This is a genomic window from Variovorax sp. 54, from assembly GCF_002754375.1.
In the GTDB taxonomy this organism is placed as follows: Bacteria; Pseudomonadota; Gammaproteobacteria; order Burkholderiales; family Burkholderiaceae_C; genus Variovorax.
Map to the genome: position 1 here is coordinate 4,512,091 of NZ_PEFF01000001.1, position 224,288 is coordinate 4,736,378.

The following is a 224,288-nucleotide window of genomic DNA, read 5'->3' on the forward strand; positions in this document are numbered from 1 at the left end:
CGTGTCGGGCAGCAGCAGGCGCGCGAGCCCGTCGTCGAGCTCGTCCTTGCCGCGCACACCGCGTGCGGCAAAAAGGCGCGCCAGCAGCGGGTGCACGCCGGCTTGTTCGAGCGCCCAGACGGTGCGCGGGGGGATCTCTCGGGCGACGATTTTCACAGGGCCTCCAGCACGCTGGCGGCGCGTGTGCGATCGAACAAACTCTTGGCCCAGCGGGCCAGGCCGCGCTGTTGCACGGTGTAGCGCTGCGCGGCGCGGTCGCCGCACAGCGTGAGCGCCACGTCGGCGCCGCGGGTGTAGTCGCTCAGCAGGCTGGCGATGGCGCCGGCGTCCAGTGCTTGCCAGGCAGCAGCCCAACCGGCGCCGTCGTCGCGCAAGGCGGCGATGCGCAGGGCGTCGCTGACTTCGGGCGCCGGGCCTGCGGGCGTGGCCTCTTGGGTCAGCGCGCCGGTGCCGCTGAGCCAGAAGGAGTTGATGGGCGGCACGCCGCGCGCGGTGCGCTCGTCGTTCACGCGCTGCGTGTACAGCAGCATCTGCATCTCGTTCTGCAGGCGGCGCAGCGGCCGCGACGCGTCGCCCAATGGCGACCACTGCGAAATCGGGTAGCCCACAGCCCGGTCGATGGAGGCCGTGGCCAACCCGTCGAAGATGGGCGCGCGGGCGAGCCAGCGGCCCGGCGTGTCGGAGGGGTAGAGCGCGATGCCGTCTTCCTCGAAGAACGGCTGCGCCACGGCCAGCAGGGCCATCGATTCGGTGGCGTCGATCTCGATGGCGGACGGATCGCCCAGCGCCACGTCGTCGATGCCGACCTGCCAGTTGCACAGCGTCACCAGGCCCCAGGCCTCATGGTCGCCGGGCGCGGCCAGGCCGGTCTGGCGGGCTTCGAGCGCGGCCCAGGGAATGCAGCCGTCGTCGGCGGGGGGCAGGCCGAGCGCGCGGGCCAGCGCGCGTTCGTGCGGTGGGGAGCGGGTGCTGTCGTCCTGCGTGTCGGTGTCGGCGAGCGTCAGGCGCAGCAGCAGGGTTTCGAGGTTCGGCAGCCGCAGGGTCGCAAGCGCCGCGCGGCAAGCCGGGGAACCGCGGCCGGCAAAGGGAATCAACAGATGACGTGGGAGAGGTTCGGCCATTTCCCTATTGTCCGGGATGCCACAATTCCACCGTATGACCTACCCCCTCGCTCCTCGTCCCGTGTATTCGCCGCCCCCCGCGGGTGCGCCCATGCCCCTTGAGGCCACGGTGCGGGGCTTCTGATGCGATTCCCCTACGAACTGCAGCTCGGCTGGCGCTACACGCGCGCGGGCCGTGCCACGCGACGCAACGGCTTCATCTCGTTCATCTCCGGCGTGTCGATGCTCGGCATCGCCCTGGGCGTGGCGGCGCTGATCATCGTGCTCAGCGTGATGAACGGCTTCCAGAAGGAAGTGCGCGACCGCATGCTCAGCGTGGTCTCGCACATCGAGATCTTCTCGCGCGACGGCCAAGCCTTGCAGGACCTCGACGCCATCATGGCCGACGCCCGCAAGAACCCCGAGGTGATCGGCGCGGCGCCTTTCATCAACACGCAGGCGCTGATTGCGCGCGGCGAAGACATGAAGGGTGCCATCGTGCGCGGCATCGACCCCGCGCTCGAGCCCGAGGTCACCGACACCGGCAGCATCGCCAAGGGCGGCACCTTCGACAAGCTGGTGCCCGGCGAGTTCGGCATCGTGCTGGGCATCGAGCTGGCGCGTTCGATGTTCGTGCAGCCCGGCGATCAGGTCACGCTGGTGGCACCGGGCGGACAGGTCACGCCGGCCGGCGTGGTGCCGCGCCTGAAGCAGTTCACCGTGGTCGGCGTGTTCGACTCGGGCCACTACGAGTACGACTCGGCGCTGGCGATGGTGCATGAGAAAGACGCGGCCAAGGTGTTCCGCCTCGAAGGCCCGACCGGCATCCGCCTCAAGCTGAAAGACCTGCACGAAGCGCGCGAGGTGGCCGACCAGCTCGCCGTCACGCTGCCAGGCCAGTTCCTCATCCGCGACTGGACGCGCCAGAACAAGACCTGGTTCGCGGCCGTGCAGGTCGAGAAACGCATGATGTTCATCATCCTCACGCTGATCGTGGCGGTGGCGGCCTTCAACCTTGTGTCGACACTGGTGATGACCGTGACCGACAAGCGCGCCGACATCGCCATCCTGCGCACGCTCGGCAGTTCGCCGCGCAGCATCATGGCCATCTTCGTGGTGCAGGGCGCCATGGTGGGCGTGATCGGCACCGTGGGCGGCCTGCTGCTGGGCCTGGGCATTGCGTACAACATCGACGTGATCGTGCCCTTCCTGGAGCAGCTCTTCCACGCCAGCTTCCTGCCCAAGGACATCTACCTGATCAGCAAGATGCCGAGCGACCCACAGCAAAGCGACATCATGCCGATCGCGATCATTTCCCTCATCCTGGCCTTCCTGGCCACGCTGTATCCGAGCTGGCGCGCCAGCCGCGTCAATCCTGCCGAGGCCCTGCGCTATGAGTGATGTCGTTCTCAAGGCCCGCGGCCTCACCAAGCGCTTCCACGAAGGCCGCATCGACCTCACCGTGCTGCACGGTGTCGACCTGGATGTGCACGCCGGCGAAACGCTGGCCATCGTCGGCGCGTCCGGCTCCGGCAAGAGCACGCTGCTGCACCTGATGGGCGGGCTCGACGCCCCCACCGCGGGCAAGGTCGAACTGCTCGGCAAGGACATCGCGCATGCCGACGCCGCCGAGCAAGGCCGGTTGCGCAACCATCACCTGGGCTTCGTCTACCAGTTCCATCACCTGCTGCCCGAGTTCAGCGCACTCGACAACGTCGCGATGCCGTTGAAGATCCGCCGCGTCGAGGCCGGCGAAGCGTCGCAGGCCGCGACAAAGATCCTCGCGAGCGTGGGCCTGGGCGAGCGTTTGCACCACCGGCCGGCCGAGTTGTCGGGCGGCGAGCGCCAGCGCGTGGCGATTGCGCGCGCGCTGGTCACGAAGCCCGCGTGCGTGCTGGCCGACGAGCCCACCGGCAACCTCGACCGCAGCACGGCCGACGCCGTGTTCGCGCTGATGCTCGACCTCGCACACCGGCACGGCACGGCCTTCGTGATGGTCACGCACGACCAGGACCTGGCCAAGCGCTGCGACCGCGTGCTGCAGCTGGTGGCGGGGCGGTTGGCCGGTTAAGACTCAGTCGGCGCTGCGCGCCCACGACCGCAGGTCGAGGTGCAGCGCGTCACCGGCGAGCCGGTGCTCGATGGCTTGCGCGATCGCCTCGGGCATTTGCGCCATCGTCGGAATGCGGTGACCGTCGAGCCCGGGCGCCGGTTGCTGGAACGCGGCATGCATCGTCCGCACCATCGTGTCCATGTCCGGCCCTGAGCGCTGCCGCACGCGCGCCAGCGCTTCCTTGAGGTCGACCTCGAGCAGCACGTACGCGACCTGCGTGCCCGCCGCCTCGAACTCGCGCGTGACCAGCGGAAGAAACCACGGGCCGAACACGCCGTCGAGGCACACCCGGTAGCCGTCCGCCGCGAAGGATGCGGCCGCGCGGCACACGGCGCGGATCACGGCCGCGTTCTGTGCGTCGGCACCGGCGCGGTAGGGAGGCACGGGATGCGCCGGAAAGTCGTAGAACAGGTCGGACGGCAAATGCAGGCCGCGCGGATCGGCCTTGGCCAGCAACGCCGACACCGAGGTCTTGCCCGAGCCCGGCGGCCCCGAGACGATGACGACCTGGCTCACTGCGCGACCTCTTCGCGGTGCATCGCCTCCAAGGGCAGCACACACAGCACCTTGCCGCCCAGCGTGAACACGAGGCCGAGCTGTCCGCCGATGTGCACGAGCTGGCAGACGGTGCGCGGCGTCGATGTCGTGGTCGCTGAAGCCGATGCAGAGAAGGCGCGCGTCGGCGGCGTCCGCAGCAGGGCCAGCAGCGGTGCGGCTTCGCACTGAAGGAGCGCCTGCCGGTACACCTGAAAGTGCACAGCCGATGCGGCACGGTCGCGGTCGTCGTCGGCATGTCCGTCCTGACGCAGCCGCAGCAGCGCGCGATGCGCTTGTTGCCGGCACGCCGCCTCGGTCTTGCCACTGGCCTGCGCGATCTCCTTGAAGCTGGCCTCGAAGACCTCACGCAACAGCAGCGCCGCACCGTCAGCGGGCGACAGCCTCGCGGCCAGCAGCCGCAGCGCACGTTCGACCGATTCCGCCTGCATCGCATCCGCTTCCGCCGACGGTGCTTCGGGCACGTGCACCGAGCCCGCATCGCGCAGCCAGCACCGCATCCAGTCGTCGCGCCGCAGCCGGTCGATGGCCAGGTTGCGCATCACCGCGGTCAGCCACGCCTGCGTCGATGCGGGCGCGGGCATATCGCCGGCTTCGAGCGCGCGCAGATAGGTGTCCTGCACCACGTCCTCGGCCTCGGCGTGCGTGCCCAGCAACCGCGCCGCCGTGCGAACCAGCCGGCTCCGCAGGGCAGGGAATTGCGAGAGGTACCGTTCATCGAGCATCGAAGCAGCTTGCCACAGCACGCGCAATGTCACGAAACTGTGGGCTTGTTCGTCAAGACAGTTCAACCACAGGAGCTTTCTTCATGCAGCCCATGTTCCGGACAATGGAAACCGACGACGACACCCCGCCCGCGGCCACGGCCGAGCCGCGCAATTCCTACCTCGAGGAGAAAGCGTTCAAGTCGCGCACGCTGCTGATCTTCGGCAGCATCACCGACAGCGTGGCCGCCGATGTCACGCGCCGGCTCATCGCGCTCGATGCCGACAGCGGGGACAAGCCCATCGACATCCTCGTGAGCTCGCCGGGCGGGCACCTGGAGTCGGGTGACGCGATCCATGACGTGGTGCGCTTCATCAGCGCGCCGGTGCACATGATCGGCACCGGCTGGGTCGGCAGTGCCGCCACGCACCTGTTTCTGGCGGCGCCGCGCGAGCGCCGCGTGTGCCTGCCCAACACGCGATTTTTGATTCACCAGCCCAGCGGCGGCGCGGGCGGGCAGGCGACCGACATCGCCATTCAGGCGCAGGAGATCCTCAAGGCCCGCCAGCGCATCGCGCACGAGATCGCGCGCGAAACCGGCAAGCCCCTCGAGGTGGTGCTGGCCGACATCGAGCGCGACCGCTGGCTGTCGGCCACGGAGGCCGTCGAGTACGGGCTGGTCTCGCGCATCGTGCAGCGCAAGACCGAACTGCGACCGGCCTGATCAGGCCTTGGGCTTGTACGCGACGACGTCGATCTCGACCTTCGCATCGACCATGAGGCGCGCCTCGGTGGTCGAGCGTGCCGGCTTGTTTTCACCGAAGTAGCTCATGTAGACGCGGTTGAAGGCACCAAAGTCGCGCGCGTCGTGCAGCCAGACGGTGCTCTTGCACACGTCGTCGAGCGTGGCGCCGGCCAGCGCGAGCACGGTCTTCAGGTTCTCCATCACCTGGCGCGTCTGCGCCTCGATGCCGCCCGCCACGATCTCGCCCTGCGCGTTGGCAGGCACCTGGCCCGACACGTAGACGAAATCGCCCGCGCGCACGGCGGGGGAGAAGGGGCGTGCCTGGCGGTCGGAGGCGATGGGCGGGGCGCCGAGGTATTCGAGGGGCATGGGAACTCCTGTAAACGAAAGGGGTTGAGTGGGGTGGGTGAGAGTCTCAGTATCCGTCTGATTTGAAAGACTTTTTCAGAATAACCCCTCAACAAGGGTTAACACGGATGATTTGGCATGAAGTCTGCTTCAAAGTCCGGGCCAGAAAGAAAATTTCTTTCATAAATCAGCCCGCCCCATGAAGGAGTTCTCCATGTCTTACGCCGGTCTTGTTGTCCAGCGCCTGCCCCGCCTGTCGAAGCGCAGCCTGCTGGGAGCTTCCCTGCTCGCGATGCTGTGTGCCGCACTGCCGCATCCGAGCGCCCACGCGCAGGGCCCGCGCAACTTCGCCACGCTGGCGATGGTGGCCGAGCCGCAGACGCTCGACCCGATGGCCTCCACGGCCGACCTGGTCGGAACCATCATGCAGCACGTGTACGAGACGCTGTACACCTTCGACGCCAAGTGGAACGTGGTGCCGATGCTGGCCGAGACGATGCCGAAGATTTCGGCCGACGGCAAGACCTACGCCATCACGCTGCGCAAGGGCGTGGCGCTGCACAACGGGCGCGAGCTCACCGCCGACGACGTGGTCGCCAGCCTGCAGCGCTGGATGGACCAATCGCCGCGCGGCAAGGCCGTGGGCAAGGAAATCGAGAGCCTCAAGGCCAAGGGCCCGCTGGGCGTGGAGATCGTGCTGAAGGCGCCGTACGCGCCGCTGCTGTCGCAGCTCGCGCTGCCCAGCGGCATGGCGGCCATCATGGCGAAAGACTCGATCGCGTCGCCGCTGAAAGACTTCGTCGGCACCGGCCCCTACAAGTTCAAGGAGCGCCGCCCCGACCAGTTCGTGCTGCTCTCGCGCTTCGACAAATACGCCGCACGCAAGGAGCCCGCGAGCGGTTACGGCGGCAAGCGTGAAGCGGCCATCGAAGAGCTGCGCTTCGTGCCCGTGCCCAACGCCAGCACCCGCGTCGAGGGCGCGCTGGCCGGCCAGTACGACTTTGCCGACCTGCTGCCGGTGGAAGCCCTGCCGCGCCTGGAGAAGGCCGGCGGCAAGACGCTGCCGATCCTGACGCCGTCGTTCGGCTTCCCGTACCTCGTGCTCAACACCAAGGAAGGCGTGGCAGCGAGCCAGCCGGTGCGCCAGGCGATCCAGACCGCGCTGGGTCAGGGCGAGATGCTCGCGGCGGGCTTCGGCGACACGCGCTTCTTCGTGGCCGAAGCTAATCACTTCCCCAAGGGCTCGCCGTTCTATTCGACGGCCGGCGCCGACCAGTACAACCAGCGCAACGCCACCAAGGCGAAAGACGCCGCGGCCAAGGCCGGCTACAAGGGCGAGCCGATCCGCGTGCTCACCAGCCGCCAGTACGACTTCCACTACAACATGTCGCTCCTGATGGCCGAGCAGCTCAAGCGCGCCGGCTTCAAGGTCGACCTCAACGTGGTCGACTGGGCCACGCTCGTGCAACGCCGCAACGACCCGAAGCTGTGGGACATCTACGTGACCCACTCGGGCCAGTTCCCCGAGCCCATGCTCTCGCCGCCGCAACTCGGCGACGGCGCGCCGGGCTGGTGGGACTCGCCCGCCAAGAAGGCCACGCTCAGCGCCTTCAACACCGAGAGCGACCCGGCCAAGCGCGGCGCGCTGTGGGGCAAGGTGCAGCAGGTGGTCTACGACGAGGTGCCGTACATCAACGTCGGCAAGTTCAACGGCCTCTCGGCCAAGAGCCCGGCGCTGGACAACTACCAGCCCGCGACCTGGCCGTTCTTCTGGAACGCGAAAATCAAGTAAGGCCGCAAGGACACCCGCCATGCCATCGCGTCGCCAACTTCTGCAAGCCAGCGCACTGGCCTCCGGCCTCGGAGCCTTGGGCCTCACCGCCTCTACCGCACAGGCCGCCAACGCCGGTCCCGTGTACGCCTACGTCGGCACCTACAGCGACGGCGGCAAGCCGTGGCGCGGCGGACGTGGCCTCGGCGTGCACCAGTTCGTGGTGGACGGCGCGACCGGCGCGCTCAAGCCCATCCCCGGTGCACCGCCCGCCGTGGCAAGCGCGGGCAGCGATGCCAAGCTGCGCAACCCCGCCTCGCTCGCGCGTCACCCGACGCTGCCCGTGCTCTACGCGGCCAACGAGTTCGAGGCCGGCTCGGTCTCCGCCTTCCGCATCGGCGCGAACGGCGCGCTGTCGTTCGTGGCCGAGATGCCCTGCGGCGGCAAGGACCCGGCGTACGTCAGCGTGCACCCCGATGGACGCTTCGTGTTCACCGCCAACTACGCCAGCGGCGACGTCAGCGTGATCGCGCTGCGCGCCGATGGCACCTTCGACACCGACCGCGCCGCCGTCGTCTACAAGGACGTCGCAGCCTGTGGTGCTTCTACGCCCTGCAAGCCCGGCGCCGACGTGGTGCCGCTCATCGCGCGCGTGCATGAGGGCTTTGCCACCAGCGACCACGACGGCCCGCACGCGCACATGGTGCAGGCCGACCCGGCCGGCAACTTCGTGCTCGTGGCCGACCTGGGGCTCGACCGCGTCATCTCGTACCGCTTCGACCGCGCCACCGGCGTGCTGAGCCAGCCGAGCACCGTGGCCGTGTCCGAGAGCTCGGGCGCGCGTCACTTCGCCTTCCACCCCAATGGCCAATGGGTCTACCTCGTCAACGAAGAGGCCTCGACCATCGCCTTCCTGCGCTACGACGGCGCCACCGGCGTGCTCACGCTGGTCAGCGAAACCTCGGCATTGCCCGCCGGTTTCAAGGGCACCAGCTACGCCTCGGGCATCCGCATGCTGCCGGGCGGCACGCACTTCGTGTCGCTCAACCGGCTGCACGATTCGATCTCGATCTTCAAGGTCGATGCGCGCACCGGCGCGCCCACGCTGGTGCGCGAAGAGTGGACGCGCGGCAACTACCCGCGCAGCTGCACGCTCGATCCGAGCGGGCGTTTTCTCTACGTGTGCCACAACAAGCAGGGCGACAACGTGACCATCTTCCGCGTGAAGAAAAACGGCGACGTGCAGTTCACCGGCCAGTACGTGGCCGTCGGCAGCGCCGCCGCCATCGAGTTCTCGTCATGATCAAGAGCACATCGCTTCGCTACATCGCCTCGCGCGCGGGCGGCATGCTCATCGTGCTGGCCCTCGTCGCCGTTCTGGTCTTCGTGCTCACGCGCGCGGCGTCGGGCGATCCGATCTCCGTGCTGCTGGGCGACCAGGCCACCGCCGCCGACATCGCCCGTGTGCAGAAGGATTACGGCCTCGATAAACCCCTGCCCGTGCAGTTCGGCTACTGGCTGCGCGAAGTGCTGCAGGGCAACCTGGGCACCTCGATCTTCCTGCAGCGCCCGGTCACGCAGGCGCTGTGGGAGCGCGCCGAGCCCACCACCTTGCTGGCGCTTCTGGCGGTGGCCATCGCGGCGCTGATCGGCGTGCCCTGCGGCATCGTCTCGGCGGTGTTCCGTGGCCGCGTGGTCGACCAGTTCTTCACCGGCATTGCGATGCTGGGCGCCAGCATTCCGAGCTTCTGGATGGGCATCGTGCTGATCCAGATCTTCGCGGTGTCCTTTGGCTGGTTCCCGGTGTCGGGCTACGGCGCGCCTGATGCGCCCTTTGCCGAGCGGCTGCATGCACTGGTGCTGCCGGCCACCGTGCTGGGTCTGCTGAACTCCGCACTCATCATCCGCTTCACGCGCGCCTCGATGCTCGACGTGCTGGGCGAGGACTACGTGCGCACCGCACGCTCCAAGGGCCTGAGCGAGAGCACCGTGGTGCTCAAGCACGCGCTGCGCAACGCGCTGGTGCCCATCGTTACGGTGATCGGCCTCACCGTCGCGCTGATGATCGGCGGCGCCGTCATCACCGAGACCGTGTTCGGCCTGCCGGGCGTGGGCAACCTGGTGGTCAACGCCGTGCTGCGGCGCGACTACCCCGTCATCCAGGGTGCGCTGCTCGTGATTGCCGCGATCTATGTGCTCATCAATTTCTCGATCGACCTGCTGTACGCCGTCGTCGATCCGCGCGTGAAGGTCTGAACGATGCGCATGCCTCGAATGCTCCGCCAGCTGATGCACCGCCGCATCGTGATGGTCTCCGCCCTGGTGCTGCTGGTGATTGCCGTGCTCGCTGTGGGTGCGCCGCTGTTTGCGTCGGCCGATCCCAACGACACCGCAGTGCTGCAGCGCCTGAAGGCGCCCAGCGCTGAGCACCTGCTGGGCACCGACGAACTGGGCCGCGACATGTATGCGCGCATCGTGCACGGCGCGCGCTACTCGCTGGCCATTGCGGCGCTCACCGCGCTCGGTTCTGTCGTCGCCGGCACGGTGCTGGGCCTCATGGCCGGCTTCTTCCGCCGCCTCGACACGCCCTTGATGCGCGTGGTCGACGCCATGATGTCCTTCCCCGACATCCTGCTGGCCATTGCGCTGGTGGCGATCCTCGGCCCCTCGCTGATGAACACCGTGCTCGCGCTGGTGCTGGTCTACACGCCGCGTGTCGCGCGGGTGGTGCGGGCCTCGACGCTGGTGGTGCGCGAGCTGCTGTTCGTCGAGGCCGTGCGGGCCCTGGGTGTGCGCACCTCGCGCATCCTGTGGCGCCACATCCTGCCGAACCTGATGTCGCCGATCCTCGTGCAGGTGTCGTTCATCTTTGCCTACGCCATCCTGGCCGAAGCCGGCCTGTCGTTCCTCGGCGTGGGCGTGCCGCCCGAGATCCCCACCTGGGGCACCATGGTCGCGGGCAGCCAGCAGTACGCGCACCAGGCCTTCTGGGTCGTGCTGTTCCCTGGCCTGGCGATCATCTTCACGGCGCTGTCGCTGCAACTGCTGGGCGATGGCGTGCGCGACCTGCTGGACCCCAAGCTGAAGAAGACCTCGTGATGACGAACGCCACGAACACCCCACGCCTCACGGTCACGAACCTGAGCACCAGCTTCCCCACCGAAGACGGCCTGATCCGCTCGGTGGCCGATGTGAGCTTCTCCATCCAGCCCGGCAAGACCACCGCACTGGTGGGCGAATCGGGCTCGGGCAAGTCGGTCACAAGCCTCACGCTGATGCGCCTGCTGCCCAAGACCGCGAACGCACAGGTCAGCGGATCGGCCTCGTTCGTCACCCGCGAAGGCAAGACGCTCGACCTGCTGCAGATCGGCAAACGCGAGATGCGCTCGCTGCGCGGCAACCAGTTGTCGATGATCTTCCAGGAGCCGATGACGAGCCTGAACCCGGTCTTCACCATCGGCGAGCAGATTGCCGAGAGCGTGCGCCTGCACAAGGGGCTCGATCGCAAGGCGGCGCTGGCCCATGCGCTGCGCATGCTGGAGCTGGTCGAGATTCCCGCGGCCGCCCAACGCATCCACGAGTACCCGCACCAGCTCTCGGGCGGCATGCGCCAGCGCGTGATGATCGCGCTCGCGATGGCCTGCGACCCGACGCTCTTGATCGCCGACGAGCCCACCACCGCGCTGGACGTGACCATCCAGGCGCAGATCCTCGAACTCATGCGCCGGCTGCAGGCCGAGACGGGCATGAGCATCCTGTTCATCACGCACAACCTGGGCGTGGTGGCGCACCATGCCGACGATGTGGTGGTCCTGTACTCGGGCCGGGTGGTCGAGCGTGCGCCGGTGCGGCCGCTGTTCGCGCAGCCCGAGCATCCGTACACGCAGGGCCTGCTGGCCTGCCTGCCGGGCAAGGCGCGCCAGCCGGGGCAACCCAAGCCCAAGCGCCTGTTTGCGATCCGCGGGCAGGTGTCAAGCCCGCTGGCCCCGCCGCCCGGCTGCGCCTTCGAGCCGCGCTGCGACAAGGCACTGCCCGAATGCCGCAGTGCGATGCCGCCGCTGATCGACATCCGCCAGGACCGCCAGGCGCGCTGTGTGCGCGTGCAGCCTGATGCCCAACTCGCGAGGGTTGCATGACGAGCGCCTTGCTTCTGTCTTGCCCCCTCTCCCGCTTGCGGGAGAGGGTTGGGGTGAGGGTGACGCCCGAGTCCTTCACGAGCACCCTCATCCCCCGCCTTCTCCCGCAAGCGGGAGAAGGCGCCAATACAACACCCCCATGACCACCGCAGTTCCCCTCATCGAAGTCCGCGGACTCAAGAAGTACTTCGGCAGCAGCGACCGCCCGGTGCGCGCAGTCGATGACGTGTCCTTCGCCATCCATCCCGGCGAGACCCTCGGCCTCGTCGGCGAGTCGGGCTCGGGCAAGAGCACCATCGGGCGCACCGTGCTGCGGCTGGTCGAGCGCACCGAGGGCCAGGTGCTCTACCGCGGCGACGACATCGGCACGCTCTCGGGCGAACGCATGCGCAAGTTGCGCAGCAAGCTGCAGATCATTTTTCAGGACCCGTACGCGAGCCTGAACCCGAAGATGCGCATCAGCGCGATCCTGGGCGAGGCGCTGTCCACGCACGGACTGCACAAGGGCGCCGCTGCGCGCGACAAGCGCATCGCCGAGCTGCTCGAAACGGTGGGCCTGCGCCCCGAGCATGCGAGCCGCTTTCCGCACGAGTTCTCGGGCGGCCAGCGCCAGCGCATCGGCGTGGCGCGTGCACTGGCCGTGGAGCCCGAGTTCATCGTGGCCGACGAGCCGCTGTCGGCACTCGATGTGTCCATCCAATCGCAGGTCATCAACCTGCTGGCCGACCTGCGCGAGCGCCTGGGCCTGACCATGCTCTTCATCTCGCACGACCTCGACGTGGTCGAGTACCTGTGCGACCGCGTGGTGGTGCTCTATCTGGGCAAGGTGATGGAGGTGGCGACCACCGAGGAGCTGTTCGCACGGCCTTCGCACCCCTACACGCAAGCGCTGCTGGCTGCGAGCCCGAAGCCCGATCCCGAGATGGCCACTGAGCGCATCGCATTGAAGGGCGACATCCCCAGCCCGATCTCGCCGCCTTCGGGCTGCGTGTTCCGCACGCGCTGCCCGCACGCCATCGAGGCCTGTGCGCAGACGGTGCCCAGCCTGGATGAGATTTCACCCGCACACTACAGCGCCTGCATCCGCAAAGAACTGCTCTCCAACATCGCCGTTGCACGACCATGACCGATACCGCTTCTGCTACCCAAGACTTCATCGACCCGCTGCTCAGCGACCGTTTCAAGGGCTACCCGCGCACCCAGCAGCCACGCCGACGCAGCGAAGTCGGCGCCGCCGGCTGGAACGTGCTGGCCGGCGACCTGCCGCTGCCGCTGGCCGTGCTCAAGCGCGAGGCGCTCGAACACAACCTCGCGTGGATGCAGTCGCGCGTGCGCGAATGGGGCATCGACCTCGCACCGCACGGCAAGACCACCATGTCGCCGCAGCTGTTCCAGCGCCAGCTCGACGCCGGCGCCTGGGGCCTGACCTTTGCCACCGTCACGCAGTTGGCCGTGGGCGTGGCCGCTGGTGCGCGCCGCACGCTGATCGCCAACCAGGTCGTGAGCGATGAAGACCTCGCGGGCATCCAGCTGCTGCTGGCCGACCATGCCGACCTGCGCGTCGTGTTCCTGGTCGATTCGATCGCGCAGCTGGCGCTCATCGAAGACTGGTCGAAGCGCAACCCTGCGAGCGTGCCTTTCGAGGTGATGCTCGAGATCGGTGTGCAGGGCGCACGCACCGGCTGCCGCACGCACGACGAAGCCATTGCGCTCGCCACGCGGGTGCGCGCGAGCGACGCGGCCAAGCTCGTGGGCATCGAGACCTACGAAGGGCAGGGCGCCACGGGCGAAAGCGAGCCCGACGCGGCCTACGCCACCACGCTGATGGACCGCGTGGAAGCCGTCGCGCGTCACTGCGACACGCACAAGCTGTTCGAGACCGACGAAGTGCTGGTCTCGGCCGGTGGCTCGGCGATCTTCGACCTCGTGGCAGGGCGCCTGAAGCCTGCCTTGGGTTCTCCGGTGCGCGGCCTGCTGCGCTCAGGCTGCTACGTGACGCACGACCATGGTTTCTACAAGCGTATGGTGAACGTGGTGGACGAGCGCCTGGGTTGTGAGTGCGGCGAGGGCCTGACACCGGCCATGGAAGTCTGGGCCAACGTGCAGTCGCGGCCCGAACCGGGCCTGGCGATCCTGTCGGTCGGCAAGCGCGACATCTCCTTCGACCTCTCGCTGCCCGTGCCGATCGCGCGCGCGGCGCGCGGCGCGTTGCAGCCCCAGGGCGTGCCCGCCGGTTGGAAGATCACCGCGCTGAACGACCAGCATGCCTACCTGCGCTGGGACGCAAGCGAAGAAGCCGATGCCCCCCAGGTCGGCGACCGCGTGGGCCTGGGCATCTCGCACCCCTGCACCACCTTCGACAAATGGCACTGGATGCCCGTGGTCGAGAACGACTACCGCGTGAGCGACGCCGTCGCCATGCACTTCTGAACATGAGCTCGCCCCCAGTCTTCGCGCACTTCGTGTCGCTTCGCCAACCCCCTACCGGGGGCAACACCAGCGGCCCGGCAAAGCCGGTTCCGCGGTGTTCCGCGAAAAAGCGGCAGCGCACTCTGATCGTTCGTACCGCAGGTCTTTCGACATGCGGTGGAGTCACTGAATGAATCCCTCCTTGCTCCAGAGAATCGCCGAGGCGCGTGGCGACGCGCCGGCCACGCGGCGCGCGATTCTCGACCTGATCCTCGAAGACCCCGACCGCGCACTCGAAGAGAGCTTCGAGCAGTTGGCCGAGCGCTCGCGCAGCTCGGTGCCCACCATCATGCGCACCTGCCGCGACCTCGGCTTTGCCGGGCTGCGCGAGTTCAAGCTCGCGCTCGCGCAGGAGCTGGCGCTCGGCGGTTCGCCGCTGCACCGCCGCGTCAACATCGAAGACGCCGCCGACGAGGTGGTCAGCAAGATCGCGCGCAGCGCCGCCGCTTCGGTCTCGGGCGTGCGCGGCCAGCTCGACATGCAGGTGCTCGACGGCGCCGTGCGCGCCATCGCGGCGGCGCCGCACGTCGACCTGTACGGCGCGGGCGCCACCTCGTGGTTCATGGCGAGCGACCTGCAGGCGCGGCTGTTCCGCCTCGGCCTCTCGGCGAACGCCTGGGCCGACTACCACCTGCAGCAGGTGGCCGGTGCGGCGCAGCGCCCGGGTGGCGTGGTCATCGCCATCTCGCACGTGGGCGGCATGCCCTCGCTGCTCGACGCGGTCGACATCGCGCGCGGGCAGGGCGCCCAGGTGGTCGCGATCACGCGGCCGGGCACGGCGCTCGCGGCCAAGGCCGATTTCCTCATCGGCCTGTCGGTGCCCGACGACGCCGTGATGCACGTGGGCATCGACGCCTACCTCACGCACCTCACCGTCATCGAGATCCTCACCGTGCTGGTGGCGCAGCGCCGCGGCGAGCCCGCCGTGCAGCGCCTGCAGCGCGCACGCGAGGCCTTCCAACGCCATGGCATCGACGCCACCACGCACCCGCTGCAGAGCTGGGATGGCGGGGGCATCAACGCGAAAAAGGGAGACCGCGAACCATGAGCGACACCCCAGCCGTGCTGCTCGAAGCCGGCCTCGTGGTCGACGGCTCGGGCGGCCCTTCGTGGCCCGGCGACGTGCTGTTGCAGGGCGACCGCATCGTGGCGCTCGGAGAGGGCCTGCGCACGCGGCTGCCCGAGGGGTTGAGCATTGCAGACGTCGACGTGATCGACTGCCGCGGCAAGGTCATCGCGCCCGGCTTCATCGACGCCCACACGCACGACGACGCCATCGTGCTGCGCGACCCGCTGTGCCTGCCCAAGGTGTCGCAGGGCATCACCACCGTGGTCACGGGCAACTGCGGCATCTCGCTCGCGCCGTACCGCACGCCGCAGTCGAAGCCGCCGCTCACGCTGCTCGGCGCCGACTCGTTCAAGCACGCGACCATGGCCGAGTACCGCGCCGCAGTCGATGCGGTGCAGCCCGCGCTCAATGTGGCGGCACTGATCGGCCACACCACGCTGCGCTTCGCGGCGATGCAGGCGCTCGACCGGCCCGCGAATGGCGACGAACTGGCGCGCATGGAAGCGCTGCTCGACGACTGCATGACCGCAGGCGCGCATGGCATGTCGTCGGGCCTGTTTTACGAAGAGGCCTTTGCCGCACCGGCCGAAGAAGTCACCGCGCTCGCGCGCGTCGTGGCGCGCCACGGCGGCGTGTACGCCACGCACCTGCGCAGCGAGATGCAGCAGATCATCGAAGCGCTGCACGAGGCCGGCGACACGGCCTTCAGCGCGGGCGTGCCGCTGGTCATCTCGCACCACAAGTGCGCCGGCCCTGCGAACTGGGGCCGCACCAAGGAAACGCTGCCGCTGATCGAGGCGCTGTCGCAGCGCCAGTCGATCGCGATGGACGTCTATCCCTACGTCGCCGGCTCCACCGTGCTGCGCGAAGACCTCGTCGACGGCGTCATCGACGTGCTGCTGACCTGGTCCGATCCGCACCCCGAGATGACCGGCCGCCTCCTCTCCGACATCGCGCGCGAGTGGGGCACCACCGAGCAGGAAGCCTGCCTGCGCCTGAAGCCCGGCGGCGCCTGCTACTTCCAGATGCAGGAAGAAGACGTGGAGCGCGTCATTGCGCACCCGCTCACCATGATCGGCAGTGACGGACTGCCGCACGACCGCCATCCGCATCCACGGCTGTGGGGTGCGTTCCCCCGTGTGTTTGCGCGCTACTGGCGCCAGCGCAAGCTTTTCACGCTGGAGCAGGCGGTGCACAAGATGACCGGCATGACCGCGCGCAACCTGCGCATCGCGGACCGCGGTCTGCTGCGCGTCGGCACGATGGCCGACGTGGTGGTGTTCGACCCCGAGACCATCACCGACACCGCAACCTACGACCAGCCACACGGCGTGAGCGAAGGCGTCGAGCGCGTGTTCGTGAACGGTGTGCTGGCCTATCGTGGCGGTGAGGGCGAAGCGAAGGTGCTGGCGCGCGCGGGGCGGATGCTCACGCGCGGACGCTAGGCATCAGGCAAACACCAGGCAGACGGGCGTAGGCACCTGCACCACCTGCACGGGCTGGTCCAGCTTGCCGTTGGCCGGATCGATGCGCAGGCGCAGGATCGTGTCGCCCTTCTGGCTGAGCGCGTAGAGGTGGCTGCCGCCCGGCGCCATCGCCAGTGCGCGCGGAAAGCGCAGGCCTTCGCTCCAGTGCTGCAGCGGTGTCAGCGCACCATTGCTGGCGTCGATGCGGAACGCGGCAATGCTGTCGGCCATCGGATGGTCCGACTTCAAGCGCCGGTTGGTCGCGTACAGAAATTGCCCTGAGGGATGCATCACCAGCGCCGCCGCGTTCTTCTGGCCGACATAGCTCTCGGGCACGGTCGAGACGCGCTGGCGCTGTTCCCCGACCTTGCCGCTCGCCGCGTCATAGCCGAAGCTGGCGACCGTGGCGTCGAGTTCGTTCACCGCGTACAGGAAGCGCTGCGACGGATGCAGCGCGAGGTGTCGCGGGCCGCTGCCGGGCGCGACGGACGTGCGACCGATCAGCGCGAGCTTGCCGTCGGCGAGCGTGAAGGCATTGATGCGGTCGGTGCCCAGGTCGGTGGCGAGCAGGTGCTGGCCCGATGTATCGAACACCACCATGTGCGGATGTGGCGATTCCTGCCGTTCTGCGTCGGGGCCAGCGCCGGTTTCCTTCTCGATGCCCGAGACCTTGCCGAGCCTGCCGTCCGCTTCGATGGGCAGCACGTTGTACGCACCGCCACCGTACAGCGCCACGGCGAGCGCGCGGCCATCGGGTGACACGGCCAGGTGCGCGGGGATCACGCCCGAAAGCGAGAGCGGCTGGCGGTTGAGCAGTGTGAGGCGCCCGTCGTTCCCATCGATCGCATAGGCCTCGGCCGTGCCGGTGGGCAAGCCCTGGTAGCTGTCGATCTCGTTGATCGCGTAGAGGAAGCGACGGCTGGGGTGCACCGCGAGGAACGAAGGGTTCGCGCTCGCGATGGTCTGCACTGGCGTCCAGCTGCCGTCTCTGATCGCGAGCACGTAGATGCCCTTCGATGCCGGGCCACCGGCGGTGCCGCCGGGTGCGTCGCTGGTGTAGGTGCCGACGTAGGCGAAGCGGGGCGCGGGCGCGGTGCTGGCGACTGCGCTGCTTGCAGCCTCAGGCGTCTGCGCACCAGCGGGGACCAAGGGCGTCAACGCGCCAAGGGCGGAGGCTCCGCCGATCCACTGCATCATGGCGCGGCGGTTTTGACCGGAGAGGTTGGGGCTGTGTGTCATGGATGTCTTTCCTCTCGTTCAGGGCCGCACCGACATGGCATGGTGAAAGATGTTGTTCGGGTCGTAGCGCCGCTTCACTTTGCGCAGGAAATCGTAAAGCCCCAGGTCACCGTAGTAGAGCTGCGGCCAGAACGGGTAGGCCAGCATGTCGTTGTCCGGGTAGTTGATGTAGCAGCCTTCGTAGCGCTCGCCGGGGTAGGGCGTGCCGGCAAAGCGCTCGGGCACGTCGGGCGTTCCGTACACGTCGCGAAAGAAGTCGCTGATCCAGCGCAGGTGGCCCGCGTCGTCCGCCGCGCTGCGCCAATACGTCTGGTACTGCAGCTTCATGATCGATGCACGCTGCGGCACGGCGGTGTCGTTGATGCGCTCGGGCTTGTTGATCGCGCCGCCATAGGAGTCGACCTGCACCAGCGACTGGCTCAGGTCGATGCCGGGCATCGTGCGCGTCAGGTGCGTGTAGATGCGCTGCGCTTCGCGGGCGCTGAAGTTCTGCTTCATGTAGGCCGACTTGTACTTGCCGCGCTGGTTCTCGCCCGAGCCGTTGAGGTACTGCGTGGCCGTGAGCCAGTCGTAGCGCGTCACGGTGTGCGGCTTGGAACACAGCAGCTGCCCCGTGTCCCGCTGCGGCGCTGGGCCCACGCCGGGCGCGCGGCCCTTCAGCGGCACGGGCGTGCAGGCGCGGAAGCGCTCGAGAAAATCGTTGAGCACCGTCAAGTCGTTGCAGGTGCCGTCGGGATTGCAGAACTGCGTGAGCATCACGATCTGGCCCGACGAGCGGTGCGTGAGCTTGAGCAGCGAGAACATGCCCCAGGTGTCGGGTGCTTTGCCGCGCGTTCCCCAGTAGTCGCCGTAGATGGCGAGCAGCTGGGCAAAGCGCGCGGGCGTCATGGTGGCCCAGTCGAACGCGACCACCGCGAGCGCCACCTCGCGCGGCGCCGTCGGCAGGGTGTCGAACACATAGCCGGTGATCGCGCCGAAGTTGCCGCCGCCCGCGCCGCGGCAGGCGCGGAACAGGTCGGGCTCGCGCGCCGCATCCACGGTGCGCGGCACGACCTTGCCGCGCGCATCGACCGTGAGGATGTCCACCGCCGAAAGCCAGTCGACCGTGAGGCCCTGCAGGCGCGACAGCAGCCCGTAGCCGCCGCCGCAGATGTGCCCGCCCGCGCCCACCGAATAGCAGGAGCCGCCGGGCAGCGTGACGTTGTGCTGCTTGTACAGCTCGAGGTAGCCGTTCCAGTTCTGCGTGCCGGGCGCGACGCGGTAGCGGCCGTCGCCCTTGCGGTCGGCGCTCGCCTGCGTGAGCAGGCTCAGGTCGAGGATCGCGCCGTCGGGGTTGTTGGAGACGAAGTCTTCATAGCAGTGCCCGCCGCTGCGCACCGTGGGCCGCAGGCCCGCATCGACGATGCGCTGTAGTGCAGCGGCGGCATCGCCCGCGTTTTCCACCAGCTCGATGCGCGACGCGGCATCCGATTCCGTGGCCGGCCATCGCAGGTTGAAGCCCTTCTTCAAGGTGTTGTAGCGAGCGTCCTGGCGTGTCACGGTGATGGTCATGGGCACTGTCTCTGAAGAAGGTCTGGCGGCGATGGCGCCGGGAGAAGGGGAAGGTCTGCGTTGTTTCGGGTGGGCTTGAAATTGAAAGGTTTTTTCTTAACTTCCTTGAATTCACGTGGATATGGCGGAATCTCGCCAGTATTGACGTGAATTTCAGACGTTATGAAAAATATTTTCAGTCCAGCACTGTGTCTTCGGTGGCCTGCGCCTGGAACATCCGCGTGAAGTCGCAGCACGCCTGCGCCAGCATCACGATCGACGACGTGAGCGCGCTGCGGTGCTCGCCCTTGTGCATGGCCACGTAGCGCACCACGGGCAGCGCGGGCGTCACGTCGATCACCTCGAGCATGCCGGCGTCGACCAGCGGCGCGAGGCATTCGCGCGGCAGGTAGCTCACGCCCAGCCCCGACACGGTGAGCCCCGTGAGCGCGACGAGGTTGCTCACCACGATCGCGTTGGCGGGCTGCACGCCTTGGTCCTTCATCCATGCGTCGTAGGCGCGGCCGGTGCCCGAGTTGTTGCCCTGTACCAGCATGCGGTGGCGCGCGAGGTCGTGCAGGCGCACGGTGCCGGTGGCCGCGGCCGAGGGAATCACGCCGGGCTTGCACATCCACGCGCTCTTCACGCGGCCGATGACCTTGCTCTGCATGCGCGAGTCGGCGAAGGTGTGGGGCACGATGACCACGTCGAGCTCGTCGGCCAGCAGCTTGTCGCGCAGCTGCAGGCTGTCGTCCACGTCGGGTTCGAGAATCACCTTCGGGTAGTGCTGCTGGATCAGGCCGACCAGGCGCGGCAGCCACGTCATCGCGGTGAGCTCGGTCACGCCGATGCGGATGCGCCGCTCGACCACGCCGGGCTTGCCGAACTGTTCGACGGCGGCATCGCGCTGGTCGAGCAGCTTCTTGGCGAGCACGAACATCTCTTCGCCCTTGTCGGTGAGCCGCGCCGTGCGCTGGCTGCGGTCGAAGAGTTCGGTGTCGAACAGCTGTTCCAGCTCGTGCACGCGCTTGGAAATGGCCGACTGCGAGGTGTGCAGCTGGTTGGCCGCCTGCGCGAAGCCGCCCAGCCGGGCGATCCAGTACAGGGCTTCGAGTTGCTTGAAGGTCATCATGGCGGGCGGCTCCTGAAAGAACGCTTTTCTTCATGCGATTCGATCACAAAAAATCGCTTTTAGAAATTCATCGAGGCGCACAAGATGCGCCCCAGGCCACCGTCATTGCAACCCAAGGAACACACCATGGACTTCAAACTGCCCCTAGCTTCCGCATTCGCCCTTGTCTTTGTCTGCGGCGCCGCCAGCGCCCAGGACGCCGGCACGCTGCGCAAGATCAAGGAGAGCGGCACGATCCAGATCGGCGCGCGCGACAGCCAGATCCCGTTCTCGTACAAACTGAGTGCGGACAGCGCGCCCATCGGCTTCACCAACGACATCTGCCTGAAGATCGTCGACGCGGTGAAAGCCAAGCTGGGCCTGCCGAAGATCGAGGTGCGCTACACCATGCTCAACTCGACCAACCGCATTCCGCTGCTGCAGAACGGCACGGTCGACCTTGATTGCGCGACCACCACCAACACCACGCAGCGCCAGGCGCAGGTCGACTTTGCGCCGAGCCACTTCGTCACCAACATCACCGCCGCCGTGAAGAAGAACTCGGGCATCAACGCGCTGCCCGATCTGAACGGCAAGAACGTGGCCACCGTGTCGGGCAGCACCTCGATCCAGCTGCTGCGCGGCGCACGCAAGAGCGGCACCATCGAGGTGAACGAGATCGCGGGCAAGGACACCTCCGACGGCTTTCTGCTGCTGTCCACGGGCCGCGCCGATGCCTACGTGCTCGACGACGTGCAGCTGGCCGGCATGATCGCCAGCGCCACCAACCCGGGCGACTACAAGATCCTCAAGGAGTCGCTGCGCCAGGAGCCCTACGGCATCATGCTGCGCAAGGACGACCCCGAGTTCAAGGCGCTGGTCGACGAGACCGTCAACGGTCTCATGAAGTCGGGCGCCATCGAGCAGCTGTACACCAAGTGGTTCCTCTCTCCGATCCCGCCGCGCAACGCGAACCTCAACTTCCCGATGACGGATGCGGTGCGCGAGATCTACAAGAACCCCAACAACAAGGGCGTCTGACACCATGGCAGTCACACGTGCGGACCTGCCGCAAGGCGAGCTCTTTTCCGATGCGCTGATGCGCGAGGTGCGCGAGCGCTTCCTGGGCATCGAGCGCGACCACCACGGCCGCGAGCGCCTGTACTTCGACAACGCCGGTGGCTCGTTCCGGCTGAAGGCCGCGGTCGAGCGCTTCGCGCAGGTCGACGCCATTCCCGACAACGCCGAGCGCATCCACGAAACCGCCGTCGAGCTGCAGGCCATGCAGGCACGCGGCGCCGACGACCTGCGCACCATTCTCAATGCCACCGGCGGCAGCGTGTACCCCTCGCTCACCGCCTCGGGCGCCATGTTCGACATGGTGCGCGCGGTGGCCGAGAACGTGCCGGGCACGAACATGGTCACGACCGCGCTCGAGCACCCCTCGGCCTTCGACGCCATGCGCCTGTATGCCGAACGCCTTGGCCGCGAACTGCGCGTGGCCAGGAGCAACCCCGTCACCGGCGGTGTCGACGTCGACGCCATCGTCGGGCTGATCGACGAGCACACGTGTGTGCTCAACGTGATCCATGCGTCGAACATCTCGGGCGCCAAGCTCGACATGGCGGCCATCGTGCGGCGCGCGCGGGAGATCAAGCCCGACCTGTACATCCTCGTCGATGCCGTGCAGCACGCGCCGCACGGCGTCATCGACCTGCAGCAGACGCCGGTGGACGGCATCAACCTTGCGCCCTACAAGTTCTTCGGCTGCCGCGGCTCGGGCTTCGCGTGGATGTCGGAGCGCGCGGCTGCGCTGCCGCACCACAAGCTGGCCGGCAAGAAGCCCGGCCACTGGGAGCTGGGCAGCTCGGCGCCGTGGCAGTTCGCGGTGCTCACCGAAATCGTCGACTACGTGGGCTGGCTCGGCGGCCATTTCACTGCTGCCACCGACCGCCGCGCCCGCTTCGTGGCGGGCATCGAGCGCATCGAGCTGCACGAGCGCGCGCTGCTGGCGACGCTGCTCGACGGCACCGCGCAGACGCCGGGCCTGCGCGCGCTGGACGGCGTTCAGGTGTTCCTCGATCACGAAGACCTCACGCAGCGCGATCTGATCCTGGGCATCGGCTTCGATGGGCTCGACTGCACGCAGGCCGTGGTCGAGTACGGCAAGCGCGGCGTGACGGTGTACGAGCGCGTGGCCAGCAGCATCTACTCGAAGCGGATGCTCGAATCCTTCGGGCTCGAAGGCACGGTGCGTGTGTCGCCGCTGCATTGCCACACGATGGGCGAGATGGAGGCCTTTCTGCGCGTGACGCGCGAGATTGCGCAGGCCATCAGCGCTGCGTAGGCCCCCCTGCGGCCTGCTGTTGCGCGTCCAAGCGCGCGATGTTCTGCTGGTGCGACACCAGCATGGCCGTCAGCTCGCCGTGGATGTGCGCATCGCCTATGCGCGGCAGCAGCGCCTGCAGCTTGCGCACCACCCAGCCCTGGCCGCGGTTGAGCAGCGCCAGGCGCGCGCCCAGGTCCGGCACGGCCATCGCGCGCTCGTAGAACGCGCCGGTGCGCGTGCTGGGCGTGGCGGCCAGCGACTGGATCGCATCGATCAGCACGCCGCACCAGCGCACCTCGTCGCGGTGGATGTCGGTCACCAGGCGCTGCAGCGCGGGGTCGTCGGTTTCGGCGGCGCTGCGCAGCGTGATGCGCGCGCCGGCGCGCTCGGCTTCGAGCAGCTCGTTCAGCGCGGCCAGCAGCTCCTCGCGGTCGCCGGCTTCGCGGTAGGCCGCGTCCAGTTCGTCGGCGTAGCAGACCGGGGAGGACACCTCGACGCGCTCGGGAAAGCGCAGCCCCTGCGCGCGCAGCGCAGCGGGCGTGTCGGCGAAGGGCGGCGCGGCATCGTCGGGCGGGGAGGCGTGGGGCATGGGCGGCAGGGGACGCATGGCAGGGCTCCTGAAGTCGTGTGCGTTTCCATGATGAACCGATGCTTCTCTCCAAGCCAATAAATGTTCACGACAGCGCACAGCGCCTGCTCGACGGCGTGCAGGGCGGCGCACTCGACCTGGCCGTGCGCTACAACCCGCCGCAGCGCCCCGGCCTCGGCATGCATTCGCCGGGCTGAGGCGCAGTCCTGCTCCGCGGGTTGCTACTTTCAGGTACTTACGTCCAGGGCACCGGGACTCCGACAATCGGGCGCATGCCACCCCGCGCAACGCGGGGAAGAAAAATAAGCTTCGGGGAGTTTCATGTCCAACCACGGCAGCGTGCCTGTGCGCACGCGTTCGTCGTCACCATCCGCTGACCGCAGCGCCCTGTGGGCCGAGCTGAGCCAGACGGCGCGGCTGTACCGCCTTGAAGCGCCGAGCGCGTCGTCGCCCTCCAACAGTGCAGCCCGCGAGAGCATCGATGCCTTGCGCGTGGAAGGCTGGGTGCAGCGCGAGGCGGTGTCTCAGCTGTTCGAGTTGCGCATCGTGTGCTTGAGCTTGCGTGCGGACCTGGCGCTGTCTTCGCTGATCGATCAGCCGCTGACGCTGGTCACCGTGCTGGCCGATGGCTCGCTCGCAAAGCGCACAGGATTGATCCGCGCAGTCGAATCACTGGGCTCCGACGGCGGCCTGGCGCGCTACCGCCTGACGCTCGTGCCCTGGCTCTGGCTGGCCACCCAGCAGGGCCGCAGCCAGGTCTTCCAGCAACGCAGCGTCGCAGACATCATCGAACGCGTGCTCGCCCCGTATGCCGATGCGGGCAGCTGGGCCTTCTCCTCCGAGGTGAATGGCTTCCTGGCCGATGCGCCCGTTCGCACCTACTGCACCCAATACCGCGAGAGCGACTTCGACTTCTTCTCGCGCCTGCTGGCCGAAGAAGGCCTGGCCTGGCGCACCGAGGAAGACGCCAAGGCCCCGATGGGCCACAAGCTCGTCATCTTTTCGTCGAACGACACCCAGCCCGCCGATGCAGGCTCGCCCGTTCGCTTTCACCGCAAGAGCTCGCAGGAACGCAGCGACGCCGTGCAGGCGCTGGTGCGACGCATGCGCCAGTCGGTCGCTCAGGTTCACCTGAGCGCCTGGAACGTCGACGGCAAGCGCCAGCTCACAGGCAGCGCGCCCGCGCGCTTTCCGATCGGCGGCAAGAACGCCCCGCGCCTGGAGTACGACGATGTGCTCGGCCTGAACGACCGCAGCCGCGGCTGGGACACCAACCGCACGCTGGAGCGCTACGCCGCCCTGATGATGGAAGCGGCCGAATGCCGCGCCGACGTGATGCTGGGCCACAGCACCGTGCGCACCCTGCGCGCGGGCACGCGCATCGAGATCGATGACGCACCTGCATTGGGCCTACAAACCAAGCCTGCGCTGCTGCTGGACACCGTCGAACATGTGGGCATCAATAACCTGCCCAAGGACACGGCGGCGTCGATTGCAGCGCAGCTGGGTGAGCTGACGGAACACCTGGTGTTCGATCAACCGTGCGCACCCGTGACGGCCGAGTCCGATGTGTTCGGGCTCGTGTCTTCAGCAACGGCAACAAACAACGACATCCACCCGCAGCCCCAGAACCTCGCCACTGCGCAGGCCCAGGGCTACGCCAACAGCTTCTCGGGCGTGCACGCCCCGCGCCCCTGGCGCCCCGCACTGACCGCAGCCGACGGCGCACGCCTGCACGCCAGGCCCACGGCCAGCGGCGTGCACAGTGCCATCGTGGTCGGGCCGTCGGGCGAGACCTCGCCCAATGGTGCCGACGAGCTGTACTGCAACGACCGCGGCGATGTGCGCGTACGTTTTCATTGGCAGAACAGTTCCAGCGACAACGGCAGCGACAACGGCAGCAACAACGGCGACAGCGCCCAGGACAACCGCAGCACCCGCTGGATCCGCGTGGCCCAGCGCCAGGCCGGCCCCGGCATGGGCTGGCAATGGCTGCCGCGCATCGGCCAGGAAGTGCTGGTCAAGTTCGTCGACCTCGATGTCGACCAGCCCGTCATCGTCGGCGCGCTGTACAACGGCCGTGGCGACGGTGGCATTGCCCCCACGCCCGGCGGCGCATCGCGAGCCGGTGAAACCAACGAAGACGTCTTCGCCCAAGCGGGCAACGCCTCGCCCAGCGCCCAGGCTAACCTGGCGGCAGGCCACGCCCCGCCCTGGCACGGCGCCAGCGCCGACGACAAGGGTCACCGCAATGCCGCAGCCCTGAGCGGCTTCAAGACCAAGGAGTTCGGCGGCGAGGGCTTCAGCCAGCTGGTGTTCGACGACTCGAACCAGCAGCTGCGCGTGCAACTGCATGCCAGCACCGCCCACAGCCAGTTGAACCTGGGCCACCTGATCCACCAGGCCGACAACTTCCGGGGCAGCTTCCGCGGCCAGGGGCTGGAGCTGCGCACCGATGGCTATGCCGCCCTGCGCGGCGGCAAAGGTGTGCTGCTGAGCACCTACCACGGCGCAGGCGGCCAGAAGCTGGAGCCCGTGGGCGACTTCGCCGCCGGCATGGCGCTTCTCAAGCAGGTGCAGCAGCTGGGGCAGGCCCTGAGTGATGCGGCCAAGACCCACGAGACCGTGCAGCTGGCCGGGCACATCGGTGCGAACCAGGTGGACGAATCGCAACTGGACAAGGAGCGCGCACCCTACGCCGCGATGCAACACACCGCGAGCGGCATGGTGGACAGCGATGCGCTCGATGCCGCCTATTCAGATGCTGGAGACAAGGCGGTAGAAACTGGCAACGACAAGGTGCCGCACACGAGCGACGCCGTGGTCGCGCTCGCCGCACGCGGCGGTTTGGCGATGGTCGCAGGACAGCAGCTGCAGATCGTGAGCGGCGAGACCGCCACGCTGGCCAGCGGCGGCGACATCAACCTGGCGCTGGCCGACGTGCTGCGCGTGCACAGCGGCCAAGCCATCGGGGTGCTGGCCGGCGCGCAGAAGGCCGATGCCGAAGCGGGCCTGTCGGTCATTGCAGGCAACGACGACCTGGACTTCCAGGCGCAGCACGACGAGCTGCGCATCCTAGCCCAGCAGGCACTGAAGATCGCGAGCACCGACCAGGCGGTGGAGTTCGCGGCCAAGAAGAAGATCCGCATTGCGACGGCGCAAGGCGCGTCGATCACGCTGGAGGACGGCAACATCACCTTCGAGGCGCCGGGGAAGATCACGTATCACGCGGTGCAGCGGAAGCTGGCCGGTCCGGTGCAGAAGAGCTATCCGCTGCCGGCGTTTCCCAAGAGCATTTGCGTGGCGTGCCTCTTGAAGTCGCTCAAGTCGGCGCCGGCCTTCACCCAGGTGGAGTAACGCAAGATGAACCTGATCGACAAGCACGCGCCCGGATGGATCGATGCCCTGTTTGCGGACGATGGCCCTCTTGCCTCGGGTCCCGAGGGGTTTCGCTACGCCTTGATCGATTGCGCCTTCGCTCCGCAATGCCATCAGCTGCTCAAGAGTCACCTCGGCTCCGGCTCTTTGCGGTCGCTCTACGAGAACATGCCCGGCGCTTCGGACGAGGCGATCCGGCATTCGCCGGTGCTGCTGAACATCGACGCCGTCGAGCGACCCTTGCTCGATCGTGTGCTGCAGCTGACGAATGGCTTGCCGATGCTCAGCTTCATCTGCTCGGTCGAACCGCTCGAATCGCTGTTCGAACGCCTGAGCCCCTGGTGCATCGTGAATGCGGACGGACAGTATTTCGTGCTGCGCTTTCCCGACACGCGCCGCCTGCCGGATGTGCTGGCCGCGCTGTCACCGTTGCAGCAGACGGCGTTCTGCGGTCCCGGCACCACGTGGCATTTCCGTCGGCGCGACGCGAGCTGGAGCACTTTCCTTGCATCCGGGCAAACGGCCGCTTCCATGTCGCTGCCTCCATGCGCACCGGTACTCGATGGTGATCAATGCGCGGCGCTCATTGCCGGCAGCGAAGCGGACGAGATGGTCGCGAACCTGCTGCAGCTCTCGCCAGCCTACGAAGCGAAGCATTCGCCCTCGGCCTTGCACGCGCTTGCGACATGCGGGATCGCCGAAGCCAACGCCATGCAGTTCGACACGGTGGCGCAACGGATGAGACTGTGCGAGGTGTTTTGGCAGCAGCCCGAACTCAGCCGAAGCGGTCGCCCGGACCATGACGCGCTGCGCGCCTTGATGGCCTAGCGCATCCATAGCAGCAGGAACAACAAACAGATGCTTCTCAAGAACTGGCTTCTTCCTCTCGTACTTCTTGCATCCCTGGCTGTGACAGGGTGTGCCATCGGTCGTGCTGACACGGTTCCAGCGTCGGTCAGCGGCGTCAACTACACCGACCAGGACATTCACTACCGGCTGTTCGACCCCAAGGATCCGAAGCAGACCACACTTGCCTCCGAAGACATTGGCCCATTTGCCGCCGGAGGCGTGATCTGCTGCTACGAAGTACCGAAGAACTGGACGCCTGGCATCCAGGTCGGAGTGATCTTGCAGAGCTACGACAACAACGCGCGCGACTATCGGCCGCGCCAGAACTTCATCGTTGATCTGCCGCCGTACGACAAGAGTGGCAAGGCGGGAGATGTGTGGTTCATCAACTATCCAGATGGAACAGTGGGCGTGGTCTCGACGGCATACCGGCCCAACGGCGACGAGTGGCCTGGGAAGATCAAGGGATGGCCCAAGCCTTCTGTGGCTTTTCAGCGGGAGTTGTGGGAGAGGGATATGAGGTTGGCACAGGAAGGGTTGACGTCGAGCACAAGTTCGCTGCAAAGACTGAAGAATGACCCGAAAAAGTACCTGAGGGAAGAGTGGGATTGGCTCTCAAAGAGCCATGCATTCAGGCACAAACTAAAGCCATTCTCAGGGCCAGACGATCCCGCATTCTTTGCAGAGGAAAAAGAAACGACGGAGAGGCTCGTGGCGTGGCAGCAAGAGAAGATCGACCGCCTAATGAAGATAAAGCCATGACCATGCTTTCCGAACAACACTGCAAAGAAGCGCCTCGCGCTTTTCGTACTTAGCTTGTCGCAACAGGAACGACAGATGATTCTCAGAAATTGGCTACTTCCCTTCGCGCTTCTTGCATCACTGACCACCAGTGGTTGTGCTCTAGGCCGCGCCGACACGGTTCCGGCCTCGGTCAGCGGCGTCAACTACACCGACCAGGACATCCGCTATCGGCTGTTCGATCCTAAGGATCCGAAGCAGACCGCGGTCGCTTCCGAGGAGATCGGTCCGTTTGCCGCAGGAGGCGTGATCTGTTGCTACAACGTGCCGAAGACCTGGGCACCTGGCATCCAGGTGGGCGTGGTCCTGCAGAGCTACGACAACAAGGCGCGCGACTATCGACCGCGCCAGACCTTCATCGTCGATCTACCGCCCTACGACAAGAGTGGCAAGGCGGGGGATGTGTGGTTCATCAACTATCCAGATGGCACGGTGGGGGTGGTTTCGACCGCGTACCGACCCAACGGCGACGAGTGGCCTGGGAAGATCAAGGGTTGGCCCAAGCCTTCTTTGGCCTTTCAACGGGAGTTGTGGGAGCGGGATATGAAGTTGGCGCGAGAGGCTCTGGAAGCTGACCAAAGATCTCTGGATGAACTCCGAAAAGATCCCCAAAGGTACCTTGAGAGAACATGGAATAGGCTAGCAAATAGCTATGCCTTTCGAGAAAAACTCAAGCCGTTTTCTGGACCAGAAGATCCTGCATTCTTCGAGGACCGGAAGACCGCTTTGGAAAAGTTGGTGGCCTGGAATCAAGAGAAGGTTGATCGACTGATGCAGATCAAGCCATGACCGCGCAGCTTGTAAGGCCGATCGACGAGGTGGTATTTTCAGATCCATCGAATCGAGAGATTTTTTTTGGAGCGGAGAGCGAGTCGATTCGAGAAAATTACGAAGTCAAACGCGAGCTTCGGCCTATAGGTCAGCCGGGAAAGTCCTGCGACGTGAACCTCTTCATGGGCTTCTTCTTCGACGGTACGCGAAACAACTACGACCGCAGCACCAAGGAGAAGGACCAAACGTACTCCAACGTCGCGCGCTTGTACGGCGCTTATCCGGGTCAGAGCGTGCCTGGGGTGCCAGCCGACCCCGAGGCGCAGTGGACCACCAACCCCGACAACTACCAGCACTTCTTCAAGGTGTACGTTCCGGGCGTGGGAACGCCCTTCTTGCAGGTGAATGACAGCGGCACTGGCAAGGATGCGCTGCTGGGCAATGCCACGGCACTCTACGGCGAGCGCCGCATCCTGTGGGCGTTGGCGCAGGCGCTCAACTGCGTCTACCGCTATCTCACCCGAAGCGGCAATGGACCAGGACTGTTCTCCTCCGAAGAAGTGCTGAAGTTTTGCGAGGCTTTCGACCTCGGACGCGAGGAACTGCTGGAGGCAGGCAAAGGTCCTGCCGACCGGCGTCAACGCGAGAACAAGAATCGCCGCACGCTAGAGGCGATGCTCAACAAGCTGCACGATTCGGTCAAGCCGCACATGATCGACCCCGAGACCGGCCAGTGCAGCAAGATCGACCCGGGTCGGGTGCAACGCATCTTCGTCAGCGCATTCGGCTTTTCGCGGGGAGCAGCCGAGGCACGGGTCTTCGTCAACTGGTTCCTGGCGATGTGCCAGATTGATGCTGAACTTCGCGGGCAGACTGGGCCGACGCTGGCCTCGTTCCCGGTGACCTTCGACTTCCTGGGATTGTTCGATACGGTCGCGTCGGTCGGTGTAGCGGCCTCGTCGCTGTTCGCCGATGGGCATGGCGGATGGGCCGATGCGGACGCCTCGATGCGCATTCCAGCCGACGTGCATTGTCTGCACATCGTGGCCGCGCACGAGTTTCGCCGCAGCTTTCCGTCTGATTCCGTTCACGTCGGCAATACGTTGCCGACGAGGTGCCGGGAATGGGTGTGTCCGGGCATGCACTCGGACATTGGGGGGGGCTACATGCCGAAGGAGCAAGGAAAGGGCATTGATCCAGCGGGTGATGACATGCTCTCGCGCATTTCCCTGGCAATGATGTATCAAGAGGCTCGAGTGCTGGGCGTGCCCCTCAAACTGGAGCTGGCACGCCCAGTCATCCAGAAGCAATTCATGGTCGCCAAGGACCTGATCCGAGATTTCAACGCCTACCTTGCCGTATGCCGGGTCAAGGAAGGCATGCTGCGCGATGTCATGGCAGAGCAGCGCAAGCTGTTCATCCTGTGGCGCAAGTCCTGGGCTGGTCACGCGGCCACGATGCCGTTCGTCTTGCGCGCTTCGGAGGCAGACCGGGCGGACCTCAAGTCGGCCGACGAGCAGTTCGTCAAGGAAGTGAAGGACTTCGAAGCCTGGCTCAAGAAAAAGAAGCGGATCAGCGGTCGGAACAGCCCGGACGGCACACCGCGCGAAGTCGACAACGTGCCCGGCATCGATTCGGAGCGGGTCGGCGAGTGGGGGCGCATCGAGCCGTACTGGAACGAGCCGGTGCTCACCAGCAAGCTGTTCGAAGACCGTGTGCACGATTCGCATGCATGGTTCAAGCTCACTGGCCCCGAGGCGGCCGAGTTCAAGGCGCAGCTCGAAAAATTGGTGGCCCGCAAGAAAAAGGCGGACGAGGCACGCACGGGGATCGATCCCCCCAGGGGTGGAACACCGGCCGGGCTGACGCGCCGCCAGGAGCGATGGGTCAACCTGTACCTGACCACGGGCGAGTACGCGCCTGATTTCACGGAAGGGCGCGAATGGTACGCATGGGGTGCCGGCTACTTGCGCTATCGCCGTGTGTATGCGGGCGCGGACGAGACACGGCTGACTCAGAACCGTCGACCGGCTGAAAGGGAGTCACCGGAGCCAATGACGGCCTGATGCGAACGGCAGGGCGGTGTCCTGCCGTTCCTTCGTTCAGAACGGATAGTGCCGAGGCGTCGTCTGGACGGTAATCCACCGCAGCTCCGTGAACGCTTCGACCCCGGCCCGCCCCCCAAAGCGCCCGTACCCCGACGACTTGACGCCTCCAAACGGCATCTGCGCCTCGTCATGCACCGTCGGCCCGTTGACATGGCAGATCCCCGCCTCGATGCGTTGCGCCACGTTCCACGCACGCGCCACATCGCGCCCGAACACCGCGGACGACAAGCCGAACTCGTTGTCGTTGGCCACTGCCACGGCCTCTTCAACGCCGTTCACGCGCACGACCGCCTTCACCGGCCCGAACGACTCCTCGCGGTAGATGTCCATGGCAGGCGTGACGTGGTCGAGCACAGTGGCGGGCATCAGCGTGTTCTGCGCCTTGCCCCCGCACACGAGCACCGCGCCCTTGGCGAGCGCATCGTCGATCAGTGCATTGCAGCGCGTAACGGTGCTCATGTCGACCACCGAGCCCAGCACGACAGGGCCTTCACGCGGGTCACCCAGTGGCAGGGCCTTTGCGCGGGCGGCGAACTTGGAAACGAACTCGTCGGCGACGGCGTTGTCGACGACGAGGCGCTCGGTCGACATGCAGATCTGCCCCGAGTTGGCGAAGGCGCCGAAGATCGCGCCGTTCACGGCCGCGTCGATGTCGGCGTCGTCCAGCACCACGAAGGGCGCCTTGCCGCCGAGTTCGAGCACGGCGGGTTTCAGGTACGTGGCACAGGTCTGCGCGATGAGGCGGCCCACGCGCGTGGAGCCGGTGAAGTTGACGCGCCGCACCGCCGGGTGCGCGACCATGACCTCGACCACGGCGCCGGCATCGGCCGGCGCGTTGGTCACGAAGTTGACCGTGCCCTTGGGCAGGCCGGCCTCGGCCAGCGCTTCGATGATGAGCGCGTGCGTCTCGGGGCACAGCTCGGAGCCCTTGAGCACGACGGTGTTGCCGCAGGCCAGCGGCGTGGCGATGGCGCGCGTGGCCAGGATCACGGGGGCGTTCCACGGCGCGATGCCCAGCACCACGCCGGCGGCCTGCCGCACGCCCATGGCAAGGCTGCCGGGCACGTCGGACGGAATGACTTCGCCGGCGATCTGCGTGGTGAGCGACGCGGCCTCGGTGAGGATGCCGGCCGCGAGGTGCACGTTGAAGCCCGCCCACAGCGCCGAGGCGCCGGTCTCGCGGGCCATGGCCTGCACGAAGGCGTCGGCGCGCGCTTCGAGCGCATGTGCGGCCTTCAGCAGCAGGGCACGGCGTTCGTTGGGGCCGGTCTGCGACCAGGTGGCGAAGGCGCGATGGGCGGCGTCGACTGCAGCGACTGCGTCCGCGGGCGTGGCCGCGGGGGCGCGTGTGGCGATGCCGCCGTCCAGCGGGTTGCGGCGCTCGAAGGTCTTGCCGCCGGTGGCGGCGCGGCGTTCGCCGTCGATGAACATGGAGATGTCGGTCATGGGTGTCCTTTGCGAAAGAAGAGGAAGAGGGGTGTTCAGGCCACGCCCAGGTAGGCCTGGCGCACGGCGTCGGAATGCAGCAGCGCCTGCGCCTCGCCCGAGGCGACCACGCGCCCGCGTTCGAGCACGTAGCCGCGGTCGGCGGCCTGCAGCGCCTTGCGCACGTTCTGCTCGACCATCAGCACGGTCACGCCCTGGTCGGCGATGCGGCGCACGATGGCGAGCAGTTCGTCGACCATGCGCGGCGCGAGGCCGAGCGAGGGCTCGTCGAGCATCAGCAGGCGCGGCCCGCTCATCAGGGCGCGCGCCACGGCGACCATCTGCTGTTCGCCGCCGCTCATGGTGCCGGCGAGTTGCGTGGCGCGTTCTTTCAAGCGCGGAAAGTCGTCGAAGGCGCGCGCGAGGCGCTCGGCGCGCAGCCGCGCGGGAATCAGCCAGCCGCCGAGTTCGAGGTTCTCGGTGACGGTCATCTGCGGGAACAGCTGGCGGCCTTCGGCGACGAGTGCCAGGCCGCGCCGCACGCAGGCGGTGGCGTCGGCGGACGGCAGCGCCGCACCGTCGAGCATTGCTTCGCCCGTGCGCGGCAACAGACCTGCGAGCGCCTTGAGCAGCGTGGTCTTGCCCGCGCCGTTGGGCCCGAGCACGACGGTGACGCCGGGCGTCACGTCGAGGTCCAGGCCCTGGATGACCTCGAAGCCGTGGTAGCCGGCCGACAGGCCGCGCACGGTCATGAATGTGCCGCTCATGCCGTGGCCTCCATCTCGTCGCCCAGGTAGGCCTCGACCACCTCGGCATTGCGCACGACCTCGGCCGGCGTGCCGTCGGCGATCTTGCGGCCCTGGTGCAGCACCAGCACGCGTTCGACGTACTTCAGCAGCGTGGTCACGGCATGCTCGATCCACACGACAGTGAGGCCGTGGTCGTCGCGCAGGCGCCGGATGCGCCGTGCCATCGCATCGACCTCTGCCTCGGTGAGGCCGGCCGCCACTTCGTCGAGCAGCAGCACGCGCGGCCGGGTGCCGAGCGCCATGCCGATCTCGAGCAGGCGCTGCTGCGAGGGCGTGACGTCAGCCGCGATCTGCGTCGCGAGGCTGCCCAGGCCCAGCATGTCGAGAATCTCGCCGGTGCTGCCCAGGCCCGCGATGGGCGCGCGGCGGCGTCCGGCGAACTGCATGCCGAAGCGCACGTTGTCTTCGAGCGTCATGTCGGCCATCACGCGCGGCGTCTGGAAGGTGCGTGCGATGCCGTGCGCGGCGTACAGGTGCGGGCCGCGCTGCGTGAGGTCGACATCGCCTTCCACCAGCAGCCGTCCCGACGTTGGCATGACCACGCCCGAGATGGCGTTGAAGAAGGTCGTCTTGCCCGCGCCGTTCGGGCCGATGATGCCGACCAGCTCGCCCGCGTGCAGCGTCGCGCTCACGGCATCGACCGCCGTGAGTCCGCCGAAGCGCACCGTGAGGTCGCGGGCTTCGAGAAGAGGCGTTGCCTTCATGGCGCATGCCTCCGAAGGGCGGCGCGCTTGCGCTGCCACAGCGACGCGAGGCCGTTGGGCAGGTACATCACGCACAGGATCAGCAGCAACCCCAGCACCATCATGTAGCCGTAGGGCAGCTGCAGCCGCAGCGTCTCCGACAGCAGGCTGAACACGATGGCCGCGGCCACCGGTCCGCCGATGCTGGCGGCCCCGCCGATCATCGCGATCAGCACGGTCTGGAAGCCGATGAAGGGGCTGAACACGGCCGCCGGTTCGATGTAGGTCCAGCGCACCGCCATGGCTGAGCCGACCGCGCCGGCGAAGGCGGCGGTGAGTGCGAAGCCGGCGATCTTCACGCGGCGCGTGTCGACGCCCAGCGTCTGCGCACGCTGCTCGTCGGCACCGATGCCGGCCAGTGCCAGGCCGAAGCGGCTGCGCTTCACGAGCAGCGCCGTCGCGATTGCAACTCCCGCAATGGCCAGCACCGTGAGGTACACCGTTTCGTTCGACGGCACGACCGTGAGCACGCGGCCCACCGTGCCCGAGACCTGCTTCTCGACGAAGGTGACCGCATGGCGGATCAGCTCGGTCATGCCGAAGGTCAGCACCGCGAAGTAGGTGCCGCGCAGGTGCAGCACCGCCGCGCCCATCAGCACCGCCACCGCGCTCGCGATGGCTGCGCCGCTCAGGATGACCAGTGGCCAGGGCAGCACCTCGAGCAGCGTCGCGCTCGCATATGCGCCCAGACCGAAGAAGGCCGAAGTGGCGAGCGACAGGTAGCGCGTGGCACCGCAGAACAGCGACCAGCTCGTGGCCAGCGCGATGTACATCAGGCAGCCGAGCGCGACCGACGCGATGAACTCGCTCGCGACCCACGGTATGGCGGCTGCCAGCGCGAGGCCGACGGCGAGCACCCACCAGGGCTTGTTTTGAAAGAGGGAAATCATCTTCTGGAGAACAGTCCGTTGGGCCGCCAGATCAGCACGCCGATGAATACGGCATACGACAGCAGCATCTTGAGCGAGGGGCTCGTGTAGTACATGCCCAGCGCTTCGACCACGCCCAGCAGCAGGCCGCCGACGAGGCTGCCCGCGATGCTGCCGAAGCCGCCGAGGGTGATGACGATCAGCGCCGTCACGGTGTAGGGTTCGCCCATCGAGGGCGAGATCTCGTAGGTCATCGACAGCAGCGCACCGGCCACGCCCGACAGGCCCAGGCCGATGCCGAACATCAGCGGGTGCAGCCGCTTGGTGTTGATGCCCACGAGCTGCGCGCCGGTGGGCGACTGCATCAGCGCGCGCACCGCCTTGCCCAGCAGCGTGAGCTTGAGCAGCGCGATGAGCACGAGGCTCAGCGCCAGCGCCACGCCGAACAGCACGAGCTTGTTGGCGGTGAAGCGCATCTCGCCCAGCTGCACCGGCTCGGCCAGGTAGTCGTAGCCGCGCAGGTCGCCGCCCCACACGAGCAGGGCGGTGTTCTGCACGAAGAACATCAGGCCGAAGCCGACCATCAGGCTGCGCGCCTCGAACACGTCGACGTTCGGCGCGCGCGCCGCCACCTGCCGGAAGCACAGCCAGTGCACCGCCATGCCCAGCGCCATCAGCAGCGCGAAGGCCACCGGCATGAACAGCAGCGGCGAGATGCCCAGCGCCGTGTGCGCCCACCACGTGAGAAAGGCGCCGAGCATCAGGAACTCGCCGTGCGAGATGTTCATGATGCGCATCAGCCCGTACTGCAGGTTCAGTCCGATGGCCACCAGCGCGTAGATGCCGCCCGTGATCAATCCGCCGGCCAGGAGCTCGGCCCATCCAGAGAACGACACGCTGTTATTTCCAGGCCGGCTTGGGCATCAGTTGCGCGGTGGCGCGGTCTTTCGGCCACACCACTTCGAAGTCGCCGCCCTGCCATTGCGACACGGTGCCGGGAATCGACGCGTTCTCGCTGCCCTCGAAGCGGATCGGCCCGAGGATGGTCTTGAACTCGTTCTTCGCGATCTGCTCGCGCAGCGCCTTGCGGTCGAGGCCCACTTTCTCCACCGCCTGCTGCAGGATCTGCAGGCCAGCCCACGCGTGGCCGCTGGCCCAGCGGTCGGGTTCCTTGCCGAACTTCTTGGTGTGCGCATCGAAGTAGGCCTTGGCCTCGGGGCTGGTCTTTCCGTTCCACGAGCCCATGCCGATCACGCCCTCGGTGTTGGCGGCCATCACGTTCTTGTAGAGCTGGAAGGCGGTGCCCACCGACGCGTAGAAGTACTTCGGGTTGAAGCCCACCTCGCGCGCCTGCCGGCTCGCAAGAATGGTGTCTGGCGGGTAGGTGATGCCGATGAAGGCGTCGGGGTTCAGGTCCTTCATGCTGCGCAGCACGGGCGCGAGGTCTTTCACGCCGAGCGGGTAGCTCTTGCGGTCGAGCACCTGGATCTGCGTCTTCTTCAGTGCGTTGTTCAGCGCCGCGAAGTTCTCCAGCCCGAACAGGTCGTCCATGTAGACGATGGTGATCGTCTTCACGTTCTGCGCCACCAGCATGTCGACCAGTGCGCCCATCATCTTGTCGGGCTGCTGCAGCAGCGAGAAGAAGAAGGGCAGGCGCATGTCGATGAGCTTGCGCGACAGGGCGGTGGGCGCGAGCAGCGGGTAGCCGAAGCGGTTGGCCAGCGGCGCGACCGCGAAGTTGGCGCCCGATCCCCAGGGCGGCAGCACGAGGTCGACCTTGTCGCTGCCCATGAGCTTTTCGAACGTGCGCACGCAGGTCTCGGTCTCGCTGCGGTCGTCGTAGCCGATCAGCTCGATGGGCCGCTTGGCGCCCTTCACCGACAGGCCGCCCGCGGCGTTGACCTGCTCGGCCCACAGCAGGTAGTTGGGTTCCTGGCTCACCTGCGCGCCCGCGGCCCAGGGGCCGGTGCGGGCGATGGCGTAGCCGATGCGAACGGGGGCGCTTTGCGCGAACAGCTGCGGCGCGACGGCGGCCGCGCCCAGCGCGGTGGCCGTGCCCTGAATCCAGTGGCGGCGGGTGGGGTGAAGCATGAGGGTCTCCTTCCGGGCGTCGGTATGCGCCCGCTGACCGGGATCGTAGAAACGCACGCCCTTCGCCGCTGTGCCCGCCGCGCACAAAGCACTTGACGCAGCGTGCAGGCGCCTAGTGGTTAACCCGGAATTCCCTGGGCCGCGAAGGCGCTTCACGCTGTGCGGCACCCCGGCTTCGTGTTGAAATCTTTCGTCCTCACTGCTTTCACCCCATGACCGCGTCCTTGCTCCTGTCCACCGACGAGATCCCGCCGAAGGAGCGCGGGCCGCTGTGGTGCGAGTGGGTGTGGCGCCACTTCGGCGGTCTGGGCTCCGACCTGTACGGCGACAGCGATTTCGACGGCCACCTCGCGTCGTCGCACGCGGGCGACGTGATCCTCACGCGGCTCGAGGCGAATCGCCACCGCGTGCTGCGCACGCCGCAGATGGCGCGCTTGAGCGATGCGCCCTACCTGAAGATCGTCGCGCCCTGGCAGGGCTCGGCCGAGGTCACGCAGCGCGGGCGCGCGGCGGCGGTGCGCGCCGGTGGCTGGACGCTGTACGACACCACGCTCGACTACACCGTGGCCAACCCCGAGCGCAGCGACCACCTCATCGTGATGCTGCCGAAAGACCAGATCGCCTCGCCCGCGTTGCCGCTGGGCGACCTCGTGGCGCGGCGCATCGGCGGCGACAGCGGCATCTCGCGCGTGGCGCTGGAGACCATGCGCAACACCTACCTGGAGCTGCCCTACATGAGCGAAGCCGCCGCGCGCGGCGCGGGCGAGCTGCTGATCCAGCTGGTGCGCCTGTCGCTCATGGAGCTCGCAGGCCAGAGCACGACGCAGACCCAGCGCGAGGCGCTCAAAGACCGCATCCACCGCCACGTGGCGCAGAACCTGCGCGACCCCGCGCTGTCGATCGACGGCATGGCGCTGGCCCTGCGTTGCAGCAAGCGCCTGCTGCACCAGGCCTTCGCGGGCGACGACGACACGCTCACCGGCTACATCCAGCACCAGCGGCTGGCCGCCAGCATCCGCGACCTGATCGACCCCGCGAACGCTGCGCGCTCGATCACCGACATCGCGCTGGGCGCGGGCTTCGGCAACCTCTCGCACTTCAGCCGCGTGTTCCGCGCGCACACGGGCGGCAGCCCGAGCGAGTTCAGGCGGCAGGCGACGCCGCGTTAGCCTGCTGTCGCGACGTGCCGGCCTCGACGGCGTCGTCCACGCTCCACGGCGCATACACCTCGGCGTGCAGGTCGGGCGAATCGACCTTGGCCAGCAGGTCGCGCACGCCGTCCTTCACGCGCGCCAGCGACAGGCGCGCGCCACGCACGCGCACATAGGCCGCGAAGTCGCACAGCGCCTCGATGCTGGTGGCGTCGAGGTCGGGCGATTCCTCCAGGCTCAGCACCATGCGCTGCAGGCCCGGCGTGGCGTCGATGCGCGCGCGGATCGACGCGAACACCGCGTCCGCATTGCCGAAGAACAGCGGCACCTCGGGCCGCGCGATCAGCACGCCCGGCGGCACCACCGCCTCGGGGTGGCGGCCGGTGTCGACGTAGTCGTGGCTCTGGCCCAACCGGCCGAGCCAGCTCACGGTGGTGCGCGAGAAGCCGCGCAGCAACAGCAGCAGGCTCACGCCGATGGCGGCCAACAGGCCGTCGAGCACGCCCAGCAACAGCACGGCGGCCACGGCCACCAGCGCCACCAGCCGGTCGCGCCGCCAATGGAAGTACGGCCGCAGCGACGAGGGGTTCAGCGAATGGCTCACGGCATTGATCACGATGGCCGCCAGCAGCGGCTCGGGCGTGTGCGCGATCCACGGCAGCAGCGTGAGCACCGCCACCAGCACCACCGCCCCCGCCACGAGGCCCGCCGCGCGGCTGTGCGCGCCGGCCGATTCGTTGGCCGAGGTGGCCGAGTAGCCCGCGCCCACGGGCATGCCCTGGAACAGCGCCGACAGCAGGTTGGCGCCGCCCAGCGCCAGCAGGTCGCGGTTGGCCGACACGTTGTCGCCGTGGCGCATCGCGAAGGTGCGGATCGAGCCGTAGGACTCGGCATAGAGGATCAGCGCCATCGCGAAGGCCAGTTCGCCCAGCCCCAGCCATTGCGCGCGGTCGAGCGAAGGCACGCCGGGGTGCGAGAAGTCCAGCGAGATCGGCCCCACCGCCGCCACGCCCCAGGCCTGGCACAGGCCGCTCACGTCGAGCGCGATGCCGCCCACGATCACCAGCAGCGCCGCCGGCACCGCGCGCCAGCGCGCCAGGCCGCGCAGCAGCACCAGCGCCACGAGCGCCATCGCCGCGCCTGCCAGGTTCCAGTGCCGCCATTCGGTTGCGAGCCCTGCAACGAGCCGGAAGAAATCGCTGTGTGCCGGCTGCACCGCCAGCACCTTCGGCAACTGCTTGACCACGATGGTCAGCGCCAGCCCGAGCGCAAAGCCGCGCAGCACCGGCTTGGCGATCAGGCTCGACACCGCGCCGAGCCTGGCCAGGCCCGCCAGCACGAAGAACACCCCCGTCAGCAGCACGAGCCCGGCGCCCAGCGCCAGCCGCGTGGCGGCATCGACACCCGGCATCGCGGTGGTGGCCGCGAACAGCACGGCGGCCGATGACGACGTGGCCGAGACGATCGCGAAGCGGCTGCTGCCGAAGAGGCCGTAGACCAGCAGCCCGGCGAAGAGCGCGATCACGCCGGCTTGCGGCGGCAGCCCCGCAATGCCCGAATAGGCCACCGCCTCGGGCAGCAGCAGGCCTGCGATGGACACGCCCGCGACGAGGTCGGCGATGCCGGGGCGGCGGGCGGCGCCGTCGTTCACTTCGCGGGCGTGGCGTTCGTCACGCCGGTCCAGCCCGGCAGGTAGCGCGCGTTCGCGGTGCGTGCGAGCGCCACGGCCTTGTCGATGGTGGCCTGCGGCAGCGGCTCGGTGGCCGAGGGCTGCAGCTTCTTCGCCGGCACCAGCGGGCGGAAATGGTCGGCCCACAGGAACTCCGCGTACGGCGCCGCGTCCTTCGCGTAGCCGCCGGCCTTGCGTACGAAACCGGCCAGCGCGCGGTACGGGTCGTCGCGCAGCTTGGCGACGCTGGAGGGAATGGCGCTGAACGCCCGCCGCTTGCCTTTCTCGTCGAAGGGGTGCGCCCAGCGGTGGAACTCCATGAGCCGCCAGAACTGCTCGCCGCGGACCTCGGAGAGGTCGTCCAGTTGCATCACCCACACCGTGCCGACCGACTCCTCATGCAGCGCGCGCCCCAGGTGGTGGTGATCGACGATGTAGTAGTGCCCGCCCGGCCCGCGCACGGCGGGAAACCAGTGCGCGGCCAGCGTGTGCTCGCGCTCCTTGCGCTTGAGCTGCTTCCACTGCGCGCGTTTGGTGGCCACTTCGGCGCCGCCGACCGTGATCTGGGTCGGTCGCAGCGCATCGAGGGACACGGGGATGAGGTTCGGCTTGGCGGTCATGCGGGGACGCTCCGTGGTGACGAGGGAACCTTGCGGCGGCGGGCGCCGGCGATCATCGCCACCCGCGCGCCACACCGCAAGTCGACCGCACGCTACCAGCGTCAGGCGGACCGGAAGCTGACGACGCGCGCGACGTGCGCGGCGCCGGCGGGCCGCAGGCCGTTGAGGCCCGCGGGGTCGTAGCGCGCCAGCGCCTGGTGGCCGTCGAGGTCTTCCTGGAGCGCGAAGCCCGTGTCCCGCAGCAGCGCACCCAGCGTCGCCGGATCGAAGCCCGACAGGAAGTCTTCGCCGACGGACGACACATCGCTGCGCAGCCGCTGGAACGCAGCGTTGCCTGCCGCATCGGGGCGCAGCGCGGCCTCGTCGATGTAGGTGAAGACCAGTTCGCTGCCGTCCGGCGCGCAGGTGGCAATGGCGCGCAGCGCCGCCAGGTTGGCCTCGCGCGTCAGGTACACCGTCACGCCGAGCCACGAGAAGAAGGTCGGCCGCGCGGCGTCGAAAGGCGAACGCGCGAGCGCCGCGCCGAGGCTCTCGGTCGACAGGTCCGCTTCGATGAAATGCACCGACGCGGAAGGCGGCACGCCGCAGGCCGCAAGGCGCTGGCGTTTCAGCTGCTGCGTGGCGGGGTGGTCGACTTCGTAGATGTCCAGGCCCTGCGCCCAGGCGGGGGTGCGGCACACGAAGCTGTCGAAGCCCGCACCGATGAGCACGTACTGGGTGATGCCGCGCGCGACCGCGTCCTTCAGCGCGTCTTCCGTGTAGCGCGAGCGCAGGAGCACGTCGGGGTAGGCGGCGTTGGCGCGCATCGCGTCGTCGAGCGCGGCCTCGGGCGAGTCGGACGATGCAGGGTCACGTCGTGCCAGCGCGCGTTCGCGAAAGGCGGTGCGCACAGAGTCCGGCACGAGGCGCTCGCCCCAGCTGTCGTCCAGCAGCGGCGCGGGCGCACTGCGCGAATGGATGGACCGCATGAGCGCGGTGGCGAGGGCGGTGCGGCTGGCTTGCGAAGAAGGATTCAAGGGCGGGGCTCCGGTGGTGCAAGGGGACAAGGGCGCGAAGTTTCAACCCGCGCGAGGTGTCTGTACAGTGCATTGTTCAAAGCAATGACCTGCACCAAATGAATTCCATGGACCTGAACCTGCTGGCCGCACTCGATGCCCTGTTGAGCACTGGCAGCGTGAGCGCGGCGGCCGAGCGCATGCACCTGAGCGCGCCGGCCATGAGCCACACGCTCGCGCGCATCCGCGAGGCGCTGGGCGATCCGATCCTCGTGCGGGCCGGCCGCAAGCTGGTGCCGACGCCGCGTGCGGTGGCGCTGCGCGATCCGGTGCGTCGCCTGATCGCCGACGCGCGCCTGCTGATGCAGCCCGACGGCGGCGTGCCGCTGGCGCGTGTGACGCGCGAGTTCACGGTGCGCGCGCCCGAAGGCATGGGCATCGTCTACGGCGCCACCTTGCTGGCCGCGCTGCGGCGCGACATGCCGTTGGCGCGCCTGCGCTTCGTGCCCGAAAGCGACAGCGATGCGATGGCCCTGCGCGAAGGGCGCATCGATCTCGACGTGGGCACGCTGCCCGACAAGGGGCCGGAGATTCAGACCGCGCTGCTGTACGAGCAACGCATCGTCGGCGTGGTCGGGGCGGGGCACGAACTGCTGAAGGCGCGCGTCACGCCCAAGCGCCTGGCGGCCCAGCAGCATGTGGCGGTCACGCGGCGCGCCAGGTCGGTCGAACCCCTCGACAGCCTGCTCGCGGCACAAGGTTGTGCGCGGCAGATCGCATTGACCGTGCCCAGCGCCTATGGCGCGCTGATGGCCGCCGCGCGCTCGTCACTGGTGGCCTGCGTGCCCGAGCCGCTGGCGCGCACCGTGGCCGCGAGCCTCGGCCTGGCGATGTTCAAGCTGCCGGTGGCCGTGCCGCCCGAGCAGGTGCTGCAGGCCTGGCATCCGCGCGACGAGGTGGACCCGGCGCACCGTTGTCTTCGCGAGGCGGTGGCGGCCGTGTCGAAAGATGCGCGCTTCGGCCCACTCACGGGCCGCGACGCGCAGGCCCCGATGCGCGGGCGCGCACTGGCGGCACACCGCGCGCTGCTTGCAGAGTTGCCATGAATGCTTAAGCAGCGGTTGTGTCGAAGCGGGCATCAAACTTAAATCTTCTCGGTTAATGGGCTTCGCGATGCGCGTTGTTTGTTCAAAAAAAAGATGCCTTAAGGCTCGCGCAGCCTCAAGAGCGACGCTTCCCGCTGGTATGGTCGTGCGCGCAATTCAGCTCCACGCCATCACGCCCGTTGTCGACGCATTGGGTATTTGCTTCACATGTCCCTTCGTCACGACCGCATCTTTCCGCGCTACGCGTTCTACTGTGTGCTGGCCGGCCTGGCCGCGATCTATGTCTTCTGCGCCATGGTGCTGGTGCCGGCAAAGATCTACATCCTTCCGTACCTCATCACGCCGGACTTCGTGCGCTACAAGGGCGCGTTCTTCGTACTGGTGCTGGCGATTCCGGCTGCGATCTATTTGATCTGCTGGAAGGGCAGCGACTTCTTTGCGTGGCTGCGCAGCCCGCAGGTGCTGACGCTGAACGCGCAGGGCCTGCAGCTCGGCACGCAGACCGTCGCGTTTGCCGACGTGACACGGCTGCGCCATCGCCACAACCGCAACCACCTGCTGCTCACCACCCGCGACGGAAAGACGCTGCGCCTGCGGCTCGACCTGTGGGACGACGCCTTCGAGTTGCTCGCCGAAGTGGAAGAAGCCGTCGGCGAGGTGCTGCGGCACGACGTCGAGCGGCGCCTGCATGCGGGCGACACCGTGCCCTTCGGCGCACTGGCGCTCAACGCGGAAGGGCTGGTGCACAAGGGTCAGCTCATCGCGTGGTCGAGCATCGACACGATCCGCACGCAGTCGGACGCCGAAGCGATGGATGTCGACGAGCACCTGCTCATCGTCGCCAACGGCAAGACCCGCAAGATCGATCGCTCGAAGATCGACAACGAGCCGGTGCTGATGGTGTGCCTCATGCAGCGCCTGCCGTCGGCCTGACCCTCCTTCTTTTTCTTTCTTTCAATCTCCAAAGTACAGCGACTCAAAAAAATGGAAATCTACAGCTCCGCCAACCAACAGGAAAAAACCCGCCAGGACCGCCCCGTCTTCTACTCCCGCACGCGGCTGATCGCCGGCGCCACGCTCTGGGTGGTGGTCGCGGTCGTGCTGGCCGTGCTGTGCCTCCGCGCGCAGGACAAGAACATCGGCATCCTCATTGCGGCGGGCTTCGGCCTGCTGGCCGCGTGGCTGGCGGTCAAGTGCATCCGCACGCTGGCCAACATCGGAACGCCCGCCTTCGTCATCGGCCGGCAGGGCCTGACCTTCGAGAACGGCCTGCTGCTGCCGTGGGGCAACATCGTCGAGAACACCTGGGTCAACCAGGACTACATGGGCATTCCCATCGGCAAGCAGATCCAGATCAAGACCGACCTGCCCAAGCCGAAGGCCCGCGTGCTGCGCCGCGCGACCGCGCTGGAGATTTCGGGCGACGAGTACCTCGCCCTGTGCGACGCCTACGCGGCGTGACGGGCCACGGCACCTGCTGGTAGGCTGGCGGGCCTCCATCTTCCGGGCTCGCCTGCGCGGGCCCCATGCGCATGAACGCCTCTCACCGCCGGCCGGTTCCGTTGAACAAGGCCTACCGTCTCCTGAACCACGGACCGACCGTCCTCGTGAGCGCCGCGCACGATGGCCGGCGCAACATCATGGCTGCGGCCTGGGCGATGCCGCTGGATTTCGATCCGCCCAAGGTGGCGGTCGTGCTCGACAAGAGCACCTGGACGCGCGTGCTGCTCGAAGGCGCGGGCACCTTCGCGCTGCAGGTGCCCACGCGCGCGCAGCTCGACCTGACCGAGGCGCTGGGCAACAGCTCGGGCCGCGAGATTGCCGGGCGCGACGGCAGCGACAAGTTCGCCGCCTACGGCCTCTCGACCTTCGCGGGCGAGGCCACCGGCGCGCCGCTGCTCGAAGGCTGCGCGGCCTGGCTCGAATGCCGGCTGCTGCCCGAGCCGCCGATCCAGCAGCGCTACGACCTGTTCCTGGGCGAGGTGATCGCGGCGCAGGCCGATGCGCGCGTGTTCTCCGAAGGGCGCTGGCATTTCGAGGGGCATGACGAGTTGCGCACGCTGCACCATGTGGCGGGCGGGCACTTCATCGTCGACGGCGAGGCGGTCGATGCGAAGGCGCTGCCGCGCGTGACACCGTAACCTGCATGCCGGCGTTGAGCCAGGTCATCACCGTCGTCGCCTACAGCCTCATGGGGTTGCTGGCGGCCATGATGGGCTCGCTGGGCCTGGCCGCGCTGTGGACCTGGCGTGACTGGCCCGGCGCGGACCGCCTGACCGGCCTGGCCGCGCGGCTCGCGATCCTGACGTGGATGGTGGGCGGCGTGATGCTGATCGTCGGCGGACTGGCGATGGCCGGGCTGGCGACCTGGGTCATCTTCTGGGCGTCCAAGCCGCTGCCGGCCACGCTGCTCGGCATCGTGGGCTACGTGGCCTCGCGGGCCGTGCTCGTGGTCATGGCGGTGCTGCTGGTGCGCAAGGGCGGGCTGGTCCTTGCGGCCTGGTGGGGCGCGCGCGGCGAGGACGCCGGGACGACGCCAGACAAGCCGTAGCCGTTCAGGCCGCTGCGCGGTGCGGCACTTCGACCGGGGTCGTGCCGAGCCACCGCGACAGCGGCGCCGGCACCACCTCGCCGTCACCGTCGACACCCTGCATGGGAAACACCAGGTCGCGCAGCACCGCGTATTCGCGCAGCCGCGCGGGGCCGATCGGGTCGCCCGGCGTCAGGCCGGCGGAGGGGTGGCACATGAGCACGTCGCCCGTCTCGCTTGCTGCGATCCATGCGGTGAGGCGCTGCCGATGGTCTTCCATGTCGCCCGCGAAGTCGTACACGCCGAGCAGGCGACGGCTCGTGGGAATGCCGTGGCGGCGGGCCAGCGCCGACAGGCCTGCGGCGCCCAGCGCATGGATGAGGCCGGCCTTCAGCCGCTCGGCGCCCCGGCCCGGGCCCGGCGCCGTGTGGCGCAGCCAGGGCGGCGACGCGCCGTAGCGCCGCACGATTTCTTCCACCAGCAGCTCGCGCACCATCGGCAGCTGGTGCACGTGGCGGTGCCCGTCGACGAAGGCGGGCGCGCGGTGCATGGCGTCCTCGAAGCGGCTGAACTGGTCGCGGATGTCGGCGCGCAGGCCCGGGGCGAAAGCCGTGTGCGTCCAGGTGCGTGCCACCAGCCCGGTCAGGGCCGGCTCGGGGCCGCCGGAGACCTCGGGCCGCGTGAGGTCCAGGTGCAGGCCGGCGTCGAAGGCGCCGGCGTCGATGCGCAGCAGTGCCCGCGCACCGGCCAGCCAGGCGCGGCGGCGCACCATGCAGCTGGTGGCCGAGGCGATGCCTCGCTCCGCCAGGTCGATGACGGCCGCGTTCACGCCGGCGCTCAGGCCGAAGTCGTCGGCGCAGATGCACAGGCTGCGGGAGGGGGGCGTGGTGGTGGTGCGCATGTCAGTCATTGGCGCTGGCCGGGGTCGCCGGTGGCAGGTCGAGGCACTGCGCGTCGCCGGTCGCGCTGCCCGTGAAGCGCCAGGCCGCGACGGCCGGCGTGAAGGCGACCAGCTGCGCCCGCGCGAGCCACGGGTGGGCCAGCTGCGCGTTGCTCGGCCCCACCAGCCAGGTGGTGCGCGGCATGCACAGCGCGGCGGCGAGCTGCGTGCGGTCGAGCAGCAGCTCGGCGGCGCGCGCGGGGTCGAAACGCGCCGCGTCCGAGATCTCCTTGCGCCAGTTGTCGCGCGTGTCGGTGGCGGCGGCTTGCCAGTCGTCCACGATCCGCACCGGCGTGCGCAGCTTCCAGTAGAACGGGATCTCGTAGAGGTAGCTGTCGAGCATCAGCACCTGGTCGCTGGCCGCCACGGCCTGGCCTTCGGACAGCCGCAGCAGCGTGCCCGGCGGCCGTGCGTAGAGCGCCAGGCCGGCCACGCAGGCGACGCACACGAGGGCCGACGCGACAGCCGTCACGCGGACCTTGGGCAGCAGCGTGTCGAGCACGCGGCCCGCGAGCACGCGCTGCGCGATCAGGCAGGCCAGCGGCGGCAGCGCGGGCAGCACGTAGCCGACCAGCTTGGAGCGCGGCAGCGAGAAGAAGCCCACGATCACCGCGAGCCAGATCCACATGAGCCAGTCGATGTCCGAGAAGCGCGTGCGCGGCGCCGCCGCGTCGCGGCCGCGCGGCACCAGGGCCCAGGCGAACCACGGCAGCGTGAGGGCCGCCAGCACCGGCAGGTAGAACCACATGCCGTGTTCGTTGTTGAAGCCCGAGGACGCAAAGCGGCGGAAGTGCTGGGTGATCACGAAGTAGTCGAAGAACTCGGGAAACTTCATCTGCATCGCGACGAACCACGGCCCGGCCACCGCCAGCAGGATCGCCCAGCCCGGCAGCCACACGGCCAGGCGCAGCACGACGGCCTTGCGCGTCACCGCGCACCAGGCCAGCAGCACCAGCGCGGGCAGCAGCAGGCCGATGAGGCCCTTGGCCAGCAGCCCTGCCGCCGCGAGCAGGTAGGCGCCCGCCAGCAGGGCGCGCCACGGTTCCTCGTGCTCGCGCGCCAGCACGGCGCCGGCCCCGAGCAGCACGGTGGCCGAGATGCAGCCGGCCACCAGCATGTCCAGGTTGGCGAACTGCGCACCCAGGAAGAAGAAGGGCGTGGTGAGCAGCACCACGGTGGACAGCAGCGCCAGCCGCACCGTCGACCAGCGGCGCAGGAACAGGTACAGCGCCGCCGCCGCCACGCTCGCTCCCAGCACCGAGGGCAGCCGCGCGGCCCATTCCACCGGCCCGGCCACCGCCATCGCGGCGGCGCCGATCCAGTAGAACAGCGGCGGCTTGTGGAAGAAGGGCAGGCCATCGAGCCGAGGCACCAGCCAGTCGCCGGAATGCAGCATGCCCAGCGCGACGCCGACGTAGCGACCTTCGTCGGGCGCCATCAGCGGCCGGGCCCAGGCCGTGACGAGCAGCCAGGCGACGATGCCCGCGATGAGCCACACCGGCTGCGGCGCGGTCCACCAGGCGGGCGTGGTCGTGGTCGTGCGCGGTGTCATGGCTGCCCGGCCCCGAGGCCGGTCCCGCGCTCTTGCCGCACCACGTACAGCGGCCGGCCCTTGGCTTCCTCGTAGATGCGCGCGATGTACTCGCCCACGATGCCGGTCGAGATCATCTGGATGCCGATGAAGAACATCAGGCTCACGACGATGGTGGTCCAGCCGGAGACGGCGTTGCCGAACAGCAGGTGGTCGATGGCCACGAAGATGCCGTACGACAGCGCCGGCACCGCGAACAACAGGCCGACCACGCTCACCATGCGCAGCGGCCAGGTGGTGAAGGCGGTGAGCCCGTCGATCGCCAGGCTCACGAGCCGCCGTGCGTTGAAGCTGCTGGCGCCCTGCGTGCGCGGGGCCGGCGTGTAGGGCAGCGCCACGGCGCGGAACCCGACCCATGCGTAGAGGCCCTTCATGAAGCGGCTGCGCTCGGGCAGGCTCTTCAGCGCGTCGACCACCTTGCGGTCCATCAGTCGGAAGTCGCCCGCGTCCTTCGGCACCGAGAAGCGGTCGGAGTCGTTCATGAGCCGGTAGAACAGGCGGCTGCCGAGCTGCTTGAAGCGGCTCTCGTCGTGGCGCGCCTCGCGCACCGCGTAGACCACCTCGGCGCCGGCCTGCCACTGCGCGAGCATGGCGTGGATGAGTTCGGGCGAGTGCTGCAGGTCGCCGTCGAGCAGCACCACCGCATCGCCGCCGGCCGCCGCCAGGCCCGCGGTGAGCGCGGCCTCCTTGCCGAAGTTGCGCGACAGCGAGATGCAGCGAAAGCCCGACAGGTCGCACCAAGCCTCGGCCACGGCGGCGGTGTCGTCGGTGCTGCCGTCGTCGACCACGATGATCTCCCAGTGCATCCGCGTGGCCCACAGCACGTCTTCGAGCAGAGGCAGCAGGTGGCGCAGGTTGGCGCCCTCGTTGAAGCAGGGAATCACGCACGAGAGGCTGCGCGCGCCGGGCGGCGGCGTGTCGGGGTCGACGCTGCGCGGCGAGGGGGCGGCCATGGCATCGGTGTCCGGGCGCAGGGTGGAGGTGGTGATCATGAGGGTCTCCAGGCGGAAGCCGTGGCACGGGTGGCGGCACGCACGGCCGCGCGGTGGGTCAGCCATTGCGCGGTGCCCAGTGCACCGACGAGCGTGCCGGCCAGCAGCAGGCCGGCCGCGATGTCGAACGGAAAGTGAACCCCGGTGTAGACGCGGCCCCAGCCGGTCGCGGCGGCCAGCACGAGCAGCGGCACGCCGATGGCGCGCAGGCCGCTGCGCGCCAGGAAGGCCAGCGCGACGGTGAACATCACGCTGGCGTGCGTGCTCGGCAGCGAGCCGTTGACCGCGTGCGTGATGTAGGCCGGCACCAGCCCCTGCGCAAAGGGACGCGGCACGTTCAACCGCAGCGCAATGGCATGCGACAGCATCGAGGCCAGCCCGGCCAGCAGCGCGACTGCGACCAGGTAGGCGCGGTCGTCGGGCCGGCGCCATAGCGTGGCGAGGGCAACGGCGGCGCACAGCCAGCTGCCGCCCAGCGCCAGCGTCCGGGCGCACATCAGCACCCACGGCGTGGGCTGCGCGCCGGCGGCGAGCCATTGAAGCAGGGCGAGGTTCAGCGCGTGCATGGCGGCGCCTCGCGCAGTGCGAGTGTGAAGGGGCACGCGCAGAAGTGGAAAGCGGACATGGTCGGACCTTTCGAGGAAGACGAGGGAGAGCCGGCCGCGCGCAGGCGCAACACAGCCGCTCGGCGCGCAAGGCGCCGCTTCTCAGGTCGCGAAAGGGGGGGCGGCGGAGGGAGGCAGGCGCCGCCAGGGGGCGGACGGTGGGGGGGCGCCGGCGTGCAGCGGCACGGGCTCGGGTGCGCTGCGGCCGACGGGTTCGGTTCGCCGCATCAGCACCACGGCCAGCGGCAGCAGCGTGAGCAGCAGGGCCAGCAGCGTGTCCAGCCCCAGGTTCAATGTGTCGGGCAGATGAATGCCCGCAGGGCCTTGGGCGAACACCGTGGTCTCGCGGTCGGACGCGTGGTCCGCGCGGTCGTCGGCTTCGAACTGCGTCGTCTCGCCGATGCCGCGCAGCCGCAGCATCGGTTCGTCCTCGATCCCGTCGCAGTTGAAATGCACCGCGATGAAGGGCTGAAGCACGCTCAACAACAGGGCCGCGATCCACCACGCCCGGCGATGGGCGTGGGCAAGACGGCGGATGCGTGTGAGCAACATGCGCGAATGCTAGGAGCCTCGCATGAACGGAACCTGATCGTGCAGGTCAGCGTCCCGCAAGGTTGCGGGCCGCGTGCAGGAGGGGAAAGGGGCGGGCCGGCGCTACCGGGCCGGCGCCGCGCTCACAGCAGGAACGGAATGAAGCGCCGCGTGCCGCGCATGTACTCGCGGTAGGCGTCGCCGAAATGCGCGAGGCATTCCTTTTCGTCGCGCAGCGCCGTCAGGAACAGGAACAGCGTGGCCGCCAGCACCAGCGCCAGCGTGAGCCAGGTGAACTGCTTGAGGAACGCGCCCCAGGCCAGCAGCATCAGCGCCGTGTACATCGGGTGGCGGATGTAGCGGAAGGCGCCGGTCGTCACCAGTGCCGAGGTCTTTTCGAAACCGTACAGCGCCGGATCATCGCTGCGCGCTTCGCTCGGCTTGCCGTGTGCCTTGAGCAGCCGCACCGCATGGATGGGCAGCCAGATCGACAGCGCCAGCAGCACGCACGAGATCAGTTGCGTGGCCGAGAGCGGATCGACATGCCACACCGGCAGGTTCAGCACGATCAGCACCAGCATGCACTCCCACGCGAAGAAGCGGAAGAAGCCGTGGGAGCCGGGCTGGCTGAGCGGGCCGCGCGACACGTACAGCAGCGCGGCCGTGCCGGCGACAAAAAGAAAGAGCTGGAACCAGAAGAGCATGGCGGCCGAATTTACACGGCCCGCACGGCTCAACCGGAGATCGAAAACCCGCCGTCGACGGGAATGGCGGTACCAGTCACGTAGTCGGACGCGGCGCTCGCCAGGAACACGGCTGTGCCCGCGATGTCCGAGGGCTGGCCCCAGCGGCCGGCGGCGGCGCGCGTCTTCACGCGTTCGTACAGGCCCGGAATCTGGTTGCGTGCGCCGTCGGTCAGCTCGGTCTCGAACCAGCCCGGAAGGATGGCGTTGACCTGGATCTGGTCGGCCGCCCACGAGAGCGCGGTCGACTTGGTGAGCTGCACGATGCCGGCCTTGCTCGCGGCATAGGCCGGGGCGTAGGGCGCGCCGAAGATCGACATCATCGAGCCGATGTTGATGATCTTGCCGCCGCCCGCGGCCTTCAGGTGCGGGTGCGCGGCGCGGCTGCACAGGAAGGCGCTGGTGAGGTTGGTGTCCATCACCTGGTGCCACTCGGCCAGCGCGAGCTGGTCGACCGGCTTGCGCACCGTGGTGCCGGCGTTGTTCACGAGGATGTCGAGGCGGCCGCAGCGCGCGACGACCTCGTCGAAGGCCTTCTGCACCGAGGCTTCGTCGGTCACGTCGAGTGCGAGCGCGAAGCTGTCGCTGCCCAATGCCTTCAGCGATTCGACCGCGGCGGCCGACTTCTGTGCATTGCGCGCCGCGACGATGACGCGGGCGCCGGCCTTGGCTAGGCCCTGCGCCATGCCGAGGCCGATGCCGCCGTTGCCGCCGGTGACGAGCGCGACTTTTCCTGTGAGATCGAACATCAGGTGGTTTCTGGTTTCTTGGAGACGAGCGTCAGGATATCGTAGCTCGCGACCAGCTCGCCGAGCTGGTTGGTCACCTCCACGTCCCAGGCCACCACGCCCTGGCCCTGGCCGCTCGCGTCCTTCTTGTTGCGGTCGATCTTGCGCTTGCAGGTCAGGCGCGCCTGGATGGTGTCGCCGATGCCCACGGGCTTGACGAAGCGCAGCGTGTCCAGGCCGTAGTTGGCCAGCACCGGGCCCGGCGAGGGCGAGACGAACAGGCCCGCGGCCGCCGACAGCACGAAGTAGCCGTGCGCAATGCGCTTGCCGAAGGGCGAAGCCTTGGCCGCCTCTTCGTCGAAGTGCATGTAGAAGTAGTCGCCCGAGATGCCGCCGAAGGCGACGATGTCGGCCTCGCCCACGGTGCGGCGATGCGTGAGCAGCGAGTCGCCGATGCGCAGCTCTTCGAAGTAGCGGCGGAAGGGATGCACCTCGCTCTCGCGCAGCGCGGCGCCGCGCACGTGCTCGCCGGTGACGGCCGCGAGCATGGTGGGCGAGCCCTGCAGCGCGGCGCGCTGCAGGTAGTGCTTCACGGCGCGCAGGCCGCCGAGCTCTTCGCCGCCGCCCGCGCGGCCCGGGCCGCCGTGCTTGAGCTGCGGCAGCGGCGAGCCGTGGCCGGTCGATTCGGCGGCGGCCTCGCGGTCGAGCACCAGCAGGCGGCCGTGCCAGGCGGCAGCGACCGGAATGGCCTTGGCCGCGATGGCCGGGTCGCGTGTGACGAGCGTGCCCACGAGGCTGCCCTTGCCGCGCGCGGCCAGCGCAAGTGCTTCGTCGATGCCGTCGTAGGGCATGAGCGTGCTGACGGGGCCGAAGGCCTCGATGTCGTGCGCCGCATCGTGTTCGAGCGGCTTGCGGCTCAAGAGCAGCGTGGGCGCAAAGAACGCGCCTTCGCTCACGCCGTCGCCCACGGGCGAGAAGCCGTCGCGTGCGCCGTACACCAGCTCCGCGCCCTGCAGCAGCGTGGCGACGCGTTCGGCCACGTCGGCCTGCTGGTCGCGCGAGGCGAGGGCGCCCATGCGCACGTCTTCGCGCGACGGGTCGCCGATGACGGTCTTGGCCAGGCGGGCGCGCAGCTTCTCGGCCACCGCGTCGAGGTGCTGGCGCGGCACGATCGCGCGGCGGATGGCCGTGCACTTCTGGCCGGCCTTGGTGGTCATCTCGCGCGCCACTTCTTTCACGAAGAGATCGAACTCTTCGTCGTCGGGCGTCACGTCGGGCGCGAGGATCGCGCAGTTGAGCGAGTCGGCCTCGGCGTTGAACGGGATCGACTGGCGCACCAGGTTCGCGTTCACGCGCAGCTTGGCGGCGGTGTCGGCCGAGCCGGTGAAGGTGACCACGTCGGGCCCTTCGAGGCGGTCGAGCAGGTCGCCCGTGCTGCCGATCACGAGCTGCAGGCTGCCCTCGGGCAGGATGCCCGACTGCACGATGAGCTTCATCAGCGCCTCGGTGAGGTAGCTGGTGGCCGTGGCCGGCTTGCCGATGCAGGGCATGCCCGCGAGGAAGCTGGGCGCGAACTTCTCGAGCAGGCCCCACACCGGGAAGTTGAAGGCGTTGATGTGCACCGCCACGCCGCCGCGCGGCACCAGGATGTGCGTGCCCGCGAAGCCGCCCTTCTTGCCGAGCGGGAAGGCCGGGCCTTCGTGCACGAGGTTGCCCGAGGGCAGCTCGTTGGTGCCGATGCTGGCGTAGGCGCTCAGCGTGCCGGCGCCGCCTTCGATGTCGATCCAGCCGTCGGCGCGCGTGGCGCCGGTGTGGGCCGACACGGCATACAGTGCTTCCTTGTTCGCGGCGAGGTACTTGGCCAGCGCCTTCAGTCGCTCGGCGCGCTGCTGGAAGTCGAGCTTCATGAGCGCGGGAATGCCGACGCGGCGTGCATGCGCCAGCGCCTCGGCGAAGTCGATGGCCTCGGCGTGCGTGCTCGCCACGGCCTGGCCGTTGACGGCGCTGCGCAGCGATTGCGCGGCTTCCTGGCCGATCCAGCGGCCGGCGATGTAGCTTTGAAGGGTGGTCATGCGGATGTCCTTTCGAGGTGTTGCTCCTTCCCCCGCTGGGGGAAGGTTGGGATGGGGGCAAGCGGCTTTCGTTCGGCGCAGTGCGCTATCAAACGCCGCTTGCCCCCACCCCTACCCTCCCCCGGAAGGGGAGGGAGAAAAACAGGGTCATTTCTTGTTCCCGATGCCCAGGTAGGTATCGATGATTCTTTGGTCGTGCAGCAGGTCGCCGGCATTGCCTTCGAGCGCCACTGCGCCCATCTCGAGCACGTAGGCGCGGTCGGCCACCTGCAGGGCGGCGCGGGCGTTCTGTTCCACCAGCAGCACCGAGACGCCGTGCTTGCGCAGTTGCGACACCACGCGCAGCACCTCGCGCACCACCAGCGGGGCCAGGCCCAGCGAAGGTTCGTCGAGCATCAGCAGGCGCGGGCGCGCCATGAGCGCACGGCCGATGGCCAGCATCTGGCGCTCGCCGCCGGAGAGCGTGGAGGCCATCTGCGGACGGCGTTCCTTCAGGCGCGGAAAGATCTCGAAGATCTCGTCCATGCGCGCGCGCTGGTCGCGCTTGCCCTTGCGCCACTGGTAGAAGCCGCCGAGCAGCAGGTTGTCTTCGACCGACATCTCGCCGAACAGCTCGCGTCGCTCGGGCACCAGCGCCACGCCGCGCGCGACCATGGTCTCGACGCCGGGGCGCGCGATGCGCTCGCCGTCGAGCGACAGCTTGCCGCTCGACACCAGCAGGCCCATGGCCGCGCACAGCAGCGTGGTCTTGCCGGCGCCGTTGGGGCCGATCACGGTGACGATCTCGCCTTCGTTCACGTGCAGGCGCACGCTGTGCACTGCCTCGACGGTGCGGTAGGCGACGCAGAAGTCTTCCAGTTGAAGAATAGGGTGACTCATCGGGCGTCTTCCAGCAGTTCGTCGTCGGCGCCGCCCAGGTAGGCCTCGAGCACGCGCGGGTTGGCCTGCACTTCGGCCGGCGTGCCGGTGGCGATCACGGTGCCGAACTCGAGCACGGTGATGCGATCGGCGAGGTTCATCACGAACTCCATGTCGTGCTCCACCACGAGGATGCCCAGGCCTTCGGCGCGCAGCTGGCCCAGCAGTTCGGAGAGCGCACGCTTTTCGAGGTGGCGCAGGCCGGCGGCAGGTTCGTCGAGCAACAGCACCGACGGCTGGCCGGCGAGCGCGCGTGCGATCTCGACCACGCGCTGCTGTCCCAGCGAGAGCGACGCGGCCGGCGTGTCGGCGTGCGCGCCGAGGCCGCAGCGTTCGATCTGCTTGCGGGCTTCGGCCATCAGCGCGGCCTCTTCGGCGCGGTCCAGCCGCAGCATGGCCGCAAGCCAGCCGCGCCTGGCGCGCAGGTGCGCACCGAGCGCCACGTTCTCGACCACGCTGCGCTGGCCCAGCAGGCGCACGTGCTGGAAGGTGCGGCCCAGGCCGCGCGCCGCGAAGGCGCGCGAGGGGCGGCCCGACATGGCATCGCCTTCGAGCCGCACCTGGCCCGAACTGGGGTCGTCCACGCCCGAGATCATGTTGAAGAAGGTGCTCTTGCCCGCGCCGTTCGGACCGATCAGCGCGTGGATCTCGCCGGCCTTCAGCGTCATCGAGATGTCGTTGTTGGCGATGAGGCCGCCGAAGCGCTTGCTGACCGCGTCGGCCTGCAAGAGCATCGTGCCCGCCGCCGGCAGCACGCGCTGCGCGAGCTGCGCCGCCGGGGCCGTGGCCGAACCGGCCGCCGGGGCCTTGGCCACCGGCCGCACCCAGCGGCTCACCAGCCGCGCCAGCGTGGGCCACAGGCCGTCGGCGAAGCGCTGCAGGACGAACAGCATCAGCAGGCCGAACACCACCACCTCGAAGTTGCCGCTGGTGCCCAGCAGCGCGGGCAGGATGTCCTGCAGCTTCTCTTTCAGCAGGGTGATCAGCGTGGCGCCGAGCACCGCGCCCCACAGGTGGCCTGCGCCGCCGACCACCGCCATGAACAGCATCTCGATGCCGATGTTCAGGTTGAAGGGCGTCGGGTTCACGAAGCGCTGCATGTGCGCGTAGAGCCAGCCCGACACGGCCGCCAGCAGCGCGGCCAGCACGAACAGCTTGATGCGGTGGCGCGCCGTGTCGACGCCCATCGACTCGGCCATGAGCCGCCCGCCCTTGAGCGCGCGGATGGCGCGGCCTTCGCGCGAGTCGAGCAGGTTGTGCAGCGCCCACAGCGCCAGCAGCAGCACGGCCCAGATCACCACGCCGAGTGCGCGCGGCGAGGCCAGCGAGATGCCCGCGATCACCAGCGGCGGCACGCCCGTGATGCCGGTCTGGCCGCCCAGGAACTCCATGTTGCCGAGCAGGAAGTACAGGCTCAGGCCCCAGGCGATGGTGCACAGCGGCAGGTAGTGGCCCGACAGCTTGAGCGTGACCGCGCCGAGCGCCCAGGCCAGTGCGAAGGTCAGCACCAGCCCGAGCAGCAGGCCGAGCCACGGCACCAGCGCCGAACCGGCGATGCCGCCGAGCCAGCCTGCGGCCGTGGGCGAGGTGCAGATCCATGCGGTGGCATAGGCACCCATGCCGACGAACGCGGCCTGGCCGAAGGAGGTCATGCCGCCCACGCCGGTCAGCATGACGAGCCCGGCGGCCACCAGCGCGTACAGGCCGATGTTGCTGAGCACCGCGACCGTGAAGTCGGGCAGCCAGCCCCAGGCCAGCGCGAGCGCGACGATGCACGCCAGCGTGAGCGTGCGCGGCGTGACCAGCGGACGGCCCGCGTGTGCCGTGGCGGAAGAGGTGCTGGGCGACGCGCTCATTCCTCGTCCTCCACGTGGTGGCTGCGCAGCGAACGCCACCACAGCACTGGAATGATCAACGTGAACACCAGCACTTCCTTGTAGGCGCTGGCCCAGAACGAAGAGAAAGCTTCCAGCAGGCCGACCAGCAGCGCGCCCGCGAGCGCCAGCGGGTAGCTCGCGAGCCCGCCGACGATGGCGGCCACGAAGCCCTTGAGGCCGATGAGAAAACCGGTGTCGTAGTAGACCGTGGTGATCGGTGCGATCAGCAGGCCCGACACCGCGCCGATGAGCGCCGCGAGCGCAAAGCTCAGGTCGCCCGACAGCTCGGTGGGAATGCCCGACAGCCGTGCGCCCACGCGGTTGATGGCGGTGGCGCGCAGCGCCTTGCCGACCATGGAGCGGCCGAAGAACCAGAACATCGCAATCACCAGCAGCAGCGTGACGCCCACCACCACGATCGACTGGCCGCTCACGGGGATGCCGCCGATGTCGAAGCGCACGTCGGAGAACGGCGTGGTGCGCGACCCTTCGGCACCGAAGAAGAACAGGCCCAGGCCGACCAGCACGCCGTGCAGCGCGACCGAGACGATCAGCAGCATCAGCACCGTGGCGTCGGCCAGCGGACGGTACGCCAGGCGATAGAGCAGCGGGCCCAGCGGTGCGATCAGCACCAGCGTGGTGATGGCCTGCAGGGTCATCGACGTGGGCTTGACGCCCAGCACCAGCACCGCGGCGACGGCCGGGAAGGCGACGCACCACGTGAAGGCCGAGCGCCAGTCGATCGTCGCGCCGCGCTTCCAGCGCCACACCTCCACGACCAGTGCCATGGCGCCCAGCGCCACCAGCAGCCACAGCGTGGCCGGCGTGCGCCCGCCCTGCAGCGCGGCCATCGAGAGCGCACCGAAGGCGACGAACTCGCCCTGCGGAATGAAGATCACGCGCGTGACCGAAAACACCAGCACCAGCGCGAGCGCCATCAGTCCGTAGACCGCGCCGTTCACGATGCCGTCCTGCCCCAGCAACAGGGCAATCTGCAAGTCCATATGAAAACCTTCGGGCGGGGCCCGTGTGTCGAAATCAGTGTCTGTTGCCAGCGCCGTCGGTCGCGCGCGCTGCTGTCTGTCTGCGTCTGTATTGCTCCTTCCCCTCCCGGGGGAAGGTTGGGATGGGGGCTGCCCCCGCGTTCAAGGCCGCGCGGCATTCAACGCCGTCGTGCCCCCGCCCCCGCCCTCCCCCGGAAGGGGAGGGCGCAAGGCAGGAAGACTTCAGGGCTGGTATTTCCAGGCGCCGTTTTCGATCTTCACCATCACGCGTGCGCGCTGGTCCAGGCCCAGGTGGTCGGCGGCCGTCATGTTGAACACGCCATGCGCGCCCGACACGTCCTTGGTCTGCTCGAGCGCATCGCGCAGCGCGGCGCGGAACTCGGGCGTGCCCGGCTGGGCCTTCTTCAGTGCGACCGGCACGGCCGAGCTCATCAAGAGGCCCGCGTCCCAGGCGTGTGCGCCGAAGGTCGAGACCGTGCCCTTGCCGTAGGCGGCTTCATAGGCGGCGACGTAGGCGAGCGCAGACTTCTTCACCGGGTTGCTGGCCGGCAGCTGGTCGGCCACGAGCACCGGGCCGGCCGGCAGGAAGGTGCCGTCGACGTCCTTGCCACCCACGCGCAGGAAGTCGGCATTGGCCACGCCGTGCGTCTGGTACATCTTGCCGGTGTAGCCGCGCTCCTTGAGCGTCTTCTGCGGCAGCGCGGCCGGCGTGCCGGAGCCGGCGACCAGCACCGCGTCGGGCTTGGCCGACATGAGCTTCAGCGCCTGGCCGGTGACCGAGGTGTCGGAGCGCGCATAGCGTTCGTTGGCCACGATCTTGATCTTCTTCAGCTCGGCGGCTTTGGCGAACTCTTGCGACCAGCCTTCGCCGTACGCGTCGGAGAAGCCGATGAAGCCGACCGTCTTCACGCCGTTGGCGGCCATGTGCTCGGCGATGGCCAGCGACATCATGATGTCGTTCTGCGGCGTCTTGAAGACCCACTTCTTCTTGGCGTCCATCGGCTCGATGATGCGGGCCGAGGCGGCCACCGAGATCATCGGCGTCTGCGCTTCGCTGGCCACGTCGATCATCGCGAGCGAGGCCGGCGTGGTGGTCGAGCCCAGGATCACGTCGACCTTGTTCTCGGCGATCAGCTTGCGCGTGTTGTTCACGGCGGCCGTGGTGTCGGAGGCATCGTCCAGCACGATGTAGTTGATCTTCTGCCCGCCGATGGTCTTGGGCATCAGCGAGATGGTGTTCTTCTCGGGGATGCCGAGCGACGCCGCCGGCCCGGTGGCCGAGATGGTCACGCCGACGTTGACGTCGGCCCAGGCCGAGAGGGCCGTGGCGCACAGGGCAGCGATCAGCAGGGGCTTGAAGAAAGTCATGGTTGGTTTGTCTCCGGGTTGATATAGGAAAGGCCGAGGGAAAAGCGGGCGTTCAACGCTCGTCGAAAGACAGCGTGACGCGTTCGGTCAGGGGGTGGGCCTGGCAGGTGAGCACGAAGCCCGCGGCCACTTCATTCTTGTCGAGCGCAAAGTTTCTTTCCATGCGGACTTCCCCGTCCACGCACTTCGCGCGGCAGGTGCCGCACACGCCCGAGGTGCACGAGAACGGCACTTCGAGCCCGGCCGCCGACGCCGCATCGAGGATGCTGGGCTGGCCCTCGGTGTAGGTGATCTCGCGCTGCAGGCCGTCGCGCACGATGGTCACGCGCGCCTGCTTGGCGTCGCCAGGCTGCGCCTCGTGCACCACGGCGCCGACCTGGTTGGCCGACGTGGCCGAGGGCAGCGCGACGCCGAAGCGCTCGATGTGGATGCGGTCTTCGGGCACGCCCGCGGCCAGCAGCGCGGCCTCGGCCTCGTCGTTCATCTGGAACGGGCCGCACACGTACACCTGGTCGATCTGCGCGGCGGGCACCACCGAGCTCAGGAACTCGCCGATCTTCTCGCGGTTCATCACGCCGAAGCCCAGCGGCGAATCGGTGTGCTCGTCGGAGAACACATGCTGCAGCACGAGGCGCGTCATGTAGCGGTTCTTCAGGTCCTCGATCTCTTCCTTGAACATCGTGGACTGCAGCTGGCGGTTGCCGTAGATCAGCGTGAAGCGGCTCATCGGCTCGCGCGCCAGCACGGTCTTCATGATCGACAGGATCGGCGTGATGCCGCTGCCGCCCGCAATGCCCACATGATGGCGCGCGGCCTCGGGCTCGATGGGCACGAAGAAGCGGCCTTGCGGCGCCATCACCTGCAGGCTGTCGCCGGGTTGCAGGTGGGCGTTGATCCAGTTGGAGAACACGCCGCCACGCACCTTGCGCACGCCGACGCGCAGCTCGCCGTCGTCGATGCCGGCGCAGATCGAATAGGAACGGCGCAGGTCCTGGCCGTCGATGTCATGGCGCAGCGTGAGGTACTGGCCCTGCGTGAAGCCGAAGACTTGCTGCAGGTCGGCCGGCACCTCGAACGAGACGATGACGGCCTCGTGCGTGTCGGGCTCGATGGCCTTCACGCGCAGGGGATGGAAGAGGGTGCTCATCGTGGGCGTGCCTCAAATAGGCTTGAAGTGTTCGAAGGGTTCGCGGCAGGCCATGCAGCGGTACAGGGCCTTGCACGCCGTGGAGCCGAAGGCCGAGAGCCGCTCGGTGCGCTCGCTGGCGCAGCGCGGACAGGCGATGCGTTCGCCGGCCATGCGGCCGAAGAGCTTGATCGGCACGGCGGTGGTGGAGGCCTGCTCGGGCGTGAGGTGCGCGGGCGGCGCAATGCCGTAGGCCTTGAGCTTGTCGCGGCCTTCGTCGCTGATCCAGTCGCTGGTCCAGGCGGGTGCGCGGCGCAGCGTGGCGCGCGCGCGGCCCAGGCCGGCCTGTTCGATGGCGGCCAGCACGTCGTGTTCGATGGCTTCGGTGGCGGGGCAGCCGGAGTAGGTCGGCGTGAGCACGATCTCGAGGCCGTCGTCGTGCTCGATCACCTCGCGCACGATGCCCAGGTCGCAGACCGACACGGCCGGCACCTCGGGGTCGGACACGGTGTGCAGCACGGCCCAGGCGGCCTCGACACGCGATGCGACGTCGGTGGTCACCACACGCCTCCGGGGAAGCTGCGCTGCAGATGCTGCATCTCGGCCAGGATGTAGCCCATGTGCTCGCTGTGCACGCCATGCTTGCCGGTGCTGCGGAAGGCGGTTTCCTTCGGCATGGCGAGGCCGGCCGCGTCGAGCACCTGCTGCATGTCGGCAAGCCAGGGCTCGCGCAGCTCGCTCCATGCGGGGCCGAGGCCACTGGCGCTGGCTTGCGCATCGACGTCGTCGCTCTCGAACAGCTCGGGCACATAGAGCCACAGCTGCTTGAGCGCCTTCTCGGTGCGGCGGCGCGATTCGTCGGTGCCGTCGCCCAGGCGCACGACCCAGTCGGCCGAGTGCTGCTGGTGGTAGCGCGCTTCCTTCAGCGCCTTGCCGGCGATGGCGGCCACCTCGGCGTCGCTCGATGCGGCCAGGCGCTGCCACAGCAGCTTGAGCAGCGTGGCGACCATGGTGTTGCGCAGCACGGCAAACGCGAAGTCGCCGCGCGGCAGCTCGACCAGCGTGAGGTTGAAGTAGTCGCGCTCGTCGCGCAGGTAGGCGAGCTGGTCTTCGTCGTGCGCGCGGTCAGCCCCTTCGAGCTTGCCGGCGTGCGTGAGCACGGCGCGGGCCTGGCCGACGAGGTCGAGCGCGATGTTGGCCATCGCGATGTCTTCTTCGAGCACCGGTGCGTGGCCGCACCATTCGCCCAGGCGCTGCGCGAGCACCAGGCAGGTGTCGCCGATGCGCAGCAGGTAGTGCACGGCGGGCGTGCGGTTCAGTTCGATCGAGGCTTGCATGTCAGTGGCTCTGTCTTGCTCCCTCTCCCCTTGGGGAGAGGGCTGGGGTGAGGGCATGGGCGGTGGATAAAGCCTGTCGGTGGTGAAGGCCGGCGGCCCTCACCCCAACCCTCTCCCAGAGGGAGAGGGAGCAACACGGGGTCCGTTCGCAAGTGCGCATCGGGGCCTCACATGTGGTCCACGGACTTGGGCAGTGCGTAGAAGGTGGGGTGGCGGTAGACCTTGTCTTCGGCCGGGTCGAAGAACATGTCCTTGTCGCCCGGGTCGCTGGCCACGATCTGGTCGGAGCGCACCACCCAGATGCTGCTGCCTTCCTGGCGGCGCGTGTAGACGTCGCGCGCCATCTGGATCGCCATCTTCGGATCGACCGCGTGCAGGCTGCCGCAGTGCTTGTGGTCCAGGCCGGCCTTGCTGCGCACGAACACTTCCCACAGGGGCCACTCTTGTTTCACTTCGGTGCTCATGCTGCTTCCTTCAGAGGTTGTTTGTTGGCGTGGGCCATCGCGGCTTCGCGCACCCAGGCGCCGTCGTCCCAGGCGTCCACGCGGGCCTGCAGGCGTTCGCGGTTGCAGGGGCCGTCGCCGGCGATCACGCGCCAGAATTCGCTCCAGTCGATGACGCCGAAGTCGTGCGACTGGCGTTCTTCGTTCCACTTGAGGTCGGGGTCGGGCAGCGTCACACCGAGGATCGCGGCCTGTTCGACGGTGGCGTCGATGAACTTCTGGCGCAGCTCGTCGTTGCTGAAGCGCTTGATGCCCCAGCGCATCGACTGCGCCGAGTTGGGCGACTGGTCGTCGGGCGGGCCGAACATCATGATCGAGGGCCACCACCAGCGGTTGACCGCGTCCTGCACCATGGCCTTCTGCGCGTCGGTGCCTTGCTTCATCATGGTCAGCAGTGCTTCGTAGCCTTGGCGCTGGTGAAAGCTCTCTTCGCGGCAGATGCGGATCATGGCGCGTGCATACGGTGCGTACGAACAGCGGCAGATCGGCACCTGGTTCATGATGGCCGCGCCGTCGACCAGCCAGCCGATGGTGCCCATGTCGGCCCAGCTCAGCGTGGGGTAGTTGAAGATCGAGCTGTACTTGGCCTTGCCCGTGTGCAGCGCGTCGAACATCTGGTCGCGCGAGGTGCCCAGCGTTTCGGCGGCGGCGTACAGGTAGAGGCCGTGGCCGCCTTCGTCCTGCACCTTGGCCAGCAGGATGGCCTTGCGCTTGAGCGTGGGCGCGCGGCTGATCCAGTTGCCCTCGGGCAGCATGCCGACGATTTCGGAGTGCGCGTGCTGGCTGATCTGGCGCACCAGCGTCTTGCGGTAGTGCTCGGGCATCCAGTCTTTCGCCTCGATGAAGTCGCCGGCGTCGATGCGGGCGTCGAAGCGTTCCTCGAGACGCAGCTCGTCGGCGGAGCGCACGGCCTTCTGCTTGCCGTCGCCTGCGTCCTTGCCCATCGTGTCCATGGCCTGGGTGTACATGTGCGTGTCCTTTCGGTGCGGTGTGTGGGGCGCGCGGGTGGCTCAGCGCGGGCGCGTGTCGATCACGCGGCGGGCCTTGCCGGTCTGCGTGCGTTCCATTTCGTCGGGGCCGTGCACGACCACGCGGGTGGAGATGCCGATGAGCGTCTTCACGCGGTGCTGCACCCAGTCGGAGATGGCCGTGCGGTCGGCCGCGGCGGCCTCGTGCGGTGTGAGTTCGCAGTGCACCTCGACCTGGTCGAGCAGGCCTTCGCGGCTCACGCGCACCTGGTACAGGCCGGTGAGGGCGCTGTGTGCGAGCACGATCTCTTCCACCTGCGTGGGGAAGACGTTCACGCCGCGGATGATCATCATGTCGTCGCTGCGCCCGACGATCTTGCCCATGCGGCGGAACGCGCGCGAGGTGGGCGGCAACAGGCGCGTGAGGTCGCGCGTGCGGTAGCGCACGATCGGCATGGCCTCCTTGCTCAGCGAGGTGAAGACGAGTTCGCCTTCTTCGCCGTCGGCCTTCAGCGCGCCCGTTTCGGGGTCGATGATCTCGGGGTAGAAGTGGTCTTCCCAGATGACGGGGCCGTCCTTGCTCTCGACGCATTCGCTGGCCACGCCCGGGCCCATCACTTCGGAGAGGCCGTAGATGTCGACGGCGTCGATGCCGGCCTTGGTCTCGATGTCGCGGCGCATGGCCTCGGTCCACGGCTCGGCGCCGAAGATGCCGAGCTTGAGTGAGCTGTCTTTGGCATCAAGGCCCTGGCGCTCGAACTGCTCGATGATCACCTGCATGTAGCTGGGCGTGACCATGATGATGTCCGGCTTGAAATCTTGAATCAGCTGCACCTGCTTCTCGGTCTGGCCACCTGACATCGGGATGACGGTGCAGCCCGCGCGCTCGGCGCCGTAATGCGCACCGAGGCCGCCGGTGAAGAGGCCGTAGCCGTAGGCGACGTGGATCATGTCGCCCGGCCGTCCGCCTGCTGCGCGGATCGAGCGCGCAACGAGGTCGGCCCAGGTGTCGATGTCGTTCTTGGTGTAGCCCACCACGGTCGGCTTGCCGGTGGTGCCCGACGACGCGTGGATGCGCGCCACCTGCGTGCGCGGCACGGCGAACATGCCGAAGGGGTAGTTGTCGCGCAGGTCGGTCTTCACCGTGAACGGGAACTTCGACAGGTCGGCCAGCGACTTCAGGTCGTCGGGGTGTACGCCCTTCGCATCGAAGGCCTGGCGGTAGTGCGGCACGTTGTCATAGGCGTTGCGCAGCGTGGCGCGCAGGCGCGTGAGCTGCAGCGCGGCGATCTCGTCGCGGCTGGCGGTTTCGATCGGGTCGAGGTCGCCGGGGGCGGGGCGTTTCACGGTCATGGTGTCTTGTCTCCTCAGGCGGCGGGTACGGCGGGCCGGCCCTTGGCGGTGTACGAGCGGCCGCGGAACATCGCGATGCGCTCGCCGCGCTGGTTGGTGATTTCGGTGTCGTACACGCCGGTGCGGCCGGCCTTCGACACCTCGAAGCAGCGCGCGGTGAGCACGTCGTCCTCGCGCGCCGGCGCGAGGAAGTCGATGGCGAAGCCCGAGGCCACGGTCAGCTCGTTGTACGAGTTGCAGGCGAAGGCGAAGGTGGAATCGGCCAGCGTGGCCATGAAGCCGCCGTGGCAGATGGCGTGGCCGTTGAGCATGTCGGGGCGCACGCGCATTTCGAGCGTGGCCTGGCCGGGGCCGACCTCGACGATGCGCATGCCCAGGCCCTTGCTGGCGTTGTCGTTCGCGAACATGCCGTCGCGCACGTACTCGGCGGTCTGTTGCGGGGTGCGGGAGGAAGCGTCGGTCATCTCAGCGGTCCTTGAACACCGGGGCGCGCTTGGCGCGGAAAGCCTCGACACCTTCGCGGTAGTCGTCGGCATTGCCCATCTCACGTTGGATGCGCGCTTCTTCGGCGAGTGCCGCGCCGAGGTCGAGGTTCTGCGCGGCGGCCATGGCCTCGCGGGTGGCGACCAGTGCGCGCGTCGGCATGCCGGCCAGGCGCGCCGCCAGCGCGGCGGCGGTGTCGGCCAGGGCTGCGTCGTCCACGCACTGCCAGATCAGGCCGATGCGCGCGGCTTCTTCGGCGGGCAGCTTGTCGCCCAGCATCGCGATGCCCAGCGCGCGGGCCGGGCCCACGAGGCGCGGCAGCAGCCAGGTGCCGCCGGTGTCGGGCACGAGGCCGATCTTGGTGAAGGCCTGGATGAAGCTGGCCGAGCGGCCGGCCACGACGAGGTCGCAGCACAGCGCGAGGTTGGCGCCCGCGCCGGCCGCCACGCCGTTGACGGCGGCAACCACCGGCACCGGCATCGAGCGCAGGCGTGCGACCAGCGGGCCGTAATAAGCAGAGATGACGTGGCCCAGGTCCTTGGGCGCGGCGCCCGGCGTGGGGTCGGGCGCGACCGACGGGTCGGCCAGGTCCTGCCCCGCGCAGAAGGCGCGGCCGGCGCCGGTGAGCACCACGCAGCGCACGCTGCTGTCGGCGGCCGCGGCTTCGAGCGCGGCCAGCAGCTCGGCGTGCAGCCCGGTCGTGAAGCTGTTGAGCGCCGCGGGGCGATTCAGGCTCAGCGTGCGGACGGCGCCGCTGTCGCTGATGAGTACCAAAGGCTCAGTCATGCGTGTCTCTTTCATCCTTTGTGGGGCCGTATCGGCAGGCAAACACTATTGACCGACCGTTCGGTTGATTTTAGGATCGACCTCGATTCCGGCACAAGCGGGGTGCATTCAGGGCAAACCCTGAGACTCGCAAAAAACAAGGAGACCGAATGCCCAGCTATTCCATCGACGGCGTGATTCCTGTCGTCGACCCGAGCGCCTACGTGCATCCCACGGCCGTGCTGATCGGCGACGTGGTCGTCGGCCCGCACTGTTATGTGGGCCCCTGCGCCAGCCTGCGCGGCGACTTCGGCCGCATCGTGCTGCAGGAGGGCTCCAACGTGCAGGACCATTGCTGCATCCACGGCTTTCCCGACAACGACACGGTGGTGGAGGTCAACGGCCACATCGGTCACGGCGCGATCCTGCACAGCTGCATCGTGCGGCGCGACGCGCTGGTCGGCATGAACGCGGTGGTGATGGACGAGGCCGAGGTGGGCGAGCAAGCCATCGTCGCGGCTTGCGCCTTCGTGCCCGCCGGCATGAAGGTGCCCGCGCGCTCGCTCGCAGCGGGCATTCCGGCCAAGGTGCGGCGCGAGCTCAGCGACGAAGAGATCGCCTGGAAGCTCGAAGGCACCCACACCTACCAGGCGCTGACCGTGCGCAGCCTCGCGAGCCTGCACGAGGTGACGCCGCTCGCCGAGGTCGAAAAAGACCGGCCGCGCCTGCCCGCCACCGACGTGAAATCCCTGATCGCTACCCGCCGCGGGTAGCCCTGCGGCTTCATGCAAGATCGAGCCTGCTGCATGCCAGCAACCGACAGATAACCCAGGAAGAAGACCCGATGCCGCGTGGAAGATCCGCCACCTACGACGACCAGCGCGAACTGATCCTTGCGCAGGCCGCCCAGCTGTTCGCCCGCCGTGGCTACCCCGCGACCTCGATGAACCAGGTCGCCGAGGCCTGCAACCTGTCGAAGGCCACGCTCTACCACTACTACAAGGACAAGAGCAGCCTGCTCATCAGCATCGCCGAGACGCACGTCTCGAAGCTGGCGGCGCTGGTGGCCGAGGAAGAAGCCAACCCGCACACCGACGAGGAGCGGCTGCGCCGCTTCATCTACCGCATCGTCGAGGAGTACGCCGGCGCGCAGGACGCGCACCGCGTGCTCACCGACGACGTGCGTTTTCTCGCAGACGAAGACCGCGAGCGCGTGCTCGACCAGGAGCGCGCCGTGGTCGCGGGCTTTGCGCGTGCCGTGTCGGCGCTGCGCCCCGGCGCACCGAGCGACGAGCTCGCCAAGCCGCTGACCATGCTGCTGTTCGGCATGATCAACTGGATGTTCACCTGGATGAAGCCCGGCGGCCGGCTCGACCACGCGGCCATCGCGCCGATCGTGGCCGACCTGTTTTTGGGCGGGGTGGGGGCGGTGAAGCTGCCGCCCGCTGCCCCTTCGGAGAGCGCTAAAGAATCCGGTTGAACCAGAGCAGCGACAGCCCCGCCGACAGCAGCGTGAGCACCGCAGCGCCCAGCGCGAACAGGGCCGAGATCTCGGTTTCTTTCTTCTCCACGGTGAGCTTGGAGCTCAGCGTTTCGTAGACCTTCTTCAGGTCGCTCGCGGTGCCGGCGTAGAAGTACTCGGCGCTGGTCTTGTTGGCGATGGCCTTGAGGGTTTCTTCGTCCAGCCGCACGCGCATCGACCAGCCTTCGAAGCCGATGGTTTCGCCGTCGACCGTGCCCACGCCCACCGTGTAGATGCGCACGCCGCGGTCGGCCGCGGCCTTGGCGGCGTCGAGCGGGTCGACACCGGTGGTGCGCTGGCCGTCGGTCAGCATGATGATCGCGGCCGAGGTGAACGAGCCGGGTGCCACGGGCGTGAACTCTTTCAGCTGCTTCTCGTTCTGGTCGATCGGAATGCCGCGCTGTCGGCTCGGTGCGCTGAACTGCGAGATGTCGATGCCCGCGTCGGGGAACAGCGTGGCCAGCGACACCACGATGGCGTTGCCCGTCGCCGTGGCGCGCTGCAGCTGGAAGCTGTCGATGGCCGTCACGAGGTCGTCGTGGTTGGTGGTGGGCAACTGCGCCACCTGCGCGCTGCCCGCGAAGGCGACGATGCCCACCTTCACGTGGCGCGGCAGGTCCTTGATGAAGCTCTTGGCCGCCTCCTGCGCCGCCACCAGGCGGTTGGGCAGCACGTCGGCCGCGCGCATGCTGCCCGACACGTCCATCGCCAGGATGATGGTCTGCTGGTTCGACGGCAGCACCACCACCGCCATCGGCCGCGCCGCCGCCACGAGCATGGCGGCCATGGCCACCAGGAACAGCAGCGGCGGAATGTGGCGCCGCAGGCTCTGGCCCGGGCCCATGGCCTCGCGCACGATCGACAGGCTGGCGTAGCGCACCGCCATCTTCTTCTTGCGGCGGATCAGCCAGACATAGAGCAGCACCAGCAGCGGCAAGGCCGCCAGCAGCCAGAGGAATTGAGGCCAGAGGAATGTCATGCCGCCACCACCGCCTTCCCGCCACCCGCTGCGACGCCACGAACCCGGCGCTTGCGCAGGTCCGCGAATCGCACGATGGCTTCGACCAGGTCGTCATTGGTCGAGAGTTCGAGGGCGTCGACGCCGGCCCGGGCCAGCGTGGTGCGCAGGGTGGTTTCGCGCTCGGCGGCCAGCCGCGCAAAGCGTTTGCGGAACCCCGCGTCATGGGTGTCGACCCACAGCTGCTCGCCGGTCTCGGCGTCGCGCAGCGGCACCAGGCCGAGGTCGGGCAGCTCGAGTTCGAGCGGATCGAACAGGCGCACGGCAATCACTTCATGCCGCTGCACCAATTGGCCCAGCGGGCGCTCCCAGCCGGGCTCGCTGAGAAAGTCGGACACCACGAACACGGTCGAGCGGCGCGGCATGAGCGAGGCGGCCGAGGTCAGCAGGTCGGCCAGGCGCGTCATGCCTTTCTGCGTGGGCGCGGCCTCGGCCTGGTTCGCGCGCTTTTCCATCGCGTGCAGCAGGTGCAGCACGTGGCGGCGGCCGGTGCGCGGCGGAATCACGGCCTCGAGGTCGCGGCCGTAGACCAGCGCGCCGACCCGGTTGCCGTGTCGCGTGAGCAGCCGCGCAAGCACGCCGACGAAGCCGGCCGAGATTTCGCGCTTGGCCTTCAGGCCCGAGCCGAAATCGACCGAGCGGCTCAGGTCGAGCACGAACCACGCGGACATCTCGCGGTCTTCGGTGAACACGCGCACGTGCGGCGTCTGCAGGCGGGCGGTGACGTTCCAGTCGATGTGGCGCACGTCGTCGTGGTGCTGGTACTCGCGCAGGTCGGCCAGGTCGAGGCCGGTGCCGCGCATCAGCGTGCGGTAGTCGCCCTGCAGCAGGCCGTCGAGGCGGCGGATCACGGTCCATTCGAGCCGGCGCAGCGCGCGTTCGGCCCCGCCGGCTTCGATCGCGAGCCGGTCGTCGTTCGCGGCCTCGGGGGCCTTACGCCACCAGCTTTTCATGTTCCAACGGCTTGGGGGGTGCAGGCACGGCCTTCATGATCTTTTCGATCAGCCCGTCGGGCGTGAGCCCTTCGGACAGGCCTTCGTAGGACAGCGTCACGCGGTGGCGCAGCACGTCGGGCACCAGCGCGCTCATGTCTTCGGGCAGTGCGTAGCTGCGACCGCGCAGCAGCGCCAGGGCGCGCGCGCCTTCGGTGAGGCTGATGCTCGCGCGCGGGCTGGCGCCGAAGGTGATGAAGCGGCGCAGGTCTTTCAGGCCGTGCTTCTCGGGCGTTCGCGTGGCCGACACCAGCTTCACGGCGTATTGAATGAGCGAGGGGTCGACGTACACGCGCCGCGCCTCGGCCTGCAGCTCGGCCAGCTGTTCGGTGGTGGCGACCGGCGTGGCCGAGACGGCCGGGCCGATCACGCGCTGCACGATCACGAATTCTTCTTCGTCGCTCGGGTAATCAACCATCACCTTCATCATGAAGCGGTCGACCTGCGCCTCGGGCAGCGGGTAGGTGCCCTCGGTCTCGATCGGGTTCTGCGTGGCCATCACGAGAAAGGGGCGCGGCACCTTGTGCGTTTCGCCGGCGATGGTGACCTGGCGCTCCTGCATCACTTCGAGCAGCGCGCTCTGCACCTTGGCCGGCGCGCGGTTGATCTCGTCGGCCAGCAGCAGGTTGGCGAACACCGGGCCCAGCGAGGTGCTGAACTCGCCCGTCTTCTGGTTGTAGATGCGCGTGCCCACGAGGTCGGCCGGCACCAGGTCGGGCGTGAACTGGATGCGCTTGAACTGGCCGCGCACGGTGTCGGCCAGCGTCTTGATGGTGAGCGTCTTGGCCAGCCCCGGCACGCCCTCGACCAGCAGGTGGCCGCCCGCGAGCATCGCGACCATCACGCGCTCGAGAAAGCGGTCTTGCCCCACGACCACGCGCTTCACCTCGTAGAGGATCTGCTCCATCAGCTCGGCGGTGGCGGGGGCCGTGGAAAAGGTCGACGAGGTCGGGTTTTCTGTGCTCATGCGAAGGGCTTTCTTTCGAAAAAATCAGAAAGGCGGCGAGCCGGCCGCAGAGGCGGCGTTCTCGATCGGCACCGCGAAGGCGATGCCGATGAAGGTGCGCTGCTGCGTCGGGTTGAGGATGGCGGTGACGATGCCGAGCACCTCGCCGTCCATGTTGATGAGCGGCCCGCCGGAGTTGCCGGGATTGGCGGCGGCGTCGAACTGGATCAGGTTACCCAGCTCCTGCTTGCCCTCGGGCGAGCGAAAGGAGCGCTTCAGGCCCGACACCACGCCGGCCGACACCGAGGGCCCGATGCCGAACGGAAAGCCCACGGCGGCCACCTGGTCGCCGGGGCGCAGGTCGGCGGTGGAGCGCATCACGGCGGGAATCAGGTCGTCGGGAATCTTCTGCGCCTGCAGCACCGCGAGGTCGTTCTCGGGCTGCACGCCGGTGATGACGGCGATGGCTTCCAGGCCGTCGGCGAAGGTGACCTTGATCTTCTCGGCGCCGGCAACCACGTGCAGGTTGGTGAGGATCACGCCCTTGTCGACGATCACCACGCCCGTGCCCACGCCGCGTTCGACCTCGCCCGGCGTGCCGCCATCGGCGGGCGCCTCGGGCGGCTTGCCCTTGGCCATGTTGCGGCCACGCTTCTGGGTCTTGGCCTCGGGCGTGGCCTTCTCGGGGCCGTAGCCGACCACGCGCACGACCGAGGGCCGCACGATGTCGGCGGCCCTGGCAGCGGGTGAGGGGAGGGTGTTGGTCTGCAGCGTGCGCAGCACGGCGGCGTCGATGTCTTTTTGCGTGAGCGCCTTGCCGGCGTGGCGCGGTGCCCAGTAGGCGCCGCCCGCGGCGAGGGCCATGAAGGCGACGGTGAGCAGTGCGAAGGCGCGGCGTCCGGGCTGCCAGCGTGCGCGAGGGGGTGGGGCTTGCACGGCCTCGGCCACAGCCGCGGCATCCGCCGGCGACCCGGCCGCCGGTTCTGCGGCCGGCGGCAGCGTGCGGGGCGAGCGGCTGTAGAAAGCGGGCCTGCGCATCGGAGCACCTCCGGCAAAAAGGGACGCGTGAAGGAGTTCACAGTAGCACGCTTTCCGCGCCTGTGCATCCCTTCGGGCATCATCGCGCGATGGCTGCGTTTGTCGATACCCACTGTCACCTCGATGCGCCCGAATTCGGGGCGGAGATGCCTGTCATCCGCGCCCGCGCCGCCGCGCAGGGCGTGGTGCTGTGCGTCATTCCGGCGGTGGCGGCCTTCAACTTCGCCACCGTGCGCGAACTGGCGCACAAGCAGGGCGACGCCTACGCGCTGGGCATCCACCCGCTGTGCACGGGCGAGGCGAGCGACGCCGACCTGCAGACGCTCGACGCCGAACTGCACGCACGCCGCGACGACCCGCGCCTGGTGGCGGTCGGCGAGATCGGGCTCGACTACTTCGTCGAAGGCCTGGACGCCGACAAACAGGAACGCTTCTTTCACACTCAGTTGCAACTGGCGCGCAAGCACGGGCTGCCCGTGCTCATCCATGTGCGGCGCTCGGTCGACAAGGTGCTCAAGCACCTGCGCCAGACCGCGGGCGGGCGGCCGTGGCAGGGCATCGCGCATGCATTCAACGGCAGCGAGCAGCAGGCGCAGGCCTGCATCGAGATCGGGCTCAAACTGGGTTTCGGCGGCGCCGTGACCTTCGAGCGCGCGCTGCAACTGCGCCGCCTCGCGGCCACGCTGCCGATGGACGCGTTGGTGATGGAAACCGACGCGCCCGACATCCAGCCGCATTGGCTCTACCGCACGCAGGCACAGCGCGAGGCCGGGCAGCCGCAGGGCCGCAACGAGCCCGGCGAGCTGCCGCGCATTGCGGAAGTGGTGGCGCAATTGCGGGGCATCGACATCGCGTCGCTGGCTGAAAACACGACGCGCAATGCGGTGGCGGCCCTGCCGAAGCTCCAAAGTCTGCTGAACGTGTCGGAGGGGCGTCCGCCTGCCGCGTAGGTCAAGTTCCCGACTTGCGCCAGCGCAGGCCATCGGGCCGTTTTTGCTGTCATCCTTGAAGTTCGAAGTGACGTTGGTTGTCCAGTGGCACTGTCGTCACTCCGCACTTCACTCAAAAAAGGAGTCTTTCATGACCACATCTTTTGTTCGCACCCTGCCCGTCGCGCTCGCTTTGGCGCTGGCCTCCATCGGCGTGTCGGCCGTCGCGCAGACCACCGCGGCACCCGCCACGGCCGAGCCCTCCACGGTCGAGAAGGTGAAGGAAGCCGGCAAGGATGCCGTCGATGCGACCGCACGCGGCACCGAGAAGGCCTGGGACGCCACCAAGAGCACGACCAAGAAGGCCGTGAACGCGACCGAGAACGGCGCCGAGAAGGCCTGGGATGCCACCAAGAGCGGCACCAAGAAGGCGGCCAACGCCACCGAGCGCGGCACCAAGAAGGCCTGGAAGGCCACCAAGCACACGACCAAGAAGGCCACCACCGCCACCAAGAACGTGGCCGTGAAGACCGGTGACGCGGTCGAGAACGCCGGCCACAAGACGGCCGACGGCATGCGCAGCGCCGGCAAGGCGATCGGCGAGAAGGTGCCGGGCACGGCCGAGAACGAAGCGGCCAAGAAGCCGTAACTTCCCTCCCTCGGGGCTTCGGTCCCGTCCTCGAAAGAACCCGCTTCGGCGGGTTTTTTCATGGGCGTTCGTGCACACCGTGTGGCAATGCCAAGATACCGCCCATGACACCGACCGCCGTCCCGTCCCCGACTGTTGCCGCCGCCACCGTCGGCACGGTGCTGACCGGCCTCGCGCCCCTCGTCTCTTCGAACACACGTGTGCTCATTCTCGGCAGCTTCCCGGGCGTCAAGTCGCTCGTGCAGCAGCAGTACTATGCGCATCCCCAAAATCAGTTCTGGAAGATCTTGCACGCCCTCTGGCCCGACCCCCCGCTTCCGACGGGCGCAGACAGCTACCGCGCGCGCTGCGACTGGCTGCTCGATCGCGGCCTCGGCGTGTGGGACGTGTACGGCGCCTGCGAGCGCGAGGGCAGCCTCGACACAGCCATCCGCTCACCGGTCGTGAACGACATCGCCGGCCTGCAGTTGCCGAAGCTCGCAGCCATCGCCCACAACGGCGGCGAGAGCTTCAAGCACGCACGCCACACGCGCGCCCTCGGCGTGCCGGTCTATTCATTGCCATCCACCAGCCCCGCCAACGCGTCATGGTCCTTCGAGCGCAAGCTCGCGGCCTGGCGCGAGGTCTTCGTTGCCCACCACCTTCTCTGATGGCTTCCACCGCACACAAGAAAACCCTCGTTCTCCCTGAAGTCAACTTTTCCGACTGGGGCGACATCCGCTACCTGCACCTGGGCACCGAATGGGTCCAGGGCTCGATGAAGCTCGACGCACCCTTCGAGATCGAGCTCGAGTACGTGCAGCGCATGATGGCCTGGCTGCTGTTCGTCGACAGCAAGGGCGTGGGCAACCGCCACGCGATGCAGCTCGGCCTGGGCGCGGCCACGCTCACCAAGTTCAGCCGCAAGACGCTGCGCATGCGCACCACCGCGGTCGAGCTGAACCCGCAGGTGGTGGCGGCCTGCCGCGGCTGGTTCAAGCTGCCGGCCGACGACCTGAAGCTGCGCGTGGTGATCGCCGATGCGGCCGAGGAAATCCGCAAGCCCGAATGGCAAGGCACGGTCGACGCGCTGCAGGTCGACCTGTACGACCACGAGGCCGCCGCGCCGGTGCTCGACAGCGAAGACTTCTATGCCGACTGCCGCGCGCTGCTCACCGAAGACGGCTGCATGACGGTCAACTTGTTCGGCCGCTCGTCGAGCTACGAGCGCAGCCTCGAGAAAATCGCCGCCGCCTTCGGTGCCGATGCGGTGTGGGCCTTCAAGCCGACGCGCGAAGGCAACACGGTGGTGCTGGCCCAGCGCACACCGTCGCGCCCGAAGCGCGAGGTGCTTGCCGAGCGCGCCCAAACCATCCAGACTCGCTGGGGCCTGCCTGCGCCGAAATGGCTGCGGGTGTTCAAGCCGATGACGCTTTCCCTCACCACCTGATCACCTGACCTCTGGTTCATGAGCGCTGTACCCGCCGCCGCTTCCGCCCCCGCCGCCCGCCACGAAGGTCCGCTCGACCTGCGTCGCCTGATCGAATGGCTCGCCACCGATGGCGTGATCTCGCCGATGGAGGCCAAGCGCACCATCGCGCGCTGCGCCCAGGCCGAGAGCCGGCAGGCACCGCTGGTGCGCCTGGCCAATGTCGCCATGACGCGCGAGGCCGACGGCAAGCCGCTCGACCTCGAAGCGCTCACGCAGTGGCTCGCCGGCCGTGCCGGCCTGACCTACCTGCGCATCGATCCGCTCAAGGTCGACGTGGGCAAGGTGGCCGACACCATGAGCGCCGGGTATGCCGAGCGCCACAAGGTGCTGCCCGTGCAAGTTTTGCCGAACGAGGTGGTGGTGGCCACGGCCGAACCGTTTCTCACCGACTGGATCGCCGAGGTCGAGCGCCAGTCGAAGCGCACGGTGCGCCGCGTGGTGGCCAACCCGTCGGACATCCAGCGCTACACGGCTGAATTTTTCGCGCTCGCCAAGTCGGTGCGCGCCGCGCAGAAGGCCGGCGGCAACACCGGCGGCGCGAGCTTCGAGCAGCTGGTCGAGCTGGGCAAGAGCACCAAGCAGCTCGACGCCAACGACCAGAGCGTGGTGCAGGTGGTCGACTGGCTGTGGCAGTACGCCTTCGACCAGCGCGCCAGCGACATCCACCTGGAGCCGCGCCGCGAGCAGGGCGTGATCCGTTTCCGCATCGACGGCATCCTGCACCCCGCCTACCAGATGCCCATGGGCGTGATGAACGCGATGGTCGCGCGCATCAAGCTGCTGGGCCGCATGGACGTGGTCGAAAAGCGCCGTCCGCTCGACGGCCGCATCAAGACCCGCAACATGCGCGGCGACGAAGTCGAGATGCGTCTGTCCACCTTGCCGACCGCCTTCGGCGAGAAGATGGTCATGCGGATCTTCGACCCCGACACCGCGGTGAAAGACCTCGACGCGCTGGGCTTCGCGCAGCACGACGCGCAGCGCTGGGAACAGCTTGTCACGCGGCCGAACGGCATCATCCTGGTGACCGGGCCCACGGGTTCGGGCAAGACCACCACGCTGTATTCCACGCTCAAGCGCGTGGCGACCGAAGAGGTCAACGTGAGCACGGTCGAAGACCCGATCGAAATGATCGAGCCCTCGTTCAACCAGACGCAGGTGCAGCCGCAGCTCGACTTCGGTTTCACCGAAGGCCTGCGTGCGCTGATGCGGCAGGACCCGGACATCATCATGGTCGGCGAAATTCGCGACCTTGCCACCGCCGAGATGGCGGTGCAGGCCGCGCTCACCGGCCACCTCGTGTTCAGCACGCTGCACACCAACGACGCGCCGAGCGCCATCACGCGGATGATGGAACTGGGCGTGCCCTCGTACCTCATCACCGCCGTGATGCTGGGCGTGCTCGCGCAGCGGCTGGTGCGCACGCTGTGCCCGCATTGCAAGCAGCCCGACGACACGGTCACGCGCGAAAGCCTCGAGGCCATCGTCAAGCCGTGGCAGATCACCGGCCCCGTGCGAGCCTACAAGCCGGTGGGCTGCGTCGATTGCCGCATGACGGGCTACATGGGCCGCATGGGCCTGTACGAACTGCTGAGCGTGACCGAGCCTTTCAAGGACCAGGTCACGAAGGAGCCCAACCTCACCGGGCTGCGGCGCCAGGCCGTGATCGACGGCATGCGGCCGCTGCGATTGGCCGGCGCACTGCGCGTGGCCGAAGGCGTGACGACCATCGAGGAAGTGCTCAGCGCGACCCCTCCACTCGAGTAGAAACAGGTGCCTCGGTCCGACGAGGCATGAGTCATTTCGGGTTATCCCTACCCCCTCGGTTAGTGGAATCCACATCAGCCTGACCGGAGGCTGACTCGACAATCCCGCATCGAAATTGTTCGAGGAGACTGTTCGTGAAAATCAAAAGTCAGAAAGACTTTTTCTCGGGACTGATGTTCACCGTCGTGGGCGTGGCGTTCGCATGGGGCGCCACCACCTACAGCGTGGGCAGCGGCGCCCGCATGGGTCCGGGTTACTTCCCGTTGATGCTCGGCATCCTGATGGCCCTCATCGGTCTGGGCATCATGTTCAGCGGGCTCACCGTTGAAACGACCGACGGCGAAAAGATCGGCAAGTGGGCCTGGAAGCAAGTGGTGTTCATCCTGGGCGCCAACCTGGCCTTCGGCGTGCTGCTCGGCGGCCTGCCGAGCATCGGCGTGCCGGCCATGGGCATGATCATCGCGATCTACGCGCTCGTGATCATCTCGAGCCTCGCCGGCCACGAGTTCAAGCTGCCTACCGTGCTGGTCCTGGCCACCATCCTGGCCATCGGCAGCTACGTCGCATTCATCTGGGCGCTCAAGCTGCAGATCCAGGTCTGGCCGACCTTCATCACCGGTTGAGACGAAGAAAGCTGCTCACACCATGGAACTGTTTGAACACCTCTCGATGGGTTTTGGCGTTGCCTTTACCTTCACGAACCTGCTGTACTGCCTGGTCGGCTGCATTCTGGGCACGCTGATCGGCGTGCTCCCGGGCATCGGCCCGGTCGCGACCATCGCGATGCTGCTGCCCGCCACGTACGCGCTGCCGCCCGTGTCGGCGCTGATCATGCTGGCCGGTATCTATTACGGCGCGCAATACGGTGGCTCGACCACCGCGATTCTGGTAAACCTGCCGGGCGAATCGTCGTCGGTGGTGACCGTGATCGACGGCTACCAGATGGCGCGCAAGGGCCGAGCAGGTCCGGCGCTCGCCGCGGCCGGCCTGGGCTCGTTCTTCGCAGGTTGCGTCGGCACGCTGATTCTTGCCGCCTTCGCTCCGCCGCTGACCGAGCTGGCCTTCAAGTTCGGCCCGGCCGAATACTTCTCGCTGATGATCCTGGGCCTGATCGGCGCCGTGGTGCTGGCATCGGGTTCGCTGCTCAAGGCGATCGCGATGATCGTGCTGGGCCTGCTGATGGGCCTGGTCGGTACCGACGTGAACTCGGGTGTCGCACGCTACAGCTTCGACATTCCTGAACTCACCGACGGCATCGGCTTCGTGGCCATCGCCATGGGCGTGTTCGGCTACGGCGAAATCATTGCCAACCTCTCGCGTCCGGACGACGAGCGCGAAGTGTTCACCGCCAAGGTCTCGGGCCTGTTCCCGACCAAGGAAGACTTCAAGCGCATGGTGCCTGCCGTGCTGCGCGGCACGGCGCTGGGTTCTGCCCTGGGCATCCTGCCCGGCGGCGGTGCACTGCTGGCGGCTTTCGCGGCCTACACCATCGAGAAGAAGACCAAGCTGAAGCCGGGCGAAGTGCCGTTCGGCAAGGGCAACATCCGCGGCGTGGCAGCACCCGAGTCGGCCAACAACGCCGGCGCGCAGACCTCCTTCATTCCGCTGCTGACGCTGGGCATTCCGCCCAACGCCGTGATGGCGCTGATGGTGGGCGCAATGACCATCCACAACATCCAGCCGGGCCCGCAGGTGATGACCAGCAACCCCGAGCTGTTCTGGGGCCTGATCGCCTCGATGTGGCTGGGCAACGCGATGCTGATCATCCTGAACCTGCCGCTGATCGGCATGTGGATCAAGCTGCTGTCGGTGCCTTACAAGTTCCTGTTCCCGGCGATCGTGCTGTTCTGCGCGATCGGCGTGTACTCGACCAACAACAACACCTTCGACATCTGGATGGTGGGCATCTTCGGTCTGGTGGGCTACACCTTCTTCAAGCTGGGTTGCGAACCTGCGCCGCTGCTGCTGGGCTTCATCCTGGGCCCGATGATGGAAGAGAACCTGCGCCGTTCGCTGCTGCTGTCGCGTGGCGACTGGAGCGTGTTCGTGACGCGTCCGATCTCGGCCAGCCTGCTGGCGGCCGCGGCCCTGCTGCTCATCATCGTGCTGTTGCCGGCCGTGAAGTCCAAACGCGAAGAGGCCTTCGTCGAAGAGTGATCGACGGGCTTTCTCTGAACGCACAAACGGCGCCTTCGGGCGCCGTTTTTCGTTGGGGCTTCGCAGTGGCACGATTGATGCAATGGATTCATATATCTATCCGATAAATCCATTTCCCTTTTCAATGCCCGGCGTGTCCAATCCTGCGGCCACGTCGGACAAGGCGCGCCCTCGACACACCACCTCGGACACAATGAATTCCATGAAACGAACCACCCGTATCGCGCTCGCCGCGGCCGCGCTGGTGCTGGCCGCGGTGCCTGCCCTGGCCCAGAATTATCCGAACCGTCCGATTCGCCTGATCGTGCCGTTCCCGGCGGCCGGTGCCACCGACCTCTTCGCCCGCACGCTGGGCCAGAAGATGAGCGAGAAGCTCGGCGCCCAGCTGGTCATCGACAACAAGCCCGGCGCGGGCGGTGCGATCGGTTCCGACCAGGCCGCCAAGGCGCCGCCCGACGGCTACACGCTGCTGCTCGCAACCACGAGCACGCACGCCATCGGCCCGGCCATCACGCCCAGGCTGCCCTACGACACGGTGCGCGACTTCACGCCCATCGCCCACGTGGGCGATGCGCCGAGCATCATGCTGGTGCCGGTCAACACGCCCGCGAAGACGGTGCGCGAGTGGATCGACCACGCGAAGAAGAACCCCGGCAAGCTCAACTACGCATCGAGCGGCAACGGCACCATCGTGCAGCTCACGGCGGAGCTGTTCAAGGCACAGGCCGGCGTGTTCGTCACGCACATTCCCTACCGCGGCACGGCCCTCGCGGTGCCCGACCTCATCAGCGGCAAGGTCGACGTGCTGTTCGACTCGCTGCCCACCGGCATGCCGCACGTGCGCGACGGCCGGCTGCGCGCACTGGGCGTCACATCGCTCAAGCGCAGCCCGCTGGCGCCCGAGCTGCCGCCCATCGCCGACACGTTGCCCGGCTTCGAGTCGAACACCTGGTTCGGCTTCTACGGTCCGAAGGGGCTGCCGGCCGACATCGTGGCGCGCGTGAACAAGGCCGCCAACGAGGCGCTGGCCGACCCTGAAGTGAAAGACAAGCTCGCCCGCCTGGGCATCGAGCCGGCGAACGCGGGCACGCCCGAGCAGTTCGCAAAGATGGTGGCCGTTGACGCCGCCAAGTGGAAAAAGATCGTCGTCGATCGCAAGATCACCAACGACTAACTAGGCTCGCCCCCAGGCTGCGCGCACTTCGTGTCGCTTCGCCAACCCCCTACCGGGGGCAACACCTGCGGCCCGGCAAAGCCGGTTCCGCGGTGTTTCTGAATGGTTCATGTCGCCCTTGAAAGCACTGTATGAAGTTTGATTACGCCAACCCCTACCTCTCGACCCGCCTCCCGGTCTTCGCACGCAACGTGGTCGCGACCTCGCATCCGCTGGCCGCGCAGGCGGGCCTGCGCATTCTTCAGCAGGGCGGCAACGCGGTCGACGCGGCCATTGCCACGGCCGCCGTGATGACGCTGGTCGAGCCCGTGAGCAACGGCCTGGGCAGCGACGCCTTCTGCATCCTGTGGGACGGCAAGGAACTGCACGGCCTCAACGCCTCGGGTCCCGCGCCGAAGGCCTGGACGCCCGAGTACTTCAAGGCCAAGTACGGCGCCGACGCCGTCACGCCGCCGATGCGCGGCATCGACTCGGTCACGGTACCGGGCGCGGTGCGCGGCTGGGTCGCGATGAGCGACCGTTTCGGCAAGCTACCTTTCGCCGACCTGATGGCGCCCGCCATCGACATCGCCGAGCGCGGCTACCTCGTGCCGCCGGTGGTGCAGGGCAAGTGGGCGGCGGCCACGCCGATCCTGCAATCGCAGCCCGGCTTTGCGCAGGCCTTCCTGCCCTGGGGCCGCGCGCCCGAGATCGGCGAGCTGTTCCGCTTCACCGCGGCGGCACGCGCGCTCAAGGCCATCGCACGCACCAAGGGCGAGGCCTACTACAGCGGCGAGATCGCCGAAGCCATCGCCAAGTTTTCGAAGGAACACGGCGGCGCGCTCACCGTGGCCGACATGGCGGCCTACCAGCCCGAGTGGGTGGCGCCCATCTCGCGCGACTACCGCGGCCACACGCTGCACGAGATCCCGCCGAACGGCCAGGGCATCGCGGCGCTGATCGCGCTGGGCATCCTCGAGAAGTTCGACATCGCCTCGCTGCCGGTCGACTCGGTGCAGTCGCAGCACTTGCAGATCGAAGCGATGAAGCTGGCCTTCGCCGACGTGTACCGCTACGTGTCGGAGCCATCGTCGATGACGGTGACCCCCGCGCAAATGCTCGATGACGCCTACCTGGCTTCGCGTGCGAGACTCATCGACGTGAACAAGGCGCAGGACTTCAAGGCCGGCAACCCGGTCAAGGGCGGCACCATCTACCTCACCGCGGCGGACGAGAGCGGCATGATGGTGAGCTTCATCCAGAGCAACTACATGGGCTTCGGCTCGGGTTGCGTCGAACCCGAGTTCGGCATCAGCCTGCAGAACCGCGGCCACGGCTTCAGCCTCAAGGCCGAGAGCCCGAACGTGGTGGCGCCGGGCAAGCGCCCGTTCCACACCATCATCCCGGCCTTCCTCACCAAGGACGGCCAGCCGGTGATGAGCTTCGGCGTGATGGGCGGCAACATGCAGCCGCAAGGCCACATGCAGACGCTGGTGCGCATGCTCGACTACGGCCAGAACCCGCAGGCCGCGTGCGACGCACCGCGCTGGCGCTTCAATGCGGGGCTCGAGATCAACGTCGAGGCCGCGATGAATGCCGACACGCTGCAGGGCCTGCGCGACCTGGGCCATCACCTGGACGTGATCAACGACTCCTACCAGGACTTCGGCGCCGGCCAGTTCATCTGGCGCGCGGGCGAGCCTTCGGTCGAAGGCTATGTCGCGGCAAGCGATCCGCGCCGCGACGGCCTCGCTGCAGGCTACTGAGGATCAAGGGATGATCGGGGGATGAACAAAGCAGCCGCATCGGCCGGCACTCCCCCGCACGCACACGAGGCCGCTCGCAAGGGCTACGCCACCGGCCTCGTCCTTGCCACGCTGGGCGCCATCGCCTTCAGCGGCAAGGCCATCATCGTCAAGCTGGCGTACCGCTACGGCGTCGACGCCATCACGCTCATCATGCTGCGCATGCTTTTTGCGCTGCCGCTGTTCGCGCTGATGGCGTGGTGGGCCGGCCGCGGCAAGCCCGCACTCACGACGCGCGACTGGCTCGGCATTTTGGGGCTCGGCTTCTCGGGCTACTACCTCGCGAGCTTTCTCGACTTTGCCGGGCTGGCCTACATCTCGGCCAGCTTCGAGCGGCTGATCCTGTACCTCAACCCCACGCTGGTGCTGTTCTTCGGCTGGCTGCTGTACCGGCGCCGCCCGACGCGCCCGCAGGTGTTCGGCATGGTCGTGAGCTATGCCGGCGTGTTGCTGGTGTTCGGCCACGAACTCTGGACCGGCGGCGACGGCAAGGGCGGCGGCGCTGCGGCATGGGGCGCGTTCCTCGTGTTCCTGAGCGCGGTGAGCTATGCGGGCTACCTCGTGTACAGCGGCGAGTTCGTCAAGCGGCTGGGCTCGCTGCGGCTCGTGGGGCTGGCGACCACTGTGGCCTGCCTGCTGTGCATCCTGCAGTTCGTGCTCACGCGGCCGATGAGCGCGGCGATGGCGGTCGCGCCCGAGGTGATCTGGCTGTCGGTGCTCAACGCCACGCTCTGCACCGCTGTGCCTGTCCTCATGGTGATGATGGCCATCGAGCGCATCGGGCCCGCCATTGCGGCGCAAACCGGCATGATCGGACCCCTGTCGACCATCCTCATGGGGGTGGTCATATTGGGTGAGCCGTTCACCGCGTGGATCGCGGCCGGCACGGTGCTCGTCATTGCGGGCATCTTCGTTTTCACACGCAAGGGGCGTTAGCTAGCCGCGCAGCGGTTCGCCGCCCCTGCACGATCAATCGATCGATCGACTGGAGCAAACACATGGATCTGGGCATTGCAGGCAAGACCGCGCTGGTGTGCGGCGCGAGCAAGGGGTTGGGCTACGGCTGTGCCGAGGCGCTGGTGCGCGAGGGCGTCAACGTGGTGATCGTGGCGCGCGGCGCCGAGGCGCTCGACGCTGCAGCCAAGCAGCTGGTGGCAGCGGCCGGCCCGTCGGGTCCGTTCGTCAAGCACGTGGCGGCCGACATCACCACCGAAGCCGGCCGCGCGGCCGTGTTCGCGCTGGGCCACGACTTCGACATCGTCGTCACCAACGCCGGCGGCCCGCCGCCCGGCGATTTCCGCAACTGGGACCGCGAGGCGTGGATCAAGGCGGTCGACGCCAACATGCTCACGCCCATCGAGCTCATCAAGGCCACGGTGGACGGCATGGCCAAGCGCGGCTTCGGTCGCATCGTCAACATCACGTCGAGCTCGGTGAAGTCGCCGATCGACATCCTGGGCTTGTCGAACGGCGCACGCAGCGGCCTCACGGGCTTCGTGGCCGGCGTGGCGCGCACGTCGGTGGCGGCGCAGGGCGTGACCATCAACAACCTGCTGCCGGGCTCCTTCGAGACCGACCGCCTCAAGGGCACGATGGCCGGTGCCGCGCAGAAGTCGGGCCAGGATTTCGACACCGTGTGGGAAGCGCGCAAGAAGAACATTCCGGCCAAGCGCTTCGGCAACCCGGCGGAGTTCGGCGCGATCTGCGCGTTCCTGTGCAGCATGCAGGCCGGCTACATGACCGGCCAGAACGTCCTGGCCGACGGCGGCGCGTACCCCGGAACGTACTGACCCGCGCCGCGGCGCGCGTTCAGCGCCGCGAGGACACCACGATCCCACCAACGATCAGCACGAAGGCGGCGCCGTGGTACCAGTGCGGCGCCTCACCGAGGAAGGCCGCCGACAGCACGGCCGCGAACAGCGGCGTGAGGTTCATGAAGATGCTCGCCGCCTGCGGCCCCGCGCGTTGCACGCCGGTGCCCCAGCAGCGGTAGGCCAGCACGGCGGGGCCGATGCCGATGAACAGCATCGCTGCAATGAGCGGCCAGCCGAGGTCGATGTGGGCGTCGGTCAGCGTCCATTCGCCGGCGGCCAGTGCGCCCGACCACGCGAGGCCGAACACCAGTTGCGCCATGAGGAAGGCGGCCCAGTCTGCGCGCACATTGGCAGGCTCGTTCGTGCGAGCCAGCAGCCAGCTGTAGAAGGCCCAGGTGATGGTGCCCACGATCATGTACAGGTCGCCCGGCACCAACCGCAGCGCGAGCAGTTGCTGCCATTCGCCGCGGCTGAGCACCAGCAGCACGCCGAGCATCGACAGCAGCGCGCCGCCCACCGTGCGCCGGCTGGCGCGCGCGCCGAAGCACAGCGTGCCCACGGCCAGCATCCACAGCGGCAGGCTCGAGCCCACCAGCGTGACGTTGATCGGCGTGGAGGTCTGCAGCGCCAGGTATTGAAACGCGTTGTACAGGCCGATGCCCAGCAGGCCCAGCAGCGCGTAGCGCTTCCAGTGCGCCCACAGCGGGCTGTCCTGCCGCAGCACCCAGGCCGCCAGCGGCAGCAGCAGCACGAACGCGATCACCCAGCGCACGAAGTTCAGCGTCAGCGGTGACACCAGCGCGCGCACCAGCCGGCCGACCACGGCATTGCCGGCCCACAGCAGCGGTGGCACGGTGAGGAGCAGGGCGGTGAGGGGCGTGAGACGGTGGTGCGATGCGGAAGACATGGCCGCCGACTCTACCGGGCCCGCGCAGTGCCCGTGGCTCCTCGCGAAAAGGCCAAACGTGGCACGATGCCCGTCCCATTCTTTTTTCCCTGCGTGGAGACAGCAACGATGTTGAGCAAAGCCGTCCGTATCGACCGCCATGGCGGTCCCGAGGAACTGAAGGTCGTCGAGGTCGAGGTGGGCGAGCCCGGCCCCGGCGAGATCCGCATCCGCCACAAGGCCGTGGGCCTGAACTTCATCGACACCTACCAGCGCACGGGCCTGTACCCGTTCCAGATGCCGCTGCAGCTGGGCATGGAGGCATCCGGCATCGTCGAGGCGGTGGGCGAGGGCGTGACGCACCTGAAGGCCGGCGATCGTGCCGCCTACGCGAGCCAGCCGCCCGGCGCGTATTGCGAGCTGCGCGTGATGCCCGCCAAGTGCGTGTGCAAGCTGCCCGACGACATCTCCTTCGAGACCGGCGCGGCCATGATGCTCAAGGGCCTCACCGCGCAGTACCTGCTGAAGAAGACGCTGCCCGCCGAAGGCCTGCAGCCCGGCGACTTCGTGCTGTTCCATGCGGCGGCCGGCGGCGTCGGCCTCATTGCCTGCCAGTGGGCCAAGGCGCTCGGCCTGCAGCTCATCGGCACGGCCGGCAGCGATGCCAAGTGCAAGCTCGCGCTGGCGCACGGCGCGGCGCATGCCATCAACTACAGCACCGAGAACTTCGCGGCGCGCGTGAAGGAGATCACCGGCGGCAAGGGCGTGAAGGTGGTGTACGACTCGGTGGGTAAGGACACCTTCGAAGGCTCCGTCGACAGCCTGCGCCCCTTCGGCCTGCTGGCGATCTTCGGCAACGGCTCGGGCCCGGTGCCGCCGATCAACCTCGGCCTGCTGGCCTCGAAGGGCTCGCTCTACGTGACGCGCCCGACGCTGTTCACGCACATCGCCACGCGCGAGAGCACGCAGGCGATGGCCGGCGACCTGTTCGCCGTGGTGCAAAGCGGCGCGGTGAAGATCCCCATCGACCAGCGCTACGCCCTGGCCGACGTGCAGCAGGCGCACCGCGACCTCGAGGCGCGCAAGACCACGGGCTGCACCATCCTCACGCTCTGAGGCGAAGCGGCGGGCCGGCGGGTGATGTCCTACGCGCGGTGGGGTGTCACACCTTCGACTTGTGGCGGGCGCAATTTGTAGCCTCACTTGTCCCCCCGCAAAAGCCCGCCATGACCACCGTCCGCGCCTTCATCGTCGAAGACAACCCCGCCCAGCGCGCGAGCCTGGTGGGCACGCTGCGCGAAATGGCGCGCATCGATCCGGTCGGCCAGGCCGAGTCACAGGCCGAGGGCACGCGCTGGCTCACGCACAACCCGGCGCTGTGGGACCTGGCCATCGTCGACCTGTTTCTGGGTGACGGCACGGGCTACAGCGTGCTTGAGGCCTGCCGCAACCGCGATCCGAAACAGAAGATGGTGGTGCTGAGCAACCACGCCACGCCCGAGACGCGCCGCAAGTGCGCGCAGCTCGGTGCCGACGCCGTGTTCGACAAGGCCACCGAGGTCGAGGACCTGATCGACTTCTGCGTGCGCCAGCGGCAGGAGCGTTTCTTCAGCGCGCCTTTGTCGCCGACGCGGCCGGCGCCTCACTGAGCGCGGCCGTCTCGCGCACCATGCGCCAGACCCGCTGGGCGAGCGGCGACAGTTCGCGGTTGCGGCGCCGGATCAGCATGATCGCGCGCTGCACATTCGGCACCAGCGGGCGCACCACCAACCGCGCCAGTCCCTCGGGCGGCAACGACAGCCCCGGCATCACGCTGATGCCGATGCCGGCCTCGACCATGCGGAACACGGTGGTCGCATGGCCCAGCTGCTGCTTCACGTCGCAGCGCGCGCCGTGCCGCTCCAGCGCCTGGTCGATGAGACGCCGGCTGCCCGAGGCGTGATCGAGCAGCACCAGCGGCTGGCCGTCGAGCGCCGACCAGTTCACCGAGGCCTTTTTTTGCGTCAGCCGATGGCCGGGCAGCGTGACCACCATGAAGGGGTCGGCGAGGATCGATTCGCAGTGCAGGTCGTCGGCTTCCGAGGGCTCGATCACCACGCCGAAATCGACCTCGCCGCTGCGCACGCTGTCGAGCACGTCCTGCTGGATGCGGTCGAGCAGCAGAAACTGGATGCCCGGCGCCTGCACCGCACAGGCCGCAATGCAGTCGGGCATGAGGTTGGCCGACAGTGTGGGGCTGCTTGCCACGCGCACCTTGCCGCCACGCGCGCTGGCCAGGCCCGCCACGTCCTGCAGGGTCTGGTCGAGTTCGTCGAGCACGCGGTCGAGCCGGGCCGCGAACGAGTGGCCGGCTTCGGTCAGCACCACCTCGCGCGTGGTGCGGTCCAGCAGCTTGAGGCCGAGCTGGGCCTCGAGTTCCGAGATCGACCGGCTCACCGCCGGCTGGCTCAGGCCCACCTGGTCGCCGGCGCGGCTGAAGTTGCGGCCCTCGGCCACCGAGCGGAAGACGCGGAGTTGGCGCAGCGTGACGTTCATGCGCTCAAATCATATATCCATCCGATAAATCCATTTCTCTTTTGAATGGGCGAAAGGTCCAATGCAGGCCATGGCACGTTCACGCTTTCTCCCCGACAACTTCACGCTCACGCTCGTCGCGGTCGTCACCCTGGCCAGCCTGCTGCCCGCAAGTGGCCGCGTGGCGCATTTCTTCGAGGGCCTGACCACGGTCGCGATCGGGCTGCTGTTCTTTTTGCACGGCGCCAAGCTGTCGCGCGAGGCGATCCTTGCGGGCATCACGCATTGGCGGCTGCACCTGCTGGTGTTCGCCTGCACCTTCGTCCTGTTTCCGCTGCTGGGGCTCGCGCTGCGGCCCGTGCTGGGGCCGCTGGTGACGCCGCAGCTGTACACGGGCGTGCTGTTCCTGTGCGTGCTGCCGGCGACGGTGCAGTCGGCGATTGCGTTCACGGCGATGGCGCGGGGGAACATGCCGGCTGCGATCTGCAGCGCTTCGGCCTCGACGCTGCTGGGCGTGTTCATCACGCCGGTGCTGGTGAGCCTGGTGGTGTTGCCTGAAGGCGGCGCGGTGGCGTCGTCTTCGTCGCTCGATGCGATCGGGCGGATTCTGTTGCAGCTGTTGGTGCCGTTCGTGATCGGGCACCTGTCGCGTCCGTTGATCGGCAAGTGGATTCAGAAGCGAGCTGCGGTGCTGAAGTTTGTGGACCAGGGGTCGATTCTTTTGGTGGTCTATACGGCGTTCAGCGCGGCTGTGATCGAAGGGCTTTGGAAGCAGATTCCTGTGAGTGCGTTGTTGGGGCTGCTGTTGGTTTGTGGGGTGTTGCTGGCGTTGGCGCTGGGGCTCACGACGGTCATGGCGCGGCGCTTTGGGTTCAACATTGAGGACGAGATCACCATCGTCTTTTGCGGCTCGAAGAAGAGCTTGGCGAGCGGGATTCCGATGGCGAAGGTGCTGTTTGCATCGCACGCCGTTGGTGCGATCGTGCTGCCGCTGATGCTGTTTCATCAGATGCAGTTGATGGTTTGTGCGGTGCTTGCTCAGCGGTATGCGCGTCGGGCTGCTGCCTCCGCTGCGCATGGGTTGAGAACTGCTGAGTAGTTTTTTCCCGAGGCCGGGACTCGCCCCGGCGGGCGACTCACTTTCTTTTGCTTCGCCAAAAGAAAGTAAGCAAAGAAAAGGCGACCCCACTGTCTGCGACCCTCCGCTTCGCTGCGGGCAACCTGCGGTGCTCACGTTTCGCGGGGTCTCGCAGAACTCGCCTTCGGCTCAAACAGCTGCGAGCCCTGATCCGCGAAACGCTGCGCTCCTCGGCGCATACAGAGGGGATTGGGTGCCGGGCGGGCCGTCGCTTCGCTCGGCCCGGGAACTTCCAACAGCCGGATGCCACGGCTTTGCTCGTGCTCGTGCTCGTGCTCGTGCTCGTGCTCGTGCTCGTGCTCGTGCTTGTGCTTGTGACAGCGATAACGCCCATGTCGAGGCCATCGCCCCTACAAACCCCGCCGCCGCAGGCGCGAAGCGCCTGCGGCGGCCCACTGGCCGAGCGCAGCGATGGCCCGTGAGGTATCCAAAACCCTTCTGTATGCGCCGAGGAGCGCAGCGTTTCGCGGATCAGGGCTCGCCCTTGTTTGAGCGAAGCGAGTTTGGGCGAGACCCCGCGAAACGTGAGCACCGCAGGTTGCCCGTAGCGAAGCGGAGGGACGCAGACAGCAGGGTCGCCTTTCTTTTGCCTACGTTTCTTTGGCGAAGCAAAGAAACGTAGGTCGCCTGCCGGGGCGAGTCCCGGCCTCAGGCAAACAAACGATCAGCCCTCGATCTTCCCGAGCCGAGACTCCCGCAGCCGGCTAGGCGCCAAAGCCCCCGCAGTCTCAAGAATCGGATAAGCAATAGAACAGATATGCGAATTGATCCGCTTCAAATCACTGATCAAGTCGATGTGCAGCGAACTCGTCTCGATGCTCAGAGTCGTCTGGTCCGACAGCCGATCCAAATGGGTCGTGGCATAAGCCCGCTCCAAATCCCGAAACCGCGCCTTCTCTTCAAGCAGCTTCTGCGCATCCCGCACATTGCCATTCAAGAACACGCTCATGCTCAACCGCAGATTGGCAATCAACCGCCCATGCAGCTCCACAATCTCAGCCATCCCCGCAGCTGAAAAGTTGCGCTGCGGCTTGATCTTCTTGTCCTCGATATCGATGATCACCCGCTCGATGATGTCCCCGATCTGCTCCATGTTGATCGTGAAGCTGATGATGTCCGTCCAGCGCCGGCTTTCCTCTTCGCCCAGCGCCTCGCGCGAGATGCGCGTCATGTAGTACTTGATCGCCGAGTACAGCTCGTCCACCGTGTCGTCGAGCTGCCGCAGCTCCTGCGCCAGCCGCAGGTCGTTGTTGCGGATCACGTCGAGCGTGCCGATGAGCATGGTCTCCACGATGTCGGCCTGGTGCAGCGCCTCGCGCGCGGCGTTCGAAATGGCGAGCGAAGGCGTCGACAACGCCGAGGGGTCGAGGTGGTGCGGTCGGCTGGTGCCCACGGGCTGCGGCGGCACGGGCAGCATGCGCGTCACCAGCTTGGCGACCCATTGCGTGAGGCCGATGAAACCGATGCTGATCACGACATTGAACGCCAGGTGGAACAGCACCACGCCGTGCGTCTGGTTCGGCAGCTCGGGCTGCACATAGCGCACCCACAAGCCGACGAACGGCGTGACCAGTGCCACGCCGAGCGCCTTGAACAGCAGGTTGCCGACGGTCACCTGCCGCACCGACACCGCCGAGCGCGCGGTGGTCAGCACCGCCAGCAGGCCGCTGCCGAGGTTGGCGCCGAGCACCAGACCGAGCGCCACGTCGAGCGGCACCACGTTCGAACTCGCCATGGCCGCCACCAGCAGCACCACCGCCAGGCTTGAATACGCCACGATGGCCAGCGCGGCGCCGAGGGTGATCTCCAACAGCACGTCGCTGGTGATGGACGTGAGCAGCGCGCGCACGGCCGGCGACGAAAACAGCGGCTCGGTGGCCGCGACCACCAGCTGCAGCGCCAGCAGCATCAGCCCCAACCCGATCAGCACCCGCCCCACGCGGCCCGCCACGGTGGCCGAGCGCGTGATGAACAGCACCACGCCCACGAAGATGAACATCGGCGAGAGCCACGAGAGGTCGGCCGAGAAGAGCACCGAGATCAGCGCCGTGCCCACGTCGGCGCCCCGCATCACCGCCAGCGCAGCCGGCAGCGTGACCAGGCCCTGCCCGACGAAGGACGAGGTCATGAGCGACGTGGCCGTGCTCGACTGCACGAGCGCCGTGACGCCGATGCCCGAGAGCGCGGCCGTGAAGCGGTTGCGCATGCTCTGCACGAGGATCTTGCGCAGGTTGGCGCCGAAGACGCGCAGCACGCCGGTGCGCACGAGGTGCGTGCCCCACACCAGCAGGGCGACGGCCGCAAGCAGATTCAGAAGGTGCTTCATGGAGGGCGGGGGCTGACCTTTCTCTTGTTTTCGTTTTGGTTCGTTTCAGCCCCATTTTCCACAAGTGGACGCTTCAGTCGATCAGGGCTCCGTTGTCGTGGAAAGGATAAGGGCCTTCGAAGCTGCCGGAGGCCGCCAGGTGGGTGACGAGCCGGCCCCCGGCCGGCGACCAGGCATGCACGCGGAACGAGGGCGGCTCCAGCGTCCAGGCCGAGGCGGCGTCGGGCGCGAGGTCGAGGCAGACCTGGTGGGCCTGCGCCGGCGAGGTCGAGGCGATGGTGCCGCCGAAGCGCACGTCGATGGCGCGGTGCAGGTGGCCGCAGATCACGCGCTCGACGTTGGTGTAGCGGCGCAGCAGGGCCTCGAGTGCGTCGGCGCCCTCGAGCAGGCCGATCTCGTCCATGTGGCCGATCAGCGTCTCGAAGGGCGGGTGGTGCATGGCGACCACCACGGGCTCGTGGCGGCAGGCGTCGAGCTGGGCTTCGAGCCAGGCCAGGCGTTTGTCGCACAGCGTGCCGTGGCTGGCGCCGGGCACGCAGGTGTCGAGCGTGAGCAGCCGCAGGTCGCCGACGCGCACCGAATACTGGACGAAGCCGTGCGTGTCGGCGCCGGTGCCCAGGTAGGCGTGGTCGGGGAAGCTGCGGCGCAGCTGGTCGCGGTCGTCGTGGTTGCCGGGCAGCAGGTAGACGGGCATCGCGAGCGGCGCGAGCAGGGCGGCCAGATGCTCGTACTCGGCGGCGCGGCCGAAGTCGGTCAGGTCGCCGGTGATCACCACGGCGTCGGGCGGCTGGCGCAGCGCGAGCACCGACTGCACGGCACGCGCGAGGTACGGTGCGGTGTCGATGCGGCCATAGGCGAGCCGGCCGGGCTCGCGGATGTGCAGGTCGGTCAGCTGGACCAGGAAGGTGTTGGGGTTCGCGGTTGTCGTGGTCATGCGCTGGCTTCCTGCGAGGTCATCAGGCGCTCGGCGGGGATGCGCAGGCCCACCGCGTCGCCCGGCCCGAAGGGGTTGTCGCGCCCCACGTCGGCCACCAGCACGGGCTGGTCCTGCACGCGCAGGTGCAACTGCACGCGGTCGCCGAGGAAGGTGCGGCGTTCGACCGTGGCGCGGCCCCAGCCGGGCGTGTCGTCGGGCGGGGGCGCGCCGATCTCGATGTCTTCGGGCCGCACCAGCAGCGTCGCATGCTGCTGCCAGGGTGCGGGGCAGGGCAGGTACGACCCTCCGAGTCGGACAACGCCCTGCGCGATGGCGTCGGCGGCGCGTTCCAGCCGGTTGACCCGGCCCAGGAACTCGGCCACGAAGGGGTGCGCGGGTGCGCGGTACAGGTCTTCGCCGCGGCCGACCTGCACGATGCGCCCGGCGCGCATCACCGCGAGGCGGTCGGCGATGGCCAGCGCTTCCTGCTGGTCGTGCGTGACGTGGATGGCTGTGATGTGCAGGCGGCGCAGCAGCTCGGCGAGTTCGTCGCGCAGCGATTCCTTGAGCTTGGCGTCGAGCGCGGCCAGCGGTTCGTCGAGCAGCAGCACGCGCGGGCGCACGGCCACGGCGCGCGCCAGGGCCACGCGCTGGCGCTGGCCGCCCGAGAGTTCGGCGGGGCGCTTGTTCTCCAGGCCGCCCAGGCGCACGAGGTCGACCAGCTCGCCGACGGCGCGTTTCTCTTCTGCGGGCGACATGCCGCGGATGCGCAGGCCATAGCCGATGTTGGCCGCCACCGTCATCTGCGGAAAGAGCGCGTAGCTCTGGAACACCATGCCCACGCCGCGGTGTTCGACCGGGCGCTGCGTGACGTCCTGGTCGCCGAAGACGATGCGGCTGCCGTCGTCGGGCGCTTCCAACCCGGCGATGAGGCGCAGCAGGGTGGTCTTGCCGCAGCCCGAGGGGCCGAGCAGTGCGAGCACCTCACCCGCTTCCACCTTGAGGTGGGTGGGCTGCAGGCCGCGCGTGCCGTCGGCGTACGTCTTCGCGCAGTTCGAGATGTCGACGGGGATGCGTTCAAGTTCCATGGCGTTTCTGCATCAGGTTGGCGAGATATTGAAGGCCCCACAGCACGGGAAGGATCACGGCGAAGAAGACCAGCGTGTAGGCCGACCCGATCTCGATGCGCATCGAGGCATAGCTGTCGGCCAGGCCGACGGGCAGCGTGCGCGTGAGCGGCGTGTGCAGCATCCAGGTGAGGTTGAACTCGCCCACCGACAGCGTGAACACCATCAGGCTGCCGGCCACGATGGCGGGGAACACAGCAGGCACCAGGATGCCCATGAAGCGCTGGCGGAAGTTCGCGCCCAGCGAGCGCGCCGCTTCTTCGAGTGCGAGCAGATCGTCTCGCTGGAAGGCCGAACTCACGGTGCGCACCATGAAGGGCAGCGTGAACACGATGTGGCCCACGAGGATGAAGGCGAAGCTGGTGCGAAAGGCCGTGAGCTGGCCGTAGGCGAGGATGAGCGCGAGTGCCGTTGCCAGGCCCGGAACCGCGACCGGAAGCGTCAGCAGCTCTTCGAAGATGCGCGCCGCACGCGAGCGGCTGCGCGCCAGCGCATAGGCGCAGGGCACGCCGAGCAGCACGGTGCACACGACGCAAGCCACGGCCAGCGCGAGCGACCAGCCGACGGTGCCGCCGTAGTTCTCCCACACCTCGCCGAGCCAGCGCAGCGTGAGGCCGCTTTTGAGCCCCACGCTGTAGTTGTTGACGAGGCCCGCCATCACCGACAGCAGCATCGGCGCGATCATGAAGAGGCTCACGATCACCGTGATGGCGAGCAGGAAAGGCGCGCGGGGTTGTGACGGTGTCTTCATCATCATCGGGCGACCGGGTTGGCGCCGAAGCGGCGCGCCACGAAGAGCACCAGCCAGGTCACGACACCCAGCGAGATCGACAGCGACGCGGCGAGCGCGAAGTTGGCGTAGTTGGTGAACTCGTTGTAGATGGTGATCGGGATCACCTCGAACTTGCTGGCCAGCGTGAAGGCCGTGCCGAAGGCGCCCATCGAGGTGGCGAACAAAATGGCGGCGCAGGCCAGCGTGGTGGGCGCGAGCTCGGGCATCCACACGTCGCGCGCCACGCGCAGCTTCGAGGCGCCGAGCGAGCGTGCCGCTTCCTCGAGCTGCGTGTTCATCGACTCGGCCGCGGCGGCATAGGTGGCAATGGCGCGCGGCAGCGAGAAATACAGGTACGCCAGGAACAGGCCGAGCAGGCCGTAGGCGAAGGTGATGCGCTCGCCGATCAGCGTGTCGCTCAGGTCGGCCACCACGCCCTGGCGCCCGCCGAGCAGGATCACGAAGAAACCGATGATCACGCCCGGGAACGACAGCGGCAGCGTGAGCAGCGACAGCAGCATGCGCTTGCCGGGGAATGCATGGCGCGCGAGGTAGATGCCCACCGCCGCGCCCAGCACCAGCGTGGCCAGCGTCACCGCCACCGACAGCGCGACGGTGTTGGCCATGCTTTGCAGGTAGCGCGCGTCGGTCAGCACCGCGAAGTAGGTGGCGGCGCCCTTGTCGGCCGGCAGCGCCAGCAGGCGCACCACCGGCAGCAGCCAGAAGGCCGCGAAGAAGACGGCCGCCGGCGCGACGCAGGCCAGCAATCGCCAGCGCGGGTTCCAGGCGTTGGAAGTGGTGGTGCTGCGTGTCATCGCGCGCGGCGCCGGGTCAGCGCACTTCCTTCAGGTACTGGTCGGAGAAGGCGCGTTGTGCCTCGGCCATGCGGGCGTAGTCGACGGTCTTGGCGCGCGCGTAGTCGCTCGCGGGCAGGAACTGCGCCTCGATCTCCTTGGGCAAGGCGCTGGCGCGCACCGGGCGCAGGTAGGCCTTGGCCCAGATCGCCTGGCCTTCGTCGGACAGCGTGAAGTCGAGCACCTTCTTCGCGTCGGCCGCGTGCGGCGCCTTGGCGACCAGGCTCATCACGTAGGGCACGGCCAGCGTGCCTTCGCTGGGAATGACGAAGGCGACGTTGGCCTTGTCCTTGTACTTGGCGCGGTAGGCGTTGAAGTCGTAGTCGAGCAGGATCGCGATCTCGCCCGACAGCACGCGCGCGTACGAGGTCTGCTTGGGCACGATGGGCTCGTTCTTCTGCAGCGCCTTGAAGTAGTCGATGCCCGGCTTGAAGTTGTCGAGCGTGCCGCCGCGTGCCTGGTTCACGGCCACGGCGCCCACGTAGCCCACGAAGGCCGAGGCGGGGTCGAGATAACCGATGAGGCCCTTGTATTCGGGCTTGAGCAGGTCGGCCCACGACTTGGGCACCGGCTTGCCCTTGAGCGCGTCGACGTTGACCATGAAGCCGAGCGTGCCCGAGTGGATGGTGAACCAGTGGCCGGCCGGGTCCTTCAGGCCGTCGGGGATGTCTTTCCAGGCGGCCGGCTTGTAGGGCTCGACCACGCCGTCTTTCGCGGCTTGCACCGCGAAGGTCACGCCGAGGTAGGTCACGTCGGCCACGGGGCTGGCCTTTTCGGCGACCAGCTGTGCGAGCGACTGGCCCGAGTTCTTGTTGTCGGCCGGCACGGTGATGCCGGTCTTCGCCTTGATGGCTTTGAGCTGGGTGCCCCAGTCGGCCCATTCGGTTGGGCAGTTGTAGCAAATGGCGGTCTGGGCCATGGCGCCGCCGGCGGCGACGAGGGCGGCGGCCAGCACGCCGAGGCGGGCGAGTCGGTGAAAGCGTAGGGACATGGAAGAACTCCTGGGAGGGGTGGTGAGGTCAGGACACTGCGGCGTCGTTGTCTTCGCGCGCACTTGCGCACGACTCGCCGTCTCGGAAGGCATGGGGGAGCAGCAGGCTCGCGTCGGCCTGCAGCGCGCGGCCGCCGGCGATCGCCTGCACCAGCAGTTCGACGCTGTGGCGGCCGATGTCGCTGTTGGGCTGCGCGATGGTGGTGAGTGCGGGCGTGAGGTCTTCGCCGAGCGCGATGCCGTCGAAGCCGACCACGCTGAGGTCGTCGGGCACCGCCAGGCCGCTCAGGTGCGCGGCGCGGATGCTGCGGATGGCGAGCAGGTCGTTCGAGCAGACCAGCGCGGTGGGGCGACTGTGCGGGCGCAGCTCGGCGCACAGCGCATCGACGGCGGTCTCGACGAAGGGCACTTCGATCAGCGGCGGCGGCACGAGGCCGGCCTCGGCCATGCCGCGCTGGTAGCCGCGGTAGCGCTGCTGCGCGCGGTCCGACGCGGCCAGCGTGCCGCTGACCATCGCGATGCGCCGGTGGCCCAGCAGCACGAGGCGCGTGACCGCATCGGCCACCGCGCCTTCGCTGTCGACCGACACGCAGGGGTGGTCGGCGTGCCGGTTGTAGGCCAGCACGTAAGGCACGGCGGCGGCCTGCAGGCGCTGCAGCGCGGCCGACGTGGACGGGTTCGACACCACGAGGATCAGCCCGTCGACGTTGCCCGCCAGCAGCAGCTGGACGGCGCGCTCTTCCTCGTCGAGCCGGTAGCCCGTGGTGACCGGCAGGATCGCGTAGCCGCCCGCGACGGCCGCGCGCGCAATGCCCTGCAGGCATTCGGCAAAAGTCGGGTTCAGCAGCGTGGGCAGCACCACGCCGAGCGTGCGGCTGCGCTGGGTGCGCAAGGTGCGGGCGCTGGCGTTGGGCAGGTAGTTGAGCTCGCGCGCCACGCGCTCGACCAGTTCACGCGTGGCCGGCGTCACCTTGTCGGGGAAATTGAAGGCGCGCGAGACCGTGGCCACGGAGACCCCGGCTTGGGCGGCTACGGCTTGAATGCTCATCGTGCGGGGTCTGTGGCGTGTTTCATGTAATCGATTACATTGGACCGGCGCAGTATGACTTCGCGATGACAGGGTGGGGAAGTGGGGAGAACCCCGGGGCCGCCGGCGCAGCGTGCGGCCCAAAGAGAAAGGGGCCCGAAGGCCCCTTGAGAAACTGACTTACTTGCCGCGCCGGACCCGCCGGATCTCGTCGACGATCAGGCAGATGGCCCCGAGCGTGATGGCGCTGTCCGCCGCGTTGAACGCCGGGAAGTACCAGTTGCCCCAGTGGAAGCTCAGGAAGTCGACGACGTAGCCGTGCATCATGCGGTCGACCACGTTGCCGATCGCGCCGCCCAGAATGCAGGCCATCGCGAACGAGAAGAGCTTCTGGCCCGCGTGCGACCGCAGCATCCAGACGATGAAGATCGCCGCCGCCACGCCGATGGCCGTGAAGAACCAGCGCTGCCAGCCCGAGTGGTCGGCCAGGAACGAGAAGGCGGCGCCCGTGTTGTGCGCGCGCACGACGTTGAAGAAGCTCGTCACGTAGGTCGCGTCGCCGAGCTTGTAGTAGCCCAGGATCAGCGTTTTCGTGAACTGGTCGATGATCACGATGATCGTCGCCAGCCCGAGCCAGGGCCAGATGCTGGCCCCGCGCGAACGCGAGGCCGACGAGGCGGAGCGTGCGGTCGCCATCAGGCCACGCTGCGCGATTCGCCCGCGCCGAACAGGTTGCTCGTGCAGCGGCTGCAGAGGGTCGGGTGCGCCGCGTCGTGGCCCACGTCCTCGCGGTAGTGCCAGCAGCGTTCGCACTTCTGCGCGGTGCTCGGCGTGACCACGGTCGACAGGGTGTCGCCCGCCGCCAGCGCCACGGCCGAGGCGATGAACACGAACTTCAGGTCGTCGCCCAGCGAGCCCAGCAGCGCGAGGTCGTCGGCCGGTGCGTTCAGCTGCAGGGTGGCCTGCAGCGACGAACCGACCTTGCCCTCGGCGCGCACCGTCTCGATGTCCTTGTTGACGCCGTCGCGGATCTCGCGGATGCGGCTCCACTTGGCGAGCAGTGCTTCGTCGGGTGCGGCGAACTGGCTGTAGGTCTGCGTGAAGATCGACTCGCCGGCCTTGCCGGTGCCCACGATCTTCCAGGCCTCTTCGGCCGTGAAGCTCAGGAACGGCGCCATCCAGCGCAGCATCGCCTGCGAGATGTGCCACAGCGCAGTCTGCGCGCTGCGGCGCGCGAGCGAGCCCGGGGCCGTCGTGTAGAGGCGGTCCTTCAGGATGTCGAGGTAGAAACCGCCCAGGTCTTCCGAGCAGTAGATCTGCAGCTTGGCCACCACCGGATGGAACTCGTACACCTGGTAGTGCGCAAGGATCTCGGCCTGGAACTGCGCCGCGCGCGACAGGGCGTAGCGGTCGATCTCGAACAGCTGGTCGAGCGGCACCGCGTCTTTCGCGATGTCGAAGTCGCTGGTGTTCGCGAGCAGGAAGCGCAGCGTGTTGCGGATGCGGCGGTAGGCGTCGACGACGCGCGCGAGGATCTTGTCGTCGCCCGCGATGTCGCCCGAGTAGTCGCTCGCGGCCACCCACAGGCGGATGATTTCCGAGCCCAGCTTGTTGCTGATTTCCTGCGGGTCGATGCCGTTCTTGAGCGACTTGCTCATCTTGATGCCCTTGGCATCCACCGTGAAGCCGTGCGTGAGCAGGCCCTTGTACGGTGCGCGGTCTTCCAGCATGCAGGCGATGAGAAGCGACGAGTGGAACCACCCGCGGTGCTGGTCGTGGCCTTCGAGGTACAGGTCGGCTTCGGGGCCGGTCTCGTGGTGCACGTTGGGGTGCGTGCCGCGCAGCACGTGCGAGAAGGTCGAGCCCGAGTCGAACCACACCTCGAGGATGTCGGTGCTCTTGGTGTAGCTCGGTGCATCTTCGGCGCCCAGGATCTCTTCGACGGTGACGCGGCTCCAGGCCTCGATGCCGCCCTTCTCGACGATGTCGGCGGCCTGGTCGAGGATCTCCATGGTGCGCGGGTGCAGCTCGCCCGAATCCTTGTGCAGGAAGAACGGGATCGGCACGCCCCAGCTGCGCTGGCGGCTGATGCACCAGTCGGGCCGGCCGGCGATCATGTCGTGCAGGCGGGCCTTGCCGTTCTCGGGGTAGAAGCTGGTCTGTTCGATGGCGTCGAGCGCGGTCTGGCGCAGCGTCTTGGGCGCCTTGTCCTTGGTGAACACGCCTTCGCCCTCGTCCATGCGCACGAACCACTGCGCGGCCGCGCGGTAGATCACCGGCGTCTTGTGACGCCAGCAGTGCGGGTAGCTGTGGGTGATGGTCTCGGTGGTCAGCAGGCGGTTGGCGTCGCGCAGCGCGGCGATGATCACCGGCACGGCCTTCCAGATGTTCTGGCCGCCGAACAGCGGGAAGTCGGGCGCGTAGCTGCCGTTGCCCTGCACCGGGTTCAGGATGTCGTCGTACGCCACGCCGTGCGCGATGCAGGAGTTGAAGTCGTCCACGCCGTAGGCAGGCGAGGAGTGCACGAGGCCGGTGCCGTCGGTGGCCGTGGCGTAGTCGGCCAGGTACACCGGCGACAGGCGCTGGTAGCCGGCGTCCACGTCGTACAGCGGGTGCTCGAACTCCAGGCCGCCGAGCTTCTCGCCCTTGACCGTGGCCAGCACCTTGCCGTCGAGCGCGTAGCGCGTCATGCACATCTCGACCAGCGAGTTGGCCAGGATCAGCAGGCCGCGCTCGGTGTCGACCAGCGAGTACTCGAGCTCGGGGTTGAGGTTGATCGCCTGGTTGGCCGGGATGGTCCACGCGGTGGTGGTCCAGATCACGGCAAAGATGTCGCCGAGGATCGTGTGGTCGGTCTCGAAGGCCTTGAGCACCTTCTCGCGCTCGTGCGCCTTGAAGGCCACGTCGATGGTCTGGCTCTTCTTGTCGGCGTATTCGATCTCGAACTCGGCCAGCGAGGAGCCGCAGTCGAAGCACCAGTACACGGGCTTGAGGCCCCGGTACACGAAGCCGCGCTCGATCACGCGCTTGAATGCGCGCAGCTCGCCGGCTTCATTGGCGAAGTCCATCGTCTTGTAGGGATGGTCCCATTCGCCCAGCACGCCCAGGCGCTGGAAGTCGACCATCTGCTGGGCGATCTGCTCCGTGGCGTAGGCGCGGCTCTTGGCCTGCATCTCGTCGCGGCTCAGGTTGCGGCCGAACTGCTTTTCGATGGCGTTCTCGATCGGCAGGCCGTGGCAGTCCCAGCCGGGCACGTACAGCGCGTCGAAGCCTTCGAGCTGGCGCGCCTTGGTGATCATGTCCTTGAGGATCTTGTTCACCGCGTGACCCATGTGGATCTGGCCGTTGGCGTACGGCGGGCCGTCGTGCAGGATGAACTTGGGCGCGCCGTGGCGGGCGTCGCGCAGGCGGTGGTAGCGGCCTTCGTCGTTCCATTCTTTCACCCAGCCCGGTTCGCGCTTGGGCAGGTCGCCGCGCATCGGGAAGGGGGTGTCGGGCAGGTTCAGCGTGGAACGGTAATCTTTGGGGGAAGCAGCGTCAGACATGTTGGGTGCGGCGAAACAGAGGGGGCTTCGACAGGCTCAGCCCGAACTGCATTGAGCGGTCGGTGCGGAAGATATAGCCGTTCGCCCTGAGCTTGTCGAAGGGCGGCAGCACGGGGCGTGCAGGGCTAAATTCGGTCGCGCGTGGTCTGGCGGTGGGTCTCGGCGTGGGTCGATGCGAAGAACGCGCGTGCGTCGCGGCCATCCTTCGCGATGCCCGCAGTGAGGGCTTCGAGGCTGGTGTAGCGCAATTCGTCGTGCAGTTTGTGCAGGAGTTCCACGCGCACGATTTTACCGTAGGCCCCTTCGGCCCCCAGATGCGAGGGCCACTCCAGGCAATGCGTCTCGAGCAACACGCGCCCGGCGTTGACGTCGTTGGCGTCCAGCGAGGGCCGCACGCCGAGGTTGGCCACCCCGGGCAGCGGCTGGTCGGCCAGGCCGTGGACCAGCACCGCGAAGATGCCGCTGGCGGCCGGTTTCCAGTGCTTGAAGCGCAGGTTGAGGGTGCGAAAACCGTCGTCCTTGCCCGGTAACGAGGCGCCCAGCGCCCGGCCCAGCTTGCGGCCGTGGACCACGTGGCCCGAGATCGTGTACGGGCGGCCCAGCAGGGTGTGGGCGTCGGCCATGCGGCCTTCGGCCAGCGCCTCGCGCACGGCCGAGCTGGACACCCGCAGGCCGTGCACCTCGTAGCTGTTCATGCGGGCGACGTCGAAGCCTTGGGCTTCACCGGCGGCATCGAGCATGGCGTAGTCGCCGGCGCGCTTGGCGCCGAAGCGGAAGTCGTCGCCCACCAGCACGTAGCGCGCGCCCAGGCCGTCGATCAGCACGTTCTGGATGAAGGCCTCGGGCGACTGGGACGCCAGCCGGCCGTCGAAGGGCAGCACGATGGTCTGGTCGACGCCGCAGGACGCCAGCTCGGTCAGCTTGTCGCGCAGCGTGCCGATGCGGGCCGGGGCCAGGTCGGGTTTCTTGGTGACGGCGGCGAAATAGTCGCGCGGGTGCGGCTCGAAGGTCAGCACGCAACTGGGCAGCCCGCGATGGCGGGCCTCGGTCTGCAACAGCGCCAGCATGGCCTGGTGGCCGCGATGGACGCCGTCGAAATTGCCGATCGTGAGGGCGCAGGCCGGAGCTACGCCCGGGTGTCGGAAGCCGCGGAAAACCTGCATGGGAGAGTATCTTTTTGATAGCGCCTGATGCCCGTCGAATGGGCAAATCAGGCCGATTTGTCACAAAGCCGGTATATTGTGACGCAGTGCGTGGGTTGGCGTGAGTCGCCGATGCACCCCGAGTCTCTGGTCTCTGCGTGGTTTTCTCGTTCGAGGAGGCGTGTGTGAAGGTCTTGAAGCTGTCGGCCCAAGGGCTGCCCCAGTCATGGATATCGCTGGAACAGGCGGTGATCCACTACGCAGCGGACGAAGTTCGCTGGGAAGTGGGCGCGCAGGTGGCCGTGTTCCGTGGCGGCCACAACGCGGTCACGGGCGAACAGTCGCAGATCGCGATCAACAGCATCATCGGCACCAAGGGCGTGCCGCGCATCAACCCCTTCGCGCAACGCCCGGGCCTCACCAACAGCAAACTGTTCTCGCGCGACCGCAACGTCTGCGCCTACTGCGGCGGCCATTTCCACGAAGACGAACTCACGCGCGAGCACATCATTCCGTTCGCGCAGCGCGGCATCGACACCTGGATGAACGTGGTCACGGCCTGCAAGCCCTGCAACCACCGCAAGAGCAGCCGCACGCCCGAGCAGGCGAACATGCCGCTGCTGTACGCGCCGTATGTGCCCAGCCTGTGGGAAGACTTCATCCTGCGCAACCGCCGCATCCTGGCGGACCAGATGGAATTTTTGATGGCGCATTTGCCGCAGTCGTCCCGGTTGCACGACATCTAAAAAAAGAGGCTTCGAGCCTCTTTTTTGATTCAGCCCTTCCAGGCCGGCGGCCGTTTCTCGATGAAGGCCTGCACGCCTTCCAGCGCACTCTCGTCCATCATGTTGCAGGCCATGGTCTGGCTGGCGTCGGCCAGCGCGGCCTCGATGCCGGTCTCGAGCTGGCGATAGAACAGTGCCTTGCCCAGTGCGAGCGCCGTGCGGGGCTTGGCGACGATGCTGGCCACCAGCGCCTCGACCGCGGCATCGAGCCCTTCGGGTGGCGCGACCCGGTTGACCAGGCCTTTCTCGCGCGCTTCCTCAGCGCTGATGAATTCGCCCGTCACCAGCATCTCGAAGGCTTCCTTGCGCCCCAGGTTGCGCGACAGCGTGACGCCGGGTGTGGCGCAGAACAGCCCCACGTTGACGCCGCTGACCGCAAAGCGCGCGTCGCTGGCGGCCACCGCGAGGTCGCACACGGCCACAAGCTGGCAGCCCGCCGCGGTCGCAATGCCGTGCACGCGCGCGATCACCGGCACGGGCAACCGCTGGATCGACAGCATCATCGCGCCGCACCGGTCGAACAGCTGCTGGTAGTAGCCGAGCGAGGGCTCGGCGCGCATCTCTTTCAGGTCGTGGCCCGCGCAGAAGGCCTTGCCTGCTGCAGCGATGACGACGGCGCGCACCGTGTCATCGGCGGCGACGGAACCGAGCGCTTGTTCGAGCGCGCCCAGCATGCCTTCGGAGAGCGCGTTGAAGGCGGCGGGGCGGTTCAGCGTGAGCGTGACCACGCCGCGCGCGTCGCGTGCCGTCAGGACAAAGGGGGACGTGTCATTCATGGCCGTTCAGTACGTCAGCTCGAGCACCGTCGTGTGCCCTTGCGCGGCGGGCCAGCTCTGGCCGGTGAGGCGCTCGCCGTTGAACTCCGCGCTGACCGTGCGCTGCGGCGCGCCGGCCGCGATGCGCAGCCGCGAGGTCGACTGTCCCGCGCCCTGGGCCGGCACGCCGGCGGGCGGGCTCTGGCCGTCGAATTGCATCGTGTCGCGCTGCGCATCGAAGTAGCCGCGCGGGCGCGTGAAAACGACCACCGCACCCGCACCACTCTCGGCCGGCGCCAGGCGTTCGGGCCGCAGGTTGACGAGGCCGCTGCTGCGCACGAACGGGCTGCGGTAGAGGTGCGTGGTGCCCTGGCCGGGCACGTCGAGCACGAACTCGTAGCGCGCTGCCGGTTGCGCGCTGAACGGCCCCCAGCGGCCGTCGGCGCCGACCGTCTGCTGGTGCGCCGCCTCGCCGCGCCGCGTGCCCGAGGCCGGATCGACCGCAAAGACCGTGACACGTGCGCCGGCCAGCGCGAGGTTGTCCGCGCCGATCGCGCGGCCGTCGAGCACGACCTTCGATTCCGGCACCACCGTCGTGCTGGCCGGCGCCTGGCCGGTCAGGAAGTGCCAGGTCGCCGCGAAGGCAGCGGGCGAAAACGAGGTCTCGCGGTGGTCCACGCGTGGCAGCACGAGGTTGGTCGCGCCCTTGAGCGCCGGCCCGTCGAAGCCGATGTTCGTCGGCTGGCCCGGTGCGCCGATCCACAGGCCGTCGGGCTGGGCGTACTTGTCATTGGTGTCGGAGCGCAGCGTCAGCCACTGCACGCCGGGCGTGACCTCGTCGCCGTTCGGTCCCTTGGGCGCATTGAGCTGCTGCATGAAAGTCGAGAGCCCCGAGAACTCGTTGTTCTCGCGCAGGCCCTTCACCTTCCAGATGCCATGCGCCGGGTTGCCGCCGAGCACCACGTGGCTCACCACGGCCGCGCCGCCGCCGTTCTGCACGTAGTTGCGGATGGTGTTGCCGCCGCGCGAGTTGCCGATCAGCACCACCTTGGGCGCGCCCGTGGCTTTCAGCACTTTCTCGACCTCGGCGCGCAGGAACGCGGCCGACTCGGCGGTGGAACTGCGCCCCGGCTGGGCCACGGCGTCGTCGTCGCGGGCCAGGGGATTTGGTTGGTCGACGGCAAACAACCGCTCGCGCGGCCAGCCGTTCGACTCGAAGCGCCAGACCGTGGTCTGCCACAGCGCCGCCGAGTCGCCGTTGCCGTGCATGAAGACGATCGGCGGGCGCTCGGTGGAAGAGGGGGTGGAGCTGGCGCAGGCGGTCAGCAAGGTGACGGCGGCGGTTCCGGCAAGGGCCGAGGCAAGCAGGGTGCGGCGGGAAGGCATGTCTGTCTCTCTCCTGGCAGGGGGCTCGGGCCCCGCAAGTGAAAACGCCCGCCGGCGCAAGGCGGGCGGGCGTTGGATGCTATCGACAAACAGCCGTCAGGCGAAGACGCCGGCCGTGTCCTGCATGCGTGCCGACACTTCACCCAGGTGGTGCAAGGTGTCGCCGAAGGTGAGCTCGAGCTGCGTGAGCTTGCGGAAGTAGTGGCTGCCGATGTACTCGTCGGTCACGCCGATGCCGCCATGCAGCTGCACCGAGTTCGCTGCCACGTAGCGCATCGACGTGCCCAGCTGGTACTTGGCGCGGGCCAGCGCCTGGCGGCGTTCGTCGGCCGGGGCGTTGAGCTTGAGCGTTGCGTAGTAGCTCATCGAACGTGCCAGTTCCAGCTGCATCTTCATGTCGGCGATGCGGTGGCGCAGCGCCTGGAAGCTGGCGATGACCACGCCGAACTGCTTGCGCTGGTTCATGTAGTCGATCGTGACGTCGAGCGTCTTGTCGAGCACGCCGACCGCTTCGGCGCAGGTGGCGGCAATGCCGACATCGACCGCGTACTCGAGTGCGGTCAGGCCGTCGGCCGTGACCAGCGTGGCGTCGGCCTTGTCGAACACGACTTCGGCCGCGCGGCCGCCGTCCTGCGTGCCATAGCCGCGGGCTTCGACGCCGCTGGCGCTGCGCTCGACCAGGAAGAGGGCGATCTTGCCGTCGACCTTGGCGGGCACGAGGAAGGCGTCGGCTTCGTCGCCCACGGGCACCACGCTCTTGGCGCCGGTCAGCGAATACCCGTTGCCCGACTTGACGGCGGTAGCGTCGCACACGTCGAGGCGGTAGCGCGCCTTGCGCTCCTGGTAGGCCAGCACCACGAGGGCCTGGCCGCCGGCGATGCGGGGCAGCCAGTTTTCCTTGGTGGCCGCGTCGGCGTAGCCGCCGAGCACGGCGCCGGCGATCAGCGTCTGCGCGAAGGGCTCCAGCACGATGCCGCGGCCCAGTTCTTCCATCACGACCATGCCGGCCACCGGGCCCATGCCCAGGCCGCCGTTGTCTTCGCTGATGTACAGGCCGCCCAGGCCGAGTTCGGCCAGTTCGTCCCAGGCCTCGCGCGAGAAGCCGCCCTTGGCCTCGATGCCGCGACGGCGCTCGAAGTCATAGCCCTTGTCGACCCACTTGCGAACGGCGTCGCGCAGCTGGTCCTGGTCTTCCGAAAAATTGAAATCCATGTTGGTGTCTCCTCAGCCCAGGACGGTTTGCGCCACGATGTTGCGCTGGACTTCGTTCGAGCCGCCGTAGATCGTGGTCTTGCGCATGTTGAAGAAGGTCGATGCCAGCGGTGCCAGCGCCGGGTTGCCACCGGGGAAGTTGCCTTGCCAGCCGGCTTCCATGGCTTCGCGGATCAGCGGCAGCGCGTAAGGGCCGCCGGCCAGCATCATCAGCTCGGCGTAGCGCTGCTGGATCTCGCTGCCGCGGATCTTGAGCAGGCCCGCCACGTCCAGCGAGTTCTTGCCCGAGGTGGCGGCGGAGAGCACGCGCAGCACCATCATCTCGAGGGCGACGATGTCGACTTCGAGCTTGGCGATTTCGTCGCGGAAGCGCAGGTCGTCGTACACGCCTTCGCTCTTGGCGATGCGCTTCAGGCGCTCGAGCTCGCGCTTGGCGCGGTTCACGTCGGCGATGTTGGTGCGCTCGTGCGAGAGCAGGTGCTTGGCGTAGGTCCAGCCCTTGTTCTCTTCGCCGATCAGGTTTTCGGCGGGCACTTCGACGTTGTCGAAGAACACCTCGTTCACCTCGACGCCGCCGTCGATCAGCTTGATCGGGCGCACGGTGACGCCGGGCGATTTCATGTCCAGCAGCAGGAAGCTGATGCCGGTCTGGGGCTTGCCCTCGTTGCTGGTGCGCACGAGGTTGAACATCCAGTCGCCGTGCTGGCCGAGCGTGGTCCAGGTCTTCTGGCCGTTGACGATGTACTTGTCACCCTTGCGCTCGGCCTTGGTCTTCACCGAAGCGAGGTCGGAGCCCGAACCAGGTTCGCTGTAGCCCTGGCTCCACCAGACTTCGCCGCTGGCGATGCCGGGGAGAAAACGCTTTTGCTGCTCGGCGTTGCCGAAAGCCATGATCACCGGGGCCACCATGACGGGGCCGAACGGGATGATGCGCGGCGCGCCGGCCAGGGCGGTTTCTTCCTCGAACAGGTGGCGCTGCACGGCGGTCCAGCCGGGGCCGCCGAATTCCTTGGGCCAGCCGTAGCCCAGCCAGCCCTTCTTGCCGAGGATCTTGGCCCAGCCTTGCAGATCGTCGCGCGTCAGTTCGAGCGCGTTGTGCACCTTGTGCGAAATCTCCTGGGGGAGGTTGTCCTTGACCCATGCGCGAACTTCTTCGCGGAACTTCTGTTCTTCGGGTGTGAAGCTCAAATCCATGCGTGCCTCGCTGTGTTGATCGGTCCACCGCAGACGCGGGGGTGTCTCCGGAATCGCGAGTTTTAGCACGGTCGTGCTGCGATCCGGTGTCCGCGTCGCGACAAGCCCGCCGGTGCGTGGGTGGACGGGAGGCTGATCGGGGTGTCGGCGGGGCACGGATAATCCCGGCCTCCCATGAAGAACATCGTGATCCTGATCTCCGGCGGCGGCTCGAACATGGCGGCCATCGTGCGCGCCGCCGAGCGCGACCGCTGGGCCGAGCGCTTCGGCGCGCGCATTGCCGCCGTCATCAGCAACAAGCCGGAGGCCGGCGGGCTGGCGTTGGCCAGGTCGCACGGCATCGCGACCGCCGTGGTGCCGCACCAGGCCTTCGACAGCCGCGAGGCCTTCGACGCGGCGCTGGCCGAGGCGGTCGACGCCCATGCGCCGGCGCTGGTGGTGCTGGCGGGCTTCATGCGCATCCTGACGCCGGGCTTCGTGGCGCGCTACGCGGGGCGGCTGGTGAACATCCATCCGTCGCTGCTGCCGGCCTTTCCGGGGCTGCACACCCACCAGCGTGCCATCGAGGCGGGCTGCAAGGTGGCCGGGGTGACGGTGCACCAGGTCACGGCCGAGCTCGACCACGGGCCGATCCTTGCGCAGGCCGTGGTGCCGGTGCTGCCCGACGACACGGCCGCCACGCTGGCCGGCCGGGTGCTGTCCCAGGAGCACCTGCTGTATCCGCGCGCCATCGCTGGATGGCTTTTGGATACATTGAGTCACAAAGCTTAAAGTTGTTTATATTCGCGGGTTTTCGGGAGCACAGAACTTTGAAAACCCAATCGCTGCTGTTGACGCTGGCCACCGCGGCCCTGCTGGCCGCCTGCGCCGCACCGGCCCCCGCGCCGACCCCTGCTGCGCCCGCGCCGGCACCCGCCGCGCCCGCCGAGCCGGTCGCCCAGTGCAACGCCGAGAGCGCCCGCTTTGCCGTGGGCCAGCAGGTGACGCCTCAGCTTGAAGCTGCGGCGCGCACGCGTTCGGGGGCCGCGACGGTGCGGGTGCTCAAGCCCAACCAGCCGGTCACGATGGAATTCAACGGCGCGCGGCTCAATCTCGCCGTGGACGCGCGCGGGCGCGTCACGGCCGCTCACTGCGGCTGAGCGTCGACCGGGGCGAACCGGCGTTGCGGCCGGCCGTCGATCTCGATGGTTTCTTCGAACATCGCGGCGGGCCGGACCCACAGGCCGCGGGCACCGTAGAGGGCGCGGTACAGCGTCATCGGCTCCAGCGTTTCGCTGTGGCGGACGGTGCCGATCACGTCGTACTCGCCGCCCTTGTAGTGGCGGTAGCGGCCGGGGGGCGTTTCGATCAGGGGAGGGAGGTCTTCGTCGTTCAACGGGGCACTTCTTTCTTCGAATAACAACTGTCGGATATGTATTTGACGGGAGTCGGATGGACCGTGCGGATTTTGTTCACCTGGTTCGCCTGAGCGAGCACGCAAGTGCGGACGACAGCGCGCGCTACCGGCGTGGCGTCGCGGCGTTTGCCGCGCTCGGCTACCTCTGGGTGCTGGCCTGCCTCGGCCTGGCGGTGGGCATTGTGGCCTGGGTGGTCGTGTCGGTGGCCGAGGGGCGCTTCAACTTCACCCGCGGCTGGCTGCTCGTGTTTGCGCTGGGCCTGTTCTGGGCGACCCTGCGCGCGCTCTGGGTGCATTTCGACGAACCCGACGGCGAGCCGCTCACGCGCGCCGACGCACCCGGATTGTTTGAGGCGCTGGACCGCATCCGCGAGCGGATCAAGGGGCCGCCGGTGCACCGCGTCTACCTGGACGACAACTTCAACGCCAGCATCAGCCAGGTGCCGCGCTTCGGCCTGTTCGGCGGTGCGCTCAATACGCTGAGCATCGGCCTGCCGCTGCTGATGATGCTGGACCGGCAGCGCCTGCTGTCGGTGCTGGCCCACGAATACGGACACCTGCGCGGCAACCACGGCCGCCTCAGCGCCTGGATCTACCGCACGCGGCTGTCGTGGCTGCGGCTCGATGCCAGCCTGCAGCGCGACGAGGGCGTGATGGCGCTGGTGTCGCAAGCTTTCTTCCGCTGGTACTTTCCGCGCTTTGCCGCCAAGACCTTCGCGCTGGCCCGCCAGGACGAGTACGAGGCCGACCGCATTTCGGGCCGGCTGCTCGGCACCGCGGTGGCCGCGGCCGCGCTCACCGAGGTGGCCATCAAGGGCAACTGGTACGCCAGTGAGTTCTGGCCCTGGCACTGGGCGCGCGCCGAGCGCGAGCCGCTGCCGCCCGGGCCGTTCGCCGCGCTGCGGCAGCGCGCCCGCACGCCGCCGAGCGAGGAGTTCGCGCGCCAGGCGCTGCGCGAGGCCATGCGCCGCGTCAGCGACCTGGACGACACCCATCCGGTGCTGCGCGACCGGCTGGAAGCGCTGAACCAGAAGGCGGCGCTGCCGACCTGGTCGCAGCGGCCCGCGCTCGACATGCTGGCCGACAAGCACAAGTGGATCTCGCATTTCGACAACGCCTGGCGCCGCGCCCACGCGGCCGACTGGAAGCAGCACCACGCGCACCGCTCGCGCATCCGCGAGCGCATCGCCGTGCTGGCGGCCCGCGGCGAGCGCAACACGCCCGACGAGATGGTCGAGTGGGCCGACGCCGAACGCCGGCTCGACCCGGCGGCGCCGGTGCGCGCGCGCTACGAAAGCGCGCTGCGGATCGCGCCGGACCACCCGGGCGCCCTGCGCGGGCTGGCCCAGATGCTGCCCGTGCGCGAGCGCGCCGAGCGCCTGGCGGTGCTCGAGCGGCTGCACCTGTCGGGCGTGGCCAGCCGCTGGTGGGCGGCGAAGAATGCCGTCGCCTCGCTCGAAGATCCCGAAGCCGGGCCGCACGACGAGCAGGGGCTCAAGCTGTGGCGCGCGCGGCTCAAGGAGGCGGAGGAGGCCGAGGCGCGTGCCTGGGAGGAGATCACCGACACGCCGTTCTTCAGCCAGATTTCGCGCCACGACTTGAACGACCACGAGCTGGGCGAGCTGCGCGCCGACATCGTGCGCTGCCTGCCCGTGTCGCGGCTGTGGGTGGTACGCAAGAACCTGCGCGAGTTCGCATGGCGGCGGGCGTACATCGTGTTCGTCGAAGTGCCGGGGCTCGACGACGACGACCGCTGGCACCTGTGCCGCGAACTCGAGCAGACGCTGACCTTGCCCGGGGCGGCGCTGGTGCTCTGGGCGGGGCATTCGCCCACGCTGGAAGACATCGAGCGGCAGGCCTTCGGGACCGTCTGGGTGCGCGGCGTCTGAGGCGTTTCGGCCGCGAGGCCGGCCGGCTGAGACAATCGGGGCTATGCATCCCAAAGCCCTGTTGGAGGCCACCGCCGATCTGGTCGGCCTTGTCCTGAAATTCGATCACCCGGCCGACCAGGTCGTTTCGCGCTTTTTCCGCGACCACCGCGAGTTCGGCCCGCGCGAGCGCGCGACGCTCGCCGAGACCGTCTACACCGTCCTTCGCAAGAAGCTGCTGTTCGATCACCTGTCGCCCTCGGGCAGCGGTTCGAAGGAGCGCCGCATGGCGATCCTGGGCTTTCACGGCCCGCGCGACTTCCTGAAGAGCGCGCTCAACGACACCGAGAAGCGCTGGCTCGACAACTGCGACGCCGTCAAGCCCGACGACCTGCTCGAACGCCATCGCCACAACCTGCCCGAATGGCTGGTCGCGCCGCTCAAGGCGCAACTGGGCGACGGCTTCTGGCCGATGGTCGAGAGCCTGCAGCAACCCGCGCCGCTCGATCTGCGCGTCAATGCGTTCACCGACAAACGGGTCGAAGTGAAGGCGGAGCTTGCAAAGGCTGCTATCAAATCGGAAGTGACGCCGTTCTCGCCCTGGGGCTTGCGCATCGACGGCAAGCCCGCGCTGACCAAGCTCGACGCTTTCGTGCGCGGTGCCATCGAGGTGCAGGACGAAGGCTCGCAGCTGCTGGCGCTGCTGCTGGATGCCAAGCGCGGCGAAATGGTGGTCGATTTCTGCGCCGGCGCTGGCGGCAAGACCCTGGCCATCGGCGCGACCATGCGCAACACCGGCCGGCTCTACGCTTTCGACACCTCGGCCCACCGCCTGGACGCGCTCAAGCCGCGGCTGGCGCGCAGCAAGTTGTCGAACGTGCACCCGGCCGCGATCGCGCACGAGCGCGACGACCGGGTCAAGCGCCTGGCCGGCAAGATCGACCGCGTGCTGGTCGACGCGCCCTGTTCGGGGCTCGGCACGCTGCGCCGCAATCCCGACCTCAAATGGCGCCAATCGGCCAAGTCGGTGGCCGAGCTGACGGCCAAGCAGACCGCCATCCTGCAAAGCGCGGCCCGGCTCGTGAAGTCGGGTGGCCGGCTCGTGTACGCCACCTGCAGCGTGCTGCCGGAGGAAAACGAGGCCATCGCCGAGGCTTTTGCCGCCGCGAACCCCGATTTCGAGCCCGTGGACGCGGCGGAATTGCTCCAGAGCCTCAAGGTGGAGGGCGCCGAGGCCCTCTGCGCGGGCGGGGAAGACGGCCGCCGCTACCTGCGCCTGTGGCCTCATCGCCACGCCACCGACGGCTTTTTTGCCGCCGTGTGGAACCGGAAATAGGGACAGGGCTCCAAACTAGGGTAAATCTGCGGTGTGACAGAAGGACAAAAGGCCTCGTTTTGGCCCTGACATCCTAAAATCGCGGGTTACTTACCTGAAGGCTGCACCTTCGTGTGGCCATGGAGTACCTGACTCAATGATGCTTCCTGACTCCGCCGTTCTGAACGCGGTCATCCAATGGCTCGGACACGGCCTGTGGGACATTGCCTGGTGGCAAGTCGTGCTGTACACGCTCGTCACCACGCACATCACCATCGCAGCGGTCACGATCTTTCTGCACCGCACGCAGACGCACAAGGCGATGGACCTCGGTCCGATCCCCTCGCACTTCTTCCGTTTCTGGCTCTGGCTCGGCACCGGCATGGTGACGAAGGAGTGGGTCGCCATTCACCGCAAGCACCACGCGAAGTGCGAAACCGTCGACGATCCGCACAGCCCGCAGGTCAAGGGCATCGACGAAGTCTTCTGGCGCGGCGCCGAGCTGTACCGCAAGGAATCGAAGAACAAGGAAACGATGGAGCGCTACGGTCACGGCACGCCCGATGACTGGATCGAGCGCAACCTGTACACGCGCTACAGCTGGCAAGGCGTGGGCCTGATGCTGGTGATCAACCTGGCGCTGTTCGGCGGGCTCGGCCTGACCGTGTGGGCGGTCCAGATGCTCTGGATCCCGATCACCGCCGCCGGCATCATCAACGGCATCGGCCACTACTGGGGCTACCGCAACTTCGAGGCGTCCGACGCCAGCCGCAACATCATGCCCTGGGGCCTGATCATCGGCGGCGAAGAGCTGCACAACAACCACCACACCTACCCGACTTCGGCCAAGTTCTCGGTCAAGAAGTACGAGTTCGACATCGGCTGGGTCTACATCCAGGTGTTCCAGAAGCTCGGTTGGGCCAAGGTCAAGAAGGTGCCGCCGAAGATGCAGATGGGCGACATCCAGCCCGTGGCCAACGAGAAGACGCTCGAGGCCGTCATTGCCAACCGCTACGAAGTGATGGCCGGCTACGCCCGCGAAATGCGCCGTGCGACCAGCGAGGAAATCGAAGTGCTGAAGGCCAAGGGCGCCGACCTGTCGGTGCTCAAGGCGGCCAAGCGCTGGCTGCATCGTGACGACGACAAGGTGCCCGCCTCGGCGCGCACCCATCTGGTGCAGGCCCGTGCCGCGCACCCGGTGCTCGACAAGATGGTCACGATGCGCGAAGAGCTGCGTCAGCTCTGGCTGAACACCTCGCAATCGCGCGAGCAGCTGGCGGCCGATCTGGCGGCCTGGTGCCACCGTGCGGAAGCCAGCGGCATCGCTGGCCTGCGCGAGTTCTCGACCCGCCTGCGCGCCGCGCGCGCCTGAAGAAGCTGGGCGCCAGCGCCTCGTGCGCTGCTGCTCTCGCTCAATAAAAAAGCCGACCTGAGGGTCGGCTTTTTTGTGTCCGTCTTTTCGGCTTTCGCAAAAACGACAGGCAACAAAAAACCCGCTGGGTGAGCAGCGGGTTTTTCTTTTGGAGAGCAGGCTGAATTACTTCAGCTTGATTTCCTTGTATTCGACGTGCTTGCGTGCCTTGGGGTCGAACTTCATGATCGACATCTTTTCAGGCATCGTCTTCTTGTTCTTGCTCGTCGTGTAGAAGTGGCCGGTACCCGCGGTGGATTCCAGCTTGATCTTTTCGCGTCCGCCTTTGCTCGTTGCCATGATTCAGCTCCTTAAGCTTGGCCGCGGGCACGCAGGTCTGCGAGCACGGCATCGATACCGTTCTTGTCGATCAGGCGCAGTGCAGCGCTCGAAACGCGCAGGCGAACCCAGCGGTTTTCAGTCTCGACCCAGAAACGGCGGTATTGCAGGTTCGGCAGGAACCGGCGCTTGGTTTTGTTGTTGGCGTGGGAAACGTTGTTTCCGACCATCGGGCCTTTGCCCGTTACGTCGCATACGCGTGCCATGTGGACACTCTTTCTTGAACAGCTGGCACCGGCGCGATCCTGACCAGACTTGGCGGATCACAGGGTGTTTTGCAGCTTGACCTCGCCAGAAACGGGTGGCGGTACCCCGGATTTGCCGCAACCCGACTCCCTGTAGGAGCTGGACCTTATTTCGGCAAAGCCTCGGATTATAGCCCTTTCAGGGTCGGCTGGGCTGGCCGTGCCGCAGAAGCGGGAAACCGGGCCCCGCGGGCCGGTTTCCCGTTCCGCGGGGAGAGGCGTCAGTGTTCCTCGAGGAAGCGCTGCGCGTCGAGGGCTGCCATGCAGCCCGTGCCGGCGCTCGTGATGGCCTGGCGGTAGATGTTGTCCTGCACGTCGCCGGCGGCGAACACGCCGGGCACGCTGGTCATCGTCGCGAAGCCCTTCAGGCCCGAGCGGGTCACGATGTAGTTGTCCTTCATTTCCAGCTGGTTCTGGAAGATGTCGGTGTTCGGATGGTGACCGATCGCGATGAAGCAGCCCTTGAGCTCGATGTCTTCGGTCGCGCCGGTCTGCGTGTTCTTGATGCGGATGCCGGTCACGCCCGTGCCGTCACCGAGCACCTCGTCAAGCTGGTTGTGCAGCTTCAGCACGATCTTGCCTTCGGCCACTTTCTCCATGACCTTGTCGATCAGGATGGGCTCGGCGCGGAACTTGTCGCGGCGGTGCACGAGCGTCACCTTGTTTGCAATGTTGGAAAGGTACAGCGCCTCTTCGACGGCCGTGTTGCCGCCGCCGATCACGCAGACCTCTTGTTCACGGTAGAAGAAGCCGTCGCAGGTCGCGCAGGCAGAGACGCCACGGCCCATGAACTTTTCTTCGGAATCCAGGCCCAGGTACTTGGCCGATGCGCCCGTGGCAATGATCAGCGAATCGCACGTATAGGTGCCGCTGTCGCCCGTGAGCGTGAACGGGCGCTTGCTCAGGTCGACCTTGTTGATGTGGTCGAACACGATCTGCGTCTTGAAGCGTTCGGCGTGCTCGAGAAAGCGCTGCATCAGCTCCGGGCCTTGCACACCGTGCACGTCGGCGGGCCAGTTGTCGACCTCGGTCGTGGTCATGAGTTGACCGCCTTGCGCGATGCCCGTGATGAGCAAAGGCTGGAGGTTGGCGCGTGCGGCGTAGACGGCGGCGGTGTAGCCGGCCGGGCCGGAGCCCAGAATGAGAACCTTGGCGTGTTGGGGTGCGGACATGAGTAGAAAACCTAGGATGGACGCTGCGTCAGCGTGTACATTTTCAGGGTGGTAGCGATACGTGGGGAGTATCACCGCCCGGTTCAACACCGGGTGCACGGTGTTTTCAATGCGCGCGATTGTAGTAATCCATGGGCTCAGCATCAGGATCACATCAGCGCGCTGTTTCAGGGATTGATACTAATGTCGATGCTGTCCAACCTTGAATTGCTTCGGCGCGTTCCATTGTTCGCGTCGTTGACGGCCTCGCAGTCCGCAAGCATTGCGGATGCGATCATCAAGAAGCGCTTCAAACGCGCCGAGGTCGTCGTAGAGCAGGGCAAGAAATCCGATGCGCTGTACATCATCCTGACCGGCCGCGCCCGCGTCACGAGCGCCGACAGCCGCGGCCGCGAGGTGATCCTGGCGACGCTGCATCCCGGCGACTACCTCGGCGAGATGAGCCTGATCGACGACGAGCCGCATTCGGCCACTGTGCGCACCGAAATCCAGTGCGACGTGCTCATGCTGGGCCGCGACGCTTTCGCGCGCTGCCTGCCCGAGAACTCCTCGATGGCCTACAACATCATGCGCGGCCTGGTGCAGCGCCTGCGCCACGCCGACCGCAAGATCGAGTCGCTGGCGCTGATGGATGTGTATGGCCGCGTGGCCCGCGCGCTGCTCGAGTTCGCCAGCCAGGACGGGCTGGGCAACCTCAAGGTCCGCGACAAGATCTCCCGCCAGGACCTGGCCAAGATGGTCGGCGCGTCGCGCGAAATGGTGAGCCGCGTGATGAAGGACCTGGAAGAGCGCGGTTTCGTGCAGTCCCAAGAAGACGGCTCGGTGATCATCAAGGACCGGCTCCTGACGCTGACCTGAGCCCACAGGCCGGGCGCTTTCGGCGCCCACGGCCTTTTGTTGTAGTGTTCGGGCAGCCGGCCTCCGCTTTTTCGGGCCGGGCGCCGTGCTTTTCATGACCTATTCGCTTCATACGCTTCAATCGTCGTCCTCTTCTTCTTCCGCTGCCGAAGGGCAACCCGTGCGCCTGCGCGCCCTGCGCTTCGCCCACGAAATCACCTTGATCGCCGGGTTCGCAGCCCTCCTGTTCTGGCTGCTGGCGATGCTGAGCTTCACCCCGTCCGATGCCGCCTGGTCGACCTCGGGCACGGGCGGCGAGGTCAAGAACTGGGGCGGCCGCATCGGCGCCTGGCTGGCCGATGGCAGCTACTTTCTTGCCGGCTATTCCGTCTGGTGGTGCCTCGCGGCGGGTTTGCGCGCGTGGCTCTCGTCGCTGGCCGGCTGGCTGCGCGGCGGTGAACCGACGCCCGCGGTCGAGCAACCCCCGCGCGGTCGCTTCAATCGCAGCCGGCTCGCTTTCTGGTTCGGTCTTGTCCTGCTGCTGTGCGCGAGCGCGGTGCTCGAATGGTCGCGCCTGTACCGACTCGAATCGCATCTGCCGGGTTCGGGCGGCGGCGCCCTCGGCTTCCTCGTGGGGCCGGCGAGCGTGCGCTGGCTGGGCTTCACGGGCTCGGCGCTGGTCGCCATCGCCGGCGGCGTGATCGGCTCGGCGCTGGTGTTCCGTTTTTCGTGGAGTCTGATCGCCGAGCGCATCGGTGCCCGTGCGTACTCGCTGTTCGAGTCGCGCCGTGAAAAGCGCGAAATGGCGGCCGACATCGCCATGGGCAAGCAGGCCGCGCGCGAACGCGCCGGTGACGAGGAAGAGCTGGCGTCCGCGCCACGCGCCAAGAAAATGCGTCCCAGCAAAGAGACCGCGTTCGGCGAAGCTCTGGATCCGAGCTTCGACGACGAAGAGGAAGAAGTCGCGCCCAGGCGCCGCCCCGCATCGCCGCCCGTGCAGATCGAGCCCGCGATGACCGAGGTGCCGCGCAGCGACCGCGTCGTCAAGGAGCGCCAGAAGCCCCTGTTCAACGAACTGCCCGACAGCAAGCTGCCGCAGGTCGACCTGCTCGACGCCGCGCTGGTGCGCCAGGAAACGGTGTCCTCCGACACGCTCGAGATGACCTCGCGCATGATCGAGAAGAAGCTGAAAGACTTCGGCGTCGAAGTGCGCGTGGTGCTCGCCTCGCCGGGCCCCGTCATCACGCGCTACGAAATCGAGCCCGCCACCGGCGTCAAGGGCTCGCAGATCCTCGGCCTGGCCAAAGACCTGGCGCGTTCGCTCTCGCTGGTGTCGATCCGCGTGGTCGAAACGATCCCCGGCAAGAACTACATGGCGCTCGAACTGCCGAACGCCAAGCGCCAGTCGATCAAGCTCAGCGAAATCCTGGGCTCGCAGGTCTACAACGAAGGCAAGTCGATGCTCACGATGGGCCTCGGCAAGGACATCATCGGCAACCCCGTGGTGGCCGACCTCGCGAAGATGCCGCACGTGCTGGTGGCCGGTACCACCGGTTCGGGCAAGTCGGTCGGCATCAACGCGATGATTCTTTCGCTGCTCTACAAGGCCGAGGCACGCGACGTTCGCCTGCTCATGATCGACCCGAAGATGCTCGAAATGTCGGTCTACGAAGGCATTCCGCACCTGCTGGCGCCCGTGGTCACCGACATGCGCCAGGCCGCCCACGGCCTCAACTGGTGCGTGGCCGAGATGGAGCGTCGCTACAAGCTCATGAGCAAGCTCGGCGTGCGCAACCTGGCCGGCTACAACACCAAGATCGACGAAGCCAAGGCGCGCGAAGAGTTCATCTACAACCCCTTCAGCCTCACGCCCGACGATCCGGAACCGCTGAAGCGCGAGCCGCACATCGTGGTGATCATCGACGAGCTGGCCGACCTGATGATGGTCGTCGGCAAGAAGATCGAAGAGCTGATTGCCCGCCTCGCGCAGAAGGCGCGCGCCGCCGGCATCCACCTGATCCTGGCCACGCAGCGGCCCAGCGTGGACGTGATCACCGGCCTCATCAAGGCCAACATCCCGACCCGCATCGCGTTCTCGGTGGGCTCCAAGATCGACAGCCGCACCATCCTCGACCAGATGGGCGCCGAGGCGCTGCTGGGCATGGGCGACATGCTCTACATGGCCAGCGGCAGCGGCCTGCCGATCCGCGTGCACGGCGCCTTCGTGAGCGACGAGGAAGTGCATCGCGTGGTGGCCTACCTCAAGAGCCAGGGCGAGCCCGACTACATCGAGGGCGTGCTCGAAGGTGGCACGGTCGATGGCGACGGTGACGGCGATCTGCTCGGCGGTGGCGGCGATGCTGAAAAAGACCCGATGTACGACCAGGCGGTCGAGGTCGTGCTCAAGAACCGCAAGGCCAGCATCTCACTCGTGCAGCGCCACCTGAAGATCGGCTACAACCGCGCCGCGCGCCTCGTCGAAGACATGGAAAAAGCCGGGCTCGTGAGCGCCATGAGCGGCAGCGGGCAGCGCGAAATCCTCGTGCCCGCGCGCCAGGCGGAGTGAGCCGCCAGCGCGCCACCGACGACCACCACCGTCGCCACCGCTGCTGCAGGGCCGGTTACGTGCTGAGAGGCAATTTGCAAACGCGCACCGGTGCCGCTGCAAATTTTCATCAAAGCCTACAGAAGCCGGCATCTGCTGCGGGTAGTGTCGATGGACATCGCAGCAACGTTTTTCCGAGGAACCTCCCATGAAGAAAACCCGCCTCTGGCTGTTGGCCGGCCTGTTCTGTACGGTGGCCGGCAGTGCCTGGGCCGACGGGCTCGAAAGCCTCGAAGCCTTCGTGAAGACAGTCAAGTCCGGCCGCGCCGAGTTCACCCAGACCGTGACGGCCCCGCCGCGCGAGGGCCAGCCGGGCCGCGTCAAGACGTCGACCGGCACCTTCGAATTCCATCGCCCCGGCAAATTCAAGTTCGACTATCGCAAGCCTTTTGCCCAGAGCATCGTGGCCGACGGCAAGACGCTCTGGCTCTACGACGCCGACCTGAACCAGGTCACGCAGCGCACCCAGGCGCAGGCGCTGGGCTCGACGCCCGCGGCGCTGATTGCCTCCGCGGCCGACCTGCGCGCCCTGCAGGCCGATTTTGCGCTGGAAGCCGCACCCGAGCGCGACGGCCTGCAGTGGGTCAAGGCCACGCCGAAGAACAAGGACGGCCAGCTGCAGAACGTGATGGTCGGCTTCCAGGGCGACGCGCTCGCGGCCCTCGAGATCCTGGACAGCTTCGGCCAGCGTTCGATGCTCAAGTTCAGCAAGGTCGAGGTGAACCCGGCGTTGCCCGCCAGCACCTTCGAGTTCAAGGCACCTGCGGGCGCGGACGTGCTCAAGCAGTAATCACCAGCAGACGGTAGTTCCGGTTTGGCCACGCGCTCCCATCAGCCCCTCGCCGAGCGCCTGCGTCCCAAGACGCTCGGCGACGTGATCGGCCAGCAGCACTTGCTCGGTCCGGGCATGTCGCTGCGCATCGCCTTCGAATCGGGCCAGCCGCACTCCTGCATCCTCTGGGGCCCGCCGGGCACCGGCAAGACCACCATCGCGCGGCTCATGGCCGACGCCTTCGACGCGCAGTTCCTGAGCATCAGCGCGGTGCTGGGCGGCGTGAAGGACATCCGCGAAGCGGTCGAGCAGGCCACGGCGGCGCGTGACGGGCTCGCGCAGCAGCGCACGATCGTCTTCGTGGACGAGGTGCACCGCTTCAACAAGAGCCAGCAGGACGCGTTTTTGCCGCACGTCGAGTCGGGCCTGTTCACCTTCATCGGCGCGACCACCGAGAACCCGTCGTTCGAAGTCAATTCGGCCTTGCTGTCGCGGGCGGCGGTGTATGTGCTGCAGTCGCTCAACGAGAGCGATCTGAAGCAGATTGTCGCCAGGGCTCAATCGATCCAGGCGGTTCCGGCCATCGACGAGGCGGCCATCGACCACCTGGTGGCCTACGCGGACGGCGACGCGCGCCGCCTGCTCAACACCCTCGAAACGCTGGCCGTGGCCGCCGGCGCCGAGAAGCTCACCAACATCACCGACGAGTGGCTGCTGCGCGTGCTCGGCGAGCGCATGCGCCGCTACGACAAGGGCGGCGAGCAGTTCTACGACACCATCAGCGCGCTGCACAAATCGGTGCGCGGCAGCGACCCCGACGCCGCCCTGTATTGGTTCGTTCGCATGCTCGACGGCGGCGCCGACCCGCGCTACATGGCGCGCCGCCTCGTGCGCATGGCCAGCGAAGACATCGGCCTGGCCGACCCGCGCGCGCTGCGCCTGGCGCTCGATGCCGCCGAGGTCTACGAGCGCCTGGGTACCCCCGAAGGCGAGCTGGCACTGGCCGAATGCGTGGTCTACCTGGCCATCGCGCCCAAGTCGAACGCGGTCTACAAGGCCTACAACGCGGTGCGCGCGCTGGTGAAGAAAGACAGCACGCGCCCGGTCCCGATGCACCTGCGCAATGCGCCCACCAAGCTCATGAAAGAGCTCGACTACGGCAAGGGCTACCGCTACGCGCACGACGAGGAGGGCGGTTTCGCCGCCGGCGAGCGCTATTTGCCCGAGGGCCTGGAAGGCCAGGTTTTCTACGAGCCGGTCGAGCGCGGCCTCGAAATCCGTATCGCAGAAAAGCTGCGCGAACTGCGCCGCCGCAACGCTGAACGAGACGATTGATACCGTCTTGCAACATGCGCTCACGCCGCGCATGACCTCACCCACATACAGCATGAGGTGAGCGGGTAAACCCCGGTCAAAGCGCCCCAAAACAGCGTCGGGGCGTGTCTAAAATCCCGCCCACCAAACCTACCGACGGCACATGTTGGCTGGTTTTTTGCTTGTCAAGCCAGAGGCGCCAAACCGGTGCCTCGGTAGGTGAATGGCACCCGCAAGGTGCAACACATAGGGAATCGCGTTATGGAAATATTGCTGCAGCAGATCATCAACGGTCTGGTTCTCGGCAGCATGTATGCCTTGATAGCCTTGGGCTACACCATGGTGTACGGCATCATCAATCTGATCAATTTTGCGCACGGTGAAGTGCTGATGGTGGGGGCGCTCACAAGCTGGACCATCATCGGGCTCATGAAGGACGGCATGCCCAACACACCGGGCTGGCTGATCCTTCTCGTCGCGTTGATCATTGCCTGCGTCGTCGCGGCAAGCCTCAACTTCGTGATCGAAAAAGTGGCCTACCGGCCGCTGCGCAACAGCCCCAAGCTCGCACCGCTCATCACCGCCATCGGGGTGTCGATCCTGCTGCAGACGCTGGCCATGATCATCTGGAAGCCGACCAACAAGGCGTATCCCAACCTGCTGCCGACCGACCCGATCCATGTGGGCGGCGCCGTGATCTCGCCGACGCAGGTCATGATCCTCAGCGTCACGGCGTTCTCGCTCGTGGTGCTGATGTGGCTGGTCAACTACACCAAGCTCGGCCGCGCGATGCGCGCCACCGCCGAGAACCCGCGCGTCGCGGCGCTCATGGGCATCCGGCCCGACATGGTCATCTCGGCCACCTTCATCATCGGCGCCGTGCTCGCGGCCATCGCCGGCGTGATGTACGCCTCCAACTACGGCATCGCGCAACACGCGATGGGCTTCCTGCCCGGCCTGAAGGCCTTTACCGCGGCCGTGTTCGGCGGCATCGGCAACCTGGCCGGCGCGGTGGTCGGCGGCCTCTTGCTGGGCCTCATCGAGGCCATCGGCTCCGGCTACATCGGCACCCTCACGGGTGGCGTGCTGGGCAGCAACTACAGCGACATCTTCGCTTTCATCGTGCTGATCGTGATGCTCACGCTGCGGCCTTCGGGTCTGCTCGGCGAGCGCGTGGCGGACCGGGCCTGAGGAGCAGCACACCATGAAAAACAGCAAGAACCTCGCGCTCTACATCCTCGGCGTGGTCGCCGTGCTGGCGCTGCCGATCCTGTTGCAGACCCAAGGCAATGCCTGGGTGCGCATCGCCGACATCGCATTGCTCTACGTGATGCTCGCGCTCGGCCTGAACATCGTGGTCGGCTACGCCGGCCTGCTCGACCTGGGCTACGTGGCCTTCTTTGCGGTCGGCGCGTACCTCTACGCGCTGATGGGCTCGTCGCACCTCTCGGACACCTTCCCGTGGTTCAAGGCGATGTTCCCGAACGGGCTGCACACCTCGCTCCTGATCGTGGTTCCACTGGCGCTGGTGGTGGCCGGGGTGCTCGGCGCGATGCTGGGGGCGCCCACGCTGAAGCTGCGCGGCGACTACCTCGCCATCGTGACGCTCGGCTTCGGTGAAATCATCCGGGTGTTCCTGAACAACCTCGACCAGCCGATCAACATCACCAACGGGCCGAAGGGCATCACGGCCATCGATTCCATCAAGTTCTGGGGCCTCGACCTCGGCAAGGCGTGGAAGTTCGACGGCTTCACGATCTCCTCGGTCACGCTGTACTACTACCTGTTCCTGGCGCTGGTGGTGGCCACCGTCATCATTTCGCACCGCCTGCAGATCTCGCGCATCGGCCGCGCCTGGATGGCCATCCGCGAAGATGAAATCGCTGCCAAGGCAATGGGCATCAACACCCGCAACATGAAGCTGCTGGCCTTCGGCATGGGCGCCAGCTTCGGCGGCGTGTCGGGCGCGATGTTCGCGGCCTTCCAGGGCTTCGTGTCGCCCGAGTCCTTCAGCCTGATGGAGTCGGTGATGATCGTCGCCATGGTCGTGCTCGGCGGCCTTGGGCACCTGCCCGGCGTCATCCTGGGCGCCGTGCTGCTGGCCGCGCTGCCCGAAGTGCTGCGCTACGTTGCCGGCCCGCTGCAGGCGCTGACCGACGGGCGCCTCGACGCGTCCATCCTGCGCCAGCTGTTCATTGCCCTCGCCATGATCATCATCATGCTGATGCGCCCGCGCGGCCTGTGGCCCTCGCCGGAGCACGGCAAGACGCTGACGAAAAAGGGCGGCGTGCCCGTCGACCCGACCCATGCGGCCGTGGCACCCGGTTCGCTCCAGACCCACGCACCGGGCATCGACAGCCCCGCTGACGAAGTGCCGGGTGCGGCATCGCGTCCCATGTCCATCAATCCGTGAGCCAAGGACACACAGACATGACGACAGACACCATCCTCGAAGTTCGCGGCATCTCCAAGCGCTTCGGCGGGCTGCAGGCCCTCTCCGACGTGGGCATCACCATCAAGCGCGGCCAGGTCTACGGCCTGATCGGGCCGAACGGCGCCGGCAAGACCACCTTCTTCAACGTGATCACCGGGCTGTACACGCCCGACAGCGGCACCTTCGAACTGGCCGGCAAGCCCTACCAGCCGACGGCCGTGCACGAAGTGGCCAAGGCCGGCATTGCGCGCACCTTCCAGAACATCCGCCTCTTCGCCGAAATGACGGCGCTCGAGAACGTGATGGTCGGGCGCCACATCCGCACGCATTCGGGCGTGTTCGGCGCCATGCTGCGCACCAGGGGCTTCAAGGCCGAAGAAGCGGCCATCGCCAAGCGCGCACAGGAGCTGCTCGACTACGTGGGCATCGGCAAGTTCGCTGACTACAAGGCGCGCACGCTGAGCTACGGCGACCAGCGCCGCCTCGAAATCGCCCGCGCACTGGCCACCGACCCCCAGCTCATCGCGCTGGACGAACCGGCCGCCGGCATGAACTCGACCGAGAAGGTCTTGTTGCGCGAGCTCATCGACCGCATCCGCAAGGACAACCGCACGATCCTGATCATCGAACACGACGTCAAGCTCATCATGGGCCTGTGCGACCGCGTCACCGTGCTCGACTACGGCAAGCAGATTGCCGAGGGCAACCCGGTCGAGGTACAGAAGAACGAAAAGGTGATCGAGGCCTACCTCGGCACCGGAGGACATTGAGATGAGCACCGCAGAAGCAACGATGGCAACCACGACGGCCGCGGCCGCCGCCAAGGCCGCAGGCAAGAACCTGCTCAAGGTCCGCGGCCTGAAGGTCGGCTACGGCGGCATCCAGGCCGTGAAGGGCGTGGACTTCGACGTGTTCGAGGGCGAGCTGGTCTCGCTCATCGGTTCCAACGGCGCCGGCAAGACCACCACCATGAAAGCGATCACCGGCACGCTGCCGGCCGGCGCGGGCGACATCGAGTTCCTCGGCCGCAGCATCAAGGGCCGCGGCGCGTGGGACCTCGTGGGCGAGGGCCTCGTGATGGTGCCCGAGGGCCGCGGCGTGTTCACGCGCATGACGATCACCGAGAACCTGCAGATCGGCGCCTACATCCGCAACGACAAGGCCGAGATCGCCAGCGACATGGAGCGCGTGTTCGTGACCTTCCCGCGCCTGCGCGAGCGCAAGGACCAGCTGGCCGGCACGATGTCGGGCGGCGAACAGCAGATGCTGGCCATGGGCCGCGCACTCATGGCGCGCCCGAAGGTGCTGCTGCTCGACGAACCCACCATGGGACTGTCGCCGATCATGTGCGACAAGATCTTCGAGGTGGTGCAGACCGTGGCCTCGCAAGGCGTCACGATCCTGCTGGTGGAGCAGAACGCCAACCGCGCGCTGCAACTGGCCGACCGTGGCTACGTGATGGAGTCGGGCCTCATCACGATGAACGGCGACGCCAAGGAACTGCTGCGCGATCCGCGCGTGCGCGCCGCCTACCTCGGCGAGTAAGCACCAGCAAGTGCCAACCGGCCAGCACCGCAGAGCGCGGTGGCTGGCCGTTTTTACGTCTATCCCATCATCGCGGCGGCGGCCTTGATCGCCTCGCGGATGCGGCCGTAGGTGCCGCAGCGGCACACGTTCTCGATGGCGTCGATGTCGGCGTCCGTCGGGGTGCGCGTGCGGCGCAGCAGGTCGACTGCCGCCATGATCTGCCCCGGCTGGCAGAAGCCGCACTGCGGCACGTCCAGGTTCATCCAGGCCTGCTGCACCGGGTGCAGCGTGTTGCCGTTGGCCAGGCCCTCGATGGTCGTCACCTGGCGGCCGCGCACGTCGGACACGCGCACCGAGCAGGTCGTCACGGCCTTGCCGTCGACGTGGCAGGTGCAGGCCTTGCACACGTTGATGCCGCAGCCGTACTTCGGGCCGGTGATGCCGAGCTTGTCACGCAACACCCACAGCAGCGCCAGGTCGTCGGGCGCCTCGACGTCGACGTTCTGGCCGTTCACCTTGAAAGATTGCACAGGCATGGTGGGTCTCCTCAGGCGGGAATCGGAACGTTGACGGGCGTGGGCAGCTTGCCCGGCGGGATCGGCGTGAAGTCGACCGGAAAGTTCAGCGGGAAGCTGCGCGGCTTGATGCCGGTGGCGCGCCCATAGGCGTTGGCGATCGCGCCCGAGCTCGCCGACAGGCCGACCTCGCCCAGACCGCCGATGGCCTCGCCGTTGGCCGGCATGATGATGATCTTCACGTCCTTCGGGTAGTGCTTCATGCGCGAGAAGTGGTACTGCGAATAGCTGCCTTCCAGCGGCAGGCCGTTCTGGATGTGCAGCCCCGCCGACAGCACCAGCGCAATCGATTCGCACAGGCCGCCCTGCAGCTGCGCCTCGATGCCCGAGGGGTTGATCGGGGTGCCCACATCGATGACGATGGTCGCGCGCACCACGCGGGCCTGCGCCGGCACGCGCGCATCGATCTCGACGATGCAGGCCGTGAACGACTTCGACTCCTGGTGCACGGCCACGCCCTGCGCAAAGCCCGCCGGCATCGCCTTGCCCCACTGCGCGGCCTCGGCCACGGCCTTCAGCACCGCGCGGGCGCGCGGCAGGCGCAGGTACTCGAGCCGGAAGGCGATCGGGTCCTTGCGCGCGGCGCGGGCCATCTCGTCGACCAGGATCTCTTCCACCAGCCGCGCGGGCTGGATGTGCACCGAGCGGTAGGAGCAGGTGTTCATGTCCATCGGCACCGGTGTCAGCAGCTTGGTCGTGACGCCGAAGTTGTACGGCGAGGTCACCATGGTCTTGAACATCACCTGCTCGATCGCGAAGTTGCCCACCGTCTGCGGGAAGGCATTGGGCAGCGCGATGGCGGCGGCCTCGAGCATGTTGCCGAAGCCGTGGCGCGTGTCCAGCCGCACGCTGGCGATGCGCTGCTCGAAGGCGATGACCTGGCCCAGCAGCATCGTGGCGCGCGCCTTCTGGTAGATCGGCGGGCGGATGCGCGTGTGGCGCATGTCGTCGGTGCGGTGGTACATCAGGCGGCAGGGGCGCCCGAGCGCCTTCGACACCTGGATCGCCTGCAGCACCGGGTCCCAGAACAGGCGCCGCCCGAAGGAGCCGCCCGAGGGCACCGCATGCACGATGACCTTGTTCAGCGGCAGGCCCAATTCGGCGGCCACCGCCTGCTGGGTGACGATGGGGCTCTGCAGTCCGGCCCAGATTTCGGCGCGGTCAGCGCGCACGTCGGCAATCGCACATTCCACTTCCATCGGGCAGTGCGCGGCCGGCGCGAACTCGAACTCGGCCTCGACCGTCAACGCGCCCAGCGGCGGCAGCGCAAAGGGCAGCAGCGACGACTTCAGCTTGCGCATGATGGTGGCGTTCGACTCGCCGTCGAGCGGGCCCGCGGCCCAGGTCACGTCGAGCGCGTTCACCGCGGCCCAGGCCTGGCCGAAGGTCTCGGCCATCACGGCCACGCCCGGCGGCGTCGGCGTGATGCCGTTGGTCGACGGAATCGGCACCACGCCGATCACGCCCGGCATCGCCATCACCGTGTTCATGTTGTTGATGCCGACGAATTTGCCGTTGATGGTCGGCGGGCGTCGCACCATCGTCGGCTTGGCATTGGGCACGGCCTGGTCGAGCGTGAACTTCTTGCGGCCGGTGACGATGTCGAGCGCATCGAGCCGCGTCACGCGCTGGCCGACCACCGAGGGCGTGGAGCCCGAGAGCAGGCCGCCGAGGCCACCCAGCAGCGGCATGCCCGCGTGCATCGAGCGCACGCTCGACGAGCCGCCCGTGAGCTGGTTCCAGATCAGCTCGGGGCTGGCGTCGGCCGACGTGACTTCGATCGCGCTCAGCGGCAGCCGCAGCTTGTCGGCCAGCATCATCGCGCTGGCCGTGGCGATGCCCTGGCCCACTTCGAGGCGCGGCAGCGCGAGCCGCACGCGGCCGTCGCCGGTGTTCGTCACCTTCACGAGCGGCATGGTCGGCAGCGACGTGAGCGTGACCGCGTCGCCGATGTCGATCAGGTCGGTGGTGTCGGGCGGGGTCATGGGCAGCAGCGCGGCGACTGCGGAGGCGGGCGCCGTGAGGGCGCCGAGCCCCGCGAATCCGGCCGCCGCCGATGCCAGCGGCGCGGCCGTGGCGTAGCCCAGCACATCGCGCCGGCGCAGGCCGTGCGCATCCCCGTCGTCCGGTCCGCGCGCGGGGCGCGGGTCCTTGTTCGAACGCTTCATCGTTGTCTCCTTGTTGTTTGGCGAACGCGAATGACTGTGGCACCATCGCCGCGCCGAAGATGTCGTTGCAACGACACTTCTTACGGTACCCCGCCGACCGGCGCCTGCGACGGATCGGCCGATGCGATGTCATGAGGGAAGACAGCAGGAGGCGCGATGTCGGACGCGTTGGAGAACATGCTCCGCGAGAGCTTGTGGGCGCGCTCGCTCACGGACGACGAACTCGATCGCATCGTGCAGGAGTCGCACGAGCGCGTGGTTCCGGCCGGCGGCTTCGTCGTGCGGCGCGGCGAGCCCGCTGATCACTGGATCGGCGTGATCGACGGCCTCATGAAGATGTCGGTGTCGCTGCCCGACGGGCGCGTGTCCACGTTCACCGGCGTGACCGCCGGCGGTTGGGGTGGCGAAGGCTCGCTGCTCACCCCCGGATGCTGGCGCTACGACGGCGTGGCGCTGCGGCCGACGCGCGTGGCCTGCGTGCCGCGACACAGCTTCGAGCGGCTGATGTCCACCAGCATCGACTTCAATCGGTTTCTGTTGTTACACATCAATGCGCGACTGAGCCTGTTCATCGGCCTCATGGAGTTCGATCGGCTGCTCGGCCCGGACGCGCGCGTGGCGCGTTGCCTGGCCAGCCTGTTCGACCCCATCCTCTATCCGCGCGCGACGCGTTTCGTGCGGCTGAGCCAGGACGAGATCGGTCTCTTGTCGGCGGTGTCGCGCCAGCGTGCCAACCGCGCGCTGCATGCGCTGCAGCGCGATGGCCTGTTGCGCATCGAACACGGTGGCGTGGAAGTGCTCGACCTCGCAGGCCTGCGCACGTACCAGGGCGGGGCGGCCGAAGCGGCGGCGGCTGTTGCCGCGGCCACCGACACAGAAGCGAGCGCGCCCCTGGACGACCTCGTCAGTCCACCTTCGCCCCGGTGGCCTTGACCACCTGCTCGTACTTGGCCAGTTCGCTCTTCATGAAGCTGCCGAACTGCTCGGACGAGTTGCCGACCGGCTCGGCCAGCATCGAGGCGAAGCGGGTCTTGGTTTCCGGCGCGTTCAACGCGGCGACGAAGGCCTGATTCAGTTTCGCGACCACGTCGGGCGGCGTGCCGGCCGGTGCAACCAGGCCCCACCACGTGTCGATCGAGAAGCCCTTGAGCGTGTCGGTCACGGGCGGCACATCGGGCAGGGCGCTGCTGCGCTTGAGCGTCGTGACCGCGATCGCCTTCAGCTTGCCCGAGCGGATGTTCGGCGCGGCCGTGGCGAGGTTGTCGAAGTTGAAATCGACCTGCCCAGAGAGCAGCGCCAGCTGTGCCGGGTTGCCGCCGTTGTACGGAATGTGCACCGCGAAGATGCCCGCTTCTTTCTTGAACAGCTCGCCCGCGAGGTGGCCGGCGCTGCCGTTGCCGCCGCTGGCGTAGTTGAGCTTGGCCGGGTTGGCCTTGGCGTAGCGGATCAGGTCGGCCAGCGTGCGGATGTTCAGGCGGTTCGCCGTCTCGGCGTTCATCACCAGCACGTTGGGCACGCGCACCATCTGCGTGATCGGCGCGAAGTCGGTCGCGGCGTTGAACGGCATCTTGCTGTACAGCCACGGATTCACCGCGTTCGTGGCCGTGGCCGCGATGCCGATCGTGAGCCCGTCCGCCGGCGCCTTGGCGACGAAGTCGGCGCCGATGTTGCCGCCCGCGCCGGGCTTGTTGTCGATGATGACCGGGCCGCCCAGCGTGTCCTTCACCTGCTCGGCCAGGATGCGCGCCGTGTTGTCGATCGGGCCGCCGGCCGCGTAGGGCACGACAAGGCGGATCGGGCGATGTTGTTGGGCTGCGGCGTGGCCGGTGCCGAGCACCGCGGCGCTGGCGATCAGGGTCAGGAGGAAGTGTCTCGTCTTCATGTTGTTGTGCTTAACGTCTGCGGAAAGGAAAGGGGAACGCGAAGGCTCAGGGCAGCGCCTTGTCGGCTTCGGTGGTGAAGGCGTCGGCGAAGAACTCTTCTTCGGGCAGGCCGGCCAGCGCCACATAGTCGCGCTTGGCCGAATCGACCACGATCGGCGCGCCGCAGGCATACACCTGGTGGCCCGACAGGTCCGTGAAGTCTTCCAGCACCGCCTGGTGGACGAAGCCCGTGCGGCCGGTCCAGTTGTCTTCCGGCGTGGCGTTCGACACCACGGGCACGTAGCGCAGGTTCGGCATCTCGGCCAGCTGCTCGCGCACCCACGCGTCCATGTACAGGTCTTCGGGACGGCGTCCACCCCAGTACACCGTGGCGGGCCGCTCGATGCCCTTGAACTTCATGTGCTCGAGCAGTGCCTTGATCGGCGCGAAGCCCGTGCCCGAGGCCAGCAGGATCATCGGCTTGTCGGAGTCCTCGCGCAGGAAGAAGCTGCCGAACGGGCCTTCGATGCGCAGGATTTCCTTTTCCTTCATCGCGCCGAAGACGTGGTCGGTGAACTTGCCGCCCGGCAGGTGCCGCAGGTGCAGTTCGAGGCCCGTGCCCGGCACGGCCACCGTGTGCGGTGCGTTGGCCATCGAGTAGCTGCGGCGCGCGCCGTCGCGCAATATGAATTCGACGTACTGGCCCGCATAGAACTGCAGCGGCTCGCCGGCCGGCAGCTGCAGGCGCAGCAGAATCACGTCGTGCGACTGGCGCGTGAGCGCCATCACGCGCACCGGCATCTTGCGGATCGGCAGCGCGCCGGCCTCGGTGACCTGGCGCGACTCCAGCACCACGTCGCTCGTCGGGTGGGCGCAGCAGGTCAGCACGTAGCCGGCCAGTTGCTCTTCGGCGCTCAGCGCCTTGCTCTGGTGCGGGCCGAGCGTGACCTCGCCCGACAGCTTCTTGCACTTGCAGGAGCCGCAGGCGCCGTCCTTGCAGCCGTAGGGGAGGCCGATGCCCTGGCGGATGCCCGCTGCGAGGATCGTTTCGTCGCCCTGGACCACGAAATGGCGCCCGCTGGGTTCGACGGTGATGGAAAAGCCCGCTTCGTGCGGCGCTGTAGCAGTCATCGGTATTCTTCGGGGGTGAACTTTCCCGGCTGCGTGCGGCCGGGACAACTGAAAAGAGACAGGAACCCGGATTTTGCCTTCAATCAATAGCCCCTCCGGCGCACTGCCGGCCCGGTTCCGGCGCGAGCGCCTGCTGATCGTCGGCTGCGGCGACATCGGCCAGCGCGTGGCGCGCGACCTGCGCGGGCGCATGCAGCTGGTCGCGCTCACGTCCTCGGCCGACCGTGTCGCGGCGCTGCGCGCGGCCGGCATCCGGCCTTTGGTGGGCAACCTGGACGACAGCGCCACCCTGCGCCGGCTGGCAGGCATCGCCACCCGCGTGCTGCACCTGGCGCCGCCCGCGCGCGACGGCGGGGCCGCCTGGTGGCGCGACCAGCGCACCGTGTCGCTGATGCAGGCGCTGCGGCTGCGCTCGCTGCCCTCGTCGCTCGCCTACGGCTCGACCAGCGGCGTGTACGGCGACTGCGGCGGCGCCCGCGTGAACGAAACGCGCGGCGTGCGGCCCGACACCCCGCGCTCGCACCGGCGCGTCGATGCCGAGCGCGCCGTGCGCTGGTTCGGTCGCAGCACGGGTGTGCGCACCAGCATCCTGCGCATTCCGGGCATCTACGCGCCCGACCGCGAGAACGGCACCCCGCGCGCCCGCCTGGAGCGCGGCACGCCGGTGCTGCGCCGCGAGGACGACGTCTACACCAGCCACATCCACGCCGACGACCTCGCGCGCGCCTGCATGGCGGCGCTGTTCCGCGGCAAGCCCCAGCGCGTGGTGCATGCGTCGGACGACACCGAGCTGCGCATGGGCGACTACTTCGACCTGGCCGCCGACCTCTACGGCATGCCCCGTCCGCCGCGCGTGGCGCGCGACGAGGCGCAGCGGCAACTGCCGGTGCAACTGCTGAGCTTCATGGGCGAATCGCGCCGGCTTGACAACAAGCGGCTCAAGCGCGAACTGCGCGTGCGGCTCGCGCACCCGACGGTGCATACCGGCTTGCAGCCTGCAGAAGCCTGAAAGGAGGCCACCCGTGAGCAAACAGAGCGTCCGCATCCCCGACGGCCATCCGACCTTCGGCTCGACCGCCGTCTTCGACACCTTCAAGTACGCGCCCGGCGTCAAGGCCGGCGGCCTGCTGTTCGTGGCGGGGCAGGTCGGCCTGCGCGCCGACGGCAGCGTGCCCGAGAGCGCCTCGGAGCAGGCCGACTGGGCCTTCCGGCGGCTGGGCGTCGTGCTCGAAAGCGCGGGGCTCGGTTTCGCCGACCTGGTGGAGATCGTGAGCTACCACGTTGACGTCGGCAGCGAACTCGCAGGCTTTCGCGAAGTGAAGGACCGCTACATCACCGAAGATTTCCCGGCGTGGACGATCCTCGGCGTGGCGGCGCTGGCGCGGCCGACGCTGCGGGTGGAGATTCGTGCGGTGGCGGCGTTGAAGACCGCGCAGGCGGGCTGACGGAGGCGGGTACCCGGGGTCGGCATCGCAGACCGGGCCGAGCGTACGATGGCAGGACGGGTGCCAGATCGAACCCGTCGAAGCGAATGAAACGTATGCCAAAAACAATTGAAACGTTGCTTGCCGATCAAGGCGCGCAGGCGGTCCTCGCCTACTTGAATGCGCGTGTGCCGCATCGGTACACCGGGATCTACAAGATCCGCTCCGACCTGGTCACGAGCCTCTATCTGCATGACAAGCAAGGCGAGCTGATCCCCGAGAACATTGCCATCGTTCCCTTCGAAGCGAGCATCTGCCCCTTCGTGTTGCGGGACGGATGGTTCCGGACCGATGACTCGAGTGCGGACGAGCGCTTTGCAACGCATCCCGGGCGGGACTACACCATCAGCTACCACGGCGTTCCGTTGTTGAACCCCGCAGGCGCGGTCGCCGGCACCTTGTGCCACTTCAACTTCACGGCCGTGCCGCTGCCGGACGACGAGTTCGAGCTGCTTCACCGGGCTGCTTTGTCGCTCCAGGTGAAGCTCGCCGGCGTTCTTGGCTAGGGCGGGCGCTGCCGGCCCGAGAGGGCTCGAAGCAAAGAAAAACCCGCTGCGCCGATGAAGCGAGCGGGTTTCTTGATGGGGGGTGAGACGGCGTCGTCTCATGGTGCCCGGGGCCGGAATCGAACCGGCACACCTTTCGGTGGGGGATTTTGAGTCCCCTGCGTCTACCAATTTCACCACCCGGGCACATCCGGAAGGAAGCCCAAAATTATGGCACAGTGGCTGGCATGAATTATCCGACGATCGAAGACGCCATCGGCAAGACCCCCCTGGTTGCCCTGCAACGCATCCACGCCGCGGAAAACGCCAAGCGCGGCAACGTGATTCTGGGCAAGCTCGAAGGCAACAATCCGGCGGGTTCGGTGAAGGACCGGCCGGCGCTGTCGATGATCAAGCGGGCCGAGGAACGCGGTGAAATCAAGCCCGGCGACACGCTGATCGAGGCCACCTCGGGCAACACCGGCATCGCGCTGGCGATGGCCGCGGCCATCAAGGGCTACCGCATGGTGCTGATCATGCCGGAGGACCTCTCCGTGGAGCGCGCCCAGACCATGAAGGCCTTCGGCGCCGAACTCGTGCTCACGCCCAAGAGCGGCGGCATGGAATACGCGCGCGACCTGGCCGAGCAGATGGTTGGCCAAGGCAAGGGCCGCGTGCTCGACCAGTTCGCCAACCCCGACAACCCGCGCATCCACTACGAGACCACCGGCCCCGAGATCTGGACCGACACGCAAGGCAAGATCACCCACTTCGTGAGCGCCATGGGCACCACGGGCACCATCACCGGTGTTTCGCGCTACCTGAAGGAAAAGAACCCGGCGGTGCGCATCGTCGGTGCGCAGCCGGCCGAAGGCTCGCGCATTCCGGGCATCCGCAAGTGGCCCACTGAATACCTGCCGAAGATCTACGACCCGAGCTGCGTCGACGAAGAAATCAGCGTGACCCAGGACGACGCCGAGGAAATGTGCCGGCGCCTCGCGCGCGAAGAGGGCATCTTCGGCGGCATCTCGGCGGCCGGCGCCCTGTGGGCGGCCATCGAGGTGTCGAAGAAGGTCGAGAACGCCACCATCGTCTTCGTGGTCTGCGACCGCGGCGACCGCTACCTGTCGACGGGCGTTTTCCCCGCCTGATTCCGTCATCCTGCTGCGGCGCCTTCATCGGGCGCCGCAAGCCTTGAGAAAAAGAACAGAGACTTCCCCATGCCCCACCCCAAGTTTTGCCAGGCCTGCGCCACCCCGCTCGAATGGATCGCGCTCATGGAAGACGGCGGTCCCAAGGAGCGCCTGCGCTGCCCCAATTGCGGCCACACGCATTGGAACAACCCCACGCCCGTGCTCGCGGCCATCGTCGAGTACCGAGGCCAGGTGCTGCTGGCGCGCAACGCGGCCTGGCCGGGCAAGATGTTTGCGCTCATCACCGGCTTCATGGAAGCCGGCGAGACGCCCGAGGAGGGCATCGCACGCGAGGTCAAGGAAGAAACCAACCTCGACGTGAGCGCGACGAAGCTCGTCGGCGCCTACGACTTCCAGCGCATGAACCAGATCATCATCGCGTACCACGTGGTGGCCGACGGCGAGGTGAAGCTCTCGCCCGAGCTGGTGGACTACCGCCTCTACGACCTGCCCGACCTGCGGTGCTGGCCCGCCGGCACCGGCTATGCGCTGGCCGACTGGCTGCGCACGCGCGGCCACGAGCCCGTGTTCTTCACCGCTGCGGAAAACGAAGAGCGTCGCCGCGGCCTGAACCTGCCGCCGGAGCCTGGCAATGCAAGTTGACCGCGAAATCGACACGCGCGGCCTCAACTGCCCGCTGCCGATCCTGAAGGCGAAAAAATCGCTCAACGACATGGCGAGCGGCCAGCTGCTGAAGGTGGTGTCGACCGACCCGGGCTCGGTGCGCGACTTCCAGGCTTTTGCGCGCCAGACGGGCAACGAGCTGATGGCGCAGGAGACCGTGGGCAGCGACTTCATCCATGTGCTGAAGCGGCGCTAGCGTCAGCGACCGACAAAAGGAAAGGGGCCTCGCGGCCCCTTTTCGTTGGTGCTTCTGAGCGCTCTCAGAGCTTCAGGCTCTTGAGGTATTCGCGGAACTGCTCGCCCACTTCGGGGTGCGCCAGCGCCAGTTCCACCGAAGCCTGCAGGAAGCCTTCCTTGCTGCCGCAGTCGTAGCGGACGCCCTTGTACGCATAGGCGTAGACCGATTCCTTCTTCATCAGCGCGGCGATGCCGTCGGTGAGCTGGATCTCGCCACCCGCGCCCTTGGGCTGGTTGCGGATCTCGTCGAACACGCCGGGCGTGAGGATGTAGCGGCCGGCCACGCCCAGGCGCGAGGGCGCGTCTTCGGGCTTGGGCTTCTCGACCATGCGGTTGACCTTCACGAGGCCCTCTTCCACGGTCTCGCCGGCCACGATGCCGTAGCGCTTGACGTGTTCGAGCGGCACTTCCTGCACGGCCAGCACCGAGGCGCCCAGGCGTGCGAAGGCTTCGGTCATCTGTGCCAGCACCGGCAGGCCACCAGCAGGGCCGACCATCAGGTCGTCGGCCAGCAGCACGGCGAAGGGCTCGTTGCCCACCAAGTGTTCGGCGCACAGCACCGCGTGGCCCAGGCCCAGCATGCGCGGCTGGCGCACGTACGAGCAGGTCATGTCGTCGGGCGACACCGAGCGGGCGATTTCGAGCAGCGCGTGCTTGCCGCTGGCTTCGAGCTGGCTTTCGAGCTCGTAGGCGGTGTCGTAGTGGTCTTCGATCGCACGCTTGTTGCGCCCGGTCACAAAAATCATGTCGCGGATGCCCGCGGCATAGGCTTCTTCGACGGCGTACTGGATCAGCGGCTTGTCGACGACCGGCAGCATTTCCTTCGGCTGCGCCTTGGTGGCGGGCAGAAAGCGGGTGCCGAAGCCTGCAACAGGGAATACGGCCTTGCGGATGCGTGTCGGGGAAGAAGTGGACATGGGCGGTTCAGTGTCGTTTCAAAGAGGAAAAGAGAGGGTTGGGAGAGGATGCAGCGCGAAGCCTGCAACCGCATCCTAAGCCCCCACTCCGGCCTCGTCTGTCAGCCGAGGCGTACAAGCTGGTCGCGCAGGCGCTCCAGCGTGGCGGTGAAATCGGCCAGGCGCGTGCGCTCCTGTTCGATCACGGCGGGCGGCGCCTTGGCCACGAAGGCCTCGTTGCCGAGCTTGCCGTGCACCTTGGCGATCTCGCCCTCGATGCGTGCAATTTCCTTGCCGATGCGCAGCTTCTCGGCCGCCTTGTCGATCTCCATGTGCAGGCACAGGCGCGTGGCACCCACGACAGCCACGGGCGCTGCTTCGGCGGCAGCCTGCCACGAGGCTTCGTCGTCGAACACCTTCACTTCCTTGAGCTTGGCCAGCGCCTGCAGCACCGGGGCCGCGTCGCGCAGGAAGGCCGCGCCTTCGGCGTCGTCGGCCACCGCGTACAGCGGCAGGCGCGTCGCGGGCGACACGTTCATCTCGCCGCGCAGCGTGCGGCAGGCGTCGACCAGCGCCTTCAGGCGCGCCACGTGCGCCTCGGCGGCTTCGTCGATCTTCTCGGGCTGGCTCTGCGGATAGGCCGCGATCATGATCGATGCGCCTTCACGGCCCGCGACCTTCGAGACCTTCTGCCAGAGTTCTTCGGTGATGAACGGAATGATCGGGTGTGCCAGGCGCAGCAGCGCCTCGAGCACGCGGATCAGCGTGCGGCGGGTGGCGCGCTTTTGCGCGTCGTCGCCGGTCTGGATCTGCACCTTGGCAATTTCGAGGTACCAGTCGCAGAACTCGTCCCAGGCGAACTGGTAGATCGCGTTGGCCACGTTGTCCAGGCGGTATTCCTCGAAGCCCTTGGCCACTTCGGCTTCGACGCGCTGCAGCTGCGAGACGATCCAGAAATCAGCGCGGCTGAACTTCAGGTAGCCGTGGGCCTTGCCGCCGACCTTGCAGTCTTCCTTGGTGTGTTCGAGCAGGCCGCAGTCCTGGCCTTCGCAGTTCATCAGCACGAAGCGCGTGGCGTTCCACAGCTTGTTGCAGAAGTTGCGATAGCCCTCGCAGCGCTTCGAGTCGAAGTTGATGCTGCGGCCGAGCGAAGCCAGCGAGGCAAAGGTGAAGCGCAGCGCATCGGCGCCGAAGGCCGGAATGCCGTCCGGGAATTCCTTCTGCGTGTTCTTGCGCACCGCCGGTGCGGTCTCGGGCTTGCGCAGGCCCTGCGTGCGCTTGTCGAGCAGCTGGGGCAACTCGATGCCGTCGATCAAATCGACCGGGTCGAGCACGTTGCCTTCCGACTTGCTCATCTTCTTGCCCTGCGCGTCGCGCACCAGGCCGTGGATGTACACGTCCTTGAACGGCACCGTGCCCATGAAGTGCTTGGTCATCATGATCATCCGGGCGACCCAGAAGAAGATGATGTCGTAGCCCGTCACGAGCACGGTCGAGGGCAGGTACAGCGCCAGGTCCTGCGTCTTCTCGGGCCAGCCCAGCGACGAGAAGGGCACCAGCGCCGACGAATACCAGGTGTCGAGCACGTCTTCGTCGCGGGTCAGCGTCTTGCCCGGTGCCTTGGCCTGCGCCTCGGCTTCGGTCTCGGCCACGTACACCGTGCCGTCTTCGTCGTACCAGGCGGGAATCTGGTGGCCCCACCAGAGCTGGCGCGAGATCGTCCAGTCCTGGATGTTCTCCATCCAGTGGTTGTAGGTGTTGACCCAGTTCTCGGGCACGAAGCGCACCTCGCCCGACTTCACCACGTCGATGGCCTTCTGTGCGATCGATTGGCCGTCGGCGCCGGGGCGCGTCATGGCCACGTACCACTGGTCGGTGAGCATGGGCTCGACGATGGCGCCTGTCCGCGCGCAACGCGGCACCATCAGCTTGTGCTTCTTCGTCTCAATCAGCAGGCCAAGGTCATCAAGGTCGGCAACGACTAATTTGCGGGCCAAGAAGCGATCAAGCCCCCGATACTTCGTGGGAATTGCTTGCTGTGCGATGACTACCGCCGAGTCGGCACCCAATACGACTGTGGACTTCCCGGCAGCGAACTGGCGTTGCGTTTCTTGCATTCCACCGGCGTCCGCCATAGGTGCCGGAATGATGCAGGCTTCGGCATTCAAGATCGGAACAATCGGCAGGTTGTGCCGTAGACCCACTGCATAGTCGTTGTGGTCGTGTGCAGGTGTGACCTTCACCACGCCGGTTCCGAATTCCTTGTCGACGTAGTCGTCGGCAATGATCGGGATCAGCCGGTTCACCAGCGGTAGTTTCACGCGCTGGCCGATCAGGTGCTTGTAGCGTTCGTCTTCGGGGTGGACCATCACGGCCGTGTCGCCGAGCATGGTCTCGGGGCGCGTGGTGGCCACCGTGAGCGTGCCGCTGCCGTCTTCGAGCGGATAGGCGATGTGCCAGAGCGAGCCGTCTTCTTCTTCGCTCTCGACTTCAAGGTCGCTCACTGCGGTTTTGAGCGTCGGGTCCCAGTTCACGAGGCGCTTGCCGCGGTAGATCAGGCCTTCTTCATAGAGCTTCACGAAGGTGTGCGTGACCACCTTGGACAGGTCGTCGTCCATCGTGAAGTATTCGCGGCTCCAGTCGACCGTGTCGCCCATGCGGCGCATCTGCTCGGTGATGGTGCTGCCCGACTTTTCCTTCCACTCCCACACGCGCGCCACGAAGTTCTTGCGGCCCAGGTCGTGGCGGCTGACCTTCTGCTCCTGCAGCTGGCGCTCCACCACGATCTGGGTGGCGATGCCCGCGTGGTCGGTGCCCGGCACCCACAGCGTGTTGGCGCCCTTCATGCGGTGGTAGCGCGTGAGGCTGTCCATGATCGTCTGGTTGAACGCATGGCCCATGTGCAACGTGCCCGTGACGTTGGGCGGCGGCAGCTGGATCGCGAACGACTCGGCGCCTTCCTTGGGCTGCTGCGTGCCGCGGAAACCCGCCTTGGCGTAGCCGCGCTGCTCCCATTCCGGGCCCCAGTGCGCCTCGATGGCGGCGGGTTCGAACGATTTGGAGAGGCTCTCGAGGCCGGGCTGGGAGGTAGGTTCGCTCATGGGGAATGCAAAACGGCACCCTCGGGTGCCGTTGGTGACAAGGTGGGATTGCCCGGGATTTTACCGGCGCGGCCCGGGGTAACCCCAGCCCCACATAATCGACCGATGCTGTTCCTGCTTTCCCCTGCAAAGTCGCTCGACTACGACACCCCCGTCCCTTCCGAAACCCCCGCCACCCAGCCCCATTTCGAAGCCCCGCGCGGCCCCTCGGCCGAACTCATCAAGCTGCTGCGCGAGAAGTCGCCCCAGGACATCGCCGAACTGATGCACCTGTCGGACAAGCTCTCGGCCCTCAACGTGGCCCGCTACGCCGCCTGGTCGTCCAAGAGCACCGAGAAGAACGCCCGCCAGGCCGCCTTTGCCTTCGATGGCGACGTCTACGGCGGCTTCGACGCCCGCAGCCTCACGCCCGCCCAGCTCGCCTGGGCGCAGGACCACGTCGGCATCCTCAGCGGCCTGTACGGCCTGCTGCGCCCGCTCGACCGCCTGCAGCCCTACCGGCTCGAAATGGGCACTGCGCTGGCCAACCGCCACGGCAAGGACCTGTACGCCTTCTGGGGCTCGCGCATCGCCGAGCATTTGAACGAGCGCCTGGCGGCCGACCGCACGCCGGTCGTCATCAACGTGGCCTCGCAGGAGTACTTCAAGTCGGTCGACCAGAAAGTGCTCAAGGCGCGCGTGGTCGAATGCGTGTTCCAGGAATGGAAGGGCGACAAGTACAAGATCGTGAGCTTCTTCGCCAAGCGCGCCCGCGGCCTGCTGGCGCGCTGGGCCGTGCTGCACCAGGCGGCCACGCCCAAGGCGCTGGAAAAATTCGATCTCGAGGGTTATGGTTTCGACGCAAACGTGTCGACAGCCGAAAGGCTGGTGTTCAGAAGGAAAGTCTGATGTCCCAAGCGATCAGTCCGGAATTGCGCGAATGGCTGGTGGCCCAGCTCGCGGCCGGCCATTCAGTGCCCGCACTGCGCATGTCGATGCGCGAGGCCGGCTGGCACGACTCGGCCACCGACGCGGCACTGGCCCAGCTCGAGGCCGGCTTCCCCCAGGCCGAGGCCGAGGTGGCCCTGGCGCCGACCCGCACCGAGATGCCCGGCCCCGACCTGGACGGCGCGCCGCTGTACATCGAGGCCGGCGACCGCCGCGTGCAGGTGCTGCAGACCGTGCGGCATCCGCGCGTCGTGGTGTTCGGCAACCTGCTGTCGGCCGAGGAATGCGAAGGCCTGATCGCCGCCGCCCGCGTGCGGCTGGCCCGCTCGCTCACCGTCGAGACCCGCACCGGCGGCGAGGTGCTCAACGTCGACCGCACCAGCGACGGCATGTTCTTCGAGCGCGGCGAGAACGAGATCGTCGCGCGCCTCGAACAGCGCCTGGCCATGTTGCTGCGCTGGCCGCTCGAATACGGCGAGGGCCTGCAGATCCTGCGCTACGCGCCCGGCGCGCAGTACCGCCCGCACTACGACTACTTCGACCCGCACGAGCCCGGCACGCCCACCATCCTCAAGCGCGGCGGCCAGCGCGTCGCCACGCTCGTGATGTACCTGCAGGAGCCCGAGCAGGGCGGTGCCACCACCTTCCCCGACATCGGGCTCGAAGTGGCCCCGGTGCGCGGCACCGGTGTGTTCTTCAGCTACGACCGGCCCGACCCCGCCACCCGCACGCTGCACGGCGGCGCGCCGGTGCTGGCGGGCGAGAAATGGGTCGCCACCAAGTGGCTGCGCGAGCGCGAATTCAAGTAGCAGCAAGAAAACAGGGAACCGATGAAAGTCACCGCCAACGGCCTGCAGATCGAAGTCGACGACACCGGCGGCGAAGGCCGCCCCGTCATCCTGCTGATCATGGGGCTGGGCATGCAACTGGTCGCCTGGCCCGACGCGTTCGTGCAGCAGCTGGTCGATGCCGGCTTTCGCGTGGTGCGCCACGACAACCGCGACATCGGCCTGAGCCAGGGCTTCGACCACCTCGGCACCGGCAACCTCGTGTGGGAAACCATCCGTCACCGGATCGGCCTGAAGGTGCGCAGCGCCTACACCCTGCAGGACATGGCGCTCGATTCGCTCGGCGTGCTCGACGCACTGGGCATCGCCCGTGCCCACATCGTCGGCGCCTCGATGGGCGGCATGATCGCGCAGCGCATCGCCGCCACCGCGCCCGAGCGCACCGCCAGCCTCGTGAGCATCATGAGCTCCAGCGGTGCGCGCGGCCTGCCGGGCCCGCGCCGCGAGGTCGGCGCCATGCTCATGCGGCGCCCGCGCAGCCACGAGGAGGCCGCGCTGGTCGCGCACAGCATCAAGCTGCTGCGGCTCATCCAGAGCCCGGCCTACCCGCAGACCGACGAACAACTGGCCGCGCGCCTCACCTTCAGCATGCGCCGCGCCTACCACCCGGCCGGCCTGATGCGCCAGATGCTGGCCATCGGCGCCGACGACGACCGGCCCCAGGTGCTGGCCCGCATCCAGCGACCGACGCTGGTGCTGCACGGCGACGCCGACGCGCTCGTGCCCATCGCCTGCGGGCAGGACACCGCCCGCCGCATCCCCGGCGCGACCTTCACTGCCATACCCGGCATGGGCCACGACCTGCCGCCCGAGGTCTGCACGATCCTCGCCCACCACATCGCTCCGTTCGCACACGCGGCGGATGCCGGAACCGCCCCATGAGCCACGACCCGACCAACCCCAACGCCAACACCCCCGAGCAATCGCAGCTCGGCCGCGCCTCGGCCTACGCCGACAAGTACGACCCGAGCCTGCTGTTCCCCATCGCACGCGCCACGCAGCGCGAGGCCATGGGCATCCAGGCCGGCGCCTTGCCCTTCTTCGGCGCCGACCTCTGGACCGCCTTCGAGCTGAGCTGGCTGAACCCGCGCGGCAAGCCGCAGGTGGCCATCGCGCACTTCACCATTCCGTGCGAAACGCCGAACATCATCGAGAGCAAGTCGTTCAAGCTGTACCTCAACAGCTTCAACAACAGCACCTTCGCCAGCATCGATGCCGTGCGCGAACACCTGCGCACCGACCTCGCCGAAGCCGCATGGCGCGGCAGCGACCAGTCGGCCGGCATCGGCGTGAAACTGCTCACACCCGACCTCTTCGACCGCGAGCCGGTGCACGAGATCGACGGCCTCGACCTCGACCGACTCGACATCGAATGCACCCACTACCAACCCGCGCCCGAGCTGCTGAGCAGCGACACGACGCAGGTGCACGTGAACGAAACCCTCACCAGCCGGCTGCTCAAGAGCAACTGCCTCGTCACCGGCCAGCCCGACTGGGGCAGCGTGCAGATCCGCTACAGCGGCCCGCCCATCGACCAAGCCGGCCTGCTGGCGTACATCGTGAGTTTTCGCAACCACAACGAGTTCCACGAGCCCTGCGCCGAGCGCATGTTCACGGACATCTGGAGCCGCTGCAAGCCGACCAAGCTCGCGGTGTACGCGCGCTACACGCGGCGCGGCGGGCTGGACATCAACCCGTTCCGCACGAGCTGGCCGCAGACGCTGCCGCCGAACATCCGCACGGCGCGGCAGTAAGCAGTCGGCCCTCGCGCCGCCGCTTAAGCCCCTCTTCGGAAACCCCAAACCCGCGCCTGCCTCGCCTGTGGCATTCTGAAATTCCCCCGCGAGCTCGCGGGCGAACGAACATCCGAAGCAGAGGCAAGACACATGGTTGAAGGAAAAGTGATCGTCGTCACCGGCGCTGGCGGCGGCATCGGGCGGGACATTGCACTGGCGATGGCGCGGCATGGCGCGAAGGTAGTGGTCAACGACATCGGCGCGGGGCTCGACGGCGAGGGCGGCAGTGCCGGGCCGGCGCAGCAGGTGGTCGAAGAGATCCGTGCGGCGGGTGGTGAGGCGGTGCCCAACACCGACAGCGTGGCCGATGCCGCGAGCGCGGGGCGCATCGTGGAATGTGCGGTCGACAGCTTCGGGCGCATCGACGCGGTGGTCAACAACGCGGGCATCCTGCGCGACCGGTTCTTTCACAAGATGTCGGTCGACGAGTGGGACGCGGTGATCAAGGTGCACCTGTACGGCGCCTACTTCGTGAGCCGCGCGGCCGCGACGCACTTCAAGGAACAGAACGCGGGTGCGCTGGTGCACATGACCTCCACCTCGGGCCTGATCGGCAACTTCGGCCAGGCCAACTACGCGGCGGCCAAGCTCGGCATCGCGGCGCTGTCGAAGTCCATCGCGCTCGACATGCTCAAGTTCAACGTGCGCTCCAACTGCATCGCGCCCTTCGCCTGGAGCCGCATGATCGGCGCCATTCCGACCGACACCGACGAGCAGCGCGCGCGCGTCGACAAGATCAAGCAGATGACGCCCGCCAAGGTGGCACCGCTCGCGGTGTACCTGGCGAGCGATGCGGCGGCTGCGGTCAACGGGCAGATCTTCTCGGTGCGCAACAACGAGATTTCGCTCATCAGCCAGCCGCGCCCGGTGCGCTCCGTGCACCGCTCCGAAGGCTGGACGCCCGAGAGCATTGCCGAGCACGCCATGCCCGCGATGCGCGCCAGTTTCTTCCCGCTGGACCGCTCGGCCGACGTGTTCAGCTGGGACCCGGTCTGAGGGCATGAGGACAAACCCGCAAGCGGCTGCGGGCGGCGCCGTTCGCCGGACAATGCGCGTTCCTCCCGCTTCCTTCGTGCCCGCCCGGTGAACCTGCACTTCGACCTGTTCGACCTGAAACTGTTCGTCTACGTGGCGGACGCGCGCAGCCTCACGCGCGGCGCCGAGAAGGCCTGCATCTCGCTGGCCGCGGCGTCCACGCGCATCAAGCAGATGGAAGAGGCGGTGGGCGGCAAGCTGCTGCACCGCAGCGCGCAGGGCGTGAGCCTCACGGCGGCGGGGCAGGCGGTGCTGTACCACGCCAAGCGCGTGATGCAGCAGATGGAGCACCTGCGCTGCGACATGCAGGACTTCGGCAAGGGCATCAAGGGCCATGTGCGCGTGTTCGCCAACACCACCTCGATCACCGAGTACCTGCCGCAGAAGCTCGCGGGCTTTCTCACGCAGCACCCGGCCGTGCAGGTCGATCTGCGCGAGTACCTGAGCGAAGAAATCGTGCGCGCCGTGGCCGACGGCGAGGCCGACATCGGCATCCTCGCGGGCGACGTGCATACCGGCGAGTTCGATGCGCGCCCCTTCGGGCGCAATCAGCTCGTGCTGGTGGTGCCGCCCACGCACCCGCTGGCGGGCGCGTCGTCGGTGGCCTTTGCCGACACGCTCGATGAGCAGCACGTGGGCCTGCACCACGGCAGCGCGATCCACCGCTTTCTGCAGCGCCGCGCCGAACTCGCGGGGCGCGGCTTCAACCCGCGCATCCAGGTCAGCAGCTTCGAGGCCATCTGCCTGATGATCGAAGCCGGCGTGGGCGTCGGCGTGCTGCCCTCGTCGTCGGCGCACCGGCTGTCGATGGCCATGCGCATCTCGACCGTGGCGCTCAGCGACGCCTGGGCCGAGCGCGAGCTCAAGCTCATCGCGCGCAACCGCGAGCAGCTGCCGGCTTCCGCGCGCGAGCTGTTCGACCACCTCACCCTGGCCTGAGGCGCGACCGGCCATGTCCGCCGACCTGAAATCGCTGCGCTTGTTCGTGGCCGTGTCCGACCACGGCAGCATCAGCGAAGGCGCCAAGCGCTGCCACATCGCGCTGGCGGCCGCGAGCAAGCGCATCTCCGACCTCGAAGCCCGCGCCCGGCTGCCGCTGCTGGTGCGCCATGCGCGCGGCGTCACGCTCACCTCGGCCGGCCATGGGCTGCTGCTGCATGCGCGCGCCGTGCTGTCGGCCATGGACCGGCTCGGCGCCGAGCTCGACGATTTCCAGAACGGCGTGGCGGGCGTGGTCAGCATCACGGCCAACGCCTCGACCATCGCGCAGTTTTTGCCGGCGCAGATCGGCTCGTTCCTGCGCCTGCACCCGGTGCTCAAGATCGACCTGCAGGAGCGCGCCAGCACCGAGGTGGTGAAGGCCGTGCAGGCCGGCCTCGCCGACATCGGCGTGATCGAGGGCCAGACGCCCGCCGACGGCCTCGAATGCCTGCCCTACCGCACCGACGAACTGGCCGTGGTGGTCGCGCGCGACCACCCGCTGGCGCGCCGCAAGCGCATCGACGTGGCGGAGGTGCTGCGCCACGACCATATCGTGGTGCGCGAAGGCACGGCGCTGCACCGCGTGCTGCTGGCCGCCGCGCTCGAGGCGCAGGTGCCGCTCAAGGTGCGCATGCAGGTGGGCAGCTTCGACATGGTCTGTCGCATGGTGGAGCAGGGCGTGGGCATCGGCGTGCTGCCCTATGCGGCCATCCTGCCGCAGCTGCAGATTCTCAAGCTGCGCTGCCTCAAGCTCGACGCGCCCTGGGCGCTGCGCCGCCACCTGCTGTGCGTGCGCCGCCAGCAGGAGCTCACGGCCGCCGCGCGCTCGGTGCTCGAACACCTCGGCCGTCCCGACTGAGCGGAGGCCATCGGGCGGCGAGCCTTCGCGTCGCGCGAAGGCTCGAACTCGCCAAAAACGAATTGTTCTCCTGCGGCCCTCGCGCAAAGATGCGGGCACACCAAAGGAGACACCCTTGAAGATCATCCGCGTCAGCGCCACGCCGCTGAACATCCCCGTGACCATCGACGTGGTCGGCCTGAACAAGCAGACCTCGCTGTCGCTGTGCCTCACCGAGATCGAGACCGACACCGGCCTCGTTGGCCACGGCATGACGGCCATCACCGAAGAAGAAATCATTGCCGCCGCCGTGCGCGAAGTGGCCGGCCCCGCGCTGATCGGCGAAGACCCGATGGCCACCGAGCGGCTGTGGGAGAAGCTCTACTGGCTGCTCTCGCCGCGCGGCCAGACCGGCTACGCGAGCCACACCATCGCCGCGCTCGACATCGCGCTGTGGGACCTGAAGGGCAAGGCATTGGGCCAACCGCTGTGGCGCCTGTTCGGCGGCGCGCGCGCCAAGGTGCCGGTGTACGCCACCTTCGGCTTCGGCTTCTTCGAGCGCGACCAGCTCGCCGCCGCCGCCAAGCTGTGGGTGTCGCAAGGTTTCAATCGCCTGAAGATGACCGTAGGCAACCACGCGCTGGCGCGCCGCGACGAGCCGCGCCCGCTCGACGAGGTCATTGCCGAAGACGTGCGCCGCGTGGCCGCCGTGCGCGAGGCCGTGGGCCCCGACGTGAAGCTGTACGTCGATGCCAACTGCGGCCTCGACCTGTTCCACGCCACCGAACTCGCGCACCGCATCGAACCCTACGGCATCAGCTTCTTCGAGGAGCCGCTCACGCAGAACGACGTGCGCCAGATGGCCCAGCTGCGCGCGCGCACGCGCATTCCGCTGGCCTGCGGGCAGAACGAGGGCCTGGCCTTCCGCTTTCGTGACCTGCTGGTGAACCAGGCGGCCGACGTGCTGCAGCCCAACGTGACCATCTCGGGCGGCTACTCGCAGTGCCTGAAGATCGCGGGCATGGCCGCGGCCTTCAACGTGCCGATCGACAACGGCGGCGCCTGGCCCTTCCACAACATGCACCTGCACGCGGGCGTGTCCAACGGCGGGCTGGTCGAGTACCACTACGTCGCGGTGCAGATGCTCAAGCAGATCTTCGACGGCCTGCCCGTGCCCGACCAGGGCTGGCTCACGCTGCCCGAGGCGCCGGGGCTGGGCTTCACGCCCAACGCCGAGCGCGTGCGCGAGCTCGCGAAGCTGCCGACCTCGCACGGGAAAGGCAAGGCCTGAGCGCCACCCGACGACACTTCCGACCACGACCAGGCCGCGCAGACGGCCGGCGCATCCCGACCACCACGGAGACAAGATGAACGACAGAAGAAGAGATGCCATGCGGCCATCGCGCCGGCATGCCCTGCAGGCCGCCCTGGCCCTGGCCGGCCTGCTGGCCGCCGCACCCGCCGCGTGGGCGCAGAAGTTTCCCGACAAGCCCATCCGCATCGTCGTCGGCTACTCGGCCGGCGGCGGTGTCGACGCGGTCGCGCGCATGCTCAGCGCGCGCCTGCCTGCGGTGCTGGGCCAGCAGGTGCTGGTCGAAAACCGCACCGGCGCCACCGGCCTCATCGCGGCCGACCTCGTCGCCAAGGCGCCGCCCGACGGCTACACGCTGATGATGGGCGACAGCGCCTTGCTCATCGCCAAGCTGCTGCAGCCGAAGATCGCGATCGATCCGCTGACCAGCTTCAAGCCCGTGGCCGGTGCCTTCGTGTCGCCGCTGATGATCGTCGCGGGCAACGACTTTCCGGCCAAGACGCCCGCCGAGCTCGTCAAGGAACTCAAGGCGCATCCGGGTCGTTACTCCTACGCGTCGTCGGGTGTCGGCACCGTGCAGCACTTGGGCTTCGAGATGCTCAAGCAATCCACCGGTGCGTTCGTGGTGCATGTGCCCTACCGCGGCGCGGCGCAGATCGTGCCCGACGTGGTCGGCGGCCAGGTGCCGCTGGGCGTGGTGAGCGCCACCGCTGCCATGGCGCAGTCGAAGGCCGGCAAGCTGCGCGCGCTGGCACTGCTGAACAACGCCAAGCTCGAAGGCGCCGAAGGCGTGGCACCGCTGGCCGAAGCGCTGCCGGGCTTCGACGTCGCGCCGCGCATCTTCCTGCTCGCACCGGCGGGCACGCCGAACGACGTGGTCGACAAGCTCTCGGCCGCCGTGAAGACCGTGCTCGACATGCCCGAGACGGGCACGGCTGCCGCCGCGCAAGGCACGCTGCGCGCCTACGCCACGCCGGCCCAGCTGGGCAAGGACATGGCGGAGGAAACGACGCGATGGAAACGCATCATCACGGACCAGCGCATCGTGGCGGAGGGGAACTGAGGTGACACAGCCCCATCTCGGCCTCATCGTTCCTCCCGCAGCCGGCGCCGTGCCGGTCGACGGCCCGCTGCTCTACGGCGACCGCATCCGTTTCAGCGCCAAAGGCCTGGGCCTCGGCGAAATCTCCACGCGCGGCTACACCGAGGTGATCGACTCGGTCATCGGCAAGGCGCTGGAACTCAAGGCGGAGGGCGCGAGCGCCGTCTCCCTCATGGGCACCTCGCTGAGCTTCTTTCGCGGCGTGGCCTTCACCCGCCAGCTGAAGCGCGAGATGGAACAGGCCACAGGCCTGCCCTGCACGACGATGAGCGACGCCATCCTCGCGGGCCTGCGTCACCTCAAGGTGCGGCGCGTGGCCGTCGCCACCGCCTACATCGACGAGGTCAACACGCAGCTGCGCACCTACCTCGAACAGAGCGACTTCGAACCGCTGGCGCTCGAAGGCCTGGCCATCTCCGACGTGCAGGCCGTGGGCCAGGTGTCGACTGAGGTGCTGGTCGACCTGTGCCTGAAGGTGTTCGACGACCAGCCCGGTGCCGACGGCCTCCTCATTTCGTGCGGCGGCCTCGTCACGCTCGATGCGGTGCGCGAGGTCGAGGCGCGCCTGCAGGTGCCCGTGGTGTCCAGCTCGCCCGCGGGCTTCTGGGACCTCGTGCGCACCGCGGGGCTCGATGCGCGCTCACCGGGGCAGGGACGGCTGTTCGCTTGAGTCTGCTCTGCGCGGTGTTCTTTCTGGGAGCTGCGCGGCTGTATACAGCGTAGGGGTTGGTCTTGTGCCGACCGAGAACTACTGCTTGATCTTCAGTGAGCTCGCGCTGCGCATCGACGCATCTTTGCTCTATCAACTGTTCTAACAAGGTTGCGTTCTGTTCGAGGCCAGTGATATGCCTGGATGCTTCAAGTGAAAAACGCCAAAGTTCATTTCAGCCGAATGAGTTCAATCGAATAGCATCGGACATCTAAAAAGTCTTGAAGACTACGAGAGGGCGCAGATGACCAAGCGAGATTGGGCGAGTTGGCCTGGAAGGCTCGGCAAGAAAATTGAAAGTACCAGTGGGCGCGTCGCGATTGTTTCGGGCATGGCAGCGGCAGCGGGATTGGTCCTCGCCACCCCCACAGTCTTGGCAGTTGGTGGGGTTGTAACTGTAGGAGCGCTCATCGCGGCCCTTGTTCAAAGCTTCCCGGAGAAAAAGCGTTCGATTTCTGAATTTATCGGGGGTCAATGCTCTCTGGAAGACCTTGATTCGTTGGACTTAAAAATTCCACGACTTGCAGTTGTTGGGGTCACGCAATCCGGGAAAAGCACCTTTTTGAGCACGGCGCAACAAATAAATCATGTCCATCGAAGAACGAACAAGATATACGCGGAAATAATGACCTTGCCTGGGGCTCCCGCTAAGTATGTTGCCCTTTTGGATGGTGATGGTGAGAAATACATGCAGCAATTTGAAATAGCTGCAAAGGCAGATTATCTAGTGGTCTTTGTTGATCACAATATCAGTTCTTCCAGTGGTGATTGCATTGCATCAAGACTTCGTGAGCATGAGCAATTCAAGGATCAGATGGAGCCCGTTTTGCGTCAGCGTGGAACGATTGAGAGAATTTATCTCTTGATGAATAAGCGAGATATTTGGGAGGCCGGGAGTGATGCAGCTATGGCATCAAGTTGGTTTGATGCGTTTGCAAAAGACTATTCGAAATCGGGGCTTTCAAAAACATTTGCATATTCAAATCATAGCAATAAAAATACGACAGATACCGCTGCAGTGATGCAAGATATTAGAGATTTTGTTTCTAAATGGAAAGTCATTTCATGAGCGAATCTGAAAGACTTAGCGTCGCAGGAGTCTTTGAGTACGAGTCCCCTGTGGAGTTTGTTTTAATTGCCACTATTGGCCGTCAGCGAGGGGTGGTCGCAAAATCCGTTGGCGCAAAAATAGACCTGTCAGCGTATGCTCAAAAGAATAAATCAAAATTCAGTAGAAAAAGTCATACTCCTCCAGTTTCATCCGTTTTTTTTCCGAGACTTCAGAATTTATATCCGCTGTCGGCGGATACGGAGCTAATGCCGCCTTTGGATGATGTTTTGGAAATTGATTCTCGAATGTCGGAATGTACTCTGGTGTGGCGAGGAATTGATTCTCCGTACTTTGAGCGCGAAATAGAATCCGAATTGAAATCCTGCGGGCCTGCAATCATGAAAGCGCTGGATGCTGGGTCAAGGGCGACGCTGGAGTTGATATTGGCGCCCCTCATTGCTCGATGCAATATGCAAATGCTAATGGAGCGTGAAGCTCGAATTCGTCGTGCGAGTCTTTTTTGGTTTTTTATCGCAACTCTCGGTGTTTATGCTGTCGCGGTTGTTGGGTATCTTATTTTTAGAGGGGGTGTTTTTTAATTTTAGTTATATTGTTTAGGTGTTTTATGCTGTGCCTTATTGGGGTAGGGCGTTGATTGAGGTTGGTTTGAATTTTTTTCATGATCTTCTCCGTCGGATTCGCCAGTAATTGAATTTAGCCTCAGGAGCAGGGTGCAAACATCTCCTAAGAAAGCCAGCGCCCCACGCGGGCCGTGCCGGCCAACTGCCAGACACGTTCGCACAGCGCCTTCGCTTCGTCGGTCGTCGCGCCTTCGCCGTAGTGCGCCAGGCGCTGCATCTTGTCCTCGATCTCGGCGCGGCTCAGGCTGTTGCCGGGGTCGCCCTTGGGCTCGTCGACGCGGCCGGCCAGCGTGCGGCCGTCGGCCGTGTGCACGCTGACCTTGCCGATCCAGCGCGCGGGGTAGGCGGTGTCGACCTCGTCGTCGAGCGCCATCGTCACCTTCTCGCGGAAGGCCGAGACCTCGGGAGAGAGAAAGTCGCGGTCGAACTCGCCCAGGCCCGCGCGGCCGTGCACCGCGATCAGGCCCAGCACCGTGCCCATGGAGAACTTGCCCTGGTGCACCGTGGCGGGCACCGTCACGCGGCCCAGCACGTCGATGGCGCCCTGGTGCACGTGGGTCGTGACCCGGGACACGTCGGCCGGTTGGAGCTTGTTCTGTTCCATCACCTGCAGCAGCGCGTCGGCGGCCGGGTGCGTGTGGCGGCAGGAGGCGTGGTACTTGAACGAGGTCTCGGCCAGCGTCCAGCGCGTGCCGAGGCCGTCGGTGAGCTTTGCCGGATCGGCGTCGCTCGACATGCCCACGCCCAGCCCCTGCGCGCCTTCGAGAATCTTGGCCGCGCCCGTGAAGCCGTCCTGCGCGAGGTAGGCCGACATCAGCCCGCTGGCCGCCGCGTGCGCGCAGTGCAGCTGCTTCGAGTCGGCGGCGTCGCGCAGGAATTCCCACACACCGGCCGACTGCGTGCCGGCCGAGCCGAAGGCATGCAGCATCTGCTGCGGCGACAGGTCGAGCAGGCGCCCCACCGCCGCGGCTGCCGCGAGCGTGCCCGCTGTCGCCGTGGTGTGGAAGGTGCGGTAGTGCGACCGGCCCAAAAATTCGCCGACGCGGATGCCCACCTCGTAGCCCGCGACCACGGCCGTCAGCAGCTGCGCGCCGCTGGCACCGAGGCTCTGTGCCACGGCCAGTGCGGGCGCGATGACCACGGCGGCGGGGTGGAACACCGAGCCGTTGTGCACGTCGTCCTGCTCCACGTAGTGCGAGGCCGCGGCGTTGACCATCGCCGCGAACAGCGGGGAGCTGGTGCGCCGCGAGGTGAGGATCTCGCTCGGGCCTTCAGCGGGGCCCATCATTTGCGCGAAGCGCTCGATGCTGCGTATCGGCCTCGCGGTGCGGGCCGCGAGCACGGAGCCGAGCCAGTCGAGCATCAGGTCTTCGGTGCGGCGCAGCACGGGCGCGGGAATGTCGGCGAACTTCAGCTCGGCCGCGAAGGTCGCGAGCACCTTGCTGGGGTGGTCGATGGCGTTCATGTGCAGTCCTTCAGAACGAACGAGGCAGGCCGAGCATGTGCTCCGCCACATAGCTCAGGATGAGGTTGGTCGAGATCGGCGCCACCTGGTACAGCCGCGTCTCGCGGAACTTGCGCTCGATGTCGTATTCGCACGCAAAGCCGAAGCCGCCGTGGAACTGTAGGCACGCATTGGCCGCCTCCCAGCTCGCCTTGGCCGCGAGGTACTTCGCCATGTTGGCCTGCGCGCCGCAGGGCTGGCGCGCGTCGAACAGGCGGCAGGCCTCGTAGCGCATCAGGTTGGCGGCCTCGGTCTCGATGAAGGCTTCGGCAATCGGGAACTGCACGCCCTGGTTCTGCCCGATGGGGCGGCCGAACACCACGCGGTCCTTCGTGTAGGCCGTCACCTTGTCGATGAACCAGTAGCCGTCGCCGATGCACTCGGCCGCGATCAGCGTGCGCTCGGCGTTCAGGCCATCGAGGATGTACTTGAAGCCCTGGCCTTCTTCGCCGATCAGGTTCTCCGTCGGGATCTCGAGGTTTTCGAAGAACAGCTCGTTGGTCTCGTGGTTCACCATGTTGAGGATGGGGCGCACTGTCATGCCTTTGCCGATGGCCTCGCGCAGGTCGACGATGAAGATCGACATGCCTTCCGACTTCTTCTTCACGTCCGCCAGCGGCGTGGTGCGCGCCAGCAAGATCATCAGGTCCGAATGCTGGATGCGCGAGATCCACACCTTCTGCCCGTTGATGACGTAGCGGTCGCCCTTTTTCACGGCCGTGGTCTTGATCTTCGTGGTGTCGGTGCCGGTGGTCGGCTCGGTCACGCCCATCGACTGCAGGCGCAGATCGCCGCTGGCGATCTTCGGCAGGTACTGGCGTTTTTGCGCCTCGCTGCCGTGGCGCAGCAGCGTGCCCATGTTGTACATCTGGCCGTGGCAGGCGCCCGAGTTGCCGCCGCAGCGGTTGATCTCTTCCATGATCACCGAGGCTTCGGTCAGGCCCAGGCCCGAGCCGCCGTATTCCTGCGGAATCAGCGCGGCCATCCAGCCGGCTTTGGTGAGCGCGTCGACGAACTCGGCGGGGTAGCCGCGCGCCTCGTCGACCTTGCGGAAGTACTCGTTGGGAAACTGCGCGCACAGGTCGCGCACGGCGTCGCGGATGTCGGGAAAGCGGTTGTCGGTAGCGATCATCATGTGCATCAGTCCTGGCGGGGGCCGCCTGCTTCTTTTTCGACGCGTTGCCAGATCTCGATGGCCATCGGGTCGTCGATCTCCTCGAGGATGTGGCCCACGAGGCCGATGGCGCGCGCCATCACGCCGAAGCCGCGAATGATCTTCCACGGAAAGCCGAACTCGGCCGCAATGGCTCCGATGGCGCCCGTGGCGTTGATCGGCAGCGACTTGCCCGACACGCGCTCGGCCTCTTCCTGCACCGCCTGCATCAGCGCGACGTAGTGGCTGGAGAGCCCGTTCTCCGCCGCGATCTGGAACAGGCGCGGCGTGCGCGGGTCGATCGGCTTGTGCAGCGGATGGCCCAGGCCCGGCACGATGAGCTTGCGTACGCGGTGGTCGGCCACGATGTCCTTCGCCATGTCGGCCAGCGGACGCGACGGCTTCTCGCCGAAGGGAATGGCCTCGTAGAGCATCTTCGCGGCGCCTTCGGTGCTGCCCACGAACACGCTGCCCAGCCCGCACAGGCCGGCGGCCACGGCGGCCTGCAGGGCTTCGGGCGCGCCGGCGTAGGTGAGCCGCGCGGCCAGCGCGCTCGGCGTGACGCCGTGTTCCACCAGTGTGACGACGATGGCGTTGAAGGTCACCGATTCCTGCGGCGTCGGGATGCGGCCCGTCAGCTCCAGGAAGGCCATGTCGCCCAGGTTGAGGTGGCCGAGGATTTCCGAGGGCAGGTCGCGCCCGCGCACGGTGATCTTGTCGGGCGTGCTGTGGCCGAGGTCGGTGTGCAGGGATTTCTTGATCTTTGTCATGGCCGCAAATCTATCCCCGCGCGCGCGATCGGCCACTCAGTGATTGCCAAACCCTCCCTTCCGCAATTGCGAATGCCCTGCGGCGGGGTCTTCGGGCACGCTGCGACTCGTCATTGCAACGGAAAAGAAAAGGCAGACAGCGCGATGGATTCCGACTCACTCCTGGCCGTGCGCGAAGCGGCGCTCGACTACTTCACCCGCAGCGGCGCCACCGCGCGGCGCCGCGCCCGCACCGAACGTCCGGAGGCCGACGAGGCCCAGGGTTGGGGCGAGATCGCCGCGCTCGGCTGGCCCGGCATGCTGGCGCCCGAGGCGGCCGGCGGCCTCGCGCTGGGGCTCGACGGCGCTGCAGAAATCCTGCGCGCGGCCGGCGAGCACGCGGCGCCCGAACCGCTGCTGGCGGTGGCGGGCCTGAGCGCGCTGCTGCTGGCACGGCTCGAATCGCCCGGCGCGCGTGCCTTGCTGGCCGACCTCGTCGCGGGCCGCAGCCTGCCCGCACTGGCCTGGCAGGAAAGCGCGGGCGACCTCAGCGCCGTGCCGCTGGCCTGCGGCTGCGAGTTGCGGTCCGGTCATGGGGGTGGCGTGCTGCTGCAGGGCGAAAAACTCATGGTGCTGCCCGGCGCTGCTGCCAGCGGCTGGCTGGTGTCGGCGCGCGGCGAGGACGACGCCGTGCTGCTGTGGGTGCCGCGCGGCACAGAGGGCGTGAGCGAGACGCTCGTGCCGCTGGTCGATGGCAGCCAGGCGGCCAACCTGCGCTTCGAAGAGGTCGTGCTGTCGGCCGACGCCGTGCTGGCCAGCGGGCCGGCCGCGCAGGAGGCGTTGCGCCAGGCGCTCGCCGCCGGACAAATCTTGCAGGCCGCCGAGCTGCTGGGCGCGGGGCAGGCGATGCTGGCGCAGACGCTGGCCTACCTGCGCACGCGCTCGCAGTTCGGCAAGGCCATCGGCAGCTTCCAGGCGCTGCAGCACCGCAGCGTCGACATGTTCATTCACCTCGAAGTGGCGCAGGCTACGCTCAACGATGTGCTCGCGCTGGTGGGCGACGGCACGTTGCCTGCGGACCGGCTCGAAGCCGAGGCCAGCCGCGTCAACGCACGTTGCACGGCTGCCGCGCTGCAGGCGTCGCGCGCGGCAGTGCAGCTGCACGGGGCCATCGGCTACACGCAGGAATGCGACCTGAGCCTGTTCTACAAGCGCGTGCTGTGCCTGTCGGCATGGCTGGGCAATGCCACGGCGCACCAGCGCCGGCATGCCGCGCTGACTGGCGAAGCCGAAGCTGCTGCGAGTGGTGCTGCAGCCTGGCATGGCGAGTTCCTCGCGCGCACCACCGACTGGGCCACGGTGCCCGAGGCCGAGTTCCGCCGCATGGTGCGCGGCTTCCTGCAGCAGCGCTATCCGGCGCAGTTGCGCTACCTCTCGCACCGCGCGCGCTGGAGCGAGATTCGCGAGTGGTACCTCACGCTCTCGGCGCAGGGCTGGATCGCGCCGGCCTGGCCGCAGTCGCACGGCGGCATGGGTTTGCCGGCCGACAAGCTCATCGCCTGGATCGAGGAGCTGGAGCAGCACGGCGTGGCGCGCGCGCCCGACCAGGGCATCGTGATGATCGGCCCGCTGCTCATCCAGCACGGCACGCCCGCGCAGCAGCAGCGCTTTCTGCCGCGCATCCTCAGCGGTGAGCATGTGTGGTGCCAGGGCTACTCGGAGCCCAATGCCGGCTCCGACCTGGCCGGCCTGCGCACCGAAGCGGTGGCGGGGCGCGATGCGCAGGGCGACCACTTCGTCGTCAACGGCCAGAAGATCTGGACCACGCTCGCACAAGACGCCAACCACATCTTCATGCTCGTGCGCACCGACAAGGGCGCGCGCAAGCAGGAGGGCATCAGCTTCCTGCTGTGCGACCTGCGCACGCCGGGCGTCACGGTGCGGCCCATTCACACGCTGGCGGGCGAGCCCGAGTTCTGCGAAGTGTTCTTCGACAACGTGCGCGTGCCGGCCGACCAGCTCGTGGGCCAGCTGCACGGCGGCTGGACGATCGCGAAGGCGCTGCTGGGCTTCGAGCGCATCTTCCTGGGCAGCCCCAAGCAGTCGCAGTACGCGCTGGGCCAGCTCGCGCGGCTCGGGCAGGCACGGCGGCTGTTTGCCGACCCGGTGTTCGCGCAGCGCTTCGCAGCGCTGCGGCTCGACGTGCTCGACCTGTCGGCCGCGTACACGGGTTTCGCGAACATCGTGCGTGCGGGCAAGCCGCTGCCCGCGTCGGTGTCGCTGCTGAAGATCTGGGCCAGCGAGACCTACCACCGCATCGGTGCCTTGCTGGTCGAGGCCGGCGAAGAGCAGGGCGCGGTCGCAGGCGACCAGGTGCTCGACGGCCAGAGCTTCAACGTGCTCTCGCCGCTCATCGGTTCCACCGCCGCAATGATCTACGGCGGCACGAACGAGATCCAGCGCAACATCCTCGCGCGGCAAGTTTTGGACTTGCCCGTATGAGGCTGACCCCCAGTCTTCGCGCACTTCGTGTCGCTACGCCAACCCCCTTCCAGGGGGCAACACCAGCGGCCCGGCAAAGCCGGTTCCGCGGTGTTTCGCGAACGAGCCACGTCGTCCGCGTCTTGAACCGAGTTTGAAGATCAAAAAGGAGACAACGCTCATGCAATCCCTCGAACTTTCTCGCCGCCAGCTCATGGCCGCGCTGGCGGGCAGCGCGGCGCTCGCCGCACTGCCGCACCGTGCTTTCGCGCAGCAGCAGCCGCTGCCGCCGCTCATCAAGCTGGTGGTCGGCTATTCCGCCGGCGGGCCGGTGGACGGCGCCGCGCGCCTGCTGGCGCCCGCGCTGGGCCAGGAGCTGGGCACGCAGGTGATCGTCGACAACCGGCCCGGCGCGGCCGGTTCGCTCGGCGGCAACGCGGTCGCCAAGGCGCCGCCCGATGGCGCGATGCTGTTCTTCGGCGCGAGCCCGACCATCACCATCAACCCGAACGTGCAGCGCAGCATGCCCTTCGACCCGATGAAGGACCTGATGCCCCTGGCGCCGCTGGTCGACTACACCAACGTGCTGGTGGTCAACAACGACCTGCCGGTGCGCAACGTGGGCGAGCTGCTGGCCTATGCCAAGGCCAAGCCCGGCAAGCTGTTCTACGGCTCGGCGGGCGTGGGCGCATCGAACCATCTGTGCGGTGCACTGCTCGAGAAGATGAGCGGCCTGCAGCTGACGCACGTGCCGTACAAGGGCAGCGCGCCGGCGCTGGCCGACGTGATGGCCGGCACCGTGCCGATGATGTTCGACATCATCGCGACCTCGCGGCCCTTCATCCAGTCGGGCAAGCTGCGCGCGCTGGCCGTTACTTCACGTCAGCGCAACCGCATGCTGCCCGACGTGCCGACCATGATCGAGTCGGGCGTGCCCGGCTACGACGTGGGCGGCTGGTTCGGCCTGTACGGCCCGGCGCGCATGGACCCGGCGCTGGTCGCGCGCGTGAACGCCGCGGCGCAGAAGATGCTGGCGCGCGAAGACATCGCGCACCGCCTGCGCGAGCAGGGCTACGACGTCTGGACGGGCGCACCGGAAGTGCTGGCGACCAAGGGCGTGTCGGACCGCAAGCTGTGGGCGAGCGCGTCCAAGGGCATCGAGGCGGAATAGCCGATGCAGCCATCACGCATTCATCACCTGCTCGAAGACCGCGCCACCCGCACGCCGGACGCGGTATTTTTGTACGAACTTGAGGGCACCACGACGTATGGCGCGCTGCAGGCCATGGTCGAGACCGCCGCGAACGACCTGCTCGCCGCCGGCGTGCGGCCGACCGACCGCGTGGTGCTGGTGGCCGAGAACTGTGCGGCCCACATCGCGCTGCTGCTGGCCTGCAGCCGCGTGGGCGCATGGTCGTGCGGCGTCAACGCGCGCATGTCGCCGGGCGAGATCGCGGCCATTGCCGAGCGCGCCGACGCGCGGCTGTGCGGCTTCACCACCGACGCGTCCGATGCCGCGCGCACGCACGCGCAGCGCGCGTCGGCCGTGCCGGCCACGCTGCCCGGCGTGATGTTCACCGCCGCGCGCGCCGACGCCCGCCCCGAGCCCGACCCGGCGCTGGCCGATGCCGCCGCGATCATCTTCACGTCGGGCACCTCGGGCACGCCCAAGGGCGTGATGGTGTCGCACCGCGGGCTGCTGCACTTCGGCCGCGTGTCGGCGGCGGTGCGCGCGCTCGACACGCACGACCGCGTCTACGCCTTCCTGCCGATGACCCACATCTTCGGCATCGGCACCGTGCTGATGGCCGCGCTCACGGGCGGGGCCGCGCTGGTGCTGCGCGCCAGCTTCTCGCCGGCCGACATGCTCGAGGCGCTGGCGCACGGGCAGGTGTCGAATCTGCTCGGGCCGCCCACCATGTACGCGCGGCTGCTGGCGCACATCGAGGCGCAACAGCTCGCGCCGCGCTTTCCGAATCTGCGCTACGTGTACACAGGCTCCGCGCCGCTCGACCCGGCGCTCAAGCAGCGCGTGGAGCGGCGCTTCGGCCAGCCGCTGCATTACGGCTACGGCCTGTCGGAGTACGCGGGCTCGGTGTTCCTCACGCGCACCGAGGCGCCGCGCGCCGACACCTCGGCCGGCTACGTGGTCGAGGGCGGCGAGGGGCGCATCGTCACGGCCGAGGGCACCGAAGCCGCACCCGGCGACACCGGCGAGATCTGGCTGCGCGGCCCGGGCCTGATGCTGGGCTACTTCCGCGACGCGGCCGCCACCGCGCAGGTGATGCGCCCGGGCGGCTGGTACGCCACCGGCGACCTCGGCCGCTTCGACGCCGACGGTGCGCTGTTCGTGGTGGGGAGGCTCAAGGAAATGATCATCCGCTCGGGCTTCAACGTGTACCCGGCCGAGGTCGAGGCGGTGATCGGCCGCTTCGCCGGCGTGCACCTGTGCGCCGTGGTCGGCGTGCCCGAGGCCGACGGCAACGAGCAGATCGTCGCCTTCGTCCAGCTGAACCCCGGCGCGTCGCTCGACGAGGCGGCGCTGCGCGCGCACCTGGTCGAGCACCTGTCGCCCTACAAGCGGCCCGCGCGCATCGAGGTGATCGACGCGATGCCGACCACGGCCAACGGCAAGCTGCTCAAGCGGGAACTGCAGGCGCGGGCTCGGCGGCCCTGAGGCCCACGGGCGGACGTAGGCTGGCTCCTACACACGGCGGTCGGGGCCGGGGCCGATACTCGGAGGCTTCTTCTCCCGTTCGATCCAGAAAGTCCGCCGTGACCGTGCCTCCCTTCATTTCCCGCGCCGCCTGCCGTGTCCACCCGGCAACTCCCTTCGCGGGCAGGCGGGCATGAAGGCCGCACCCAGCGCACGCAGCTGGATCGCGGCCGGCGTGCGGCACGAACTGCTCACGCGCGCCTTGCCGGCCCTGCGGCACGACATGACAGCACCCGTTTCGGTGATCCGCATGGCGGTGCTGATGCTCAAGCGCCAGGTGGCGGCCGACCCCGTCGACCCCGCCGCCTGCGAGGAGCGGGTGAACCTCATCGACAACCAGGTCTCCGAGCTCGTGGGCGCGATCCGCTCGCTGCGCGACTGGGAACTGGCCACCACCGACGACGGCATCACGCGCGGCGCACTGGTGGCGCAATGCATGACGCTGATGCGTTCGGCCTTCGACCTGCACGGCGTGGCGCTCGAGGTCGATGACGCGCTCGCCCCGCAGGACGACGAACCGCGCCGGCCCAACGCCGCTGCGCTGCGCTACCTGTTCCTCGGCGCGCTGGGGTATCTGCACGACGGCGTGGACGAAGCCGGCGCCATCCGCATCGAGGCCGACGGTGCCGACGGGCTGCGCCTGAGCGCGGGGCCGCGCGAGGCGGGCGGTGCGTCCGCCGTGCTCGACGCACACCGGGCGCCGCGCGCGCTGGCCATCGACGCCGTCGCGCTGCAGAGCCTGGCCGAAGACATGGGCTACGCCGTGGTCATCGCACCCGACAGCGTGCGCTTCGCGCTGGCGGCCCCCGCGGGGTGAGCGGGCCGGCGGGCACGATGGTTGCTGGCACCGAAGCCTGAGCTTCCTTTTTTCTTTTCCTCCTCTTTCGCGAGTTTCCCCATGACGCTGTCTTCTCTCTCTCGGGCCTCTTCCTGCGGCCGCTGGCTGTCGCTCGGCGCCGTCGCGCTGCTGGCCACGGCCTGCGCCTCCACCGACCCGCGCGCGCCGTCGGCCACGGCCACGGCCGCGGTGCCGCCCATCAAGGTGAAGGTGTTCGTCGCCGCCATGTTCGAGATCGGCCAGAACACCGGCGACCGCGCCGGTGAGTTCCAGTACTGGTACGAGCGCTACTGGAAGGGCGCCAAGCCCATGGCCGTGCCCGGCGCACTGCAGCCGGTGTACTGCAACACCGACGGCGTGTGCGGCGCGGTGCTGGGCATGGGCAAGGTCAACTCGTCGTCCTCGATGCAGGCCATCCTGCTGAACCCGCAGCTCGACTTCTCGCAGGCCTACTACGTGATCTCCGGCGTGGCCGGCACGCCGCCGCAGCGCGGCACCATCGGCGAGGTGAGCTGGGCCACCTGGCTCGTCGACTACGACCTCGGCCATCGCTGGGCGCCCGAAGAGAACAAGCCCGGCGAACCCACCTTCATGCCGCGCAAGGGCTACGAGGAGTACCGCCGCTTCAAGCTCAACCCCGACCTCGTCGGCTGGGCCATGAAGCTGTCGGCCGACACGCCGCTCAAGGATTCGGAATCAGCCCGCAAATACCGCCTGCGCTACCCCGATGCCGCCGCACGCCGCGCCCCCTTCGTGGGCACCGGCACGCACATGACGGGCGACACCTTCTTCCACGGCCCCGGCATGTCGAAGCAGGCGCAGTACATCGCCAAGCTCTACGGCGCCGACGACTACGTGATCACCGAAATGGAAGCCGCCGCCATCACCCTCGTGATCCAGCGCACCCACGGCACCGACCGCGTGATGAGCCTGCGCGGCGCGGTCAACTTCGACCAGGGCAACCCGAAGGAAACCACGCTGCAGCACCTGGACCCGGCACCGGGCGAGACGGCGGGTGGCTTTGCCGAGACGGTGGAGAACATCGCGCTGGTGGGCACGCGCGTGGTCGATCACATCGTGAAGAACTGGCCCACGTGGTCGGCAGGCGTGCCCAAGCCCTGAAGACCGTCAGGGCTGCAGCACCGGCTGCAGATGCCACGTCACGTTGAAGTCGAACGGCGTCCAGCGGCTCACCGTGACGCCCGCCTGCCGCAGGCCGCGACCGGTCCAGGTGTTGCAGGTCTCGAACAGGTGGTAGCTGCCCTGGGCTTCGTAGAAGGCATCGTCGCTCGCGTAGTGCGCGCCCGCGATCGGCACCGCGTGGCCTGAGGGCAGCGTGGAACGCACGTGGGCCACGAGCTGCGCGTACTGCGCCTGCGAGAGCGGCAACTTGTAGGCCCCGCGCCGCAGCTGCGCGCGCTGCAGGTAGGTCACGTGCAGCAGCGAGCGGTTGCCGCCCGACAGCGCCCCGAAGGCGCGCGCCGCCGTGAGGTCGGCCCAGGTCGGCGTGTGCAGATAGAACTCGCGGTCGCCCCAGCCGATGGCGACGAACTCGGCATCGGGCGGCGGCGCCTTGAAGTCGGACAGCGGAAAGAGCTGCTGCCAGTCGACGGTGGCCGAGCGCACCGGAAACACCAGGTCGGTGTGCACACCGTTGCTCAGCACCCAGGCTTCGACGGCCGAAGGCTCGGTCGGTGGCTTCGTGTTTGCCGGCAAGAAGACCAGCGCGCAAGCCACCGCCACGTACAGCGCGATGGCGAGCAGCAACCCCAGCAGGGTGAAGGCGATGCGTCGCAGCCAGCGTCGGACCATGGGGGTGTCAGAAGAGCGAAGCCGTGGTCGCCACCGGCTCCGCGCTGCGGGCGCTTGTGGCGGGCGCCAGCGCCTCGGGGCTGCCGGCCTTGGCCAGCGCCCCCACGCGCACGCCCAAGAGGCGCAGCGGCCGTTCCAGCGGCACGCGCTTGAGGCACTGGCCGCCGATCTGGCGGATGGTCTTGCCGTCGTCGGTGAAGCGGTCGATGGTCTGGTCGCGCGTGGCGATCTTGAAGTCGTCGTAGCGCAGCTTGATGCCGATGGTCTTGCCCACGTAGCCTTTGCGCTGCAGGTCTTCGGCCAGCTTCTCGCACAGGTGGGTGAAGATCGCGCCCAGCTCGGCGCGGTCGCGCACGGCGTGCAGGTCGCGCTCGAAGGTGGTTTCGCGGCTCATCGACACGGGCTCGCTCTCGGTCACCACGGGGCGGTTGTCGCGGCCCCAGGCCACGTCGTGCATCCACGCGCCGGTGGCCTTGCCGAAGGTGTCGATGAGCCAGCCGCGCTCGCGTGCCGCGAGCTGGCCCACGGTCTCGATGCCGAAGCGCTTGAGTTTTTCGTCGGCCTTCGGACCGATGCCGTTCACCTTGCGGCAGGGCAGGGGCCAGATGCGGGTTTCGAGATCGTGTTCGTAGACCACCGAGATGCCGTTGGGCTTCTCGAACTCGCTCGCCATTTTGGCGATGAGCTTGTTGGGCGCCACGCCGATGGAGCAGGTCAGGCCGGTGGCGTCGAAGATGGCTTTCTGGATCAGCCGCGCCAGCGAGCGCCCGCCGTCGCGCTGGCCGCCGGGCACGTCGGTGAAGTCGATGTACACCTCGTCCACGCCGCGGTCTTCCATGAGCGGCGCGACCTCCAGAATGACCTGCTTGAAGGCGCGTGAGAAGCGCCGGTACTCGTCGAAGTCGACCGGCAGGATGAGTGCCTGCGGGCACAGCTTGGCGGCCTTCATGAGCCCCATGGCCGAGCCGATGCCGAACTGCCGTGCGGGGTAGGTGGCGGTGGTGATCACGCCGCGCCCCGTGTAGTCCTTCAGCCGCGGAAAGGCCTCGATCGGAATGTCGGCCAGCGTGGCGCCCTCGGGCAGCTCGCGGATCGCCTCGTCCACGCGGCGCCGGCCGCCGCCGATCACCACCGGCAGGCCCTTGAGCTGCGGATAGCGCAGCAGCTCGACGGACGCGTAGAACGCGTCCATGTCGAGGTGGGCAATGCGGCGGATCGGAGGGGCCGGGGGCGGCGCGGGCTGGGAACTCACGGTGACGATTGTCTCGCTCTCGCGGCATGTTCGCCTGCGCCCGTGTCGCGTGCAAGAATGCGGCGCAATTCCAGTCCCCCGAGAGGGACGACGAGGGTGCATTGGCACGCGCAACGCGCCGGATGCAGATGGACAACGGCCAGCCGGCCCGACACTTTTTCCTCACGAACCACGATGCGCTTCGAATTGATCGACCACCTCACCACGGTCTATTTCGGCCAGGACGCCGACCTTCTTTTCGGCGACACCGGCGCCGAGATCATGGCCTCGTACCGCGAATCGAGCACCGAGGCCGAACTGGCCGCGCTGCGTGCCGAGATTGCCGACTACATCGGCTCGCACGACGACCTGGAGGCGGCGTTTGCGCGCGACTTCTCGCGCGGCTACGTGCCTGAAGACTTCGGCACGTCGGCCAAGCAGTTTCTCGACAGCGTGCGGGCGGCGGTGCAGTAGGGGCGGCGCTGGTTCAACGCGACTCGACCGTCACCAAGAGCGGCGAGTCGAACATCGCCACCGGCGAGATCACCGGCTCGTCCATGGGCACCATGTCGCCATAGCGCTCGCGCATCTTGGCGCGCACCGCTGGGTCGCCGAGGTTGAAGCTGCGGATCTTCTGCAGCTCGCCGATGCGCACGCCCAGCGCGCGGTCGTAGAGCTTCCACACCAGTTCCGAGCAGTAGATGCGCGAATCCGACCATTCGAAAGTCAGGTCGTACGGGCGGCCTGCGAAGTCCGAGGTGCGCGCATGCAGGCGCGCCACGGCGCCGGGCGTGAGCCGCGTGTCGGCGTCGCGCAGCCGCTTCACCACGTAGCGCCCGCCGTTGCCGCGCGCGGTCCATTGCGCCAGCGGCGTGTAGCGCACCGTCGAGACGGCCTCGAACACGTAGGGTTTGCCCTCTCGCAGCAGCACGACGCCCATGTGGCTGTAGCGCGAGCCGGTGGCGCGCTGCACGGCGACGCTTTGTGCCGAGCGCGAGGTGTGGAAGATGATGTCGCCGTCTTTCAAGGCGGTGGCCGCATGGCCGGCGCCCACTGGCAGAAGGGCAAGAAGGGTAGACAGCAACGGATAAAGGGCTTTCGACATGCAGGGCATTTTGCGGGATGCCGCTTGCGCCCCGCGGCATGCCGGTGCCATGATCCGCGCCATATGCAAACCGTCGCCTCCATCCTCTGGCGCAGGCTCGATGCACCGGGCCACGATGCCTGTCGCCTCGAACGCAACGCCTCGGCCTGGCAGCTCGACGGCGCCGCGGTGTTCCGCACCGAAGGCGGGCGCATCGCGCAGCTGCACTACCGCGTGCGCTGCGACCTGCTCTGGCACACGCAATGGGGCACGGTGCGCGGCTGGCTCGGCGAGTCGGCCATCGACCTGTCGATCACGCGCGATGCGCACGGCCACTGGAAGCTCAACGACGAAGCCGTGTCCGACATGTCGCACTGCGTCGACCTCGACCTGGGCTTCACGCCTGCCACCAACCTGCTGCAACTGCGCCGCCTGAATCTCGCAACGGGCGAAAGCGCCGATGCGCCAGCGGCCTGGGTCGATGTGGAAGACGGCGGGCTCAGCGAGCTGATGCAGCGCTATGAACGGCGCAGCGACAGCACGTATGCGTACGAGGCCAAGCGCTTCGACTATGCGGAGGTGCTGGGGGTCACGGCGGAAGGCTTCGTGAGCGACTATCCGCGGCTCTGGCGCGCGGAGGACTGACCCGTTGTTTGGCGTTGTCGGGCGCTGCGCCTGAACGCAGCGGCATGGGCTTTCTGAGTTTCGCCTTCAACGCGGCCACCGTGGTGCTGCTGATGGTCGGCGTCGTGATCGTCGGCGTCGTCCTGCTGCGGGTCTTCGGGGCGCTGGAGCGGCGGATGAGCTCCCCGACGGCCGGGCGTGTCTTCAAGTTCACGGGCTACTTCACGTTGGCGACCTGCGTGGTCGCGCTCGTGGGCGGCTTCGTTCTCTACGTGACGCGCGCGCCGGACCCCGCGGAACTCGAGCGGGGCATGGCCAAGCTCTTCACCTACCCGTCGAACCGCATCCGCATCGATCTGAACGAGGTCAGCGACGCGCAGCGCCAGGAACTGGTGCGCGCACTGCAGCCGCTGCTGACGAGCACATCGCGCGAGTTCTACCAACGCGTCACCACGCGCCGCGGCGGCTACGGCGTGAAGGCGACGCTGCCGAGCTACTACCGCCTGACCGCCGATCGCCTGGAGATCGCCACGGGCGAGAGCTTCGGCAGCGGCAGGACGCTGCCCCCGCTGTTTCCGCAGGTGCTGGCGCATGCGGCCAACGCGGCCACCGTGCCGGCGCTGCCTCCCGCGATCGACGCACGGATCGTGGCGGGCGACCACGAACCGGTCCCGCTGTCGCTGCTGTCGAAGACCGCCGAGCTGATGGTGCTCACGCGCCAGACGCTGCAGGGCACGCAACCCTTGCCCGCGCCCTGCTTGATGGCGATCCAGGCGCAGGTGCCCACCGATCACTTCGAATGGCTCTTCGGGGCCGACCGGAACGGCCTGGGCAAGGACGTGCGCCTGCAGGTGAACGCCGTGCCCGGCGTGCTGCCGGCCGGCGAGTACGAACTGCGCCAGCTGACACTGCTGGGCTCCGAGCGCCGGCGCGTGCTCTGGGAACGCGCCGCCGCGCAGGGGCATGTCGCCGTGCAGCTGGGCCTGGCGCCTGTCGGCCTGCGCGAGAGCCCCGGCTGCGAGGCCCGCCTGCTCAAGCAGCTCGACCGCGCATGGACCGTGACGGCGTTGCGCAACGTGTCGCCGGCGCTGGCCAGCGCGGTGAAGCAGGTCGACATCGAACAGCGCCCGTCGCGCTTCAGCCCCTGGTACGCGGGCTTCGGCTGGACGGCCGCGCAGCCTTAGTCGAACTGCGCCCGCGCCCCCGCCACCAGCGCGCGGTTGCGCCGCCGGTCGGCGGCAATCTCCTGCGCGAAGTCGTCGATGCTCCCGCCGGCCGGCAGGTTGTAGGCCTCGCGCAAACGCGCGCGCAGCGGGTCGCCTTGCAGCAGCCGGTTGATCTCGGCGTTGAGGCGCTGCACCACCGCCACCGGCGTACGCGCCGGCGCGAAGATGCCGAACAGCGAATCGCGGTTCGCCTTCTCGTAGCCCAGCTCCGCGAGCGTAGGCACCGCAGGCAGCGCCTCGATGCGCGCGGGCGCACCGACGGCCAGCGCCTGCAGCCGGCCGCCCTCGATGTACTGCAGCTGCTGCGCCGCGACGTTGGTCGACAGCACCTCGAACTGCCCGCCGAGCGCGTCGTTGAGCTGCGGACCACCGCCCTGGTAGGGGATGTGCGTGATGTCGGTGCGGCTTTGCAGGCGCACCTGCGCCAGCACCATGTGGCCGATGGTCGCCACGCCCGAGGTGGCCCAGCGCACCGCGCCCGGCTGGCGGCGCGCCAGCGCGATCAGTTCGCCAAAGCCGCGGCCCGCGAAGGCCGGCGTGCCGACGACGAGCACCGGTGTGCGCATCACGCTGGCCACGGGCGCGAAGGCGCGCAGCGGGTCGTAGGGCGCGCGCGCTAGCAGCGGGTGCAGGGTGAGCGGGCTGATGGCGGAAAAGGCCAGCGTGTGGCCGTCGGGCGTGGCGCGTGCGAGCGCGTCCATGCCCAGACTGCCGCCCGCGCCGGCGCGGTGTTCGATGAGCACCGGCACGCCCAGCGACTGCGCCAGCGGCTCGGCCAGCGCACGCGCCATGCCGTCGCTCACGCCGCCCGGCGGATAGACGACGATCAGGCGCACCGGGCGGCTGGGCCAGGGCAAAGACGCGTGCGACAGATGCGGCAACGCGCACGCCACCGCGAAGCCGATGCGTTGCAGGAAGTGGCGGCGCAACAGCGGCACGGTCATGCGACGGGCTTCCCCTCGGCCAGCCCGCGCAGCAGCGCCGCGAAGTGCCGTGCCGGCAGGTTGTCTTCGTCCGCGCGCGACACCAGCGTGAGCGGCGCGTCGAGCTGGCCGCCATCGGCCAGCCGCGTGTAGGCGATGGCGTGCGCGTGCACGCCGGTCATCGAGGTCGGCACCACCGACAGGCCGACGCCCGCGGCCACGAGGTTCAGGTTGGTCATCATGCGATCGACTTCGGCCACCACGCGCGGGCGCAGGCCCTGCGCGTGGCACAGCGCGAGCAGCTCGGCATAGAGGCCGGGCGCGCCCGGGCGGCGCACGAGGATGATGCCTTCTTCGCAGAGCTTCGACAGCGACAGTGGCTTCGCCGGCTTCTTGCCATTGGCAGCAGTTGCGAAGCGGTGGTCGCTCGGCATCGCGACCCACACCGGCTCGCGCAGCAGCGTCTCGAACACCAGCCCCTCGGGCCGCGCCACCGGCACGCGCAACAGGCCGCAGTGCAGCCGGCCGGCTGCCAGCGCCTCGGTGAGTTCGGCGGCGTTGTCTTCGCGCAGCTGCAGCTCCACGCCGGGGTGCGCGCGGCGGAACGCGCGCAGCGCCTCGGGCATGAAGCGGTGCGCGGCCGCCGAGCTGGTGAAGCCGACCGCGAGCGTGCCGGTCTGGCCCTGGGCCACGCGTGCCATGCGCTGCTTCATGGCCTCCATGTCCTGCAGCATGCGCAGCGCCTCGGCCTGGAACAGCCGGCCGGCGTCGGTGAGTGCCACGCCGCGCGGATGGCGCTTGAACAGCAGCACGCCCAGCTCGCGCTCCAGCGCCTTGATCTGCAGGCTCAGCGGCGGCTGCTGGATGCCCAGCTGCTCGGCGGCGCGCGTCATGTGGCCGGTGCCGGCCACGGCCACGAAGTACCTCAGGGCGCGTATGTCCATATGTTTTTTGTATTGAATAGGCCTTGTTATTTTATTTGACCCTAGGTCACACGGAATCTATCGTCCGGCCGCCTGTTCAAAAAGCAGCCCACCGAGGCTGCATGCCGGAGACAAATCCATGCGCACACCGCGCCCTGCCTCGAAGTTTCGTGTCGTCGTTGCGCTGATCGGCGCGTCGTTGGTCCTGGCCGCCTGCGGTGGCGGCAGCGGGGGAGGAGGGAGCCCCGGCTTCTTCCTGCCGACCCCGCCGCCCGCCAGCGGCAACACCCCGCCGGCCGAGGAGCCGCCCGGCACTCCGCCCCCGCCCGTGCTGCCCGTCGTGGCCTGCGCCGACCTGGCCGGCAAGAGCCTGCCCGCCGCGTTGATCAGCCTGCCCACGCAGGGCGCCACCGTCACCAGCGCCACGCCCGTGGCCGCCGGCGACGCGGGCAACACGCTGGGCGATTACTGCCGCGTGCGCGGCACCATCGCGCCGGTGGACCCGGCCTCGCAGCTCATCAATTTCGCGGTCAACCTGCCCGAGCAGTGGAACCAGAAGACCATCCACTTCGGCGGCGGCGGCTTCGACGGCGTGCTCATCGACGGCACCGAAGTCATCCGCTTCGGCCCCGCCGGCAAGCCCGCGCCGCTGGCGCTGGGCTACGCCACCTACGGCGACGATTCGGGCCACCAGTCGAGCAGCATCACCGACGGGAAGTTCGCGGCCAACGACGAGCAGCTGGCCAACTACGGCGGCCAGTCGCTCAAGAAGACGCGCGACGTGGCACAGGCGCTGGTGTTCGCGCGCTATGCCGTGAAGCCCAAGCACGCCTACTTCCTCGGCACCTCGACCGGCGGGCGCGACGCGCTCGGCTACATCCAGCGCTGGCCGCAGGACTACGACGGCGTGATCGCCAATGAGCCGGCGCTCAACTACACGGGCACGCGGCTGTCGAACGTGGCGGTGGGCCGCGCGCTGTACAACAACGACGCCAAGGGCTGGCTCAACCTCACCGAGACGCTGCTGGTGCAGAAGGCCGCGATGCAGGCCTGCGACAAGCTCGACGGCGCGCTCGACAACCTCGTGAGCAACGTCGAAAGCTGCCGCCAGCTCAACACGCAGATCCTCGCCTCGCTGCGCTGCCCCAACGGCGCGGACACGGCGGACACCTGCCTGTCGGACGCGCAGATCGACACGGTGCACGCCATCGAGTCGCCGCTGGAGTTCACGCGCTATGCGCTCGCCAACGGCGTGAAGCGCGCGGGCGGCTACAACCTGCTCGAAGGTGCTCTGGTGGCGGGCCCGTACACCACGCGCGACCTCGGCACGCGCAAGGTGCCGGGCAACCCCGCCACCTCGGCCGATGCCAACATGTACGTCACGGGCGACCAGTGGGTGAAGTTCTTCGTCACGCGCGATGCCGACTTCAACACGCTGACCTTCGATCCGCAGAACCCGGGCACGCATGCGGCGCGCGTGACCGAGGTCTCGAAGCTCACCGATGCGACCGACCCGAACCTCGCCCCCTTCTTTGCACGCGGCGGCAAGCTGCTCATGCTGCACGGCCTGGCCGACGAGGTGATCAGCCCGAACTCGACCATCGACTACTACCAGCAGCTCATTGCCACGCTGGGTCAGGCCGCGGTCACGCAGAACGTGCGCTTCTACACCGTGCCCGGCATGGGCCACGGCACCGGCAGCTTCATTCCCAACTGGGACTCGCTCGCGGCGCTCGAAGGCTGGGTCGAGGGCGGCCTGGCGCCCGCCACGCCCGTCGCGGTGGACGCCGTGGCCGGCAGCTACGGCCGCACGCGCCCGCTGTGCCAGTTTCCATCGTGGCCCAAGTACCGCGGCAGCGGCAGCCTCGATGCGGCCGTCAACTTCAGCTGCGTGACCGAGGTCGGCGACCCCCTCGCTTGCCCGAACCTGCCTGCGAGCGCAACACGCTACAAAGGCGGCAACAGCTTCGGCGAGGAACTGCAGGTGCAGATCGACCCGGCCAGCATGGCCTACACCGTCACCATCGATGCGAGCCACGAACCCACGCGGGTCGGTACGCAGCGCGCCGGCTCGCTCGTGTCGCAGGGCAGTTGCAGCTACACGAGTGGCGAGAGCGGGGTGGTGTTCAGCTTCGGCGCCGGCGGCGTGCTGCTGGGCGGCGTGAACCCGCCGAGCGGCACCGGCTTCTCGCCGCTGGTGGCGTTCCAGAACACCTTCCAGAATGTGTCGCCGTCGACGGACTTCCGCACGGTGTCGTTGATCTTCAATGCGGCCGGCGTGGAGCAGCTCGGCGCCGGGGCCACGGCGGCGTTCTCGTCGGCGGGGCGGCTGCGCAATGCGGGCACCTTCCAGTTCTGCCGCAGCCCGGCGTCGAACAGCTTCATGACCTACGACCAGACCTGCAAGAACACCGAGAAGGGCTACCTCAGCTACAGCACGGCGCGCGGCGCCTTCGACATGTACACGACCTCGACCTCGTCGAGCGGCACCGCCGAGACCACCGGCGGCACGCTCACCGGCTCGGTGGTGATCGGGCTGGTCAACGGCGTGTCGACGCCGCTGTACCTGCGCCGCGTGGCCACCGCTGTGCCGGCAGCCGACACCAGCAGCGGCGTGGCCACCGTCATCCAGCCGGGCCTGCGCCTGCTGGCGGTGCAGCAGACGTTGATGTCCGGCGCGGCCGACGGCAGCTATGCCATGGCCAGCGTCAAGGGCGAGAGCCGCGAGGCGACGGTGGCCGGCACCGCCTTCAACCTCGGCGGTGCGGCCACCACGCTGGGCTACGACACGCCAGTGCTCGGCGTGGCGCAGGCCGGTGCCGGCCGACCGGGCCATTTCATCTTCAACAGCGGCGTGATGGCCTTCGTCACCACCGATGGAACGAACGGCGCGCTGGACCTCGGAGTACGCCATTGAAAAAACACCTCTCGCAACTGGCCGCCCTCGCTGTGCTGGGTGCGGCGCCGCTGCTGTCCGCGCACGCGGCACCCGCCACCGCGCCCAAGCCCACGGCCTGCCCGTCACCCGTGCCGGAGACCGCACACTGCTACACCGGTGAAGACGGCGCGGGCGCGTTCTACTGGATCGCCATTCCCAAAGACTGGCAGCGCGGCGTGCTCGTGATGCACGCGCACGGCGGGCCCGAGACGGGCGCGCCCAAGCTCGCGCGCAGCGAAGAAGACCTGAAACGCTGGGCCATCACCGTGAAGGCCGGCTATGCCTGGGCCGGTTCCACCTACCGGCGTGGCGGCTACGGCGTGACGATGGCGGCCGAAGACACCGAGCGGCTACGCCAGATCGTCGTGCGCCACTTCGGCACGCCCAAGCGCACGCTGCTGCACGGGCAGAGCTACGGCGCGGGCGTGGCAGCGAAGGCGGCCGAACTCTATGCGCCCGTGGGCGATGCGAAGTCGCCCTACGATGGGCTGCTGCTCACCAGCGGCGTGCTCGGCGGCGGCAACAGCGCCTACGACTTCCGGCTCGACCTGCGCGTGGTCTACCAGTACGTCTGCCGCAACCACCCGAAGCCCGACGAGCCGCAGTACCCGTTGTGGATGGGCCTGCCGATGGACGCGAAGCTCACACGCGCCGACCTCGCCGCGCGCGTCAAGGACTGCACCGGCGTCGGCACGCCCGCCGCGCAGCGCACGCCCGAACAGGCGGCGCGCCTGAAGACGATTCTCTCGGTCGTGAAGATTCCCGAGCGCTCGCTGGTCGGCCACCTCAACTGGGCGACGTGGCTGTTCCAGGACCTCGTGCAGCAACGCCTGCATGGCCGCAACCCCTTCGGCAACATCGGCGTGGTCTACAGCGGCTCGACCGACGACGCGGCGCTCAATGCCGGCGTGCTGCGCTACGCAGCCGACCCGCAGGCCCAGGGCGCGCTCGCGGCCGACAGCCAACCGACGGGCCGCACCTCGCTGCCCACCGTGGGCCTGCATGCCATCGACGACCCTACGGCGTTCGTCGAGCTCGAGAACGCCTACCGCCGCATCCGCGATGCGGCCGGTACCGGCGGCCATCTGGTGCAGAGCTTCAGCGCCGAGCGCGAGCACAGCTACCTCAGCGATTCGGAGTACCCCGCGCTCTTCGGCGCGCTGCTCGACTGGATCGACACCGGCGAGAAGCCCACGCCCCAGAGCCTCGCGCAGCGTTGCACGTCGCTCATGCCGCGCTACGACACCGACGGCAAGAACGGCTGCCACATCCAGCCCGAGTGGCAACCCCCGACGCTCGAAAGCCGCGTGCCTTCGCGCGCGCCCTGATTTTTCTTTTTGACCTTGACGGAGACTCTGATGAAAAAAATGTTCGCCCTCGCGGCCGTGGCCCTTGCCGTGTGCGCCCACGCGCAAGACTTCCCTGCGGGCAAGCCCGTGACCATCGTCGTGCCCTTCGCGGCCGGCGGCCCGACCGACCGCGTGGCGCGTGATCTGGCCGAGGCGCTGCGCAAGCCGCTGGGCGGTGCCAGCGTCATCATCGACAACGTGCCCGGCGCGGGCAGCTCCATCGGCGCGGCCAAGGTGGCGCGCGCCAACCCCGACGGCTACACGCTGCTGCTCAACCACATCGCGATGGCGACCGTGCCGACGCTGGTGCGCAACGTGCCGTTCAAGGTCGAGACCGACTTCGAGTACCTGGGCATCGTCAACGACGTGCCCATGACGCTCATCGCCAAGCCCAGCCTGCCGGCCACCAACTACAAGGAACTGACCGCCTGGATCGCCGCCAACAAGGGCAAGATCAACCTGGGCAATGCAGGCATCGGCTCGGCCTCGCACCTGTGCGGCCTGCTCTACCAGAGCGCCACCAAGACCGAGATGACGCCCGTGCCCTACAAGGGCACGGCGCCCGCCATCACCGACCTGATCGGCGGCCAGATCGACCTGCTGTGCGACCAGAGCACCAACACCTCGCCGCAGATCGAAGCCAAGAAGGTCAAGGCCTATGCCGTGACCACGCCCAAGCGCCTGACCACGCCGCTCTTGAAAGACCTGCCCACGCTCGACGAGGCCGGCCTGAAGAACTTCCAGGTGACGATCTGGCACGGCCTGTACGCGCCCAAGGGCACGCCCGCGCCGGTGCTCAAGAAGATCAGCGATGCGCTGAAGCTGGCACTGAAAGATGTGGACTTCATCAAGCGCGAAGAAGCGCTGGGCGCCGTCGTCGCCACTGACGGGCGCATCGAACCCGAGGGCCACAAGAAGTTCGTGGCGGCGGAGATTGCGAAGTGGAGCCCGATCATTAAGGCCGCGGGGGTGTACGCGGACTGAGCTTGACGCGAGGTATCAGCCGCCGTGGTCGGGATGGCCTGACTCTGCGGCTTCAGCCTAACCGCATGGACAGTTCCACGTCATCAGCAAACGGCACCGACAAATACCCGCTGTCGGGCGAGCGGACGCGCGCCAGATACTCCGGGCTGTGGTCGGCGTTGTCCGCCACGATCAGCGCGCCCGGCCGCAGGCGGCTTTCGACCAGCGCCAGCACGTCGGGATACAGCGCCTTCGCGCCATCGAGCAGCAGCAGGTCGATGGACGTCGGCAGGTCGACGGCCAGCGTCTGCAGTGCATCGCCTTCGCGGATCTCGACCAGGTCGGCCACGCCGCCTTGGGCCAGGTGCTCGCGGGCCTTGGCGATCTTCGAGGGTTCGAACTCGCTGCTGATCAGGCGGCCACCGCCGTTGTCGCGCAGCGCTGCGGCCATGTACAGCGTGGACAGGCCGAAGGAGGTGCCGAACTCGATGATGTGGCGCGCGTTAGTGCTGCGCGCCAGCTGGTACAGCAGCACGCCGGTGTTGCGTGAGACCGGCAGCCACAGGTCCTTGAGCCGGCTGTAGAGGTCGATGTATTCGGTCTTGCTGTGCATCAGCCGTTGGCGCTCTTCCGGGCTGATGCTGGCGACGGCGGGACTAGTGGCTGCGCTGGCCTCCTGGAACAGGCGGTCCAGCAAGGGCGCGAGGGGTGCAGTGGTCAAGGTTGTCACGGGGTTCTTTCGTGTGAAAAGCAGATGGGAAATACTATGAAGAACCCTTCATGTTTTCCATTCGCGTTCCGCAGCGCTCCCATGACCGACCGTCAAAACCCCTCGATCTCCTCTCGCAGACAGCCCAAGCAGGCGCGTTCGGCCGACCTTTTGGGGGCCATTCTTCAGGCCGCTGTTCAGGTTTTGGCGAAAGAAGGCGTGCGCCGTTTCACGACGACGCGTGTCGCCGAAAGGGCAGGCGTGAGCGTCGGGTCGGTCTACCAGTACTTCCCGAACAAGGCGTCGATCCTGTTCCGTCTGCAGAGCGACGAATGGCGGCAGACGACGGAGATGATGCGCGGCATCCTCGGGGATACACAGCGGCCTGCGCTCGAGCGGCTGCGCCTGCTCACGCATGCTTTCGTCCGATCCGAGTGCGAGGAAGCTGAGGTGCGAACGGCACTCGGCGATGCGGCGCCGTTCTATCGCGACGCACCCGAGGCGCAGGAGGTGCGCGCCGCCGGCGATGACATCGTCCGCGTGTTCATGCAGCAAGCGCTGCCAGCGGCGTCCGATGCCACGCGCCAGATGGCGGGCGACCTGATCGTGGCGACGCTCAGTGCCGTGGGGAAAGAGTTTTCCGAGAGCCCTCGCACCGACGCCGAGATCGAAGCCTGGGCGGATGCGATGGCCGACATGTTCTGCGTCTACATGGAAAGCCTGGCGTCGCGCTGAGCCGATCGCGAGGCGCTGGTGCAGCAACGATCGCGCTGCAACGAAAACGGACCCCGAAGGGTCCGTGGCCGGAGACTGAAAGCCCGTCTTGCTTACTTGGGCGAGTAGGTCATCTTCGTCACAACCATCGCCGTCTTCGAATCGCCGCCCTTCAGCAGTTGGCCGCGATACGGGCCTTCGGCAGCGAGCCAGAACTCTCGCGTGATGTCCTTGCTGATCCCCGCCGCGCCCACCGCGATCTTGAGCGAGAGCTTGCAGGTGTTGAACGTGCCCAGTGGCGTGTCCAGCTGCTCACGGCCGTGGTACGTGAGTTCGCCACTCGCGGGCAGCGACACGGTCGTGCCGCTCTGGCCGTTGAGGACTGACGTCTTTGCCGCCGTGGATTGTTGGCTGACGACCTGCCCCGGTGTCATGTCGACCGGGAACGCAAACGGCGGCGTGAAGACCTGGGACACCGTGCTGACCTGCTTCAGCGGATAGCCGGCAGGCACTGAAGGCACGAACGTTGGATCGATCGTGCTCGTGTACGTGGTCGATTTCCCGTAGAGCAGAAAGCTGCCGTTCACGAGGTCCTTGTATTCCTTCTTGACGGTGCGTTGCTGAAACGCCGGATAGGTGAAGGTTTCCGAACCCACGTTCACCGAGATCGGATTCGCGCCGCCGAATGCCTCGCGGCCCTCGGTCGCTGCTTTTCTGACGAAGGAAGGCTTCGCTGGGTCCGTTCCTGGCTTGGCTGCCTCGAATTCCACAACCGTGCCTTCGCGGAAGTCGGCCTCATTGAAGCAAGGGCCCGAGCTGTCTGACACGGGCGCTGGTGCGGGTGGCGGCGGGGCGGGTTCAGCGATGGGCAAGATGGGAAACGCGGGGGCGCCACCACCGTCTCCGCCACCGCCGCATGCGGAAATCGTTGCGACTGCGGCAACAATTGCAAGCAATCGCGCGCGCGAGATGTTGTTAGAACGTGCTTTCTTCAAGATTCCTCCCTGTTGTTGAGGGCCGAATCTTGGAGGGCGATCTTGTGCGTTCGAACGAGGCGCGTATTTGGTTTGCAGTTGACCTTTCTCAGTTGGGGAATAAGTCACACAAGCATGTGAAGGCCCTGCTGTCAGCCCTCAGCGCAAGTGTCAATTGGCCACAGCGGCCCGCGAGCGAAAGAGCCATGAGCACCCGCTCTTGATGCCCGGGAGCGAGGTTTTCAACCGCCGCAACCTGCCCCCGGCGAGGTCTTCAACCGCCCCTCAGAACGTCCCCGGCAAGAGGATGTCCGAACGCACATCGTCGATCTGTGTGCGTCCGCAGAAAGCCATCGTGATGTCCAGTTCCTTGTGGATGATCTGCAGCGCGCGCGTCACGCCTTCCTGGCCGTAGGCGCCCAGACCGTACAGGAAGCTGCGCCCGATCAGCGTGCCGCGTGCGCCCAGGGCGCGGGCCTTGAGCACGTCTTGCCCGCTGCGCACGCCGCCGTCCATCCACACCTCGATCTGGCTGCCCACGGCATCGGCGATGGCCGGCAGGGCCGCGATGGACGAGGGCGCGCCGTCGAGCTGGCGACCGCCGTGGTTGGAGACGATGAGCGCGTCGGCGCCGCTGGCCACGGCCAGGCGTGCGTCTTCGGCGTCCATGATGCCCTTGAGGATCAGCTTGCCGCCCCAGCGCTTCTTGATCCATTCGACGTCCGCCCAGCTCAAGGCCGGGTCGAACTGTTCGGCGGTCCATGACGACAGCGACGACAGGTCTTTCACGCCCTTGGCGTGGCCGGCGATGTTGCCGAAGGTGCGGCGCTTGGTGCCCAGCATGCCCATGCACCAGCGCGGCTTGGTCGCCAGGTTGATGAGGTTCTTGATCGTGGGCTTGGGCGGCGTGGACAGGCCGTTCTTGATGTCCTTGTGGCGCTGGCCGAGGATCTGCAGGTCGAGCGTGAGCTGCAGCGCCGACACGTTAGCGGCCTTGGCGCGGTCGATCAGGCGCTCGATGAAGTCGCGGTCCTTCATCACGTAGAGCTGGAACCAGAAGGGGTGGCGGTCGGTGTTCTCGGCAATGTCTTCCAGCGAGCAGATGCTCATGGTGGAGAGCGTGAACGGGATGCCGAAGGCCTTGGCCGCGCGGGCGCCCAGGATCTCGCCGTCGGCGTGCTGCATGCCGGTCAGGCCCGTGGGCGCGATGGCCACGGGCATGGCGACCTCCTGGCCGATCATGGTGGTGCGGGTGGAGCGGCCTTCCATGTTCACGGCCACGCGCTGGCGCAGCTTGATCTTCTGAAAGTCGCTCTCGTTGGCGCGGTAGGTGCCCTCGGTCCAGGCGCCGGAGTCGGCGTAGTCGTAGAACATCTTCGGCACGCGCTGCTGGGCGATCGCCCGCAGGTCTTCGATGCAGGTGATCTTGGAAAGGTCGGGCACGGGGGAGGTCTCCTGGCTGGTGTTATGGGGGTCAAGGCGGGCCGGCTACGCAGGCCACGGCAGCGCCGGGGGTCGAGTCTGCAGGGGAAACGTGCCGGCCACCTGAAAAAAGCCCGCACCCCGTCTGAAAATTATTCAGCCCGGCTCGCGCAGCGCCTGGCGCAGCCATTCGACGAAGGTGGCGCATTCCCAGCGCTCCATGGTGCCCGGGCGCCAGCACAGGAAGTAGGCGTTGGGCGAGGGCGCGCTGTGCGGCGACAGGCGCACCAGCCGGCCGTTGTCGATCCAGGCGCGGCCCAGCCGCAGGTGCATGAGCACCACGCCGAAGTCTTCGGCGGCGGCATCGAGCGCCAGCCCCAGGTCGTTGAACTGGTGGCCCACGGCCGGCTCGGGCAGGCCGATGCCGCAGGCCTTGAACCAGATGCGCCACGACTCCAGCGGCGTGCGCAGCAGCTGCACGCGGGCCACCTCGGCGTCGGTCGAAAAGTGCTCGTCGAAGGGCCCGTGGCGTTCCAGGTAGGCGGGGCTGCACACCGGCGAGACGTCGTCGGCCAGCAGCTGGCAGAACTCGCGGTCGTGGAACGGGCCGGTGCCGAAGCGCAACTCGATGTCGGCGTCTTCTGCGGTGAAGTTGCGCACCGGCATGGTCACCTGCAGCATCAGCTCGATGGTCGGGTAGGCGTCGCGGAACTCGGCCAGCCGGGGCAGCAGCATCTGGCGCGAGAAGGTGGGCGTGACCGCCACGCGCAGCCGCCGCACCTGCGACGCGGGCTCGCGCCCCGGCACCTGCTGCAGCGCCGCAATGGCCTCGCGCACGCGCGCCAGATAGGCCACGCCGTCGGCGCTCAGGCCGAAGTCGTTGCCCGTGAAGAGCTTGAGCTCGAGCTGCGTCTCGAGCTGCCGGATGCGGTGGCTGACCGCGCTGGGCGTGACGCTGAGCTCCTCGGCCGCGACGTTCACGCTGCGCAGCCGCGCGACGGCCTCGAAGGCCTGCAGGCCCTGGGTCGAGGGGAGTCGCGTCGATGCCATCTGTTTTTTGGGGAAGGGAGTGAGCGCTGCGATGTTATCGAAGCGCGACGAGCGCATCGAGCAGCCGCCGCAGGTCGTCGACCGCCTCGCGCGCCAGGGCCGCATCGCCCATCTGCGCCTTGACGATGGCGCCGTCGACGCCCAGCGCGGCAGCCTGCGCAATGGCCATGCGCTGCGGGCCGTCGGGCAGCAGGCCGGCGATCACCTCGACCATCTCGCGCTTGTGCTCGCGCGCGATGTCGGCGGCGCCGGCCACGCTGGCACCGACTTCCACCACCGAGTTGATGAAGGCACAGCCCCGAAAGACCGGGTCGGTGAACCACTCGGCCATCACGTCGGCCAGCACCGGCAGCGCCTGCCCCTGCGCGATGCGCTGCTGCGCGTCGCGGCGGCCCAGCGCATCGACGAACCAGGCCATCCACACGCCGTGTCGGTGGTCGAGAAAGGCGCGCACCAGGTCGTCCTTCGACGGGAAGTGCCGGTAGAAGGTGACCTTGGTGACGCCCGACGCGGCGATCACGCGGTCGATGCCGGTGGCGCGGATGCCGTCGGCATAGAAGAGCTCGTGCGCCGTGAGCAGGATGCGCTCGCGTGCGGGCAGTGCAGAGATGTCCATGCGGCGATTGTAGGCATGTAGACAGGTCTGTCTACTCGTGGCACATTGCGGGCCTTCATCACTTCATTTCTTGACTGAAAGCCCGCCATGGAATCCCGCCCGCCGCTGCCGCCCTTCACCCTTGAATCTGCGACCCAGAAAGTCCAGGCCGCCGAAGACGCCTGGAACTCGCGCGACCCGGTTCGCGTGAGCCTGGCCTACACGCCCGATACCGAATGGCGCAACCGTGCCGACTTCGTCAACGGCCGCGAGCAGGTGGTGGAGTTCCTCACCCGTAAGTGGGAGCGCGAGCACGACTACCGCCTGAAGAAGACGCTGTGGGCCTTCATGGACAACCGCATCGCGGTGCGCTTCGAGTACGAATGGCACGACGCCGCGGGCCAGTGGTTTCGCAGCCATGGCAACGAGAACTGGGAGTTTGCGGAGAACGGGTTGATGCGCAAGCGCTACGCGAGCATCAACGACCAGCCCATTGCGGAGTCGGAGCGCAAGTTCCGCTGGGAGCGTTGAGCTCTTCCTGTCTTGTCCCCTCTCCCGCTTGCGGGAGAGGGTTAGGGTGAGGGCTTGCGGCCTTCGCAAAGCCGCGCCTCACACCATCGCTGTCGCACCCTCACCCCAACCCTCTCCCCGAGGGGAGAGGGAGCAAGTCAGCTGGGCATGCCTGTTGCTTGGCCTATCGCATCCATTTCAACCCCAGGAGCCAAGCCGCATGAACCGCAACGACGTCACCGAGAAGATCATCACCGCCAAGGTGTCCAAGGGCATCCAGTGGGCCGACGTGGCCAGGAAGGTCGGCCTTTCGAAAGAGTGGACCACCGCGGCCTGCCTCGGCCAGATGACGCTCGACGACAAGCAGGCAAAGATCATCGGCAAGATCTTCGGCCTCACGCCCGAGGAACAGAAGTGGCTCCAGGTCGTGCCCTACAAGGGCTCGCTGCCCACGCCCGTTCCGACCGACCCGCTGATCTACCGCTGGTACGAGGTGGTGAGCGTGTACGGCACCACCATCAAGGAACTGATCCACGAGGAATTCGGCGACGGCATCATGAGCGCCATCGACTTCAGCATGGACATCCAGCGCCAGGCCGACCCGAAGGGCGACCGCGTCAACGTGGTGCTGTCGGGCAAGTTCCTGCCGTACAAGAGCTACTGAGGCGGGTACGGGTCAGTACACCGGCGCTGCAGGCTTCGGCCGCGGCGTCGGGGCCGAGCGCCAGCCCGGGCCCGCCATGCCGTAACTCGCTCCCTCGATCGCACCGGCAATGGCACGCGCCACGCCTTCCACCGGCGTCGTCAGCCGCCGCCGCGTGCGCATGCGCTCGAAGGCGTAGCTGTCGGCGATGCGCTCGGCCAGCGGGTCGGCGGCCTCGGCCACGTCGGGGCTCACCAGCGTGACATGCAGGCGCCCCGCGTGTTCGCGCCGCAGCCCTTCGGAGATCGCCTGCACCGCGTACTGCGTGCCGTGGTACACGGCCGAGTCGGGTGTGGCGCCGCCCATGGCCACCGGCGCGACGTTGACGATGTGGCCCCAGCCCTGCTCCTGCATCGTCGGCAGCACGGCCGCCACGCCGAGCAGCATGCCGCGCAGGTTGACGTCGATCATCAGCTCCCACTCCTCGATCTTGCGCTGCCACAGCGGCGACAGCGGCATCACGCCGGCGGCGTTCACCAGCACGTCGATGCGGTCGTGCGTGTCGAGGGCGAACTCGGCAAAGGCCTCCATGTCGGGCCGGTGCGTCACATCGAGCCGACGGAAGCTCGCCGAGCCGCCGGTGGCATTGATCTCGGCCGCCAGCGCGGCCAGCCGTTCGGTGCGGCGCGCGCCGAGCACCACATGGGCGCCGCGCCGCGCGAGCCGCCGCGCCGTCGCCTCGCCGATGCCGCTGCTGGCGCCGGTGACGAGAACCACTGTGTCCTGGATTGCACTCATACAAAACTCCTCATGCGGGTCGGTGCGCCATGGCGCGAAGGGTGCGCCGGGCATGGGGATGAGTCTCGGGGCGAAGGGGCCTGAGGCGGTATCCGGATCGAACGAGGTTTTTGCCTGATCCTGCGAAAACGCGGGCGGCATCCGGCTGAGGCCGGATCAGGAGGTGCGGGCTTCGGCCGCCACGCAGGGCAATTGGGCGCAGTGGTTGCGCACGGCTTCGACGATGGCGTCGATCTTCTGTTGTGCATCGGTCGTGCGGAACGCTGCGCGACTGTCGCGTTTGGCTTGCGGCACATGGCCGACGCCCTGGTACGTGTTCAGGAGCGCGAGGTTTGCGCAGTCGAAGCGCTGCAGCATCACCTGGATTTGTTGGTTGAGCCAGCGCTCCATCTCGTTGATCCGGTCGATGCGCGTGCGGCGTAGCAACTCGTCGTCGGTGTAGTCGTCGAAGTGATCGAAGACGTAGGTGTAGTCGCGCTCCTCGTGGTCGCTGAGTCCGTTGCGGATCTGACTGTGGATGTCGTTGTAGGAGAAGTGGTTGCCGCAGCGTGAGATCAGCGGGTTGCAGCCCATGCGGTTGTCGCCGGTCTTGCCGACGTACAACCGCGCGTCGTCTTGTGAGTGGGCGACCACGACATAGACGGCGAAGCGGCGTTTGAGGCTTTCGCGATGCAGAGTGAAGATGTGGGTCATGAAACAAGGTGGTTGAACGGTGCTACAGGCCGCGCCGGCCCAACCGGTTCCCCAACGCCAGCAACCCCCACCCCGCCACCCCGAAGGTCAGCGCGATGCCTGCCGCATAGACGGCCACACCGCCGTAGCCGCCCACGTTGGCGGGGTTGAGGAAGGGGTAGGGGTACCAGCCGGTGCGGCCACCGCGCAGCAGCGTGTAGGCCAGGTAGACCATGGGGACGACGAGTATCCACAGCAGCTGCCGGCCGCCGAGCCGCGTGCGCGGCGGCTGCAGCAGCCAGTCGAGCAGCACGACGCAGGGCATCACGTAGTGCAGCAGCGTGTTGATCCATGGCCGCAGCGCGCCGAGGTCGACGTCGCGCAGCAGCAGCGAGAAGACGATGCCGACCACCGCCATGTTCACGGCCGACATGGCGCGCAGCCCCTCGTCAGGCCCCGTGGACGCCGGTCGCCAGAGGCGGCGCGCGCCCAGCACCAGCACGATCGCCGCGAACAGGTTCGAGAGGTTGGTGAAGAAGCTGAAGAAGTTGACGACGTTGAAGCCCATGCGGACATGGATCGTCAGCTGCCAGCCGATGGCCACCAGGGTCAGCAGGCCGAAGAAGAGGCGCAGGGCGGGCCAGATCACGCGATGCTGCCCTGCGCTCAGGGCTTGCAGTTGCCGCCCATCGACACCGAGCCGTCCTTGCACTCGGTGAGCATGGGCTCGCCGCGTGGCGCGGGGGCTGATGGGGATGCAGGGGTGGCCGGCGAGGCCGTGCCGCCTTCGCGCTGGTAGACGATCTTCTTGGTGCCGAGGTCGCAGCTGCCCACGACCTGTCCGCTCGCCGTGGCGGCGGCATCGACGGTGACGACGCTGAAGTTCGTCACGCCCGACGCGGCGATCTTGGCCTCGATCTCGGCGCGCAGCGTGTCGCAGTTGCTCTGGGCGTGGGCGCTGCCGGCAGCCACGAGCAGGGTCGAGGCGGCAGCAGCAACAGCAAGCAGACGGAGTTTCATGAGGGGCCTGCCTTTCTTTTCTCTTGCAGTGACGTGGGGGCGGGGGAGTCGACGTCTAGTTTCGCGCTGCACGGCGGCGGACGCAAAGACAAACACAAAAACAAACGGCCTGCCGCGCGAGCAACAGGCCGTTGGTAGGAAGGCTTCCGAGTCAGCACAGACCCGGAAGACGCAGGCGCAGCGGGATCAGGCCGCCGGTGCCAGCACCGCGTTCAGCGTGGCGCTCGGGCGCATCACGGCTTCGTACTTCTTCGGGTCGGCCAGGTAGTAGCCGCCGATGTCCACAGGCTTGCCCTGCACGGCCGCGAGTTCGTCGACGATCTTCTTCTCGTTGGCGGTGAGCGCCTCGGCGAGCTTCTTGAACTTGGTCTGCAGGTCCTTGTCCTCGGTCTGCGCGGCGAGTTCCTGGGCCCAGTACATCGCCAGGTAGAACTGGCTGCCGCGGTTGTCCAACTGACCCGTCTTGGGCGACGGGTTCTTGTTGTTATCGAGCAGCTGGCCGGTGGCGGCGTCGAGCGTCTTGGCCAGGATCTTGGCTTGCGCGTTGCCGGTCTTCAGGCCCAGGTCTTCCAGGCTCACGGCCAGCGCGAGGAATTCGCCCAGCGAATCCCAGCGCAGGTGATTTTCTTCCACCAGCTGCTGCACGTGCTTGGGGGCCGAGCCGCCCGCGCCGGTCTCGTACATGCCGCCGCCGGCCATCAGGGGCACGATCGACAGCATCTTGGCCGAGGTACCCAGTTCCATGATGGGGAACAGGTCGGTCAGGTAGTCGCGCAGGATGTTGCCGGTGGCGCTGATGGTGTCCAGGCCGCGCACGACGCGCTCCAGCGTGTAGCGCATGGCGCGCACCTGGCTCATGATCTGGATGTCCAGGCCCGTGGTGTCGTGCTCGTGCAGGTACATCTTGACCTTGGTGATCAGCTGCGCCTCGTGCGGACGGTAGGCGTCGAGCCAGAACACGACCGGCATGCCGGAGTTGCGTGCGCGGTTGACGGCCAGCTTCACCCAGTCGCGAATGGCGGCGTCCTTGACCTGGCACATGCGCCAGATGTCGCCCTTTTCGACGTCTTCGCTCATCAGCACTTCGCCGGTGTCCAGGTCGGTGATGTTGGCCACGCCGTCTTCAGGAATTTCGAAGGTCTTGTCGTGCGAGCCGTACTCTTCGGCCTTCTGGGCCATGAGGCCGACGTTGGGCACGGTGCCCATGGTCTTGGGGTCGAAGGCGCCGTGCCACTTGCAGAAGTTGATGATCTCCTGGTAGATGCGGGCGAAGGTCGATTCGGGCATCACGGCCTTGACGTCCTTCAGGCGGCCGTCGGCGCCCCACATCTTGCCGCCGTTGCGGATCATCGCGGGCATGGAGGCATCCACGATGACGTCGTTGGGCGAATGGAAGTTGGTGATGCCCTTGGCCGAGTCGACCATGGCCAGTTCGGGGCGGCCTTCGTGGCAGGCGTGCAGGTCGCGCTTGATCTCGTCCTGCGTGCTCTGGGGCAGCGTGGCGATCTTGTTGTAAAGATCGACCATGCCGTTGTTGACGTTGATGCCCAGCTCGTCGAACAGCTTGCCGTGCTTCTCGAAGGCTTCCTTGTAGAAGATCTTCACGCAGTGGCCGAACACGATGGGGTGCGAGACCTTCATCATGGTCGCCTTGACGTGCAGCGAGAACATGACGCCGGTCTTGTGCGCGTCTTCGATTTCCTTTTCATAGAAGGCCAGCAGCGCCTTCTTGCTCATGAACATGGAGTCGATGACTTCGCGGTCGAGCAGGGCCACCTTGGACTTGAGCACGATGGTCTTGCCGCTCTTGGTGAGCAGTTCCATCTTGACGTTGCGCGCGCGGTCCAGGGTCATGGACTTTTCGCCGTGATAGAAGTCGCCGCCGTGCATGTGCGAGACGTGCGAGCGCGAGGCCTGGCTCCAGTCGGCCATGCTGTGCGGGTTCTTGCGGGCGTATTCCTTCACGGCGCGCGGCGCGCGGCGGTCGGAGTTGCCTTCGCGCAGCACGGGGTTCACGGCGCTGCCGGTGCACTTGTTGTAGCGCGTGCGGATGTCCTTGTCCTCGTCGGAGGTCGGGTTCTCCGGATAGTCGGGGATCTTGTAGCCCTTGCCCTGCAGTTCCTTGATGGCCGACTTGAGCTGGGCGACCGAGGCGCTGATGTTGGGCAGCTTGATGATGTTGGCGTCGGGCTGCAGCGTGAGCTTGCCCAGTTCGGCCAGGTTGTCGGGCACCTTCTGGTCGTCGCTCAGGAACTCGGGGAACTCGCCCAGGACGCGGGCGGCCACCGAGATGTCGCTCGTCGTCACGTTGATGCCGGCCGGCGCGGTGAAGGCGCGCACGATGGGCAGGAAGGCGTAGGTCGCCAGCAGCGGCGCCTCGTCGGTGAGGGTGTAGACGATGGTGGGTTGCTTCGTGCTCATGCGCTTGCTTCCGTAGGTTCTGGGTTGTCGAGAGGGCTGAAATTTCATTGGGCGAAATGGACTTTCGCCGGAGCCCCCCATTGTCGCCCGGTCGGGCCGGGGCGCGGCCGGAGAAACCCCGATGACCCCTCGGCCGTGGCTTCCCGCGATGGCTACCATTGCGCCCCATGAAAAAGCTGCCTCTTGTCGGTTTCGTCGGTCTTCTTGCCTCGTGGCTGGCTGGTTCCGTGCTCGCTGCGCCTGCGGCCCAGGTCTTCGACGCTGTGAAGATGCCCGAATCGTCCGATGCCCCATGGCGCGCGCGCCTGTGCGCACTGCTGCCGCAGCCGTGCACCCTGGAGCGGCTCGAGCTGTACCGCCCGCGTGGTGCGGCGCCGGGCGAGCACGTGCTGCTCTCGGCCCAACCGCTGGCCATGGCGCGCGTGCGTCGCACCGCGGGCGCCGACGGCTGGCAGCTCGACCGGCTGCACGACTTCTCGGCCTACGCCCAGGCCCTTGCAAAAGAAGGCAGCGGCGGCACGCCCGATGTCCACGTGTCGCTGGCACCCGCGCTCTATCCGCTGGCCGAAGGCCGCTGGGCGGTGGCCGTGCAGCAGACCGTGACGGAAGGCTATTCGGGCGGCGGCGCCTCGTTCAGCACCGCCGATTTCGTGCCGCTCGAGGGCGGCGCGGCGGTGCACACGGGCGTTCCGTTCTCGTGCAACAAGATGGTCCGAGCCTGCTTCAGCGAGAAGGAATACAGGACCTCGAAGCACTGCCACGACGAGAGCTTCGGCAGCCTGCGCATCGCCTACGGCGAGCCGACGAAGCCGGGCGGCCCCTACGACTGGCAGTACACGTGGCTGCAGACCGAGTGGCCGCAGAACGAGCCGAAAAGCGCCACGACCACCTCGCGCATCCGCTTCACCGCGAAGACCATCGAGCGCGCGGGCTTCTGCGGCGGGCCGCAGTAAGCCGCAGGCAGCCGGTCAGTGGCGCGGCACCGTCACCGCACCCACGTGCAGCGTGCGCCCCGCGCCCAGCCCCGCGATGACCAGCGCCACGCCCAGGCCGACGAACAGCCAGGCCGAGGCGTGGAAGCTGCCGGTCCAGCCGTGCAGCAGCCCGGCCAGCAGCGGGCCGAAGGCGGCCACCATGTAGCCCACGCCCTGCGCCATGCCCGACAGGTGCGCCGCGATGTGCGAATCGGGCGAGCGCAGCACGATCATCGTGAGCGCCAGCGCGAAGGTGCCGCCCTGCGAAATGCCGAGCACCACGGCCCAGGTCCACATGCCGCCGGGGGCGTCGAGCGGCGCGAACAGCATGGCCAGCATGGCCGCCACCGTCATCGCCGACAGCACCACCGCCAGCGCGCGCTGGTTGCGCAGCTTCACGGCCAGTGCGGGCACCACGAGGCAGGTCACGACCTGCGTCATGACCGACAGCGACACCACGTAGCCGGCCATTTCGCCGCTGAGCCCGCGCTCGCGCAGGATCGGCGCCAGCCAGCCCATCACGATGTACGCCAGGGCCGATTGCAGCCCCATGAAGAAGGTCACCTGCCAGGCCAGCCGGTCGCGCCACAGGCCGCGCACGGTGAAGCCCGACTCGCTGGCCACCGGCTTGAGCGGCAGCGCCTGCGGTGCCCAGATGAACGTGACCAGCGCGGCCGGCACGGCCCACATGGCGAGCGCCAGCGTCCAGCCGCCGCCCAGCGCATGCTCCAGCGGCACCGTGAGGCCCGCGGCGCTGGCGGCGCCGCCGCACACGGCCATGGTGTACAGGCCCATCATCAGCGCCGCCTGCTTGGCGAAGTCGCGCTTCACCAGGCCCGACAGCAGCACGTTCGACACCGCGATGCCGCTGCCCGCGATGGCCGAGGCCAGGAACAGCAGCGGGATGTTGCCGGTGCCGCGCAGCAGCGTGCCCACGCCGATCAGCACCATGCAGCCCAGCAGCGTGCGCTCGGTGCCGAAGCGGCGCCCGAGCCAGGGCGCCATCGGCGCGAACACGCCCAGGCAGACGATCGGCAGCGTGGTCAGCAGGCTGGCGGCGGTGGCCGACAGGCCGGTGGCGCGGATGATTTCCGGCAGCACCACCGACAGGCTGGCGAACACCGGTCGCAGGTTGAAGGCGATGAGCACCACCGTGAGGCCCAGCAGCAGCCGGCGGCCCCGGCTGGGTGTCGGTGTGGGGCGCGGCGCGGGCAGGCTGTCGACCTCGGCGTCGATCAGCAGGTCTTCGGCGCCCGATGGCGTGGCCTGGGTGCGCGCCGTGGTGGCGGCACCCGTGGGCAGGGTCATGGAGTTCATGCGGTGCCCAGCGCCAGGACGTGCATCGTGGGCGCCATCAGCTCGCGCACGGCGGCCGCGGCGCGCTCGGGGTCGCGGCTGGCAATGCCTTCGACGATGGCGCGGTGCGCGGCCTCGTCGGGCTCGGGCAGGCTGGTGCTCAGCGTGCTGGCGATGGTTTCCTTGATGTAGCCGGTGATGAAGCGGCAGGTCTCGACCAGCGCCAGGTTGCCCGACACATCGACGATGGCCAGGTGAAAGGCCAGGTCGCGCTCGATGAAGGCGGCGCCGTCGTCGGCCATGTCGGGCTGGCCGCGCTTGTCGAGCAGGGCGTGCAGCCGGCGCAGGTCTTTCGCGGTGTGGCGCACGGCGGCGAGCCGGGCGGCTTCGACCTCGAGTGCGCGGCGCACCTCGAACTGGTCGCGCAGGCTCGCCAGGCGCAGCTTCTGCAGGCTGGCCGAGGGGTCGAAGCCCGAGCGCACGTAGGTGCCCGAACCCTGCTGCACTTCGAGCAACCCGCGCGAGACCAGCGTCTTGACTGCCTCGCGCACCGTGCCGCGGCTCACGCCCAGCAGCTGCGCCAGCTGGGGCTCGATGGGAATGCGAGAACCGATGGGCCAGCGGCCCGAGGCGATCTCGGTGCGGATGCTGTTCGCGGCGGCGTCGGCCAGGGAGGTGCGAGGAGGTTGGACGAGCATGGGTCAGGCCGGCTTATTCATTGAATGATTGGATGAATTTAACCATCCCTGAAAAGTCGCAGTCGGCGAAAGGGGCATGAGGCCCGGCCGGCGTCGACCGGCCCTACCAGCTGCCCGAAGCGCCGCCGCCGCTGCTCGACCCGCCGCTGTCCGAGGAGGACGAAGACGACGAGGAAGAGGACGACGATGACGAACTGCTGCTCCAGTCGCTGTCCCCATCTCCGTCGCCCGATTCCATGATGCCGGGCGGCAGGAAGCCGAACAGCATCGAGAAGAAGGCCGCCAGCGCGATGGGAATCCACGACGTATCGGGCACCGGGCCGGGCGAGGTTTCGTGGAACACGTAGCCGCAGATGCCCGCCACGATGACCAGCCGGATGAGAAAGCTGAGCATGCTGCGCTGGAAGGTGTTGACCATGCAGCGCACGATGACCACCGCGAACAGCGTCACGCCGCCGATGCACAGCGCCCACAAAAAGCCCCACCAGAAGCGCTCGGCGCCGACCGTGAATGCGATGGCGACCAGCGACACGATCACGAGCACCAGGCCGCCGAGGACCGTGGCGATCGCGCGCGACATGCCGCACAGGTAGCCCATGCCGTAGCTGAAGATCGCCGGCATCACCAGCACCAGCGCGATGCCCGGATTCAGCAGCGCCGCGCCGGCGGCCAGCGGCCCGGCGCCGAGCAGGCCGATCACCAGGCGCAGATCGCGTGGGGCAGGGGGCGCACGCGTCGGCTCGGGTTTCATCTCTGCCAGGGCGTCGGCCCAGGGTTCGGGGCCCGCGCTGCCTTTGCGCCGGCTCTTGCGTTTTTTCTCTTCGGCGCGCCGCGAGGCGGAGGTGCCGCGCGGCGGGTCGCGTTCGGCGCCGCGGCCGTGCCAGATGCCCAGGCCCAGGCCCCACAGCAGCACGCCCAGCAGGCCCCAGCCCTCGGGCGTGACGCGGCCGCCGCTCGTGAGGCTGGTGACTTTTTGGTGGTCGGGTGCGGCGTCGGGTGTGGTGTCGGGTGCGGCGGCGTGGTCCACGGCGATCTGCTGCGACTCGGGCGCGATGAGCACCTCGCTGTCGAGCAGTCGCCTGAGCGCGCTCACGGCCGCTTGCACGCCGCCGGCGAAGTCGCCCTCGCGAAAACGCGGCGCCATCTCGCGGTCGATGATGCGGGCCGCCTGGATGTCGGTCACCGTGCCTTCGAGGCCGGTGCCGACCTCGATGCGCATGCGCCGGTCTTTCTGCGCCACGAGCAGCAGGATGCCGTCGTCGGCGTCGCTGCGGCCCAGCCGCCATTTTTCGAACACGCGCGTGGCGTAGCGCTCGATGGTGTCCTCGCCCGTGGTCGGCACGATGAGCACCGCGAGCTGCGCCTGGGTGCGGCTCTGGATGTCGGCGATCTGCGCGCGCAGCGCGTCGGCCTCGCCGGGCGGCAGCGCCTGCGCGAGGTCGACCACGCGCGAACTCATCGGCGGCACCGGCACGGGCTTGGCCTGCGCAGCACGCGGGCCGGCGAGGCACAGCACGAGCAGCAAGGCCAGGCACAGCGACAGCCAGCGGGGCATCAACGTCAGTCTGTTCATCGGCGCGCTCCCTTTGCTGCCACCACACCCGCGCCGCGCACTTCGACGCGGCGCTGATCAACCACCTTGCCGCTGGCGTCGACCAGCTCGATCAGGTGCCGGCCCGGCCACGGCAGCCACTGCGCGCTGTTGCCGCGCGCGTGGAACTTGCCGTCGATGCGCCACTGCACGCCGCGCCCTTCGGACTCGAAGCGCACGCGCTGGCGCAGCGGCGGAATGTCGGGGTCGATCGCGAGGATCGTGCCGTCGGCCGGCGCCGTGATGCGCGCCGAGGCCGCATCGCTCGCCATGCCGGTGTCGAGCGCGAACAGCGGCTGCTCGGTGCCCTGCAGAAACCATTCGTTGCGCGCCGCTTCGAGCGGGCTGCCGTCGGCGCCGGGGCCGAAGCTCACGGGCGCCTCGACCAGCCCGGCGGGCGGCGTGGGTGCGCGGCTGGGTTCGCGGGCGTGCAGGAAGCGCATCACCTCGGCCCACACGGGCGCGGCGCCGCTGGTGCCGCTCACGTCCCACATCGAGGCGCCGCTCGCGTTGCCGACCCACACGCCGACCGTGTAGCGCTGCGACCAGCCCACGGCCCAGTTGTCGCGCATGTCCTTGCTGGTGCCGGTCTTCACGGCGGTCCAGAAGCGGGTCGAGAGGATGCTGTCCAGCCCGAAGGTGCGCGTGCGCGCGTTCGGGTCGGAGAGGATGTCGCCGACGATGAAGGCGGCGCGCGGGTCGAGCAGCGGCGCGGCTTCAACGGGCTTTGCCTTGGTGGCCGGGGCAGGTCGTGGCGTGAGCGTGGTCGCGCCGAAGCGTCCGCCGTTGGCCACCATGCGGTAGGCGTTGGCCAGCGACAGCAGCGACACCTCGGCGCTGCCGAGCGCCAGGCTGTAGCCGTAGTAGTCGCCGCTTTCGCGCAGCGGCAGGCCGGCGGCGCGCAGCTCGCGCGCGAAGGCTTCGGGCGACACCATCACCAGCGTGCGCACGGCCGGCACGTTGAGCGAGGCGGCCAGCGCGGTGCGCGCCGACACGGGGCCCTTGAAGCGGCGGTCGTAGTTCTGCGGAATGTAGAGGCCGCTCGCGGTGCTGATCTGCGCCGACGAGTCCTCGATGAGCGAGGCCGCCGTGATGCGCTTCTCTGCGATGGCCTGTGCGTACAGCAGCGGCTTGAGCGTGGAGCCGGGCTGGCGCAGCGCGGTCACGCCGTCTACCTCGGCGGCCTGGCTCAGCGGGCCCGAGGAGCCGACCCAGGCCAGCACCTCGCCGCTCGCGTTGTCGAGCACCACGAGCGCGCCGTCTTCCACGTGGCGGTCGCGCAGCTCGCGCAGGTGGCGCTGCAGGCTGTCGAGCGCGTAGCGCTGCAGCGGCGCGCGCAGCGTGGTGCGCACGCTGGCGGGGGCGGTGGCCTTTTCATCCGCGGCATCACGCAACTCGCGCAGCACCCGCCGCGCGGCATGCGGCGCGATGCCTTCGTTGGGATCGAACGCGCGCCGTTGCACCACCGCGCTGGTGAACATGTCGAGCGCTTCGCAGTCGGTCTTGGCGCCGGGCTCCATCACGCGCAGCACCTCGCAGGCGCGCTGCGCCACCAGCGCGGGGCGGGCGTTGGGCGCACGCACCAGCGCGGCGGCCACGGCGGCCTCGCGCGCATCGAGCCCGCTGGGGGCCTTGCTGAAGAGTGTGCGCGAGAGCGCGTCGATGCCGACGATCTCGCCGCGGAAGGGCACCGTGTTCAGGTAGGCCTCGAGGATCTGGTCCTTGCGCCAGCGGCGCTCCAGCTGCGTGGCGGCCACGGTTTGGCCGAGCTTCTGCGTGAAGCTGCGCCCGCCTGCGGCGCGGCGCAGGTCGTCGTCGAGCAGGCCTGCGAGCTGCATGGTGATGGTCGAGGCGCCGCGCGTGCGCGTGTTCCACAGGTTGCCCCAGGCCGCGGCCGAGGCGGCGCGCCAGTCGACGCCGCTGTGTTCGTAGAAGCGCTTGTCTTCGCTCAGCAGCATCGCTGCGCGCAGCGCGGGCGACACGTCGGCCAGCGCGGTCCACTGGCCGCGCCGCACCGTGGCGTCGGTGCGCACGCGCTGCAGCAGCTCGCCCTGGCGGTCGAGCACGGCGGTTTCGGAGGAGCGAAAGTCGCGCTTCACTTCCTCGAAGCTGGCCAGCGCCCAGGCGGAGGGTGCGGCGGCTGCCGTCAGCAGGACCACGGCCAGGGTGTGCCGGGCGGTGGAAGAAAACGAGAACGCAAGAGGCATCGCAGCAGACGGGGCCGCAGGGCGGCAGGCAAAGCGGAGACGGCCCATTCTCCGCGATGCTTTCCGGGCGCCCTTCACACGCGGGCGCGTCAGGTGCGGACGTACGCCGCGAGATGCTGGCCGGTGAGCGTGGCGCGTTTCGCGACCAGGTCGGCCGGCGTGCCCTCGAAGACCACGCGCCCGCCGTCGTGGCCGGCGCCGGGGCCGAGGTCGATGATCCAGTCGGCGTGCGCCATCACCGCCTGGTGGTGCTCGATGACGATGACCGACTTGCCCGCATCGACCAGCCGGTCGAGCAGGGCCAGCAGTTGCGCCACGTCGGCCAGGTGCAGGCCGGTGGTCGGCTCGTCGAGCACGTACACACCGCCTTTCTCGGCCATGTGCGTGGCCAGCTTGAGCCGCTGGCGCTCGCCGCCCGACAGCGTGGTGAGCGGCTGGCCCAGGCTCAGGTAGCCCAGGCCCACGTCGGCCAGGCGCTCCAGGATGGCGTGCGCGGCCGGCGTGCGCGCCGGGCCTTCGCCGAAGAAGGCCGCGGCCTCGGTCACCGGCATCGCGAGCACCTCGCTGATGTCGCGCCCGCCGAAGCGGTGCTCGAGCACCGAGGCGTGGAAGCGCTTGCCCTCGCACTCCTCGCAGACGGTGGCCACGCCGGCCATCATCGCCAGGTCGGTGTAGATCACGCCCGCGCCGTTGCAGGTGGGGCAGGCGCCTTCGGAGTTGGCGCTGAACAGGGCCGGCTTCACGCCGTTGGCCTTGGCGAAGGCGTTGCGGATCGGGTCAAGCAGGCCGGTGTAGGTGGCCGGGTTGCTGCGCCGCGAGCCGCGGATCGCGCCCTGGTCGACCGCCACCACGCCCGCGCCGGCGGGAATCGATCCGTGCACCAACGAGCTTTTGCCCGAGCCCGCGACGCCGGTCACGACCACCAGCACGCCCAGCGGAATGTCGACGTCGACGTTGCGCAGGTTGTGCGCCTTGGCGCCGCGGATCGGCAACGCGCCGTTGGATTGGCGCACCTTCTTCTTGAGCGCGGCCCGGTCGTCCAGGTGCCGGCCCGTGAGCGTGCCGCTGGTGCGCAGCGCCTCGACAGTGCCTTCGAAGCAGACCGTGCCGCCCGCCGCGCCCGCGCCGGGGCCGAGGTCGACGACGTGGTCGGCGATGGCGATGGCCTCGGGCTTGTGTTCGACCACCAGCACCGTGTTGCCCTTGTCGCGCAGCCGCAGCAGCAGCTCGTTCATGCGCTGGATGTCGTGCGGGTGCAGGCCGATGGTCGGCTCGTCGAAGACGTAGGTCACGTCGGTGAGCGAAGAGCCGAGGTGGCGGATCATCTTCACGCGCTGCGCCTCGCCGCCCGAGAGCGTGCCCGAGGGGCGGTCGAGGCTCAGATACCCGAGACCGATTTCCACGAACGAATCGAGCGTGTGCGCCAGCTTGGCGAGCAGCGGCGCCACCGAGGCTTCGTTCAGGCCGCGCACCCACACGGCGAGGTCGCTGATCTGCATCGCGCAGGCCTCGGCGATGTTGAGCTTCTTGATGCGCGACGAGCGCGCCGCTTCGCTCAGCCGCGTGCCGCCGCACTCGGGGCAGGTGGTGAAGGTCACGGCCCGTTCCACGAAGGCGCGGATGTGCGGCTGCATCGCCTCGACGTCCTTGGCCAGGAACGACTTCTGCACCTGCGGAACGAGGCCCTGGTAGGTGAGGTTGATGCCGTCGATCTTGATCTTGGTCGGCGCCATGTGGAGCAGGGCGTCGAGCTCTTTCTTGGTGAACTTGCGGATCGGCTTGTCGGGGTCGAAGAAGCCGCAGCCGTTGAAGATGCGCCCGTACCAGCCTTCCATGCTGAAGCCCGGGATGGTGAGCGCGCCTTCGTTGAGCGACTTGCTGTCGTCGTAGAAGGCCGTCAGGTCGAAGTCGGTGACCGCGCCCCGGCCTTCGCAGCGCGGGCACATGCCGCCGGTGCGGCTGAAGGTCTGCTTGACCGTCTTGGCCGCGCCGCGCTCCACGGTGATGGCGCCCGTGGCTTTCACCGAGGGCACGTTGAATGCGAAGGCGCTGGGCGAGCCGATGTGCGGCTTGCCCAGGCGGCTGAACAGGATGCGCAGCATCGCGTTGGCGTCGGTGGCGGTGCCGACGGTGGAGCGCGGGTCGCCGCCCATGCGCTCCTGGTCCACGATGATCGCGGTCGTCAGGCCGTCGAGCACATCGACCTCGGGCCGCGCCAGCGTCGGCATGAAACCCTGCACGAAGGCGCTGTAGGTTTCGTTGATGAGCCGCTGCGACTCGGCCGCGATGGTGCCGAACACCAGCGAACTCTTGCCCGAGCCCGAGACGCCCGTGAACACCGTGAGCCGCCGCTTGGGCAGCTCGACGCTGATGTCTTTCAGGTTGTTCACGCGCGCGCCCTGCACGCGGATGAGGTCGTGGTGGTCGGCGGCGTGACTGTGCTGCGCGTCTTTCGCGGGCTTCGCGTCCTTCTTCGGGGCCTTGCTGCTCATCGGGTCTTTCGTCTCTGGAAGGGACACGGGGCCGCCACGGCGGCGGCGCCCGTGCAGGAGGTCAAGGGGCTGCGGCGCCGGGGCCGGCTCAGCGCGTCTGCTGGATGCGGATCAGGTTGCCCGCCGGGTCGCGCACCGCGCAGTCGCGCACGCCATAGGGCTGATCGGTCGGCTCCTGCACGATCTCGGTGTTGCTGCCCTGCAGCCGCTCGAAGGTGCCGGCCAGGTCGGGCGTGGCCAGCAGCAGCGAGGCGAAGGTGCCCTTGGCCATCATCTCGGCGATGGTGCGACGCTCGTCGTCGGTGAGCCCGGGTGTGGCAGCCGGCGGGTACAGCACGATGGAGGTGGCGGGCTGGCCGGCCGGGCCGACCGTGATCCAGTGCATGCCGCCGTAGGCGACGTCGTTGCGCACCTCGAAGCCGAGGGTGTCGCGGTAGAAGGCCAGCGAGGCCTGCGCGTCGGTGTGCGGGAGAAAGCTCGAATGGATGCTGAGATTCATGATGGCGAGGGTCCGTGGTTGTGTCGGGCCGTCATGCTAGGTGCGAGGCGGGGTTTCGCGCTTCTCGATTCCTGATCGGGCGCGTCACTTGTTTGGCGATGCACGCCGGCATGCCCGCCGTCGCCTGCGCCGCCTCGCGCCGGTAGACGCCGGGCGACACGCCGACCAGCTCGGTGAAACGCGTGGTGAAGGTGCCCAGCGAGGCGCAGCCGACCTCGAAGCAGACCTCGGTCACGCTCAGGTCGCCGCGGCGCAGCAGCGCCATCGCGCGCTCAATGCGCCGCGTCATCAGGTAGGCGTAGGGCGATTCGCCATACGCCAGCCGGAACTGGCGGCTCAGGTGCCCCGCCGACATGTTCGCGTCGCGCGCGAGCGCTTCCACGTCGAGCGGCTGCGCGTGCTCGCGGTCGATGCGGTCGCGCACGCGGCGCAGCCGTGCGAGGTCGGGCAAGGAGGGTTGGGGCTGCGTGGCACTCATCGGGGCGGATCGTGCCACGTCGCTACGGCGTGCTCAAGCGCAGGCAAAGGTTCCACATCCGGTAACGAACTTCACACAAGCCACCGCATCTGGAAACCCGATGCGCACGCAGGTGGTCTTCAATACGGTACGGGTTCGCAGCAGGCGCGCCCGACCGTACAGCTCACCCAAGGAGAACTCCGCATGACAAAAACACTCGCGCTTCTGCTGGCCGCCTCGGCCATCCTGGCCGGTTGCGTGGTCGCCCCCTACGACCGCGGGCCGCCCCCGCGCGGCCATGGCTACGACCGCGACCGCGACGGCGTGCCGAACCGCTATGACCGCGATCGCGACAACGACGGCGTGCCCAATCGCTACGACCGCCAGCCGAACAACCCCTACCGCAACTGACGCCCCAGGCCGGCGCAAAAAAAAAGACCGCGAGGCGCGCAGCCCCGCGGTCTTTTCCTTTTCCTTGTGCGCCTTGGGTGTACTCAGGTGGCGCGGCGCGCCATCAACGCCCACAGGCCCGCCGCGCTCAGCAGCGAGCCGCCCGCCAGGTGAAAGCGCCGCTGCGCGCGCGGCGAGGCGAGCAGCCGGCCGGCCGAACTCGCGAACACCGCGTAGAGCGTGGCATTGAGCGTCGCCAGCGCCACGAAGGTCAGGGCCAGCACCCACATCTGGTGCGACACGTCGGCGCCCGGGCGGATGAACTGCGGCAGGAAGGCCACGAAGAACACGATGCCCTTGGGGTTCAGCGCCGTCACCAGGTAGGTGTTGGCGAACAGGCGCCAGCGCGAGGCGGGCGCGGCCGGCGCGGCGACCTCGGTGGACGAGATGCCGGCGCGCAGCAGCTTGATGCCCAGGTACAGCAGGTACAGCCCGCCGACCCACTTCACCACCGTGAACCAGAACGCCGAGGTGGCCAGCAATGCGCCCAGGCCCAGCAGCGACACCACCAGCGCGGTCGAGTCGCCCAGCGCCACGGCGGCCACCAGCGGCACGTTGGCGCGGCGGCCGTGCGACATCGAATAGCTGATCACCGTGAGGATGGTCGGCCCCGGAATGATGAGGAGCAGCGCAGAGGCGGCGACGAAGGCGAGCCAGAGTTCGATGGGCATGGGGACGGATGCTCCTGGTGGTGTGGGATGAAAGGGCGGTGCGCCGTTCAGCGCGGGAACGAGGTCTTTTTCATGCGTCCGATGTCGACGCGGGTGCGCCGAAACGCAGCGCGGACCGTGCCTTGGCGCGCTCGGCCTCGATGGCGCGGTCGCGCGGCTCGGCCGTGGTCACCAGCGATGCGATCAGCCGCCCGGCCGTGGCAGCCACCTCGTCCACGGCGCGCTCGAAGGCCTGCTCGTTGGCGCGCGAGGGCACGCTGAAGCCGCTGAGCTTGCGCACGAACTGCAGGGCGGCGGCGCGGATTTCCTGCTCGGTGGCAGGGGGCTCGAAGTTGTAGAGGGTCTTGATGCTGCGGCACATGGCGGATGCTCCGGTCAGACGCGGCGCAGGGGCCGCGCGGCCAGTCTAGCGAAACAGCGTCTTTCTTGTTGCGCAGCACCCGCCGGGGAAGGCCTGCCGCAGGCCCGGGACACCCCGCTCAGTTGCCTTCGTAGAAGAACTCTTCGCGCACGATCTTGCCGTCCTTGACCGTGTACAGCGCCATTTCTTCCATCGTGAAACGCTGGCCCGTGGGCTTCACCGTCACGTCAAAGCGAAAGCCGATGATGAAGCGGTCGTCGTGCGGCCAGGGGCCGGCCACCTGGAACGAATGCACCTCGTGGTTGGCGACCCACCATTCGCCCTTGGCGCGGATCGCCGACAGGCCCACCGACTCGCGCGACATGCCGGGCGGCGCGCTGGCCTCGACGCTGACGGCCTCGGGCGCGTAGAGCGCCTGGGCTTCGTCGTTTTTCCCTGCTTTGCACAGCGCCACGAGCTTCGCGGCGATTTCCTGGGTGTTCATGCATTGCTCCAGTGAGTTTGGGGGGATGACCGGAGGCGCAGTGTAGGCCCGCGCACCGCGCGGCGTCGACAGCCGTTTATCGCGCAGGGGCGTTGAGCGTGCGCAGGCTGTCCACGCCCTCCGGCGAGAGCCACAGCAGCGTGTTCAGGTAGGTCTCGATGCGGTCGACCAGCGCGCTGCGCGGGCCCTCGCGCCATTCGGTGGAACCGTAGAACGCCGCCTGCTCGGCCTCCAGCGCCTCGCGGCTCGCGTAGGCGCGCACGAGGTGATAGCTCTCTTCCTCGTGGTCCGACCTGCCGTAGCTCACCACGTCCATGCCCTTGCTGCGCAGCATGGGCACCGCACGTTCATGCATCGCGCGGTGGAAGTCGTCGAGGGTGCCGGGTTTGAGGCGGTAGGTGCGGATTTCGAGCAGGCGGGTCATGAGGGCGGCCTTTCGCTGCGGCGTGGGTTACGCGTAGAGAAACGTAACCACCGTGAAATACAGAACCAGGAGACATGCCAGGATGCCCTTGGCGTTCTTCGTGACGAAATCAATGTAGCGTGACATGGCCTCGTCGGTGAGCCGAGCCTGCAGTGCATGTTCTGCGGGCAGAACAGCACGCAGCAGATAGCCGCCGAAGAAGATGATGGCCACGAGCACGACCATGAGGAGCAGTGGCAGAAGGAGGACCATGAGGGCTGGAGGATATCCCCCGTTCGATCACAAGGGGGTGAAAAACGGTCCCGCTACGGGCCGTTGTTCTTCAGGCTGCTGATGGGGCACGCGCCGCTCGATGCGGGCTTTGTCGAGGGACTGATCGGCAGCCTGCTTGTCGGACTTGGCACGAACTCCGCTGGCAGCAAGCGCAAGCCTGCGGCACCTACTGCCGCAACGCGTGCGTCACGGAGCAAGGCGGCCTGAGTCGGTGTTCACGGGGGCGGTGGGCGGCGGGTGCCGAAGACGTACTGCGCGACCCATTCCGCCTGCTCCGATGTATCGGGCATCTCGATGCCCCGGGAGCGGCTCAGCAGGTGGAAGATGTTCTGGCCCGGAACGCCGAGCCCGTGGAGCAGGCTGCCCGCGATGAGGCCCGTGCGGCCGATGCCTGCGCGGCAGTGAATGGCGATGGCTTTTCCGCTCGCCAGTTCGACGCCCAGTTCGGCAATGAGGGCCGCCGCGTCCCGTTGCGATGCCGGGATGCCGCGGTCCGGAATCGGGAAATGCCGGAACACGATCCCATGCTCGGCGCAGAGCGCAGGCTCTTCCTGGAGTTCAAGTTCCCTGATTTCCTGCGCCTCGAGCAAGGAGACCACGGTGTTCAGCGAGGCACGCTGCCAGGACACCACTTCTTCGCGCAGCGAGTCGCCGCCGCGCGGGCGTGCCATCAGGCCCAGCCGATGTGGCGGGATGCCGCGGACCCAGTGGATGGTGGTCTCGAACATGGCCTCTGGGTTTGGTAGCCGATCGAATCGGGCGGTGCTTCTCAGGTGAAAACAATCGCCGTCTTGTGCGCAATGCTCAACCGCGCCGATTCATACAGCAGCAGCCACGATTCGATCTCCCGGTAGAGGCCTTCGTCCTCTCCCATGCTGTCGCCGAGCCGCGCGGCTTCCTCGTCCGACAGCTCGCCATCCGAGAGCGTGATGCCGAGCGCGGGAGCCACCAGCACCAGTTCTTCGAGCAGGCGGTATGACGAGCCGAGCATGCCGCCGGGCAGGTCGGTCTCGTCTTCCTCGGCAAAGATCACTTCCTGGAAGTCGACCGGCAGGTAGAAGCCTTCCGCGTCGGAGTGGCACAGAAGATGGCTTTCGAACATGTGGGCCACGTCTTCGAGCGTTTCGTCTTCCGTGGGATCGGTGTCTTCCGGCAGCGGTGTGGCCATCCAGCCGGGCGTCGTGACGCGGTGCGCGTAGGCGCGGCGCAGGTAGTGGATGAACGAGTAAGGCAGGCCGTCGAGCGGCGCGCGGGATTCGAGTGGCGGCAAGGTGCGAGGCTCGACGTGCGGCGGCAGGCCGGCTTCGGCGAGCTTGCGGTTCGCGGCGGCGAAATCTGCCTCGAAGTGTTCGACGCTCTCGGGATCGTTCTCGATCAGGTCGGCGAGGATGCCGACGCAAATGGCCAGGCCCATGGGGTTCTCCAGGTTGTGGGTTCGCCGCGATGGTGACGAGGACCGGTGAAGGCGGGATGACGGCCCGCCTTCACCGTCGTTGCCCCGTTACTTCGCCGCCTCCACCTTCACCCGCGCATTCGGCGTCTCGCCGAACATCTCGGGCGCATACATCGCTTCCACGCGGCTGGGCGGCAGCGCGAAGTCGCCGACGTTGTTCAGGCGCACGGTGTACTCCAGCTTCATCACGCCCTTGGCCATGTACGCGTAGTAGCTGCGGAAGGCCTCGAAGCTGCGTTCTTCGAACGCCGGCAAGGAACCGCTCCGCTTCTCGCCCTGCGCGGCGATCTCCGAGTCGCGGCCCAGGCCGCTGCCCAGGATGGTGGCGCCGCCCGGGATCGGGTCGCTGATCACGACCCAGGTCATGTCGGTGCTGGCGTTGACCTCGATGTTCACGCGCAGCACGTCGCCGCGCGTGTACTTGCCGGCCACGGCCTGCTCGACCGGCGTGATGGTCTTCTTGAGCGCGTAGCCCGCTGCGAACGGCGCCTTCAACTGCACGGCGGCCAGCGACTGCAGCGTGAGCCACGGCTTGCCGGTGCCCTGCTGCGTCAGCAGCAGCGTGTCGCGCGCGGGGGCGCCCGAAGGCGAGGCGGCCCACGGCAGGAACATGGTGTTGTTGCGCAGGTTGCCCGGCGAGGCGGGCGCGCCGAACATGGTGGTCTGGTTCGGGGCGCCGGACGGGTCGCTGGCCTTCACGCGTTCGACCTTGCTCCAGTCGATCTGCGCCTTCGCCGCGCCCAGCGTGGCGGCCGTGACGCCGGTCACCGGGTTGCTCTCGAACACCTTGCTGAACTTCTCCAGCGCGAGCCCGCCCCACAGGTTGGCGGTGGTGGTGTGCCAGGCGCCGTTCTGCTGGCGGCCGATGAAGCCGTTGGCGAGCTTGCCGATGTCGTCCTTCCAGGCGGGGTCTTCCATCACCGTGAGCAGCAGGCGCGCGGTGTTGACGTCGCCGTTGGTCATGAGCCACCACCAGTAGTCGTCCTGCTCGGTGCTGAAGATGAGCTTGGTGCCCTGGTACGAGAGGCGCGCCTTCAGCACGTTGTTGGCTTCGTCCAGGCGCTGCTGGCGCTGCGGCACGTCGTTCACGCGCTTGAGGATGTTGAGCCAGTCGATCACCGCGCTGGTGGGCCACTGGTTCGGCGCAATGGTGATGCTGCCCAGCATGCTGCCCTTGGCCTTGCCGTAGCGCGAGAGCGCTTCGAGCGCGGCGAGCTTGCGCACGTCCAGGTCCTTGCGCGGGCTCCAGAAGTCGCGCGTGACGCGGCCTTCGACGAACGCGATCAGGCCCGACTCCATCGGTGCGCGCGCGTCGTCGGCGAGCGCGAAGGCCGGGTTGAGCTGCGCCGCCTCGTGCGTGGCCGCGAGCAGGTACGACGTGAGGATGTCGCTGCCGCGGTTGGCCTCGCCGTCGCGCGGCGGGAAGTAGTTGGCGAGGCCGTCGCTGTCCAGGTAGGTGGGCAGCGTGGCCAGCACGCCCTGCCACATCTTCGCGTCGCGCAGGCCGACCGACTTGCTGGTCTTCTGTTCGAGGCAGCTGAAGGGGTAGTTGGCGAACCAGTCGCGCACGCCCGGCAGGCCTTCGGCCAGCCGGGGCTGCACCGACATCTTCAGACCGCCGCGGCCGGGCAGGGCGTCGGCGGGCGGCGCCACGTCGAGCGTGAACGGCCCGTCGATCTGCACCAGCGTGGCCTGCTGCACCGTGAGCGGCACGGCGGGCACGAGGCGCTGGCGCACCTTGAGTGCGTCGCGCGCGCCACCGACCGTGTCTTTCGCCTCGATCTCCCACAGGATGGCTTCGGCGCGCGTCTGCGCGAGCTGCGCGGGCGCGGTCACGTTCCAGGCCACTTCACGCGATTCGCCGGCCGGAATGTCGACGGTCTGCGTTTCGAGCGTGAGCAGCGTGGCGCGCGGCGTGGCTTCGACCTTCATCGGCTTCTGCGTGGTGTTGCGCAAGGTGATCTGCGCGCGGAACTGGTCGTCCTCGCGCACCAGCGGCGGCAGGCCGCTGATGATCTGCAGATCTTGCGTGGCCTGGATGCTGGCCTGGCCGGTGCCGAACAGGCTGGTGCCCGCATCGGCCACGGCCACGATCTTGAAGGTGGTGAGCGCGTCGTTCAGCGGCACCGTCACCACGGCCTGGCCGTTGGCGTCGAGCACGATCTTCGGGTTCCACACGAGCAGGGTGTCGAGCAGTTCGCGCGTCTGGCCCTTGCCGCCGCCGCCGCCCGCGGGCACGGCCTTGCGCCCGTAGTGGCGCCGGCCGACGATTTCCATCTGCGCGGTGGAGGTGCTCACGCCCCAGCTGCGGCGTTGCAGCATCGCGTTGAGCAGGTTCCAGCTGTCGTTGGGCATGAGCTCCAGCAGGGCCTGGTCGACCGCGGCCAGCGCCACTTCGGCGCCGGCGGCCGGCTTGCCGTCGGGCAGCTTGGCGGTGATGGTGACCTGCGCCTTGCTGCGGATCGGGTAGCTGGGCTTGTCGCTGGTGACGGTCACGTCGAGCTGGTGCGCGCGCGTGCCGACGCGGATCTCGGCCATGCCCAGGCGGTAGGCGGGCTTGCTCAGGTCGACCATGGCGGTGGGCGCGACGTATTCCTTGCCCTCGTACCAGAAGGCCGTCCACCACTCGCGCGGTGCCTTGAAGCCCCAGGTGAAGAAGCTGTACCACGGCACTTCGCGCAGTCGCCCGCGCAGCGCGAGCACGCTGATGTAGGCGTTCGGGCCCCACTCGGGCTTGACCTGCAGCGAGACCGTCGGGTCCTTGCCGTCGAGCTGCACCACGTGCGTCTCGATGATGCCTTCGCGTTCCACGGCCACCAGTGCGGTCGCAAAGCGGAACGGGCTGCGCACCTGGAACTTGGCGACCTCGCCGGGCTGGTAGCTCTTCTTTTCGGGCAGCACGTCGATGCGGTCGTTGTCTTCGCCGCCGAACCAGAGTTCGCCCTGCTTGGTCACGTAGACCGAGCTCACGGCGCTGGCGCTGCGGCCCTCGCTGTCGGTGGCGCTGGCCACCAGCTCGACCTCGCCGGCCTCCTTCAGTTCCGACTCGCACAGCAGCAGGCCGCGCGAGTCGCTCTTGCCGGAGCAGACGGTGCCGATGTCCTTGGTCTCGGTCTTGTTGTCGTAGGTGTAGAAGCCGCCCACCATGCGCTTGCGGCTGGTGGTGGTGATGCGCGCCACGGCGCGCACGTTGAGCGTCACGCCGGCCTGGGGCTTGCCCGTGAGGTCGAGCGCGAGCGCCTGGAACTTGAGCTTCTGGCTGGTCGAGACCCAGCCTTCGGTCTTGATGCCGGCAATGACGGAGGCGGGCCACAGCGTCTGTGTGCTGCGAATGGTCTGCACCTCGCCGTTCGGGTCGGCATACGTGGCTTCGAGCAGCAGCTCGCGCGCGGCCTTCACCTTGGGCACCTTGTCGATCGTGACCTTGCCGGCGCCGTCCTTGTTCAGCGTGAGCGGCAGCTTGTCGGCGATCACGCGGGTGTCGTTCACGCTGTTGAGGTCTTCTTCGCCGGCGCTGGTGTCGGCGGCGGTGGCGGCTTCGCTGCCGTCGCCCTGGGCGCGCGGCGGGTTGAAGCTGAAGGCGTCGTAGTCGGAAAAGCTCAGGCCCTTGCCGCGCACCATGGCCGACACGCGCACCGGCAGGTTGGCGGCGCCGCCGCCGGCCACGTAGTTGATCTGCACGTCGGTGGGCACGCTCGTGGCGGCCACCAGCGGCTTCTTCTCGGTGGGCGCGATGCGGCCTTCGAGCACCGGCAGGCGGAACTCCTCGACGCGGAACATGCCGGTCGAGAAGGTGCGGTTGATGCCCTCGTCGCTGGTGCCGTCGCCGGAGCGCAGCTCGACCTGGTACACGCCGAGCTTGGCGGCCGGCGGAATGGCAAAACTGTTCTCGGCGCTCAGGCCGCCGGTGGCGGTCTTGCGCCAGGCCAGCGGCTGCGTGAAGCGCTGGCCGCTGCCCATGTGGGTGACGACCAGCGTGTCGGGCCGGTCTGCCGGCAGGCCGAAGCCCTTGCTGGTCTGCGTGCGCAGCAGGCTCTTCATCGACACCGTCTCGCCGGCGCGCAGCAGCGTGCGGTCGAAGATGGTGTGGGCGATGCCGTCGGGGCGCACGTCCAGGCTGGTGGGCACGTTGAAGCGCCACGGCTCGATGCCGCGCTGCCAGTCGCTCCAGGTGAAGGCGAGGTCTTCCACGCCCTTGTCGTCCTTGGCGCGCGCGCTCACGAACCAGGCGCTGGTTTCGTACTCGTTCGGGCCGTTGCAGCTCGGTGCGTCGGGCGACACGCCGTTGAGCATCACGATGCCGCTGGCGTCGGTGGTGCCGGTGGCCACGGCCTTGCCGTCGCAGCTGGACACGCGCACCTCGGCGCCCGCCACCACCTTGCCCTTGTCGAGCGTGGTGACCCAGGCCATCGAGTTCTCGCGGCCCAGCTTGAAGTGCACCGCCAGGTTGGTGGCCAGCGCGGTGGTGCGCACGTACATCGTGCGGCCGGCGTTGTAGCGCTCGTCGAGCAGGGCTTCGCCGAGTTTCTGCGAAGCGATTTCAAGCACGTGGAAGCCCGGCGTCAGCGGGATGCCGATGACTTCGAAGGGGCGCGGGTCGCTGCTCTCGGCCTTGGGCATGTCGAGCGCCTTCACGCCCGGCTGGCCGCCGAGCAGCGACAGCATGCGGGTCTGCACGTGCGAGCGCTCGTTCTTGTCGATCACCGGGGGCAGGGCGCCCTTCACGTCGCGGCGCGCGGTGTCGCGGCTGACGGAGTAGCTGTCGTAGCGGCGCACCTTGCGGTACCACGCGATGATCTCGGCGTCGGTCTTCGGGTTGAGGTCGCTCACCTTGCCGGGCGTGAGCGCCTGCACCATGAGCTGCGGCTCCACGCGGCGCACCGTGACCGGCATCATGGCCGGGGTGTCGGGTTCGGCCAGCCGCTCGATCACGCCGAAGGGCGAGGCCGCGAACTTGGCCAGCGGCGGCATCGCGCCGGTCGCCACCTTCAGCGGAAAGCTGCCGGGCGTGCCCAGCGGGCGGCCCGAGGCGTCCTGGAAGCCGGAAGGCAGTTCGATGCTGAACTGCGCGCTCTCGGCCAGCGGCGGGCCGAAGCTTGCGCTGTTGACCACGTCGTCGTCGTTCTGCGTGCCGCCGTCGTTCTCCAGCTTGGCCTTGATCGTCTTGCCGTCGCCCTTGAGCTCGATCTGCGAAGCCACCTTGCGCGTCACCGGTGCGTTGAACTGCAGCTGCATCGGGCGCAGCGGCAGGCAGGCGGCCTGCGCGTTCTCGCGCTCGCAGCTGAACGACACCGCGAAGGGCTCGCGCACCTGGTAATCGAAACGGCGTTCCGTGGCGTTGGCGACGCCCGACGGCGTGGCCACGCCCTTGCCGTAGACGACCTGCACCTTGGCGCCCGGCGTGAGCGTGCGGTTGCACTGCATCGTGATGAAGCGCAGCGGATCCTTGGTGGCCTCCTTCTCACGGTGGAAGGCCTTGAGCAGTCCGGTGCGCGCCTCGCCCTCGAGCAGCTTGGCCGGAATGCGTTCGCCGACGCCGTCGGCCGCGCACCACACGTTCTGGCGCACGCTCTCGAGCGTGGCCGCGCCGTTGAGCTCAAGCAGGAACATCTGCTGTTCGTCGATGCGCTCATAGGTGCTCGGCAACTGGTTGCGCACGAACGGGCCGCCGCTATTGAATTGATAGCGTTCGGGGCCAGTGAGCTCGCCACCGCCGGCTGGCTTGAAGGTGGGAATGCGGGTGACCGAGCAGCGCACGCCGGGCGGCAGGTCGTTCTCGAAGTCGTAGACCCAGGCCTTGGCGTCGGTCCAGCGGCCGGTGCCCTTGCCGGCCTGCGCGTCGGAGCAGCTCACGGTGAGCGGGGCGGGCGCCTTGGGGTCGCCGAAGTTGATCGCGGCCTGATCGAATTTGGCGACGACCTGGCGCACGCGCGCCACTTCGCCCTGCGGGGTCAGGCTGGTGATCTGAAGTGCATGGCCCGGGCCCGCCGCGAGCGTGCCGGCGGCCAGTAGCAATGTCGGAATGAAACGGTTCACGGAATTCTCCACCTTGAGGCAGCGCGCAGCGTAGCCGATTTGCATGGCGCTTCGGGAGTGCCAAGCGTCATAGGCCGCCCGTGTTTTGAGTGCGCGTTCTGTTGACGTACGCCGGTCTTCTTACAATCGCTGACGTCGTGCGTGCGCTGCGCAGACCGCCACCAAGACCTCGCCGCCGACCGAATGAAACGCTACTGGGAAATAGACGCCTTGCGCGGGCTGATGCTCGTGCTGATGACCGTCACCCACCTGCCCACGCGGCTGACCGATCCGCTGGGTCAACCTTTTGGCTTCGTGTCGGCCGCCGAGGGCTTCGTCTTGCTGTCGGCCTTCGTGGCGGGGCTGGTCTACAGCCGCATCGGCCACGTGCGCGGGGTCGACTCGATGCGCCAGGCCTTCTGGCGGCGCGTGCTCAAGGTCTACCTGTGCCAGGCGGCGATCCTGCTCTTCCTGTTCACGGTGATTGCGGCGCTCGGCGTGCACATCGACCAGCCGGCGGTGAAGAACCTCGTGTCGTACTACCTGGCGGAGCCGCGCGACGGCTTCCTGTTCGGGCTGCTGCTGATCTACGAGCCGCCGCTGCTGGACATCCTGCCGATGTACATCTTCTTCATGCTCATGAGCCCTTGGGTGCTGGCTTTTGCCATGCGCCACGGCTGGACGCTCGTGATGGTGGCCAGCGCCACGGTCTGGGCGATGGCGCAGTTCGGGCTCAGCGAATGGGTCTACGGGCTGGCCGTGCGCTACCTCGGCATGCCGGTGCCGTTCCACGAGATGGGCGCCTTCAACACCTACGCCTGGCAGTTCCTGTGGTTTGCCGGCCTGTGCCTGGGTGCCAGCCGCAATGCGCCCGAGGCCCGGCCGCTGCGCTTTCCGGCCTGGCTGCTGGTGCTGGCGGCGGGCATTGCGCTCTACGGCTTCTACTGGCGCCACACGGGCATCAACGGCCAGGCGCCGTACGGTGGCGATGTGGAAATGAACCTGCTGTTCGACAAGTGGCAGCTCGGCCCGCTGCGGATCGTGAACCTGGTGGCGCTGGGCATTTTGGCGGTGCGCTTCGGGCCGTGGCTCATGCGCAAGATTCCGCGCCTGCACTGGCTCGAAGCCATGGGCTCGGCCTCACTGCCGGTGTTCTGCGCGCACCTCGTGGCGGTGCTGCTGGTGCTGGCCTTCTACGGCGACAACCAGATGGCGCGGCCCTGGTGGGGCGACGGCCTGCTGCTGGCGGCAGTGTTCGCGGGGATGTACTTCGTGGCGCGCCGCACGCGCGGCGCCGACGTGCCGCCGCCGGCGGACGATGTGCCTTCGGAGCCTGCGCCGGCGTAGGTTGTGGCTGAGGCGCCACTCGATTTTTTTGAGAAGAGGGAGAGGGCGATGATCGATTCCGTTGTTTGGAAACGTGCACTGTTGGCCTGCGTGCTGACGTGGGGCGCCGTGGCGCACTCGGCGCTGCCTGAGGCGGCGCAGCAGGAGGTGCTGCGGCGGCTGGATTGCTATGCCGTGGCGAACCCGTCGACCTGCGAAATCGCACTCGCCGACAGCGGCACCCCGTTCGGCCGTGTGTTCCGCGGCTCGGCGCTCATGATGGGCGTGGAGGTCGATGCGGCGACCCGCGCCCGCGCGATGGAAGACCTTCGCTCGGCGGCGGCAGAAGGCTATACGCCCGCTTATGAATCCCTCGCGGTCTTCCTCGGGCGCGGTGCGGGTCGAAGCGAGAGCCTGCAGTGGCGCTGGCTGGCTGCTGACAATGGCGACGCCGCAGCGGCGAAACAACTGAGCGGGCGTATCGGCTTCGACGGGACAGACCGCCAATCGGCAGCCGACCGGATGTTCCTGTCGTGGGTTTACTGCCACCCCGCATCGTTCGACAGCGATGGTCCCGTGATGAGCGAATTGAACACGGCGCGCAAGGCCGCACCGGGCGCAGACCTGGCGCAGGTGATCGCCCAGGTCCACGCGAAGCGGCTCAACGAAGGCAAGGCGAAGGCCGAGAACTTCCTGGGTGGCTGCGTGGCGGGCGCCTACTACCTGGGCAGCCTGTCGCCCGACGACCAGGCCTGGGTGCGCAAGACGGTGCGTGCGCGCATGGTGCAGACGCTGAAGAACATCAAAGAGGCGGTGCGCAAGTTCCCCGACCTGGAGCTGCTCACGCTCCCCGAATACCAGGACCTGCTGCCGCCGCCCTGATCAGGGCGCGTTCGAAGGCGAGGTCGGCACCGAAGGCGGCATCGGAAGATGCGGCGCCACCACCGACTGCCACAGCCGGTAGCCCTCGTCCGTCAGGTGCAGCCGGTCGCCGCGGAACAGCTCGGGGCGCGGGCGGCCGTCGGCGCCGAGCATCGGCGTGTGGATGTCGATGTACTCGCTGTTGGGCAGCAGGTTCAGGTAGGCCGAGATCACGTGGTTGGTCTCGCGGATCTGCGGCATGAGCTGCTCGCGCGACGGGCTGGGCTTGACCGAGATGAAGCTGATGCGCACGTCGGGCAGCTCGGCGCGCACCGCGTTGGCAAAGCGCGCGAAGCTGTCGAGCACCTGCAGCGGCGTGCGGCCTTCGGCCAGGTCGTTGTCGCCCGCATAGAGCACCACCTGCCGGGGCTTGTAGCGCACCACGAGGTCGCGCGCGAACAGGGCGCAGTCGGCCAGCGTCGAGCCGCCGAAGCCGCGGTTGACGATGCCGCCCGGCACGCGGGAAAAGTCCTGCGAGAGGCGGGTCCACATGCGCACGGTCGAGCTGCCGACGAACACCACGCCGCCGGGTTGCGGAAAGCGCTCCTGGTCGGCGCGCGCGAAGGCGGCCAGTTCGTTGTGCCAGCGGGCCTTGGCGGCGAGGTACGCGGGGGCGGTGTCGGCGGCCGTCGAACCGTCGGCTTCGTAGGGGAAGGCGGCGGCCGCGGTTTGAGCCTGGGCCTGGGCGGTGAAGGCGAGGGCGGCTGCGAGCAGCAGCGCCGCCGCGCGGACGGGTTTCATCGAGGGCATCGAACGGACAGCAGACAGGAAATTCAGGACAGGATCAGAGCGTTTTTTCGATCAGCGGGCCATGGAACAGCACCGGCCCCGTCGGGCCGCCCGCGCTCGGGACGCCGCCCTTGGGCTCCAGGCTGATCGCCAGCGCCGGCACGCGCACATCGGATTCCGAGGCGGCCAGCCGCAGCGCCGGTGCATTGTCCAGCACGCCGAGCGAGCGCGGCGCGCCGCCGGGCGGCAGGGCCCACAGCTGCAGCGACTTGTCGGTGCCTTCGCGGAAGTTGCCCACGCGCTGCAGCACGAGTTGCTTCTTCTTCGGGTCGAAGGTCACGAGCATGGAGGCGGCGGCCTTGTCGTCGGACAGCACGGCCACGTACTGCACGGCGGGCGCGTTGATCAGTTGCTCGCGCAGGTTCAGGCCCACGCCCACGGCCAGCACGGCCACGAGCGCGCCGGCCGCGGCGGCGCCGCGCCACAGCGCGAGGCTGCGCAGCCAGCCACCGGTCGATGGGGCCGTGGGCGTGGTGAGGGGCGTGGCGGCGGCGCGCTGCCGTTCGAGGGCGTGCTGCGCCTGCTCGGCGTCGATCAGGTTGCGGATGCGGGTCCAGACGGCCGGGTCGGGCGTGACCGGCTGCTGCAGCTCGGTCATGCCGGCCAACCGGCCCTGCCAGACCAGCGCGGCGGCGCGCACGGGCGCCTGGTCGCGCGCCAGGGTTTCGAAGCGGCGGCGGGCGCCGCCGCGCAGCGTGCCGAGCGCATGGCTGGCGGCCAGCAGCTCGAGAAGTTCGGGATGGGCAAGGAGGTTCATGGGGCGGTCCTCGGGGTCAGGCGAAACGGCCCATGCAGGTGCGCAGCTTGTCGAGCCCGCGCCGGATCCAGGTCTTCACGGTGCCCAGTGGCAGCTTGAGCTGTTCGGCCAGCTCGCTGTGGCTCATCTCGCGCAGGTAGGCCAGGCTGACCACCTCGCGCTGGCGGCCCTCGAGCTGGCTCAGGCACTGGTGCAGCGCCCAGGCCTGCTCGCTCGCATCGGCCATGTCGGCCGGGTTGGGCGTGTCGGATTCGAAGGTGTCGGCCATCAGCTCGTCGAATTCCTGCGTGAGCTGGGCGCGGTCGGCGGTGCGGCGGCGCAGCAGGTCGAGCGAGCGGCTGCGCACGATGAGCCCCAGCCAGGCCAGCGGCGGACTCAGCGAGGCGCGGTAGTCGCCGGCCACGCGCCAGACGGTGAGGAAGGACTCCTGCAACACGTCTTCGGCCCATTCGCGCTGGCGCACCACGCGCATCGCCAGGCCCATGAGGCGGGGCGAGGTGCGGTCGTACAGCTGTCGCAGGGCGGCTTCGTCGCGATGGCCGATCCGGTCGATCAGCGCCATCAGTTCGGCGTCGGGGCTGGGTGCGGTCATCCGCGGATTGTGGGGCATCGGTGCGCATGCCCAAGGTACGGCCCGGCGGCGTCGGCGGATTCAGCGCGACCGGTCTGAATCCAACGGGCGTCGGGCTGCGTACACGAGGCAGGGGGCGTCGACATGCACAACTCCAGACGGCGGCTCTTTCTTTTTCACCACCCATCAGATACCGAGGAAACGACCATGCACATCCGCACCCTGACCGTCCTGGCTTCCACCGCAGCGGCGCTTGGCCTGGCCGCCTGTTCCGGCATGGGCGCCAAGCCCATGCCGATGTTTTCGCAGGCCAGCCTGCCCGACGCCGTGAAGGTGCCCGCCGGCCATCGCGTGGCCATGGAAACCGTGGGCGCGGGCGACATCACCTACGAATGCCGCGCCAAGGCCAACACGCCGGGCGAGCACGAGTGGGTCTTCGTCGGCCCCGACGCCAAACTGATGGACCGCGCCGGCAAGCAGGTCGGCACGTACTACGGCCCGCCCGCCACCTGGGAGAACGCCGACGGCTCGAAGGTCACGGCCACGCAGGTGGCGGTGGCGCCGAACGGCACCGGCAACATCCCCCACCAGCTGGTGAAGGCCAACCCCGCCACCGGCATGGGCGCCATGCAGGGCGTGAGCTACATCCAGCGCGTCGCCACGCAGGGCGGCGTGGCCCCGGCCGCCGCCTGTGGCGCCACGAACATGGGCCAGAAACAGGTCGTGAAGTACCAGGCCGACTACATCTTCTACCGCGCAAGCTGAAGCGGTAAGAGCCCCCGTCCCGCCGCCGTTTGGAAACATTCGGCAACGTATACTGCGCCGCAAAACGGAGCGGGACCGCGTGCGCGCGGGGGCGGGAATGAAGCAAATTGCGATCGTGATCGCGCTCTGCGTGGGCGCGTGGTTCTTCTTTGTCGGCGGCCGCAAGCTCGACGAGGCGATGGTGCGCGACTACTACCAGAAGGAAGCCCACGACGTGTACGCGCGCGACGCCGACGCGCTGTGCAAGCGGCTGAGCCGCAAGGCCGTCATCGAGGGCAAGGTCACGGCGATGGGCCGCACCGTCGAGAGCAGCCAGACCCGCGACGAAGCCTGCGAGACGATGAAGACGAACCTCGAGCTGTTTCGCACCGTCGGCGACCGCATGGGCGGCATCCTCACCATCGAGTACGACTACCACATCGACAACATCGAGGTGGCCACCGACCGCAAGAGCGCCACCGTCTCGGGCACCAGCGTGCTGAAGATGGGCGAGTCGGTGCTGCAGTACAAGAGCAATTTCACCCAGCGCCTGGAGCGCGAACTCGGCCAGATGCGCCTCGTGCATTCCAACGGCGTCACCGTGGTGCGCCTGGGCGGCGCAGGCGCGATGAGCCAGAGCGATTTCTTCCGCAAGTAGCCGCCGCAGCCGCAGAACAGGCCCCGCCATGATCGACCGCGACTCCCTGCCGCCGCCCCCGCCGTTCTGGCACCGCCTCAACAGCTTCTTCGCCTTTCCGTTCCAGCTGCGGCCGCTGGCCTACGGCCTGGTGCTGTCGTTCTGCAGCCTGCTGTTCGAGGCCGTGTTCTTCCTGCCCGACGCGCTGGCCTTCATCGTCATCGAGGTTGGCATCATCCTGGCGGCCAGCCGCTACGGCTTCAAGGTCATTGCGCTGGGCGCACGCGGCATCCGCGACTCGGCCGACTTCGGGCGTGAGTCGAGCGACGAGTGGACCTACCTGCCGTGGAAGCTCTTCGCCATCTCGCTGGTGCAGACGATGCTCATCGGCTGGCTCGCCTGGTACGAGCCGGTGCTGGGCACGGTGGGGCTGTTCATCATGTCCTTCACCTTCCCGGCGGCGGTGATCGTGCTGGTGCAGTCGGGCAGCTTCTTCCAGGCGATGAACCCCGCGCATGTGATGGACGCGATGCGCACCATCGGCTGGCCTTACGCGCTGCTGTGCTTCTTCCTGTTCCTGCTGAGCACGGGCGCGCAGGTGGCGATCTCGATGGTGCTGCCGGTGTTCGACGGGCGCATCGTGCTGCCGATCGTCAACTTTGCGTTCATCTACTTCGGCTGGGTAATGGCGAGCCTGCTGGGTTACGTGATGTACCAGCACCACGACGCCTTCGGCATCGACCTCGTGCCCGGCGCGGGCGCCGACGAGGGCGCGCCGGCCGACCGCCGCACGCCCGCGCAGATCGCCGCGCAGCGCACCGACGCCGAGGTGGCGCAGTGCATCACCGACGGCGACTTGGCCGCCGCATTGGGCATTGCCTACGAGGCGCAGCGCACCGCCGACGCCGACGACCTGGCCGCGCAGCGCCGCTACCACCGCGTGCTGGCGCTCATGCCCGACAAGAAGGACACGCTGTTCGACCACGCGCGCCGCTTCATTCCGCTGCTGATGCGGCGCGACCTCACGTCGGACGCGCTGAAGGTCTTCAAGGCCTGCCGCGCGATCGACAAGACGTTCGTGCTCGACGACCCCGTCATGGTCATCGCCATGGCCCGCGCCGAATGGCGTGGCGGCGACGCCCACGGCACGCTGGCGCTGCTGTCGGGCTTCGACAAGCGCTTCCGCGGCCACGCGGCGATCCCACAGGCCTACGAGCTGGCGGCCCGCGCGCTGGTGCAGGGGCTGGGCCGCACGGACATGGCGCAGCCGATCCTCACGACGCTCGAGGCCCGCTACCCGGAGAGCGAGCAGACGCAGGAAGTGCGCTGGTTGCTGCGGCCGGCGGTGTAGCGCGCAAGGGTATTTCGCGAGGCGGTTGCCGGCGGTGGGGGTTTCGTGGTGTTTGCACGTCACCACGCACGCCTAAATGCGTACTGAAATTCACAGGCGTGATGTTCTGCTGACCAACTGAACAAGCCGGCGTGGACTTGTTCACGCAATGACTGAGCCTGAGCCGAGTCTGCTACTTTCGGGCGCTTTCACGCACCCGTCGAGACTCGAACAATCGACTGAACGCCACCTCGCGCAACGCGAGGCAACAAGAGCTTCAGGGAGTCTCCAATGTCCGTTCACGGCGGCGCGCGCTTGCTCGCCGAAATCTTGTCGCCCTCTCGCCGCGCGCTGCGCATGCGCCTCGGGCGTGCCAACGCAGCCGGCGCCGGCCTCATGCTTCAGCGCATCGATATCCGGGAAGCGCTGAACGACGGCATCGCCGCTCGCCTGATCTGCCTGGGCACGCGCGCCGACCTTCCTCTCAAGACCTTCATCGGCCAGCCGGTCGAAGTCCAGATCGTCACGGACACGGGGCGCATCCGACGCATCTGCGCGGTGGTCACGGGCGCCAAGGCCGGCCAGTCCGACGGCAGCCTGACCGTGTACGAGCTGGAAGCGCGCGATGCGCTGAGCATTCTGGAGCGGCGCATCAACAGCCGCGTGTTCATGCACCGCAGCGACGTGGCCATTGTCGAAACCCTCCTGACCGAGTGGCGCCAGCGCAGCCCGGCCCTGGCCGCAGCCTTCGATTTCAGCGTGAACGTTGCACACGGCGACAGATACCCCGCGCGCGAGTTCACGCACCAGTTCAACGAATCCGATGCCGCCTTCGTGCGGCGCCTGCTCAAGCGCTCGGGCATCTCGTGGTTCTTCCGCCCCGGTGCAGAGAAAGAAGACGGCGGCGACACGCCCGTGCACGAGATGGTGCTCTTCGACGAGGCCATGAACCTCGCGCCCTACACGGGCGGCGCGGTGCGCTTTCATCGGGACGACGCCACCGAGCAGCGCGACGCCATCACGCGCATCGTCCATGCCCGAGACCTCGTGTCGGGCACGGTGGAGCGCAAGACCTGGGACTACAAGACCAACCGCATCGATCAGGCCGCGAACGAAGGTGGCCTGGACCAGGGCGACATCGGCGGCCCGCTGGCCGCGTTCCTTTCAGACTCGCAGATCGAGATGCCGCACGCGGGCGACAGCTGGGCGGACCACGAACGCCGCACCGGCCTGCGCATGGACCGCCACGAGATGAACGCCAAAGGCCTGCACGGCGAGAGCGGCATGCGCGACCTGTCAGTGGGCGAGTACATCCGCATCACCGGCCATGCCCGGATCGATGCAGCGCCGGCGAGCGAGCGGGAATTCATCGTGCTCGCCGTCCACCACTGGGCCGAGAACAACCTGCCCAAGGAACTCGATGCCAGGGTGCATCTGCTGATCGGTGGCGATCACACGCTCGAGGATGACAAGCGCTACCGCAACGAATTCAGTGCCGTGCGGCGCGACACGCCTATCGTGCCCGTGTGGGAGCCGTTGCATGACCTGCCGAAGGTGCACCCCGTCACCGCCCTTGTCGTCGGTCCGCAGGGCGAAGAGGTGCACACGGACAAGCTTGGCCGCGTCAAGGTCCAGTTCCAGACCTACAAACGCGAGGACCACGAACACGCACAAGGCGCGGGCGTCAGCGGTTCGGAGCGCGACAGCGCCTGGATTCGCTACATCACCGCGTTGGCAGGCAACCGCTTCGGTGCGGACTTCATTCCTCGTGTCGGCATGGAGGTCTACGTCGACTTCCTCGGCGGCGACCCCGACCGCCCGATCATCGTGGGCGTGGTCCACAACGGCCACCAGAACCCGGCGGCGTGGAGCGATGTGGGCGCATTGCCGGGCAACCGGTACGTCTCGGGCATCAAGACCCAGGAGATTCGCGGCAGCGGCTTCAACCAGCTGCGGTATGACGACACGCCGGGGCAGATCAGCATCCAGTGGAGCACCTCGTATGCGGCGACGCAGATCAACGGCGGCTGGCTGACGCAGCCGCGCACCGAGGGCGAAGGCGCGCCGCGCGGCGAGGGGCTGGAGGCGCGCAGCGACGCGCAGGTGGCGGTGCGCGGGGGCAAGGGCGTGTACATCACCGCGCAGCCGCAAGCGCGAGCAGGCAGCGACATGATGGAGCGCCGGGCCCTGCTCGGTCTGGCCGAGCAGTTGCAAGGCATCGTCAAGACCTTGGGCGAGGCCTCGCACACGCACCGCGCCGAAGATACCGACTCGGCACGCATCGAGAAGATCGTGACCCAGCTGAAGCACTGGGACGGCGGCACCAACGTCAACGAGGAGGGGGCCGACGGCGGCGCACCGATGGTGGCCATCGACGCGCCGGCCGGCATCGCCATCGCGAGCCAGGACAGCCTGGTGTTGGGCGCGCAGAACCACATCGACGCGGTGAGCGCGGGCAACACGCAGGTCAGCGCGGGCCGCAAGCTGCTGCTGCGCGCGGCCGATCTGTTCAGCGCCTTCGCACGCAAGGGCATGACGCTCGTCACGGCCGAAGGCGACCTTCGGATGGAGGCGCACAAGGACGACATCTGCATCATCGCCGGCAGGAACATCCGGCTCATTGCGGGCGAGAACTTCATCATGGAATCGCCGAAGTTCAGCTTCATCGCGCAAGGCGTGCAGGTCGACTACGGCAGCGGTCGCATCGTGGAGCAAAGCCAGAGCCTGCATCACATCATGTCGCCGGACTTCAGTGTGGGTGGGGCGGGAGGTGGGAGTCCTCGGGGGCCGGAGTCGTTCGGCAGCGCCTCCCACGATCAGCGCGTGGTGCTCACCGACGCCAACACGGGTGAGCTCCTGGCGAGCCAGCGTTATCGCATCGAGATCGAGGACGGCACGGTGCTCGAGGGCCGAAGCGACGAACAAGGAAACACCCAGAGCCTGCAATCGGAGATTGCGTTTGCGCGCTACACGATCCAGGCGCTCAAGGACTGAACTCTTTTTCCAAGGCAACCACGCGAATGGCAACTGGCTACCAACTCCCTATCCGTCCTCAATCGATGCAAGGTCGTGAGACTGAAGGCTATCTCACGCCCAAGGCGGACAAGAGCCCGCAGATCATGGCGGTCCCGCCCCGGCGGGTGATACCCATCGTCTTCCTGCCGGGAATCATGGGCACCCATCTGCGCATGAGCAAAACCCGACAAGAGGCGATGGGAAAGAGCAACAACATTTCCTGGCGGCCCGAAAGAATGGGTGAAGCCACTGCGTTGATCAATGCCGAGCCGAAAGTCCGGCAGCTTCAGCTCGACCCGCTGGAAACGGAAGTCGACACCTATGACCCGCAGACCAACCCCACGGGCGACCCTAAGGAAACGGCCGACACGCGCCACGACAACGCCAAGGTCCGGTTCAAGCTGAAGGTGGGGCTGGACACGCCCTTGCTCATGGACGATCCGCCCACGGCCAAGCCTCGCAAGTCCAAGGAGCAAAAAGCGCGTGAACGAGGCTGGGGCGAGATCTACTTCGACAGCTACAAGGAGCTCCTGGAAATGTGCGAGGAACGGCTGAACTCGGCCTATTCCGAAGGCAAGCTCGACCCATGGTGGAAAGACAATCTCGTGGGCGTGGCTCCTTCCAAATGGGAAGCGAACCCGGAGCCTGTCCTCCAGCCGCTCACGGAGGATGACCTGAAGCAGGCCGTCAAAGGTTGCTGGTTCCCTGTGCATGCCATGGGATACAACTGGCTGCAGTCGAGCAGGAAGTCCGGCGAACTGACCGCCGCTCGAATCTCGTCGTTGATCGAGAAGTACAACAAGGAGTGGGGATTCGAATGCAAGCAGGTCATCCTGGTCACGCACAGCATGGGCGGGCTGGTGGCGCGTGCGGTGATTCATCCCGAGATCGGAAAGTTGCAAAGCAGTGTGCTCGGCATCGTGCATGGCGTGATGCCTGCCATCGGTGCTGGCGCGGCCTACAAACGCATGCGCTGCGGTTTCGAGGATGGGCCGTTTAACGTCGCGGCGAAGGTACTGGGCAACGAAGGCTCCGAAGTGACGGTTGTGCTTGGCAATGCGCCGGGCGGACTGGAACTGCTTCCCAGCCGGGCCTATGGCAACCAGTGGCTGCACGTCCGCTGCAAGAACCAGCCGGACATCGATCTGCCTCGGAACGGCGACCCCTACGAAGAAATCTACAAGCTGCGCACCGAGTGGTACGGTCTCTTGCGGGAGCAGTGGTTGAACCCGGCCCGTGACGAGCACGCGGGCGTTACGCGCACGCATCGCTATCTCGATGCGGCGAAGAACTTCCACAACAAGATTGCCGACACCTACCACCCGCAGAGCTATGCGCACTACGGCGCGGACAACAAGAACCGGGCATGGAACCACGTGGTCTGGCAGGTGGACGTGCGATCGACCGTGCCGAATGTTTCTGCGTTGCGCATCGACTTCGACAGCGAGCAGGGACAGTTGGGCATGAAGGCAGAAGGCGCCAGCACGCGAATCGGCCACAAGCTGGCCGAGATCGTGCCCGTCCAGCTTCAACCCGCAGCCGATCCGGGTGATCAGACGGTGCCCGCGCACTCGGCCGACCATCAACTGCGCAGCGGCGTGTTCAAGGGCATCTTCCGCCAGACAGGCTATGAGCACCAGGACAGCTACAAGGACAAGGGCGCCTTGCATTCCACGCTCTACAGCCTGGTGCGCATCGCACAGACGATGACATGGTGAAACGGAGTCGAAAGATGAAAAAAGTTCATGCGGGATATCTCGCATTCATCGCAGCGGCGCTGCTCCTGAGCGCCTGCGATGGTTTTCCAGAATCCTTCAAGAGTCCCAACATGACCGCTCTCCCACCTCGCCTGCAACCCATGTTCGAGAAGACCAAGGTGATCTGCTTCGGCAGATTCCAGGTGGAGGTGCCCGATAGCGCCACCATCGTCTATGCGCGCGCGCAGACCCCATTCAATACAGAGCGACTCGAAGGTGCCGGAGAGAATTTGGCTCAGTGGGTGGCGAAGGAAGAGGCGAAGTTTCGAAGCACGTTTCAGTTTCCAAGCAGTGACGGTGTGACGAACTACAAAGAGACGATCGACGGTGCGGTACCCGGGCAAAAAATTGTGATCGGCTACCAAGACGGGAGCATGCTCGCCAACATTTACCAGATCACATCTTTTGTCAAAGTCGGTGCCGATTTGTTTGTCCAGTCAACGTCCGCAGGGGTCGAGCCGAACGAACCGGGAAGCGACTGGACGCTTCCCAAAAAGCTCGCGGGCCTTGATGCCACGGCGGGCCTGCTTCGCGCCCGCCCCAACGACGAAGTTCCCACCGAACCCGGTGTGTGCATCGACGGTGGCTTCATCGCCGATGCACCCGGGCTTTCGCACGAGAAAATTCCGTTGGGCGTGCGCTTCAAGGAGTTCCCTGACGTGCACCTGTCCATCGAAGTGACCAAGACGCCCCGAATCGACGACGCTCACGGAGTAGAGCGTCGCCTGAAAAAGGCCGAGGCGAACGCCCAGAAGACGGGCATGGGCGATTGGTATTCGCGCATCAAGTTTTTCCGTCGCGGAGAGCGGCAGATCGAGGGGTGGAAGGGCTACGAGGTGCTGGCGCGCAAGCCCGCGCAGGAGGGCGCTTCGGAAAATCACCAGTTCCTGTTCGAGAGTCAGGGCGAACCCGACGACGCCCTCAAGCCCATGCTTGACGTGAACATGGACACAGGCGTCAAGGGCAACGCCGCCGCAGGCCAGAAGCCCAGCCTGGAGGACGACGAAGCTGTGGCGCTGTGGGACAAGCTCACCAGTTCCATCCGCGTGCGGCCCGTTGGCGGCGCGGCGCCAAAGAAAACCAGCGACGCCGGCTCGCTGCTCCCCCTGGGCGAACTCGCCGCCACAGGCCGTGCCTGCCCGCAAACCGGCATGTGGGAGTGCGTCGACGAAGGCGACATCCGTGGCGGGCGCAGGCAGCTGTTCCGGGCTGGCGAGAAGATGCCCGCCATCGTTCGGGTGGGCGCACCGAGCCTCTGGCAAAGGATCAAGGGTGAGACACCGACCTACCGCAGCGCCACGGTGTGGAAGCTGGTGGACCACGACGTGCCACGCCCGTCATGAGTTCGCAGGTCATCATTCTCGATCACGACCGCTGGCGAAAGGGTGCCGGCGGTGCACCGGCCGGACTCGCGGGGCAGGCGGACAGCTCCGCCTATGCGGGCCTGGACCTGAACCTCGCGCAGTTCAGCGCCTGCACGTTCAGCGGCAGCAGTTTCGCTGCCACGACGTTTCAGCAGGCGCAGTGGAGCGCCTGCCAGTTCACGGGCGCCTCTTTCACTGACTGCGATCTTGACGGCATCACGATGACCGGATGCACGTTCATGCGGTGCAGCTTCAGTCGGATTCAGTTCACGCGCGGCACGCTGACCGGCTGCACCTTCGAGGCCTGCCGATGGAGCGACGTCGTCCTCGATCACAGTGCGTGGACAGACGTGAAGTTGCTCGACTGCACCGGCAGCGAAGTCACAGGCGACGACCTGCGCGGCGAGCAGGTCAAGTGGGAAGGCAGCCGTTTCCAGTCCCTGCGGCTGCGCAACGCCCGGATCAACATGGCGATGTAGTGCGGCGCGCAGAGACAGACAGATCGCCACACGCATCGTTCGCGGAGCATCCATGCCAAGAGGCATTCCCAACTCGAAGCCCATGTATGGGATCTATGGCTACAGCGACTATTGGAGCGTCGACATCCGACGCAACAAGGTCCGCATGGTCAAGGCCTTCTACTTCAACACCCACGGCGGTCGCGGCGGGGCATTGAAGCAGGCCCAGGCCTACCGGGATGAACTCGTGCGCGAGCACCTGCCGGTTCTGAAGCGCGAGATCGCCCAGCGTGTGCGCAGCGACAACAAGAGCGGCATTGCCGGGGTGTATTTCCGCCAGGAGCCTGGCGGAAAGAATCCGATGTGGATCGCGTCGACCCGGGTGAGTCCGGACAAGGGAATCAGCAAGGCCTTTTCGGTCGGTCGCTATGGATCGCGCGCCAAAGAGCTCGCGATTGCCGAGCGCCAAAAGCAGTTGGCGCAAATGACAGGCTACGCCTCGCGGCATCCGGCGGACGGATCGGCGTCGCATTCTTAGCGTCCGATCGGGCCTTCGCGGCCCGCTTCCGTGGATCAAGGCAAAATTCCGCACGCCGCGCCGGCCGGACCTGCGGACCCGCCTCCCATGCCGCCCCTCACGCCCGAACCGTCTCTTCCTGCTCCTGCTTCCCCATCGCCGACGCGCTCCCGCCGCCGCGCGCTGGTGGCCTGGGCGGCTGTCCTTGCACTGGCGCTGCTGCTGATCGCCGTGGCCGGCCAGTGGGCCGCGCGGCGCGAGGCGAATTTCCAGGCCGACTCGATCCGCCGCGCCATGGAAGTGCACGTGCTCGGCCTGCGCGATGCCGCCGGCAAGTACGGCTACCTGCCGTTCACCGCCGGCATGCACCCCGACGTGCTCGCCGTGCTGGCCCGCCCGCAAGACCCCGCCACGCGGCAGCGCGCCAACCACTACATCGAGGAGGTGAACCGCCTCGCGGGCTCCGACGCGCTGTACCTCACCGACCCGCAAGGCCTCACGCTGGCCGCGAGCAACTGGGCCACGCCGCAGAGCTTTGTCGGCGAGTCGTACGCCAACCGGCCGTACTTTCTCGACGCGCGGGCAGGGCGCCACGGCCTGTTCTACGGCGTGGGCCAGACCACGGGCGAGCCGGGGCTGTTCATGTCGGCGCCGGTGCGCGCCGAAGGCGGCGGGGGTGAGGTGCTCGGTGTGATCACCGTCAAGGTCAGCCTGCGCCAGCTGCACGACGCCTGGGCCTTCGTGCGCGATCCGATCCTGCTGACCGACGCGCGCGGCATTGTGTTCCTGAGCTCGGTGCCGGGCTGGATGTACCAGGCCACGCGGCCATTGAGCCCCGCCGACCTGGCGGGCATCGAACACGACCAGCAGTACGGCGCGCGCACCCGCTTCGCGCCGCTGCCGTGGCGTGTCGAACCCATCGAGGACGCGCCGGGCTACCTGGTGCGCACGACGGTCGGCGGCAAGGCGCGCCGCTTTCTTGCCGTCGACGAACCCTTGCCCGACCTGGGCTGGACCTTGACGGTGATGGCCGACCACGCCGAGGTCACCCGCGCGCGCGAGCGCACCTGGATGCTCGGGCTGCTGGGCGCCGGCGTGCTGCTGCTGGGCGCGCTGTACTGGCAGCTGCGCGAGCGGCGCTTTGCCGAGCAGCGCGACGCGCGGCGCGACCTCGAGCTGCGCGTGCGCGAGCGCACCCACGAGCTGGACCAGGCCCACGCCTTCCGCAAGGCGATGGAAGACTCGCTGCTGGTCGGCATGCGCGCGCGCGACCTGCAGGGCCGCATCATCTATGTCAATCCGGCCTTCTGCGAGATGACCGGTTACGGCGCCGACGAGCTGTTGGGTCGGCTGCCGCCGTACCCCTACTGGCACCCCGACGACGTGACGCAGCACTGGTTCCACTACGAGGCCATGATGAGCGGGCAACCCGCGCGCTCCGGCTTCGAGTCGCGCCTGCGGCACCGCGACGGGCATGAGGTCATCACCATGGTCTACACCGCGCGGCTCATCGACGCCGACGGTCGCCACAGCGGCTGGATGAGCTCGGTGGTCGACATCACCGAGCAGAAGCGCGCCGAGCTGCGCCAGCGCCAGAACGACGAGCAGCTGCAGCACGCGCAGCGCCTGGCCAGCCTGGGCGAGATGGCCTCCACGTTGGCCCACGAACTCAACCAGCCGCTGATGGCACTGAGCAATTTCGCCAGCGCCGCCAAGGCTTTCGCCGAGCAGGGCAACCAGCCGCTCCTGGCCAGCAGCCTCGACGAAACCGTGGCGCAGGCCAAGCGCAGCGCCGAGATCGTGCGGCGCATCCGCGGCTTCGTGCGCCAGCGCACCGCCGGCACCGAAGACTGCGCGGTGGCCGCGCTGGTGGCCAACGCGCTGGCGCTGCTGCAGGGCGAGATGCGCCAGCGGCAGGTGCGCGCCGAGGTGCGTGTGGCGCCCGCGCTGCCGCCCGTGCGCGGCGACCGCGTGCTGCTCGAGCAGGTGCTGCTGAACCTGCTGTCGAACAGCCTGCAGGCGATGGAGCAGGGCACGCCGCCCGACCGGCGCGTGGTCGAGGTCGAGGCCGAGTTGCACGAAGGACGCGTGCACATCCGCATCGCCGACCACGGCCCCGGCATCGACGCGGCGCTGGCCGAGCAGGTCTTCGCGCCGTTCTTCACCACCAAGGCCGGCGGGCTCGGGCTGGGCCTGAACATCTGCCGCACCATCGTGGAGGCCCACCGCGGCCGGCTGTCGTTTGCCGACCGGCCCGGCGGCGGCACGGTCTTCACCCTCGAACTGGAGGCTTCCCCGTGAACGCACCCCTGCTTGCCAACCACCTGTGCGTCGTCGACGACGACGAGGCCGTGCGCCGCTCTCTGGGCCTGCTGCTGCTGTCGCGCGGCCATGCGGTGCAGGCCTTCGCCTCGGGCGAGGCCTTTTTGGCCGGTGCCGACCTGCAGCGCCCGGGCTGCGCCATCCTCGACCTGCGCATGGAGGGCATGAGCGGCCTGCAGGTGTTCGACGCGCTGCGCGCGCAGGACAGCCCGCTGGTCGTGATCTTCCTGTCCGGGCACGGCGACATTCCGATGGCCGTCGAGGCGGTGCAGAACGGCGCCTTCGGCTGGCTGGAGAAACCCTGCAACGACGAGCGCCTGCTCGACAGCATCGCCAAGGCGCTGCACAAGGCCGAAGAGGTCGCCGTGCGCCGCCACGCCCGGCAGGCCGCGCAGGCGCTGTGGGCCAAGCTCACGCCGCGCGAGATGCAGGTCGCCCGGCTCGTGGCCGAAGGCCTGCCCAACAAGCGCATCGCGCAGGAACTCGCGCCGCTGGAGCTGCGCACGGTGGAAACGCACCGGGCGCACATGTTTGCGAAGCTGGGCTTTTCGAGCAGCCTGGAGCTGGACCGCTTCCTGCGCGAGCACGGTCTCTAGAACCTAGGGTTTACCCCTGCGTACGGGTACGCAGCCTCGCGGCGGGGGCCTACGGACGACAGCGCGCTCCCGGCGGACCAGACTCCCCGGCACGGCTTTCCGCGGGCTTCGCGGGGGCTGAAGCCAGAGACAAGGACCCCCTCGCATGACCGCCATTGCCAGCAGCAGCACGAGCGCCGGCGCTTCCAGCCCGGACGCGACCAGCGACAACCACACCCCCTACACCTTCGAGGAAAAGCGCAAGCGCATCTTCGCCATCTTTGCCGCTTCGTCAGGCAATCTGGTGGAGTGGTTCGACTTCTACGTCTACGCCTTCTGCGCGATCTACTTCGCGCCCTCGTTCTTCCCCAAGTCGGACCCGACGGTCCAGCTGCTGAACACGGCCGGCGTGTTCGCCGCGGGCTTTCTGATGCGCCCGATCGGCGGCTGGATCTTCGGCCGGCTGGCCGACCGCAAGGGCCGCAAGACGTCGATGGTGACCTCGGTCGTCATGATGTGCGTGGGCTCGCTGATCATTGCCTGCCTGCCCACCTACGCGCAGATCGGCGCCTGGGCGCCCGCGCTGCTGCTGGCCGCGCGCCTGCTGCAGGGCCTGTCGGTCGGCGGCGAGTACGGCACCACCGCCACCTACATGAGCGAAGTGGCGATGCGCGGCCAGCGCGGCTTCTTCTCGTCGTTCCAGTACGTCACGCTGATCGGCGGCCAGCTGCTGGCCGTGGTGGCCGTGGTGGTGCTGCAGCAGCTGCTCACCGAGGCCGAACTCAAGGCCTGGGGCTGGCGCATTCCCTTCGTGCTGGGCGCCCTGGCCGCCGTCGTGGCGCTGATGCTGCGCCGCACGCTGACCGAGACCGCCAGCACCAAGACCCGCGCCGCCAAGGGCGCCGGCAGCGTCGCCGAGCTGTTCAAGCACCACAAGCGCGCCTTCCTCGTGGTGCTGGGCTACACGGCCGGCGGCTCGCTGATCTTCTACACCTTCACCACCTACATGCAGAAGTACCTGGTGAACTCGGCCGGCATGTCGATCAAGACGGCCAGCAACGTGATGACGGCCTGCCTCTTCCTGTACATGTGCATGCAGCCGCTGTTCGGCGCGCTGTCGGACCGCATCGGCCGGCGCAGCAACATGCTGCTGTTCGGCGCCCTGGGCATGCTGATGACGGTGCCCGTGCTGAGCAACCTGCAAAGCGTGAGCAGCCCGCTGGTGGCCGGCGTGCTGATCACGCTGGCGCTGGCGGTGGTGAGCTTCTACACCTCGATCAGCGGCATCGTGAAGGCCGAGATGTTCCCGCCCGAAGTGCGCGCGCTGGGCGTGGGCCTGTCGTACGCGGTGGGCAACGCCATCTTCGGCGGCAGCGCCGAGTACGTGGCGCTGGGCCTGAAGTCGATCGGCCACGAGTCGTACTTCTACTGGTACGTGACGGCGATGATGGGCGTGGCCTTCCTGGTCAGCCTGCTGCTGCCGAAGCAGGCGACGTACCTGCACAACGACAAGTAAGCGCAGCGCCGCTTCATCACCGAACCCGGCCTCGCGCCGGGTTTTTTATGTGCGCTGCAACGCGCGCGTGACCATGTCGTTGGGCGCCAGCCGCAGCAGGTGCGGCAGCAGGCCCATCGCGCGCTCGCGTTCGCCCGCGTGCAGCAGCCCGTTGGCGCACACCGAGAGCGTGTCGGCCAGCTCGGGGTGGTCGGGCGCGGTCTTCAGCAGGATGCGGCAGAGCTTGTCGGCATCGCCGAACTGGCGGATGCGCGCAAAGCGGCGGGCCAGCCGGGCCATGTCGTCGGGCTTCAGGCGCACGCCCGGCCTGGCCTGGTCGAGGTAGGTCGTGAAGCTGCTGTGCTGCAGCGCCAGCGTGTCTTCATCGGTGGCGGGCAGGCGGAAGATGCGGCGCGCGGCCTGGTGGAAGTCGTCGCTGGCGGGCTGCAGGCGCGCGGTGTTGAACCAGGCGCGCAGCGTGTCGGTGTCGCCGGGGCGCAGGGTGGCGGCGGCGCGCCATTCGGCGCAGGCGGGCTCGAACTTCATCGCCGCCGACAGCTTGCGCGCGGCGGCCACGTGCTGGTCGAAGCGGTGGTCGTCGGTCACCATTTCCGACTTCACGGTCTCGGGTGTCTTCACACGGCCCAGCCACATGGCGCCGGCCATCAGCGCCGCGCCCGTCAGCAGGCCGCCCAGGTGGGCCATGTAGCCGACGCCCTGGTCCCCCATCCATTGCTGCAGCAGCTCGTTGGCGATCCAGGCCGGCAGCAAGAGCAGGGCGGGCGCAGTGACGTAGCTGAAATAGAAAAACAGCTGGTAGAAGAACCGGATGCGCCGCAGCCGGTACATCACGGCGTACATGCCCATCAGCGCCGAGATCGCGCCCGAAGCGCCCAGGCCGTGGCCGCCGTTGCCGGCATAGGCCCAGCTGGCCAGCAGCGACGAGCCGACGGCGCCCAGCAGGTAGAAGCACAGGTAGGTGCCGCGCCCCAGCGCCAGCTCGACCGAGAAGCCGAACAAAAAGAGGAACAGCATGTTGCCCAGCAGGTGGCCGGTGTCGGCATGCAGGAAGGCGGCGGTGACCCAGGTCCAGGGCTTGAGCGCGGCGCCCTTGTTCTGGTCGAGCGACCAGCGCTCGGTGAAAGGCGGGGGCAGCATCGCCTCGTACTGGCGGCGTTCGCGTTGCCACTCGTCGAAGCGCGGGTTCGCGGGCGTCACGACCTCGTCGGTGCGCAGCTTCTTCAGGAAGGGCTGGTCGTTCTGCAGCGCTTCGAGCAGCTGCGGGTAGGCCTCTTCATGCCGCAGCGCGCGGCGCGCCATCTTGCCGCGCTTGGGGTCGGTCTTCTCAAGCCACTCGACGAAGGGCGGCAGCTCCAGTTCGGGCAGCACGCTCTGCACGTAGAACTGCGCGGCGCGCTCGCGGCCGTTGTCTTCGCTGCGCTGCGGACCCCAGAACACGATCATGTTCAAGAGGATCAGCAGCACCGTCATCCACGGCGGGTTGTGCCAGCTCGGTTTGTTTTCGAGCGGGATGGCGTAGAACATGAAGTGCTTTCCCGCTCTGAAGTTCGCCGCTTACAGGCGGCCGCCGCCGGGCCGCCCCAAGGCGAGCCGCGCCTCCCCCCGGGGGGTGGAGTTACAGGAGCGAAGCGAGTGAAAAGCCGGGGGGCAAACATTTCTAGCCCAGGCGGGCGCGGTGGCGGGCGACTTGTGCTTTGACCTGCACGGGTGCAGTGCCGCCCAGCACGTTGCGTGCATTGAGCGAGCCGCGCAGGCTCAGCACGTCGTACACGTCTTTTTCGATGTTCGGGTTGAACTGCTGCAGCACCGACAGCGGCAGCTCCGACAGATCGACCTGGTGCGAGGTGGCGGCCTTCACGGCGTGGGCCACGGTTTCGTGCGCGTCGCGGAAGGGCAGGCCCTTCTTCACGAGGTAGTCGGCCAGGTCGGTGGCGGTGGCGTAGCCGCGCAGCGCCGCGGCTTCCATGGCCTCGGGCTTCACGGTGATGCCGCCGATCATCTCGGCAAAGATGCGCAGGGTGTCCTTGAGCGTGTCGACGGTGTCGAACAGCGGCTCCTTGTCTTCCTGGTTGTCCTTGTTGTAGGCCAGCGGCTGGCCCTTCATGAGCGTGATGAGCGCCATCAGGTGACCGACCACGCGGCCGGTCTTGCCGCGCGCCAGCTCGGGCACGTCGGGATTTTTCTTCTGCGGCATGATCGACGAGCCCGTGGTGAAGCGGTCGGCGATGTTGATGAAGCCGAAGTTCTGGCTCATCCAGATGATGAGTTCTTCGCTCAGGCGGCTCACGTGAACCATGCACAGGCTGGCGGCGGCGGTGAACTCGATCGCGAAGTCGCGGTCGCTCACGGCGTCCAGGCTGTTCTGGCAGACGCTGTCCATCTTCAGGGTGCGCGCCACCAGTTCGCGGTCGAGCGGGTAGCTGGTGCCGGCCAGCGCGGCGGCGCCCAGCGGCAGGCGGTTGACGCGGCGGCGCACCTCGCCCATGCGCTCGGCGTCGCGGCTGAACATTTCCACATACGCCAGCATGTGGTGGCCGAAGCTCACGGGCTGGGCCACCTGCAGGTGGGTGAAGCCGGGCAGGATCACCTCGACGTTCTTCTCGGCGATGTCGACCAGCGCTTTTTGCAGGTCGACCAGCAGGTCGCCGATGAGGTCGATTTCGCCGCGCAGCCACAGGCGCACGTCGGTGGCGACCTGGTCGTTGCGGCTGCGGCCGGTGTGCAGGCGCTTGCCGGCGTCGCCGACCAGCTGGGTCAGGCGGGCCTCGATGTTCAGGTGCACGTCCTCGAGGTCGAGCTTCCATTCGAAGCTGCCGGCCTCGATCTCGCCGCGGATCTGCGTCATGCCGCGCTCGATGGCGGCGTGGTCCGTCACGCTGATGATGCCCTGGGCCGCGAGCATGCCGGCGTGCGCCAGCGAGCCCTCGATGTCGGCTTGCCAGAGGCGCTTGTCGAAGAAGACGCTGGAGGTGTAGCGCTTCACCAGGTCGCTCATCGGTTCGGAGAACAGGGCCGACCAGGCTTCGGATTTCTTGTCGAGTTGGTTTTGGGTCATGGGAGCCGTCCAGGAAGGCAATAATGGGTTGGTCACCCGATGGATCTGATGTCTGCGATGCGCAACCCGGCGATTTTATCGGCCAGCTCCCCCTCCACGTCCGCCGCGTCGCCGGAACGTGCGCGCACGCCCGTGCGCGGCGGCCCGGCGTTGTTCGACGCCTGCCAGATCGGCGTGGTGCTGCGCACCGTGGTGTTCGTCGAAGCGGTGGTGGCGGTGGCCACGCTGTTCGTGGTCGGCTCCTTCGGCGAATGGCTGGTGCAGGCGGCCACGGTCACCGGCGGCGCGTTGCCCGCCACGCTGCTGTGGCTGGTGGCGGCCTGCGGGCTCAAGAAGCAATTGCGGCGCCTGCCGCCCCCGGGGCAGTACGCCGCGGGCGCCGTGCTGGGCGCGGTGGCCTCGCTGTATGGCTGCGGCCTGCTGCGCCTGACCGGCGTGATCGCCAGCGCGCCCTGGCTGGCCAGTGCGCTGGCCGGCGCGCTGTTCGCGGGGCTGGTGATGGCGGCCATGGTGCTGCGCGCGCGCGGCCAGACGCCGGCCGCGACCACGGCCCGGCTCGAAGAGCTGCAGTCGCGCATCCGCCCGCACTTTCTGTTCAACACGCTCAACAGCGCCATCGCGCTGGTGCGCGAAGAGCCGGCCAAGGCCGAAACCATGCTCGAAGACCTGGCCGAGCTGTTCCGCCAGGCGCTCACCGTACCGGGCGAATCGGGCACGCTGGCCGACGAGATCGCACTGGCCGAGCGCTACCTCGCCATCGAGCAGGTGCGCTTCGGCGACCGCCTGCGCATCCGCTGGGACCTCGATGCCGCCGCCAGCGACGCGCGCCTGCCGCCGCTGTTGCTGCAGCCATTGGTCGAGAACGCCATCAAGCACGGTGTGGAGCCCAGCCCCGACGGCGGCAAGCTGCGCATCCGCACCGAGCGGCGCGGCGGCATGGTCGTGATCGAGGTGGTCAACAGCCTGCCGCCGCTGCGCTGGGCCGACCAGCCGCTGCCGCGCGGCCATGGCATCGCCCTGGACAACGTGCGCGAGCGGCTGCGCCTCTTGCACGACATGCAGATGCAATTCAGCGCCGGCATGGACCAGAA

General features: G+C 67.9%; 211 protein-coding genes and 1 tRNA gene (2 of these 212 only partly in view). 105 read left to right on the forward strand and 107 right to left on the reverse strand.

Annotation, left to right across the window (positions count from 1 at the left end; genetic code table 11):
* Both recJ and CLU95_RS20805 read right to left on the reverse strand, forming a co-directional pair.
* Window positions 1–156: the 5' end (the start) of a single-stranded-DNA-specific exonuclease RecJ gene (gene recJ / locus CLU95_RS20800; RefSeq protein ID WP_099795347.1), read on the reverse strand. It extends 1,566 nt beyond the left edge of the window; the window shows 156 of its 1,722 coding nt (coding positions 1–156); it begins with the start codon at window positions 154–156; its stop codon lies beyond the left edge, outside the window.
* Complete coding sequence (locus CLU95_RS20805; protein WP_099795348.1) at window positions 153–1,121, reverse strand: hypothetical protein; 969 nt, start codon at window positions 1,119–1,121, stop codon at window positions 153–155. Before CLU95_RS20805 ends, recJ begins: the two co-directional genes overlap by 4 nt.
* 123 nt (window positions 1,122–1,244) lie before the next feature.
* On the opposite strand from CLU95_RS20805, the gene CLU95_RS20810 reads away from it, so the two are divergent.
* Window positions 1,245–2,501, forward strand: a complete 1,257-nt coding sequence (locus CLU95_RS20810; RefSeq protein ID WP_099795349.1) for a lipoprotein-releasing ABC transporter permease subunit — start codon at window positions 1,245–1,247, stop codon at window positions 2,499–2,501.
* Window positions 2,494–3,171 (forward strand): lipoprotein-releasing ABC transporter ATP-binding protein LolD, encoded by a 678-nt coding sequence (gene lolD, locus CLU95_RS20815; RefSeq protein WP_099795350.1) that lies wholly within the window; start codon window positions 2,494–2,496, stop codon window positions 3,169–3,171. The genes CLU95_RS20810 and lolD overlap by 8 nt, the downstream gene beginning before the upstream one ends.
* Window positions 3,172–3,174: 3 nt before the next feature.
* Here lolD and CLU95_RS20820 read toward each other — a convergent pair whose 3' ends face one another.
* A complete protein-coding gene (locus CLU95_RS20820; RefSeq protein WP_099795351.1) occupies window positions 3,175–3,729 on the reverse strand; it encodes an AAA family ATPase in 555 nt (184 codons plus the stop codon).
* Window positions 3,726–4,526, reverse strand: coding sequence for a sigma-70 family RNA polymerase sigma factor (locus CLU95_RS20825; RefSeq protein WP_257214686.1), 801 nt, complete (start codon window positions 4,524–4,526; stop codon window positions 3,726–3,728). Before CLU95_RS20825 ends, CLU95_RS20820 begins: the two co-directional genes overlap by 4 nt.
* A 71-nt stretch (window positions 4,527–4,597) precedes the next feature.
* On the opposite strand from CLU95_RS20825, the gene CLU95_RS20830 reads away from it, so the two are divergent.
* Window positions 4,598–5,197 carry an ATP-dependent Clp protease proteolytic subunit gene (locus CLU95_RS20830; RefSeq protein ID WP_099795352.1) on the forward strand — a complete coding sequence of 200 codons (600 nt, stop codon included), beginning with the start codon at window positions 4,598–4,600 and terminating at the stop codon, window positions 5,195–5,197.
* Here CLU95_RS20830 and CLU95_RS20835 read toward each other — a convergent pair whose 3' ends face one another.
* Window positions 5,198–5,587, reverse strand: coding sequence for a RidA family protein (locus tag CLU95_RS20835; protein WP_099795353.1), 390 nt, complete (start codon window positions 5,585–5,587; stop codon window positions 5,198–5,200).
* A gap of 193 nt (window positions 5,588–5,780) precedes the next feature.
* Between CLU95_RS20835 and CLU95_RS20840 the strand changes: the two genes are divergently transcribed.
* The 9 genes from CLU95_RS20840 (at window position 5,781) to CLU95_RS20880 (ending at window position 16,456) form a co-directional block, all read left to right on the forward strand.
* A complete protein-coding gene (locus tag CLU95_RS20840; protein WP_099797412.1) occupies window positions 5,781–7,358 on the forward strand; it encodes an ABC transporter substrate-binding protein in 1,578 nt (525 codons plus the stop codon).
* Window positions 7,359–7,377: 19 nt separating this feature from the next.
* Complete coding sequence (locus tag CLU95_RS20845; protein ID WP_099795354.1) at window positions 7,378–8,640, forward strand: lactonase family protein; 1,263 nt, start codon at window positions 7,378–7,380, stop codon at window positions 8,638–8,640.
* On the forward strand, window positions 8,637–9,593 hold the full coding sequence (locus tag CLU95_RS20850) for an ABC transporter permease (protein ID WP_099795355.1): 957 nt from the start codon (window positions 8,637–8,639) through the stop codon (window positions 9,591–9,593). The genes CLU95_RS20845 and CLU95_RS20850 overlap by 4 nt, the downstream gene beginning before the upstream one ends.
* Window positions 9,594–9,596: 3 nt before the next feature.
* On the forward strand, window positions 9,597–10,436 hold the full coding sequence (locus tag CLU95_RS20855) for an ABC transporter permease (RefSeq protein WP_099795356.1): 840 nt from the start codon (window positions 9,597–9,599) through the stop codon (window positions 10,434–10,436).
* Window positions 10,436–11,473 carry an ABC transporter ATP-binding protein gene (locus CLU95_RS20860; RefSeq protein ID WP_099795357.1) on the forward strand — a complete coding sequence of 346 codons (1,038 nt, stop codon included), beginning with the start codon at window positions 10,436–10,438 and terminating at the stop codon, window positions 11,471–11,473. Before CLU95_RS20855 ends, CLU95_RS20860 begins: the two co-directional genes overlap by 1 nt.
* A 139-nt stretch (window positions 11,474–11,612) precedes the next feature.
* Complete coding sequence (locus CLU95_RS20865; protein WP_099795358.1) at window positions 11,613–12,599, forward strand: ABC transporter ATP-binding protein; 987 nt, start codon at window positions 11,613–11,615, stop codon at window positions 12,597–12,599.
* Window positions 12,596–13,903 carry an amino acid deaminase gene (locus tag CLU95_RS20870; RefSeq protein WP_099795359.1) on the forward strand — a complete coding sequence of 436 codons (1,308 nt, stop codon included), beginning with the start codon at window positions 12,596–12,598 and terminating at the stop codon, window positions 13,901–13,903. The genes CLU95_RS20865 and CLU95_RS20870 overlap by 4 nt, the downstream gene beginning before the upstream one ends.
* A 169-nt stretch (window positions 13,904–14,072) precedes the next feature.
* The gene (locus tag CLU95_RS20875; RefSeq protein ID WP_099795360.1) at window positions 14,073–14,990 is read left to right on the forward strand and encodes a MurR/RpiR family transcriptional regulator; all 918 of its coding nucleotides are present in this window, start codon (window positions 14,073–14,075) and stop codon (window positions 14,988–14,990) included.
* The gene (locus CLU95_RS20880; protein WP_099795361.1) at window positions 14,987–16,456 is read left to right on the forward strand and encodes an N-acyl-D-amino-acid deacylase family protein; all 1,470 of its coding nucleotides are present in this window, start codon (window positions 14,987–14,989) and stop codon (window positions 16,454–16,456) included. Before CLU95_RS20875 ends, CLU95_RS20880 begins: the two co-directional genes overlap by 4 nt.
* A 3-nt stretch (window positions 16,457–16,459) precedes the next feature.
* On the opposite strand, the gene CLU95_RS20885 is transcribed toward CLU95_RS20880, so the two are convergent.
* The 3 genes from CLU95_RS20885 to CLU95_RS20895 all read right to left on the reverse strand — a co-directional run bounded on the left by CLU95_RS20885 (window position 16,460) and on the right by CLU95_RS20895 (window position 20,375).
* Window positions 16,460–17,716 (reverse strand): lactonase family protein, encoded by a 1,257-nt coding sequence (locus CLU95_RS20885; RefSeq protein ID WP_180288653.1) that lies wholly within the window; start codon window positions 17,714–17,716, stop codon window positions 16,460–16,462.
* Between the two features lie 18 nt (window positions 17,717–17,734).
* Window positions 17,735–19,267, reverse strand: coding sequence for an FAD-dependent oxidoreductase (locus CLU95_RS20890; RefSeq protein WP_099795362.1), 1,533 nt, complete (start codon window positions 19,265–19,267; stop codon window positions 17,735–17,737).
* 175 nt (window positions 19,268–19,442) lie between these two features.
* A complete protein-coding gene (locus tag CLU95_RS20895; protein ID WP_099797414.1) occupies window positions 19,443–20,375 on the reverse strand; it encodes a LysR family transcriptional regulator in 933 nt (310 codons plus the stop codon).
* Between the two features lie 129 nt (window positions 20,376–20,504).
* On the opposite strand from CLU95_RS20895, the gene CLU95_RS20900 reads away from it, so the two are divergent.
* Both CLU95_RS20900 and CLU95_RS20905 read left to right on the forward strand, forming a co-directional pair.
* Window positions 20,505–21,398, forward strand: coding sequence for an amino acid ABC transporter substrate-binding protein (locus CLU95_RS20900; protein ID WP_099795363.1), 894 nt, complete (start codon window positions 20,505–20,507; stop codon window positions 21,396–21,398).
* A 4-nt stretch (window positions 21,399–21,402) separates the two neighbouring features.
* Window positions 21,403–22,704, forward strand: coding sequence for an aminotransferase class V-fold PLP-dependent enzyme (locus CLU95_RS20905; RefSeq protein ID WP_099795364.1), 1,302 nt, complete (start codon window positions 21,403–21,405; stop codon window positions 22,702–22,704).
* On the opposite strand, the gene CLU95_RS20910 is transcribed toward CLU95_RS20905, so the two are convergent.
* Entirely contained in the window at window positions 22,691–23,293 is a 603-nt protein-coding gene (locus CLU95_RS20910) for a DUF6306 domain-containing protein (RefSeq protein WP_257214687.1), read from the reverse strand. The two genes, CLU95_RS20905 and CLU95_RS20910, sit on opposite strands and share 14 nt — an antisense overlap.
* Before the next feature lie 41 nt (window positions 23,294–23,334).
* Between CLU95_RS20910 and CLU95_RS30945 the strand changes: the two genes are divergently transcribed.
* From CLU95_RS30945 to CLU95_RS20935, 6 genes are all read left to right on the forward strand, one after another.
* Window positions 23,335–23,472: a hypothetical protein gene (locus CLU95_RS30945; protein ID WP_180288654.1), complete on the forward strand. Its 138-nt coding sequence runs from the start codon at window positions 23,335–23,337 to the stop codon at window positions 23,470–23,472.
* Window positions 23,473–23,596: 124 nt separating this feature from the next.
* Window positions 23,597–26,632, forward strand: coding sequence for a type VI secretion system Vgr family protein (locus CLU95_RS20915; RefSeq protein WP_099795365.1), 3,036 nt, complete (start codon window positions 23,597–23,599; stop codon window positions 26,630–26,632).
* 6 nt (window positions 26,633–26,638) lie between these two features.
* The gene (locus CLU95_RS20920) at window positions 26,639–27,481 is read left to right on the forward strand and encodes a DUF4123 domain-containing protein (RefSeq protein ID WP_099795366.1); all 843 of its coding nucleotides are present in this window, start codon (window positions 26,639–26,641) and stop codon (window positions 27,479–27,481) included.
* Between the two features lie 30 nt (window positions 27,482–27,511).
* Window positions 27,512–28,264 carry a DUF3304 domain-containing protein gene (locus CLU95_RS20925; RefSeq protein WP_099795367.1) on the forward strand — a complete coding sequence of 251 codons (753 nt, stop codon included), beginning with the start codon at window positions 27,512–27,514 and terminating at the stop codon, window positions 28,262–28,264.
* A 75-nt stretch (window positions 28,265–28,339) separates the two neighbouring features.
* Window positions 28,340–29,092 (forward strand): DUF3304 domain-containing protein, encoded by a 753-nt coding sequence (locus CLU95_RS20930; RefSeq protein WP_099795368.1) that lies wholly within the window; start codon window positions 28,340–28,342, stop codon window positions 29,090–29,092.
* Window positions 29,089–31,140, forward strand: coding sequence for a T6SS phospholipase effector Tle1-like catalytic domain-containing protein (locus tag CLU95_RS20935; protein ID WP_099795369.1), 2,052 nt, complete (start codon window positions 29,089–29,091; stop codon window positions 31,138–31,140). Before CLU95_RS20930 ends, CLU95_RS20935 begins: the two co-directional genes overlap by 4 nt.
* A gap of 36 nt (window positions 31,141–31,176) precedes the next feature.
* On the opposite strand, the gene CLU95_RS20940 is transcribed toward CLU95_RS20935, so the two are convergent.
* Genes CLU95_RS20940 through CLU95_RS20965 form a run of 6 tightly spaced genes read right to left on the reverse strand, consistent with a single transcriptional unit; the run spans window position 31,177 to window position 37,119 of the window.
* Entirely contained in the window at window positions 31,177–32,628 is a 1,452-nt protein-coding gene (locus CLU95_RS20940; RefSeq protein ID WP_099795370.1) for an aldehyde dehydrogenase, read from the reverse strand.
* A gap of 35 nt (window positions 32,629–32,663) precedes the next feature.
* Entirely contained in the window at window positions 32,664–33,374 is a 711-nt protein-coding gene (locus CLU95_RS20945) for an ABC transporter ATP-binding protein (protein ID WP_099795371.1), read from the reverse strand.
* The gene (locus CLU95_RS20950) at window positions 33,371–34,120 is read right to left on the reverse strand and encodes an ABC transporter ATP-binding protein (RefSeq protein ID WP_099795372.1); all 750 of its coding nucleotides are present in this window, start codon (window positions 34,118–34,120) and stop codon (window positions 33,371–33,373) included. The genes CLU95_RS20945 and CLU95_RS20950 overlap by 4 nt, the downstream gene beginning before the upstream one ends.
* Window positions 34,117–35,049, reverse strand: coding sequence for a branched-chain amino acid ABC transporter permease (locus CLU95_RS20955; protein ID WP_099795373.1), 933 nt, complete (start codon window positions 35,047–35,049; stop codon window positions 34,117–34,119). The genes CLU95_RS20950 and CLU95_RS20955 overlap by 4 nt, the downstream gene beginning before the upstream one ends.
* On the reverse strand, window positions 35,046–35,924 hold the full coding sequence (locus CLU95_RS20960; protein WP_099795374.1) for a branched-chain amino acid ABC transporter permease: 879 nt from the start codon (window positions 35,922–35,924) through the stop codon (window positions 35,046–35,048). Before CLU95_RS20960 ends, CLU95_RS20955 begins: the two co-directional genes overlap by 4 nt.
* 4 nt (window positions 35,925–35,928) lie before the next feature.
* Window positions 35,929–37,119: an amino acid ABC transporter substrate-binding protein gene (locus tag CLU95_RS20965; RefSeq protein ID WP_099795375.1), complete on the reverse strand. Its 1,191-nt coding sequence runs from the start codon at window positions 37,117–37,119 to the stop codon at window positions 35,929–35,931.
* Window positions 37,120–37,331: 212 nt separating this feature from the next.
* Here CLU95_RS20965 and CLU95_RS20970 point away from each other — a divergent pair, with 212 nt between their 5' ends.
* The gene (locus CLU95_RS20970) at window positions 37,332–38,288 is read left to right on the forward strand and encodes a helix-turn-helix domain-containing protein (RefSeq protein WP_099795376.1); all 957 of its coding nucleotides are present in this window, start codon (window positions 37,332–37,334) and stop codon (window positions 38,286–38,288) included.
* Here the strand turns inward: CLU95_RS20970 and CLU95_RS20975 are convergent.
* From CLU95_RS20975 to CLU95_RS20985, 3 genes are all read right to left on the reverse strand, one after another.
* Window positions 38,263–39,921, reverse strand: coding sequence for a SulP family inorganic anion transporter (locus CLU95_RS20975; protein WP_099795377.1), 1,659 nt, complete (start codon window positions 39,919–39,921; stop codon window positions 38,263–38,265). The two genes, CLU95_RS20970 and CLU95_RS20975, sit on opposite strands and share 26 nt — an antisense overlap.
* Window positions 39,918–40,559 (reverse strand): ParB-like protein, encoded by a 642-nt coding sequence (locus CLU95_RS20980; RefSeq protein ID WP_099795378.1) that lies wholly within the window; start codon window positions 40,557–40,559, stop codon window positions 39,918–39,920. The genes CLU95_RS20975 and CLU95_RS20980 overlap by 4 nt, the downstream gene beginning before the upstream one ends.
* A gap of 101 nt (window positions 40,560–40,660) precedes the next feature.
* On the reverse strand, window positions 40,661–41,575 hold the full coding sequence (locus CLU95_RS20985; protein WP_099795379.1) for a class I SAM-dependent methyltransferase: 915 nt from the start codon (window positions 41,573–41,575) through the stop codon (window positions 40,661–40,663).
* Between the two features lie 98 nt (window positions 41,576–41,673).
* Between CLU95_RS20985 and CLU95_RS20990 the strand changes: the two genes are divergently transcribed.
* From CLU95_RS20990 to CLU95_RS21010, 5 genes are all read left to right on the forward strand, one after another.
* Complete coding sequence (locus CLU95_RS20990) at window positions 41,674–42,660, forward strand: LysR family transcriptional regulator (protein ID WP_257214688.1); 987 nt, start codon at window positions 41,674–41,676, stop codon at window positions 42,658–42,660.
* A gap of 207 nt (window positions 42,661–42,867) precedes the next feature.
* Entirely contained in the window at window positions 42,868–43,593 is a 726-nt protein-coding gene (locus tag CLU95_RS20995) for a hypothetical protein (RefSeq protein WP_099795381.1), read from the forward strand.
* Window positions 43,594–43,644: 51 nt separating this feature from the next.
* Window positions 43,645–44,121 carry a hypothetical protein gene (locus CLU95_RS21000; RefSeq protein WP_099795382.1) on the forward strand — a complete coding sequence of 159 codons (477 nt, stop codon included), beginning with the start codon at window positions 43,645–43,647 and terminating at the stop codon, window positions 44,119–44,121.
* A 71-nt stretch (window positions 44,122–44,192) separates the two neighbouring features.
* Window positions 44,193–44,801, forward strand: coding sequence for a flavin reductase family protein (locus CLU95_RS21005; RefSeq protein WP_099797416.1), 609 nt, complete (start codon window positions 44,193–44,195; stop codon window positions 44,799–44,801).
* Between the two features lie 5 nt (window positions 44,802–44,806).
* Window positions 44,807–45,211, forward strand: a complete 405-nt coding sequence (locus CLU95_RS21010) for a hypothetical protein (protein ID WP_099795383.1) — start codon at window positions 44,807–44,809, stop codon at window positions 45,209–45,211.
* A 4-nt stretch (window positions 45,212–45,215) separates the two neighbouring features.
* Here CLU95_RS21010 and CLU95_RS21015 read toward each other — a convergent pair whose 3' ends face one another.
* From CLU95_RS21015 to CLU95_RS21115, 20 genes are all read right to left on the reverse strand, one after another.
* Window positions 45,216–46,091, reverse strand: a complete 876-nt coding sequence (locus tag CLU95_RS21015) for a ChbG/HpnK family deacetylase (protein ID WP_257214689.1) — start codon at window positions 46,089–46,091, stop codon at window positions 45,216–45,218.
* A 1-nt stretch (window position 46,092) separates the two neighbouring features.
* Window positions 46,093–47,682: an ArnT family glycosyltransferase gene (locus CLU95_RS21020; protein WP_099795385.1), complete on the reverse strand. Its 1,590-nt coding sequence runs from the start codon at window positions 47,680–47,682 to the stop codon at window positions 46,093–46,095.
* Complete coding sequence (locus tag CLU95_RS21025; RefSeq protein WP_257214816.1) at window positions 47,679–48,674, reverse strand: glycosyltransferase family 2 protein; 996 nt, start codon at window positions 48,672–48,674, stop codon at window positions 47,679–47,681. The genes CLU95_RS21020 and CLU95_RS21025 overlap by 4 nt, the downstream gene beginning before the upstream one ends.
* Window positions 48,675–48,709: 35 nt before the next feature.
* Window positions 48,710–49,279: a phosphatase PAP2 family protein gene (locus CLU95_RS21030; RefSeq protein ID WP_099795387.1), complete on the reverse strand. Its 570-nt coding sequence runs from the start codon at window positions 49,277–49,279 to the stop codon at window positions 48,710–48,712.
* A 141-nt stretch (window positions 49,280–49,420) separates the two neighbouring features.
* Entirely contained in the window at window positions 49,421–49,870 is a 450-nt protein-coding gene (locus CLU95_RS21035) for a hypothetical protein (protein WP_099795388.1), read from the reverse strand.
* Between the two features lie 122 nt (window positions 49,871–49,992).
* Window positions 49,993–50,553: a methyltransferase family protein gene (locus tag CLU95_RS21040; RefSeq protein ID WP_099795389.1), complete on the reverse strand. Its 561-nt coding sequence runs from the start codon at window positions 50,551–50,553 to the stop codon at window positions 49,993–49,995.
* Between the two features lie 29 nt (window positions 50,554–50,582).
* Window positions 50,583–51,341: an SDR family NAD(P)-dependent oxidoreductase gene (locus CLU95_RS21045; protein WP_099795390.1), complete on the reverse strand. Its 759-nt coding sequence runs from the start codon at window positions 51,339–51,341 to the stop codon at window positions 50,583–50,585.
* Window positions 51,341–53,392, reverse strand: coding sequence for a phenylacetic acid degradation bifunctional protein PaaZ (paaZ, locus tag CLU95_RS21050; protein ID WP_099795391.1), 2,052 nt, complete (start codon window positions 53,390–53,392; stop codon window positions 51,341–51,343). Before paaZ ends, CLU95_RS21045 begins: the two co-directional genes overlap by 1 nt.
* A gap of 147 nt (window positions 53,393–53,539) precedes the next feature.
* Window positions 53,540–54,271 carry an ABC transporter ATP-binding protein gene (locus CLU95_RS21055; protein ID WP_099795392.1) on the reverse strand — a complete coding sequence of 244 codons (732 nt, stop codon included), beginning with the start codon at window positions 54,269–54,271 and terminating at the stop codon, window positions 53,540–53,542.
* On the reverse strand, window positions 54,268–56,166 hold the full coding sequence (locus CLU95_RS21060) for a branched-chain amino acid ABC transporter ATP-binding protein/permease (RefSeq protein WP_099795393.1): 1,899 nt from the start codon (window positions 56,164–56,166) through the stop codon (window positions 54,268–54,270). Before CLU95_RS21060 ends, CLU95_RS21055 begins: the two co-directional genes overlap by 4 nt.
* Window positions 56,163–57,191, reverse strand: coding sequence for a branched-chain amino acid ABC transporter permease (locus tag CLU95_RS21065; RefSeq protein WP_099795394.1), 1,029 nt, complete (start codon window positions 57,189–57,191; stop codon window positions 56,163–56,165). The genes CLU95_RS21060 and CLU95_RS21065 overlap by 4 nt, the downstream gene beginning before the upstream one ends.
* 222 nt (window positions 57,192–57,413) lie before the next feature.
* Complete coding sequence (locus CLU95_RS21075; RefSeq protein ID WP_099795395.1) at window positions 57,414–58,559, reverse strand: ABC transporter substrate-binding protein; 1,146 nt, start codon at window positions 58,557–58,559, stop codon at window positions 57,414–57,416.
* 52 nt (window positions 58,560–58,611) lie between these two features.
* Window positions 58,612–59,706 carry a 1,2-phenylacetyl-CoA epoxidase subunit PaaE gene (gene paaE / locus CLU95_RS21080; RefSeq protein ID WP_099795396.1) on the reverse strand — a complete coding sequence of 365 codons (1,095 nt, stop codon included), beginning with the start codon at window positions 59,704–59,706 and terminating at the stop codon, window positions 58,612–58,614.
* A gap of 12 nt (window positions 59,707–59,718) precedes the next feature.
* Window positions 59,719–60,246, reverse strand: coding sequence for a 1,2-phenylacetyl-CoA epoxidase subunit PaaD (paaD, locus tag CLU95_RS21085; RefSeq protein WP_099795397.1), 528 nt, complete (start codon window positions 60,244–60,246; stop codon window positions 59,719–59,721).
* Window positions 60,243–61,022 (reverse strand): 1,2-phenylacetyl-CoA epoxidase subunit PaaC, encoded by a 780-nt coding sequence (paaC, locus tag CLU95_RS21090; protein ID WP_099795398.1) that lies wholly within the window; start codon window positions 61,020–61,022, stop codon window positions 60,243–60,245. The genes paaD and paaC overlap by 4 nt, the downstream gene beginning before the upstream one ends.
* Window positions 61,023–61,189: 167 nt before the next feature.
* Window positions 61,190–61,486 (reverse strand): 1,2-phenylacetyl-CoA epoxidase subunit PaaB, encoded by a 297-nt coding sequence (gene paaB, locus CLU95_RS21095; protein ID WP_056578133.1) that lies wholly within the window; start codon window positions 61,484–61,486, stop codon window positions 61,190–61,192.
* Complete coding sequence (gene paaA / locus CLU95_RS21100) at window positions 61,483–62,493, reverse strand: 1,2-phenylacetyl-CoA epoxidase subunit PaaA (RefSeq protein WP_099795399.1); 1,011 nt, start codon at window positions 62,491–62,493, stop codon at window positions 61,483–61,485. Before paaA ends, paaB begins: the two co-directional genes overlap by 4 nt.
* 42 nt (window positions 62,494–62,535) lie before the next feature.
* Entirely contained in the window at window positions 62,536–63,846 is a 1,311-nt protein-coding gene (gene paaK / locus CLU95_RS21105) for a phenylacetate--CoA ligase PaaK (RefSeq protein WP_099795400.1), read from the reverse strand.
* A 14-nt stretch (window positions 63,847–63,860) separates the two neighbouring features.
* Window positions 63,861–64,310, reverse strand: coding sequence for a hydroxyphenylacetyl-CoA thioesterase PaaI (gene paaI, locus CLU95_RS21110; protein WP_099795401.1), 450 nt, complete (start codon window positions 64,308–64,310; stop codon window positions 63,861–63,863).
* A 1-nt stretch (window position 64,311) separates the two neighbouring features.
* Window positions 64,312–65,115: an enoyl-CoA hydratase-related protein gene (locus tag CLU95_RS21115; protein ID WP_099795402.1), complete on the reverse strand. Its 804-nt coding sequence runs from the start codon at window positions 65,113–65,115 to the stop codon at window positions 64,312–64,314.
* Window positions 65,116–65,264: 149 nt separating this feature from the next.
* Here CLU95_RS21115 and CLU95_RS21120 point away from each other — a divergent pair, with 149 nt between their 5' ends.
* Together CLU95_RS21120 and CLU95_RS21125 are read left to right on the forward strand one after the other, a co-directional pair.
* Window positions 65,265–65,867, forward strand: a complete 603-nt coding sequence (locus CLU95_RS21120) for a phenylacetic acid degradation protein PaaY (protein WP_099795403.1) — start codon at window positions 65,265–65,267, stop codon at window positions 65,865–65,867.
* A 71-nt stretch (window positions 65,868–65,938) separates the two neighbouring features.
* Window positions 65,939–66,574: a TetR/AcrR family transcriptional regulator gene (locus tag CLU95_RS21125; RefSeq protein ID WP_099795404.1), complete on the forward strand. Its 636-nt coding sequence runs from the start codon at window positions 65,939–65,941 to the stop codon at window positions 66,572–66,574.
* Here the strand turns inward: CLU95_RS21125 and CLU95_RS21130 are convergent.
* From CLU95_RS21130 to CLU95_RS21145, 4 genes are read right to left on the reverse strand one after another with little or no spacing between them, the layout of a single operon-like run.
* Window positions 66,558–67,595: a VWA domain-containing protein gene (locus tag CLU95_RS21130; RefSeq protein WP_099795405.1), complete on the reverse strand. Its 1,038-nt coding sequence runs from the start codon at window positions 67,593–67,595 to the stop codon at window positions 66,558–66,560. The genes CLU95_RS21125 and CLU95_RS21130 overlap by 17 nt on opposite strands.
* Window positions 67,592–68,587: a DUF58 domain-containing protein gene (locus CLU95_RS21135; RefSeq protein ID WP_099795406.1), complete on the reverse strand. Its 996-nt coding sequence runs from the start codon at window positions 68,585–68,587 to the stop codon at window positions 67,592–67,594. Before CLU95_RS21135 ends, CLU95_RS21130 begins: the two co-directional genes overlap by 4 nt.
* A complete protein-coding gene (locus CLU95_RS21140) occupies window positions 68,568–69,593 on the reverse strand; it encodes an AAA family ATPase (RefSeq protein WP_099795407.1) in 1,026 nt (341 codons plus the stop codon). The genes CLU95_RS21135 and CLU95_RS21140 overlap by 20 nt, the downstream gene beginning before the upstream one ends.
* Window positions 69,594–69,617: 24 nt before the next feature.
* Complete coding sequence (locus tag CLU95_RS21145) at window positions 69,618–70,610, reverse strand: S1C family serine protease (RefSeq protein WP_099795408.1); 993 nt, start codon at window positions 70,608–70,610, stop codon at window positions 69,618–69,620.
* A gap of 89 nt (window positions 70,611–70,699) precedes the next feature.
* Here CLU95_RS21145 and CLU95_RS21150 point away from each other — a divergent pair, with 89 nt between their 5' ends.
* From CLU95_RS21150 to CLU95_RS21200, 11 genes are all read left to right on the forward strand, one after another.
* On the forward strand, window positions 70,700–71,560 hold the full coding sequence (locus tag CLU95_RS21150; RefSeq protein ID WP_099797417.1) for a TatD family hydrolase: 861 nt from the start codon (window positions 70,700–70,702) through the stop codon (window positions 71,558–71,560).
* Between the two features lie 130 nt (window positions 71,561–71,690).
* Complete coding sequence (locus CLU95_RS21155; protein ID WP_099795409.1) at window positions 71,691–72,188, forward strand: hypothetical protein; 498 nt, start codon at window positions 71,691–71,693, stop codon at window positions 72,186–72,188.
* Between the two features lie 104 nt (window positions 72,189–72,292).
* The gene (locus CLU95_RS21160; protein ID WP_099795410.1) at window positions 72,293–72,838 is read left to right on the forward strand and encodes a DNA-deoxyinosine glycosylase; all 546 of its coding nucleotides are present in this window, start codon (window positions 72,293–72,295) and stop codon (window positions 72,836–72,838) included.
* Window positions 72,838–73,617 (forward strand): spermidine synthase, encoded by a 780-nt coding sequence (locus CLU95_RS21165; protein ID WP_099795411.1) that lies wholly within the window; start codon window positions 72,838–72,840, stop codon window positions 73,615–73,617. The genes CLU95_RS21160 and CLU95_RS21165 overlap by 1 nt, the downstream gene beginning before the upstream one ends.
* An 18-nt stretch (window positions 73,618–73,635) precedes the next feature.
* Window positions 73,636–75,426: a GspE/PulE family protein gene (locus tag CLU95_RS21170; RefSeq protein ID WP_099795412.1), complete on the forward strand. Its 1,791-nt coding sequence runs from the start codon at window positions 73,636–73,638 to the stop codon at window positions 75,424–75,426.
* A 134-nt stretch (window positions 75,427–75,560) separates the two neighbouring features.
* Window positions 75,561–76,049 carry a tripartite tricarboxylate transporter TctB family protein gene (locus CLU95_RS21175; protein ID WP_099795413.1) on the forward strand — a complete coding sequence of 163 codons (489 nt, stop codon included), beginning with the start codon at window positions 75,561–75,563 and terminating at the stop codon, window positions 76,047–76,049.
* A 22-nt stretch (window positions 76,050–76,071) separates the two neighbouring features.
* On the forward strand, window positions 76,072–77,583 hold the full coding sequence (locus tag CLU95_RS21180) for a tripartite tricarboxylate transporter permease (RefSeq protein ID WP_099795414.1): 1,512 nt from the start codon (window positions 76,072–76,074) through the stop codon (window positions 77,581–77,583).
* A 202-nt stretch (window positions 77,584–77,785) separates the two neighbouring features.
* The gene (locus tag CLU95_RS21185; RefSeq protein ID WP_099795415.1) at window positions 77,786–78,757 is read left to right on the forward strand and encodes a Bug family tripartite tricarboxylate transporter substrate binding protein; all 972 of its coding nucleotides are present in this window, start codon (window positions 77,786–77,788) and stop codon (window positions 78,755–78,757) included.
* A 131-nt stretch (window positions 78,758–78,888) separates the two neighbouring features.
* Window positions 78,889–80,502, forward strand: coding sequence for a gamma-glutamyltransferase family protein (locus CLU95_RS21190; protein ID WP_099795416.1), 1,614 nt, complete (start codon window positions 78,889–78,891; stop codon window positions 80,500–80,502).
* Window positions 80,503–80,523: 21 nt separating this feature from the next.
* On the forward strand, window positions 80,524–81,477 hold the full coding sequence (locus CLU95_RS21195) for a DMT family transporter (RefSeq protein WP_099795417.1): 954 nt from the start codon (window positions 80,524–80,526) through the stop codon (window positions 81,475–81,477).
* Window positions 81,478–81,539: 62 nt separating this feature from the next.
* Complete coding sequence (locus CLU95_RS21200; RefSeq protein WP_099795418.1) at window positions 81,540–82,331, forward strand: SDR family oxidoreductase; 792 nt, start codon at window positions 81,540–81,542, stop codon at window positions 82,329–82,331.
* Between the two features lie 19 nt (window positions 82,332–82,350).
* Here the strand turns inward: CLU95_RS21200 and CLU95_RS21205 are convergent, their stop codons facing one another.
* Window positions 82,351–83,262 (reverse strand): DMT family transporter, encoded by a 912-nt coding sequence (locus CLU95_RS21205; RefSeq protein ID WP_099795419.1) that lies wholly within the window; start codon window positions 83,260–83,262, stop codon window positions 82,351–82,353.
* Window positions 83,263–83,370: 108 nt separating this feature from the next.
* On the opposite strand from CLU95_RS21205, the gene CLU95_RS21210 reads away from it, so the two are divergent.
* Window positions 83,371–84,357 (forward strand): quinone oxidoreductase family protein, encoded by a 987-nt coding sequence (locus tag CLU95_RS21210; RefSeq protein WP_099795420.1) that lies wholly within the window; start codon window positions 83,371–83,373, stop codon window positions 84,355–84,357.
* A gap of 110 nt (window positions 84,358–84,467) precedes the next feature.
* A complete protein-coding gene (locus CLU95_RS21215) occupies window positions 84,468–84,890 on the forward strand; it encodes a response regulator (protein WP_099795421.1) in 423 nt (140 codons plus the stop codon).
* Here the strand turns inward: CLU95_RS21215 and CLU95_RS21220 are convergent.
* Complete coding sequence (locus CLU95_RS21220; RefSeq protein ID WP_099795422.1) at window positions 84,850–85,776, reverse strand: LysR family transcriptional regulator; 927 nt, start codon at window positions 85,774–85,776, stop codon at window positions 84,850–84,852. The two genes, CLU95_RS21215 and CLU95_RS21220, sit on opposite strands and share 41 nt — an antisense overlap.
* A 70-nt stretch (window positions 85,777–85,846) precedes the next feature.
* On the opposite strand from CLU95_RS21220, the gene CLU95_RS21225 reads away from it, so the two are divergent.
* Window positions 85,847–86,854 (forward strand): bile acid:sodium symporter family protein, encoded by a 1,008-nt coding sequence (locus CLU95_RS21225; protein ID WP_099797418.1) that lies wholly within the window; start codon window positions 85,847–85,849, stop codon window positions 86,852–86,854.
* A 703-nt stretch (window positions 86,855–87,557) separates the two neighbouring features.
* Here CLU95_RS21225 and CLU95_RS21240 read toward each other — a convergent pair.
* The 10 genes from CLU95_RS21240 to CLU95_RS21285 form a co-directional block, all read right to left on the reverse strand.
* Window positions 87,558–89,219, reverse strand: a complete 1,662-nt coding sequence (locus CLU95_RS21240) for a Na/Pi cotransporter family protein (RefSeq protein WP_099795423.1) — start codon at window positions 89,217–89,219, stop codon at window positions 87,558–87,560.
* A 73-nt stretch (window positions 89,220–89,292) separates the two neighbouring features.
* Entirely contained in the window at window positions 89,293–90,153 is an 861-nt protein-coding gene (locus tag CLU95_RS21245) for a phosphodiesterase (RefSeq protein ID WP_099795424.1), read from the reverse strand.
* Window positions 90,150–91,223 carry an ABC transporter ATP-binding protein gene (locus CLU95_RS21250; protein WP_099795425.1) on the reverse strand — a complete coding sequence of 358 codons (1,074 nt, stop codon included), beginning with the start codon at window positions 91,221–91,223 and terminating at the stop codon, window positions 90,150–90,152. The genes CLU95_RS21245 and CLU95_RS21250 overlap by 4 nt, the downstream gene beginning before the upstream one ends.
* Window positions 91,213–92,013 carry an ABC transporter permease gene (locus tag CLU95_RS21255; RefSeq protein ID WP_099797419.1) on the reverse strand — a complete coding sequence of 267 codons (801 nt, stop codon included), beginning with the start codon at window positions 92,011–92,013 and terminating at the stop codon, window positions 91,213–91,215. Before CLU95_RS21255 ends, CLU95_RS21250 begins: the two co-directional genes overlap by 11 nt.
* Before the next feature lie 2 nt (window positions 92,014–92,015).
* A complete protein-coding gene (locus tag CLU95_RS21260) occupies window positions 92,016–92,849 on the reverse strand; it encodes an ABC transporter permease (protein ID WP_099795426.1) in 834 nt (277 codons plus the stop codon).
* A 16-nt stretch (window positions 92,850–92,865) separates the two neighbouring features.
* Window positions 92,866–93,879, reverse strand: coding sequence for an ABC transporter substrate-binding protein (locus tag CLU95_RS21265; RefSeq protein ID WP_099795427.1), 1,014 nt, complete (start codon window positions 93,877–93,879; stop codon window positions 92,866–92,868).
* Between the two features lie 28 nt (window positions 93,880–93,907).
* The gene (locus CLU95_RS21270; RefSeq protein ID WP_099795428.1) at window positions 93,908–94,927 is read right to left on the reverse strand and encodes a LacI family DNA-binding transcriptional regulator; all 1,020 of its coding nucleotides are present in this window, start codon (window positions 94,925–94,927) and stop codon (window positions 93,908–93,910) included.
* A gap of 159 nt (window positions 94,928–95,086) precedes the next feature.
* Window positions 95,087–95,602: a signal peptidase II gene (lspA, locus tag CLU95_RS21275; protein ID WP_062480914.1), complete on the reverse strand. Its 516-nt coding sequence runs from the start codon at window positions 95,600–95,602 to the stop codon at window positions 95,087–95,089.
* Window positions 95,602–98,451 carry an isoleucine--tRNA ligase gene (gene ileS, locus CLU95_RS21280; protein ID WP_099795429.1) on the reverse strand — a complete coding sequence of 950 codons (2,850 nt, stop codon included), beginning with the start codon at window positions 98,449–98,451 and terminating at the stop codon, window positions 95,602–95,604. Before ileS ends, lspA begins: the two co-directional genes overlap by 1 nt.
* A gap of 125 nt (window positions 98,452–98,576) precedes the next feature.
* Window positions 98,577–99,614: a bifunctional riboflavin kinase/FAD synthetase gene (locus CLU95_RS21285; protein ID WP_099795430.1), complete on the reverse strand. Its 1,038-nt coding sequence runs from the start codon at window positions 99,612–99,614 to the stop codon at window positions 98,577–98,579.
* Between the two features lie 164 nt (window positions 99,615–99,778).
* Between CLU95_RS21285 and CLU95_RS21290 the strand changes: the two genes are divergently transcribed.
* Window positions 99,779–100,339 carry an HNH endonuclease gene (locus tag CLU95_RS21290; protein ID WP_099795431.1) on the forward strand — a complete coding sequence of 187 codons (561 nt, stop codon included), beginning with the start codon at window positions 99,779–99,781 and terminating at the stop codon, window positions 100,337–100,339.
* A 29-nt stretch (window positions 100,340–100,368) separates the two neighbouring features.
* Here the strand turns inward: CLU95_RS21290 and CLU95_RS21295 are convergent, their stop codons facing one another.
* The 4 genes from CLU95_RS21295 to CLU95_RS21310 form a co-directional block, all read right to left on the reverse strand.
* Window positions 100,369–101,154 (reverse strand): enoyl-CoA hydratase, encoded by a 786-nt coding sequence (locus CLU95_RS21295; RefSeq protein ID WP_099795432.1) that lies wholly within the window; start codon window positions 101,152–101,154, stop codon window positions 100,369–100,371.
* A 6-nt stretch (window positions 101,155–101,160) separates the two neighbouring features.
* On the reverse strand, window positions 101,161–102,519 hold the full coding sequence (locus tag CLU95_RS21300; protein WP_099795433.1) for an alpha/beta fold hydrolase: 1,359 nt from the start codon (window positions 102,517–102,519) through the stop codon (window positions 101,161–101,163).
* Between the two features lie 96 nt (window positions 102,520–102,615).
* Window positions 102,616–103,731 carry an acyl-CoA dehydrogenase family protein gene (locus tag CLU95_RS21305; RefSeq protein ID WP_099795434.1) on the reverse strand — a complete coding sequence of 372 codons (1,116 nt, stop codon included), beginning with the start codon at window positions 103,729–103,731 and terminating at the stop codon, window positions 102,616–102,618.
* A 12-nt stretch (window positions 103,732–103,743) separates the two neighbouring features.
* Window positions 103,744–104,925 carry an acyl-CoA dehydrogenase family protein gene (locus CLU95_RS21310; RefSeq protein ID WP_099795435.1) on the reverse strand — a complete coding sequence of 394 codons (1,182 nt, stop codon included), beginning with the start codon at window positions 104,923–104,925 and terminating at the stop codon, window positions 103,744–103,746.
* 174 nt (window positions 104,926–105,099) lie between these two features.
* Between CLU95_RS21310 and purN the strand changes: the two genes are divergently transcribed.
* Together purN and CLU95_RS21320 are read left to right on the forward strand one after the other, a co-directional pair.
* Window positions 105,100–105,696 (forward strand): phosphoribosylglycinamide formyltransferase, encoded by a 597-nt coding sequence (gene purN / locus CLU95_RS21315; RefSeq protein ID WP_099795436.1) that lies wholly within the window; start codon window positions 105,100–105,102, stop codon window positions 105,694–105,696.
* Between the two features lie 38 nt (window positions 105,697–105,734).
* A complete protein-coding gene (locus tag CLU95_RS21320) occupies window positions 105,735–106,064 on the forward strand; it encodes an I78 family peptidase inhibitor (RefSeq protein ID WP_099795437.1) in 330 nt (109 codons plus the stop codon).
* On the opposite strand, the gene CLU95_RS21325 is transcribed toward CLU95_RS21320, so the two are convergent.
* Complete coding sequence (locus CLU95_RS21325; protein ID WP_099795438.1) at window positions 106,052–106,300, reverse strand: DUF1653 domain-containing protein; 249 nt, start codon at window positions 106,298–106,300, stop codon at window positions 106,052–106,054. The genes CLU95_RS21320 and CLU95_RS21325 overlap by 13 nt on opposite strands.
* Window positions 106,301–106,356: 56 nt before the next feature.
* Here CLU95_RS21325 and CLU95_RS21330 point away from each other — a divergent pair, with 56 nt between their 5' ends.
* From CLU95_RS21330 to CLU95_RS21340, 3 genes are all read left to right on the forward strand, one after another.
* A complete protein-coding gene (locus CLU95_RS21330; RefSeq protein ID WP_099795439.1) occupies window positions 106,357–108,210 on the forward strand; it encodes a M48 family metallopeptidase in 1,854 nt (617 codons plus the stop codon).
* Window positions 108,211–108,253: 43 nt separating this feature from the next.
* On the forward strand, window positions 108,254–109,525 hold the full coding sequence (locus CLU95_RS21335) for an RsmB/NOP family class I SAM-dependent RNA methyltransferase (protein ID WP_099795440.1): 1,272 nt from the start codon (window positions 108,254–108,256) through the stop codon (window positions 109,523–109,525).
* A 136-nt stretch (window positions 109,526–109,661) separates the two neighbouring features.
* On the forward strand, window positions 109,662–110,876 hold the full coding sequence (locus tag CLU95_RS21340; protein WP_099795441.1) for a DesA family fatty acid desaturase: 1,215 nt from the start codon (window positions 109,662–109,664) through the stop codon (window positions 110,874–110,876).
* Between the two features lie 165 nt (window positions 110,877–111,041).
* Here the strand turns inward: CLU95_RS21340 and rpmG are convergent, their stop codons facing one another.
* The 3 genes from rpmG to trxB all read right to left on the reverse strand — a co-directional run bounded on the left by rpmG (window position 111,042) and on the right by trxB (window position 112,671).
* Window positions 111,042–111,215, reverse strand: coding sequence for a 50S ribosomal protein L33 (gene rpmG, locus CLU95_RS21345; RefSeq protein WP_007830291.1), 174 nt, complete (start codon window positions 111,213–111,215; stop codon window positions 111,042–111,044).
* A gap of 11 nt (window positions 111,216–111,226) precedes the next feature.
* Entirely contained in the window at window positions 111,227–111,460 is a 234-nt protein-coding gene (rpmB, locus tag CLU95_RS21350; RefSeq protein WP_007830293.1) for a 50S ribosomal protein L28, read from the reverse strand.
* Between the two features lie 260 nt (window positions 111,461–111,720).
* Entirely contained in the window at window positions 111,721–112,671 is a 951-nt protein-coding gene (gene trxB / locus CLU95_RS21355; RefSeq protein ID WP_099795442.1) for a thioredoxin-disulfide reductase, read from the reverse strand.
* Between the two features lie 183 nt (window positions 112,672–112,854).
* Here trxB and CLU95_RS21360 point away from each other — a divergent pair, with 183 nt between their 5' ends.
* From CLU95_RS21360 to CLU95_RS21395, 8 genes are all read left to right on the forward strand, one after another.
* The gene (locus CLU95_RS21360; RefSeq protein WP_056572305.1) at window positions 112,855–113,529 is read left to right on the forward strand and encodes a Crp/Fnr family transcriptional regulator; all 675 of its coding nucleotides are present in this window, start codon (window positions 112,855–112,857) and stop codon (window positions 113,527–113,529) included.
* Window positions 113,530–113,623: 94 nt separating this feature from the next.
* Window positions 113,624–116,074 carry a DNA translocase FtsK gene (locus CLU95_RS21365; RefSeq protein WP_099795443.1) on the forward strand — a complete coding sequence of 817 codons (2,451 nt, stop codon included), beginning with the start codon at window positions 113,624–113,626 and terminating at the stop codon, window positions 116,072–116,074.
* Window positions 116,075–116,261: 187 nt separating this feature from the next.
* Window positions 116,262–116,903 (forward strand): outer membrane lipoprotein chaperone LolA, encoded by a 642-nt coding sequence (gene lolA, locus CLU95_RS21370; protein WP_099795444.1) that lies wholly within the window; start codon window positions 116,262–116,264, stop codon window positions 116,901–116,903.
* 24 nt (window positions 116,904–116,927) lie between these two features.
* Window positions 116,928–118,220, forward strand: a complete 1,293-nt coding sequence (locus CLU95_RS21375; protein WP_099795445.1) for a replication-associated recombination protein A — start codon at window positions 116,928–116,930, stop codon at window positions 118,218–118,220.
* Window positions 118,221–118,460: 240 nt separating this feature from the next.
* Entirely contained in the window at window positions 118,461–119,390 is a 930-nt protein-coding gene (locus tag CLU95_RS21380; RefSeq protein ID WP_099795446.1) for a branched-chain amino acid ABC transporter permease, read from the forward strand.
* A 13-nt stretch (window positions 119,391–119,403) separates the two neighbouring features.
* A complete protein-coding gene (locus tag CLU95_RS21385) occupies window positions 119,404–120,612 on the forward strand; it encodes a branched-chain amino acid ABC transporter permease (RefSeq protein WP_099795447.1) in 1,209 nt (402 codons plus the stop codon).
* A 17-nt stretch (window positions 120,613–120,629) separates the two neighbouring features.
* On the forward strand, window positions 120,630–121,403 hold the full coding sequence (locus CLU95_RS21390) for an ABC transporter ATP-binding protein (RefSeq protein WP_099795448.1): 774 nt from the start codon (window positions 120,630–120,632) through the stop codon (window positions 121,401–121,403).
* 1 nt (window position 121,404) lies between these two features.
* Entirely contained in the window at window positions 121,405–122,178 is a 774-nt protein-coding gene (locus CLU95_RS21395; protein ID WP_257214690.1) for an ABC transporter ATP-binding protein, read from the forward strand.
* Window positions 122,179–122,237: 59 nt separating this feature from the next.
* Here CLU95_RS21395 and CLU95_RS21400 read toward each other — a convergent pair whose 3' ends face one another.
* Window positions 122,238–122,696 (reverse strand): (2Fe-2S)-binding protein, encoded by a 459-nt coding sequence (locus tag CLU95_RS21400; protein WP_056572291.1) that lies wholly within the window; start codon window positions 122,694–122,696, stop codon window positions 122,238–122,240.
* An 11-nt stretch (window positions 122,697–122,707) separates the two neighbouring features.
* A complete protein-coding gene (locus CLU95_RS21405) occupies window positions 122,708–124,903 on the reverse strand; it encodes a xanthine dehydrogenase family protein molybdopterin-binding subunit (RefSeq protein ID WP_099795449.1) in 2,196 nt (731 codons plus the stop codon).
* Window positions 124,904–125,059: 156 nt separating this feature from the next.
* Between CLU95_RS21405 and CLU95_RS21410 the strand changes: the two genes are divergently transcribed.
* Window positions 125,060–125,836, forward strand: coding sequence for a Crp/Fnr family transcriptional regulator (locus CLU95_RS21410; RefSeq protein ID WP_099795450.1), 777 nt, complete (start codon window positions 125,060–125,062; stop codon window positions 125,834–125,836).
* Here CLU95_RS21410 and CLU95_RS21415 read toward each other — a convergent pair.
* Both CLU95_RS21415 and CLU95_RS21420 read right to left on the reverse strand, forming a co-directional pair.
* Window positions 125,808–126,785, reverse strand: coding sequence for a Bug family tripartite tricarboxylate transporter substrate binding protein (locus CLU95_RS21415; protein WP_099795451.1), 978 nt, complete (start codon window positions 126,783–126,785; stop codon window positions 125,808–125,810). The two genes, CLU95_RS21410 and CLU95_RS21415, sit on opposite strands and share 29 nt — an antisense overlap.
* 46 nt (window positions 126,786–126,831) lie before the next feature.
* On the reverse strand, window positions 126,832–127,896 hold the full coding sequence (locus CLU95_RS21420) for a CDP-6-deoxy-delta-3,4-glucoseen reductase (RefSeq protein WP_099795452.1): 1,065 nt from the start codon (window positions 127,894–127,896) through the stop codon (window positions 126,832–126,834).
* A gap of 73 nt (window positions 127,897–127,969) precedes the next feature.
* On the opposite strand from CLU95_RS21420, the gene CLU95_RS21425 reads away from it, so the two are divergent.
* From CLU95_RS21425 to CLU95_RS21435, 3 genes are all read left to right on the forward strand, one after another.
* Window positions 127,970–128,905 carry an NAD-dependent epimerase/dehydratase family protein gene (locus CLU95_RS21425; protein WP_099795453.1) on the forward strand — a complete coding sequence of 312 codons (936 nt, stop codon included), beginning with the start codon at window positions 127,970–127,972 and terminating at the stop codon, window positions 128,903–128,905.
* 13 nt (window positions 128,906–128,918) lie between these two features.
* Window positions 128,919–129,341: a RidA family protein gene (locus CLU95_RS21430; protein ID WP_099795454.1), complete on the forward strand. Its 423-nt coding sequence runs from the start codon at window positions 128,919–128,921 to the stop codon at window positions 129,339–129,341.
* 95 nt (window positions 129,342–129,436) lie between these two features.
* The gene (locus CLU95_RS21435) at window positions 129,437–129,886 is read left to right on the forward strand and encodes a GAF domain-containing protein (protein WP_099795455.1); all 450 of its coding nucleotides are present in this window, start codon (window positions 129,437–129,439) and stop codon (window positions 129,884–129,886) included.
* Window positions 129,887–129,987: 101 nt separating this feature from the next.
* On the opposite strand, the gene CLU95_RS21440 is transcribed toward CLU95_RS21435, so the two are convergent.
* A tRNA-Leu gene (locus tag CLU95_RS21440) sits at window positions 129,988–130,072 on the reverse strand.
* 41 nt (window positions 130,073–130,113) lie between these two features.
* Between CLU95_RS21440 and cysM the strand changes: the two genes are divergently transcribed.
* The 3 genes from cysM to CLU95_RS21455 all read left to right on the forward strand — a co-directional run bounded on the left by cysM (window position 130,114) and on the right by CLU95_RS21455 (window position 131,878).
* The gene (gene cysM, locus CLU95_RS21445) at window positions 130,114–131,016 is read left to right on the forward strand and encodes a cysteine synthase CysM (RefSeq protein ID WP_099795456.1); all 903 of its coding nucleotides are present in this window, start codon (window positions 130,114–130,116) and stop codon (window positions 131,014–131,016) included.
* 69 nt (window positions 131,017–131,085) lie between these two features.
* Window positions 131,086–131,661 carry an NUDIX domain-containing protein gene (locus CLU95_RS21450; protein WP_099795457.1) on the forward strand — a complete coding sequence of 192 codons (576 nt, stop codon included), beginning with the start codon at window positions 131,086–131,088 and terminating at the stop codon, window positions 131,659–131,661.
* Entirely contained in the window at window positions 131,651–131,878 is a 228-nt protein-coding gene (locus tag CLU95_RS21455) for a sulfurtransferase TusA family protein (protein WP_099795458.1), read from the forward strand. Before CLU95_RS21450 ends, CLU95_RS21455 begins: the two co-directional genes overlap by 11 nt.
* A gap of 64 nt (window positions 131,879–131,942) precedes the next feature.
* On the opposite strand, the gene galU is transcribed toward CLU95_RS21455, so the two are convergent.
* A complete protein-coding gene (galU, locus tag CLU95_RS21460) occupies window positions 131,943–132,836 on the reverse strand; it encodes a UTP--glucose-1-phosphate uridylyltransferase GalU (RefSeq protein WP_099795459.1) in 894 nt (297 codons plus the stop codon).
* Window positions 132,837–132,937: 101 nt separating this feature from the next.
* Complete coding sequence (locus tag CLU95_RS21465) at window positions 132,938–135,916, reverse strand: valine--tRNA ligase (RefSeq protein ID WP_099795460.1); 2,979 nt, start codon at window positions 135,914–135,916, stop codon at window positions 132,938–132,940.
* A gap of 105 nt (window positions 135,917–136,021) precedes the next feature.
* On the opposite strand from CLU95_RS21465, the gene yaaA reads away from it, so the two are divergent.
* From yaaA to CLU95_RS30720, 12 genes are all read left to right on the forward strand, one after another.
* Window positions 136,022–136,804, forward strand: a complete 783-nt coding sequence (yaaA, locus tag CLU95_RS21470) for a peroxide stress protein YaaA (RefSeq protein ID WP_099795461.1) — start codon at window positions 136,022–136,024, stop codon at window positions 136,802–136,804.
* Complete coding sequence (locus tag CLU95_RS21475) at window positions 136,804–137,652, forward strand: 2OG-Fe(II) oxygenase (protein WP_099795462.1); 849 nt, start codon at window positions 136,804–136,806, stop codon at window positions 137,650–137,652. The genes yaaA and CLU95_RS21475 overlap by 1 nt, the downstream gene beginning before the upstream one ends.
* Before the next feature lie 21 nt (window positions 137,653–137,673).
* Window positions 137,674–138,573, forward strand: coding sequence for an alpha/beta fold hydrolase (locus CLU95_RS21480; protein ID WP_099795463.1), 900 nt, complete (start codon window positions 137,674–137,676; stop codon window positions 138,571–138,573).
* Window positions 138,570–139,445: an NADPH-dependent 7-cyano-7-deazaguanine reductase QueF gene (queF, locus tag CLU95_RS21485; protein WP_099795464.1), complete on the forward strand. Its 876-nt coding sequence runs from the start codon at window positions 138,570–138,572 to the stop codon at window positions 139,443–139,445. The genes CLU95_RS21480 and queF overlap by 4 nt, the downstream gene beginning before the upstream one ends.
* A 132-nt stretch (window positions 139,446–139,577) precedes the next feature.
* On the forward strand, window positions 139,578–140,483 hold the full coding sequence (locus CLU95_RS21490) for an SDR family NAD(P)-dependent oxidoreductase (RefSeq protein WP_099795465.1): 906 nt from the start codon (window positions 139,578–139,580) through the stop codon (window positions 140,481–140,483).
* Window positions 140,484–140,570: 87 nt separating this feature from the next.
* Window positions 140,571–141,461 (forward strand): LysR substrate-binding domain-containing protein, encoded by an 891-nt coding sequence (locus CLU95_RS21495; protein ID WP_095746534.1) that lies wholly within the window; start codon window positions 140,571–140,573, stop codon window positions 141,459–141,461.
* Window positions 141,462–141,474: 13 nt separating this feature from the next.
* Entirely contained in the window at window positions 141,475–142,362 is an 888-nt protein-coding gene (locus CLU95_RS21500; RefSeq protein WP_099795466.1) for a LysR family transcriptional regulator, read from the forward strand.
* Window positions 142,363–142,477: 115 nt separating this feature from the next.
* Window positions 142,478–143,632 (forward strand): mandelate racemase/muconate lactonizing enzyme family protein, encoded by a 1,155-nt coding sequence (locus CLU95_RS21505; protein WP_099795467.1) that lies wholly within the window; start codon window positions 142,478–142,480, stop codon window positions 143,630–143,632.
* Window positions 143,633–143,732: 100 nt separating this feature from the next.
* Complete coding sequence (locus tag CLU95_RS21510) at window positions 143,733–144,716, forward strand: Bug family tripartite tricarboxylate transporter substrate binding protein (RefSeq protein ID WP_257214691.1); 984 nt, start codon at window positions 143,733–143,735, stop codon at window positions 144,714–144,716.
* Window position 144,717: 1 nt separating this feature from the next.
* Window positions 144,718–145,425, forward strand: a complete 708-nt coding sequence (locus tag CLU95_RS21515) for an aspartate/glutamate racemase family protein (protein WP_099795469.1) — start codon at window positions 144,718–144,720, stop codon at window positions 145,423–145,425.
* A gap of 283 nt (window positions 145,426–145,708) precedes the next feature.
* Complete coding sequence (locus CLU95_RS30715) at window positions 145,709–146,533, forward strand: hypothetical protein (protein WP_143606029.1); 825 nt, start codon at window positions 145,709–145,711, stop codon at window positions 146,531–146,533.
* Window positions 146,530–147,114 (forward strand): hypothetical protein, encoded by a 585-nt coding sequence (locus CLU95_RS30720; protein WP_143606030.1) that lies wholly within the window; start codon window positions 146,530–146,532, stop codon window positions 147,112–147,114. The genes CLU95_RS30715 and CLU95_RS30720 overlap by 4 nt, the downstream gene beginning before the upstream one ends.
* A 145-nt stretch (window positions 147,115–147,259) precedes the next feature.
* On the opposite strand, the gene CLU95_RS21520 is transcribed toward CLU95_RS30720, so the two are convergent.
* Genes CLU95_RS21520 through CLU95_RS21530 form a run of 3 tightly spaced genes read right to left on the reverse strand, consistent with a single transcriptional unit; the run spans window position 147,260 to window position 150,583 of the window.
* Window positions 147,260–148,621, reverse strand: a complete 1,362-nt coding sequence (locus CLU95_RS21520; protein ID WP_099795470.1) for an MmgE/PrpD family protein — start codon at window positions 148,619–148,621, stop codon at window positions 147,260–147,262.
* Window positions 148,622–148,631: 10 nt separating this feature from the next.
* On the reverse strand, window positions 148,632–149,795 hold the full coding sequence (locus CLU95_RS21525; protein WP_180288655.1) for an acyl-CoA dehydrogenase family protein: 1,164 nt from the start codon (window positions 149,793–149,795) through the stop codon (window positions 148,632–148,634).
* Between the two features lie 5 nt (window positions 149,796–149,800).
* Window positions 149,801–150,583, reverse strand: coding sequence for a citryl-CoA lyase (locus CLU95_RS21530; protein ID WP_099795471.1), 783 nt, complete (start codon window positions 150,581–150,583; stop codon window positions 149,801–149,803).
* A 144-nt stretch (window positions 150,584–150,727) separates the two neighbouring features.
* Here CLU95_RS21530 and CLU95_RS21535 point away from each other — a divergent pair, with 144 nt between their 5' ends.
* The 5 genes from CLU95_RS21535 (at window position 150,728) to CLU95_RS21560 (ending at window position 157,719) form a co-directional block, all read left to right on the forward strand.
* Window positions 150,728–153,064, forward strand: a complete 2,337-nt coding sequence (locus CLU95_RS21535; protein ID WP_099795472.1) for an acyl-CoA dehydrogenase — start codon at window positions 150,728–150,730, stop codon at window positions 153,062–153,064.
* A 160-nt stretch (window positions 153,065–153,224) separates the two neighbouring features.
* Complete coding sequence (locus CLU95_RS21545; RefSeq protein WP_099795473.1) at window positions 153,225–154,214, forward strand: Bug family tripartite tricarboxylate transporter substrate binding protein; 990 nt, start codon at window positions 153,225–153,227, stop codon at window positions 154,212–154,214.
* 3 nt (window positions 154,215–154,217) lie between these two features.
* Window positions 154,218–155,720, forward strand: a complete 1,503-nt coding sequence (locus CLU95_RS21550; protein WP_099795474.1) for a class I adenylate-forming enzyme family protein — start codon at window positions 154,218–154,220, stop codon at window positions 155,718–155,720.
* A 172-nt stretch (window positions 155,721–155,892) separates the two neighbouring features.
* Window positions 155,893–156,576, forward strand: coding sequence for a hypothetical protein (locus CLU95_RS21555; protein ID WP_099795475.1), 684 nt, complete (start codon window positions 155,893–155,895; stop codon window positions 156,574–156,576).
* A gap of 81 nt (window positions 156,577–156,657) precedes the next feature.
* A complete protein-coding gene (locus tag CLU95_RS21560; protein WP_099795476.1) occupies window positions 156,658–157,719 on the forward strand; it encodes a purine-nucleoside phosphorylase in 1,062 nt (353 codons plus the stop codon).
* 6 nt (window positions 157,720–157,725) lie between these two features.
* On the opposite strand, the gene CLU95_RS21565 is transcribed toward CLU95_RS21560, so the two are convergent.
* On the reverse strand, window positions 157,726–158,409 hold the full coding sequence (locus tag CLU95_RS21565; RefSeq protein WP_099795477.1) for a TIGR02117 family protein: 684 nt from the start codon (window positions 158,407–158,409) through the stop codon (window positions 157,726–157,728).
* 7 nt (window positions 158,410–158,416) lie between these two features.
* Entirely contained in the window at window positions 158,417–159,601 is a 1,185-nt protein-coding gene (locus CLU95_RS21570; RefSeq protein WP_099795478.1) for a Y-family DNA polymerase, read from the reverse strand.
* Window positions 159,602–159,835: 234 nt separating this feature from the next.
* Here CLU95_RS21570 and CLU95_RS21575 point away from each other — a divergent pair, with 234 nt between their 5' ends.
* A complete protein-coding gene (locus CLU95_RS21575; RefSeq protein ID WP_099795479.1) occupies window positions 159,836–160,114 on the forward strand; it encodes a contact-dependent growth inhibition system immunity protein in 279 nt (92 codons plus the stop codon).
* Window positions 160,115–160,127: 13 nt separating this feature from the next.
* On the opposite strand, the gene CLU95_RS21580 is transcribed toward CLU95_RS21575, so the two are convergent.
* Window positions 160,128–160,745 carry a YiiX family permuted papain-like enzyme gene (locus CLU95_RS21580; protein ID WP_257214692.1) on the reverse strand — a complete coding sequence of 206 codons (618 nt, stop codon included), beginning with the start codon at window positions 160,743–160,745 and terminating at the stop codon, window positions 160,128–160,130.
* Between the two features lie 63 nt (window positions 160,746–160,808).
* Here CLU95_RS21580 and CLU95_RS21585 point away from each other — a divergent pair, with 63 nt between their 5' ends.
* Window positions 160,809–161,369 carry a putative glycolipid-binding domain-containing protein gene (locus CLU95_RS21585; RefSeq protein ID WP_099795481.1) on the forward strand — a complete coding sequence of 187 codons (561 nt, stop codon included), beginning with the start codon at window positions 160,809–160,811 and terminating at the stop codon, window positions 161,367–161,369.
* Between the two features lie 44 nt (window positions 161,370–161,413).
* Window positions 161,414–162,532, forward strand: a complete 1,119-nt coding sequence (locus CLU95_RS21590; protein WP_099795482.1) for a hypothetical protein — start codon at window positions 161,414–161,416, stop codon at window positions 162,530–162,532.
* Here CLU95_RS21590 and CLU95_RS21595 read toward each other — a convergent pair.
* A complete protein-coding gene (locus tag CLU95_RS21595; protein WP_099795483.1) occupies window positions 162,529–163,518 on the reverse strand; it encodes a Bug family tripartite tricarboxylate transporter substrate binding protein in 990 nt (329 codons plus the stop codon). The genes CLU95_RS21590 and CLU95_RS21595 overlap by 4 nt on opposite strands.
* A complete protein-coding gene (locus tag CLU95_RS21600) occupies window positions 163,515–164,441 on the reverse strand; it encodes a LysR family transcriptional regulator (RefSeq protein WP_099795484.1) in 927 nt (308 codons plus the stop codon). The genes CLU95_RS21595 and CLU95_RS21600 overlap by 4 nt, the downstream gene beginning before the upstream one ends.
* Window positions 164,442–164,559: 118 nt before the next feature.
* On the opposite strand from CLU95_RS21600, the gene CLU95_RS21605 reads away from it, so the two are divergent.
* Genes CLU95_RS21605 through CLU95_RS21615 form a run of 3 tightly spaced genes read left to right on the forward strand, consistent with a single transcriptional unit; the run spans window position 164,560 to window position 169,691 of the window.
* A complete protein-coding gene (locus CLU95_RS21605; RefSeq protein WP_099795485.1) occupies window positions 164,560–167,337 on the forward strand; it encodes a tannase/feruloyl esterase family alpha/beta hydrolase in 2,778 nt (925 codons plus the stop codon).
* The gene (locus tag CLU95_RS21610; protein WP_099795486.1) at window positions 167,334–168,686 is read left to right on the forward strand and encodes an alpha/beta hydrolase family protein; all 1,353 of its coding nucleotides are present in this window, start codon (window positions 167,334–167,336) and stop codon (window positions 168,684–168,686) included. The genes CLU95_RS21605 and CLU95_RS21610 overlap by 4 nt, the downstream gene beginning before the upstream one ends.
* Before the next feature lie 30 nt (window positions 168,687–168,716).
* Window positions 168,717–169,691: a tripartite tricarboxylate transporter substrate-binding protein gene (locus tag CLU95_RS21615; RefSeq protein ID WP_099795487.1), complete on the forward strand. Its 975-nt coding sequence runs from the start codon at window positions 168,717–168,719 to the stop codon at window positions 169,689–169,691.
* 52 nt (window positions 169,692–169,743) lie between these two features.
* On the opposite strand, the gene CLU95_RS21620 is transcribed toward CLU95_RS21615, so the two are convergent.
* Window positions 169,744–170,400, reverse strand: a complete 657-nt coding sequence (locus tag CLU95_RS21620) for an O-methyltransferase (RefSeq protein WP_099795488.1) — start codon at window positions 170,398–170,400, stop codon at window positions 169,744–169,746.
* A gap of 81 nt (window positions 170,401–170,481) precedes the next feature.
* Here CLU95_RS21620 and CLU95_RS21625 point away from each other — a divergent pair, with 81 nt between their 5' ends.
* Window positions 170,482–171,114 carry a TetR family transcriptional regulator gene (locus CLU95_RS21625; protein WP_099795489.1) on the forward strand — a complete coding sequence of 211 codons (633 nt, stop codon included), beginning with the start codon at window positions 170,482–170,484 and terminating at the stop codon, window positions 171,112–171,114.
* A gap of 92 nt (window positions 171,115–171,206) precedes the next feature.
* Here CLU95_RS21625 and CLU95_RS21630 read toward each other — a convergent pair whose 3' ends face one another.
* The 4 genes from CLU95_RS21630 to CLU95_RS21645 form a co-directional block, all read right to left on the reverse strand.
* A complete protein-coding gene (locus CLU95_RS21630; protein ID WP_143606031.1) occupies window positions 171,207–172,088 on the reverse strand; it encodes a DUF3108 domain-containing protein in 882 nt (293 codons plus the stop codon).
* 264 nt (window positions 172,089–172,352) lie between these two features.
* On the reverse strand, window positions 172,353–173,510 hold the full coding sequence (locus tag CLU95_RS21635) for an alpha-hydroxy acid oxidase (RefSeq protein WP_099795491.1): 1,158 nt from the start codon (window positions 173,508–173,510) through the stop codon (window positions 172,353–172,355).
* A 135-nt stretch (window positions 173,511–173,645) separates the two neighbouring features.
* Window positions 173,646–174,539, reverse strand: coding sequence for a LysR substrate-binding domain-containing protein (locus tag CLU95_RS21640; protein ID WP_099795492.1), 894 nt, complete (start codon window positions 174,537–174,539; stop codon window positions 173,646–173,648).
* A gap of 34 nt (window positions 174,540–174,573) precedes the next feature.
* Complete coding sequence (locus CLU95_RS21645) at window positions 174,574–175,155, reverse strand: TetR/AcrR family transcriptional regulator (RefSeq protein ID WP_099795493.1); 582 nt, start codon at window positions 175,153–175,155, stop codon at window positions 174,574–174,576.
* Between the two features lie 87 nt (window positions 175,156–175,242).
* Between CLU95_RS21645 and CLU95_RS21650 the strand changes: the two genes are divergently transcribed.
* The gene (locus CLU95_RS21650) at window positions 175,243–175,665 is read left to right on the forward strand and encodes a nuclear transport factor 2 family protein (RefSeq protein ID WP_099795494.1); all 423 of its coding nucleotides are present in this window, start codon (window positions 175,243–175,245) and stop codon (window positions 175,663–175,665) included.
* Between the two features lie 199 nt (window positions 175,666–175,864).
* Complete coding sequence (gene cynS / locus CLU95_RS21655) at window positions 175,865–176,308, forward strand: cyanase (protein WP_099795495.1); 444 nt, start codon at window positions 175,865–175,867, stop codon at window positions 176,306–176,308.
* 12 nt (window positions 176,309–176,320) lie between these two features.
* On the opposite strand, the gene CLU95_RS21660 is transcribed toward cynS, so the two are convergent.
* The 5 genes from CLU95_RS21660 to CLU95_RS21680 form a co-directional block, all read right to left on the reverse strand.
* Window positions 176,321–177,085, reverse strand: coding sequence for an SDR family oxidoreductase (locus CLU95_RS21660; RefSeq protein WP_099795496.1), 765 nt, complete (start codon window positions 177,083–177,085; stop codon window positions 176,321–176,323).
* A 156-nt stretch (window positions 177,086–177,241) separates the two neighbouring features.
* A complete protein-coding gene (locus CLU95_RS21665; protein WP_099795497.1) occupies window positions 177,242–177,778 on the reverse strand; it encodes a hypothetical protein in 537 nt (178 codons plus the stop codon).
* 22 nt (window positions 177,779–177,800) lie between these two features.
* Complete coding sequence (locus CLU95_RS21670) at window positions 177,801–178,406, reverse strand: Pr6Pr family membrane protein (RefSeq protein ID WP_099795498.1); 606 nt, start codon at window positions 178,404–178,406, stop codon at window positions 177,801–177,803.
* 17 nt (window positions 178,407–178,423) lie between these two features.
* The gene (locus CLU95_RS21675; RefSeq protein WP_099795499.1) at window positions 178,424–178,777 is read right to left on the reverse strand and encodes a DUF1161 domain-containing protein; all 354 of its coding nucleotides are present in this window, start codon (window positions 178,775–178,777) and stop codon (window positions 178,424–178,426) included.
* Window positions 178,778–178,963: 186 nt separating this feature from the next.
* Window positions 178,964–181,198: an NADP-dependent isocitrate dehydrogenase gene (locus tag CLU95_RS21680; RefSeq protein ID WP_099795500.1), complete on the reverse strand. Its 2,235-nt coding sequence runs from the start codon at window positions 181,196–181,198 to the stop codon at window positions 178,964–178,966.
* 167 nt (window positions 181,199–181,365) lie between these two features.
* Between CLU95_RS21680 and CLU95_RS21685 the strand changes: the two genes are divergently transcribed.
* Window positions 181,366–182,151 (forward strand): hypothetical protein, encoded by a 786-nt coding sequence (locus tag CLU95_RS21685; RefSeq protein WP_099795501.1) that lies wholly within the window; start codon window positions 181,366–181,368, stop codon window positions 182,149–182,151.
* 15 nt (window positions 182,152–182,166) lie between these two features.
* Here CLU95_RS21685 and CLU95_RS21690 read toward each other — a convergent pair whose 3' ends face one another.
* The 7 genes from CLU95_RS21690 to CLU95_RS21720 all read right to left on the reverse strand — a co-directional run bounded on the left by CLU95_RS21690 (window position 182,167) and on the right by CLU95_RS21720 (window position 191,433).
* On the reverse strand, window positions 182,167–183,489 hold the full coding sequence (locus tag CLU95_RS21690) for a CynX/NimT family MFS transporter (protein WP_257214693.1): 1,323 nt from the start codon (window positions 183,487–183,489) through the stop codon (window positions 182,167–182,169).
* Window positions 183,486–184,166, reverse strand: coding sequence for a FadR/GntR family transcriptional regulator (locus tag CLU95_RS21695; protein ID WP_099795503.1), 681 nt, complete (start codon window positions 184,164–184,166; stop codon window positions 183,486–183,488). The genes CLU95_RS21690 and CLU95_RS21695 overlap by 4 nt, the downstream gene beginning before the upstream one ends.
* A gap of 103 nt (window positions 184,167–184,269) precedes the next feature.
* The gene (locus CLU95_RS21700) at window positions 184,270–185,739 is read right to left on the reverse strand and encodes a TPM domain-containing protein (RefSeq protein ID WP_099797422.1); all 1,470 of its coding nucleotides are present in this window, start codon (window positions 185,737–185,739) and stop codon (window positions 184,270–184,272) included.
* The gene (pbpC, locus tag CLU95_RS21705; RefSeq protein WP_099795504.1) at window positions 185,736–187,964 is read right to left on the reverse strand and encodes a penicillin-binding protein 1C; all 2,229 of its coding nucleotides are present in this window, start codon (window positions 187,962–187,964) and stop codon (window positions 185,736–185,738) included. Before pbpC ends, CLU95_RS21700 begins: the two co-directional genes overlap by 4 nt.
* Window positions 187,965–188,053: 89 nt before the next feature.
* Window positions 188,054–190,456 carry an ATP-binding cassette domain-containing protein gene (locus CLU95_RS21710; RefSeq protein WP_099795505.1) on the reverse strand — a complete coding sequence of 801 codons (2,403 nt, stop codon included), beginning with the start codon at window positions 190,454–190,456 and terminating at the stop codon, window positions 188,054–188,056.
* 88 nt (window positions 190,457–190,544) lie between these two features.
* Window positions 190,545–190,955 (reverse strand): VOC family protein, encoded by a 411-nt coding sequence (locus tag CLU95_RS21715; RefSeq protein WP_099795506.1) that lies wholly within the window; start codon window positions 190,953–190,955, stop codon window positions 190,545–190,547.
* Between the two features lie 31 nt (window positions 190,956–190,986).
* Window positions 190,987–191,433 carry a helix-turn-helix transcriptional regulator gene (locus tag CLU95_RS21720; protein WP_099795507.1) on the reverse strand — a complete coding sequence of 149 codons (447 nt, stop codon included), beginning with the start codon at window positions 191,431–191,433 and terminating at the stop codon, window positions 190,987–190,989.
* A 183-nt stretch (window positions 191,434–191,616) separates the two neighbouring features.
* Here CLU95_RS21720 and CLU95_RS21725 point away from each other — a divergent pair, with 183 nt between their 5' ends.
* A complete protein-coding gene (locus tag CLU95_RS21725) occupies window positions 191,617–191,823 on the forward strand; it encodes a hypothetical protein (protein ID WP_099795508.1) in 207 nt (68 codons plus the stop codon).
* Window positions 191,824–191,906: 83 nt separating this feature from the next.
* Here the strand turns inward: CLU95_RS21725 and CLU95_RS21730 are convergent, their stop codons facing one another.
* The 8 genes from CLU95_RS21730 to CLU95_RS21765 form a co-directional block, all read right to left on the reverse strand.
* Window positions 191,907–192,533: a LysE family translocator gene (locus CLU95_RS21730; protein ID WP_099795509.1), complete on the reverse strand. Its 627-nt coding sequence runs from the start codon at window positions 192,531–192,533 to the stop codon at window positions 191,907–191,909.
* Window positions 192,534–192,603: 70 nt separating this feature from the next.
* A complete protein-coding gene (locus CLU95_RS21735; protein WP_099795510.1) occupies window positions 192,604–192,894 on the reverse strand; it encodes a DUF2277 domain-containing protein in 291 nt (96 codons plus the stop codon).
* 118 nt (window positions 192,895–193,012) lie between these two features.
* Window positions 193,013–193,378, reverse strand: a complete 366-nt coding sequence (locus CLU95_RS21740; protein ID WP_099795511.1) for a nuclear transport factor 2 family protein — start codon at window positions 193,376–193,378, stop codon at window positions 193,013–193,015.
* A gap of 76 nt (window positions 193,379–193,454) precedes the next feature.
* Window positions 193,455–193,802: an NIPSNAP family protein gene (locus CLU95_RS21745; RefSeq protein ID WP_099795512.1), complete on the reverse strand. Its 348-nt coding sequence runs from the start codon at window positions 193,800–193,802 to the stop codon at window positions 193,455–193,457.
* Window positions 193,803–193,829: 27 nt separating this feature from the next.
* Entirely contained in the window at window positions 193,830–194,027 is a 198-nt protein-coding gene (locus CLU95_RS21750) for a hypothetical protein (RefSeq protein WP_143606032.1), read from the reverse strand.
* A gap of 263 nt (window positions 194,028–194,290) precedes the next feature.
* Complete coding sequence (locus CLU95_RS21755; protein WP_099795514.1) at window positions 194,291–194,803, reverse strand: phosphatase domain-containing putative toxin; 513 nt, start codon at window positions 194,801–194,803, stop codon at window positions 194,291–194,293.
* 41 nt (window positions 194,804–194,844) lie between these two features.
* On the reverse strand, window positions 194,845–195,489 hold the full coding sequence (locus CLU95_RS21760) for a hypothetical protein (RefSeq protein WP_099795515.1): 645 nt from the start codon (window positions 195,487–195,489) through the stop codon (window positions 194,845–194,847).
* Between the two features lie 87 nt (window positions 195,490–195,576).
* Window positions 195,577–201,564, reverse strand: coding sequence for an alpha-2-macroglobulin family protein (locus CLU95_RS21765; protein ID WP_099797423.1), 5,988 nt, complete (start codon window positions 201,562–201,564; stop codon window positions 195,577–195,579).
* A gap of 183 nt (window positions 201,565–201,747) precedes the next feature.
* Here CLU95_RS21765 and opgC point away from each other — a divergent pair, with 183 nt between their 5' ends.
* Together opgC and CLU95_RS21775 are read left to right on the forward strand one after the other, a co-directional pair.
* Complete coding sequence (gene opgC / locus CLU95_RS21770) at window positions 201,748–202,890, forward strand: OpgC domain-containing protein (protein WP_099795516.1); 1,143 nt, start codon at window positions 201,748–201,750, stop codon at window positions 202,888–202,890.
* A 48-nt stretch (window positions 202,891–202,938) separates the two neighbouring features.
* Window positions 202,939–203,751, forward strand: a complete 813-nt coding sequence (locus CLU95_RS21775; protein ID WP_143606033.1) for a hypothetical protein — start codon at window positions 202,939–202,941, stop codon at window positions 203,749–203,751.
* Here CLU95_RS21775 and CLU95_RS21780 read toward each other — a convergent pair whose 3' ends face one another.
* Genes CLU95_RS21780 through CLU95_RS21790 form a run of 3 tightly spaced genes read right to left on the reverse strand, consistent with a single transcriptional unit; the run spans window position 203,752 to window position 205,928 of the window.
* On the reverse strand, window positions 203,752–204,531 hold the full coding sequence (locus CLU95_RS21780) for an SGNH/GDSL hydrolase family protein (RefSeq protein WP_099797424.1): 780 nt from the start codon (window positions 204,529–204,531) through the stop codon (window positions 203,752–203,754).
* Window positions 204,532–204,574: 43 nt separating this feature from the next.
* The gene (locus tag CLU95_RS21785; protein ID WP_099795518.1) at window positions 204,575–205,336 is read right to left on the reverse strand and encodes an anti-sigma factor; all 762 of its coding nucleotides are present in this window, start codon (window positions 205,334–205,336) and stop codon (window positions 204,575–204,577) included.
* Window positions 205,337–205,352: 16 nt separating this feature from the next.
* Window positions 205,353–205,928: an RNA polymerase sigma factor gene (locus tag CLU95_RS21790; RefSeq protein ID WP_257214694.1), complete on the reverse strand. Its 576-nt coding sequence runs from the start codon at window positions 205,926–205,928 to the stop codon at window positions 205,353–205,355.
* A gap of 186 nt (window positions 205,929–206,114) precedes the next feature.
* Between CLU95_RS21790 and CLU95_RS21795 the strand changes: the two genes are divergently transcribed.
* From CLU95_RS21795 to CLU95_RS21845, 11 genes are all read left to right on the forward strand, one after another.
* Window positions 206,115–206,672 (forward strand): DUF3455 domain-containing protein, encoded by a 558-nt coding sequence (locus CLU95_RS21795; protein WP_099795520.1) that lies wholly within the window; start codon window positions 206,115–206,117, stop codon window positions 206,670–206,672.
* 97 nt (window positions 206,673–206,769) lie between these two features.
* Entirely contained in the window at window positions 206,770–207,309 is a 540-nt protein-coding gene (locus CLU95_RS21800) for a hypothetical protein (RefSeq protein ID WP_099795521.1), read from the forward strand.
* Between the two features lie 28 nt (window positions 207,310–207,337).
* Entirely contained in the window at window positions 207,338–208,639 is a 1,302-nt protein-coding gene (locus CLU95_RS21805; protein ID WP_099795522.1) for a hypothetical protein, read from the forward strand.
* A gap of 270 nt (window positions 208,640–208,909) precedes the next feature.
* Window positions 208,910–211,612 carry a type VI secretion system Vgr family protein gene (locus CLU95_RS21810; RefSeq protein WP_099795523.1) on the forward strand — a complete coding sequence of 901 codons (2,703 nt, stop codon included), beginning with the start codon at window positions 208,910–208,912 and terminating at the stop codon, window positions 211,610–211,612.
* Window positions 211,613–211,638: 26 nt separating this feature from the next.
* Window positions 211,639–213,351, forward strand: coding sequence for an esterase/lipase family protein (locus tag CLU95_RS21815; protein WP_099795524.1), 1,713 nt, complete (start codon window positions 211,639–211,641; stop codon window positions 213,349–213,351).
* 14 nt (window positions 213,352–213,365) lie between these two features.
* Window positions 213,366–214,733, forward strand: a complete 1,368-nt coding sequence (locus CLU95_RS21820) for a T6SS immunity protein Tli4 family protein (protein WP_143606034.1) — start codon at window positions 213,366–213,368, stop codon at window positions 214,731–214,733.
* The gene (locus CLU95_RS21825; protein WP_099795526.1) at window positions 214,730–215,233 is read left to right on the forward strand and encodes a pentapeptide repeat-containing protein; all 504 of its coding nucleotides are present in this window, start codon (window positions 214,730–214,732) and stop codon (window positions 215,231–215,233) included. The genes CLU95_RS21820 and CLU95_RS21825 overlap by 4 nt, the downstream gene beginning before the upstream one ends.
* A 52-nt stretch (window positions 215,234–215,285) precedes the next feature.
* Window positions 215,286–215,750 (forward strand): hypothetical protein, encoded by a 465-nt coding sequence (locus CLU95_RS21830; protein ID WP_143606035.1) that lies wholly within the window; start codon window positions 215,286–215,288, stop codon window positions 215,748–215,750.
* Window positions 215,751–215,837: 87 nt separating this feature from the next.
* Entirely contained in the window at window positions 215,838–218,030 is a 2,193-nt protein-coding gene (locus CLU95_RS21835; protein ID WP_099795528.1) for an ATP-binding protein, read from the forward strand.
* A complete protein-coding gene (locus CLU95_RS21840; protein WP_099795529.1) occupies window positions 218,027–218,647 on the forward strand; it encodes a response regulator transcription factor in 621 nt (206 codons plus the stop codon). Before CLU95_RS21835 ends, CLU95_RS21840 begins: the two co-directional genes overlap by 4 nt.
* 145 nt (window positions 218,648–218,792) lie before the next feature.
* Window positions 218,793–220,142: an MFS family transporter gene (locus CLU95_RS21845; RefSeq protein WP_099795530.1), complete on the forward strand. Its 1,350-nt coding sequence runs from the start codon at window positions 218,793–218,795 to the stop codon at window positions 220,140–220,142.
* A gap of 45 nt (window positions 220,143–220,187) precedes the next feature.
* Here the strand turns inward: CLU95_RS21845 and CLU95_RS21850 are convergent, their stop codons facing one another.
* Entirely contained in the window at window positions 220,188–221,666 is a 1,479-nt protein-coding gene (locus CLU95_RS21850; protein WP_099795531.1) for a rhomboid family protein, read from the reverse strand.
* A gap of 133 nt (window positions 221,667–221,799) precedes the next feature.
* Complete coding sequence (gene argH, locus CLU95_RS21855) at window positions 221,800–223,197, reverse strand: argininosuccinate lyase (RefSeq protein ID WP_099795532.1); 1,398 nt, start codon at window positions 223,195–223,197, stop codon at window positions 221,800–221,802.
* A gap of 57 nt (window positions 223,198–223,254) precedes the next feature.
* Here argH and CLU95_RS21860 point away from each other — a divergent pair, with 57 nt between their 5' ends.
* Window positions 223,255–224,288 carry the 5' portion of a sensor histidine kinase gene (locus tag CLU95_RS21860; protein ID WP_099797425.1) on the forward strand. The gene runs 52 nt beyond the window's last position, so only the first 1,034 of its 1,086 coding nucleotides appear in the window; it begins with the start codon at window positions 223,255–223,257; its stop codon lies off the right edge, out of view.

Coding starts and splice junctions, on each gene's coding strand:
- CLU95_RS20805 (WP_099795348.1), bottom strand. CDS start 1,121: ATGGCCGAACCTCTCCCACGTCATCTGTTGATTCCCTTTGCCGGCCGC.
- CLU95_RS20810 (WP_099795349.1), top strand. CDS start 1,245: ATGCGATTCCCCTACGAACTGCAGCTCGGCTGGCGCTACACGCGCGCG.
- lolD (WP_099795350.1), top strand. CDS start 2,494: ATGAGTGATGTCGTTCTCAAGGCCCGCGGCCTCACCAAGCGCTTCCAC.
- CLU95_RS20830 (WP_099795352.1), top strand. CDS start 4,598: ATGGAAACCGACGACGACACCCCGCCCGCGGCCACGGCCGAGCCGCGC.
- CLU95_RS20835 (WP_099795353.1), bottom strand. CDS start 5,587: ATGCCCCTCGAATACCTCGGCGCCCCGCCCATCGCCTCCGACCGCCAG.
- CLU95_RS20840 (WP_099797412.1), top strand. CDS start 5,781: ATGTCTTACGCCGGTCTTGTTGTCCAGCGCCTGCCCCGCCTGTCGAAG.
- CLU95_RS20845 (WP_099795354.1), top strand. CDS start 7,378: ATGCCATCGCGTCGCCAACTTCTGCAAGCCAGCGCACTGGCCTCCGGC.
- CLU95_RS20850 (WP_099795355.1), top strand. CDS start 8,637: ATGATCAAGAGCACATCGCTTCGCTACATCGCCTCGCGCGCGGGCGGC.
- CLU95_RS20855 (WP_099795356.1), top strand. CDS start 9,597: ATGCGCATGCCTCGAATGCTCCGCCAGCTGATGCACCGCCGCATCGTG.
- CLU95_RS20860 (WP_099795357.1), top strand. CDS start 10,436: ATGACGAACGCCACGAACACCCCACGCCTCACGGTCACGAACCTGAGC.
- CLU95_RS20865 (WP_099795358.1), top strand. CDS start 11,613: ATGACCACCGCAGTTCCCCTCATCGAAGTCCGCGGACTCAAGAAGTAC.
- CLU95_RS20870 (WP_099795359.1), top strand. CDS start 12,596: ATGACCGATACCGCTTCTGCTACCCAAGACTTCATCGACCCGCTGCTC.
- CLU95_RS20875 (WP_099795360.1), top strand. CDS start 14,073: ATGAATCCCTCCTTGCTCCAGAGAATCGCCGAGGCGCGTGGCGACGCG.
- CLU95_RS20880 (WP_099795361.1), top strand. CDS start 14,987: ATGAGCGACACCCCAGCCGTGCTGCTCGAAGCCGGCCTCGTGGTCGAC.
- CLU95_RS20885 (WP_180288653.1), bottom strand. CDS start 17,716: ATGACACACAGCCCCAACCTCTCCGGTCAAAACCGCCGCGCCATGATG.
- CLU95_RS20890 (WP_099795362.1), bottom strand. CDS start 19,267: ATGACCATCACCGTGACACGCCAGGACGCTCGCTACAACACCTTGAAG.
- CLU95_RS20895 (WP_099797414.1), bottom strand. CDS start 20,375: ATGACCTTCAAGCAACTCGAAGCCCTGTACTGGATCGCCCGGCTGGGC.
- CLU95_RS20900 (WP_099795363.1), top strand. CDS start 20,505: ATGGACTTCAAACTGCCCCTAGCTTCCGCATTCGCCCTTGTCTTTGTC.
- CLU95_RS20905 (WP_099795364.1), top strand. CDS start 21,403: ATGGCAGTCACACGTGCGGACCTGCCGCAAGGCGAGCTCTTTTCCGAT.
- CLU95_RS20910 (WP_257214687.1), bottom strand. CDS start 23,293: ATGCGTCCCCTGCCGCCCATGCCCCACGCCTCCCCGCCCGACGATGCC.
- CLU95_RS30945 (WP_180288654.1), top strand. CDS start 23,335: ATGCTTCTCTCCAAGCCAATAAATGTTCACGACAGCGCACAGCGCCTG.
- CLU95_RS20915 (WP_099795365.1), top strand. CDS start 23,597: ATGTCCAACCACGGCAGCGTGCCTGTGCGCACGCGTTCGTCGTCACCA.
- CLU95_RS20920 (WP_099795366.1), top strand. CDS start 26,639: ATGAACCTGATCGACAAGCACGCGCCCGGATGGATCGATGCCCTGTTT.
- CLU95_RS20925 (WP_099795367.1), top strand. CDS start 27,512: ATGCTTCTCAAGAACTGGCTTCTTCCTCTCGTACTTCTTGCATCCCTG.
- CLU95_RS20930 (WP_099795368.1), top strand. CDS start 28,340: ATGATTCTCAGAAATTGGCTACTTCCCTTCGCGCTTCTTGCATCACTG.
- CLU95_RS20935 (WP_099795369.1), top strand. CDS start 29,089: ATGACCGCGCAGCTTGTAAGGCCGATCGACGAGGTGGTATTTTCAGAT.
- CLU95_RS20940 (WP_099795370.1), bottom strand. CDS start 32,628: ATGACCGACATCTCCATGTTCATCGACGGCGAACGCCGCGCCGCCACC.
- CLU95_RS20945 (WP_099795371.1), bottom strand. CDS start 33,374: ATGAGCGGCACATTCATGACCGTGCGCGGCCTGTCGGCCGGCTACCAC.
- CLU95_RS20950 (WP_099795372.1), bottom strand. CDS start 34,120: ATGAAGGCAACGCCTCTTCTCGAAGCCCGCGACCTCACGGTGCGCTTC.
- CLU95_RS20955 (WP_099795373.1), bottom strand. CDS start 35,049: ATGATTTCCCTCTTTCAAAACAAGCCCTGGTGGGTGCTCGCCGTCGGC.
- CLU95_RS20965 (WP_099795375.1), bottom strand. CDS start 37,119: ATGCTTCACCCCACCCGCCGCCACTGGATTCAGGGCACGGCCACCGCG.
- CLU95_RS20970 (WP_099795376.1), top strand. CDS start 37,332: ATGACCGCGTCCTTGCTCCTGTCCACCGACGAGATCCCGCCGAAGGAG.
- CLU95_RS20980 (WP_099795378.1), bottom strand. CDS start 40,559: ATGACCGCCAAGCCGAACCTCATCCCCGTGTCCCTCGATGCGCTGCGA.
- CLU95_RS20990 (WP_257214688.1), top strand. CDS start 41,674: ATGAATTCCATGGACCTGAACCTGCTGGCCGCACTCGATGCCCTGTTG.
- CLU95_RS20995 (WP_099795381.1), top strand. CDS start 42,868: ATGTCCCTTCGTCACGACCGCATCTTTCCGCGCTACGCGTTCTACTGT.
- CLU95_RS21000 (WP_099795382.1), top strand. CDS start 43,645: ATGGAAATCTACAGCTCCGCCAACCAACAGGAAAAAACCCGCCAGGAC.
- CLU95_RS21005 (WP_099797416.1), top strand. CDS start 44,193: ATGAACGCCTCTCACCGCCGGCCGGTTCCGTTGAACAAGGCCTACCGT.
- CLU95_RS21010 (WP_099795383.1), top strand. CDS start 44,807: ATGCCGGCGTTGAGCCAGGTCATCACCGTCGTCGCCTACAGCCTCATG.
- CLU95_RS21015 (WP_257214689.1), bottom strand. CDS start 46,091: ATGCGCACCACCACCACGCCCCCCTCCCGCAGCCTGTGCATCTGCGCC.
- CLU95_RS21020 (WP_099795385.1), bottom strand. CDS start 47,682: ATGACACCGCGCACGACCACGACCACGCCCGCCTGGTGGACCGCGCCG.
- CLU95_RS21025 (WP_257214816.1), bottom strand. CDS start 48,674: ATGGCCGCCCCCTCGCCGCGCAGCGTCGACCCCGACACGCCGCCGCCC.
- CLU95_RS21030 (WP_099795387.1), bottom strand. CDS start 49,279: ATGCACGCGCTGAACCTCGCCCTGCTTCAATGGCTCGCCGCCGGCGCG.
- CLU95_RS21035 (WP_099795388.1), bottom strand. CDS start 49,870: ATGTTGCTCACACGCATCCGCCGTCTTGCCCACGCCCATCGCCGGGCG.
- CLU95_RS21040 (WP_099795389.1), bottom strand. CDS start 50,553: ATGCTCTTCTGGTTCCAGCTCTTTCTTTTTGTCGCCGGCACGGCCGCG.
- CLU95_RS21045 (WP_099795390.1), bottom strand. CDS start 51,341: ATGTTCGATCTCACAGGAAAAGTCGCGCTCGTCACCGGCGGCAACGGC.
- paaZ (WP_099795391.1), bottom strand. CDS start 53,392: ATGACCACCCTTCAAAGCTACATCGCCGGCCGCTGGATCGGCCAGGAA.
- CLU95_RS21055 (WP_099795392.1), bottom strand. CDS start 54,271: ATGAGTCACCCTATTCTTCAACTGGAAGACTTCTGCGTCGCCTACCGC.
- CLU95_RS21060 (WP_099795393.1), bottom strand. CDS start 56,166: ATGAGCGCGTCGCCCAGCACCTCTTCCGCCACGGCACACGCGGGCCGT.
- CLU95_RS21065 (WP_099795394.1), bottom strand. CDS start 57,191: ATGGACTTGCAGATTGCCCTGTTGCTGGGGCAGGACGGCATCGTGAAC.
- CLU95_RS21075 (WP_099795395.1), bottom strand. CDS start 58,559: ATGACTTTCTTCAAGCCCCTGCTGATCGCTGCCCTGTGCGCCACGGCC.
- paaE (WP_099795396.1), bottom strand. CDS start 59,706: ATGAGCACCCTCTTCCATCCCCTGCGCGTGAAGGCCATCGAGCCCGAC.
- paaC (WP_099795398.1), bottom strand. CDS start 61,022: ATGCAAGCCTCGATCGAACTGAACCGCACGCCCGCCGTGCACTACCTG.
- paaB (WP_056578133.1), bottom strand. CDS start 61,486: ATGAGCACCGAAGTGAAACAAGAGTGGCCCCTGTGGGAAGTGTTCGTG.
- paaA (WP_099795399.1), bottom strand. CDS start 62,493: ATGTACACCCAGGCCATGGACACGATGGGCAAGGACGCAGGCGACGGC.
- paaK (WP_099795400.1), bottom strand. CDS start 63,846: ATGACCGTGAAACGCCCCGCCCCCGGCGACCTCGACCCGATCGAAACC.
- paaI (WP_099795401.1), bottom strand. CDS start 64,310: ATGACCGACGCTTCCTCCCGCACCCCGCAACAGACCGCCGAGTACGTG.
- CLU95_RS21115 (WP_099795402.1), bottom strand. CDS start 65,115: ATGACTGAGCCTTTGGTACTCATCAGCGACAGCGGCGCCGTCCGCACG.
- CLU95_RS21120 (WP_099795403.1), top strand. CDS start 65,265: ATGCCCAGCTATTCCATCGACGGCGTGATTCCTGTCGTCGACCCGAGC.
- CLU95_RS21125 (WP_099795404.1), top strand. CDS start 65,939: ATGCCGCGTGGAAGATCCGCCACCTACGACGACCAGCGCGAACTGATC.
- CLU95_RS21130 (WP_099795405.1), bottom strand. CDS start 67,595: ATGACATTCCTCTGGCCTCAATTCCTCTGGCTGCTGGCGGCCTTGCCG.
- CLU95_RS21135 (WP_099795406.1), bottom strand. CDS start 68,587: ATGAAAAGCTGGTGGCGTAAGGCCCCCGAGGCCGCGAACGACGACCGG.
- CLU95_RS21140 (WP_099795407.1), bottom strand. CDS start 69,593: ATGAGCACAGAAAACCCGACCTCGTCGACCTTTTCCACGGCCCCCGCC.
- CLU95_RS21145 (WP_099795408.1), bottom strand. CDS start 70,610: ATGCGCAGGCCCGCTTTCTACAGCCGCTCGCCCCGCACGCTGCCGCCG.
- CLU95_RS21150 (WP_099797417.1), top strand. CDS start 70,700: ATGGCTGCGTTTGTCGATACCCACTGTCACCTCGATGCGCCCGAATTC.
- CLU95_RS21155 (WP_099795409.1), top strand. CDS start 71,691: ATGACCACATCTTTTGTTCGCACCCTGCCCGTCGCGCTCGCTTTGGCG.
- CLU95_RS21160 (WP_099795410.1), top strand. CDS start 72,293: ATGACACCGACCGCCGTCCCGTCCCCGACTGTTGCCGCCGCCACCGTC.
- CLU95_RS21165 (WP_099795411.1), top strand. CDS start 72,838: ATGGCTTCCACCGCACACAAGAAAACCCTCGTTCTCCCTGAAGTCAAC.
- CLU95_RS21170 (WP_099795412.1), top strand. CDS start 73,636: ATGAGCGCTGTACCCGCCGCCGCTTCCGCCCCCGCCGCCCGCCACGAA.
- CLU95_RS21180 (WP_099795414.1), top strand. CDS start 76,072: ATGGAACTGTTTGAACACCTCTCGATGGGTTTTGGCGTTGCCTTTACC.
- CLU95_RS21185 (WP_099795415.1), top strand. CDS start 77,786: ATGAAACGAACCACCCGTATCGCGCTCGCCGCGGCCGCGCTGGTGCTG.
- CLU95_RS21190 (WP_099795416.1), top strand. CDS start 78,889: ATGAAGTTTGATTACGCCAACCCCTACCTCTCGACCCGCCTCCCGGTC.
- CLU95_RS21195 (WP_099795417.1), top strand. CDS start 80,524: ATGAACAAAGCAGCCGCATCGGCCGGCACTCCCCCGCACGCACACGAG.
- CLU95_RS21200 (WP_099795418.1), top strand. CDS start 81,540: ATGGATCTGGGCATTGCAGGCAAGACCGCGCTGGTGTGCGGCGCGAGC.
- CLU95_RS21205 (WP_099795419.1), bottom strand. CDS start 83,262: ATGTCTTCCGCATCGCACCACCGTCTCACGCCCCTCACCGCCCTGCTC.
- CLU95_RS21210 (WP_099795420.1), top strand. CDS start 83,371: ATGTTGAGCAAAGCCGTCCGTATCGACCGCCATGGCGGTCCCGAGGAA.
- CLU95_RS21215 (WP_099795421.1), top strand. CDS start 84,468: ATGACCACCGTCCGCGCCTTCATCGTCGAAGACAACCCCGCCCAGCGC.
- CLU95_RS21220 (WP_099795422.1), bottom strand. CDS start 85,776: ATGAACGTCACGCTGCGCCAACTCCGCGTCTTCCGCTCGGTGGCCGAG.
- CLU95_RS21225 (WP_099797418.1), top strand. CDS start 85,847: ATGGCACGTTCACGCTTTCTCCCCGACAACTTCACGCTCACGCTCGTC.
- CLU95_RS21240 (WP_099795423.1), bottom strand. CDS start 89,219: ATGAAGCACCTTCTGAATCTGCTTGCGGCCGTCGCCCTGCTGGTGTGG.
- CLU95_RS21245 (WP_099795424.1), bottom strand. CDS start 90,153: ATGACCACGACAACCGCGAACCCCAACACCTTCCTGGTCCAGCTGACC.
- CLU95_RS21250 (WP_099795425.1), bottom strand. CDS start 91,223: ATGGAACTTGAACGCATCCCCGTCGACATCTCGAACTGCGCGAAGACG.
- CLU95_RS21255 (WP_099797419.1), bottom strand. CDS start 92,013: ATGAAGACACCGTCACAACCCCGCGCGCCTTTCCTGCTCGCCATCACG.
- CLU95_RS21260 (WP_099795426.1), bottom strand. CDS start 92,849: ATGACACGCAGCACCACCACTTCCAACGCCTGGAACCCGCGCTGGCGA.
- CLU95_RS21265 (WP_099795427.1), bottom strand. CDS start 93,879: ATGTCCCTACGCTTTCACCGACTCGCCCGCCTCGGCGTGCTGGCCGCC.
- CLU95_RS21270 (WP_099795428.1), bottom strand. CDS start 94,927: ATGAGCATTCAAGCCGTAGCCGCCCAAGCCGGGGTCTCCGTGGCCACG.
- lspA (WP_062480914.1), bottom strand. CDS start 95,602: ATGGCGACCGCACGCTCCGCCTCGTCGGCCTCGCGTTCGCGCGGGGCC.
- ileS (WP_099795429.1), bottom strand. CDS start 98,451: ATGTCTGACGCTGCTTCCCCCAAAGATTACCGTTCCACGCTGAACCTG.
- CLU95_RS21285 (WP_099795430.1), bottom strand. CDS start 99,614: ATGCAGGTTTTCCGCGGCTTCCGACACCCGGGCGTAGCTCCGGCCTGC.
- CLU95_RS21295 (WP_099795432.1), bottom strand. CDS start 101,154: ATGAATGACACGTCCCCCTTTGTCCTGACGGCACGCGACGCGCGCGGC.
- CLU95_RS21300 (WP_099795433.1), bottom strand. CDS start 102,519: ATGCCTTCCCGCCGCACCCTGCTTGCCTCGGCCCTTGCCGGAACCGCC.
- CLU95_RS21305 (WP_099795434.1), bottom strand. CDS start 103,731: ATGGATTTCAATTTTTCGGAAGACCAGGACCAGCTGCGCGACGCCGTT.
- CLU95_RS21310 (WP_099795435.1), bottom strand. CDS start 104,925: ATGGATTTGAGCTTCACACCCGAAGAACAGAAGTTCCGCGAAGAAGTT.
- purN (WP_099795436.1), top strand. CDS start 105,100: ATGAAGAACATCGTGATCCTGATCTCCGGCGGCGGCTCGAACATGGCG.
- CLU95_RS21330 (WP_099795439.1), top strand. CDS start 106,357: ATGGACCGTGCGGATTTTGTTCACCTGGTTCGCCTGAGCGAGCACGCA.
- CLU95_RS21335 (WP_099795440.1), top strand. CDS start 108,254: ATGCATCCCAAAGCCCTGTTGGAGGCCACCGCCGATCTGGTCGGCCTT.
- CLU95_RS21340 (WP_099795441.1), top strand. CDS start 109,662: ATGATGCTTCCTGACTCCGCCGTTCTGAACGCGGTCATCCAATGGCTC.
- rpmG (WP_007830291.1), bottom strand. CDS start 111,215: ATGGCAACGAGCAAAGGCGGACGCGAAAAGATCAAGCTGGAATCCACC.
- rpmB (WP_007830293.1), bottom strand. CDS start 111,460: ATGGCACGCGTATGCGACGTAACGGGCAAAGGCCCGATGGTCGGAAAC.
- trxB (WP_099795442.1), bottom strand. CDS start 112,671: ATGTCCGCACCCCAACACGCCAAGGTTCTCATTCTGGGCTCCGGCCCG.
- CLU95_RS21360 (WP_056572305.1), top strand. CDS start 112,855: ATGTCGATGCTGTCCAACCTTGAATTGCTTCGGCGCGTTCCATTGTTC.
- CLU95_RS21365 (WP_099795443.1), top strand. CDS start 113,624: ATGACCTATTCGCTTCATACGCTTCAATCGTCGTCCTCTTCTTCTTCC.
- lolA (WP_099795444.1), top strand. CDS start 116,262: ATGAAGAAAACCCGCCTCTGGCTGTTGGCCGGCCTGTTCTGTACGGTG.
- CLU95_RS21380 (WP_099795446.1), top strand. CDS start 118,461: ATGGAAATATTGCTGCAGCAGATCATCAACGGTCTGGTTCTCGGCAGC.
- CLU95_RS21385 (WP_099795447.1), top strand. CDS start 119,404: ATGAAAAACAGCAAGAACCTCGCGCTCTACATCCTCGGCGTGGTCGCC.
- CLU95_RS21390 (WP_099795448.1), top strand. CDS start 120,630: ATGACGACAGACACCATCCTCGAAGTTCGCGGCATCTCCAAGCGCTTC.
- CLU95_RS21395 (WP_257214690.1), top strand. CDS start 121,405: ATGAGCACCGCAGAAGCAACGATGGCAACCACGACGGCCGCGGCCGCC.
- CLU95_RS21400 (WP_056572291.1), bottom strand. CDS start 122,696: ATGCCTGTGCAATCTTTCAAGGTGAACGGCCAGAACGTCGACGTCGAG.
- CLU95_RS21405 (WP_099795449.1), bottom strand. CDS start 124,903: ATGAAGCGTTCGAACAAGGACCCGCGCCCCGCGCGCGGACCGGACGAC.
- CLU95_RS21410 (WP_099795450.1), top strand. CDS start 125,060: ATGTCGGACGCGTTGGAGAACATGCTCCGCGAGAGCTTGTGGGCGCGC.
- CLU95_RS21415 (WP_099795451.1), bottom strand. CDS start 126,785: ATGAAGACGAGACACTTCCTCCTGACCCTGATCGCCAGCGCCGCGGTG.
- CLU95_RS21420 (WP_099795452.1), bottom strand. CDS start 127,896: ATGACTGCTACAGCGCCGCACGAAGCGGGCTTTTCCATCACCGTCGAA.
- CLU95_RS21435 (WP_099795455.1), top strand. CDS start 129,437: ATGCCAAAAACAATTGAAACGTTGCTTGCCGATCAAGGCGCGCAGGCG.
- cysM (WP_099795456.1), top strand. CDS start 130,114: ATGAATTATCCGACGATCGAAGACGCCATCGGCAAGACCCCCCTGGTT.
- CLU95_RS21450 (WP_099795457.1), top strand. CDS start 131,086: ATGCCCCACCCCAAGTTTTGCCAGGCCTGCGCCACCCCGCTCGAATGG.
- CLU95_RS21455 (WP_099795458.1), top strand. CDS start 131,651: ATGCAAGTTGACCGCGAAATCGACACGCGCGGCCTCAACTGCCCGCTG.
- galU (WP_099795459.1), bottom strand. CDS start 132,836: ATGTCCACTTCTTCCCCGACACGCATCCGCAAGGCCGTATTCCCTGTT.
- CLU95_RS21465 (WP_099795460.1), bottom strand. CDS start 135,916: ATGAGCGAACCTACCTCCCAGCCCGGCCTCGAGAGCCTCTCCAAATCG.
- yaaA (WP_099795461.1), top strand. CDS start 136,022: ATGCTGTTCCTGCTTTCCCCTGCAAAGTCGCTCGACTACGACACCCCC.
- CLU95_RS21475 (WP_099795462.1), top strand. CDS start 136,804: ATGTCCCAAGCGATCAGTCCGGAATTGCGCGAATGGCTGGTGGCCCAG.
- CLU95_RS21480 (WP_099795463.1), top strand. CDS start 137,674: ATGAAAGTCACCGCCAACGGCCTGCAGATCGAAGTCGACGACACCGGC.
- queF (WP_099795464.1), top strand. CDS start 138,570: ATGAGCCACGACCCGACCAACCCCAACGCCAACACCCCCGAGCAATCG.
- CLU95_RS21490 (WP_099795465.1), top strand. CDS start 139,578: ATGGTTGAAGGAAAAGTGATCGTCGTCACCGGCGCTGGCGGCGGCATC.
- CLU95_RS21500 (WP_099795466.1), top strand. CDS start 141,475: ATGTCCGCCGACCTGAAATCGCTGCGCTTGTTCGTGGCCGTGTCCGAC.
- CLU95_RS21510 (WP_257214691.1), top strand. CDS start 143,733: ATGCGGCCATCGCGCCGGCATGCCCTGCAGGCCGCCCTGGCCCTGGCC.
- CLU95_RS30715 (WP_143606029.1), top strand. CDS start 145,709: ATGACCAAGCGAGATTGGGCGAGTTGGCCTGGAAGGCTCGGCAAGAAA.
- CLU95_RS30720 (WP_143606030.1), top strand. CDS start 146,530: ATGAGCGAATCTGAAAGACTTAGCGTCGCAGGAGTCTTTGAGTACGAG.
- CLU95_RS21520 (WP_099795470.1), bottom strand. CDS start 148,621: ATGAACGCCATCGACCACCCCAGCAAGGTGCTCGCGACCTTCGCGGCC.
- CLU95_RS21525 (WP_180288655.1), bottom strand. CDS start 149,795: ATGATGATCGCTACCGACAACCGCTTTCCCGACATCCGCGACGCCGTG.
- CLU95_RS21530 (WP_099795471.1), bottom strand. CDS start 150,583: ATGACAAAGATCAAGAAATCCCTGCACACCGACCTCGGCCACAGCACG.
- CLU95_RS21535 (WP_099795472.1), top strand. CDS start 150,728: ATGGATTCCGACTCACTCCTGGCCGTGCGCGAAGCGGCGCTCGACTAC.
- CLU95_RS21545 (WP_099795473.1), top strand. CDS start 153,225: ATGCAATCCCTCGAACTTTCTCGCCGCCAGCTCATGGCCGCGCTGGCG.
- CLU95_RS21550 (WP_099795474.1), top strand. CDS start 154,218: ATGCAGCCATCACGCATTCATCACCTGCTCGAAGACCGCGCCACCCGC.
- CLU95_RS21555 (WP_099795475.1), top strand. CDS start 155,893: ATGAAGGCCGCACCCAGCGCACGCAGCTGGATCGCGGCCGGCGTGCGG.
- CLU95_RS21560 (WP_099795476.1), top strand. CDS start 156,658: ATGACGCTGTCTTCTCTCTCTCGGGCCTCTTCCTGCGGCCGCTGGCTG.
- CLU95_RS21565 (WP_099795477.1), bottom strand. CDS start 158,409: ATGGTCCGACGCTGGCTGCGACGCATCGCCTTCACCCTGCTGGGGTTG.
- CLU95_RS21570 (WP_099795478.1), bottom strand. CDS start 159,601: ATGGACGCGTTCTACGCGTCCGTCGAGCTGCTGCGCTATCCGCAGCTC.
- CLU95_RS21575 (WP_099795479.1), top strand. CDS start 159,836: ATGCGCTTCGAATTGATCGACCACCTCACCACGGTCTATTTCGGCCAG.
- CLU95_RS21580 (WP_257214692.1), bottom strand. CDS start 160,745: ATGTCGAAAGCCCTTTATCCGTTGCTGTCTACCCTTCTTGCCCTTCTG.
- CLU95_RS21585 (WP_099795481.1), top strand. CDS start 160,809: ATGCAAACCGTCGCCTCCATCCTCTGGCGCAGGCTCGATGCACCGGGC.
- CLU95_RS21590 (WP_099795482.1), top strand. CDS start 161,414: ATGGGCTTTCTGAGTTTCGCCTTCAACGCGGCCACCGTGGTGCTGCTG.
- CLU95_RS21595 (WP_099795483.1), bottom strand. CDS start 163,518: ATGACCGTGCCGCTGTTGCGCCGCCACTTCCTGCAACGCATCGGCTTC.
- CLU95_RS21600 (WP_099795484.1), bottom strand. CDS start 164,441: ATGGACATACGCGCCCTGAGGTACTTCGTGGCCGTGGCCGGCACCGGC.
- CLU95_RS21605 (WP_099795485.1), top strand. CDS start 164,560: ATGCGCACACCGCGCCCTGCCTCGAAGTTTCGTGTCGTCGTTGCGCTG.
- CLU95_RS21615 (WP_099795487.1), top strand. CDS start 168,717: ATGAAAAAAATGTTCGCCCTCGCGGCCGTGGCCCTTGCCGTGTGCGCC.
- CLU95_RS21625 (WP_099795489.1), top strand. CDS start 170,482: ATGACCGACCGTCAAAACCCCTCGATCTCCTCTCGCAGACAGCCCAAG.
- CLU95_RS21640 (WP_099795492.1), bottom strand. CDS start 174,539: ATGGCATCGACGCGACTCCCCTCGACCCAGGGCCTGCAGGCCTTCGAG.
- CLU95_RS21645 (WP_099795493.1), bottom strand. CDS start 175,155: ATGGACATCTCTGCACTGCCCGCACGCGAGCGCATCCTGCTCACGGCG.
- CLU95_RS21650 (WP_099795494.1), top strand. CDS start 175,243: ATGGAATCCCGCCCGCCGCTGCCGCCCTTCACCCTTGAATCTGCGACC.
- cynS (WP_099795495.1), top strand. CDS start 175,865: ATGAACCGCAACGACGTCACCGAGAAGATCATCACCGCCAAGGTGTCC.
- CLU95_RS21660 (WP_099795496.1), bottom strand. CDS start 177,085: ATGAGTGCAATCCAGGACACAGTGGTTCTCGTCACCGGCGCCAGCAGC.
- CLU95_RS21665 (WP_099795497.1), bottom strand. CDS start 177,778: ATGACCCACATCTTCACTCTGCATCGCGAAAGCCTCAAACGCCGCTTC.
- CLU95_RS21675 (WP_099795499.1), bottom strand. CDS start 178,777: ATGAAACTCCGTCTGCTTGCTGTTGCTGCTGCCGCCTCGACCCTGCTC.
- CLU95_RS21680 (WP_099795500.1), bottom strand. CDS start 181,198: ATGAGCACGAAGCAACCCACCATCGTCTACACCCTCACCGACGAGGCG.
- CLU95_RS21685 (WP_099795501.1), top strand. CDS start 181,366: ATGAAAAAGCTGCCTCTTGTCGGTTTCGTCGGTCTTCTTGCCTCGTGG.
- CLU95_RS21690 (WP_257214693.1), bottom strand. CDS start 183,489: ATGAACTCCATGACCCTGCCCACGGGTGCCGCCACCACGGCGCGCACC.
- CLU95_RS21695 (WP_099795503.1), bottom strand. CDS start 184,166: ATGCTCGTCCAACCTCCTCGCACCTCCCTGGCCGACGCCGCCGCGAAC.
- CLU95_RS21700 (WP_099797422.1), bottom strand. CDS start 185,739: ATGAACAGACTGACGTTGATGCCCCGCTGGCTGTCGCTGTGCCTGGCC.
- pbpC (WP_099795504.1), bottom strand. CDS start 187,964: ATGCCTCTTGCGTTCTCGTTTTCTTCCACCGCCCGGCACACCCTGGCC.
- CLU95_RS21710 (WP_099795505.1), bottom strand. CDS start 190,456: ATGAGCAGCAAGGCCCCGAAGAAGGACGCGAAGCCCGCGAAAGACGCG.
- CLU95_RS21715 (WP_099795506.1), bottom strand. CDS start 190,955: ATGAATCTCAGCATCCATTCGAGCTTTCTCCCGCACACCGACGCGCAG.
- CLU95_RS21720 (WP_099795507.1), bottom strand. CDS start 191,433: ATGAGTGCCACGCAGCCCCAACCCTCCTTGCCCGACCTCGCACGGCTG.
- CLU95_RS21725 (WP_099795508.1), top strand. CDS start 191,617: ATGACAAAAACACTCGCGCTTCTGCTGGCCGCCTCGGCCATCCTGGCC.
- CLU95_RS21730 (WP_099795509.1), bottom strand. CDS start 192,533: ATGCCCATCGAACTCTGGCTCGCCTTCGTCGCCGCCTCTGCGCTGCTC.
- CLU95_RS21735 (WP_099795510.1), bottom strand. CDS start 192,894: ATGTGCCGCAGCATCAAGACCCTCTACAACTTCGAGCCCCCTGCCACC.
- CLU95_RS21740 (WP_099795511.1), bottom strand. CDS start 193,378: ATGAACACCCAGGAAATCGCCGCGAAGCTCGTGGCGCTGTGCAAAGCA.
- CLU95_RS21745 (WP_099795512.1), bottom strand. CDS start 193,802: ATGACCCGCCTGCTCGAAATCCGCACCTACCGCCTCAAACCCGGCACC.
- CLU95_RS21750 (WP_143606032.1), bottom strand. CDS start 194,027: ATGGTCGTGCTCGTGGCCATCATCTTCTTCGGCGGCTATCTGCTGCGT.
- CLU95_RS21755 (WP_099795514.1), bottom strand. CDS start 194,803: ATGTTCGAGACCACCATCCACTGGGTCCGCGGCATCCCGCCACATCGG.
- CLU95_RS21760 (WP_099795515.1), bottom strand. CDS start 195,489: ATGGGCCTGGCCATTTGCGTCGGCATCCTCGCCGACCTGATCGAGAAC.
- opgC (WP_099795516.1), top strand. CDS start 201,748: ATGAAACGCTACTGGGAAATAGACGCCTTGCGCGGGCTGATGCTCGTG.
- CLU95_RS21775 (WP_143606033.1), top strand. CDS start 202,939: ATGATCGATTCCGTTGTTTGGAAACGTGCACTGTTGGCCTGCGTGCTG.
- CLU95_RS21780 (WP_099797424.1), bottom strand. CDS start 204,531: ATGAAACCCGTCCGCGCGGCGGCGCTGCTGCTCGCAGCCGCCCTCGCC.
- CLU95_RS21785 (WP_099795518.1), bottom strand. CDS start 205,336: ATGAACCTCCTTGCCCATCCCGAACTTCTCGAGCTGCTGGCCGCCAGC.
- CLU95_RS21790 (WP_257214694.1), bottom strand. CDS start 205,928: ATGACCGCACCCAGCCCCGACGCCGAACTGATGGCGCTGATCGACCGG.
- CLU95_RS21795 (WP_099795520.1), top strand. CDS start 206,115: ATGCACATCCGCACCCTGACCGTCCTGGCTTCCACCGCAGCGGCGCTT.
- CLU95_RS21800 (WP_099795521.1), top strand. CDS start 206,770: ATGAAGCAAATTGCGATCGTGATCGCGCTCTGCGTGGGCGCGTGGTTC.
- CLU95_RS21805 (WP_099795522.1), top strand. CDS start 207,338: ATGATCGACCGCGACTCCCTGCCGCCGCCCCCGCCGTTCTGGCACCGC.
- CLU95_RS21810 (WP_099795523.1), top strand. CDS start 208,910: ATGTCCGTTCACGGCGGCGCGCGCTTGCTCGCCGAAATCTTGTCGCCC.
- CLU95_RS21815 (WP_099795524.1), top strand. CDS start 211,639: ATGGCAACTGGCTACCAACTCCCTATCCGTCCTCAATCGATGCAAGGT.
- CLU95_RS21820 (WP_143606034.1), top strand. CDS start 213,366: ATGAAAAAAGTTCATGCGGGATATCTCGCATTCATCGCAGCGGCGCTG.
- CLU95_RS21825 (WP_099795526.1), top strand. CDS start 214,730: ATGAGTTCGCAGGTCATCATTCTCGATCACGACCGCTGGCGAAAGGGT.
- CLU95_RS21830 (WP_143606035.1), top strand. CDS start 215,286: ATGCCAAGAGGCATTCCCAACTCGAAGCCCATGTATGGGATCTATGGC.
- CLU95_RS21835 (WP_099795528.1), top strand. CDS start 215,838: ATGCCGCCCCTCACGCCCGAACCGTCTCTTCCTGCTCCTGCTTCCCCA.
- CLU95_RS21845 (WP_099795530.1), top strand. CDS start 218,793: ATGACCGCCATTGCCAGCAGCAGCACGAGCGCCGGCGCTTCCAGCCCG.
- CLU95_RS21850 (WP_099795531.1), bottom strand. CDS start 221,666: ATGTTCTACGCCATCCCGCTCGAAAACAAACCGAGCTGGCACAACCCG.
- argH (WP_099795532.1), bottom strand. CDS start 223,197: ATGACCCAAAACCAACTCGACAAGAAATCCGAAGCCTGGTCGGCCCTG.